Origin of the sequence: Pseudoxanthomonas sp. OG2, assembly GCF_014192765.1 — a bacterium.
In the GTDB taxonomy this organism is placed as follows: Bacteria; Pseudomonadota; Gammaproteobacteria; order Xanthomonadales; family Xanthomonadaceae; genus Pseudoxanthomonas_A; species Pseudoxanthomonas_A beigongshangi.
The window spans coordinates 882,343-1,104,070 of sequence record NZ_JACHYM010000001.1 but is presented as its reverse complement, the minus strand read 5'-3'; the positions used below and the strand labels follow the sequence as shown (position 1 = coordinate 1,104,070).

General features: G+C 67.2%; 221 protein-coding genes, 2 pseudogenes and 1 riboswitch (2 of these 224 running past the window's edge). Of the genes and pseudogenes, 127 read left to right on the top strand and 96 right to left on the bottom strand.

Features of this window, described 5'->3' with window-relative positions; genetic code table 11:
* The 4 genes from FHW78_RS05200 to FHW78_RS05185 form a co-directional block, all read left to right on the top strand.
* Positions 1–1,082 carry the 3' portion of a bifunctional 2-methylcitrate dehydratase/aconitate hydratase gene (locus FHW78_RS05200; protein WP_183638596.1) on the top strand. The gene continues 370 nt to the left of window position 1, outside the view, so 1,082 of the gene's 1,452 nt are visible here — the last part of the coding sequence; its start codon lies off the left edge, out of view; the stop codon is at positions 1,080–1,082.
* 202 nt (positions 1,083–1,284) lie between these two features.
* Complete coding sequence (locus FHW78_RS05195) at positions 1,285–2,376, top strand: OmpA family protein (protein ID WP_183638593.1); 1,092 nt, start codon at positions 1,285–1,287, stop codon at positions 2,374–2,376.
* 215 nt (positions 2,377–2,591) lie between these two features.
* Entirely contained in the window at positions 2,592–3,092 is a 501-nt protein-coding gene (locus FHW78_RS05190) for a hypothetical protein (protein ID WP_183638590.1), read from the top strand.
* A gap of 23 nt (positions 3,093–3,115) precedes the next feature.
* The gene (locus tag FHW78_RS05185) at positions 3,116–3,904 is read left to right on the top strand and encodes a pseudouridine synthase (protein WP_183638587.1); all 789 of its coding nucleotides are present in this window, start codon (positions 3,116–3,118) and stop codon (positions 3,902–3,904) included.
* A 319-nt stretch (positions 3,905–4,223) separates the two neighbouring features.
* On the opposite strand, the gene kbl is transcribed toward FHW78_RS05185, so the two are convergent.
* Positions 4,224–5,423, bottom strand: coding sequence for a glycine C-acetyltransferase (gene kbl / locus FHW78_RS05180; protein ID WP_183638584.1), 1,200 nt, complete (start codon positions 5,421–5,423; stop codon positions 4,224–4,226).
* A gap of 170 nt (positions 5,424–5,593) precedes the next feature.
* Here kbl and FHW78_RS05175 point away from each other — a divergent pair, with 170 nt between their 5' ends.
* From FHW78_RS05175 to FHW78_RS05150, 6 genes are all read left to right on the top strand, one after another.
* Entirely contained in the window at positions 5,594–7,060 is a 1,467-nt protein-coding gene (locus tag FHW78_RS05175; RefSeq protein WP_183638581.1) for a porin, read from the top strand.
* Between the two features lie 14 nt (positions 7,061–7,074).
* Positions 7,075–8,094 carry a sulfate ABC transporter substrate-binding protein gene (locus FHW78_RS05170; protein WP_183638578.1) on the top strand — a complete coding sequence of 340 codons (1,020 nt, stop codon included), beginning with the start codon at positions 7,075–7,077 and terminating at the stop codon, positions 8,092–8,094.
* A gap of 37 nt (positions 8,095–8,131) precedes the next feature.
* On the top strand, positions 8,132–8,992 hold the full coding sequence (gene cysT / locus FHW78_RS05165; RefSeq protein WP_183638575.1) for a sulfate ABC transporter permease subunit CysT: 861 nt from the start codon (positions 8,132–8,134) through the stop codon (positions 8,990–8,992).
* A complete protein-coding gene (cysW, locus tag FHW78_RS05160; protein ID WP_183638572.1) occupies positions 8,989–9,951 on the top strand; it encodes a sulfate ABC transporter permease subunit CysW in 963 nt (320 codons plus the stop codon). Before cysT ends, cysW begins: the two co-directional genes overlap by 4 nt.
* Before the next feature lie 9 nt (positions 9,952–9,960).
* Positions 9,961–11,040 carry a sulfate/molybdate ABC transporter ATP-binding protein gene (locus FHW78_RS05155; RefSeq protein WP_183638569.1) on the top strand — a complete coding sequence of 360 codons (1,080 nt, stop codon included), beginning with the start codon at positions 9,961–9,963 and terminating at the stop codon, positions 11,038–11,040.
* 134 nt (positions 11,041–11,174) lie between these two features.
* Positions 11,175–11,984, top strand: coding sequence for a TorF family putative porin (locus FHW78_RS05150; protein WP_183638566.1), 810 nt, complete (start codon positions 11,175–11,177; stop codon positions 11,982–11,984).
* A gap of 136 nt (positions 11,985–12,120) precedes the next feature.
* Here the strand turns inward: FHW78_RS05150 and tdh are convergent, their stop codons facing one another.
* On the bottom strand, positions 12,121–13,155 hold the full coding sequence (gene tdh, locus FHW78_RS05145) for an L-threonine 3-dehydrogenase (protein WP_183638563.1): 1,035 nt from the start codon (positions 13,153–13,155) through the stop codon (positions 12,121–12,123).
* A gap of 207 nt (positions 13,156–13,362) precedes the next feature.
* On the opposite strand from tdh, the gene FHW78_RS05140 reads away from it, so the two are divergent.
* The 8 genes from FHW78_RS05140 to FHW78_RS05105 all read left to right on the top strand — a co-directional run bounded on the left by FHW78_RS05140 (position 13,363) and on the right by FHW78_RS05105 (position 22,231).
* Positions 13,363–15,534 carry a S46 family peptidase gene (locus FHW78_RS05140; RefSeq protein WP_183638560.1) on the top strand — a complete coding sequence of 724 codons (2,172 nt, stop codon included), beginning with the start codon at positions 13,363–13,365 and terminating at the stop codon, positions 15,532–15,534.
* Between the two features lie 124 nt (positions 15,535–15,658).
* On the top strand, positions 15,659–16,303 hold the full coding sequence (locus tag FHW78_RS05135; RefSeq protein ID WP_183638557.1) for a histidine phosphatase family protein: 645 nt from the start codon (positions 15,659–15,661) through the stop codon (positions 16,301–16,303).
* Positions 16,304–16,324: 21 nt separating this feature from the next.
* Positions 16,325–16,903: a hypothetical protein gene (locus tag FHW78_RS05130; RefSeq protein WP_183638553.1), complete on the top strand. Its 579-nt coding sequence runs from the start codon at positions 16,325–16,327 to the stop codon at positions 16,901–16,903.
* Between the two features lie 2 nt (positions 16,904–16,905).
* The gene (folC, locus tag FHW78_RS05125; protein WP_183638550.1) at positions 16,906–18,183 is read left to right on the top strand and encodes a bifunctional tetrahydrofolate synthase/dihydrofolate synthase; all 1,278 of its coding nucleotides are present in this window, start codon (positions 16,906–16,908) and stop codon (positions 18,181–18,183) included.
* A 67-nt stretch (positions 18,184–18,250) separates the two neighbouring features.
* Complete coding sequence (locus tag FHW78_RS05120) at positions 18,251–19,243, top strand: SPOR domain-containing protein (protein ID WP_183638547.1); 993 nt, start codon at positions 18,251–18,253, stop codon at positions 19,241–19,243.
* Positions 19,244–19,259: 16 nt separating this feature from the next.
* Entirely contained in the window at positions 19,260–19,847 is a 588-nt protein-coding gene (locus FHW78_RS05115) for a CvpA family protein (RefSeq protein WP_255443144.1), read from the top strand.
* A gap of 21 nt (positions 19,848–19,868) precedes the next feature.
* On the top strand, positions 19,869–21,338 hold the full coding sequence (gene purF, locus FHW78_RS05110) for an amidophosphoribosyltransferase (protein ID WP_183638541.1): 1,470 nt from the start codon (positions 19,869–19,871) through the stop codon (positions 21,336–21,338).
* Between the two features lie 74 nt (positions 21,339–21,412).
* Complete coding sequence (locus tag FHW78_RS05105) at positions 21,413–22,231, top strand: ferritin-like domain-containing protein (RefSeq protein WP_183638538.1); 819 nt, start codon at positions 21,413–21,415, stop codon at positions 22,229–22,231.
* 84 nt (positions 22,232–22,315) lie between these two features.
* Here FHW78_RS05105 and lpxH read toward each other — a convergent pair whose 3' ends face one another.
* A complete protein-coding gene (gene lpxH / locus FHW78_RS05100; RefSeq protein WP_183638535.1) occupies positions 22,316–23,065 on the bottom strand; it encodes a UDP-2,3-diacylglucosamine diphosphatase in 750 nt (249 codons plus the stop codon).
* Between the two features lie 176 nt (positions 23,066–23,241).
* Here lpxH and gltX point away from each other — a divergent pair, with 176 nt between their 5' ends.
* Together gltX and FHW78_RS05090 are read left to right on the top strand one after the other, a co-directional pair.
* Entirely contained in the window at positions 23,242–24,648 is a 1,407-nt protein-coding gene (gene gltX, locus FHW78_RS05095; RefSeq protein ID WP_183638532.1) for a glutamate--tRNA ligase, read from the top strand.
* A gap of 13 nt (positions 24,649–24,661) precedes the next feature.
* Positions 24,662–25,162 carry a transcriptional repressor gene (locus FHW78_RS05090; RefSeq protein WP_183638529.1) on the top strand — a complete coding sequence of 167 codons (501 nt, stop codon included), beginning with the start codon at positions 24,662–24,664 and terminating at the stop codon, positions 25,160–25,162.
* A gap of 113 nt (positions 25,163–25,275) precedes the next feature.
* On the opposite strand, the gene FHW78_RS05085 is transcribed toward FHW78_RS05090, so the two are convergent.
* The 3 genes from FHW78_RS05085 to FHW78_RS05075 all read right to left on the bottom strand — a co-directional run bounded on the left by FHW78_RS05085 (position 25,276) and on the right by FHW78_RS05075 (position 29,786).
* Positions 25,276–26,493, bottom strand: coding sequence for an MFS transporter (locus FHW78_RS05085; RefSeq protein ID WP_255443143.1), 1,218 nt, complete (start codon positions 26,491–26,493; stop codon positions 25,276–25,278).
* Positions 26,490–26,927, bottom strand: coding sequence for a MarR family winged helix-turn-helix transcriptional regulator (locus tag FHW78_RS05080; protein ID WP_183638527.1), 438 nt, complete (start codon positions 26,925–26,927; stop codon positions 26,490–26,492). Before FHW78_RS05080 ends, FHW78_RS05085 begins: the two co-directional genes overlap by 4 nt.
* A gap of 675 nt (positions 26,928–27,602) precedes the next feature.
* On the bottom strand, positions 27,603–29,786 hold the full coding sequence (locus FHW78_RS05075; RefSeq protein WP_183638524.1) for a TonB-dependent receptor: 2,184 nt from the start codon (positions 29,784–29,786) through the stop codon (positions 27,603–27,605).
* Positions 29,787–29,883: 97 nt separating this feature from the next.
* Here FHW78_RS05075 and FHW78_RS05070 point away from each other — a divergent pair, with 97 nt between their 5' ends.
* Positions 29,884–30,291, top strand: coding sequence for a MerC domain-containing protein (locus FHW78_RS05070; protein ID WP_183638521.1), 408 nt, complete (start codon positions 29,884–29,886; stop codon positions 30,289–30,291).
* A gap of 113 nt (positions 30,292–30,404) precedes the next feature.
* The gene (locus FHW78_RS05065) at positions 30,405–30,581 is read left to right on the top strand and encodes a 30S ribosomal protein THX (protein WP_183638518.1); all 177 of its coding nucleotides are present in this window, start codon (positions 30,405–30,407) and stop codon (positions 30,579–30,581) included.
* A gap of 108 nt (positions 30,582–30,689) precedes the next feature.
* Here FHW78_RS05065 and FHW78_RS05060 read toward each other — a convergent pair whose 3' ends face one another.
* The 5 genes from FHW78_RS05060 to FHW78_RS05040 form a co-directional block, all read right to left on the bottom strand.
* Positions 30,690–31,322: a LysE family translocator gene (locus FHW78_RS05060; protein WP_183638516.1), complete on the bottom strand. Its 633-nt coding sequence runs from the start codon at positions 31,320–31,322 to the stop codon at positions 30,690–30,692.
* 87 nt (positions 31,323–31,409) lie between these two features.
* Positions 31,410–32,642, bottom strand: coding sequence for an imidazolonepropionase (gene hutI, locus FHW78_RS05055; RefSeq protein WP_183638514.1), 1,233 nt, complete (start codon positions 32,640–32,642; stop codon positions 31,410–31,412).
* A gap of 26 nt (positions 32,643–32,668) precedes the next feature.
* Positions 32,669–33,175 carry a methylated-DNA--[protein]-cysteine S-methyltransferase gene (locus FHW78_RS05050; RefSeq protein ID WP_183638512.1) on the bottom strand — a complete coding sequence of 169 codons (507 nt, stop codon included), beginning with the start codon at positions 33,173–33,175 and terminating at the stop codon, positions 32,669–32,671.
* Complete coding sequence (locus FHW78_RS05045; protein ID WP_183638510.1) at positions 33,172–34,695, bottom strand: DNA-3-methyladenine glycosylase 2; 1,524 nt, start codon at positions 34,693–34,695, stop codon at positions 33,172–33,174. The genes FHW78_RS05050 and FHW78_RS05045 overlap by 4 nt, the downstream gene beginning before the upstream one ends.
* A gap of 49 nt (positions 34,696–34,744) precedes the next feature.
* A complete protein-coding gene (locus FHW78_RS05040; protein ID WP_183638507.1) occupies positions 34,745–36,028 on the bottom strand; it encodes an ectonucleotide pyrophosphatase/phosphodiesterase in 1,284 nt (427 codons plus the stop codon).
* A gap of 56 nt (positions 36,029–36,084) precedes the next feature.
* Here FHW78_RS05040 and FHW78_RS05035 point away from each other — a divergent pair, with 56 nt between their 5' ends.
* Positions 36,085–36,618, top strand: a complete 534-nt coding sequence (locus FHW78_RS05035) for a nuclear transport factor 2 family protein (protein WP_183638504.1) — start codon at positions 36,085–36,087, stop codon at positions 36,616–36,618.
* Here the strand turns inward: FHW78_RS05035 and FHW78_RS05030 are convergent, their stop codons facing one another.
* The gene (locus FHW78_RS05030; RefSeq protein WP_255443142.1) at positions 36,619–37,359 is read right to left on the bottom strand and encodes a ThuA domain-containing protein; all 741 of its coding nucleotides are present in this window, start codon (positions 37,357–37,359) and stop codon (positions 36,619–36,621) included.
* Positions 37,360–37,497: 138 nt separating this feature from the next.
* Here FHW78_RS05030 and FHW78_RS05025 point away from each other — a divergent pair, with 138 nt between their 5' ends.
* On the top strand, positions 37,498–39,684 hold the full coding sequence (locus tag FHW78_RS05025; RefSeq protein ID WP_183638501.1) for a hypothetical protein: 2,187 nt from the start codon (positions 37,498–37,500) through the stop codon (positions 39,682–39,684).
* A gap of 107 nt (positions 39,685–39,791) precedes the next feature.
* Here FHW78_RS05025 and FHW78_RS05020 read toward each other — a convergent pair whose 3' ends face one another.
* On the bottom strand, positions 39,792–40,148 hold the full coding sequence (locus FHW78_RS05020; RefSeq protein WP_183641153.1) for a DUF1428 domain-containing protein: 357 nt from the start codon (positions 40,146–40,148) through the stop codon (positions 39,792–39,794).
* 239 nt (positions 40,149–40,387) lie between these two features.
* Here FHW78_RS05020 and FHW78_RS05015 point away from each other — a divergent pair, with 239 nt between their 5' ends.
* The 7 genes from FHW78_RS05015 (at position 40,388) to FHW78_RS04985 (ending at position 45,529) form a co-directional block, all read left to right on the top strand.
* Positions 40,388–41,125, top strand: a complete 738-nt coding sequence (locus tag FHW78_RS05015) for a GNAT family N-acetyltransferase (RefSeq protein ID WP_255443141.1) — start codon at positions 40,388–40,390, stop codon at positions 41,123–41,125.
* 59 nt (positions 41,126–41,184) lie between these two features.
* Entirely contained in the window at positions 41,185–41,805 is a 621-nt protein-coding gene (locus FHW78_RS05010) for a glutathione S-transferase (RefSeq protein ID WP_183638498.1), read from the top strand.
* 98 nt (positions 41,806–41,903) lie between these two features.
* Positions 41,904–42,416, top strand: a complete 513-nt coding sequence (locus FHW78_RS05005) for a hypothetical protein (RefSeq protein ID WP_225562512.1) — start codon at positions 41,904–41,906, stop codon at positions 42,414–42,416.
* A gap of 76 nt (positions 42,417–42,492) precedes the next feature.
* Positions 42,493–42,885, top strand: coding sequence for an STAS/SEC14 domain-containing protein (locus tag FHW78_RS05000; protein ID WP_183638495.1), 393 nt, complete (start codon positions 42,493–42,495; stop codon positions 42,883–42,885).
* A 266-nt stretch (positions 42,886–43,151) separates the two neighbouring features.
* Positions 43,152–43,979, top strand: a complete 828-nt coding sequence (locus FHW78_RS04995; protein ID WP_183638492.1) for an AraC family transcriptional regulator — start codon at positions 43,152–43,154, stop codon at positions 43,977–43,979.
* A 76-nt stretch (positions 43,980–44,055) separates the two neighbouring features.
* Positions 44,056–45,030 carry a DMT family transporter gene (locus tag FHW78_RS04990; protein ID WP_183638490.1) on the top strand — a complete coding sequence of 325 codons (975 nt, stop codon included), beginning with the start codon at positions 44,056–44,058 and terminating at the stop codon, positions 45,028–45,030.
* A 43-nt stretch (positions 45,031–45,073) separates the two neighbouring features.
* Positions 45,074–45,529 (top strand): nuclear transport factor 2 family protein, encoded by a 456-nt coding sequence (locus FHW78_RS04985; protein WP_203322149.1) that lies wholly within the window; start codon positions 45,074–45,076, stop codon positions 45,527–45,529.
* A gap of 266 nt (positions 45,530–45,795) precedes the next feature.
* Here FHW78_RS04985 and FHW78_RS04980 read toward each other — a convergent pair whose 3' ends face one another.
* Complete coding sequence (locus FHW78_RS04980) at positions 45,796–46,431, bottom strand: cation transporter (protein ID WP_183638487.1); 636 nt, start codon at positions 46,429–46,431, stop codon at positions 45,796–45,798.
* A gap of 74 nt (positions 46,432–46,505) precedes the next feature.
* Positions 46,506–49,175 carry an EAL domain-containing protein gene (locus FHW78_RS04975; protein WP_343205533.1) on the bottom strand — a complete coding sequence of 890 codons (2,670 nt, stop codon included), beginning with the start codon at positions 49,173–49,175 and terminating at the stop codon, positions 46,506–46,508.
* A 500-nt stretch (positions 49,176–49,675) separates the two neighbouring features.
* Here FHW78_RS04975 and FHW78_RS04970 point away from each other — a divergent pair, with 500 nt between their 5' ends.
* The 4 genes and pseudogenes from FHW78_RS04970 to FHW78_RS20145 all read left to right on the top strand — a co-directional run bounded on the left by FHW78_RS04970 (position 49,676) and on the right by FHW78_RS20145 (position 52,629).
* On the top strand, positions 49,676–49,969 hold the full coding sequence (locus FHW78_RS04970) for a MoaD/ThiS family protein (protein ID WP_183638484.1): 294 nt from the start codon (positions 49,676–49,678) through the stop codon (positions 49,967–49,969).
* 1 nt (position 49,970) lies between these two features.
* Entirely contained in the window at positions 49,971–51,071 is a 1,101-nt protein-coding gene (locus FHW78_RS04965; protein ID WP_183638482.1) for a glycoside hydrolase, read from the top strand.
* 377 nt (positions 51,072–51,448) lie between these two features.
* Positions 51,449–52,345: pseudogene (locus FHW78_RS04960) on the top strand (hypothetical protein); the annotation flags it as partial.
* A gap of 86 nt (positions 52,346–52,431) precedes the next feature.
* The gene (locus FHW78_RS20145; protein ID WP_203322152.1) at positions 52,432–52,629 is read left to right on the top strand and encodes a DUF6500 family protein; all 198 of its coding nucleotides are present in this window, start codon (positions 52,432–52,434) and stop codon (positions 52,627–52,629) included.
* A 42-nt stretch (positions 52,630–52,671) separates the two neighbouring features.
* Here the strand turns inward: FHW78_RS20145 and FHW78_RS04950 are convergent, their stop codons facing one another.
* From FHW78_RS04950 to FHW78_RS04940, 3 genes are read right to left on the bottom strand one after another with little or no spacing between them, the layout of a single operon-like run.
* Positions 52,672–52,890, bottom strand: coding sequence for an RNA-binding S4 domain-containing protein (locus tag FHW78_RS04950; RefSeq protein WP_183638476.1), 219 nt, complete (start codon positions 52,888–52,890; stop codon positions 52,672–52,674).
* A gap of 37 nt (positions 52,891–52,927) precedes the next feature.
* Complete coding sequence (locus FHW78_RS04945) at positions 52,928–53,590, bottom strand: serine/threonine protein kinase (protein WP_183638473.1); 663 nt, start codon at positions 53,588–53,590, stop codon at positions 52,928–52,930.
* A gap of 6 nt (positions 53,591–53,596) precedes the next feature.
* Positions 53,597–54,091 carry a sigma-70 family RNA polymerase sigma factor gene (locus tag FHW78_RS04940; protein ID WP_225562528.1) on the bottom strand — a complete coding sequence of 165 codons (495 nt, stop codon included), beginning with the start codon at positions 54,089–54,091 and terminating at the stop codon, positions 53,597–53,599.
* A 243-nt stretch (positions 54,092–54,334) separates the two neighbouring features.
* On the opposite strand from FHW78_RS04940, the gene FHW78_RS04935 reads away from it, so the two are divergent.
* Positions 54,335–56,254: a DEAD/DEAH box helicase gene (locus tag FHW78_RS04935; protein WP_183638469.1), complete on the top strand. Its 1,920-nt coding sequence runs from the start codon at positions 54,335–54,337 to the stop codon at positions 56,252–56,254.
* A 59-nt stretch (positions 56,255–56,313) separates the two neighbouring features.
* Here FHW78_RS04935 and FHW78_RS04930 read toward each other — a convergent pair whose 3' ends face one another.
* Positions 56,314–56,703 carry a hypothetical protein gene (locus FHW78_RS04930; RefSeq protein WP_183638466.1) on the bottom strand — a complete coding sequence of 130 codons (390 nt, stop codon included), beginning with the start codon at positions 56,701–56,703 and terminating at the stop codon, positions 56,314–56,316.
* A 194-nt stretch (positions 56,704–56,897) separates the two neighbouring features.
* Between FHW78_RS04930 and FHW78_RS04925 the strand changes: the two genes are divergently transcribed.
* Positions 56,898–57,812, top strand: a complete 915-nt coding sequence (locus tag FHW78_RS04925) for a Ku protein (protein WP_183638464.1) — start codon at positions 56,898–56,900, stop codon at positions 57,810–57,812.
* Between the two features lie 40 nt (positions 57,813–57,852).
* On the opposite strand, the gene FHW78_RS04920 is transcribed toward FHW78_RS04925, so the two are convergent.
* On the bottom strand, positions 57,853–58,053 hold the full coding sequence (locus tag FHW78_RS04920; RefSeq protein WP_183638462.1) for a hypothetical protein: 201 nt from the start codon (positions 58,051–58,053) through the stop codon (positions 57,853–57,855).
* A 64-nt stretch (positions 58,054–58,117) separates the two neighbouring features.
* Here FHW78_RS04920 and ligD point away from each other — a divergent pair, with 64 nt between their 5' ends.
* Entirely contained in the window at positions 58,118–60,703 is a 2,586-nt protein-coding gene (gene ligD, locus FHW78_RS04915) for a DNA ligase D (protein WP_183638460.1), read from the top strand.
* Between the two features lie 25 nt (positions 60,704–60,728).
* Here ligD and FHW78_RS04910 read toward each other — a convergent pair whose 3' ends face one another.
* From FHW78_RS04910 to FHW78_RS04895, 4 genes are all read right to left on the bottom strand, one after another.
* Entirely contained in the window at positions 60,729–62,027 is a 1,299-nt protein-coding gene (locus FHW78_RS04910; RefSeq protein ID WP_183638459.1) for an acetamidase/formamidase family protein, read from the bottom strand.
* 323 nt (positions 62,028–62,350) lie between these two features.
* Entirely contained in the window at positions 62,351–63,115 is a 765-nt protein-coding gene (locus FHW78_RS04905; protein WP_183638455.1) for a LytTR family DNA-binding domain-containing protein, read from the bottom strand.
* On the bottom strand, positions 63,112–64,197 hold the full coding sequence (locus FHW78_RS04900; RefSeq protein ID WP_183638452.1) for a histidine kinase: 1,086 nt from the start codon (positions 64,195–64,197) through the stop codon (positions 63,112–63,114). The genes FHW78_RS04905 and FHW78_RS04900 overlap by 4 nt, the downstream gene beginning before the upstream one ends.
* A 78-nt stretch (positions 64,198–64,275) precedes the next feature.
* Positions 64,276–64,854 carry a nuclear transport factor 2 family protein gene (locus FHW78_RS04895; protein WP_183638450.1) on the bottom strand — a complete coding sequence of 193 codons (579 nt, stop codon included), beginning with the start codon at positions 64,852–64,854 and terminating at the stop codon, positions 64,276–64,278.
* Positions 64,855–65,092: 238 nt separating this feature from the next.
* Between FHW78_RS04895 and FHW78_RS04890 the strand changes: the two genes are divergently transcribed.
* The 5 genes from FHW78_RS04890 to FHW78_RS04870 all read left to right on the top strand — a co-directional run bounded on the left by FHW78_RS04890 (position 65,093) and on the right by FHW78_RS04870 (position 70,596).
* The gene (locus tag FHW78_RS04890) at positions 65,093–65,500 is read left to right on the top strand and encodes an MliC family protein (RefSeq protein ID WP_183638448.1); all 408 of its coding nucleotides are present in this window, start codon (positions 65,093–65,095) and stop codon (positions 65,498–65,500) included.
* A 254-nt stretch (positions 65,501–65,754) separates the two neighbouring features.
* Positions 65,755–68,145, top strand: a complete 2,391-nt coding sequence (locus FHW78_RS04885) for an EAL domain-containing protein (RefSeq protein ID WP_183638445.1) — start codon at positions 65,755–65,757, stop codon at positions 68,143–68,145.
* Between the two features lie 39 nt (positions 68,146–68,184).
* Complete coding sequence (locus FHW78_RS04880; protein ID WP_183638442.1) at positions 68,185–68,904, top strand: pseudouridine synthase; 720 nt, start codon at positions 68,185–68,187, stop codon at positions 68,902–68,904.
* A gap of 5 nt (positions 68,905–68,909) precedes the next feature.
* A complete protein-coding gene (locus FHW78_RS04875) occupies positions 68,910–70,070 on the top strand; it encodes an AAA family ATPase (RefSeq protein ID WP_183638438.1) in 1,161 nt (386 codons plus the stop codon).
* 103 nt (positions 70,071–70,173) lie between these two features.
* The gene (locus tag FHW78_RS04870) at positions 70,174–70,596 is read left to right on the top strand and encodes a universal stress protein (RefSeq protein ID WP_183638435.1); all 423 of its coding nucleotides are present in this window, start codon (positions 70,174–70,176) and stop codon (positions 70,594–70,596) included.
* A 142-nt stretch (positions 70,597–70,738) separates the two neighbouring features.
* Here the strand turns inward: FHW78_RS04870 and FHW78_RS04865 are convergent, their stop codons facing one another.
* On the bottom strand, positions 70,739–71,695 hold the full coding sequence (locus FHW78_RS04865; RefSeq protein WP_183638432.1) for a DMT family transporter: 957 nt from the start codon (positions 71,693–71,695) through the stop codon (positions 70,739–70,741).
* A 66-nt stretch (positions 71,696–71,761) separates the two neighbouring features.
* Between FHW78_RS04865 and FHW78_RS04860 the strand changes: the two genes are divergently transcribed.
* From FHW78_RS04860 to FHW78_RS04850, 3 genes are all read left to right on the top strand, one after another.
* On the top strand, positions 71,762–72,103 hold the full coding sequence (locus FHW78_RS04860) for a TfoX/Sxy family protein (protein WP_183638429.1): 342 nt from the start codon (positions 71,762–71,764) through the stop codon (positions 72,101–72,103).
* A 237-nt stretch (positions 72,104–72,340) separates the two neighbouring features.
* Complete coding sequence (locus FHW78_RS04855; RefSeq protein WP_183638426.1) at positions 72,341–72,991, top strand: Pr6Pr family membrane protein; 651 nt, start codon at positions 72,341–72,343, stop codon at positions 72,989–72,991.
* Between the two features lie 377 nt (positions 72,992–73,368).
* Positions 73,369–74,652 (top strand): MFS transporter, encoded by a 1,284-nt coding sequence (locus FHW78_RS04850; protein ID WP_183638423.1) that lies wholly within the window; start codon positions 73,369–73,371, stop codon positions 74,650–74,652.
* A gap of 221 nt (positions 74,653–74,873) precedes the next feature.
* Here the strand turns inward: FHW78_RS04850 and FHW78_RS04845 are convergent, their stop codons facing one another.
* Positions 74,874–75,692 carry a DUF72 domain-containing protein gene (locus FHW78_RS04845; RefSeq protein ID WP_183638420.1) on the bottom strand — a complete coding sequence of 273 codons (819 nt, stop codon included), beginning with the start codon at positions 75,690–75,692 and terminating at the stop codon, positions 74,874–74,876.
* Between the two features lie 17 nt (positions 75,693–75,709).
* Entirely contained in the window at positions 75,710–76,135 is a 426-nt protein-coding gene (locus FHW78_RS04840; RefSeq protein WP_183638418.1) for a VOC family protein, read from the bottom strand.
* A gap of 177 nt (positions 76,136–76,312) precedes the next feature.
* Between FHW78_RS04840 and FHW78_RS04835 the strand changes: the two genes are divergently transcribed.
* Both FHW78_RS04835 and rraA read left to right on the top strand, forming a co-directional pair.
* Positions 76,313–77,314 carry a lipid A deacylase LpxR family protein gene (locus tag FHW78_RS04835; protein WP_183641143.1) on the top strand — a complete coding sequence of 334 codons (1,002 nt, stop codon included), beginning with the start codon at positions 76,313–76,315 and terminating at the stop codon, positions 77,312–77,314.
* Between the two features lie 20 nt (positions 77,315–77,334).
* Positions 77,335–77,811 carry a ribonuclease E activity regulator RraA gene (rraA, locus tag FHW78_RS04830; protein ID WP_183638415.1) on the top strand — a complete coding sequence of 159 codons (477 nt, stop codon included), beginning with the start codon at positions 77,335–77,337 and terminating at the stop codon, positions 77,809–77,811.
* Between the two features lie 146 nt (positions 77,812–77,957).
* Here rraA and FHW78_RS04825 read toward each other — a convergent pair whose 3' ends face one another.
* Positions 77,958–79,766 (bottom strand): DUF885 domain-containing protein, encoded by a 1,809-nt coding sequence (locus FHW78_RS04825; RefSeq protein WP_183638412.1) that lies wholly within the window; start codon positions 79,764–79,766, stop codon positions 77,958–77,960.
* 122 nt (positions 79,767–79,888) lie between these two features.
* Here FHW78_RS04825 and FHW78_RS04820 point away from each other — a divergent pair, with 122 nt between their 5' ends.
* The 4 genes from FHW78_RS04820 (at position 79,889) to FHW78_RS04805 (ending at position 84,548) form a co-directional block, all read left to right on the top strand.
* Complete coding sequence (locus FHW78_RS04820) at positions 79,889–80,236, top strand: GFA family protein (protein WP_183638409.1); 348 nt, start codon at positions 79,889–79,891, stop codon at positions 80,234–80,236.
* Between the two features lie 8 nt (positions 80,237–80,244).
* Positions 80,245–81,030 (top strand): DUF4349 domain-containing protein, encoded by a 786-nt coding sequence (locus FHW78_RS04815; RefSeq protein WP_255443140.1) that lies wholly within the window; start codon positions 80,245–80,247, stop codon positions 81,028–81,030.
* A 43-nt stretch (positions 81,031–81,073) separates the two neighbouring features.
* Entirely contained in the window at positions 81,074–81,958 is an 885-nt protein-coding gene (locus FHW78_RS04810) for a DUF2785 domain-containing protein (protein ID WP_183638406.1), read from the top strand.
* Between the two features lie 178 nt (positions 81,959–82,136).
* On the top strand, positions 82,137–84,548 hold the full coding sequence (locus FHW78_RS04805; protein ID WP_218533500.1) for a TonB-dependent receptor: 2,412 nt from the start codon (positions 82,137–82,139) through the stop codon (positions 84,546–84,548).
* 21 nt (positions 84,549–84,569) lie between these two features.
* Here the strand turns inward: FHW78_RS04805 and FHW78_RS04800 are convergent, their stop codons facing one another.
* Complete coding sequence (locus FHW78_RS04800) at positions 84,570–85,496, bottom strand: LysR substrate-binding domain-containing protein (RefSeq protein WP_183638404.1); 927 nt, start codon at positions 85,494–85,496, stop codon at positions 84,570–84,572.
* 158 nt (positions 85,497–85,654) lie between these two features.
* Here FHW78_RS04800 and FHW78_RS04795 point away from each other — a divergent pair, with 158 nt between their 5' ends.
* The 3 genes from FHW78_RS04795 (at position 85,655) to FHW78_RS04785 (ending at position 87,640) form a co-directional block, all read left to right on the top strand.
* Positions 85,655–86,515, top strand: a complete 861-nt coding sequence (locus tag FHW78_RS04795; RefSeq protein WP_183641137.1) for a DMT family transporter — start codon at positions 85,655–85,657, stop codon at positions 86,513–86,515.
* Positions 86,512–86,754, top strand: a complete 243-nt coding sequence (locus FHW78_RS04790; protein WP_183638401.1) for a cyclase — start codon at positions 86,512–86,514, stop codon at positions 86,752–86,754. The genes FHW78_RS04795 and FHW78_RS04790 overlap by 4 nt, the downstream gene beginning before the upstream one ends.
* A 67-nt stretch (positions 86,755–86,821) precedes the next feature.
* A complete protein-coding gene (locus FHW78_RS04785) occupies positions 86,822–87,640 on the top strand; it encodes an SGNH/GDSL hydrolase family protein (RefSeq protein ID WP_183638398.1) in 819 nt (272 codons plus the stop codon).
* A gap of 54 nt (positions 87,641–87,694) precedes the next feature.
* Here the strand turns inward: FHW78_RS04785 and FHW78_RS04780 are convergent, their stop codons facing one another.
* The 6 genes from FHW78_RS04780 to FHW78_RS04755 all read right to left on the bottom strand — a co-directional run bounded on the left by FHW78_RS04780 (position 87,695) and on the right by FHW78_RS04755 (position 92,233).
* Entirely contained in the window at positions 87,695–88,537 is an 843-nt protein-coding gene (locus FHW78_RS04780; protein WP_183638395.1) for a hypothetical protein, read from the bottom strand.
* An 18-nt stretch (positions 88,538–88,555) separates the two neighbouring features.
* Positions 88,556–88,786, bottom strand: coding sequence for a hypothetical protein (locus FHW78_RS04775; protein WP_183638392.1), 231 nt, complete (start codon positions 88,784–88,786; stop codon positions 88,556–88,558).
* A gap of 251 nt (positions 88,787–89,037) precedes the next feature.
* The gene (locus FHW78_RS04770) at positions 89,038–90,447 is read right to left on the bottom strand and encodes a DUF2867 domain-containing protein (protein ID WP_183638390.1); all 1,410 of its coding nucleotides are present in this window, start codon (positions 90,445–90,447) and stop codon (positions 89,038–89,040) included.
* Between the two features lie 34 nt (positions 90,448–90,481).
* Entirely contained in the window at positions 90,482–90,796 is a 315-nt protein-coding gene (locus tag FHW78_RS04765; RefSeq protein WP_183638387.1) for a metalloregulator ArsR/SmtB family transcription factor, read from the bottom strand.
* Positions 90,797–90,979: 183 nt separating this feature from the next.
* Positions 90,980–91,894 carry a peptidylprolyl isomerase gene (locus FHW78_RS04760; RefSeq protein WP_183638385.1) on the bottom strand — a complete coding sequence of 305 codons (915 nt, stop codon included), beginning with the start codon at positions 91,892–91,894 and terminating at the stop codon, positions 90,980–90,982.
* 66 nt (positions 91,895–91,960) lie between these two features.
* Positions 91,961–92,233, bottom strand: coding sequence for a metal/formaldehyde-sensitive transcriptional repressor (locus FHW78_RS04755; RefSeq protein WP_183638380.1), 273 nt, complete (start codon positions 92,231–92,233; stop codon positions 91,961–91,963).
* A 63-nt stretch (positions 92,234–92,296) separates the two neighbouring features.
* Here FHW78_RS04755 and dmeF point away from each other — a divergent pair, with 63 nt between their 5' ends.
* The 4 genes from dmeF to FHW78_RS04735 all read left to right on the top strand — a co-directional run bounded on the left by dmeF (position 92,297) and on the right by FHW78_RS04735 (position 95,180).
* Complete coding sequence (dmeF, locus tag FHW78_RS04750) at positions 92,297–93,316, top strand: CDF family Co(II)/Ni(II) efflux transporter DmeF (RefSeq protein ID WP_183638377.1); 1,020 nt, start codon at positions 92,297–92,299, stop codon at positions 93,314–93,316.
* A 130-nt stretch (positions 93,317–93,446) separates the two neighbouring features.
* Positions 93,447–93,764, top strand: a complete 318-nt coding sequence (locus tag FHW78_RS04745; RefSeq protein WP_183638375.1) for a hypothetical protein — start codon at positions 93,447–93,449, stop codon at positions 93,762–93,764.
* A 145-nt stretch (positions 93,765–93,909) separates the two neighbouring features.
* The gene (locus FHW78_RS04740; protein ID WP_183638373.1) at positions 93,910–94,272 is read left to right on the top strand and encodes a PadR family transcriptional regulator; all 363 of its coding nucleotides are present in this window, start codon (positions 93,910–93,912) and stop codon (positions 94,270–94,272) included.
* Positions 94,269–95,180, top strand: coding sequence for a sensor domain-containing protein (locus FHW78_RS04735; protein WP_183638371.1), 912 nt, complete (start codon positions 94,269–94,271; stop codon positions 95,178–95,180). The genes FHW78_RS04740 and FHW78_RS04735 overlap by 4 nt, the downstream gene beginning before the upstream one ends.
* An 83-nt stretch (positions 95,181–95,263) precedes the next feature.
* Here FHW78_RS04735 and FHW78_RS04730 read toward each other — a convergent pair whose 3' ends face one another.
* From FHW78_RS04730 to FHW78_RS04710, 5 genes are all read right to left on the bottom strand, one after another.
* Entirely contained in the window at positions 95,264–97,408 is a 2,145-nt protein-coding gene (locus FHW78_RS04730; RefSeq protein ID WP_183638369.1) for a prolyl oligopeptidase family serine peptidase, read from the bottom strand.
* A gap of 47 nt (positions 97,409–97,455) precedes the next feature.
* Positions 97,456–99,594, bottom strand: a complete 2,139-nt coding sequence (locus FHW78_RS04725) for a TonB-dependent receptor (protein WP_183638367.1) — start codon at positions 99,592–99,594, stop codon at positions 97,456–97,458.
* Positions 99,595–99,730: 136 nt separating this feature from the next.
* Positions 99,731–102,097 (bottom strand): TonB-dependent receptor, encoded by a 2,367-nt coding sequence (locus FHW78_RS04720; RefSeq protein ID WP_183638364.1) that lies wholly within the window; start codon positions 102,095–102,097, stop codon positions 99,731–99,733.
* A gap of 15 nt (positions 102,098–102,112) precedes the next feature.
* Positions 102,113–103,204, bottom strand: a complete 1,092-nt coding sequence (locus FHW78_RS04715) for a FecR domain-containing protein (RefSeq protein ID WP_183638361.1) — start codon at positions 103,202–103,204, stop codon at positions 102,113–102,115.
* Positions 103,201–103,776 carry an RNA polymerase sigma factor gene (locus tag FHW78_RS04710; RefSeq protein WP_183638358.1) on the bottom strand — a complete coding sequence of 192 codons (576 nt, stop codon included), beginning with the start codon at positions 103,774–103,776 and terminating at the stop codon, positions 103,201–103,203. Before FHW78_RS04710 ends, FHW78_RS04715 begins: the two co-directional genes overlap by 4 nt.
* Positions 103,777–104,207: 431 nt before the next feature.
* On the opposite strand from FHW78_RS04710, the gene FHW78_RS04705 reads away from it, so the two are divergent.
* Positions 104,208–104,426: a DUF6289 family protein gene (locus FHW78_RS04705; protein WP_183638355.1), complete on the top strand. Its 219-nt coding sequence runs from the start codon at positions 104,208–104,210 to the stop codon at positions 104,424–104,426.
* 66 nt (positions 104,427–104,492) lie between these two features.
* Here the strand turns inward: FHW78_RS04705 and phaZ are convergent, their stop codons facing one another.
* Positions 104,493–105,743, bottom strand: coding sequence for a polyhydroxyalkanoate depolymerase (phaZ, locus tag FHW78_RS04700; RefSeq protein WP_183638352.1), 1,251 nt, complete (start codon positions 105,741–105,743; stop codon positions 104,493–104,495).
* Between the two features lie 80 nt (positions 105,744–105,823).
* On the bottom strand, positions 105,824–106,420 hold the full coding sequence (locus tag FHW78_RS04695) for a class I SAM-dependent methyltransferase (RefSeq protein WP_183638349.1): 597 nt from the start codon (positions 106,418–106,420) through the stop codon (positions 105,824–105,826).
* Positions 106,421–106,564: 144 nt separating this feature from the next.
* Here FHW78_RS04695 and FHW78_RS04690 point away from each other — a divergent pair, with 144 nt between their 5' ends.
* Positions 106,565–107,026, top strand: a complete 462-nt coding sequence (locus FHW78_RS04690; RefSeq protein WP_328805089.1) for a CopD family protein — start codon at positions 106,565–106,567, stop codon at positions 107,024–107,026.
* A 664-nt stretch (positions 107,027–107,690) separates the two neighbouring features.
* On the opposite strand, the gene FHW78_RS04685 is transcribed toward FHW78_RS04690, so the two are convergent.
* On the bottom strand, positions 107,691–109,394 hold the full coding sequence (locus FHW78_RS04685) for an alkaline phosphatase (protein WP_183638343.1): 1,704 nt from the start codon (positions 109,392–109,394) through the stop codon (positions 107,691–107,693).
* A gap of 140 nt (positions 109,395–109,534) precedes the next feature.
* Between FHW78_RS04685 and FHW78_RS04680 the strand changes: the two genes are divergently transcribed.
* The 5 genes from FHW78_RS04680 (at position 109,535) to FHW78_RS04660 (ending at position 114,786) form a co-directional block, all read left to right on the top strand.
* On the top strand, positions 109,535–110,872 hold the full coding sequence (locus FHW78_RS04680; protein WP_183638340.1) for a dicarboxylate/amino acid:cation symporter: 1,338 nt from the start codon (positions 109,535–109,537) through the stop codon (positions 110,870–110,872).
* Positions 110,856–111,281, top strand: a complete 426-nt coding sequence (locus tag FHW78_RS04675; RefSeq protein WP_183638337.1) for a GNAT family N-acetyltransferase — start codon at positions 110,856–110,858, stop codon at positions 111,279–111,281. The genes FHW78_RS04680 and FHW78_RS04675 overlap by 17 nt, the downstream gene beginning before the upstream one ends.
* A gap of 87 nt (positions 111,282–111,368) precedes the next feature.
* Positions 111,369–112,742, top strand: a complete 1,374-nt coding sequence (locus FHW78_RS04670) for a pitrilysin family protein (protein WP_183638334.1) — start codon at positions 111,369–111,371, stop codon at positions 112,740–112,742.
* Positions 112,743–112,753: 11 nt separating this feature from the next.
* On the top strand, positions 112,754–114,169 hold the full coding sequence (locus FHW78_RS04665; protein ID WP_218533503.1) for a pitrilysin family protein: 1,416 nt from the start codon (positions 112,754–112,756) through the stop codon (positions 114,167–114,169).
* Positions 114,170–114,291: 122 nt separating this feature from the next.
* Positions 114,292–114,786, top strand: a complete 495-nt coding sequence (locus FHW78_RS04660) for an acyl-CoA thioesterase (RefSeq protein ID WP_141456042.1) — start codon at positions 114,292–114,294, stop codon at positions 114,784–114,786.
* Between the two features lie 335 nt (positions 114,787–115,121).
* On the opposite strand, the gene FHW78_RS04655 is transcribed toward FHW78_RS04660, so the two are convergent.
* Both FHW78_RS04655 and FHW78_RS04650 read right to left on the bottom strand, forming a co-directional pair.
* Positions 115,122–115,901: a C40 family peptidase gene (locus FHW78_RS04655; RefSeq protein ID WP_183638331.1), complete on the bottom strand. Its 780-nt coding sequence runs from the start codon at positions 115,899–115,901 to the stop codon at positions 115,122–115,124.
* Positions 115,902–116,017: 116 nt separating this feature from the next.
* Positions 116,018–116,578, bottom strand: coding sequence for a C40 family peptidase (locus tag FHW78_RS04650; protein WP_183638329.1), 561 nt, complete (start codon positions 116,576–116,578; stop codon positions 116,018–116,020).
* Between the two features lie 81 nt (positions 116,579–116,659).
* Here FHW78_RS04650 and FHW78_RS04645 point away from each other — a divergent pair, with 81 nt between their 5' ends.
* Positions 116,660–117,139: a peptidylprolyl isomerase gene (locus FHW78_RS04645; RefSeq protein ID WP_183638327.1), complete on the top strand. Its 480-nt coding sequence runs from the start codon at positions 116,660–116,662 to the stop codon at positions 117,137–117,139.
* 91 nt (positions 117,140–117,230) lie between these two features.
* Here FHW78_RS04645 and FHW78_RS04640 read toward each other — a convergent pair whose 3' ends face one another.
* A complete protein-coding gene (locus FHW78_RS04640; protein ID WP_183638325.1) occupies positions 117,231–117,734 on the bottom strand; it encodes a RidA family protein in 504 nt (167 codons plus the stop codon).
* Positions 117,735–117,894: 160 nt separating this feature from the next.
* Here FHW78_RS04640 and FHW78_RS04635 point away from each other — a divergent pair, with 160 nt between their 5' ends.
* Positions 117,895–119,169 carry a DUF418 domain-containing protein gene (locus tag FHW78_RS04635; protein WP_183638323.1) on the top strand — a complete coding sequence of 425 codons (1,275 nt, stop codon included), beginning with the start codon at positions 117,895–117,897 and terminating at the stop codon, positions 119,167–119,169.
* Positions 119,170–119,238: 69 nt separating this feature from the next.
* Here the strand turns inward: FHW78_RS04635 and FHW78_RS04630 are convergent, their stop codons facing one another.
* Positions 119,239–120,843 carry a M4 family metallopeptidase gene (locus FHW78_RS04630; protein WP_183638321.1) on the bottom strand — a complete coding sequence of 535 codons (1,605 nt, stop codon included), beginning with the start codon at positions 120,841–120,843 and terminating at the stop codon, positions 119,239–119,241.
* 276 nt (positions 120,844–121,119) lie between these two features.
* On the opposite strand from FHW78_RS04630, the gene FHW78_RS04625 reads away from it, so the two are divergent.
* The 5 genes from FHW78_RS04625 to mdtD all read left to right on the top strand — a co-directional run bounded on the left by FHW78_RS04625 (position 121,120) and on the right by mdtD (position 127,922).
* Positions 121,120–122,394: an FAD-dependent oxidoreductase gene (locus FHW78_RS04625; RefSeq protein ID WP_255443139.1), complete on the top strand. Its 1,275-nt coding sequence runs from the start codon at positions 121,120–121,122 to the stop codon at positions 122,392–122,394.
* Complete coding sequence (gene gorA / locus FHW78_RS04620) at positions 122,391–123,752, top strand: glutathione-disulfide reductase (protein ID WP_183638320.1); 1,362 nt, start codon at positions 122,391–122,393, stop codon at positions 123,750–123,752. Before FHW78_RS04625 ends, gorA begins: the two co-directional genes overlap by 4 nt.
* Before the next feature lie 123 nt (positions 123,753–123,875).
* Entirely contained in the window at positions 123,876–125,342 is a 1,467-nt protein-coding gene (locus FHW78_RS04615) for a DUF418 domain-containing protein (protein ID WP_183638317.1), read from the top strand.
* A gap of 111 nt (positions 125,343–125,453) precedes the next feature.
* Positions 125,454–126,434 carry a DMT family transporter gene (locus FHW78_RS04610; protein WP_183638314.1) on the top strand — a complete coding sequence of 327 codons (981 nt, stop codon included), beginning with the start codon at positions 125,454–125,456 and terminating at the stop codon, positions 126,432–126,434.
* 60 nt (positions 126,435–126,494) lie between these two features.
* A complete protein-coding gene (mdtD, locus tag FHW78_RS04605) occupies positions 126,495–127,922 on the top strand; it encodes a multidrug transporter subunit MdtD (protein ID WP_183638311.1) in 1,428 nt (475 codons plus the stop codon).
* A 6-nt stretch (positions 127,923–127,928) separates the two neighbouring features.
* Here mdtD and FHW78_RS04600 read toward each other — a convergent pair whose 3' ends face one another.
* The 3 genes from FHW78_RS04600 to parE form a co-directional block, all read right to left on the bottom strand.
* On the bottom strand, positions 127,929–129,062 hold the full coding sequence (locus tag FHW78_RS04600; protein WP_183638309.1) for a carboxylate-amine ligase: 1,134 nt from the start codon (positions 129,060–129,062) through the stop codon (positions 127,929–127,931).
* 105 nt (positions 129,063–129,167) lie between these two features.
* Positions 129,168–131,120, bottom strand: coding sequence for a S9 family peptidase (locus FHW78_RS20140; RefSeq protein ID WP_183638305.1), 1,953 nt, complete (start codon positions 131,118–131,120; stop codon positions 129,168–129,170).
* A gap of 143 nt (positions 131,121–131,263) precedes the next feature.
* Entirely contained in the window at positions 131,264–133,153 is a 1,890-nt protein-coding gene (gene parE, locus FHW78_RS04590) for a DNA topoisomerase IV subunit B (RefSeq protein ID WP_183638303.1), read from the bottom strand.
* 245 nt (positions 133,154–133,398) lie between these two features.
* Here parE and FHW78_RS04585 point away from each other — a divergent pair, with 245 nt between their 5' ends.
* The 10 genes from FHW78_RS04585 (at position 133,399) to truD (ending at position 142,237) form a co-directional block, all read left to right on the top strand.
* Positions 133,399–133,656 carry a hypothetical protein gene (locus FHW78_RS04585; RefSeq protein ID WP_141456058.1) on the top strand — a complete coding sequence of 86 codons (258 nt, stop codon included), beginning with the start codon at positions 133,399–133,401 and terminating at the stop codon, positions 133,654–133,656.
* 131 nt (positions 133,657–133,787) lie between these two features.
* Positions 133,788–135,449 carry a CTP synthase gene (locus FHW78_RS04580; RefSeq protein ID WP_141456059.1) on the top strand — a complete coding sequence of 554 codons (1,662 nt, stop codon included), beginning with the start codon at positions 133,788–133,790 and terminating at the stop codon, positions 135,447–135,449.
* Between the two features lie 91 nt (positions 135,450–135,540).
* Positions 135,541–136,374 carry a 3-deoxy-8-phosphooctulonate synthase gene (kdsA, locus tag FHW78_RS04575; RefSeq protein ID WP_183638299.1) on the top strand — a complete coding sequence of 278 codons (834 nt, stop codon included), beginning with the start codon at positions 135,541–135,543 and terminating at the stop codon, positions 136,372–136,374.
* Between the two features lie 25 nt (positions 136,375–136,399).
* Positions 136,400–136,906: a hypothetical protein gene (locus FHW78_RS04570; RefSeq protein ID WP_183638295.1), complete on the top strand. Its 507-nt coding sequence runs from the start codon at positions 136,400–136,402 to the stop codon at positions 136,904–136,906.
* Positions 136,907–137,003: 97 nt separating this feature from the next.
* The gene (locus tag FHW78_RS04565; RefSeq protein WP_183638292.1) at positions 137,004–138,272 is read left to right on the top strand and encodes a hypothetical protein; all 1,269 of its coding nucleotides are present in this window, start codon (positions 137,004–137,006) and stop codon (positions 138,270–138,272) included.
* The gene (gene eno, locus FHW78_RS04560) at positions 138,269–139,555 is read left to right on the top strand and encodes a phosphopyruvate hydratase (RefSeq protein WP_183638289.1); all 1,287 of its coding nucleotides are present in this window, start codon (positions 138,269–138,271) and stop codon (positions 139,553–139,555) included. The genes FHW78_RS04565 and eno overlap by 4 nt, the downstream gene beginning before the upstream one ends.
* 3 nt (positions 139,556–139,558) lie before the next feature.
* Positions 139,559–139,930, top strand: a complete 372-nt coding sequence (gene ftsB, locus FHW78_RS04555) for a cell division protein FtsB (RefSeq protein WP_183638287.1) — start codon at positions 139,559–139,561, stop codon at positions 139,928–139,930.
* On the top strand, positions 139,927–140,625 hold the full coding sequence (gene ispD, locus FHW78_RS04550; protein WP_183641131.1) for a 2-C-methyl-D-erythritol 4-phosphate cytidylyltransferase: 699 nt from the start codon (positions 139,927–139,929) through the stop codon (positions 140,623–140,625). Before ftsB ends, ispD begins: the two co-directional genes overlap by 4 nt.
* 77 nt (positions 140,626–140,702) lie before the next feature.
* Entirely contained in the window at positions 140,703–141,194 is a 492-nt protein-coding gene (ispF, locus tag FHW78_RS04545; RefSeq protein WP_183638283.1) for a 2-C-methyl-D-erythritol 2,4-cyclodiphosphate synthase, read from the top strand.
* Complete coding sequence (gene truD, locus FHW78_RS04540) at positions 141,191–142,237, top strand: tRNA pseudouridine(13) synthase TruD (RefSeq protein ID WP_183638280.1); 1,047 nt, start codon at positions 141,191–141,193, stop codon at positions 142,235–142,237. Before ispF ends, truD begins: the two co-directional genes overlap by 4 nt.
* 97 nt (positions 142,238–142,334) lie before the next feature.
* Here truD and FHW78_RS04535 read toward each other — a convergent pair whose 3' ends face one another.
* Complete coding sequence (locus FHW78_RS04535; RefSeq protein ID WP_183638276.1) at positions 142,335–142,871, bottom strand: Smr/MutS family protein; 537 nt, start codon at positions 142,869–142,871, stop codon at positions 142,335–142,337.
* Positions 142,872–142,961: 90 nt separating this feature from the next.
* Between FHW78_RS04535 and surE the strand changes: the two genes are divergently transcribed.
* The 4 genes from surE to FHW78_RS04515 are packed head-to-tail and all read left to right on the top strand — an operon-like array spanning position 142,962 to position 145,835.
* The gene (surE, locus tag FHW78_RS04530) at positions 142,962–143,741 is read left to right on the top strand and encodes a 5'/3'-nucleotidase SurE (RefSeq protein ID WP_141456067.1); all 780 of its coding nucleotides are present in this window, start codon (positions 142,962–142,964) and stop codon (positions 143,739–143,741) included.
* Entirely contained in the window at positions 143,738–144,415 is a 678-nt protein-coding gene (locus tag FHW78_RS04525; RefSeq protein WP_183638273.1) for a protein-L-isoaspartate(D-aspartate) O-methyltransferase, read from the top strand. The genes surE and FHW78_RS04525 overlap by 4 nt, the downstream gene beginning before the upstream one ends.
* Positions 144,416–144,421: 6 nt before the next feature.
* Entirely contained in the window at positions 144,422–145,033 is a 612-nt protein-coding gene (locus FHW78_RS04520) for a YqaA family protein (RefSeq protein ID WP_183638270.1), read from the top strand.
* Positions 145,034–145,064: 31 nt separating this feature from the next.
* Positions 145,065–145,835, top strand: coding sequence for a peptidoglycan DD-metalloendopeptidase family protein (locus tag FHW78_RS04515; RefSeq protein ID WP_183638267.1), 771 nt, complete (start codon positions 145,065–145,067; stop codon positions 145,833–145,835).
* 273 nt (positions 145,836–146,108) lie between these two features.
* Here the strand turns inward: FHW78_RS04515 and FHW78_RS04510 are convergent, their stop codons facing one another.
* Genes FHW78_RS04510 through yhbY form a run of 3 tightly spaced genes read right to left on the bottom strand, consistent with a single transcriptional unit; the run spans position 146,109 to position 147,434 of the window.
* The gene (locus tag FHW78_RS04510) at positions 146,109–146,720 is read right to left on the bottom strand and encodes a D-Ala-D-Ala carboxypeptidase family metallohydrolase (RefSeq protein ID WP_183638264.1); all 612 of its coding nucleotides are present in this window, start codon (positions 146,718–146,720) and stop codon (positions 146,109–146,111) included.
* On the bottom strand, positions 146,717–147,100 hold the full coding sequence (locus FHW78_RS04505) for an Mth938-like domain-containing protein (RefSeq protein ID WP_183638261.1): 384 nt from the start codon (positions 147,098–147,100) through the stop codon (positions 146,717–146,719). Before FHW78_RS04505 ends, FHW78_RS04510 begins: the two co-directional genes overlap by 4 nt.
* 28 nt (positions 147,101–147,128) lie before the next feature.
* Positions 147,129–147,434, bottom strand: coding sequence for a ribosome assembly RNA-binding protein YhbY (yhbY, locus tag FHW78_RS04500; RefSeq protein WP_183638258.1), 306 nt, complete (start codon positions 147,432–147,434; stop codon positions 147,129–147,131).
* 99 nt (positions 147,435–147,533) lie between these two features.
* On the opposite strand from yhbY, the gene rlmE reads away from it, so the two are divergent.
* The 11 genes from rlmE (at position 147,534) to FHW78_RS04445 (ending at position 158,635) form a co-directional block, all read left to right on the top strand.
* A complete protein-coding gene (gene rlmE, locus FHW78_RS04495) occupies positions 147,534–148,166 on the top strand; it encodes a 23S rRNA (uridine(2552)-2'-O)-methyltransferase RlmE (RefSeq protein WP_183638255.1) in 633 nt (210 codons plus the stop codon).
* Between the two features lie 49 nt (positions 148,167–148,215).
* Complete coding sequence (gene ftsH / locus FHW78_RS04490) at positions 148,216–150,141, top strand: ATP-dependent zinc metalloprotease FtsH (RefSeq protein ID WP_183641128.1); 1,926 nt, start codon at positions 148,216–148,218, stop codon at positions 150,139–150,141.
* Positions 150,142–150,245: 104 nt separating this feature from the next.
* Positions 150,246–150,416: a hypothetical protein gene (locus FHW78_RS04485; RefSeq protein WP_181444283.1), complete on the top strand. Its 171-nt coding sequence runs from the start codon at positions 150,246–150,248 to the stop codon at positions 150,414–150,416.
* On the top strand, positions 150,416–151,315 hold the full coding sequence (gene folP / locus FHW78_RS04480) for a dihydropteroate synthase (RefSeq protein ID WP_183638252.1): 900 nt from the start codon (positions 150,416–150,418) through the stop codon (positions 151,313–151,315). The genes FHW78_RS04485 and folP overlap by 1 nt, the downstream gene beginning before the upstream one ends.
* Before the next feature lie 192 nt (positions 151,316–151,507).
* Positions 151,508–152,464 (top strand): tRNA (adenosine(37)-N6)-dimethylallyltransferase MiaA, encoded by a 957-nt coding sequence (miaA, locus tag FHW78_RS04475; RefSeq protein WP_183638248.1) that lies wholly within the window; start codon positions 151,508–151,510, stop codon positions 152,462–152,464.
* 117 nt (positions 152,465–152,581) lie between these two features.
* Positions 152,582–152,863, top strand: a complete 282-nt coding sequence (hfq, locus tag FHW78_RS04470; RefSeq protein WP_183638245.1) for an RNA chaperone Hfq — start codon at positions 152,582–152,584, stop codon at positions 152,861–152,863.
* A 119-nt stretch (positions 152,864–152,982) separates the two neighbouring features.
* The gene (hflX, locus tag FHW78_RS04465; protein ID WP_141456079.1) at positions 152,983–154,284 is read left to right on the top strand and encodes a ribosome rescue GTPase HflX; all 1,302 of its coding nucleotides are present in this window, start codon (positions 152,983–152,985) and stop codon (positions 154,282–154,284) included.
* A gap of 320 nt (positions 154,285–154,604) precedes the next feature.
* The gene (gene hflK / locus FHW78_RS04460; RefSeq protein ID WP_183638227.1) at positions 154,605–155,735 is read left to right on the top strand and encodes an FtsH protease activity modulator HflK; all 1,131 of its coding nucleotides are present in this window, start codon (positions 154,605–154,607) and stop codon (positions 155,733–155,735) included.
* Positions 155,732–156,595 (top strand): protease modulator HflC, encoded by an 864-nt coding sequence (locus FHW78_RS04455; RefSeq protein WP_183638223.1) that lies wholly within the window; start codon positions 155,732–155,734, stop codon positions 156,593–156,595. Before hflK ends, FHW78_RS04455 begins: the two co-directional genes overlap by 4 nt.
* A gap of 192 nt (positions 156,596–156,787) precedes the next feature.
* Positions 156,788–156,973: a DUF2065 family protein gene (locus FHW78_RS04450; RefSeq protein ID WP_183638220.1), complete on the top strand. Its 186-nt coding sequence runs from the start codon at positions 156,788–156,790 to the stop codon at positions 156,971–156,973.
* Positions 156,974–157,342: 369 nt separating this feature from the next.
* Positions 157,343–158,635: an adenylosuccinate synthase gene (locus FHW78_RS04445; protein WP_141456083.1), complete on the top strand. Its 1,293-nt coding sequence runs from the start codon at positions 157,343–157,345 to the stop codon at positions 158,633–158,635.
* Positions 158,636–158,783: 148 nt separating this feature from the next.
* Here FHW78_RS04445 and FHW78_RS04440 read toward each other — a convergent pair whose 3' ends face one another.
* Entirely contained in the window at positions 158,784–159,554 is a 771-nt protein-coding gene (locus FHW78_RS04440) for a hypothetical protein (protein WP_183638217.1), read from the bottom strand.
* Positions 159,555–159,569: 15 nt separating this feature from the next.
* Positions 159,570–160,355 carry a DUF3800 domain-containing protein gene (locus tag FHW78_RS04435; RefSeq protein ID WP_183638214.1) on the bottom strand — a complete coding sequence of 262 codons (786 nt, stop codon included), beginning with the start codon at positions 160,353–160,355 and terminating at the stop codon, positions 159,570–159,572.
* Between the two features lie 476 nt (positions 160,356–160,831).
* Between FHW78_RS04435 and FHW78_RS04430 the strand changes: the two genes are divergently transcribed.
* Complete coding sequence (locus FHW78_RS04430) at positions 160,832–161,101, top strand: hypothetical protein (protein WP_183638211.1); 270 nt, start codon at positions 160,832–160,834, stop codon at positions 161,099–161,101.
* A gap of 92 nt (positions 161,102–161,193) precedes the next feature.
* Here FHW78_RS04430 and FHW78_RS04425 read toward each other — a convergent pair whose 3' ends face one another.
* The 3 genes from FHW78_RS04425 to FHW78_RS04415 are packed head-to-tail and all read right to left on the bottom strand — an operon-like array spanning position 161,194 to position 165,102.
* Positions 161,194–162,111 carry a serine protease gene (locus tag FHW78_RS04425; protein ID WP_183638208.1) on the bottom strand — a complete coding sequence of 306 codons (918 nt, stop codon included), beginning with the start codon at positions 162,109–162,111 and terminating at the stop codon, positions 161,194–161,196.
* Between the two features lie 21 nt (positions 162,112–162,132).
* Complete coding sequence (locus FHW78_RS04420) at positions 162,133–163,869, bottom strand: caspase family protein (protein WP_183638206.1); 1,737 nt, start codon at positions 163,867–163,869, stop codon at positions 162,133–162,135.
* Positions 163,870–163,872: 3 nt separating this feature from the next.
* Positions 163,873–165,102 carry a hypothetical protein gene (locus tag FHW78_RS04415; protein ID WP_183638203.1) on the bottom strand — a complete coding sequence of 410 codons (1,230 nt, stop codon included), beginning with the start codon at positions 165,100–165,102 and terminating at the stop codon, positions 163,873–163,875.
* A 420-nt stretch (positions 165,103–165,522) separates the two neighbouring features.
* Here FHW78_RS04415 and FHW78_RS04410 point away from each other — a divergent pair, with 420 nt between their 5' ends.
* Entirely contained in the window at positions 165,523–166,680 is a 1,158-nt protein-coding gene (locus FHW78_RS04410) for a hypothetical protein (RefSeq protein ID WP_183638200.1), read from the top strand.
* A 120-nt stretch (positions 166,681–166,800) separates the two neighbouring features.
* Here the strand turns inward: FHW78_RS04410 and FHW78_RS04405 are convergent, their stop codons facing one another.
* Together FHW78_RS04405 and FHW78_RS04400 are read right to left on the bottom strand one after the other, a co-directional pair.
* Positions 166,801–167,133 carry a hypothetical protein gene (locus FHW78_RS04405; protein WP_183638197.1) on the bottom strand — a complete coding sequence of 111 codons (333 nt, stop codon included), beginning with the start codon at positions 167,131–167,133 and terminating at the stop codon, positions 166,801–166,803.
* 341 nt (positions 167,134–167,474) lie between these two features.
* Positions 167,475–167,981, bottom strand: coding sequence for a DUF6496 domain-containing protein (locus FHW78_RS04400; protein WP_183638195.1), 507 nt, complete (start codon positions 167,979–167,981; stop codon positions 167,475–167,477).
* A 165-nt stretch (positions 167,982–168,146) separates the two neighbouring features.
* Between FHW78_RS04400 and FHW78_RS04395 the strand changes: the two genes are divergently transcribed.
* The 4 genes from FHW78_RS04395 to FHW78_RS04380 all read left to right on the top strand — a co-directional run bounded on the left by FHW78_RS04395 (position 168,147) and on the right by FHW78_RS04380 (position 170,113).
* On the top strand, positions 168,147–168,638 hold the full coding sequence (locus FHW78_RS04395) for a pyridoxamine 5'-phosphate oxidase family protein (RefSeq protein WP_183638193.1): 492 nt from the start codon (positions 168,147–168,149) through the stop codon (positions 168,636–168,638).
* Positions 168,639–168,763: 125 nt separating this feature from the next.
* The gene (locus FHW78_RS04390; RefSeq protein ID WP_141456105.1) at positions 168,764–169,105 is read left to right on the top strand and encodes a cupin domain-containing protein; all 342 of its coding nucleotides are present in this window, start codon (positions 168,764–168,766) and stop codon (positions 169,103–169,105) included.
* Between the two features lie 184 nt (positions 169,106–169,289).
* On the top strand, positions 169,290–169,592 hold the full coding sequence (locus FHW78_RS04385; RefSeq protein ID WP_183638191.1) for a hypothetical protein: 303 nt from the start codon (positions 169,290–169,292) through the stop codon (positions 169,590–169,592).
* A gap of 47 nt (positions 169,593–169,639) precedes the next feature.
* On the top strand, positions 169,640–170,113 hold the full coding sequence (locus FHW78_RS04380) for a GNAT family N-acetyltransferase (RefSeq protein WP_218533507.1): 474 nt from the start codon (positions 169,640–169,642) through the stop codon (positions 170,111–170,113).
* Between the two features lie 388 nt (positions 170,114–170,501).
* On the opposite strand, the gene gcvP is transcribed toward FHW78_RS04380, so the two are convergent.
* Complete coding sequence (gcvP, locus tag FHW78_RS04375) at positions 170,502–173,432, bottom strand: aminomethyl-transferring glycine dehydrogenase (protein ID WP_183638190.1); 2,931 nt, start codon at positions 173,430–173,432, stop codon at positions 170,502–170,504.
* A 40-nt stretch (positions 173,433–173,472) separates the two neighbouring features.
* A riboswitch (glycine riboswitch) is annotated at positions 173,473–173,586 on the bottom strand.
* A 166-nt stretch (positions 173,587–173,752) separates the two neighbouring features.
* Here gcvP and FHW78_RS04370 point away from each other — a divergent pair.
* Genes FHW78_RS04370 through FHW78_RS04360 form a run of 3 tightly spaced genes read left to right on the top strand, consistent with a single transcriptional unit; the run spans position 173,753 to position 175,910 of the window.
* Positions 173,753–174,208, top strand: coding sequence for a VOC family protein (locus FHW78_RS04370; protein ID WP_183638188.1), 456 nt, complete (start codon positions 173,753–173,755; stop codon positions 174,206–174,208).
* Positions 174,205–175,461 (top strand): multidrug effflux MFS transporter, encoded by a 1,257-nt coding sequence (locus tag FHW78_RS04365; RefSeq protein ID WP_183638186.1) that lies wholly within the window; start codon positions 174,205–174,207, stop codon positions 175,459–175,461. Before FHW78_RS04370 ends, FHW78_RS04365 begins: the two co-directional genes overlap by 4 nt.
* A 20-nt stretch (positions 175,462–175,481) precedes the next feature.
* Positions 175,482–175,910, top strand: coding sequence for a hypothetical protein (locus FHW78_RS04360; RefSeq protein ID WP_183638184.1), 429 nt, complete (start codon positions 175,482–175,484; stop codon positions 175,908–175,910).
* A gap of 156 nt (positions 175,911–176,066) precedes the next feature.
* Here FHW78_RS04360 and FHW78_RS04355 read toward each other — a convergent pair whose 3' ends face one another.
* From FHW78_RS04355 to FHW78_RS04310, 10 genes are all read right to left on the bottom strand, one after another.
* Positions 176,067–176,606, bottom strand: a complete 540-nt coding sequence (locus tag FHW78_RS04355; RefSeq protein WP_183638182.1) for a metal-dependent hydrolase — start codon at positions 176,604–176,606, stop codon at positions 176,067–176,069.
* Positions 176,607–176,811: 205 nt separating this feature from the next.
* Positions 176,812–178,359: a hypothetical protein gene (locus FHW78_RS04350; protein WP_183638179.1), complete on the bottom strand. Its 1,548-nt coding sequence runs from the start codon at positions 178,357–178,359 to the stop codon at positions 176,812–176,814.
* A gap of 127 nt (positions 178,360–178,486) precedes the next feature.
* On the bottom strand, positions 178,487–180,511 hold the full coding sequence (locus tag FHW78_RS04345; protein WP_183638177.1) for a M2 family metallopeptidase: 2,025 nt from the start codon (positions 180,509–180,511) through the stop codon (positions 178,487–178,489).
* Between the two features lie 43 nt (positions 180,512–180,554).
* A complete protein-coding gene (locus tag FHW78_RS04340) occupies positions 180,555–181,244 on the bottom strand; it encodes a YrbL family protein (RefSeq protein ID WP_183638175.1) in 690 nt (229 codons plus the stop codon).
* Position 181,245: 1 nt separating this feature from the next.
* A complete protein-coding gene (locus FHW78_RS04335; RefSeq protein WP_183638173.1) occupies positions 181,246–181,758 on the bottom strand; it encodes a hypothetical protein in 513 nt (170 codons plus the stop codon).
* Positions 181,755–182,549 (bottom strand): tetratricopeptide repeat protein, encoded by a 795-nt coding sequence (locus FHW78_RS04330; RefSeq protein ID WP_183638171.1) that lies wholly within the window; start codon positions 182,547–182,549, stop codon positions 181,755–181,757. Before FHW78_RS04330 ends, FHW78_RS04335 begins: the two co-directional genes overlap by 4 nt.
* Before the next feature lie 81 nt (positions 182,550–182,630).
* On the bottom strand, positions 182,631–182,885 hold the full coding sequence (gene minE, locus FHW78_RS04325) for a cell division topological specificity factor MinE (RefSeq protein ID WP_141456118.1): 255 nt from the start codon (positions 182,883–182,885) through the stop codon (positions 182,631–182,633).
* Between the two features lie 3 nt (positions 182,886–182,888).
* Positions 182,889–183,698, bottom strand: coding sequence for a septum site-determining protein MinD (gene minD, locus FHW78_RS04320; RefSeq protein ID WP_183638169.1), 810 nt, complete (start codon positions 183,696–183,698; stop codon positions 182,889–182,891).
* Between the two features lie 42 nt (positions 183,699–183,740).
* Positions 183,741–184,520 carry a septum site-determining protein MinC gene (minC, locus tag FHW78_RS04315; RefSeq protein WP_183638167.1) on the bottom strand — a complete coding sequence of 260 codons (780 nt, stop codon included), beginning with the start codon at positions 184,518–184,520 and terminating at the stop codon, positions 183,741–183,743.
* Between the two features lie 2 nt (positions 184,521–184,522).
* Positions 184,523–185,119, bottom strand: coding sequence for a GNAT family N-acetyltransferase (locus tag FHW78_RS04310; RefSeq protein ID WP_183638165.1), 597 nt, complete (start codon positions 185,117–185,119; stop codon positions 184,523–184,525).
* 205 nt (positions 185,120–185,324) lie between these two features.
* On the opposite strand from FHW78_RS04310, the gene FHW78_RS04305 reads away from it, so the two are divergent.
* From FHW78_RS04305 to FHW78_RS04285, 5 genes are all read left to right on the top strand, one after another.
* Positions 185,325–186,566 (top strand): sensor histidine kinase, encoded by a 1,242-nt coding sequence (locus tag FHW78_RS04305; RefSeq protein ID WP_183638162.1) that lies wholly within the window; start codon positions 185,325–185,327, stop codon positions 186,564–186,566.
* The gene (locus FHW78_RS04300) at positions 186,563–187,204 is read left to right on the top strand and encodes a response regulator transcription factor (RefSeq protein ID WP_183638160.1); all 642 of its coding nucleotides are present in this window, start codon (positions 186,563–186,565) and stop codon (positions 187,202–187,204) included. The genes FHW78_RS04305 and FHW78_RS04300 overlap by 4 nt, the downstream gene beginning before the upstream one ends.
* Positions 187,205–187,447: 243 nt before the next feature.
* Positions 187,448–188,626, top strand: a complete 1,179-nt coding sequence (locus FHW78_RS04295) for a polyketide cyclase (RefSeq protein ID WP_183638158.1) — start codon at positions 187,448–187,450, stop codon at positions 188,624–188,626.
* A gap of 145 nt (positions 188,627–188,771) precedes the next feature.
* Entirely contained in the window at positions 188,772–189,140 is a 369-nt protein-coding gene (locus tag FHW78_RS04290; protein WP_183638155.1) for a DUF423 domain-containing protein, read from the top strand.
* Between the two features lie 4 nt (positions 189,141–189,144).
* Positions 189,145–189,819, top strand: coding sequence for a DNA-3-methyladenine glycosylase (locus FHW78_RS04285; RefSeq protein ID WP_183638152.1), 675 nt, complete (start codon positions 189,145–189,147; stop codon positions 189,817–189,819).
* 331 nt (positions 189,820–190,150) lie between these two features.
* Here the strand turns inward: FHW78_RS04285 and FHW78_RS04280 are convergent, their stop codons facing one another.
* The 9 genes from FHW78_RS04280 to FHW78_RS04240 all read right to left on the bottom strand — a co-directional run bounded on the left by FHW78_RS04280 (position 190,151) and on the right by FHW78_RS04240 (position 197,006).
* Entirely contained in the window at positions 190,151–190,690 is a 540-nt protein-coding gene (locus tag FHW78_RS04280) for a cytochrome b/b6 domain-containing protein (RefSeq protein ID WP_183638149.1), read from the bottom strand.
* A gap of 104 nt (positions 190,691–190,794) precedes the next feature.
* Positions 190,795–191,514, bottom strand: a complete 720-nt coding sequence (locus FHW78_RS04275; RefSeq protein ID WP_183638146.1) for a DUF4328 domain-containing protein — start codon at positions 191,512–191,514, stop codon at positions 190,795–190,797.
* A 51-nt stretch (positions 191,515–191,565) separates the two neighbouring features.
* Positions 191,566–192,996, bottom strand: a complete 1,431-nt coding sequence (locus FHW78_RS04270; RefSeq protein ID WP_255443138.1) for an FAD-binding oxidoreductase — start codon at positions 192,994–192,996, stop codon at positions 191,566–191,568.
* Positions 192,986–193,816 carry a M15 family metallopeptidase gene (locus FHW78_RS04265; protein WP_183638143.1) on the bottom strand — a complete coding sequence of 277 codons (831 nt, stop codon included), beginning with the start codon at positions 193,814–193,816 and terminating at the stop codon, positions 192,986–192,988. The genes FHW78_RS04270 and FHW78_RS04265 overlap by 11 nt, the downstream gene beginning before the upstream one ends.
* Before the next feature lie 10 nt (positions 193,817–193,826).
* Positions 193,827–194,366 carry a PH domain-containing protein gene (locus FHW78_RS04260; protein ID WP_183638140.1) on the bottom strand — a complete coding sequence of 180 codons (540 nt, stop codon included), beginning with the start codon at positions 194,364–194,366 and terminating at the stop codon, positions 193,827–193,829.
* 2 nt (positions 194,367–194,368) lie between these two features.
* The gene (locus FHW78_RS04255; protein WP_183638137.1) at positions 194,369–195,673 is read right to left on the bottom strand and encodes an alpha/beta fold hydrolase; all 1,305 of its coding nucleotides are present in this window, start codon (positions 195,671–195,673) and stop codon (positions 194,369–194,371) included.
* A 1-nt stretch (position 195,674) separates the two neighbouring features.
* Positions 195,675–195,854 carry a DUF4177 domain-containing protein gene (locus FHW78_RS04250; protein WP_183638134.1) on the bottom strand — a complete coding sequence of 60 codons (180 nt, stop codon included), beginning with the start codon at positions 195,852–195,854 and terminating at the stop codon, positions 195,675–195,677.
* Between the two features lie 57 nt (positions 195,855–195,911).
* On the bottom strand, positions 195,912–196,100 hold the full coding sequence (locus FHW78_RS04245; RefSeq protein ID WP_183638132.1) for an Arc family DNA binding domain-containing protein: 189 nt from the start codon (positions 196,098–196,100) through the stop codon (positions 195,912–195,914).
* Positions 196,101–196,121: 21 nt separating this feature from the next.
* Entirely contained in the window at positions 196,122–197,006 is an 885-nt protein-coding gene (locus tag FHW78_RS04240) for an SPFH domain-containing protein (RefSeq protein WP_183638129.1), read from the bottom strand.
* A gap of 130 nt (positions 197,007–197,136) precedes the next feature.
* Here FHW78_RS04240 and purT point away from each other — a divergent pair, with 130 nt between their 5' ends.
* Both purT and FHW78_RS04230 read left to right on the top strand, forming a co-directional pair.
* Positions 197,137–198,321: a formate-dependent phosphoribosylglycinamide formyltransferase gene (gene purT / locus FHW78_RS04235; protein WP_183638126.1), complete on the top strand. Its 1,185-nt coding sequence runs from the start codon at positions 197,137–197,139 to the stop codon at positions 198,319–198,321.
* Between the two features lie 10 nt (positions 198,322–198,331).
* Positions 198,332–198,625 (top strand): hypothetical protein, encoded by a 294-nt coding sequence (locus FHW78_RS04230; RefSeq protein ID WP_141456134.1) that lies wholly within the window; start codon positions 198,332–198,334, stop codon positions 198,623–198,625.
* A gap of 202 nt (positions 198,626–198,827) precedes the next feature.
* On the opposite strand, the pseudogene FHW78_RS04225 reads toward FHW78_RS04230, so the two are convergent.
* The 3 genes and pseudogenes from FHW78_RS04225 to FHW78_RS04215 form a co-directional block, all read right to left on the bottom strand.
* Positions 198,828–199,940, bottom strand: a pseudogene (locus FHW78_RS04225) (endonuclease/exonuclease/phosphatase family protein); the annotation flags it as partial.
* A gap of 147 nt (positions 199,941–200,087) precedes the next feature.
* Positions 200,088–200,825 (bottom strand): arginyltransferase, encoded by a 738-nt coding sequence (locus FHW78_RS04220; protein ID WP_183638119.1) that lies wholly within the window; start codon positions 200,823–200,825, stop codon positions 200,088–200,090.
* Positions 200,825–201,367, bottom strand: coding sequence for a phosphatase PAP2 family protein (locus FHW78_RS04215; protein ID WP_183638116.1), 543 nt, complete (start codon positions 201,365–201,367; stop codon positions 200,825–200,827). Before FHW78_RS04215 ends, FHW78_RS04220 begins: the two co-directional genes overlap by 1 nt.
* 43 nt (positions 201,368–201,410) lie before the next feature.
* Between FHW78_RS04215 and FHW78_RS19895 the strand changes: the two genes are divergently transcribed.
* Together FHW78_RS19895 and FHW78_RS04210 are read left to right on the top strand one after the other, a co-directional pair.
* A complete protein-coding gene (locus FHW78_RS19895; RefSeq protein WP_255431451.1) occupies positions 201,411–201,542 on the top strand; it encodes a hypothetical protein in 132 nt (43 codons plus the stop codon).
* A 16-nt stretch (positions 201,543–201,558) separates the two neighbouring features.
* Complete coding sequence (locus FHW78_RS04210) at positions 201,559–202,275, top strand: EF-hand domain-containing protein (protein WP_183638113.1); 717 nt, start codon at positions 201,559–201,561, stop codon at positions 202,273–202,275.
* A gap of 511 nt (positions 202,276–202,786) precedes the next feature.
* On the opposite strand, the gene FHW78_RS20135 is transcribed toward FHW78_RS04210, so the two are convergent.
* The 5 genes from FHW78_RS20135 to FHW78_RS04185 all read right to left on the bottom strand — a co-directional run bounded on the left by FHW78_RS20135 (position 202,787) and on the right by FHW78_RS04185 (position 207,919).
* Positions 202,787–203,932: an RNA polymerase sigma factor gene (locus FHW78_RS20135; protein WP_183638110.1), complete on the bottom strand. Its 1,146-nt coding sequence runs from the start codon at positions 203,930–203,932 to the stop codon at positions 202,787–202,789.
* A 426-nt stretch (positions 203,933–204,358) separates the two neighbouring features.
* A complete protein-coding gene (locus tag FHW78_RS04200) occupies positions 204,359–205,597 on the bottom strand; it encodes a sigma-70 family RNA polymerase sigma factor (RefSeq protein ID WP_183638107.1) in 1,239 nt (412 codons plus the stop codon).
* A 68-nt stretch (positions 205,598–205,665) separates the two neighbouring features.
* On the bottom strand, positions 205,666–206,190 hold the full coding sequence (locus FHW78_RS04195; protein WP_183638104.1) for a pathogenicity-like protein: 525 nt from the start codon (positions 206,188–206,190) through the stop codon (positions 205,666–205,668).
* Positions 206,191–206,196: 6 nt separating this feature from the next.
* Positions 206,197–207,111, bottom strand: coding sequence for an acyl-CoA thioesterase II (tesB, locus tag FHW78_RS04190; RefSeq protein WP_203322978.1), 915 nt, complete (start codon positions 207,109–207,111; stop codon positions 206,197–206,199).
* A gap of 241 nt (positions 207,112–207,352) precedes the next feature.
* Complete coding sequence (locus FHW78_RS04185) at positions 207,353–207,919, bottom strand: N-acetylmuramoyl-L-alanine amidase (RefSeq protein ID WP_183638098.1); 567 nt, start codon at positions 207,917–207,919, stop codon at positions 207,353–207,355.
* Between the two features lie 86 nt (positions 207,920–208,005).
* Here FHW78_RS04185 and FHW78_RS04180 point away from each other — a divergent pair, with 86 nt between their 5' ends.
* The 4 genes from FHW78_RS04180 (at position 208,006) to rlmKL (ending at position 213,071) form a co-directional block, all read left to right on the top strand.
* Positions 208,006–208,497: an MOSC domain-containing protein gene (locus FHW78_RS04180; RefSeq protein WP_183638095.1), complete on the top strand. Its 492-nt coding sequence runs from the start codon at positions 208,006–208,008 to the stop codon at positions 208,495–208,497.
* Complete coding sequence (locus FHW78_RS04175) at positions 208,494–209,036, top strand: hypothetical protein (RefSeq protein WP_183638090.1); 543 nt, start codon at positions 208,494–208,496, stop codon at positions 209,034–209,036. Before FHW78_RS04180 ends, FHW78_RS04175 begins: the two co-directional genes overlap by 4 nt.
* A gap of 182 nt (positions 209,037–209,218) precedes the next feature.
* On the top strand, positions 209,219–210,832 hold the full coding sequence (locus FHW78_RS04170; RefSeq protein WP_183638087.1) for an ABC-F family ATP-binding cassette domain-containing protein: 1,614 nt from the start codon (positions 209,219–209,221) through the stop codon (positions 210,830–210,832).
* A 106-nt stretch (positions 210,833–210,938) separates the two neighbouring features.
* Positions 210,939–213,071, top strand: coding sequence for a bifunctional 23S rRNA (guanine(2069)-N(7))-methyltransferase RlmK/23S rRNA (guanine(2445)-N(2))-methyltransferase RlmL (gene rlmKL, locus FHW78_RS04165; protein WP_183638084.1), 2,133 nt, complete (start codon positions 210,939–210,941; stop codon positions 213,069–213,071).
* A gap of 44 nt (positions 213,072–213,115) precedes the next feature.
* On the opposite strand, the gene FHW78_RS04160 is transcribed toward rlmKL, so the two are convergent.
* Positions 213,116–213,331, bottom strand: a complete 216-nt coding sequence (locus FHW78_RS04160; protein ID WP_183638081.1) for a SymE family type I addiction module toxin — start codon at positions 213,329–213,331, stop codon at positions 213,116–213,118.
* Between the two features lie 466 nt (positions 213,332–213,797).
* Between FHW78_RS04160 and FHW78_RS04155 the strand changes: the two genes are divergently transcribed.
* The 6 genes from FHW78_RS04155 (at position 213,798) to FHW78_RS04130 (ending at position 216,724) form a co-directional block, all read left to right on the top strand.
* Complete coding sequence (locus FHW78_RS04155; RefSeq protein WP_183638078.1) at positions 213,798–214,142, top strand: hypothetical protein; 345 nt, start codon at positions 213,798–213,800, stop codon at positions 214,140–214,142.
* A gap of 94 nt (positions 214,143–214,236) precedes the next feature.
* Positions 214,237–214,731 carry a nuclear transport factor 2 family protein gene (locus tag FHW78_RS04150; protein ID WP_183638075.1) on the top strand — a complete coding sequence of 165 codons (495 nt, stop codon included), beginning with the start codon at positions 214,237–214,239 and terminating at the stop codon, positions 214,729–214,731.
* A gap of 56 nt (positions 214,732–214,787) precedes the next feature.
* Positions 214,788–215,396, top strand: coding sequence for a hypothetical protein (locus FHW78_RS04145; RefSeq protein WP_183638072.1), 609 nt, complete (start codon positions 214,788–214,790; stop codon positions 215,394–215,396).
* On the top strand, positions 215,393–215,827 hold the full coding sequence (locus FHW78_RS04140) for a hypothetical protein (protein WP_183638069.1): 435 nt from the start codon (positions 215,393–215,395) through the stop codon (positions 215,825–215,827). The genes FHW78_RS04145 and FHW78_RS04140 overlap by 4 nt, the downstream gene beginning before the upstream one ends.
* Positions 215,828–215,859: 32 nt before the next feature.
* Positions 215,860–216,261 (top strand): hypothetical protein, encoded by a 402-nt coding sequence (locus FHW78_RS04135; protein WP_183638065.1) that lies wholly within the window; start codon positions 215,860–215,862, stop codon positions 216,259–216,261.
* Positions 216,262–216,346: 85 nt separating this feature from the next.
* The gene (locus tag FHW78_RS04130; RefSeq protein WP_183638063.1) at positions 216,347–216,724 is read left to right on the top strand and encodes a hypothetical protein; all 378 of its coding nucleotides are present in this window, start codon (positions 216,347–216,349) and stop codon (positions 216,722–216,724) included.
* A gap of 94 nt (positions 216,725–216,818) precedes the next feature.
* On the opposite strand, the gene FHW78_RS04125 is transcribed toward FHW78_RS04130, so the two are convergent.
* The 4 genes from FHW78_RS04125 to FHW78_RS04110 form a co-directional block, all read right to left on the bottom strand.
* Complete coding sequence (locus FHW78_RS04125) at positions 216,819–217,400, bottom strand: hypothetical protein (RefSeq protein ID WP_183638060.1); 582 nt, start codon at positions 217,398–217,400, stop codon at positions 216,819–216,821.
* A 157-nt stretch (positions 217,401–217,557) separates the two neighbouring features.
* Positions 217,558–218,088, bottom strand: a complete 531-nt coding sequence (locus tag FHW78_RS04120; RefSeq protein WP_183638056.1) for a hypothetical protein — start codon at positions 218,086–218,088, stop codon at positions 217,558–217,560.
* Positions 218,085–219,953 carry a prolyl oligopeptidase family serine peptidase gene (locus tag FHW78_RS04115; RefSeq protein WP_183638053.1) on the bottom strand — a complete coding sequence of 623 codons (1,869 nt, stop codon included), beginning with the start codon at positions 219,951–219,953 and terminating at the stop codon, positions 218,085–218,087. The genes FHW78_RS04120 and FHW78_RS04115 overlap by 4 nt, the downstream gene beginning before the upstream one ends.
* A gap of 259 nt (positions 219,954–220,212) precedes the next feature.
* The gene (locus tag FHW78_RS04110; RefSeq protein WP_183638050.1) at positions 220,213–220,614 is read right to left on the bottom strand and encodes a helix-turn-helix domain-containing protein; all 402 of its coding nucleotides are present in this window, start codon (positions 220,612–220,614) and stop codon (positions 220,213–220,215) included.
* 51 nt (positions 220,615–220,665) lie between these two features.
* Between FHW78_RS04110 and FHW78_RS04105 the strand changes: the two genes are divergently transcribed.
* A complete protein-coding gene (locus tag FHW78_RS04105; protein ID WP_255443137.1) occupies positions 220,666–221,250 on the top strand; it encodes a hypothetical protein in 585 nt (194 codons plus the stop codon).
* Between the two features lie 83 nt (positions 221,251–221,333).
* Here the strand turns inward: FHW78_RS04105 and FHW78_RS04100 are convergent, their stop codons facing one another.
* Both FHW78_RS04100 and FHW78_RS04095 read right to left on the bottom strand, forming a co-directional pair.
* The gene (locus FHW78_RS04100; RefSeq protein ID WP_183641425.1) at positions 221,334–221,564 is read right to left on the bottom strand and encodes a hypothetical protein; all 231 of its coding nucleotides are present in this window, start codon (positions 221,562–221,564) and stop codon (positions 221,334–221,336) included.
* 18 nt (positions 221,565–221,582) lie between these two features.
* On the bottom strand, positions 221,583–221,728 hold the 3' portion of the coding sequence (locus FHW78_RS04095) for a hypothetical protein (protein WP_183638047.1). Its footprint extends 121 nt past the window's final position; only the last 146 of its 267 coding nucleotides appear in the window; the start codon falls outside the window, past its right edge; the stop codon is at positions 221,583–221,585.

Below are 221,728 nucleotides of genomic sequence, written 5' to 3'. Positions count from 1 at the left end.
CGCTGGGAGACTATCTGAGCCGGCAGGCGCGCCGCGAAGGCCGCGCGCCAATGACGGTACGCGACCTACTGGGCCATGCCATCAAGGCCCACGAGATCCAGGGCGGCTATGCGCTGCTCAATGCCTTCAATCGGGTCGGCCTGGATCACGTCATCCTGGTCAGGCTGGCCTCCACCGCGGTGGCGACCCACATGCTCGGCGGAACCCGCGGGCAGATAATCAATGCGATTTCCAATAGTTGGATCGACAACGGCGCCTTGCGCACCTATCGACACGCGCCCAACACCGGTCCTCGCAAGAGCTGGGCGGCGGGCGACGCCTGCCGCCGTGCGGTAATCCACGCCTTGAACGCAGTGAAGGGCGAAACCGGCTACCCCAGCGCCCTCAGCGCCCCGGTCTGGGGCTTCTACGACGTGGCCTTCGGCGGCCAGCCGTTTCGCTTCGAGCGACCCTTCGGCAGTTACGTGATGGAAAACATCCTCTTCAAGATCAGCCATCCCGCCGAGTTCCATGCGCAGACCGCGGTCGAATGCGCCCTGCGCCTGCATCCGCAGGTGGCGCCCCGCCTGGACCAGGTGGAGCGTGTGGTCATCGAGACCCAGCAGGCGGGCCAGCGCATCATCGACAAGACCGGCCCCCTGGCCAACTACGCCGATCGGGACCACTGCCTGCAATACATGGTGGCGGTGCCGTTGATCTTCGGGCAACTGGAAGCAGGGGACTACGGTGACGTCCGTGCCGCCGATCCGCGCATCGATTGGCTGCGCAAGCTGATGATTGTCAATGAGAATCCGGATTTCACCCGCGACTATCTGGATCCCGGCAAGCGTTTCATCGGCAACGCGGTGCAGGTGTTTTTCAGCGACGGAAGCCGGACGGAGCGGATCGCGATCGATTACCCTGTCGGCCACCGGCGTCGGCGGCAGGAGGGCATGCCGCTGCTGATGGCCAAATGCGAGGCGGCACTGAGGAGGTGCCTGCCGGAGGACCAGGTCGACCACCTGATGGCGTTGGCGAGGACCCCGGAGCGCCTGGATGCGCTGGCCATGGACGACCTGATGGCGCTGTGCCGGGCCGCATGAATTGCCGGCACGGACGAGACAATTTCCTTGGCCGGGTGGACTTGTTATGGTACCGTTAACGCTGTCTTCACTTCCTCCCGCATAATCTGTTCAGGATGGCGAGCGTGACGGCCGTCCGCACAACCATAAGAAAGCTGGAAAAAACGCGAGTTTTAAGTACGTCGGTTTTTCTACAACTGCTGATTTAGACAAGGAGCTGCAAATGAACAAGAAACTGCTTTGTGCCGCGCTGCTGAGCGGTCTGAGCCTGGCGCAGGCTGCTTCCGCCCAGGAGTTCGACGACCGTTGGTACCTGACCGGTTCCGCCGGCATCAACGTCCAGGACAACGACCGCAACACCGACGACGCCCCGTTCGGTGCCATCGGTCTGGGCAAGTTCATCAGCCCGAACTGGTCGCTGGATGGTGAAATCAACTACCAGAACACCCAGTTCGAAAAGAACGTCAACATGAACTGGAGCCAGTACGGCATCTCGCTGGACCTGCGCCGCCACTTCTGGCTGTCGGACCGCAACTGGCATCCGTACCTGCTGGCCGGCCTTGGCCTGCAGCGTTCGGAAGAAGAGTTCGACGCGTTCCCGAACGCGAACTCGCCGGGTGAGCGCAAGGACAACAACTTCGCCGCCAAGCTGGGTGGTGGTATCCAGGCCAAGCTGGGCCGCGTCGGCGTCCGCACCGAACTCGCCTACCGCATCGACTTCGACGACCAGGCCATCGGCCCGTCGTACGACGGTTCGATCGATGACGGCGACGACTTCGCCGATCTGCTGGCTTCGGTCGGCATCATCATCCCGCTGGGTCCGGAAGCCGCTCCGCCGGCCCCGCCGGCTCCGGCACCGGCTCCGAGCTGTGCGGATCTGGATGACGACGGCGACGGCGTCAACAACTGCGACGACAAGTGCCCCGGTTCGCAGGCTGGCCAGACCATCGGTCCGGACGGCTGCCCGGTCCCGGTTTCGATCGACCTGAAGGGCGTGAACTTCGACTTCGACAAGTCGGTGCTGCGTCCTGACGCGGTCGCCATCCTGGGCGAAGCCGTCGAAATCCTGAAGCGCTACCCCGACCTGAAGGTCGAAGTCGCCGGCCATACCGACGCCGTCGGTACCGACGCCTACAACCAGGGTCTGTCGGAGCGTCGCGCCAAGGCCGTGTACGAGTACCTGACCAGCAATGGTGTTGACGCTTCGCGTCTGATTGGCCCGAACGGTTACGGCGAGAGCCGTCCGATCGACACCAACGACACCAAGGAAGGCCGTGCGCGCAACCGTCGTACGGAACTGAACGTCCAGAACTAATCGGACGTCGCTTCCCGCAACACGCAAAGCCCGGCCTCGTGCCGGGCTTTGTTTTTGCATCGCCGACAGGGCCCGCCAGTGCGCTCTTCCGCCGCCTCGTCCGTGCGCACAGGCACAGAAGCGTCAACCACTTGGCGGAAACAGGTGAGGCTTTTCTTGATATCGCGAACGACGCTTCTTACACTGCGGATTCGTTCGATTGCCGGGGTATCCGCATGCGCCATCTTCTCCTTGCCGGGCTGACCGGCCTTGTCGCCATCCCCGCCGCGAACGCCGCCCAGAACTGCAGTGGCAGCCTGGTCCAGCCCCCGTTGCCGGTTCGTGCCACGGTGCTGGAACCGGTGGCGTCCGAGTTCACGCCCACGGTATCCCAGCTGGGTGCGCCCAGCGGCGTGCTGACGCAGGCGTTGGACGAGGCGCTGTCGGTGGATCGGGTCCTGATGCGTCTGCGCATCGAAGGTTGCCAGAACGTGGCCAAGGCGATGCCCGCACTGCCCGCGGCGGCCAATGCGAACGATCCTTCGGGCTACAAGCCGAAGACCCAGTACGACAACACGCCGTGGCGCTTCGACATGAACCAGAACGGCAAGCGGATGACCGCCGAGGAATTCGACGCCTGGATGAAGGCACGCGGCGTGCGCGTGGCCAAGGGCGCCGGCACCGCAGCCCCCGCGCCGGCGGCACCGGCCGCACCCGCGCCCGAAGCCAAGAAGTAATCCCGACCTGCGCAGCGGCGGCCATGGCCCGGCATGACCATGGCGCCCGCGCGCGTCCACGTAACGCATCGAACGGGCCAGTTGTCGGCGATCGCGCCGTGCCGCCGCGCCATGGGTTGGCGCGCGTCCTTTCCAAGCTCGGGGTCTGTTCCCGTACTGAAGCCGCCCGCTGGGTCCTGGCCGGTCGCGTCGCCGTTGACGGTCGGGTTGTCCGGGATCCCGAATTCCCGATCCTCCAGGACAGACACCGCCTCAGCGTCGATGGCGTGTCCGTCGGCGCCGGCGAGCGTTTCTACCTGATGCTCAACAAGCCGCGGGGGCTGCTGACCACCGCCCGCGACGAGCAGGGACGCGATACCGTCTACCGTTGCTTCGATGGCGCCGGGCTACCGTGGATCGCTCCCGTCGGGCGGCTGGACAAGGCCAGCGAAGGCCTGCTGTTGTTCTCCAACGATCCCCAGTGGGCCGCCGCCATCACCGATCCCGCGCGCGGACCCGACAAGACCTACCACGTCCAGATCAATCGCATTCCTGACGACGCACTGCTGGAGAACCTGCGCAACGGCGTCGTCGCGGGCGATGAAATCCTGCGGGCGAAGTCGGCGGTGCTGCTGCGTGCCGGGGAAAAGAACGCGTGGTTGGAAATCCAACTGGATGAAGGCCGCAACCGGCAGATACGACGCCTGCTGGAAGCCTTCGACATCCAGGTACTGCGGCTGATCCGGGTAGCGATCGGCCCCTTGGCGCTTGGCGCACTGGCGAAGGGGACCTGGCGTCCCCTGACCACGGACGAAATCGGTGCCCTCCCGTAGAGCGGAGCTCGCTCCGCCGCTTTTTGAGGGAAGGCCCCAGCCGAGCAAGCTCGGCTCTACGAACGCGTGGAGCGGAGCTTGCTCCGCTGCTTTTTGAGGGAAGGCCCCAGCCGAGCAAGCTCGGCTCTACGAACGCGTAGAGCGGAGCTCGCTCCGCTGCTTTTTGAAGGAAGGCTCCAGCCGAGCAAGCTCGGCTCTACGAACGCGTAGAGCGGAGCTCGCTCCGCTGCTTTTTGAAGGAAGGCCCCAGCCGAGCGAGCTCGGCTCTACGGGAACGCGTGGAGCGGAGCTTGCTCCGCTGCTTTTGGCGGTAGCCGCCTCAGCCCTTCAACACCCCAAGCTCCCGCCCGATGCGGGTGAACGCGTCGATCGCGCGATCCAGGTGCTCGCGGGTATGCGCGGCGCTCATCTGGGTGCGGATGCGGGCCTGGCCCTTGCCGACCACCGGGAAGAAGAAGCCGATGGCGTAGATGCCTTCTTCCAGCAGGCGCGCGGCAAAGCGCTGCGCCAGCGGCGCGTCGTACAGCATCACCGGGCAGATTGGATGCACGCCGGGCTTGATGTCGAAGCCCGCGGCACCCATGCGTTCGCGGAAGTAGCGGGTATTTTCCTGCAACTGCTCTCGCAGGTCACCGGCCGAGGACAGCATCTCGAAGGCCTTGATGCCGGCCGCGACCACGTGCGGCGGCAGCGAATTGGAGAACAGGTAGGGGCGTGAGCGCTGGCGCAGCAGCTCGATCACTTCCTTCTTCGCGGTGGTGAATCCGCCCAGCGCTCCGCCCATCGCCTTGCCGAGGGTGCCGGTGAAGATGTCGATGCGGTCCAGGACGCTCTTCACCTCGGCCGAACCGCGGCCAGTGGCGCCGAGGAAACCGGTGGCGTGGCATTCGTCGATGTGCACCAGTGCGTTGTACTTCTTCGCCAGTGCGGTGATCTCGTCGAGTGGGGCGATGAAGCCGTCCATCGAGAACACGCCGTCGGTGGTGATCAGCTTGGTCCGGCAGCCGGCGGCGTCGGCTGCCTGCAACTGCGCCTCCAGATCGGCCATGTCGCAGTTGGCGTAGCGGAAGCGCTTGGCCTTGCACAGGCGCACGCCGTCGATGATCGAGGCATGGTTGAGCGCGTCGGAGATGATCGCGTCGTTCTCGTCCAGCAGCGGTTCGAACAGGCCGCCGTTGGCATCGAAGCAGGCCGCGTACAGGATGGTGTCCTCGGTGCCGAAGAAGTCCGCGATGGTCTTTTCCAGTTGCTTGTGCAGGTCCTGGGTGCCGCAGATGAAGCGCACCGAGGCCATGCCGAAGCCGTGGCTGTCCAGGGCCTGCTTGGCGGCGGCGATGACATCGGGGTGATCGGCCAGCCCGAGGTAGTTGTTGGCGCAGAAATTCAGCACCTTGCGTCCGTCGGCCAGGGTGATCTCGGCCGATTGCGGGCTGGTGATGATGCGCTCGGACTTGAACAGGCCCTGCGCCTGCAGGTTCTCCAGCTCGGCGGCGTAACGGGCGGTCAGCGATTCGGACATGGACGGCTCGGGGACGGAGGAAAGTCGCCATTTTAACGGCCTCCGCCGTGTCCCTGCCGGTGTCATGCCGATGCGGCATAAGGAACGCCCCTCAAGTCATTTCCCGGCGGCGATGTGCATCCGCAGCATCAACGGTTCCGGTCGAAAGGCCACAGACGGGAAACCTTGCGATGCGTGGACACGGGCAGGCGGTGCGTGCGAAACAGCGGATCACGCGGCTGGCCGCCGTGCTGCTGTGTTCGCTGGCGTTGCCGGTGGCCGCGCAGCAGCACAAGCCCACGGTCGAGGAACTGCAGCAGCGGCTGGAGGCGCTGGAGCGCCGCCTCGGTGGCACCGTCGCCACGGAAGCTGGCGAGGGGGGCGAGGTCGGCCTGGCGGATCTGGACCAGCGCCTGCGGGTGCTGGAACGACGCCTGGAACTGCAACAGGAAGAACAGGTGGCCAAGGCGAAAGAGGCGCCGGTCATCGCGGTCAACGACAAGGGCGCCTCGTTCAAGTCGGCCGGCGGCGATTACGAGATCCGCCTGCGCGGGCTGATCCAGGGCGATGGCCGGTTCTTCCTCGACGATCATGCGCCGGCGCAGAACGACACCTTCCTCCTGCGCACCGCGCGACCGACGATCGAAGGCTCGCTGGGCAAGCTGGTCGGCTTCCGCCTGACCCCGGAATTCGCGGGCGACAACGCGAGCATCGTCGATGCCTACGTGGATCTGCGCTTCGATCCCGCCTACACCCTGCGGATCGGCAAGTTCACCTCGCCGGTGGGCCTGGAACGGCTGCAATCGTCTTCTGCGCTGTCGGCGGTGGAACGTTCGCTCCCCAGCGAACTGGCGCCCAACCGCGACATTGGCGTACAGCTGCAGGGCGAAGTCGCCGATGGCCGCTTCAGCTATGCGCTGGGCGTGTTCAACGGGACAGTCGATGGCCGCGACGCGGTCACCAGCAATCCAGACAACGAGTTCGAGTACGCGGGCCGGGTGTTCTTCGAGCCGTTCCGCAACGATGCCAATGCGCTGTCGGGGCTGGGGTTCGGCCTGGGCGCGAGCATCGGCGACAAGCGCGGCACCGGCAACAACTTCCTGCCGCGTTATCGCACGGCGGGGCAGGCGCAGTTCTTCACCTATCGCTCGGCGGTGAACGCGGACGGCGAGCATTTCCGGTGGTCGCCGCAGGCGTACTACTACCTGGGCCGGTTCGGTTTTCTGGGTGAATACATCCAGTCGCGCCAGGAAGTCGTGGTAGCCAGCGGGGTGAATGCCGGACGCCGCGACAAGCTGGAAAATGCCGCCTGGCAGGCCACCGCGCAGTGGGTGTTGACCGGCGAGGATGCCGGCTACCGGGGCGTGGTGAAGCCGTCCCGCCCGTTCCGTCCGGGCGAGGAGGGTTGGGGCGCGTTCGAACTGGTTGCCCGCTACGGTGCGCTGGACATCGATGACGATGCGTTCCCGCTGTTCGCCGATGCGGCCACATCCGCACGCCAGGCCCGCAACTGGACGCTCGGCCTTAACTGGTATCTCACCAGCAATCTCAAGCTCGTCTTCAACTACCTGGACACGACCTTCAAGGGCGGTGCCGCCGACGCCACCGATCGCGAGGACGAGAAGGCGATCTTCTCGCGCCTGCAGGTCGCTTTCTGATTCCGGAGATCCCCATGAGCCACCATTCCCTGCGACGCCACCTGCGCACCCTGCTGATCGCCTTCGGCCTGACCGTGGCCGCAGCGGCCGGCGCGCGCGACGTGAAACTGCTGAACGTTTCCTACGATCCCACCCGCGAGTTCTATCGCGAGTTCAATGCCGCCTTTGCCAGGGAGTGGCAGCAGAAGAAAGGCCAGAAGGTCGAAGTCGAGACCTCGCACGGCGGCTCCGGCAAGCAGGCGCGCGCGGTCATCGACGGGCTGGAAGCCGACGTGGTGACGCTGGCGCTGGCCTACGACGTGGATTCCATCGCCCAGCGTGCGCGCCTGTTTCCGGCCAACTGGCAATCACGTTTGCCGGAGAACAGCGCGCCGTACACGTCCACCATCGTGTTCCTGGTGCGCAGGGGCAATCCGAAGAAAATCAAGGACTGGGTGGATCTGGTGAAGCCGGGTACCTCGGTGATCACGCCGAACCCGAAGACGTCCGGCGGCGCGCGCTGGAACTACCTCGCCGCCTGGGCCTATGGCCTGAAGATCTTCAAGGGCGACGAAGCCAAGACCCGCAACTTCGTGCGCGCGCTGTTCCGCAACGTGCCGGTGCTGGACACCGGCGCACGCGGCGCCACCACCACCTTTGTCCAGCGCGGCATCGGCGACGTGCTGCTGGCGTGGGAGAACGAGGCGTTCCTGTCGATCGAGGAGCTGGGGCCTGACAAGTTCGACATCGTGGTGCCGTCGCTGTCGATCCTGGCCGAGCCGCCGGTGGCGCTGGTCGACAGGAACGTCGACAAGCACGGTACCCGCGAGGCCGCGCAGGCCTATCTGCAGTTCCTGTACTCGCCGACCGGACAGCGATTGGCGGCCAAGCACTACTACCGGCCGCGCTATCCGCAGTACGCGGCGCCCGCCGACGTGGCACGGTTTCCGAAGCTGGAACTGGTGACCATCGACAAGGTGTTCGGTTCGTGGGCCAAGGCCCAGGCCACGCACTTCGCCGATGGCGGGGTGTTCGATCAGATCCAGGCGAAGTGAGCATGCGGCCTTGGCGTATTCCTGTCGGAGGCCGTGAATGGCCGCCGTGATTGATGCGCGGGCGAATCCGGTACGCCGTCGCCGGATCATCCCCGGCTTCGGCCTCAGCCTTGGCTACACGCTGGCTTGGCTGGGCCTGATCGTGCTGATTCCGTTGGTGGGCGTGTTCGTCAAGGCGAGCGGCCTGGGCCTGGAGGGCCTTTGGCGGATCTGGACCGAGCCGCGCGTGCTGTCGGCGCTGTGGGTGAGCTTTGGAACCGCACTGGCGGCGGCGGCATTCAACGCGGTGATGGGTACCTGGGTGGCATGGGTATTCGTGCGCTACCGGTTCCCCGGCAAGCGCCTGTTCGACGCGATGATCGATCTGCCGTTCGCGCTGCCGACCGCGGTGGCCGGCATCGCGCTCACCGCGCTGTACGGACCGACCGGTTGGCTGGGGCGCTGGCTGGAAGCGGCGGGAGTGAAAGTGGCCTATACCCCGCTGGGCATCACCGTGGCGCTGGTGTTCATCGGCCTGCCGTTCGTGGTGCGGGTGGTGCAGCCGGTGCTGGCCGAAACCGAGCGCGAACTGGAGGAGGCCGCCGCGACCCTGGGCGCGAACCGCTGGCAGACCATCCGCCGCGTCGTGTTGCCGGGCCTGTGGCCGGCGGTACTGGCCGGATTCGCGCTGGCGTTCGCGCGCGGGGTCGGCGAGTACGGTTCGGTGATCTTCATCGCCGGCAACCTGCCCGGTGTATCCGAGATCGCGCCACTGTTGATCACCATCAAGCTGGAGGAATTCGATTACGCCGGCGCGACCGCGATCGCCGCGGCGATGCTGTTGCTGTCGTTCGTCCTGCTGCTGGCGATCAACAGCCTGCAATCGCGGCTGGCGCGCACCGCGCGGAGCCAGGGATGAGCGAGGCCATATCCGCCGTGATCCCGCTGCCGCATGATTCCCTTGCCGAGGTTTCTTCCGAAGCCAGGGCGCACCGCAGGCGATCGGCAACCACCGAGCCGCGCTGGGCGCAGCTGCTGCTGATCGCCGGCGCGCTGGGTTTCCTGCTGGCGTTCCTGCTGCTGCCGCTGCTGCTGGTGTTCGTGGAAGCGTTGCGCGGCGGATGGGCGGCGTTTCTCACCGCGATCCGCGAACCCGATGCGCTGGCGGCGATCCGGTTGACCCTGCTGGTCACCGCCATCGTGGTACCGCTGAACCTGGTGTTCGGCGTCGCCGCGGCTTGGGCGGTCAGCAAGCACGAGTTCCCCGGCAAGCGCTGGCTGGTGACATTGATCGATCTGCCGTTCGCGGTCTCGCCGGTGGTGGCGGGCCTGATCTTCGTGCTGATCTTCGGTGCGCAGGGCTGGGCCTGGCCGCTGATCGACGAGGGCTGGCGTTTCTCGCTGCCGCTGGTGGGCGAGGTGACGCTGCAGTTGCCGAAGATCATCTTCGCGCTGCCGGGCATCGTGCTGGCGACGATCTTCGTGACCTTTCCCTTCATCGCCCGCGAACTGATGCCGCTGATGGAGCAGCAGGGCATCGACGAGGAGCTGGCCGCGCTCAGCCTCGGCGCCAGCGGCTGGCAGGCATTCTGGCGGGTGACCCTGCCCAACATCCGTTGGGCGTTGCTGTATGGCGTGCTGCTGTGCAGTGCGCGCGCGATGGGCGAGTTCGGCGCGGTGTCGGTGGTATCCGGGCATATCCGCGGGCGGACCAACACGCTGCCGCTGCACGTGGAAATCCTCTACAACGAATACGCCTACAGCGCCGCGTTCGCCGCCGCGTCACTGCTGGCGCTGTCCGCGCTGGTGACGCTGGCGCTGAAGTCGTACCTGGAATGGCGCCACGGCGAGGCGCTGGCCGCCAATCATCGGCACTGAGGTAGAAGCATGGGCATCACCATCGAACACGTGGGCAAGCAATTCGGCGATTACGCGGCGCTGCAGGACATCCGGCTGGAGGTGCGGCAGGGCGAACTGCTGGCGCTGCTGGGGCCCTCCGGATCCGGCAAGACCACGCTGCTGCGGATCATCGCCGGACTGGAACACGCCGATCGCGGCCGCGTGCTGCTGGACGGCGAGGATGCGGCCGGGCTGAGCGTGCAGGCACGCCGGGCCGGTTTCGTCTTCCAGCACTATGCGCTGTTTCGCCATCTCGACGTGGCCGACAACATCGCCTTCGGCCTGCGGGTCCGGCGCGGTGCGCAGCGCTGGCCCGAGACGCGCATCCGTGCGCGCGTCGAGGAACTGCTGGCGCTGGTGCAGTTGGAAGGGCTGGGCGGGCGCTATCCCGCGCAACTGTCCGGTGGCCAGCGGCAGCGGGTGGCGCTGGCGCGCGCGCTGGCGATCGAACCACGCGTGCTGCTGCTGGACGAGCCTTTCGGCGCGCTTGATGCCCAGGTACGCCGCGATCTGCGCCGCTGGCTGCGTGAACTGCACGATCGCACCGGCCTGACCACGCTGTTCGTCACCCACGATCAGGAGGAAGCGCTGGAGCTGGCCGATCGGGTGGCGATCCTCAACGGCGGCAAGCTGGAACAGGTCGGCACCCCGGCCGAGGTCTACGACGCGCCGGCCTCGCCCTTCATCTATTCCTTTGTCGGCGCGGTCAATCGCTTGCCCGCGCACTGGCACCAGGGCGAGCTGCGCGCGGAGGGCGGAACCCTGTCGCCGGGCGGACGCGCAGGCGGCGAAGGTGCGGCGGAACTGTTCGTGCGGCCGGAGGACCTGCGCGTGGATCCGGCCGGCCGCGGCTGGCCGGCGACGGTACTGTCCGGCCAGCGCAACGGACCGCGCCTGCGCCTGCGGGCGGAACTGGCCGGCTCGGGCCGGGAGGTGGAGGTGGAACTGCCGGCCCACGAGGCTGGTTACGCGGCCGGGCAGCGCCTGCATCTGGTGCCGGCGCGGTTCGGCTGGTTCCCCGCGAACGTGGACGGAGCTGGGGGCGGAATGGCGGCTTCGGGCACTTGACGGCGGCGATTGTTGCATCGCAATATCCGGCAGACGGTTAAAAAACCGTAAACACGTGCTTCAGGCACGTGTCCAAGGTCGGAGTGGGACCGGCCTGCGCGATCAACGCCGATACCAACCTGGAGAGAGCCCGGATGAAGCCAGTCAAATTGTGTACCGCCCTTGCCGTCGCCCTGTTGGCGGCGGTTCCGTTCGTTTCGTTTGCGCAGGAGGCCGCGGCCGAAGCCGAGGCCGAGTCCGAATCCCCCGTCACCTGGTCGGTCGCGGTTACCACCGACTACGTCTTCCGTGGCGTTTCCCAGACCGACGAAGGTCCCGCCTTTCAGCCGGGCCTGACCTACACCGCGCCGTTCGGCCTGTACGTGGGCGTGTGGGGCTCCAACGTCGACTTCGGCGATCCGGATCCGGAAGCCGGGCTGCGTGGCCCGAACTTCGAACTCGATGCCTTCGTCGGCTACAGCTACGACTTCAACGACAGCTGGAACCTGGACGTCAGCGCGGTCCGCTACACGTATCACGGCGCAAGCTCCGGCGTGCCGAGCGGCGACTACAACGAGTACATCGCCAAGCTCACCTGGGCCGGCCCGGTGGAAATCTCCGGCATGCTCGCCTACGCGCCGGACTACGGCGATCTGACCCCGAAGGCCAAGGAGAGCTATGCCAATCTGGCCGCCGCCTACGAGTTCGGCGAAAGCGGTTTCTCGGTCGGTGCCTCGGTCGGCTACACCTCGATCGACAACGGCGAGGAATGGATCGAGGGCGAGCGCTTCAACTATGGCGTCACCGATTACTTCGACGGTGCGCTGACCCTCAACAAGACCTTCGGTCCGGCCACCGCGACCCTCGGTTACTACACGACCTTCGGCTCCGATGCCGACGTGCTGAAGGCCGATGGCGACATCTACGACAACCGGGTCGCGCTGACGATCAGCATCGGCAACTGAGTCTGCCGCATGCGGGCAAGGAAAAAGGGCGCCGCAAGGCGCCCTTTTTTGCGGTTGGCTGTTGCGAAGCACCTTCGGTGCTCGCCCCCATCCGCCTTCGGCACCTTCCCCCGCTCGCAGGGGAAGGAACCAGGACTCAGGTCCAGCTCAGTACGACCTTGCCGGCCTTGCCCGCTTCCATCAGGTCGAAACCCTTCTGGAACTCGTCGATCGGCAACTGATGGGTCAACACCTTGCCCAGCGGGAAGCCGGACAGCACCAGTTGGGTCATCTTGTACCAGGTCTCGTACATCTTGCGGCCGTAGATGCCCTGCACGGTCAGGCCCTTGAAGATGATCCGATCCCAGTCCACGCCGGCGCCCTTGGGCAGGATGCCGAGCAGGGCGATCTTGCCGCCGTGGTACATGCAGTCGAGCATGTCGTTGAACGCGCGCGGGTTGCCGCTCATTTCCAGGCCCACGTCGAAGCCTTCCATGTGCAGGTCGGCCATCACCTCCTTGAGCGAGGTGTTGGCGACGTTGACCACGCGGGTGGCGCCCATGTCGGCGGCCAGTTTCAGGCGATAGTCGTTGACGTCGGTGACCACCACGTTGCGTGCGCCGATGTGCTTGCAGATGCCCGCTGCAATGATGCCGATCGGACCGGCGCCGGTGATCAGCACGTCCTCGCCGATGACGTCGAATTCCAGCGCGCAGTGCGCGGCGTTGCCGTAGGGATCGAAGAACGCGGCCAGCTCGCTGGGGATCTGGTCCGGAATCGGCCACAGGTTGCTGGCCGGCATCACCATGTACTCGGCGAATGCGCCGTCGCGGTTGACGCCGATGCCGACGGTGTTCGGGCACAGGTGCGGGCGCCCGCCGCGGCAGTTGCGGCAGTGGCCGCAGACGATGTGGCCTTCGGCCGAGACGCGCTGGCCGACCGTGTAGCCGGTGACGCCGGGACCGATCTGGGCGATGCGACCGACGAACTCGTGGCCGATCACCAGGCCCGGGCGGATGGTGCGCTGGCTCCATTCGTCCCACAGGAAGATGTGCAGGTCGGTACCGCAGATGGCGGTCTTCTCCAGCTTGATCAGCACTTCGTTCGGACCGGGCTGCGGCACCGGCACCTCTTCCAGCCAGATGCCCTTGGCCGCTTCGCGCTTGACCAGCGCCTTCATCATTTGCGTCATGGAATGTGTTCCGGACCGGGACGGTGAGGGCGCGGATTATACGCGGGCGGCCGGAACCGTATGGTAAGGCGCCGCCCGTGCGGGCTTTCGTTCCGTCGGGTGCCGGGGCGCGCGCGGGGCGCCCACGGACCTAGGCCGAAAGTCATGGTCGGCCCGACGGCCCCGACCGTTACAATCTAACGCTCATTTTTCCGAGGGGATGTACCCATGCGCCTTAACCTGCTTGCTGCCTCACTCGCCGTGGCCTGCCTCGCGCCGGCCGGCCTCGCCCATGCCGGAGAGGGCATGTGGGTGCCGCAGCAACTTCCGGAGATTGCCGGCCCGCTGAAGAAGGCCGGCCTGAAACTGTCGCCGGAGCAGTTGTCCAACCTGACCGGCGACCCGATGGGCGCCGTCGTCGCGCTGGGCGGCTGCACCGCCAGCTTCGTCTCCCCGCAGGGCCTGGTGGTGACCAACCACCACTGCGCATACGGTGCCATCCAGCTCAACTCGACCGCCGAGAAGAACCTGATCAAGGACGGCTTCAACGCCCCGACCCTGGCCGACGAGGTCAGCGCCGGTCCGAACGCCCGCGTCTACGTGCTGGACGACATCAAGGACGTGACCGCCGAGGCCAAGGCCGCGATCGCCGCCGCCGGCAACGATCCGCTGGCGCGTACCCAGGCCTTGGAAGCGTTCGACAAGAAGCTGGTCGCCGACTGCGAGGCTGAAGGCGGCTTCCGCTGCCGCCTGTACAGCTTCTCCGGCGGCAACACGTACCGGCTGTTCAAGAACCTGGAAATCAAGGACGTGCGCCTGGCGTACGCGCCCCCGGGCAGCATCGGCAAGTTCGGCGGCGACATCGACAACTGGATGTGGCCGCGCCACACCGGCGATTTCTCGTTCTACCGCGCCTACGTCGGCAAGGATGGCAAGCCGGCCGCGTTCTCCAAGGACAACGTGCCGTACCAGCCCAAGCATTGGCTGAAGTTCGCCGACCAGCCGCTGGGCGCCGGTGACTTCGTGATGGTGGCCGGCTATCCGGGTTCCACCAACCGCTATGCGCTGGCCACCGAATTCGACAACACCGCCAGTTGGACCTACCCGACCGTCGCGCGCCATTACAAGGCGCTGATCGAAATGGTGAAGGCGGCCGGCAAGACCAACCCGGACATCGCGGTGAAGTACGCCAGCAGCATGGCCGGCTGGAACAACACCAGCAAGAATTTCGAGGGCCAGCTGGAAGGCTTCAAGCGCATCGACGCCGCCGGCCAGAAGCATGCCGAGGAGACCGCGGTGCTGAACTGGCTCAAGGGCCAGGGTGGCCAGGGCAAGGCGGCCCTGGACGCGCACGCCAGGCTGGTGGCGCTGGCCGAGCAGGCCAAGAGCACCCGTGATCGCGATCTGGTGGTCGGCCAGTTCGGCAACAGTGGCGTGATCGGCGTGGCGAGCACGCTGTACCGCCTGGCGATCGAGAACGAAAAGCCCAACGCCGAGCGCGAATCCGGTTACCAGGAACGCGATCTGCCGGGCATCGAAGGCGCGATGAAGCAGATGGAGCGCCGTTACGTGCCGGCGATGGATCGCCAGATCCAGCAGTACTGGCTCAACGAGTACGTCAAGCTTCCGGCCGCCCAGCACGTGGCCGCGGTCGACGCCTGGCTGGGCGGCAATGACGCCGCCGCGGTCAACCGCGCGCTCGACAAGCTGGCCGGCACCCAGCTGGGCAACACCGAAGAACGCCTGAAATGGCTGAAGGCCGATCGCAAGGCGTTCGAGGCCAGCAACGATCCGGCCATCCAGTACGCGGTGGCGGTGATGCCGACCCTGCTGAAGCTCGAACAGGAGCGCAAGACCCGGATGGGCGAGGCGCTGGTCGCGCGCCCGGTGTTCCTGCAGGCGCTGGCCGATTACAAGAAGAGCCAGGGCGAGTTCGTCTATCCGGACGCCAACCTGTCGCTGCGCATCACCTTCGGCAACGTGATGGGTTACGAGCCCAAGGACGGCGTGGCCTACACCCCGTTCACCACTCTGGAAGGCGTGGTGGCCAAGGAGACCGGGCAGGATCCGTTCGACTCGCCGAAGGCGCTGCTGGACGCGGTCAAGGCCAAGCGCTACGGCGGCCTGGAAGACAAGCGCATCGGCTCGGTGCCGGTGAACTACTTGTCGGATCTGGACATCACCGGCGGCAACTCCGGTTCGCCGGTGCTGGACGCGAACGGCAAGCTGGTCGGCCTGGCCTTCGACGGCAACTGGGAATCGGTCAGCTCCAACTGGGTGTTCGATCCCAAGATGACCCGCATGATCGCGGTGGACGGCCGTTACCTGCGCTGGATCATGCAGGAGGTCTACCCGGCGCCGCAGCTGCTGAAGGAAATGAACGTTCCTGCGGCGAAATAAGCGGTAACCAAATGGTCTGACCTTCGAAAAAAGGGCGGAACCGGGCGACGGGAGCGGTATGATCCGCTCCCGTTGCCGTTTCCGGGGTTGGAAATGGCGCTCCCCCAGCCGGAATCCCCCACGCATGCGCATCCTGCTTGCCCGCCACGGCGAAACGCCGTGGAACGCCGAAGGCCGCTACCAGGGCCAGATCGACATTCCCCTTTCACCCATTGGTGAATCGCAGGCGCAGGCGCTGGGCCAACGGTTGCAGGATCTTCCGATCTCCCGCGCGGTGGCTTCGCCGCTGACCCGCGCGGCCACCACGGCCCGCTACGCGCTGGGTGCGACGCGTGCCGATATGCTGACCACCGACGAGGATCTGCAGGAAATCGCCCACGGCGAGTGGGAAGGCCTGCTGGCCAGTGAAATCCACGAGAAGGATCCGGCGCGCCTGCAGGCGTGGCGCGAGGAACCCGACACGGTGCTGATGCCGGGCGGCGAATCGTTGCGGCAGGTGCTGGACCGCTCGTGGCGTGGACTGGCGCGCGCGGCAGAAGGACTGGGTGATGGCGACACCCTGCTGGTGGTCGCGCATGACGCGGTGAACCGGGTCATCCTGTGCCGCGTGCTCGGCCTGCCGATCGCCAAGCTGTGGACCTTCCGCCAGGCGCCGACCACCCTGAACCTGCTGGAAGGCCCGGACGTGGAGCGGCTCGAAGTGGTGCGCCTGAATGATTGCGCCCACCACACGCCGTTCTTCGGCGAAGCCAAACACCGCGCGCTGTAACCCGCTCGCAGGGCGTCCGGCATGGGCTGGAAGCAGGGCGCGTTCGGCACCGAACAGCCGACCCGCGAACAATGGATCAGCACGTCGGCGGCAATAGCGGTGCTGATCCTCGTGTTCGTCGGCATGTTCGTCGACTTCGCACCGGCGCCGGCATTGCGGGGTATCCACGTGGCGGTGATCTTCCTGATCGTCGGCGTGATCGAGACCGCGCTGCTGTTCGCCCATGCCAGCCGCAAGGGACGCATGGGCCAATTCGTGGATCGGGGCCTGCTCCGGTTCCTGTTCCTGCTGCTGGCCATCCCGTTGATGCTGGGCTTAGTTTCCTGGCTGATCGCCATCAAGACCCTGCCGTGGGCGTTCACCCGCGTCTTCGGCAACGAAGTCCGCGAAATCCACGCGATGGAAACCCGCTACAGCCGCAGCCGCCGTTCCTGCGACCATCGGCTGTACGGCGGCCCGATGGAAGGCGCGTTTCCCTCCTACCTGTGCATCCGCGAAGCGTTCTACGATCGTCATCCGAATCAGCAGGTCGAGGTCGTATTGGCCGGCCGCCGCTCCGCGCTGGGTTTCAGCATCCAGCACGTCTACTCACAGGATTGAACATGGTTTCCTCTCTTCCGCAGACCCTCGATGACTGGCTCGCCTACATCGAGCGCCAGCATCCGAAATCAATCGAGATGGGCCTGGAGCGCGTGCGCGCGGTGGCCGACGCGCTGGGACTGGCCCGGCCGGCCGCGCAGGTGATCACGGTGGGCGGGACCAACGGCAAGGGCTCGACGGTCGCTTTCATCGAATCCATCGCCCGCGCCGCCGGCTGGCGGGTGGGCGCGTACACCTCGCCGCACCTGCTGCGCTACAACGAGCGCGTGCGCATCGATGGCGACGAGGCCGGCGACGCGCAACTGATCGCCGCGTTCGCCGCGGTGGAGGCCGCGCGTGGCGAGGTGCCGTTGACCTATTTCGAATTCGGCACGCTGGCGGCGTTGTGGCTGTTCCAGCATGCGCAGCTGGATCTGGCGGTGCTGGAAGTGGGCCTGGGCGGACGCCTGGACGCGGTGAACCTGATCGATGCCGACGTCGCGGTGATCACCACGGTGGACATCGATCACGTCGACTGGCTGGGACCGGATCGCGAGAGCATCGGCCAGGAGAAGGCCGGCATCGCACGCGCATGGAAACCGCTGGTGCTGGGCGAGATCGATTCGCCGTCCAGCGTGCTGCGCCACGCCTACGCGATTGGCGCCAACGCATTGCGGCTGGGCAGCGATTTCTTCCAGGAACCGATTGACGGGCAGCGCTGGCGCTGGCGCGAGGTCGGTGCGGAACTGGAACTGCCGAATCCATCCCTGGCCGCCCCGATCCAGCGCAACAACGCCGCCGCGGCGATCGCCGCGCTGCGCGCGCTCGGCACTCCGCCGCCGGAAGCCGCGTTCGCCGAAGGCATCGCCGCGGCGCGTCTTCCGGGGCGTTTGCAGGCCTTGGTGCGCGACGGCGTCGACATCGTCGTCGACGTCGGCCACAACCCGCAGGCCGCGCGCGAACTGGCGGCATGGCTGCGCGCGCAGCCGACCGCGCCGACGCAGTTGGTCTATGCCGCGCTGGCCGACAAGGACGCGGCGGGCGTGGTGGCCGCCTTCGATGGACTCGACGTGCGCTGGCACCTGGCAGGACTGGAGCCTGGAACCGCGCGCGGACAGGACGTGGACGCGCTCGCCGCGCGACTGGGGGAGACCGCCGCCGCGAACGGAAGCCGTCACGCCAGCGTGGCCGATGCGCTGGCCTCGGCGCGGGACGGGGCGATCAACGGCTCGCGGATCCTGGTCTTCGGTTCCTTCCACACCGCCGCCGAAGCGCTGCTCGCCCTGCGTTCATCCGAATGACGGGAAGCCCGGAATCGGCACCGTATAATCCCTGCGGCATTCTCGCCGCGGCGTAGCGTGGGTTCTGATGGATACTGCTCTGAAACAGCGTCTGATCGGCGCGATTGTCCTGGTCGCGCTGGCGGTCATCTTCCTGCCGATGCTGGTCAAGGGACCGGCCCCCGACAGCGGCGTTTCGGATGTGCCGCTGAAAGTGCCCGATGCGCCCGAAGGACAGTATGAAACCCGCGAACTGCCGCTGGTCACGCCGGACGGCGCCCCCGCCAACGGCGCGGTCGGCCTGCCCGCGGCGACTCCGGCGACCTCGCCCGATGCCGCCGCGCCGGCCGATCGCGGATTGATGCCGGCGGCGACCGCCGGCGGCAACTACGCGGTCAGTTTCGGTGCCTACGCGACTGCCGCCGACGCCGATGCGGTCATCGCCCGGCTCAAGCAGGGCGGGTTGCCCGGTTACCGCGAGGCCGCCACCATCAATGGCCGCAGCGCCTACCGCGTCCGCATCGGACCCTATCCGGATCGCGCCATCGCCGAATCCCGGCGGCTGGAAGCGGTGAAGATCCGCAGCGACGTGAAGGCCCAGGTGGTGGTGCTCGATGCCGGCGCGGAGACCGCCTCGGCTCCGGCCGCCGCGACGACCACGCCCTCGGTGGCCCAGGCCGCCGCCCCGGCGCCCGCGGTGACCACCCAGGCGCTGCCGCCGGAACCGGCCAGACCCGCGCCGGCCAAGCCCGTTCCGGCGCCGGCCACGACGGCCGCCACCGCCCCGGCCAAGCCCCCGACCGCGCCGGCGGCCAAGCCGGAGCCGCCCAAGCCGGCCGCCAGCAACGTCGGCTTCGCCGTGCAGTTGGGTGCATTTTCCAAGCCCGAGGAAGCCACCGCGCTGCGCGACAAGGTGCGCGCCGGCGGCTTCAGCGCCTTCGTCGAGCAGGTCCGCACCGACAAGGGCACCCTCAGCCGCGTGCGGGTGGGCCCGGTGGCCAGCCGCGCCGACGCCGATCAGCTGAAGGCGCAGGTGGCGGCCAAATTCGGCATCAGCGGCATGGTCCGTCCGCATCCCTGATGCCTGACGGATGCCGATGATCGACCTCGTGCTGGCCGCCGTCATCGGCGCGTCGGCCCTGTTCGGCCTGCTGCGCGGTTTCATCGGCGCACTGGCGTCGTTGCTGGTCTGGCTGCTGGCCGGCTGGGTGGCATTCCACTACGGCGCGCAGGTCGCCGGCATCCTCGCCGAGGGCGGCACGCCGGGCGCGACCGAACTGTTCGGCGGCTATGCGCTCAGCTTCATCGTGGTGATGATCGTGGTTGGCCTGGTCGGCTGGCTGGTCCGGCTGCTCGTCAAGGCGATTGGCCTGTCGGCGCTGGACCGCTTGCTGGGGCTGGCGCTGGGCCTGGCGCGCGGCGCGCTGGTGGCCTGCATCCTGATCCTGCTGGCCGGTTTCACCGACCTGCCGCGCGAGCCGTCCTGGGCGCAGTCGCGGCTGGTACCCGTGCTGCTGCCGGGCGCGCAATGGCTGAGCCGCTGGCTGCCGGAATGGACCGTATCGGAACTGGATTTTGGCTTCGGCGCCCCGGCAGGCGATAATGGCGTCCTTCCCGCCTTGCCCCCGCCGCTGGACGAAGCCGGCGCGCAGCAAGCTCCAGATTCCCCGCCAGCTTCGAACTGATCGAACCGGAGAGCGTCATCCATGTGCGGTATCGTCGGCATCGTCGGCAACCAGAATGTTGCCGGCCAGCTCTATGACGGGCTGACCGTCCTTCAACACCGAGGGCAGGACGCCGCCGGCATCGCCACCGCCGACGGCACCCGCCTGCGCGTGCACAAGGACAACGGCCTGGTCCGCGACGTGTTCAACGCCAAGGCCATGAGCGTGCTGGAAGGCCGCGTGGGCATCGCCCACTGCCGCTATCCCACCGCCGGTTCCGAGGGCATGGACGAGGCGCAGCCCTTCTACGTCAATTCACCCTACGGCATCGCCCTGGCGCACAACGGCAACCTGATCAACACCGAGGCGCTGCGCCAGGAAGTGTTCGCCCAGGATCGCCGCAACATCAACACCGAATCCGACAGCGAAGTGCTGCTGAACGTGTTCGCCCACGAACTGGACCTGCAGCGCACGCTGTCGCCGGAAACGGCCATCCGCGCGGTCGCCGGCGTGCATCGCCGGGTGCGCGGCGGCTATGCCGTGGTCAGCGTGGTGCTGGGCCTGGGCCTGGTGGCGTTCCGCGATCCCAACGGGATCCGTCCGCTGGTACTGGGCAAGCGCGAGCACAACGAGGGCTTCGAATACATCGTCGCCTCCGAGTCGGCGGCGCTGGACATCCTGGGCTTCCAGCGGGTGCGCGACGTGCTCCCGGGCGAGGCGCTGGTGATCACCGCGCGCGGCGAGCTGTTCTCCGAGATCTGCGCCGAGCCGAAACAACACGCGCCCTGCATCTTCGAATACGTCTACTTCGCCCGCCCGGACTCGATGATCGACAACGTGTCGGTGCACAAGGCGCGCATGCGCATGGGCGTGAAGCTGGGCGAGAAGATCCTGCGCCTGCGCCCTGATCACGACATCGACACCATCATCCCGATTCCGGATACCTCGCGCGACGCCGCGCTGGAGATTTCCAACGTGCTGGGCGTGAAGTACCGCGAAGGGTTCATCAAGAACCGCTACGTGGGCCGCACCTTCATCATGCCGGGCCAGAGCGAGCGGGTGAAATCGGTGCGCCGCAAGCTCAATCCGATCCACCTGGAATTCCGCAACCGGGTGGTGCTGCTGGTCGACGATTCGATCGTGCGCGGCACCACCTCGCAGCAGATCGTGCAGATGGCCCGCGACGCGGGCGCGCGCAAGGTCTATCTCGCGTCGGCGGCGCCGCCCGTGCGCCATCCCAACATCTACGGCATCGACATGCCGGCGGTGGACGAACTGGTCGCGCACGATCGCAGCGTCGAGGAAATCGAGAAGCTGCTCGGCTGCGACTGGCTGGTCTACCAGGACCTGGAAGACCTGGAAGCGGCGGTGCGCGAAGGCAATCCGCAACTGACCAGGTTCGATTCGTCCTGCTTCGACGGCGAATACGTCACCGGCATCGAGTCCGGCTACTTCGAGCGCATCCAGCAGGCGCGTTCGGACGAAGCCAAGCGCAAGCGCCGGGTGTCTTGAGGGCGGGATTGGGGATTGGGATTCGGGATTGGCAAAAAGCCGGGAACGAATTACCTGAAGCATCCAGACTTGTCATGAGTGCTTTGCCGGGCAATCTGTTCGACGCCGCGCGCATCTGCCTGGATGCGGCGATCGTCGATGACAAAGTGGCGTTGACCCAGCGGTTCGCCGACGCCTTCCAGCGCGGCGAACTGGCGGTTCCGACGGAAGCACCGGCACCCGAACCGATCCGCATGCCGGGGCGACCGCCGCGACCGGCGCTGGTGCATCCGCGCGATCTGCCGCGCCGCGGCCTGGGCAATCCGCAGGGCAGGGCGGCCTTCATCCATGCCATCGCGCACATCGAACTCAACGCCATCGATCTGGCGTGGGATGCGGTGTATCGGTTCCGTGGCCTGCCGGCGGATTTCTATGCCGACTGGGTGGGCGTGGCCTGCGACGAATCACGTCATTTCATGCTGCTGCGGGATCGCCTGCGCGGGTACGGCCATGACTACGGCGACTTCGACGCCCACAACGGCCTGTGGGAAATGACCGAGAAGACCGCGCACGACGGCCTGGCGCGGATGGCGCTGGTGCCGCGCGTGCTGGAGGCGCGCGGGCTCGATGTCACGCCGGGAATGATCGTCAAGCTGCGTGAACTGGGCGACGATGCCACCGCCGACATCCTGGAAATCATCCTGCGCGAGGAAGTCGCGCACGTCGCCGCCGGGTCGCGTTGGTACCGCTGGCACTGCGAACACGCCGGCATCGAGCCGCGCGAGCGATTCCGCGAATTGTTGAAGCAGTACGCGGGCGGCTACCTGCATGGTCCGTTCAACCTGCAGGCGCGGTTGATGGCAGGCTTCGACGAGGACGAACTGCTCGCCCTGCAGGCGGAAGCGCAGCGTTAGCGGAGCAAGCTCCGCTCTACGTGTAGCGCCGAGCTTGCTCGGCGGTGGGGGCGTGCGGATGGCGTCAGCGGAGCAAGCTCCGCTCTACGGGGTGAAGGGCAGGGATTCGAGGATCCAATCGTTCGCGTCCACCCGCAGCACCGAGCCCTGTTCGTACCAGTCGCCCAGCACGATGCGCCGGCAGGCGCGGCCATCGATGCCGAGGTCGTGGATGGCGGGACGGTGGGTATGACCGTGGATCAACGTATCCACGCCAAACCGGCGCAGGGTGGCTTCCACGGTGGCCGGGGTCACGTCGGTGACGGTTTCGAACTGCGCACGGTCGTCCTGGATCATGCCCTGTTGGCGTGCTTGGCTGGCAGCGCGCGCCTGCGCGGCGAACGCCAGGCGCGCGGCCAGCGGTTGGCCGAGGAACTGTCGTTGCCAGGCCGGATCGCGGGTCTGCGCGCGGAACTGCTGGTAGGGGACGTCGTCGGTGCACAGCAGGTCGCCGTGCATCAACAGGGTCGGGCGGCCGTACAGGGTCACCACCGCCGGATCCGGCAGGATGCGCATGCCGGCGCGCCGGGCGAAGGCGTCCCCGACCAGGAAATCGCGGTTGCCACGGATGAAGTACACCGGCACGCCCAGATCGACCACTTCGCGGATGCGGTCGGCCACGTAGGCGCCGGTTTCGGACGGGTCGTCGTCGCCGACCCAGGCTTCGAACAGGTCGCCCAGGATGTACACCGCCTCGGCCTGGCGCCCTTCGCGATGCATGAAGGCACCGAAAAGTTCGGTGATGGCCGGGCGTTCGGCATCCAGGTGCAGATCGGAGATGAAGAGCGTGGTCATGGGGGGATGATAAGGCAGCCGGGATTGGGGATTCGGGATTGGGGATTGGAGGGATAGCCATTCGCGGAGGGAAACCGAAGTTTTCATGCGGTCGAGCTTTTCCGAATCCCCAATCCCGAATCCCCAATCCCCGCCTTCAAGGTAAAATCGCCCCATTCAGTTTGCCGAGTCCGTCCATGACCTGCCGTACCCGTTTCGCCCCCAGCCCCACCGGCTACCTGCATATCGGCGGTGCCCGCACCGCGCTGTACTGCTGGCTGGAGGCGCGGCATCGCGGCGGCGATTTCATCCTGCGCATCGAGGACACCGATCGCGAGCGCAGCACCCAGGCCGCCATCGATGCGATCCTGGAAGCGATGGACTGGCTGGTGCTGGACTACGACGAAGGCCCGATCTACCAGACCCAGCGCGTCGATCGGTACCGCCAGGTCGCCGAGCAGCTTGTCGCCGACGGCAAGGCGTACTACGCCTACGAGAGCAAGGAGGAACTCGACGCCATGCGCGAGGCGGCGATGGCCGCCCAGCAGAAGCCGCGCTATGACGGCCGCGCCCGCGACCTGAACCTGCCTTGCCGCGAGGATCCCAACCGGGTGATCCGGTTCAAGAATCCCACCGAAGGCAGCGTGGTGTTCGACGATCGCATCAAGGGCCGCATCGAGATCAGCAACAGCGAACTCGACGACATGGTGATCTTCCGTCCGGACGGCTTTCCCACCTACAACTTCGCGGTGGTCGTCGATGACTGGGACATGCGTATCACCGACGTGATCCGTGGCGACGACCACATCAACAACACCCCGCGCCAGATCAACATCTACGAGGCGCTGGGCGTGCCGGTGCCGAAGTTCGCGCACATGCCGATGATCCTGGACGAACAGGGCGCCAAGCTGTCCAAGCGCACCGGCGCGGCCGACGTGATGCAATACAAGGACGCCGGCTACCTGCCGCACGCGCTGATCAACTACCTGGCGCGGCTGGGCTGGTCGCACGGCGACCAGGAAATATTCAGCCGCCAGGAGCTGATCGACCTGTTCTCGGTGGAGGACGTCAATTCCAAGGCCGCGCGCCTGGACATGGCCAAGCTGGGCTGGGTCAACCAGCATTACCTGAAGTCGGACGAGCCGGATGCCATCGCACCGCACCTGGAATACCAGCTGCGCAAGCTGGGCCTGGATGTCGGGCAGGGTCCGCGTCCAGCCGAAGTGGTGGTGGCGATGCGTGATCGCGTGCAGACGCTGAAGGAAATGGCCGAGCGCGCCGCCGTCTGGTACCTGCCGCTGGAGAGCTACGACGAGGCCGCGGTCGCCAAGCACCTCACCGCCGCCGCGCACGCGCCGCTGGCCAAGGCGCGGGAGCTGCTGGCGCAGGCTACGGAATGGACCGTCGAGTCGGTGTCCGCCGCCCTGCACGACACCGCCGCCGCGCTGGAAACCGGCATGGGCAAGGTTGCCCAGCCGATGCGGGTGGCGATCACCGGTACCCAGGTCAGCCCGGACATTTCCCAGACCGTCTACCTGGCGGGACGCGAGCAGGCCTTGAAACGCATCGATGCAGCGCTTATCAAGACAGGCGGAGCGGCCTGAAACGAGGGACCCCATGCCCAAGACGCACAGTTGTACGGATCCGAAGCACCATGTCAGCGACGCGCGCGGTTTCGTGCGCGCGGTCGAGCACGCCTGCCAGGAGCGCGGCCTGCGGCTGACCCCGATCCGTGCGCGCGTGCTGGAGCTGATCGCCGACGCCGGCAAGCCGGTGAAGGCCTATGAATTGCTCGACTGGGTGCGCGCCACCAAGGGCGTGGGCGCGGACGCCCCGCCGACCGTGTACCGCGCGCTGGATTTCCTGATGGCGAACGGTTTTGTCCACAAGCTGGAATCGGTCAACGCCTTCGTCGCCTGCCACCATCCCAACAGCGCCCAGCATTCGGTGCCGTTCCTGATCTGCGATCGCTGCCACAGCGCGGTGGAGTTGGAGGATCGCGAGGTGGTGGGTCAACTGGAGCAACGCGCCAAGGCGCTGGGCTTCCTGCCACAGGCGCAGACCCTGGAAGTGCACGGCCTGTGCGCCCGCTGCGCGGAAGCCGCTAGCGCGGATTGAATTGGAATGCAATTGTGTTGTGGGAGCGACGTAAGTCGCGATGAACGGATGCGCGAAAGGCATCGCGACTTACGTCGCTCCCACAGGCGACATTCTAGGGGAATCCGGAATGATCAAGCCGTCGCCAGCTTGAGCCTCGGCGCCTCCTCGCGGATCGGCAGGTTGGCCGCGGCGGCCAGCAGCGCCAAGGCCATGTCGGCGTACCACATCAATGAATAGTTGCCGAAGCGTTCCATCGTTACCCCGCCCAGCCAGGCGCCGAAGAAACCGCCCAGTTGATGCGACAGCAGGGTCAGGCCGAACAGCGTGCCCAGGTAGCGTGGACCGAACAGCTTGCCGACCAGGCCCGCGGTCGGCGGCACGGTGGCCAGCCAGGTGAAGCCCAGCGCCGCGGCGAACACGTAGAAGGTGATCGGCGTGGGCGGCGACAGCAGGTAGATCGCGATCATCACCGCGCGGCTGGCGTACATCACCGCCAGGATCCACTTCATCCGGAAGCGCTGGCCCAGCGCGCCGGCGGCGAGGCTGCCGGCGACGTTGAACAGGCCGATCAGCGCGATGGAAGCGGCGGACACACTGGCCGGCAGACCGCACAGCGCGATCTCGCCGGGCAGGTGGGTGACCAGGAAGGCGATGTGCACGCCGCAGGTGAAGAAGCCCAGGTGCAGCATCCAGTAACTGCGATCGCGCAGGGCGATGCGGAGCTGTTCGCGCAGGGTGATCTCCGCAGGCGCGGACGCGCCCGTGGCCGATGCGGGCGCCACCCGCCGGCGCAGCGGCCAGGCCAGCGGAATCGCTGCCAGTGAAGCCAGCGCCAGGCCGTACATCGCGGTGGCCCAGCCGGCGACGCTGATCATCATCTGCACCAGTGGCGCGAACACGAACTGGCCCATCGAACCGCCGGCGTTGATGAAACCGGCGGCGAAGGAACGCTGTTCCGGCGCCATCTGCTGCGCGGTGGCGCCGATCAGGATGGAGAAACTGCCCGCGCCCGCGCCGGCGGCGGTGAGCAGGCCGAGGGTGAACATCAGGCCCCATTGCGACTTCATCCACGGTGTCATCGCCAGGCCGATCGCCAGCAGCACCGCGCCCAGCACCAGCACGCCGGTCGATCCGCGCTTGTCGGCGAACGCGCCGAACACCGGCTGCACCGCGCCCCAGGTGAATTGGCCGATCGCCATCGCGAAGCTGATCGCGGCGATGCCGACACCGGTGCTCTCGTGGATCGGCGCAACGAACAGACCGGTGGTCTGGCGCGCGCCCATCGTGATCATGAGCGTGGCGGCGGCGGCGAGCAGCAACGCCCAAGGCATGCGGGGACTGGCGGTCATTGTGCGGACTCCTGGTAATGCAGGCGTTCGGTCAATTTGTCGAGATCGGCATGCAGGCGGGCGACCGCGTCGGCACCGAACGCCTCGTCGATGATCCCTTGTGCGCGCTGCCAGTGTGGGCGTGCCGCCTCCAGCCGCTGGCGGCCGGCATCGCTCAGTTGCAGCAGGCGTTGGCGCGCATCCTCGCCGCGCGTCTCGGCCAGCAGGCCGACGGCCAGCAGTGGTTTGAGGTTGCGGGTGAGGGTGGTGCGATCCATGCCGAGTTCGTCGGCCAGGCTGCCGAGCGTGCGCGGCGATTCGCCGGCGCGGCGCAGGATGCTGTACTGATTGAGGCTCAGATCCACCGCCGCCAGTTCGCGGTCGTAGATCTGGGTGACCCGACGGGTCGCCCGGCGCAGATGGAAGCAGGTGCAGGGGCTGCGGAAGGAGGACATGGACGCGGACCCGGGGCGGGAGCTGATTATATGTGCATATACACATAAATCAACAACTCCTAGCCGTGGAGCGGAGCTTGCTCCGCTGGAACGACCCGCTCGCGGGAAAGTTGACGCCGCCGGGCAAGCCCGGCGCTACAGGAGGAATCCACCGCCGTAGAGCGGAGCTTGCTCCGCTGGAACGATCCGCTCGTGGGAACGTTGAAGCCGCCGGGCAAGCCCGGCGCTACAGGAGGAATCCACCGCCGTAGAGCGGAGCTTGCTCCGCTGGAACGATCCGTTCGCGGGAGAGTTGACGCCGCCGGGCAAGCCCGGCGCTACAAGAGGAATCCACCGTCGTAGAGCGGAGCTTGCTCCGCTGAACATCCGTTCGCGAAAAGGTTGACGCCGCCGGGCAAGCCCGGCGCTACAGGAGAAATCCACCGTCGTAGAGCGGAGCTTGCTCCGCTGGAACATCCGTTCTCGAAAAGGTTGACGCCGCCGGGCAAGCTCGGCGCTACAGGAGGAATCCACCGTCGTAGAGCGGAGCTTGCTCCGCTGGAACCGATCCGCTCGTGGGAACGTTGAAGCCGCCGGGCAAGCCCGGCGCTACAGGCGGGCCCGTTCTGTGGCCCCCATAAGCAAAACGGCCACCCTTGCGGGTGGCCGTGCTTCGCACAGGCGGAGAGAGGCCCGTCAGAAGTAGGCGCGGATGCCGAACGCCACGCCGCGGCCCGGCAGCGGCGAGAAATCACGCAGCAACGAGGTATGCGGGCGGGCTTCCTTGTCGGTCAGGTTGCTGCCGTCCAGGAACAGTTCCCAGCTGGTTTCCGGCCGATCCCAGCGATACGCCAGGTGCGCATCGACCAGGGTGTAGCCGGGGCTGGGCTCCTCGTTCTGCGCGACGTCGTCCTGCTTGGCGTAGCGAACCGTCCCCACCGATGCGCGCCAGCCGCCCAGCGACCAGTTCAGGTCGGCACCGAGGCGGGCCGGGGCGATGCGCGGAAGATTGCCGCCCTGGGCGAGGTCGATCGTGTAGCGATGGAAGTGGTCGTCGTGCGGCACGGCGAGCTGCACGCGACGCGTGCCCGTGCCGTCCAGCTCCGCACGCACGCGGTCGCCGAACAGGCGCAGATCCCAGGCACCGGCCTGCTCGGAATCAACCAGCTTGATCCGTGCTTCGGCTTCCACGCCCTTGAACTTCGCATCCTGCTGCGTCCACAGCCGCACCGGCAGCCCTTCCTCGACACCGGTGTCGGCCAGATAGATGAAGTCCTTGAAGTTGGTCTGGTAGACCGCCAGCTTGAAGTCAATGCGATCGGTATGCGCGTGCAGGCCGATTTCCGCGCGGCGGCCACGCTCCTTGTCCAGATTGGCGTCGCCGACTTCGATCGACTGCGTGGCGACGTGCGTGCCGCCGGCGAACAGTTCCTCGTTGGTGGGGGCGCGCTCGGAGCTGTCCAGGCCGAAGCGCAGATCGAAGACCGGATTGATGCGCCAGATCGCCGCACCCGACAGGCTGGTCACGTCGAAATCGCGGTTCGCATGGCCTTGCGGATCCAGCTTGACCTGCTCATGGCGGCCACCGAGTTCGAGTTTCCAGGGGCCGAAGTCCTTTTCCTGCACCACGAACACGCCGAGGGTATCGGTGAGGGTATCCGGGACGAAGGCTTCCTCGCCGATCGCGCCGAAATCGCTGCGACCGTACTGCAGGCCGAACGCGCCACGCCAGCCGTGGAACTCCTTCTGCACCGCTTCCAGGCGCAATTCGCGGCCGCGGTTGGTGAAACGGGTGGCCGGCATGCCCCCTTCCAGTTCGACGTGCTCGTAATCGTTGTAGGCGCCGCGCAGGTTGATCGCCTGCAGGAACGAGAACGGATCGTAGACGCCGGCCTTCACGTCGATGCGGTTCTGCACCATGTCGATGCGGACCGGACCTTCTTCCTCGTGTGCTTCCTCTTCCTCGCCTTCGTGCTCGTGGCCGTGGCCGTGGCCGTCGTCATGCACGTGCGCGCCGGCGGGAATGCCGTAGTTGTTGCGGTAGGTGCTGGCGGCCAGGCCGAAGTACGCCTTTTCGCCCAGCCAGGTCGCGCCGACCGCGCCGGCACGGGTGCGCACCGAACTGTTCGGCAGCGTGCCCTTGGGCTGCTCTTCCTCGTGCGCGTGATCCTCTTCGCCTTCGTCATGGTGTTCGAGCACCGCGTAGCCGGGAATGTCGTAGTCGTCGGTGTTGCGTACCAGGCCGTCCACATGCAGGACCCAGTTGCCGTTGACCCCGTCGAGCCGGAACATGCCGCTGCGCTCGTCGTTGACGGTGTTGCCGCGTACTTCCACCCGGCCGCTGAAAGGATCTTCCGGAAGGGTGTCGGGCAGGCGGCCGTCGACCACGTTGACCGCGCCGCCGATCGCGCCGCTGCCGAACAGCAGGGTGGCGGGGCCTTTCAGCACTTCGATCTGATCGGCCAGGAACGGCTCGATGCTGACCGCGTGGTCGGCGCTGACGGTGGAAGCATCCATCGAGCCGATGCCGCCTGACAGCACCTGCACGCGCGGGCCTTCCTGGCCGCGGATGATCGGGCGGCCGACGCCGGTGCCGAAGAAGGTGGTCTGCACGCCGGGCAGCTTGGAGACGGTGTCGCCCAGGGTGGCGGCCTTGCTGCGGTCCAGTTCCTCGCCGACCAGCACTTCCACCGGCTTGGCCAGCGATTCCGCGCTGCCCTTCAGCGGCGAGGCGGTCACCACCACGGCGTCCAGGTCCCGGGGAGTGCGGGTCGTGTCGGCGTCAGCGGCGATCGCCGTGGCGCCGGCCGGAACGAGGACGGCGACAGCCAGGGCACGGGCAAGCAGATGGCGGCGGGGGAGGGAGCGGAATGGCTTCATGTGGGGAGGCGGTCCGAATGAATGGAGGGGGACTTGACGAATGTTATAATATACCAATACCGAAAAGGTACCCCTCCCGGAAGTCATACTTGCCGCCATGAACGAACGTTTCCGCCGCCTGCTGGATCGCTTTGGTGCCACCGGTTCCCTGATTTGCGCCGTCCACTGCGCGCTGACCCCGTTCCTGCTCGCGGCGATTCCGTCGCTGGGCCTGTCCGCCTGGCTGGGCGACGGTTTCGAACGTGCATTCGTGGTCTTCGTGACCGTGCTCGGCCTGTTCAGCCTGCTCTGGGGCTATCGTCGCCATCGCGCATTCCGGGCGCTGGGGCTCCTGATCGTGGGTCTTGTCACCCTCTGGGCGGGGGTGCTCTACCCACCGCTGCACGAATCGGCAATCGTCCACGCCGTCGTCATGACCCTGGGCGGCACCCTGGTCGGGCTGGCCCACGTGGTCAACCTGCGCCTGAACCACTGGCACATCCACGACGCCAGCTGCGCGCACTGAGACACGCGGGTCAAGGCTTTCAGGCCCCGCTGTGATAGGCTTTGCGGCCTCGCGCACGACCCCGCCCGGGTCGTTTCGCCAGCGCGGCAATTCAATGAATCAGGAGAACAACGATGGGCAAGGGTGACCGCAAAACCGCCAAGGGCAAGCGCTACGTGTCCAGCTACGGCAACGCGCGCAAGAGCACCGTGGCCAAGGCCGGTGTCGCCGCGACGGCGACCACCAAGAAGACCGTGGTGAAGGCGCCGGCCAAGAAGGCCGTGGCCAAGAAGGCCGTCGCCAAGGCCTGAGCCTTTCGTACCGGATCCGCGGATCCGGCGACGGGAAAAAGAAAACCCCGGCTCGCGCCGGGGTTTTTCTTTGCGCCGATACCGCGTGGCCTGCGTGCTCCCGCCCTGTCAGCGCCGGCCCTCGACCAGCATGCGCGTCGCCAGGCCGGCCAGCACGGTGCCCATCAGCCAGCGTTGCGCGACCTGCCACAGTGGGCGTTGCCCGATGAACAGGGCGATCGAACCGGCCATGGCGACAATCAACGCATTGACGCTGACGCTCACCGAGATCTGGGTGAACCCGAGCAGCAGCGACTGGGACAGCACGCTGCCGTGCGCGGGGTCGATGAACTGCGGCAGCAGCGACAGGTACATCACCGCGACTTTCGGATTGAGCAGCGTGGTGGCGAAACCCATCGCGAACAGCTTGCGGGGGCCATCCTGGGGCAGGTCGCGTACCTGGAACGGTGAGCGTCCGCCGGGCCGGATGGCCTGCCAGGCGAGGTAGAGCAGGTACAGCGCGCCGGCGAGCCGCAATGCGTCGTAGGCGTAGGGAACCGCCATCATCAACGCGGTGATGCCAAAGGCCGCGCAAAGCACATAGAACACGAAACCCAGGGCGACGCCGCCCAGCGAAACAAGGCCGGCCATGCGTCCCTGGGAAATCGACCGGGACACTAGGTAGATCATGTTCGGACCCGGTGTCAGCACCATGCCCAGGCAGATGAGGGCGAAGGCGACCAGGGTGGACGACTGCGGCATGTCGGTGTTCTCGGGGGGAGGAAAGTGTGGGAGCCGCGCCACTGGCGAAGGTTCGTCGCCAGCGGGAGCGAAGGGAGCGGCGAATCGTCAGCGCACCCGCCGGCCACCGGCATACACGCCCGCCACCAGCTCGCCGCCCAGCCAGTAGCTCAACTGCGCGGGCTGGGCGATGTTCCAGAGCACGAAATCCGCGCGCCGCCCGACCGCGAGCGCACCGCGATCCGCCAGGCCAAGCGCGCGTGCGCCTTGCGTGGTGGCGCCGCGCAGTGCTTCTTCCGGAGTCAGCCGGAAGTGCGTGCAGGCCAGCGACATCGCCAGTCGCAGCGACTGCAGGGGCGCGGTGCCGGGATTGCAGTCGGTCGCCACCGCCATCGGCACGCCGTGGGCGCGGAACGCCTCCAGCGGCGGCAGCCTGGTTTCGCGCAGCACGTGGAAGGCACCCGGCAGCAGCACCGCGACCGTGCCGTGCCCCGCCATCGCGCGCACGCTGTCCTCGGAGGTGTACTCGACGTGGTCCGCCGACAGGCCGTCGAACTCGGCGACCAGCGCGGCGCCATGACCGTCGCTCAACTGATCCGCATGCAGCTTGACCGGCAGGCCGAGTGCGCGCGCGGCCTCGAACACCCGGCGGGTCTGCGCGGCATCGAAGGCGATGCGCTCGCAGAAGGCGTCCACCGCATCGACCAGCCCTTCGGCATGCAGCTGCGGCAGCCATTCGCATACCGCGTCGATGTACGCGTCGGCGCGTCCGCTGTATTCCGGCGGCAACGCGTGCGCGCCAAGGAAGGTGGTGCGCACGGTGATGCCGAGCTGCTCGCCGATCCGGCGCGCGACCCGCAGCATCTTGCGCTCGTTGGCCAGATCCAGGCCGTAGCCGGACTTGATTTCCAGGGTGGTCACGCCATCGGCGAGCAGCGCGCGCGCGCGGGGCAGCGACTGCGCCAGCAGTTCGTCCTCGCTGGCGGCGCGGGTGGCGCGCACGGTGGACACGATGCCGCCGCCGGCGCGAGCGATTTCTTCGTAACTGACGCCTTGCAGGCGCTGTTCGAACTCGCCGGCGCGATCCCCGGCGAAAACGGTGTGGGTATGGCAGTCGACCAGGCCCGGGCTCACCCATTGGCCTTCGGCACGCAGCGCCGGGCGATCGCCATCGTTGCCGAGACGCTCCCAATCCGCGCGGGAACCGACGAAATCGAGCAGGCCATCGCGCCAGGCCAGCACGCCCTGCTCGATGACGCCATAGCCGGCATCGCCAGTCAATGTGATCAGGTTTGCGTCCAGCAGGACGCCGTCGGAGGGATGCGTGGAGGAAGCGCTCATGCGGTCATTCTAGAACGCCACGGTATTCAATCGAACAGATCGCCCGCCGGCAGCGCGCCCTCCAGGGTCAGCAGGTACTGCTTGGTCGGCAGGCCGCCGCCGAATCCGGTCAGACTGCCGTCCGCGCCAATCACGCGATGGCAGGGCAGCACGATGGGCAGCGGATTGCGCCCGTTCGCCGCGCCGACCGCGCGGGTGGCGGTCGGCTTGTCCACGCGCCGCGCCAGTTCCGCGTAGCTGATGGTCTGTCCGTAGGGAATGTCGGCGAGCGTGTGCCAGACGATGCGCTGGAAGTCGGTTCCCTGCGGCGCGAGCGGCAAATCGAACTGCTGGCGCTCGCCGCGGAAGTACTCGCCCAGCTGGCGCGCGGTTTCGCGCATCACCGGGTTGTCGCCCGGTTGCCAGTCCGGTGAACGCTTGTACGGATGGCGCGGATTGTCGAATTCGATCACGCGCAGCGCGGCGTCGTCGGCCACCAGCAGCAGCGGGCCGACCGGGCTGTCGATGTGGCGGTAGTGCAAGGGAGTGTTCATGGCGTGGACACGGGCAATGGTGAAGCAGGCAAGGGTTTGGGAGCGGGCATGCTGTCGCGCCACAGTTGGATCACCGCGTACGCGCGCCAGGGGCGCCACGCCTCGGCGCGGGCGGTGAGGGCTTTCGCGGTCATCCGGCTGCCGTCGGTGGGCACGGCTTTCTGCAATACCAGATCGTCGGCGGGAAATGCGTCGGGATGGCCGAGCGCGCGCATGGCCATGTAGTTGGCCGTCCACGGACCGATGCCCGGCAGGGCGACCCAGCGCGCGGTGAAATCGTCCAGCGTGCGTTCGCCGCGAAAATCCACGCGGTCTTCCAGCAGTGCGCGCGCCATCGTGTTGATGGTGGCGGCGCGGGCACGGGTCAGGCCGATCGCGGTGAGATCGACATCGACCAATGCCTCGGCGGAGGGGAACAGGTGCGCGAGTCCGGTGCCGAACGGGACCGGCAACGGGGTGCCATGCCGCTGGGCCAGGCGCGCCGTGAGCGTGCGCGCGGCGGCCACGCTGACCTGCTGGCCGATGATCGCGCGCACCGCGATCTCGAAGCCGTCCCAGCCGCTGGGCAGGCGCAGGCCGGGGCGCTTGCGCAGCAGCGGGCGCAGGCGCGAATCGGCACCCAGCGCCCGCGCGATCGCCTGCGGATCCGCATCCAGGTCGAACATGCGGCGGATCCGGTTGACGATGGCGAGCAACTGCGCCGGCGCGGCGCCATGCAGTTCCAGCCGCAGCGCGTGATCGTCGGGCTTCGCGCTCCAGCGGATGACCCGCAGCCAGCCCGGCGCGTCGGCGCCGCCGATGACGCGCGCGTAGCTGTCCGCGTCCACGTACTCGACGCCGGGCAGGGCGCGGCCGCGCAGGAAGTCCAGCATGGCCTCGAAGTCATACGGTGGCCGGTAACCAAGCCGCAGGGCGACGCCTTCGTCTTCCACCGTCGATTCGCGCTTGCGCAGATCGCGAGGCGCCATCCGGTAGGCCTCGCGGAAGGTGGTGTTGAAACGGGTCAGGCTGCCGAATCCCGCCGCCAGCGCGACCTGGGTGATTGGCAGGCGCGTCTCGGTGAGCAGTTGCTTGGCGAACAGCAACCGACGGGTACCGTGCACGCCGACCGGGCTGGCACCCAGCCGATCGTTGAACAGGCGCCGCAACTGGCGTTCGCCCAGTCCCAGCGAACCGGCCAGATCCGCCAGCGGGCGATCGGCCAGCGCGCCCTGGTCGATCAGCTTCAGTGCCCGTGCGACGGTTTCATCGCCCCGCCGCCAGGCGCCGTCGCTGGGCGACAGTTCCGGCCGGCAGCGCAGGCAGGGGCGGAAGCCGTCGGCCTCCGCCGCGGCGGCGTTCGGATAGTAGGTGACGTTGGCCGGCTTCGGCGCCGGCGCGGGACAGACCGGCCGGCAGTAGATGCGGGTGCTGGTGACGGCGGTGAAGAACAGGCCGTCGAAGCGTGGGTCACGGCTCAGCCGCGCCTGTTCGCAGACGCGGTGATCGGGCAGGCCGGCGGGGAAGGGGGCGGAGGACATGCGTGCAGGCTAGCACCGCCCATGGCCCCCGACTCACCGTTTTCGGACATCAATGCCGGGACGCTGAAGCAGCCTCGGCGTCGCTCAGGATCGGCAGCAGGGTCCGCGGATCGCCATCGTTGGGCGCGGGCGTGACGCCCAGCAGGCGGGCCAGCAGCGGATAGACGTCGACATTGTCGAAGCCGGGCACGACAAGGCCGTGCCGGAACGCCGGACCGCGCGCCAGGAAGATCGCGCGCATCGAGGGCAGCGCCGGGTCGTAGCCATGCGAGCCGCCGCCCTTCCAGCCGTTGCGGCGCCACCGTTCGATCGCCTCGCGTTTCACCAGCAGCCAGCCTTCGTCGGCCTGGCAGACGATCGCAGGCACGCGCGGATGGGTGCCGTAATGCCAGCGCGCGGGCATGTCCTGCTTGCGCCAGCATTCGGCGTGATCGCGTCGGCCGAGCAACTGCCGCTGGGCGGCGGCCTCACGGCCGGGGCGGGGGTTGAAACCGACCACCTGGCCGACGGTGATGGCGTCCGCATCATCCGGGGACACCCGATCCTCGATGACCATCACGCGCTCGGGCGACGTCGCGGTCATGCCGTGATCGGAGACCACGATGAGGTTCACGCGATTGCGTTCGCCGCGGGCGTCGATGCCGTCGACGAGCTGGCCGATGGCGGCATCGATCGCCTTCAGGGTGTCCTCGACATTGCGCGAAGCCGGGCCGTTGTCATGGCCGGCGGTGTCCACGTGCTCGAAATACAGCGTGATCAGGCGCGGCCGCTCGGTCGCCGGCAGATCCAGCCAGGCCTGCACCTGGCGCACGCGATCATCGATGGCGAAGGCCTTGTCGAACGGGAACCACTGGGTGGGGCGGACGCCCTGCACGGCGGCTTCGGAACCCGGCCAGAACATGGTCGCCGTACGCAGCCCGGCCTTCTCCGCGCCAACCCAGATCGGTTCACCGCTCCACCAGCGAGAGTCGCCCACCGCTTCGCGGTCGCTCAGCGAAAAGTTGCCCAGGTGCTCGTCGAACATCGTGTTGCTGATGATGCCGTGATGATCCGGGCGCAGGCCGGTGACAAGGGTGTAATGGTTGGGGAAGGTCAGCGAGGGGTAGGAGGGATTCATCCACTCGGCGCGCACGCCGTCCTCGGCCAGCCGGGTCAGATGGGGCGTGATGCCGCGCTGGAGGTATTCGGCGCGAACGCCGTCGAGCGAGATCAGCAGGAGGGTGGCGGGTTCCCGGGGGGGAATGGAGGCGGAGTGCGGAGCGCGGGTCGCGCAGCCGGCCGACAGCAGCAATGCGGCGGCCAGCCACGCGGCCCTGACGAATGGCAGGCGCATGGAAGGACGGATGGGAATGGAATGCGCAAAGCTTGGCAGGTTTCGGAGAACTTCGCATGACAGACGGTCTACGACTTTCGGCCCTGCTGGGGCTGGCGGGCCTGGCGACGGGCGTCGCGGCCGTTGAGCCGCCGCCGCACCCGGGGATGGCAAGCGACGCGCGATGCGCGGTTTGGACGCGGGAACTCGGCTTCGCCGACGCCCTCGCACGGCACGACGCCACCGCCTTCGCCGGCTTCCTCCACGCCGACGCGGTGTTCGGCGTGGGTCATCAGCCCACCCGCGGTCGTGACGCCATCGTGGCCGACTGGATGCCGCTGATCGAAGGCAAGGCGCTGGAACTGCGCTGGTATCCGGAGCGGGTCTCGGTCGGCGGCGACGGCCGCACGGCCTACTCCAGCGGTCCGGCGCTGTACCGCAATCCGAAGGACGGCAGCCATCGGCTGGGACGCTTCGGATCGGTGTGGCAGCAGGATCGCGACGGTCAGTGGCGGGTGATTTTCGACGACGGCGTGCGTCCGCTACCGGTCGACGAAGCGGGGGTCAAGGCGTTCGAGGCGGGACGCCGCGATGCCTGCCCGGCCGCCTGATCAGCACGCGTCCGCGCGTCCGGTCACGTAGCGCAGGCCGCGCCGGAGATGACGCAGGAAGGTCGCGTCCGAATACATCGCCATGTCATGGCCCAGCCCCGTGTACCAGGCACGGCCGCCTTCGAAACCGTGGCACCAGGCGATCGGATGATCATCGCCCATGGTCCCGCCGGTGTAGTCGTGCTCGTCCACTGTCGCGATCACTTCGGCCGAACCGCGCGGGTTGCGCCGGTAGTTGTAGATTTCGTCGGTGACCCGCCATTCGCGTCCACGCGCCGCGATGCCATCGTGGCCGAAACGCACGCGGGTGGTCTGCAGCCCGGGTGGATGGCCGAGGAACCACGCACCGACCAGTTCGCCGTACCACGGCCAGTCGTATTCGGTATCCGCCGCCGCGTGCACGCCCATGAAACCGCCGCCTGCGCGGATGAAGCCTTCCAGCGCCCGTTGCTGTTCCGGATCCAGGATGTCGCCGGTGGTGTTGACGAAGATCACCGCGCGGTAGCGCTGCAATCGAACCGGCGCGAACACCGAGGCATCCTCGCTGGTATCCGCATCGAGTGACTGCCGGCGGGCGATCTCGCGCAGCGCGGTCACCGCCACGGGGATGGAATCGTGGCGGAAACCGGCGGTCTTGCTGAAGATCAGCACGCGCGAGGGCGGGGCAGCCGCGATGGCCGCCGCGGAAACCACGCAGCACATCGCCAACACCAGGGCGCGGAGAAGGATTCGCGGCATCATGCGACGAGTCTGCCACAGCGGCCGGATGGTTTCAGTGGACACCATGCTGCGCTGCAATTGGCGGTCATGCGGGGCGATGGCTTAGGGTGCGAACCAGGAACATCCACCGCAGGACGCGCTCCCCCCACGAGGTTCTCCATGCGCCATTGGCCGGGTCTGCTCTGCCTGTTGCTGTCATTCGTGTCGGTGCCGGTTTCCGCGGCGGAACCGGCGTCGACGTCGTACGAACTTCCGCGCTGGTCGATTGAACTGCCGCGCGAGAACCGCTACCTCTCGGCGCACGGCCTGCGAGCCTTCGCCGGGGGGTATTCCGAGGACGGGCTGGAACTGTGGACGTTTCCGTTGCAGATCGCGGCAGGCTATCGGCCTGGATTCGTGATCGACGGAAAGATGCGCGACGGGCTGGCCTATCTGGTTTCGGCGGAAGTGGATCCGCTGGGGATGACCCGGCACTACGCGGGGCCGGGTTTTTCGCTGCGCGAGCGCGTGGAGGCGCGTGGCCGTTTGCCCGGTGTCATCGTGCGCTACGAAATGGAAGGCGAAGACATCGGACTGGAAATCCGTTTCCGGCCGTCGCTCAACCTGATGTGGCCGGCGGCGGTGGGCGGGCAGGAGCTGGCCTGGGACGCGCGGGCGAAAGGATTCCTGATCAGCGAACCACGCCGGCAGTTCCGTGCGCTGGTGTCCTCGCCGCAGGCGACGGAGCACAGCGAGCCGAACAACGATCGGCGTGGCAGCGAGTTCGGCCTGCCATTGTTCCTGCGCCTGCAGCCGCAAGCCTGCGGCACGAAACGTTGCGCGGAACTGCTGTTCGCCGGGCAGAGCGAGGCGGACGAGGACGTGCATGCCACCACCGCGGCATTGCAACAGCCCGCGTCGGCGGAAGACGCGGCGCGTTTCGTGTCCTCCGAACGGCTCCGCGTCACCACGCCCGATGCCGATGCCAATCGGGCACTGGGCTGGGCCCAGATTGCGCTGGAGCAGGCGTGGACCTGCAACGCCCGGCTGGGCTGCGGCCTGGTCGCCGGTTACGGGCCATCGCACGGCGCGCGGCGTCCGCAGTACGCGTGGTATTTCGCCGGTGACGGACTGGTCGGCACGCGTGCGTTGATCCACGAAGGACGCTTCGAGCGCGCGGCGGAGGAACTGGCGTTCATCCTGCGCTACCAGCATCCGGACAACGGCATGATCTGGCACGAGATGTCGCAGAGCGCGGGCTTCCTGGACTGGGCCGGCGACTATCCGTACATGTACGTGCATGTCGACATCGCGTTCGATTTCATCGGTGTGCTGGCTGAATACGTCCGCGCCAGCGGCGACACCGGATTCCTGCGCCGGCACTGGCCCGCCGTCCTCAGGGTCTACCGCTATTGCCTGTCCACGCGCGATCCCGATGACGGCCTGCCGCGCGTGCCGGCCGACAAGATGAGCGCGAACGAGCAGGATCGCCTGACCGACGAGTTGACCCTGTCGGCGGCTTGGGTCGAGACCGCGCAGGCCATGTCGGCGTTGGCGCGGGTGCAGGGTGACGAAGTACTGGGTCGCGAAGCCGCCAGTGCCGCCGGGCAGGCGCGCATCCAGTTGCGCAAGCGTTATCGCGACGAGGCCGGCCGGCGCTGGATCAGCGGCTTCAGTCACGCCGGCAAAGCCGGGGAAAGCACCTCGCCGGCGGATCTGGCGGCCATCCGTTCCGGGGCGGCCACGGATGCGGAAGTGGACGCCACGCTGGGCCAGCTCTCACGGCCGGCCTACCTTGCCGCGTGGGGACTGCGCAGCCGGCCGGACACGGCCGCCGACTACGACCCGGAAGCCTATTCGCGCGGCAGCGTGTGGGGGCTGGGCACCGCGATGGCGGCCGAGACCCTGTGGCGCGCGGGCAGGCCGGAGCAGGCGGCGACGCTATGGCGCAGCCTGGTGTCCTGGGCGGGCGCGGATTCGCCGGGGCACATGCACGAGGTCATGCGCGGCGATCGTCCGGAGCCGCAGCGCGAATCGGTGCCGGAACAGACCTGGTCCTCGGCGGCGTTCCTGTCCGCGGCTGTCCACGGCATGCTCGGACTGGACGTGGATGCGCTGGCGAAGCGGCTGCGGTTCGCACCGCGGCCGCCGGCCGGCTGGGATCGCCTGGCCGTCGAAAATGTCCGCATCGGCGACGGCCGTGTCGATCTGCGTTGGCGCAGCATCGCCAATGGCGCCGAACTGGAAATTGAAAACCGCGGGGCGCCGTTTCTGCTGCTCTGGGAACAAGGGCAGGGCGAAGGCGCCACGCCTGTCGTGATCGAGCGGCGCATCTCCACCGGGCACACCCGGCTGGGTGTGCCCTGAGCGGGCGCATGGGTCAAGGTATCGACGGGTGACGGGTTTGCCCAGCCACGGACGACACCGCGCGCAGGAGCAGCGGAGCGAGCTCCGCTCCACGGTTCTCCGGGGGATTACTTTTTCAGATCCACCACGGGCGCGAAGCCACCAAAGATCATCCGCTTGCCGTCGAAGGGCATGGGATTGGCGGCATCCATGCGCGGATCCTCCATCATCTTTTTCATGCCGACGTCGCGGGTCGCCTTGTCCGGCCATTCGATCCAGGAGAACACCACGGTCTCCTCGTCGGTGGCCTTCACCGCGCGGCGGAAATCGGTGACTTGCCCGTCCGGGACGTCGTCGCCCCAGCATTCGATGACGCGGATGGCGCCGAGCTCCATGAAAATCGGATCGAATTCGCCGGCATGGGCGATGAACTTCTCCTTGTTGGCGTTTGGAACGGCGATGAGGAAACCGTCGATGTACGACATGGTGGAGCTCCTGTGCTTTGAGAGGAATGAAAGGTCCGGGATACGGACCTTCCTGGTGTCGACGAACGGGCAAGGCGGAAATCGACAATGGCCGGGGCCCTGTTCAGGCAGGGGCCGCGAGGACAGCGGTCCATGCGGCGCCATCAGATATGCCGGAGGGACCCGGGTGTTGGCGTGACGGCACGGTTAACATGGGCGAACGCCGGGATGCGTCCGCTGCATCGCCGCGAATGCACCGCATGACGATGAATACCGAAGTCCTCGAACCTCGCGTCCACGCCGCACTCGACAATCCGTTCTGGTCCGCGCTGCAAAGCCTGCACCGCGGCATCGCGCTGCGTGCGGGCGCGGTGGCGCGCTACCCCGCCGAATATGCACCGTTCCTGGGCGTGGCGAGCGCCGCCGACGGGGACATTGGCGCGGAGCTGGAGGTGCTGGTCGCGCCCGGCGAATCCGTCTACCTGATCGGTGTGGTACCGGAAGCACCGCCGGGCTGGCGGCTGGAGACGTTCCGGCCACTGGCGCAGATGGTCCGCACGACGCCGCTGCCGGTGGCCGAGGGGCCGGAGATCCTGTCGCTGGGCGAATCGCATCGCGCCGACGTGCTGGCACTGACCGCGCTGGTCTATCCGCACTACTTCCGTGAACGCACCATGGACATGGGCCGCTACTTCGGCATCTACCAGGACGGACGCCTGGCCGCGATGATCGGCGAGCGCCTGGGAACGGGAGAGTGCCGCGAGATGAGCGCGATCTGCACCCACCCGGATTTCAACGGCCGCGGCTACGCCGGCCGGCTGACCGCCATGCTCGTCAACGACACGCTTGCCCGTGGCGCGTTGCCGTTCCTGCACGTGAGCCACGAGAACCCGCGCGCGCTGCAGTTGTATGAGCGGCTGGGTTTCCGGCATCGGCGCGACATCGGATTCTGGTCGCTGCGGCGGGCCTGGACGCGGCGATCGAAACGCCACGGTTGAAAGGTTCTTCCGTCGTCCCAATCCGGAGGATTCACCTTTCTCCGGCACGCGGGGTATCCATGCAACTGCTCTACCAGACCCATTCGCCCTATGCGCGCAAGGCGCTGGTGTTCGCCCACGAGGCCGGCCTGGCCGAGCGGCTGGAGGTGATCCACCACGAGACCAGCCCGGTGCTGCGCAACGAGGCGGTGTTCCGGCAGAACCCGCTGGGCAAGGTGCCGGTACTGCTGCGCCCAGGACAGCCGGCGATCTTCGATTCGGACGTGATCTGCGCCTACCTTGACACCCTGCACACCGGCGCGCGGTTGATTCCCGCCGACGGCGAAGCGCGCTGGCATGCGCTGCGGGTGCAGGCGGTGGCGCAGGGATTGTGCGAGGCCGGCATCGCGGTGCGCTGGGAGACCGTGCGCCGTCCCGAACCGCTGCGCTACCCGCCGCTGCGCGACGGCTACATCGACAAGCTGCTGGCCAGCTACGACTGGCTGGAACAGGAACTGGACGTCGATGCGCCGCCGCATGTGGGACATATCGCCGTTGCCACCGCCCTGGACTGGCTGGCGTTCCGCGAGCTGCCGCCGTTCCGGCCGGGACGGCCGCGTCTGGCGGCCTGGTTCGACGCCTTCGCGCAGCGTCCGTCGATGCGGGCCACGCCGCTATCCGGCGACACCCACGACGCCTGAGCCGGGTTGCTGTCATGTTCCTGTCATTTCATCGCAGCAGGATCTTCACGAAACCGTAAAGCGCGCCCATGCCGGACGCGCCGGGCAAGGGCGGACACATGAAGATCAAGGCTTGGCTGCTGGCGGGATTGGCGATGGCGTGGATGCCGGCGGCGTTCGCGCAACAGGAGCCAAAGGCCCCGCACGTCAACATCGAACAGCGGCTCACCGCCGAGCAGATGCGCGCCACCGGCCTGGACCAGCTCACCCCGGCGCAACTGGAACTGCTCAACCGCCTGCTCGGCGAACAGGTCGAGGCGCGCGCGCAGGAGCGCGCAGAGGTCATCGCCCGCACGCAGGCGCCGGAGCGCCGGCCACGCGATGAAAGTTCGCTGATTGGCCTCAACGACGAGCCCATCCACGCGCGCCTCAAGGGCACCGTGGCCGGTTGGGAGCCGGGGACCGTGTTCGAACTGGACAACGGCCAGCAGTGGAAGGTCCTGAAAGGCAAGATGAAGCTGTCGCGCCCGCTGGAATCGCCCGAGATCGTGGTGGTGCCCGGCGTGGCCGGACGCTGGTTCCTGCAGGTCGAGGAAGACACGCCCAAGGCACGGGTCTACCGGATCGATTGAGGCCCTTGCCGGCGTTGACGTTTTCGCGACGCGCCCGCGGTGAGCATGCGATGAAACCCATCGCAGGAGTCCGCGCATGATCGAAGGCATTCCCGCCCCGCCGCACGTGGCGGCCTTCCGCTTCAGCGGCCAGCTCACCGGCGAGGACTACGACCGGTGCATCGCCGAGATCGAGGCGCGCCTGCACGAGTACCGCCGCATCGGCATCTTCACCGATCTCGCCGGCATGACCGGCCTGAGCGCCGAGGCGATGGCCAAGGATCTGCGCTACGCGGTGCAGAAGTTGGGCGAGTATTCGCGCTTCGCGCGCGCGGCGGTGGTGACCGACAAGCAATGGCTGGGCCGGATTTCCGAGTTCGCCGGGCACCTGCTGCCGGCGACGGAAGTGCGCGCGTTCGAGCCCGCCGAAGCGGAGCAGGCGCTGGCGTGGGCCGCCGAGGTCACGCCCGAGGGCAACGATCCGCCCTGACCCCGGGGGCGCTCCGGAATATCGCGGGCGCTCAACCCAGCAGGGCGCCGAGGCTGGCGCTCACCGCCGCGCCGAGCAGCAGGAAACCCAGCATCGCGAGCCAATGCAGCGAGCGGATGTAGAAGGTTTTCATCGAATCTCCCTGCGCCAGGTCCTGCCGGGGTCCGTCGCGGCCTTTCCGTGGCCCCTGTACGCGCATCAACGCCGCACGGGGGCGGCGGCGGCCAAAGGCGGCGAGGGTGGCCGACCGGTGGCATGATGAGCCGATGCAAGGCGTGCCGGAACAATTCGAATCCCCCCGTGACGCGGCCCAGTTCCTGCACCCGCCGCACCGGCCGGGCGTGGAACTGTACCGCGCGCATATCGTCCGGCACGCTTTCGATCCGCATACCCACGAGGCGTTCGGACTGGGCGCCATCGAATCCGGGGCGGAACGCTTCCGCTATGCCGGCGCGGATCACTTGGCATCGGCCGGTTCGCTGGTGCTGATGAACCCCGAGGCGTTGCACACCGGACGCGCGGAAACCGAGGATGGCTGGCGCTACCGGATGATCTATCTGGATCGCGCGGCGCTGGAGGAGATCACCGGCGAATCCGGCTGGTGGTTCGCCGATGCCGTGCGCCCGGATCCCACGCGCGCGTCGCGGGTCACCGCGCTGCTCGATGCGCTGTGGCACGCGCGCGCCGAGCCACTGGCCTTCGATGGCCTGCTGCTGCAACTGCTGGAGACCTTGCGGGAGCATGCCCACGTCGGCCGGCCCGAGGGCGCGGAACGCACGCAGCGCTTCGGCGGCGTCATCGACTACCTGCACGCGCACCTGGACCAGCGGGTCAGCCTGGAGTCACTCGCGGCCGTCGCCGGGCTCAGCCCATTCCATTTCCTGCGCCGGTTCCGCGACCAGTATCACGTCACTCCGCAGCAGATGCTGATGGCCCTGCGCGTGCACGACGCCAAGCGGCGCCTGGGCGCGGGCGAGTCCCCGGCCGACGTGGCCGCGGCCACCGGCATGGCCGATCAGGCCCACCTGACCCGGGCGTTCGCACGCCGCTACGGCGTCACCCCGGCGCGCTACCAGCGCCAGGTGCGCGGCTGAGCCGGCGCAATCTGGTGCAAGACGGGACCGGGAACGCCTTCTAGAGTCGGTGTTTTCCGGACGGACGAACACGACGATGTGGGTGGGAACGCTGTACGCGCTGGCGGCCGGGCTGATGTGGGGCCTGGTGTTCGTGGGGCCACTGCTGTTGCCGGAGTATCCCGCCGCATTGCAATCGGTGGGACGCTACCTGGCATTCGGCCTGATCGCGCTGCCGCTGGCCGCCTTCGATCGCGCCGAACTGCGCCGGCTGCGCGCGGCCGATTGGCGCGAGGCGCTCAAACTCGCGGCCATCGGCAACCTGCTGTACTACCTGTGCCTGGCCAGCGCCATCCAGCGCGCCGGCGCGCCGGTGCCGACCATGATCATCGGCACCCTGCCGGTGGTGATCGCGATCAGCGCCAACCTGCGCAACGGCCACCGTGACGGACGCCTGCCCTGGGGCCGGCTGGCGCCTTCGCTGGTGCTGATCGTGCTGGGCATCGCCTGCGTCAACCAGGTGGAACTGCAGGCACTGCGCGACGACCCGCAGGCCGATCCATGGCGATACGCCAGCGGCGCGCTGCTGGCGCTGATCGCGGTGGCCTGCTGGACCTGGTATCCGCTGCGCAACGCCGATTGGCTGCGCGCGCATCCGGATCGCAGTCCGCGCGCGTGGGCGACCGCGCAGGGCGTGGCGATTCTGCCGCTGGCGCTGCTGGGTTACGCGCTGCTGTGGGGCGTGATGAAGCTGCGTGGCGCGGACTTCCCGATGCCGCTGGGACCACGCCCGGAGTTCTTCATCGCCCTGATGGTGGCGATCGGCCTGTTCGCCTCGTGGCTGGGCACGCTGTGCTGGAACCAGGCCAGCCAGCGCCTGCCAACTGCGCTGGTCGGGCAGTTGATCGTGTTCGAGACCCTGGCGGCGCTGGCCTATGCGTTCATGCTGCGCGGGCAGATGCCACGCCCGCTGACCCTGATCGGCATCGGTCTGCTGATCGGCGGCGTGCTGTGGGCCGTGCGGGTGAAACCGGAACCGGTGCTGCGCGCCGAGGACGGCCACGGCCTGTAGCGACGCGTTACCATCGCCGGCAATCCCGGAGCGGGGCAGGGCGATGCGAAAGGCGATGTGGGGAAGGGCGACTGTGCTGTGGGCGCTGCTCGCGGCGTCTTCCTGGGCGCAGGCCGGCGAAGCCGAGGACCGGCGCGACATCCTGGCGGTGGAAACGATCCTGTGCCGCGCATTCGAGGGCGGCGACGCGAAAACCCTGGAGCGCCATCTGGATCCGGGCTTCACTCTGGTCGATTCGCGCGGCGTGGTCACCGGCCTGGCCGCCAACCTCGCCGAAGTGGCGAGCCGGGAACCGCGCTACCGGGTGTTCCGCAACCGGGACCAGCGGATCCGCCTGCATGGCGATGCGGCGATCGTCACTGGAGTGACCCACGTCGAGGGTGATTCGCAGGGGCAGGCGTTCACCGCCGATTTCCGTTTCACGGATACCTGGATCCGGTATCCCGACGGTTGGAAGCTTGCCGCCAGTCACGCCAGCCGGTTGGCCGAGGCTCCTTAGCGGCGATTGCCTCCCGTAGCGCCGAGCTTGCTCGGCGGGGCGTGTCCGAAGCCGCCGGCCATGCAGGGCAGCGGAGCAAGCTCCGCTCTACGCGTGGGTTCAGGGGCGGACGTTGCCTGTAGCGCCGAGCTTGCTCGGCGGGGCGTGTTCGAAGCCGCCGGCCATGCAGGGCAGCGGAGCAAGCTCCGCTCTACGCGTGGGTTCAGGGGCGGACGTTGCCTTTCGCGCCGAGCTTGCTCGGCGGGACGTGCCCGAAGCCGGCAGGTTCAGGCATGCCTGGGCGCGGTCTCGCGCCAGGCCGCCCAGGCGCCGGACAGCACCCGCCAGGCCGAACGCAGGAACAGCAGCAACAGCGCCGCGCCGACCAGCAGGTCGGGCCAGCCGGCGCCGAACAGCCACACGCCCGCGGCGGCGACCAGCACCGCCAGTCCTTCGTAAACATCGTTGCGCGAGCATTCCCAGGCCGAGGCCAGGTTGACGTCGCCGGAACGGTAGGGCGTCAGCAGGCGCAGGCAGATCAGGTTGGCGCCCAGGTTGAGCAGGCCGACCACACCGATGGTCTCGAACAGCGGCACCGTCGGGTGCGCCAGCCGCCAGCCGATCTGCGCGGCCACCGCGACCGCGGCGGCGAGTATCAGCAGGCCCTTGAACAGCGCGACCTGCGCCTTGGCGCGCGCGCTGGCGCCCACCACCATCAGGCTCAACGCGTAGGTGGCGGCGTCGCCCAGGTTGTCCAGGCTGCCCGACAGCAGCGAGGTGGAGCGGCTGTACAGCGCCGCCGCGATCATCATCAGGAAGGTGGCGAGGTTGATCGCCAGCACGATCGACAGCACCCGCCGCTGGCGCGCTTCCAGCGCGGCGACGTCGATGGTCTTGCCGCAGCCACAGCAGGAATCGGACATGTCGGACAGCTCGTGAAAAGACGCATGAAGAGCGACGCGTCGATTCTAGCGCCCTCAGAGCCGGAACGATGGAATCAGGCCGCCTGCCGGTGGCGCTGGAACAGCACCCGCTCGGGCCGGTGCAGCGCCATGCCCTGGCCGAAATCCACGCCCAGTCCGGTCAGGGTGGCGATCATTCCGGCATTGCCGACCCATTCGGCGACCACGCTCAGCCCACGCTGATGGCCGATCTGGGCGATGGCGCTGACGATGGTGCGGCTCATCGCGTCGGTTTCCAGATCGCGGATGAAACTGCCGTCGATCTTGATCACGTCCACCGGCAGGTTCTTGAGGTAGCCGAAGGAGGACATGCCGGCACCGAAGTCGTCCAGCGCGATCCGGCAGCCCGCCTTGCGCAGCCGCTCGATCACCTGCACCACCTTCAGCAGGTTGCGCACCGCCACGGTCTCGGTGATCTCGAAGCACAGCCGCGACGGCGGCACCCGGTGCTCGGCGATCAGCGCCAGGATGAAGTCCGCCAGGTCCTCGTCCTCGATGCTGGCGCCGGACAGGTTGATCGCGCACTGCTGCAAGGGGCGACCATCGGCATGCAACTGGCCGAAGTGGGTCAGCGCGGCGCGGATCACCCAGCGATCCACCATCGGCATCAGGCCGTAGCGCTCGGCTGCCGGCAGGAACGCGCCCGGCAGGACGATGCGGCCGTCCTCGTCGCGCAGGCGCAGCAGCAGTTCCACCCGCGCGCCGTCCTCGCGGCGGCCGTCCAGCGGCACGATTTCCTGGTAGTCCAGCAACAGGCGCTGTTCCTCCATCGCCCAGCGCAGGCGGTTGGCCCACTCCATCTCGCCGTAGCGCCGGGTGGCCTCGTCGTCGTCGCTGTAGACGTGGATGCGGTTGCGGCCGTTTTCCTTGGCCACGTAGCAGGCGGTGTCGGCCCAGGACAGCAGATCCTTCAGGGTGGGATTGTCCTGGTCCACCACCACCACGCCGATGCTGGCACTGACCGTGTAGGTGCGTTCCTGCCAGACGAACATCTGCGATTCGATGCCGGTGCGCAGCCGCTCGGCCAGGGTGCGCGCGCTGGCCGTGTCGACGTCGAACGCGAGCAGGCCGAACTCGTCGCCACCCAGCCGCGCCAGCAGATCATCGCCGCGCAACTGCATCCGCATCGCCAGCGCCAGTTGCGCCAGCAGCTGATCGCCGGCGGTATGGCCGGACACGTCGTTGATCAGCTTGAATTGATCCAGGTCGATGTACAGCAGCGCACAGGAGCGGCCGCCGCGACGGCGATCGGCCAGGGCCTGTTCGATCCGCCGTTCGAACTCGCGCCGGTTGCACAGTTCGGTCAGCGCATCGTGGGTGGCCTGGTAACTGAGCCGTTCGGTCAGTTCGCGCTGCTCGGAGATGTCGGTGGCGACCACCAGCAGGCGGGGCTCGTCCTCCATCTCGACCCGGGCGATGGACGCATTGGCCCAGAATTCCCCGCCCAGGCCGATCAGCAGCGCCTCCACGTTGCCCCAGTAGTCGCCGGTGCGGGCGGGCTGGCGCACGCGTTCGCGGAAGGCCGGATCGGCGAACAGCGCGGTGAGCGGCACGCCGGCCGAGACTACATCGCCCAGCCGCTGCCGCGCGGCCTGGTTGGCATACAGGATGCGACCGTCACCGTCGGACAGCAGGACCAGCGCCGGCAGCAGTTCGTTGAGCGCGCGGAACTGCGCCTCGCTCTGGCGATAGAGCGCGCTCATCTCGTGACCGAGCGTGATCGCGCGCTGGCGGGTGGTGGCCAGCGACCACAGCAACGCCGCCAGCAGCAGGCTGATCACCGGACCGGCGGTGAGGATGACCCGCAGGCGTTCGCTGTCCAGCACGGCCGGGCGCGGCCACATGCGCAATTCCCAGCGACGCCCGCCGAATTCCAGTAGTTGCCGGTACAGCCGGGCGTCCTGCTCGGCGCGGGTGCCGGATTCGTAGAACGGCCCGATGTCGGTGGCGTCCAGATCGCGGACGCTGACCCGGAAGGTGTCCAGCACCGGGCCCTGCAACGCGTCATTGACCAGCGGATCCAGCCGCAGGCTGACCGCGAGCGCACCTATCTCGCGCGCGCGCCGCGCGGTCACGTCGAGCGGTTCCGGACCGTCGGAATAGACCGGCAGGCGCACGGTCACGCCGAGCCGCTGGTGGCTGCCGGGCACCGTCTGGCGCAGCACGAACGGGGCGGACAGCACCACGCTGTTGCTGTCGCGCGCGCGTTCCAGCGCCAGCAGGTTCTCGCGCTGGCTGGCGATGTTCAGGCCCAGCAGCACCTCGTTGCCGCGGAGTGGGGTGATGAACTGGTAGCGATAAGCCGATGGCCCGCCGGCGACGCCGTCGATCCGGGTCGCGAACGCGGTGGCCACCCGCGCCGGACCGATACGCTGGCGCTGCAGGTTTTCGGTGACCTGGGTGAAACGGATCTGGTCCATCCGGTCGTTGGCCAGGAACACGGTCTGCATCGCGCGCAGTTCCGAGGCCACGGTCTGCAGCGGCGCACGCAACTGTCGCGTGGCCACCTGGGCCAGGCCGCGACGTTGTGCATCGGTGCGCTCGTTCAGGTCGCGCCATTCGCTCAGCGCCAGCCAGAACGTGAAGGCCAGCCCGGCCAGCAGCACGGCCAGCGCCCAGCGCCACGCGCCGGTGCCCGGCCGTGCATGCTCCGCGTGCGAATGCACCGCCGTCGCCGACGACGGATGGGGTGACGTATCGATCACGGAATCCACCTGTCCATCGGAAGGGCGCGCACTCCCGCGCACCGATCCGTGCGCGCACGCGCGGACGCAGTGTGGAACGGAGGAATGTGGCTGTCGACCCCGGACCGCCGGATTCCCCGATGGCAGGCCGATTGGCTGGGCCCCATGGGGTCTCCTCAACGGGCACGTCTGGTGTCCGGTATCGACCCGCGCGACCGCTTCTTGAGCGGATCGCGGGCTGGTGGATGGGGTTGCCGGGTCCATTGAAGCGGGAAGCGGGGAAAGCGGTCGCGGGTGCTGCTGCGGTGCGGCGAAACTGAATCCTGCGCCTGGCATTCGCGTCGTCAGCTACGGGGAAGATCGCACACCGCGCGGTCCGCGCGGGCGCCACCGGCGAAGCCGGCCGCGACAATCGCCGCGTCGCTGCAAGCGGACCCGACGCCTCCTCGCGGCGTTGCGCCATGCGGCGCCGCAGGCGGGGCGCTATCCTCCGTGGCTGTCTGGGTGGCAAGGACCCCGTGATGGCCAGGGTGGTGCTGGCGCCGGCGCTGACGCGCTGGCTGCCGCAAGCCGAAGCACGTTCCGGCGGCGAGCTGTGCATGCAGCTGGCCGGCGCCAGCGTGGGTGAACTGCTGCAGGCCGTGTTCGACCTGCATCCCACGCTGCGTGGCTACGTGCTCGACGAGCACGGCGCGGTGCGCCACCACGTCGCGGTATTCGTCGATGGCCAGTGCCTGCGCGACAAGCGCGATCTCGGCCAGGCCGTCGGCGACGATGCCGAACTCTACGTGATGCAGGCGCTGTCGGGAGGCTGACATGTCGGATCGATTGCTGGTGTCTTCACGCAAGGGATTGTTCGTGCTCGCGCGCGACAACGGCGGCTGGCGAATCGCCGATACCGCCTTCCTCGGCGACAACGTGGCGCTGGCGCTGGCCGACCCGCGCGACGGCAGCTGGTACGCCGCGCTGGATCTCGGCCACTTCGGCGCCAAGCTGCATCGTTCCACCGATCAGGGCCGGCAATGGGAAGAGGTGGGCGTACCGGCCTATGGCGAAGGCGACCAGGTGGTGCCTGGCGACGGCAAGCCGGCGCAACCGGCGGCGCTGCGCCTGATCTGGTCACTGGAAGCGGGCGGGCCGGACGAACCGGGCCGGCTGTGGGCGGGCACCATTCCCGGCGGCCTGTTCCGCTCCGACGATCACGGACGCAACTGGCAACTCGTGCGTGGCTTGTGGGATCGCCCCGAACGCGGCCAGTGGTTCGGCGGCGGATACGATCATCCGGGCATCCATTCCATCTGCGTGGATCCGCGCGATCCGCGCCGCCTGCGGGTGGCGATCTCCAGCGGTGGCGTGTGGCGCAGCGACGACGGTGGCGACAACTGGAGCCAGACCGCGCAGGGCATGATCGCGCGCTACATGCCGGAAGGGCAGCAGGGCGATCCCAACATCCAGGACGTGCACCGGCTGGTGCAGGCGCGCGCCACGCCGGAGGTGTTCTGGGCCCAGCACCACAATGGCGTGTTCCGCAGCACCGCCGACGGCGGCGACTGGCAAGAGATCACCGACGTGCCGCCCTCGGTGTTCGGCTTCGCGGTGGCGGTGCATCCGCGCGATGCGGATACCGCGTGGTTCGTGCCGGCGGTGAAGGACGAGAAGCGCTATCCGGTGGACGCGCGACTGGTGGTCGCCCGCACCCGCGACGGCGGGCGCAGCTTCCAGACCCTGCGCACCGGACTGCCGGCGGAGCAGTCCTACGATCTGGTCTACCGGCACGGCCTGGCCGTCGACGCCAGTGGTGATCGGCTGGCGTTCGGTTCCACCACCGGCGGTTTCTGGACCAGCGATGATCAGGGCGAGCATTGGCGGGCACTGCCGGCCCGGCTGCCACCGGTCCACGCGGTGACCTTCGCCTGAGATCGCGGCCACCCACCGTCTGCCGGGAGCGATCGGCATGTCGATCGAGATGCCGATGCGCTGCGCGTTCCCTGCCTGCGTCGCGTGACGTGGGCGGTTGACCTGTGGGGACTGTCGCAGATGCCGCGGGACTCGCGAGCTGAACCGGTCGAGGCCGCATTCACCACCGATTCGGCCCCCGGCGCACTCCGGGCCCTAGACTAGCGGCTCTTTCCCACGTCCCGCCGCCTTCCGTGCCCATGCGTCCCGTGTCCCTGTTGTCCTGGTGTGTGCTGTGCGCCGTCCTGCTGGCCGGATGCCGGGCCGAGCCCCCCGCGCCGCCGGCACCGGAGAAACCGCGTACCGAGACCACCGCCAGCAGCGAGGACAACGGCGCCATCAGCGCCGGCCCGGTCAAGCCGGCGCCGCGCAAGATCGATCTGGCACGCACCACCGACTGGCCGGAGGCGCCGCTGACCGCCGGGGTCACCTGGGTCAGCTGCGAACTCGACTACGCGGAGCACGGTGACGGCGTGGCGCTGGACAAGCTCGACTTCCAGAGCCTGCTCGATGCGGTCAAGCCATGCCAGGCCGCCGGGGTGATGCGGGTGCGCTACACGGGAAAGATCAACGCCGAATTCACCTCGCTGATGGAACGCATGTCCAACGTCGCCAACCGGCTGGCGATCGAGAAGCGCGTGCTGGACATCGATTCCAGCGGTGGCCGGGTCGAGGACGGCATTCGCGCCGGCGACATCATCGGCGCCTCGCACTGGACGCTGTGGGTACGCGACGGCGCGATCTGCCACAGCTCCTGCCTGCTTATCCTCGCCGCCGGCGACAACCGGGTGATTGCCGGCAAGGTCGGCATCCATCGGATGATGCGGATAAATTCCGGTGCCAACTCGCGCGCCGAGCTGGCCGAGGAACTGCGCCAGGTCTACGGCCAGTTGAAGGATTACCTGGAGCGCAACGGCGCGGCGGTGACGGTGGCGGATCTGATGATGACCGTGCCCAACCGCAAGCTGCGCCTGCTGACCGCCACCGAGCTGGAAGAATATGGCTTGCAGGGCACCAACGCGGCGCAGGACGATCTGGATCGCATCCAGCTGACCCGCAAGTGCGGCGAGGAATTCGTGCGCCGCAAGGACGACTTCATGCTGGCCTTCGATCGCCAGTGCGGGCAGACCGAGACCGCGCTGGAAGACATCAATACCTGCGGTCTGGAGCTGCGCAAGAGCTTCGGTTTCCCCGACGGCACCTGCCCGATGGAAAGCCCGATGGCCGAATTCGACCGCGACGCTTCCGGCGTGCTGTAGGGGCGCGGTGTTCAGGACAGGGAAACGGCGTGAGGATTGAGCTTCGGCGGAAAATCATCGAAGTGTGCGATCGGAAGATCGCGCAGAAGGGGCCGGAGGTGGGTCTGTCGTTCTACGCTTTCTTCGCCAATCGCAACGATGATCCCGAGCGGCTCATGGAAGCCGCGGAGTGGTGGATACGCACGCATCGGCTGGATCACTTCGAGAAAGCGGTGAAGATCCGGGCGATGGTCGCGGCGATGGATTCGCCAAGGGACTGAGCAGCAGGCCGGGGCGGTCGTTTGGCTCGCCGCGTCATCCGGTCAGCTCGCGCGGACGTGGATCTCGATGTCGTCGAGCGCAACGACCTGCCCATCCCGGATCTTGCAGGTCTTGCGCAGTTCGACCGCACCGTCCACCCGCACCGCGCCGGAAGCGACCAGCGCCTTGCCCGCGCCGCCGCTGTCGACCAAGCCGATCAGCTTGAGCAACTGGTTGAGTTCGACGTATTCGCCGTCGAGTTCGAAATCGAGCATCTGCATCGCGGCAGTTTAATCGCAATCCCGGCCGGCCCGCGCCTCACTCGCGTTCGAAGCGGGCCAGTTCGTCCAGCACGCGCTGGCTGCGCTGGATGCTGCTGCCGCCCAGGGCGTCCTCGAAGCAGGCATCCGAACCGGCGCGCCGGCGGCGCCAGCGATGGATCCAGGCGGAGGCGATCAGGCCGGGGATGCCGATCGCCAGGCACACCACCAGCATGCCGGGCGCGGCCGGGGTCAGGTTGCCGCCGACCACGGCGCCCAGGGCGATGACGAAGGGCAGCCACAGCAGCCACCAGGACAGGCCGGCGATCATGCCGTTGCAGATGTAGAAGCGCCGCAGCCGGGCCAGGTGGCGCTGGATGGTCAGCACCGGCGCGGAATAGTCGATCAGGCCGATCAGGCCGAGCGTCAGTCCGGCCATCGCGGTGGTCGCCACCCCGTAGGCGTGCACGAGGATGCCGGATACCAGCAGCACCGGCAGGTCGCGGTGCGGGGTCCAGCAGGCCACCCCCAGCACGATCATCGCCACGCCGAACACGATCTGGATGAGCTGTCCCCAGAACAGCGGACGCAGGCTGCTGCGCGCCTTTTCCAGCCGCCCTTCGCGGAACAGGTGCAGGCTGAGTTGATCCTGCCGGGTCATGCGGCGCTCCAGCGCCTGCCAGGCGGCCTTCAGTTCATCGGTTTCCATGAGCGTGTCCATGTGGGGTCAGAGTTCGTTGCGGATGCGTTGCTTGAGCCGGCTGATCTTGGTGGCGACATTGGTTTCGCTGATGCCCAGGATCTCGCTGATGTCGCGATAGCCGCGGTCCTCCAGGTACAGCAGCAGGAGCGCGCGATCGAGTGGCGCCTGCGCGTGGATGAAGCGATGCAGGGCGCGCACCTGCTGCTCGGCCTGCGGATCTGCCGCGTGCGGATCGGCGATGTCGTGCAACTGATCGTCCAGCGGCACCGCGTGGCGGTGGCGTCGGCTGTTGTCGCGCACGAACGAGATCGCGACATTCAACGCGATCCGGTACATCCAGGTGGAGAACGGACGCGCCGGATCGAAACGTGGATAGGCCTGCCAGAGCTGGCTGGCGATTTCCTGCGCCAGCTCGGCGCGGTCGTCGGGGTTGCGGCAATAGGTGCCGGCCACCTTGAAGACGATGCCCCGGTGCCGTTCCAGCTGTTCCGCGAACCCCTGCCGCGCGTGTTCCGCCATGTCTGCCACGTGTTCCATTTCCCGCCCGTGCCGATTGTGCGTGTCGGAAGGGTGATTCGCGGCGGCGGGGAAAAAATCACGGAGTGCCGCCTGAGGGGGCCAAATCGGCCAGAATCCCCGCCAAATCAAGGATTTGCCTGAACGGCGAGGCGGGGCGACCCACAGGCCGACAGGACAGGAGGGGGCCTGAAAGCGCACAATACGCTGCTTGCGTGCGCACTCCGCGACGCCCCGGAGTCCTCCATGTCCCCCGAATCTTCCCCTTCTTCGCTCGTTTTCGCCGATCTCGGCCTGTCCGCGCCGGTCATGGCCGCGGTCACCGAAGTGGGCTACGAAACCCCATCCCCCATCCAGGCCGCCACCATCCCGGCGGTGCTGGCCGGCCGCGACGTGCTGGGCCAGGCCCAGACCGGCACCGGCAAGACCGCGGCCTTCGCGCTGCCGCTGCTGTCCTCCATCAACCTGGCGGCCGACAAGCCGCAGGCGCTGGTGCTGGCGCCGACCCGCGAACTGGCGATCCAGGTCGCCGAGGCGTTCCAGCGCTACGCGGCGAAGATGCCCGGTTTCCACGTCCTGCCGATCTACGGCGGCCAGAGCTACTACCCGCAGCTGCAGGCGCTCAAGCGCGGCGTGCATGTGGTGGTGGGCACCCCCGGGCGGGTGATCGATCACCTGGAGCGCGGCTCGCTGGATCTGTCCGGCCTGACCACGCTGGTGCTGGACGAAGCCGATGAAATGCTGCGCATGGGCTTCATCGATGACGTCGAGACGGTACTGAAGAAGACCCCGGAATCGCGCCAGGTCGCGCTGTTCTCGGCGACCATGCCGCCGGCGATCCGGCGCATCGCCCAGACCTACCTGAAGGATCCGGTCGAGGTCACCATCGCGGCCAAGACCACCACCTCGGCCAACATCCGCCAGCGCTACTGGTTCGTCAGCGGCCTGCACAAGCTCGATGCGCTGACTCGAATCCTGGAAGCCGAGCCGTTCGACGGCATGATCATCTTCGCCCGCACCAAGGCGGCGACCGAGGAACTGGCAGGCAAGTTGCAGGCGCGCGGCCTGGCCGCCGCCGCCATCAACGGCGACATGCAGCAGGCGCAGCGCGAGAAGACCATCCAGCAGTTGAAGGATGGCAAGCTGGACGTGCTCGTGGCCACCGACGTGGCCGCGCGCGGCCTGGACGTGGAGCGCATCAGCCACGTGCTGAACTACGACATTCCGTACGACACCGAAAGCTACGTGCACCGCATCGGCCGCACCGGCCGCGCGGGCCGCAGTGGCGATGCGATCCTGTTCGTCACCCCGCGCGAGAAGGGCATGCTGCGCGCCATCGAGCGCGCCACCCGCCAGCCGATCCAGGAAATGCAGTTGCCCAGCGTCGAGGCGGTCAACGATCGCCGGGTGCAGAAGTTCCTCAGCCGCATCACCGACACCCTGGCCGCCGGCGACACCGGCGAGTTCCGCAGCCTGGTCGAAGCCTACGAGCAGGAGCACAACGTGCCGGCGGTGGACATCGCCGCCGCCCTGGCGCGCCTGCTGCAGGGCGACACGCCGCTGTTGCTGCCGCCGGAACAGCGGCGCGACGCGCGCGTGCGCGGCGAACGTCCCGTGCGCGAGGAACGACCGGTGCGCGAACCGCGTCCGGAACGCGCCGAACGCAGCGAGCGGCCGGCCCGTCGCGAACATCACGAACACACGCACGAGCGCGCGCATGACGAGGCGGCCGCGCCGCGCATCGAGCGTCCGCGCTTCGACAAGCCGCCGCGCGCCGAACCCGAGGTCGGCATGGAAACCTTCCGCATCGAGGTGGGTCACATGCACGGCGTCAAGCCGGCGAACATCGTCGGCGCGATCGCCAACGAGGCGGGCCTGGAAGCGCGCTACATCGGCCGTATCGACATCCACGACGACCATTCGGTGCTGGACCTGCCCGAAGGCATGCCGTCGGAGATCCTGTCGCACCTGAAGAAGGTGTGGGTGTCCGGCCAGCAGTTGCGCATCCATCGCGTGGGCGAGGACAGCGGCCACGCGCCGCCGCGCCGCCAGCAGCGTCCGGAAGGACGCCCGCCGGGCAAGCTGGGCGGTGGTTTCGCCAAGAAGGCGCGCGACGGTGCGCCGAAGCCGCACCGCAAGGGAAAGCCGGCGCCGCGCCGCGACTGAGCGTCGCGGCGGACGGCGCGGGTGTTCATCAACGCACGGCTGGTCAATCGTAAGGCGGATCAGCCGTAGGGCTGGCGCAGCGGAAGCGGGCGCATGCCGGCCGTGCGCGCCTGTCCGTCATCGCCAAGCGGGGCGCCCATGCGCTGCCAGACTTCGCGCAGCAGGTTTTCCATGTGGTGCCAGTCCAGCCGCTCGAAGTGATCGAAGCGTTCCTCGTAGCGTTGTTCCAGCGTATGCAGCAATCCCTCCAGCGGCACCTGGTGGTATTGCAGGTAGCTGTCGTACGCGAACATCAGGCTGGGTTCGTAGCGGCTGAACGAGGTCCCCGGCTGGTAGAACCCGGATGAGGGAATCCCTTCGCGCCATTCTTCCAGTTCGGCCTTCACGTCCACCACCTCGCACTTGCCGGGGACGGCCTGCCGCGGGGGATACCGATGGATGCTGCCCATGCATGTCCTCCTTTCTGACGGGAGCGCCCATCATGGCCGTCGCGCTCGTCACGAATGTAAACAACGCATGGAGAAAGCATTAAGTCTTGACGTCCGTCACGCTTCTGCGGCGCTCCAGGGAGGGCTTTCGTTCACTTGCCCATCATCGCGCAGGCACTAACAAGGAAAGCGACAATCGCCCGCGAGGACGCGCCATGGCACGCCCCATCTGGACAGGCACGCTTTCCTTCGGCCTGTTGAACGTACCGGTCTCGCTGATGTCCGGCGAGCGCAAGGTCGATCTGCACTTCCGCATGCTGGACTCGCGCGACCGCAAGCCGATCCGGTTCGAGCGGGTGAACGCCGAGACCGGCGAGGAAGTGCCGTGGAAGGACATCGTCAAGGCCTACGAGTACGACAAGGGCAACTACGTGGTGGTGGAAGAGGAGGACATCCGCGCCGCCGCGCCGGAGAGCCACGAGACGGTGGAGGTGGAGGCCTTCATCGAGCGCGACGCGATTGATCCGCGCTACTTCGAGAAGCCCTACGTGCTGGTGCCCGGCAAGAAGGCCGAGAAGGGCTACGTGCTGCTGCGCCGCACGCTGGAATCGACCGGCCGGATCGGCGTGGCCCGGGTCGTCATCCGCACCCGCGAATACCTGTCCGCGGTGATGCCGCTGGGCGACGCGCTGGTGCTGATGCTGCTGCGCTATCCGCAGGAACTGGTGGATCCGGACGACTACAAGCTGCCCTCCGGCAGCGCCTCGTCCTACCGCATTTCGGCCAAGGAAGAGGAAATGGCTCGGCAACTGGTGGAATCGATGGCCGGCGACTGGTCACCCGACGCCTACCATGACGAATTCCGCGCACGCCTGCAGGCGATCATCCGCAAGCGGATCAAGTCCAAGGGCGCGACGGCGCGCGTCGAGGAGCCGGAGCGCGAGGAAGAGGCCACCACCAACGTGGTGGACTTCATGGCGTTGCTGCAGAAAAGCCTGGCGGAAAAGAAACGCACCCCGGCGAAGAAATCGGCGGCGAAGAAGGCTCCCGCGCGCAAGCGCGCACGCAAGACGGCGACCAAGGCCGCCGGCAAGCGCGCGACGAAGAAGGCGGCCACGCGCAAGCGTTGATCGTCCCGGATGCGCGGCACGCCGGGGCGCCGCGCGGCGGTCAGCCGCGTTCGTCTTCCACCGATGCCTGCAACGCGGCGGCCAGGCCGGCGTCGCCGGACACCAGTTCGGTCCAGCGCAGTTCGACGCCGCGCCGGCGGCCCTTTTCGGTCAGCTTCAATCCGACCGGATCGATCACCAGGGTGTAGGCGACATCGTTGAGGAGCAACTCACGGCGCAGGGGCTTGTCCAGTGGAGTCATCTTCATACATCCCGTTGACGGAATCCCGACCATAGTGGACCCCGTGTGATGATCAGGTTCACCGATGAGTCTGGTGGAGTACCAGCGCAAGCGGCACTTCGGGCGCACCCGCGAGCCGGCCCCGGGGCGTACCGGACGCGCGGCGCGGCCGATTTTCGTGGTCCAGTTGCACCATGCCAGCCATCGCCACTACGACTTCCGCCTGCAGGTCGGTGACGCGCTCAAGAGCTGGGCGGTGCCGAAGGGGCCGAGCCTGGATCCGCAGGTCAAGCGGCTGGCGGCAGAGGTGGAGGATCATCCGATTGCCTATGCGGACTTCCAGGGTGAGATTCCGGAAGGCGAATATGGTGCGGGCCACGTCGCCTTGTTCGATCGCGGGCTATGGGCCACCCGCGGCGATCCCGAGGCGCAGCTGGCGAAGGGTCACCTGCGCTTCGAACTGTTCGGCGACAAGCTCAAGGGCGGTTGGCACCTGGTGCGCACCGGACGCGCCTCGGCCAGACCGCAGTGGCTGCTGTTCAAGGACGAGGACGACTACGCGGCACCCGGTGAGGCCGACGACATGCTGGACGACGTGGCGGCACCTACCGCGGGTACGCGCCGGGGGCGGGTGGTGAAGCCAGGCGTGAAAGCGCGCAAGACGGCGTCGCGCAAGGCCGCCACCGGAACACGCGCGCGTGTTTCCCCGCGCACCATCGAACAGCGGCGCAAGCGCGCGCTGGCGCTTGCCGGCGCGCGCCGCGCGCGCCTGGTGGATGGACCGTTCAAACCCCAGTTGGCGATGCTGGGCAGCGCGCCGCCGATGGGCGATGACTGGCTGCACGAGGCCAAGTGGGATGGCTATCGCCTGTTGACGGTCATTCGCGCGGGACAGGTGCGGATCTGGTCGCGCAATGCGCTGGAGTGGACCGCGAAGGTGCCCGAGATCGTCGATGCGCTGGCGCAGCTGGGATTGCAGGAAGCCGCGCTGGACGGCGAACTGATCGCCGGCGCCGGTACCCAGGCCGACTTCAGCGTGCTGCAGGCCACGCTCTCCGGCGAGAAGAACGCACCGCTGTCGTACGTGCTGTTCGATCTGCTTCATCTGGAGGGCGTGGACACCCGCCGCGTCGCGCAGGTCGATCGCAAGCACCTGCTCGAAACCGTGCTGAAAAAGGCCAGGCCGCCCATCGCCTACAGCCCGCATGTGCAGGGACACGGCGATCTGGCGTTCGCCGCGGCGGCCGAACGCCACCTGGAAGGCATCATCTCCAAGCGTGCGGACGCTCCGTATCGGGCCGGGCGTGGCGACGACTGGCGCAAGAGCAAGCGCCAGGAGAGCGACGAATTCGCGGTTGCGGGCATGACCCCGCCGAAGGGCAGCCGCGCCGGCTTCGGCTCGCTGCTGCTGGCCCGGCCCGACGGCCGCGGCGGTTGGCGCTTCGCCGGACGGGTGGGTACCGGCTTCAGCCAGGCCACCCTGGCCGAACTCGGGGAAAGGCTGGGCCGGCGTGCACGCGCCACGCCCACCGTCGACATCCCCGAAGGGCTGGACACCGATCTGCGCGGCGCGCGCTGGTTCCCGCCGGAAGTGGTGGTGGAAGTGTTCTATCGCGGTGTCGGCAACCAGGGATTGCTGCGGCAGCCATCGCTGAAGGGGCTGCGGCCGGACAAGACCGCGGCGGATCTGCGCTCATCGGACCGGAAGGCGGACATGGCGGACAAGGCGAACGGCAAGACGGCGGGTGGGAAGACCGGCACGACGGGCAAGCGGGGTACCCGGCGCGCATCGGCCGCGGACGACGGCATCGAACTGACCCATCCGGGCCGGGTGGTCTATCCGGACACCGGCAAGACCAAGCAGGACGTGGCCGATTACTACGACACGGTGATGGCGTGGCTGTTGCCGGAAATCAGCGGACGGCCGCTGTCGATCATCCGCTGTCCGCAGGGGTCGACGCGGCCGTGCTTCTTCCAGAAGCATCTGGCCGCCGGCATGCAGTACGTGGACAGCGTGCCGGTCGAGGAGGAGAGCGGACAGACCGAGGATTACCTGGTGGCGCGTGACGCGCGGGCGGTGCGCGAACTGGTCCAGTTCAACGCGCTGGAGTTCCATCCGTGGGGCGCGCACGCGGACGATCCGGATCGCGCGGATCGGGTGGTGTTCGATCTCGATCCCGGCGCCGACGTATCGTGGGCTGAAATCGTGGCCGCCGCGCGACAGATGCGCGGCCTGCTGGAGGAAGCGGGCCTGCAGTCGTTCGTACGCACGTCCGGCGGCAAGGGGCTGCACGTGGTGGTGCCGCTGAGACCGGCCTGCGGCTGGGATCAGGTCAAGCCGTTCGCGCACGCCTTCGCCGAATCGATGGCGCGGATGGAGCCGCTGAAGTACGTCGCCACTTCCAGCAAGCGGTTGCGCAAGGGGCGCATCTTCATCGACTACCTGCGCAACGGGCGCGGGGCCACCAGCGTGGCGTCGTTTTCGTTGCGCGCGCGCCCGGGCGCGCCGGTGGCGATGCCGTTGCGCTGGGAAGAACTGGGACGGGTGAAGGGCGGCAACGCCTTCGATATCGATTCGGCGCCGGCGCGGTTGCGCCGGCTCAAGCAGCACCCCTGGGCCGGCATCGAACGGATTCGCCAGAACCTGGCGGGACTGACGCGCGGCGATTGAACGCGGCGACCGTGCCGCGATTTTTTCACTCGCCCCTGGGCGACGCGCGCAGCGTGGCCAGGCTGGCCTTGTCCAGCATCGCCGCCACGCCCGCGTTGCGGCCGGCCAAGGTGATGATCCGGTATTCGACCGCCGCGCCCAGCAACTGGCTCGCCTCGGACAGGCCGAGCCGGTAATCCTGCTGCAACCACTGGATCAGGCCCTGGGTGGCGGCGCGCACCGCTTCGTCCAGCGAACCAGCTTGGCCGATCGCCATCAGCCGGGTGGCCGATTCGACCCGTGGCGTGGCCAGCGCCCGCTTCTTGATGACGGCCACGCTGAATTCCACGTCCATCGAGGTTTCCAGGCCGTACTGCGAGGTCTCGCCGTCGCCCTGCGCGGCGTGGGCATCGCCCAGGTAGAGCAGCGCGCCGGGTTGCGCGACCGGCAGGTAGACGGTCGTGCCCTCGACGATCTGGTTGAAGTCCATGTTGCCGCCGAAGCGGCCGCTGTCGCCGGCCGACATGGGTGGAAAACCGAAACCGGGCGCCACCGCGATACCGCCGAGCATCGGCCGCAATGGAATCGACAGCCCTTCCAGGCCACCGTCCGCCGGCGGGTGGGCGAAACCGCGCTCGCGATCCAGCCGCCAGCGTACCGGCTTGCCTAGCCCGTTCGCCTGCGCCGCAAGCGCCAGTCCCTGCGCGCGTCCCACCAATGCGTCGAGGCTGTCGGCGTGATCGCGGTTGGGACGCAGGCGGTGCAGGGTGACGGCGAGGACGTCGCCGGGTTCGGCGCCATCGACATAGAAGGGACCCACCTGCGGATTGCCGAACAGCGCGCGGGTGACGCCATGTTCGTCCACGCCGCCGGAATCGAGCGTGCGCGTGCGCACCGTGTCGCCGGGCCAGAGCAGCAACACCGGCGCACGATGCGCGCTGAATTCGTTGGCATAGTCCGTGGGTACGAAATCGAGGATGCGCGCGGTCGCGGGCCGCGCTGGCAGGCGGGTCGCGGTGAAGGCATGTTCGGCGCGGCGCCCGGGCTGGTTGGGATCGGGGAAGTCCGCCGTTCCCGCCAGCCTGTCGCCGGTCTGCATGCCGCTCAGGTGGTAGCGCCGGTCGCCGGCGATGGCGGTCAGCCGCAACCGATTGTCCTGGAGACTGCCGGTCAGCGGGTCGCCGTCCAGCGAGCCGTCCAGCCGGGCGCCCACGCGGGTCAGTTCCAGCGTTTGATAGACCGGATTGCCCCACAGATCGATCACCACCCGCCAGCGTTCGGGTTCGGTGGCGCTGGCGGGAAACCAGCACAGGCAGCAGCACAGCAGGACGAGGCGGGCGAACATGCGCGGGCTCCGAGGGAATCTTCCGGAGGAGATGCGGCGAGGGCGCGGGATCGTTGCGGGTCGGTTTGGATTCCTGTTGCAGGGGGATGCCTGTCGTGCCTGGCACCTGGAGAAAATCCCCCTCAATCCCCCTTTTCAAAGGGGGAGGCACAGCCGGAATGCGAGTGCTTCCGCCACCGTGGAGTCCGGAGAGTGAGCCCCCTTTAAAAAGGGGGCGGGCACCTGCGAAGCAGGTGACGGGGGATTTGCTTCTTGCGCGAAGCGGAAACGCTCCTCACTCGCTGCGCGGCGGCACCGTCGAACGCATCGGCCTGTGCAGGTCCTCAGCCCGCAGGCTGGAGATGCGCCAGCAAGGCGTCGATGTAGGTGCGGCTGGCACGCAGCGGGGTACCGTCGCGCAGGCGCAGCAGGGCGTCGCGATTGGGCAGCGCCTGCAGTTCGCTCACGCAGTCGACGCGCACGATGGCCGAACGGTGCACGCGCAGGAACCGCAGCGGATCCAGCCGCGTGGCCAACCGTTGCAGGGACTCGCGCAGCAGGTGGCGCTGGCCGCGCGCGTGCAGCACGGCGTAATCGCCGTCGGCCTGGATCCATTCCACTTCGTCGACCTCGACGAAGGTCAGGCGCCGGCCGACCCGCACCGAAAAGCGGCGTGCCGGCGGCGGTGTGTGGTCGGCATCCGGCGCGGCTTCTTCCGCGCCGGTCGTGTCGGCGCCCGACATGCGCCAGTGATGCAGCTGGCGCGCGCGCGCGAGTGCTTCGGCAAAACGTTCGTCGTCGATCGGCTTGAGCAGGTAGTCGATGGCCCTGAGTTCGAATGCGCGCAGGGCGAAGCGATCATGCGCGGTCAGCAGGATGCTCAGCGGCTGGCGGCCGGCGGGCAGCGCCGCCAGCATCGACAGGCCGTCCAGGGTGGGCATCTGCACGTCGACGAACACCACGTCCACCGGCTCCCGGCCCAGTCCTTCCAGCGCCTGCCGGCCATCGGCGTACTCGCCGGCCAGCACGATGTCCGGATGCGCGGCGAGCCGCGCGATCACCCCGCGCCGCGCCAGCGGTTCGTCGTCGACCACGGCCACCCGCATCATGCGGCGGCCTGCGCCTGCGGCGCGGTGATGGCCACGCGGAATGGCAAATCGAGGCTGACCCGGTAGCCGTGGCCGTCGGGCCGCGGGCCGGCGTGGAAATGGTGATCGTCGGGATACAGCCGCGCCAGCCGCTCGGCGACGTTGCGCAATCCGACCGCGGCATCGCGTGGCGCGGTCGGCGCGATGGCGGCGTCCATGTCGTTGTCCAGTTGCAGCAGCAGGCGCTCGGCGTGGCGGCTGATCCGGATGTCGAGCCGTCCCGGCGTCGCGCGTGGCGCGATGCCGTGCCGGATCGCGTTCTCGACCAGCGGTTGCAGCAGCAGGTACGGCATGGCCGCGTGCAGCAGTTCGGCGTCGATGCGCCAGGCCAGCTGGAGGCGTTCGCCGAGGCGCGCCTTCTCGATGTCCAGATAGGCATCGGTCAAGGCGATTTCCTCGGCCACGCTGACTTCGTGCTGGCCGCCGCCTTCCAGGCTGGCACGCAGGAACCCGGCCAGCTGGCTGATCATGCGGCGCGCGTCGTGGCCGCGTTCCTCGGCGACCAGGGTGGAGATGGCGTTGAGGGTGTTGAACAGGAAGTGCGGATGCAACTGGTAGCGCAACGCGCGCAGTTCCGCGTCGCGCGCCAGCAGATGCGCCTGCTCGCGCTGCTGCTTCTCGTGCTTGAGCTCCACGTAGTAGGCGATGACGGCGTGCATCGCGCAGAACGCGATTAGCGCCAGCCAGCAGCTCTCCAGTCCGTTGAACAGGCCCGCGAAACGGAATTCGTCCGCGCGCGACCAGCCGGCGGACAAGGCCATCAGATCGCCGAGCAGGTTGTTGAACACCGACATCGCGTAGGTCGCCAGCAACAGGATGCCGGCGGTCAGGGGGATCGGCAGGCGCCGTCGCCACAGTCCGCGTTGCAGCGCCGCCAGCGGCGGCAGCCAGGCCAGGAACGCCAGCAGGTACAGCGTCCGATAGGCGGTGGCGTGGCCGTGGCCCAGCGCCGGCAGCGCCATCACCACCAGGCACAGGCCGATTGGCAGGCCGGCCAGCAATGGCAGCCAGAAAGGCGGTTCGGCGGAAGGGCGGATGGTCATGGGCTCGGCGACTGCCATGGCGAAAGGGGGGCGGAGGCGGGCGGCGCCATGATGCCATCGCCGCGCCCCGCGACGGCATCAGCCGGCGGTCGCCGGCTTCGGCGGCAGGTTCATCGACCAGATCACCGACACGATCCGCCAGCCCTGTTCGGTGCGCACCAGATGCCACGCCTCCACGCCGCTGTTGGTTTCGCGCCCACCCTCGTGGAAGGAGTAGTCGAACACCACCGAGGCGACATCGGCATCGCCGTCGATGCGCAGGTTGCGGAACTTCTCCTCGGTCGACTGGGGTTCGGTGACGATGCCGTCGATGAAGGACACCGGATTGTGCTGCGGGTCTGGCTTGACCTTCTGCGTCTCCGGCCGCTTGCCGCGCAGGCGCCGCAGGCTTTCGTCGCCGATCGCGCTTTCCCACGCCACGGTTCCGGGCAGGAACAGGGCCAGGAAACCTGGCTTGTCCTTGGCGATGATGGCGGTGCGGAAGCGTTCGACCACTTGCTCGATCGCGGCCTTGTCGGCGGCGGACATCGGTGCGGACATGGAGGAGGATCCGGCGGTGGAAGCCGACGCCGGGGCCGCCTGCGCGCCGGCGGCAAAAGGCGTGGCCAAGACGGCCAGCGACAGCAGGCAGGCCAGGCGGGTGCGTTGCGGGATCATGGGTGGTTCCGTGCAAGGGAGGGAAGCGCCATTACACGGGCAGGCGCACGGGAACGTCAGGGTCTGGCGGGCGGTATGCGGCCAACGGGTAGGCCGTTGCGCCGAACGGTGAGGCGGACACATCCGCGTGCGGGCCGGCGCGTGGTCCGGCCGTTGCATATACCCTCTCGCCCGCCTTCACTCCGCGCGAACGCGGCGCGCATACGCTCCTGCGTCGGGCATCCTCCAGGAGGTCGCGATGCATACGGGCATCATGCCGCCGGCCCTGCTCGCCATCGCCCTGGCACTTGCCGGTTGCGGGCAGGACCGGGAGGCGCGGCAGGCGGTGCATGCGGAAGCGCCGGCAACACCTGTGCCGCCGGTGACGACGCGGGCGCAGCCGCCGGCCGACGCGGACGCCATCACCACCTACCTGTACCAATGCGGGGACTGGCAGGTCACCGCCAACTTCGACGGCGAGGAAAGGGTCGATATCTCGTTCAATGGACGCGTGCTGGAACTGCCGCGCCGGCCGTCGGGCGCGGGCGCGCGCTACGCCGACGGGGCCGGCAACCTGTTCTGGGTGGTCAGCGAAGGCGAGGCGCTGCTGAGCCTGCAGGGGCAGGCGGACCGTCGCTGCACCCGGCCGCCGCCGGCGTTCCGATGAGCGGCACCCTCGATGGGCGGCGCGATCCTCCCCGGCGGTGGCGGCACGGTTAAAGTCCTGGCTCCGGACGCCGATGTCATGGCGACCATACCGCCGTCGCCAGGGGACGGCGCCGGCGGATCCCGGATCCGTGGCGCAGGCGAGGTGGCATGGCCGGGGGCGAGCTTGCGTGTCGTGATCGTGGCACGTAAGGTCGGGACGGGCATCGTAGGGGAAGCGATGTGGTGAAGGGGCGTTCGCGCGCGAGTCACGAGATGGTCAGGGACGACGGTGGCAAGGGCCTGCCCGCACGGGTGGCGGCGATCATCCTGTTCGCCGCGCTGGGTGCGCTGCTGACCGCGACGGTGCTGGAGATCCAGGCCGGGGCCACCGCCTATATCGTCGGCGAAAGCCACTGGTCCAAGGCCCAGCAGACCGCGGTGTCCGCGTTGTACCGCTATGCGGCGCACGGCGATCCGGCGGATCTGGCCCGGGTCCGCGAGGCGCTGCGGGTGCCGCTGGGCGATCGCGCCGGCCGCGAGGCGCTGGATCGGCGGCCGATCGATATTCCCGCCGCGCGGCGGGGATTCCTCGAGGGCGGCAACGCGCCGGCCGACATCGACCGCCTGATCCGGATGTACCGGCTGTTCGCGCGCGCGCCGTATTTCCGTGAATCCGTGCGCCTGTGGAAGCAGGCGGAAGTGGACATCCTGCACCTGCAGGCGCTGGCCGACGACATCGAGCGCCGCCGCCGCGCCGGCCACATCGGCGCTGCCGAAATCCGCCACCACCAGCGCACCCTGCTGGCGATGGATGCGCGCCTGCGCGTGGCCGAGCTCGCGTTCTCGCAGTCGCTGGTGGACGGCGCGCGCTTCCTGCGCGGCGCGCTGACCGCGCTGGCGGTGCTCGCCTTCTTCGCGCTGGCGGCGTATGCGCTGGCGGTCATGCGCCACACCCTGCGCCGGATCCGCCGCACCGAGACCGAGTTCCGCGCGGCTTTCCACCAGGCCGCGGTCGGCATGCTCAAGCTGGATCGCGAGGGCCGCATCACCCAGGCCAACGAGGTGCTGGCGCAGATTCTGGCGCGGCCGCTGGAGGAATTGCGGCGCGGCCATTTGCAGGATCTGCTGCATGCCGAGGATCTGCATGTCGATGCCGACGGCCATCCCGACTGGGCGCGGATGCTCGAACCGGGCGAACGCCGCTTGCGCCGCAGCGACGGCAGCAGCCGCTGGGTGCGCTGGAGTGCCTCGGTCATCACCGGCGGCGACCGCGAGGGCGAGCGCATCTTCGCGGTGGTGGAGGACGTGTCCGAAGCGCGCGAGCTGGCCAGCGAGATTGCCCACCAGGCCAGCCACGACGATCTCACCGGCCTGATCAACCGGCGCGAGATCGAGCGCCGGCTGGGCCAGATCACCCTGGCGGTGCAGCGCCAGCCGGCCCGGCATGCGCTGTGCTTCGTCGATCTGGATCAGCTCAAGCTGGTCAACGACACCTGCGGCCACGCCGCCGGCGATCGCTTCCTGCGCCAGTTCGCGCACGCGCTGGCCTCGCAGCTGCGCGGCGAGGACTGGGTGGGACGGCTGGGCGGCGACGAGTTCGCGATTTTCCTGGCGCACGCGACCCTGGAGGATGCCGAACGGGTGGCGCAGCGCATCCACGCCCGCCTGGCCCAGTCGGCCTTCCACTGGAACGATCGCAAGTTCGGCCTGGGCTGCAGCATCGGCGTGGTCGAGATCAATCCGGATACCAGCGACGCCGACTGGTTGCTGCGCGCGGCCGACACCGCCTGCTACCTGGCCAAGGAGGAAGGCCGCAACCGCATCCGCTGCTATCGCGAGACCGACGAGGCGTTCGCGCGCAGGCAGACCGAACTGGACTGGGTGGCGCACATCCAGCTGGCCATCGCCGAGGACCGCCTGCTGCTGTACGCCCAGCGGATCAAGCCGCTGCGCGGCGAGGAACGGCTGCAGTACGAAGTACTGGTGCGGATGATCGATCACGAGGGCCGCATCCACGGCCCGGGCTATTTCCTGCCGCCGCTGGAGCGCTACGGCCAGGCGATGATGCTGGATCGCCACGTGCTGGCCTCCACCCTGGAGCTGATCAGCCGCGACACCCGCCACCTGCTCAGCCTGGATCTGTGCCACGTCAACGTGTCGGCGCAGTCCATCGCCGATCCGCTGTTCCGCCAGTTCGCCGCCGAGCAACTGGATCGCCATCCCGGCGTGGCCAACAAGCTGTGCTTCGAGATCACCGAGACCGCGGTGATCGGCAACCTCACCGATGCCTGCCTGTTCATCGAGGCCATGCGCGCGCGCGGTTGCCGCATCGCCCTGGACGACTTCGGCAGCGGCTTGTCCTCGTTCGCCTATCTCAAGAGCCTGGACGTGGACATCCTGAAGATCGACGGCGCCTTCATCCGCGACCTGGGCCGGGACAACGTCGATCTCGCCCTGGTCCGCTCGATGGCGCAGGTCGGCCGGGCGCTGGGCAAGCGCACCATCGCCGAATGGGTGGAGAACGAGGCGGCGATGGTGCGGCTGGCGGAAGTGGGCATCGACTACGCCCAGGGCTACGCCATCCACGCGCCGATGCCGTTGGCGGGACTGATCCGCGAGTGGAAGGCGACCCGGCCGGATCCGATCGGGGCGATGTCCGGCTGAACCGCTGTGGCCGGGCCGGGAATCGTCGATAATTCGCGCATGAACACCCGCCTCAACAAGCACATCGCCGAAACCGGCTTCTGTTCCCGCCGCGAGGCCGACCGCCTGATCGCCGAGCGCCGCGTCACCGTCAATGGCCAGCCCGCGGGCGTGGGCGCGGTGGTCGGCGAGGACGACGAGGTCCGGGTGGACGGCCAGCCGCTGAAGGCGCGCACGGTGAAGGCCGGCAAGCGCAGGCATGTCTACATCGCGCTGAACAAGCCGGTCGGCGTCACCTGCACCACCGAGGGGTCGGTGAAGGGGAATATCGTGGACTTCGTCGGCCACGAGCAGCGCATCTTCCCGATCGGCCGCCTGGACAAGGATTCCGAAGGGCTGATCCTGATGACCAGCAACGGCGACATCGTCAACCAGATCCTGCGCGCGGAGAATCGCCACGAGAAGGAATACCTGGTGGCGGTGAACAAGCCGGTCACCGACGAGTTCCTGCGCGGGATGGCGCGCGGCGTGCGCATCCACGGGCAGATGACCCTGCCGTGCCGGACCAGCCGGATCGCCAAGTTCGGCTTCCGCATCATCCTCACCCAGGGCTTGAACCGGCAGATCCGGCTGATGTCGGCCGAGTTCGGCTACCGGGTCACCCAGTTGCGCCGCGTGCGCATCGACAACCTCAAGCTGGGCGCGCTCAAGCCCGGCCAGTGGCGCAACCTGACCGACGCCGAATTGCGCGGATTGTTGCCGCAGCACCAGGACTGGTAGCCGCCGTGCTGCGCACGCTGGCCATCGGCAACTACCGTTCGCTGCGCGAACTGGAGATGCCGCTGGCGCGGCTCAACCTGATCACCGGCGCCAACGGCAGCGGCAAGTCCAATCTATATCGCGCGCTGCGCCTGCTGGCCGAGACCGCGCAGGGCGGGGTGGTGCGCGCGCTGGCGCGGGAAGGCGGCCTGCCGTCAGTGCTGTGGGCGGGGCCGGAACAGTTCAGTGCCGGCATGCGCCGCGGCGAGGTGCCGGTGCAGGGTGGACCGCGGCAGGCGCCGGTGGCGCTGCGGCTGGGATTCGCCGGCGAGGACTTCGGCTATGCCATCGATCTGGGACTGCCGGTTCCGTCGATGTCGGCGTTCGCGCTGGATCCGGAAATCAAGCGCGAGGTGATCTGGAGCGGGCCGTTCCTGCGCGAGGCCAACGCGCTGGTGGATCGTCGCGGGCCGATGGCGCGGATCCGCGAAGGGCGTGGATGGCGGGTCGTGGCCGAACACCTGACCACGTTCGAAAGCCTGTTCACCCAGATCGCCGATCCGGTCAGCGCGCCGGAAGTGCTGGACCTGCGCGAGCGGATTCGCGGCTGGCGCTTCTACGATCATTTCCGCACCGACGCCGAAGCGCCGGCGCGGCTGCCGCAGTTGGGCACCCGCACGCCGGTACTGAGCCACGACGGCCACGATCTGGCGGCGGCCTGGCAGACCATCCGCGAGATCGGCGATCGCGCGGCGCTGGATGCGGCGGTCGAGGATGCCTTTCCCGGCGCGCAGGTGGAGGTGGACGTCCGCGACGGACGGTTCCAGCTGGTGTTCGCCCAGCACGGCCTGCTGCGGCCGCTGTCGGCGGCCGAACTGTCCGACGGCACCCTGCGTTACCTGCTGTGGATCGCGGCCCTGCACACGCCGCGCCCGCCGCCGCTGATGGTGCTCAACGAGCCGGAGACCAGCCTGCATCCGGACCTGCTGCCGGCGCTGGCGCGGCTGATCGCGCAGGCGGCGCAACGTGGTCAGGTGTGGGTGGTGTCGCACGCTTCGCGGCTGATCGCCGCGCTGGAGGAACACGAGGACTGCCACACGGTCCAGCTTGAAAAGGCGCTGGGCCAGACCGGCGTGGCGGGGCAGGGCCTGCTGGACCGGCCGGCCTGGCACTGGCCCGAGCGCTGAATACATGCAGCGCCGCTTGATCGCGATCAAGGTCGCGCCGGCGCGGACCCGATAACTTGGATGGGCCGGGATCCCACCGGCATCTTTCCCAAGGAGCCGCGCGATGAAGATTCTGTTGGCCGTCGATGAAAGCGAGACCGCGCTGCAGGTCGTCAAGCATGCCGCGCAGTTGGCCAAGCAACTGTCGGCGCCGCCGTCGATCGCCCTGGTCTATGTCAACCTGCCGCTGCCCAAGGCGGTGGCCAAGGAACTGGGCGTGGATGGCTCGGAAGCCTATTACGCCGACACCGCCGCGGCGGTGCTGCGCAAGGTGCGCGCGGCGATGAAGCGCAATCGCCTGCCGTTCACCGAACACCGCGCGGTGGGGCCGGTGGCCGAGACCCTGGTGCGGCTGGCCAAGGCCGATCGCGCCGATCTGATCCTGATGGGCAGCCACGGTCGCGGCACCCTGAAGAGCCTGCTGCTCGGCTCCGTCGCCAGCAAGGTCATCGCCACCAGCCCGGTGCCGGTGATGGTGGTGCGCTGAGGGTTCGTTCGGCCTGCGCCTTGCTGGCGTGTCTGAATGATCCTTCCGGGCGAGTGACCCGAAAAAGCAAATTCCCGGTCACCTGCTTCGCAGGTGACCGCCCCCCTTGAAAAAGGGCGCTATCGAACGCAAAGGCGGCTGCTCAATCCACCAGGTTCTTGGCCTCGGAAGTTCCGAGCACTTCCGGGTGATGCACCACGCCGGTGGCCTTGCGCCGTTCCAGCAGCGGATGCAGGAACACGGCGGCCAGGATGATCGCCACGCCCAGATAGAACAGCGGGGTCAGCTCGCGCTGTTCGCCCAGCAGCACGATGGCCAGCAGGATCGCGTAGATCGGTTCCAGGTTCGTCACCAGTTGCACGCCGTAGGCGGTCAGGTGGCGCAGCGCCACCAGCGACAGCGCGAATGGCAGCAGCGTGCACAGCAGCGACAGGGCGACCAGATAGGCGCCGTCGCGCAGGCCGGGCACCACCAGCAAATCACCGGCGAAGGCGGGGAACAGCAGCGGCATCAGCGGCGCGAGCGCGGTCAGCAGCAAGGTGCCGGCGCCGAGTTCCAGCGCGGTGACGGTGAGCGGATCCGCGTGTTCGACCAGGCGCTTGTTGAGCGAGCCGAACAGCGCCACGAACAGGGCCGACACCGCGCCCACCGCGACGCCCAGGCGCATGCCGTCCGGCACGCCGCCGACCACCAGCGCCACGCCGGGCAGCACGGCCACGCCGAACGCGAGTTCGCGCGCGGAGAACGGACGCCGCGCCAGCCACGGTTCCAGCACCGAAGTGAACGCCGGCGCCAGCGCGATGCAGGTTGCCGCCACCGAGGCATTGGCCAGCTTGATCGCGCCGTAGAAGGTCAACCAGTGCAGCGCCACCAGCGCGCCGATACCGGCGTAGGCCAGCATCAATCGCGGCGACATGGCGCGCAGACCGCGCCAGACCCGCGGCAGCAGCGCCAGCGCGACCACCACCAGCAACATGCGCCACCACACCAGCGGCAGCGCCGGCAAGGTGATGAGCTTGCCGAGGATGGCGGTGAAGCCCCACAGCAGCACGCAGAAGTGGATTTGCAGTTGCGCTCTGGCGTGCGGGGTCATCGGCATGCGCGTATTGTGGCCGAAGCGACGCGCACTGGCGACGCCGCCACGCCCGGATCCGCACGAGGCCGCATGCACGCGCATCACGAACTCGCCGAACACCTGCGCGAACTGCTGGCCGGCCTGGGCGCGGTGCGGCTGCGGCCGATGTTCGGCGGCCTCGGCGTCTACCTGGACGACTGCATGTTCGGGCTGGTCATGGACGAAACCCTGTATCTGAAGACCGATCCGGCCAGCGTCGACGCGTTCCGCGACGCCGGCGGCGAACCTTTCGTCTATCGGCCAGTTCGGGACGGCCATGTGCCCGGCTACTGGACGCCCCCGGCCGAGGCACTGGAGTCGGCGGCGGCGATGCGGCCGTGGGCCCAGCGGGCGCTGGAGGCCGCGCGACGACGGCCCGCCCGAAGACGCTGATCCCCCAGCCGGCGGACTTTTGCCCACATCACCCCCGCCCCCTCCCTCGCAAGCGGGGGAGGGCTGGGGTGGGAGCAACCGAAGTCGATACCCTCTGACAACCCAACAACAATCCGAAGCCCGCATCCTTCATCCACGGACAGGCCCGCGCTCCCAGCCCGCAAACGCACGGCAAGCCGCACAGTTCCGCCCGGTTTTATGACAGGCTGTCGCCCGTCTCCCGATGCCACTTCGCCGATGGAACCTGGCCCGACCCCGAAAGGACGCGCGTTCGCCGCAATCGTCGCGGCGGTCTCGGCGGCATCCGTGGTGCTGCAGTACCTGCTGCTGCTCGAGTTGACCCGCGACAATGTCGGGGTGGCGCTGGGCACGCTGCGCTTCCTCAGCTACTTCACCATCCTCAGCAACCTGGGTGTGGTCGCGGTGTGCATGACCGCGCTGCGCGGTGCCGACGGATTCTTTTCGCGGCCGCGCGTGCGTGGCGCCATCGCGCTGTACATCGGCGTGACCGGGCTGATCTACCTGTTGATCCTGCGCCACCTGTGGCAGCCGCGGGGACTGCAATGGTGGGCCGACACCGGCCTGCACTACGCCACCCCGCTGCTGTATGTCGGGTGGTGGCTGGCGGCCGCGCCGCATGGCCGCTTGAACCTGCGCGACGCGGTGGCCTGGCTGCTGTTCCCGCTGCTGTATCTGGCGTGGGTGCTGCTGCGCGGCGCCTGGCTGGGCGAGTACCCGTATCCGTTCATCGATGCCGGCAAGCTGGGCTACGCCCGCACCGCGATCAACGCGACCGGCATCCTGGTCGTCTTCCTGTTGCTGGGCGGCATCCTGCTGGCCCTGGATCGCCTGCTGTCGCGACGCCGACGATATTCCCCGAACCTCTGATGCTCCCCTGTAGGAGCGACGTCAGTCGCGATGCTCTTGGCTTTGAGTTGAACCGTTAGAAAGGGTCGCGACTTACGTCGCTCCTACAGGGGAGCGGTGTTTCCGTCCTTGTGGAGGCGATGGACGACGGACGGACAATAAGCGAAAGGCAAAAGCTCGCGACTCATGTCGCTCCCACAGGATGGGAAATCGCCCATCCCCGCCCTTGTGGGAGCGATGTGAGTCGCGATGCTCCTGGCTTTTGAGTTGACCCTTCGAAAGGGTCGCGACTTACGTCGCTCCTACAGGAGGGGCGTGTTTCCGTCCTTGGGGAGGCGGTGGACGAGGGGCCGCCGGGCGTGCGATGTTCGCCGCCTTCGGCGAACGCGGGACCGCGCATGACTTCCATCGACGGGCAGCATCACCGGGCGTTCAACCGGCAGGACGGCAAGACGCTCGGGCTGGCCGCGCTCGGTGGCGCGCTGGAGTTCTATGACTTCGTGGTGTTCGTGTTCTTCACCCGCGTCCTGGGTGAGCTGTTCTTCCCGCCGGGCACCGAGCCGTGGCTGGCGCAGTTGCAGGTGTATGGCATCTTCGCCGCCGGTTACCTGGCGCGTCCGCTGGGCGGCATCGTGATGGCGCATTTCGGCGATCGCGGTGGGCGCAAGCGCATGTTCACCCTCAGCGTGCTGCTGATGGCGGTGCCGACCCTGCTGATCGGCCTGCTGCCGACCTATGCGCAGATTGGCCTGTTGGCGCCGCTGCTGCTGTTGCTGTTGCGCATCGTGCAGGGCATCGCGGTGGGCGGCGAGGTGCCGGGCGCGTGGGTGTTCGTGGCCGAACACGTGCCGGCGCGGCACGTGGGCTTCGCCTGTGCCAGCCTGACCGCCGGACTCACCGCCGGCATCCTGATCGGTTCGCTGCTGGCGGTCTGGATCAATACGACGATGACCCCGGCCGAGGTCGCCGGCGGCTGGTGGCGGCTGCCGTTCCTGCTTGGCGGTGCGTTCGGCCTGTTCGCGGTGTTCCTGCGCCGCTGGCTACAGGAGACGCCGGTGTTCGTGGAGATGCGCGCGCGCCGGCAGCTGGCGGAGGGTTTGCCGGTACGGCAGGCGCTGGCCGGGCACGCGGGCGCGGTGCTGCGTTCGATGCTGGCGTCCTGGCTGCTGACCGCCGCGATCGTGGTGGGCGTGCTGCTCACGCCCAACCTGGTGCAGTCCTCGTTCGGACTGCCGCCGGCATTGGCGTTCCAGGGGGGCAGCGTGGCGACGGCCGCGCTGATCTTCGGTTGCCTGGCGGCGGGCTGGGCGGTGGACCGCTTCGGCGTGGCGGCCACGCTGCTGGTCGGATCGCTCGCGCTGGCCGCGTCGATCTATGCGCTGTACCTGCCGCTGGCGGCGGGGGATGCCTCGCAGTTCGTGCCGCGCTATGCGCTGACCGGTTTCTGCATCGGCGTGGTCGGCGCGGTGCCGGCGTTGATGATCGCGGCGTTCCCGCCGGCGGTGCGGTTCTCCGGCGTGTCGTTTTCCTACAACGTCGCGTATGCGCTGTTCGGTGGCCTGACCCCACCGCTGGTGGCCTACCTGTCCACCCATCTGGGCAAGACCGCGCCGGCGCACTACGTGGCCTTCGCCTGCGGCATCGGCGTGCTGGTGGCGCTGCTGTCCATGCGGCGCGGTTGACGAAGGCCTTTGTAGGAGCGACGTGAGCCGCGACCGGAAACTTGGCTGGGTCGCGACTCACGTCGCTCCTACAGGCAATGCAGGCGGCGCGCTGCAACTGTGTCGGCGTGCTGGTGGCGTGGCTGTCGATGCGGCGCGGTTGACCTTCTTGTGGGAGCGACGTAAGTCGCGAATCGGTGAGTATCGCGACTTACGTCGCTCCCAAAGGTTGCAAGACGGCGCTACAGCCGCTCGATCAGCGCCATCGCGGCGGCGGGGTTGCGTTCCTTGGCGGCGCTGATGAAGTAGACGAACACGTCGCGCGGCGCATCGCCGGAGCGGGGCGCTTCGACGTGCGGCAGGTCGGCGGGATCGCCACCTTCGGCCCATTGCCGGGCGCGCCTGGCCCAGGCATCCAGTTCCGCGTCCGGATAGCCGCTGGCGATGTCGCTTTGGGTGCCCATCAGCCGCGCGTAGACGAAGTCGGCGGTGAGGTCGGCGAAGCGCGGATAGTCCGGCGAATCGGTGAACACCGTCGCCATGCCATGGCGACGGGCGAGGGCGAGGAAGTCCGGGGTGATGAAGGCCGGATCGCGCACGTCCAGCACATGGCGCAGGCGCCGGCCGGCGGCCTCGCGCGGCAGCAGGTCCAGGAACGCGGCGAAGTCGTCGGCCTCGAGCTTGCGCCCGGCCTCGAACTGCCACACCAGCGGGCCGAGCTTGTCCTTGAGTTCGGCGATGCCGCCGATGAAATCCTCCACCTGCACCCGGGTCTTCGCCAGCACCCGCGATTGCACGATCCGCTTGGGCGCCTTGGCCGAGAACAGGAAGCCGTCGGGGGTCTCGTCGCGCCACTTGGCGTAGGTCGCCGGCTGCTGCGCGCCGTAGTAGGTGCCGTTGATCTCGATGGCGGTGACGTGGCGGCTGGCGAACTCCAGTTCGCGCCGCTGGACCAGGCCGGCGGGATAGAAATTGTTGCGCCAGGGCGCGAACACCCAGCCACCGATGCCGACCCGGATGGCCTGGGGGGCGCCGTGGGCGCCGGAGCACAGATCAGTCATGCGGGCAGCCGGTCCGGTCAGGTCTTCCAGGGATCATAGCTGCCGAACCACCACAGATGACCCTCCGGATCCTTGCACGCATAGCCGCGCCCGCCGTAGTCCTGATCCGCCAGTTCGATGACGATCTCGGCGCCGGCGGCCTTGGCCCGGGCGTAGTGGGCGTCGGCGTTGGCGACGATCACGCAGGGGCTCTGGGTCTCGCGCCCGCCGGCGTCGCCGGGCTGGACGATATGCCGCCCCCACTCGCCGCCGCCGGAGGCGGAGCCGAGCATGATCATGCCGTTGCCAAAGGTGAGCTGGGCGTGGTGGACGGTGTCGCCGTCGGCGTAGACCGCCTGGCGCTCGAACCCGAACGCCTCGCACAGCCAGTCGATGGCGGCGCGGGCGTCGCGATAGCGCAGGCAGGGGATGATGGTCGAGGTGGTGGAGGCTGCCAGGCTCATGCGGTGCTCCGGGGACAAGGGGCGACCGGCAGGATAGTCCGTGCCGCCGGGACCCCTGTGAAAGCATTCAGTTTGCGTTATCGTGTCGCCGTCCCGGACGCCCCCACCCATCGCCCGGTCTCCCTCCCGTACCGGAACTCCCCCATGCGCTCGACAGGAACCCTCCTGCTGGCTGCGATGGCACTGTGCAGCTTCTCCGCCGCCGCCCGCGACTATTGCAACGAATCCACCGATCTTCCGCCCACGGTCAACTTCCGGGTCGACAACGATCTGTTCGGCCACCAGGACCAGGGCTACAGCAACGGCGTGATGCTCACGCTGGTCTCGCCCAACCTCAAGGATTACACCGACGATCCCTGCCTGCCGCGGTTGGCCCGCTGGATCAACCGCCATCTGGACGCGCTGACGCCGGAAGGCTTCGAGCAGCAGAACATGGTGGTCAGCTTCGCGCACGGCATCTTCACTCCGACCGATCCGACCCGTCGCGACGTGATTCCCGATGACCGACCGTATGCCGGCGTGTTGCTGGCGAGCCTGGGCTACAACGCCCGCAATGGCGACCACCTGCGCACCACCCAGTTGCAGTTCGGCATCGTCGGCCCGTCCGCGTTGGGCAAGCAGGTGCAGAACGAGGTCCACAAGATCACCGGCGGCGACAGGTTCGAGGGCTGGGACAACCAGCTGCGGGACGAGCCGGTGTTCCGCATCGTGCATGAGCGCATGCGCCGGTTCGCCCCGGAACAGGAAGGCATCTGGAGCTGGGACGCGGTCGGCCACTACGGCGGCACGCTCGGCACGCTGACCACCTATGCCAATGTCGGTGGCGAAGTGCGTTTCGGCCGTTACCTGCCCAACGATTTCGGCAGCACGCCGCTGCGGCCGGCGGGCGAGAACACCGCGCCGACCGGCAGCCGGATTCCACCGGACGTGCTGGGCTTCCACATGTTCCTGACCACCGACGCACGCTGGGTGCTGCGCGACATTACCCTGGACGGCAACACCTTCAAGGACAGCCACAGCGTGGACAAGCGGGCCTTCGTCGGCGAGTACGGCTATGGCCTGGCCTTCATGTACGGTCGCTGGAAATTCGCGTTGGCCCGCTACCACAGTACCCGCGAGTTCGACGGGCAGAAGGAACGGCCGGTGTTCGGCAGTTTCACCATCAGCCGCACCTTCTGAGCGGCGCCACGGAGACAGCGATGGACTGGACCACGCCGGATCTCTGCGACACCCACCCCGACGTACAGGTCGCCGAGCCGCTGTTCCGTGGGTACGGCGGCCGGGTGGCTTTCCATGGCGCCATCGCCACGGTGCGCTGCCACGAGGACAATTCGCGGGTGCGCGAACTGGCCGGCACGCCGGGGCAGGGACGGGTGATGGTGGTGGATGGCGGCGGCTCGCTGCGCCGCGCGCTGCTGGGCGATCAGATCGCGGCGACCGCGGCGCGCAATGGCTGGACCGGATTCCTGATCCACGGCGCGGTGCGTGATGTCGAGGTGCTGGCGCAACTGGATCTGGGCGTGCAGGCGCTGGCCGCGCACCCGATGAAGACCGAGAAGCGCGGCCTGGGCGAAGTGGATGTGCCGGTGCGCTTTGCCGGCGTCGATTTCCATCCCGGCCACTGGCTGTACGCGGATGCCAATGGCGTGATTGTCAGTGCGCGGAAGTTGGTATGAGCGCGTGCAGGCGCCCCCCTGTGGGAGCGACGTAAGTCGCGATTCTTTGAAATGAAGGGTTCGCGACTTACGTCGCTCCCACAGGGACGATCATCGGTTTCCCGAGAGAAAGGGGCGGAAGGAAAACCCCTCCCGCCCGCCATCGATCACTGGATCGGTTCGTCCAGCATCAGTTCGCGCACGAAACGCACCGGCGGTGCGCCGTAGGACAGCACCTGGTCGTGGTAGGCCTTGGCGTTGAACTTGTCGCCGAGCTTGGCTTCCATCGCCTTGCGCAGATCGAAATGCTCCTGCGCGCCGACGAAATAGGTCGGCAGCTGCGCCGAGCTGAGCTGCGCACGGGTCCACTTGCCGGCGGCCTCGCGTTCCTGCTGGAAAGTCTGCCGGACCATCAGGTCCATCGCCTGTTCGCGGCTCCAGCCGTCCACGTGCACGCCCTGATCGAGGATGGCGTTGCCGATGGTGCGCAGGTAGAACTTCAGCTGCACCAGCCGGAACAGCGGATCGTTGTCCAGGTAACCGGCGTCGGCCATCATCCGCTCGGTGTAGACCGCCCAGCCTTCGGCGAACAGGCCCGAACGCAGCACCGCTCGCAGGGTCGAGGGGAACTTGGCCGAATGCCAGCCTTCCAGATAATGCCCCGGCGTGCCTTCGTGGATGCTCAGCAGGTGGATCATCCGGCTGTTGTATTCGCGCAGGAACGAGTCGACCTGCGCCTGGCTCCAGTCTTCCGGAATCGGCGAGATCGCGTAGAAGGTCTTGAGGTTCTTGTCCAGCGGACCGGGCGAATCGCAGTACGCCACCGCCACACCGCGCTGGAATTCCGGCATCGGGATGATATCGACCGGCGCGTCCGGCAGGGTCACCAGATCCTTGGCGCGGACGAAGTCGGTGGCCGACTTCAGCGCGGCCTCGGCATCGGGCACGACCTTGTCGCGTGCCGGGCGCTCGGCATAGGCCAGTTCCAGCGCCGCCTCGATGGCCTTCTGCTGCTGCTCGTCGCCGGGCGAGGCCGGCAGCGCGGGCGCACCCGGCTTGTCCTTCAGCACCTGCTGCGCGATCGCGTACATCTCGCCACGCACACGCTTGAGCTCACCCTCGGCGCGCTGCTTGATCTCCGCGCGCGACAACGAGGAGAGCAGGGCGAACTTGAGCTTCTGGTCGTAAATCTTCTCGCCGACCCGGAAATCGCCCTTGGCGTTGGGCACCAGGGTCTTGTCCAGCCATTGCTGGTGTTCCTCCACCGCCTTCTTGAGGGTCCCGGTGGCCGCGGCCAGTCGCTGCTGCTCGGCTTCCGGCAGTTCCTTCGCGTGCGGGGTGATGAAGCTGTCGACGATGCTGAGGATGCCGGCGTTCTGCTTGGCGACCGTCTCGGCGTGGATCTTCGGCACCCGCGCCGGATCCAGGTTGGCGCGGGCCTGCGCCAGCAGGGTCGGGATTTTCTCCATGCGGTCGATCGCCGACTTCAGGCGATCCGGCAGCGGCGCGAACTCGCGCGCCATCAGGTTGTACAGGGCGCCACCGGCCAGGCCGCTGTAGACCTGCGGATCCCAGGCCCAGGACTGCAGGGTCTCGTTGCCCCAGGCGTCGTATTCCAGCTGGTTGCGCAGGATCGCCGCGTCCACCTGGTTCTCGCGGGACAGCTTCGAAACATCCATCGCGCCCAGTTCGGCCAGCATTTTACGGCTGAACTCCAGGCTCTTCTTCCGGCCTTCGGCGCTCAGGTCGTCGATCTCGCTGTCGTAGCGGTGTTCGCCAATCTGGGTGGCGCTGACCGGCGACAGTTGCAGCCAGCCTTCGAGCGCGCGCTTGGACAGGTCGGCGAAACGCGCGTCGGCCTGCGCGTCAGCCGCGGCGGCCGTGGCCGCGGGGGCATCGCCGGGGGCGGGTGCATCGGTCTTCTGGCAGGCGGCCAGGCTGGTCAGGAGGGCAAGGGCAAGCAGGCTGTGGCGCATCGACATTCTCGCGGCAGTGCACAAAGGACGGGGCCGACACCTTAGCCGCTGGGCCGCCCCGCCGCATCTGCCATTCGATTACCCTTGTGGCTCCGATGCCCACCAGCAGGAGCAAACGAAAGATGAAACACCAGGGAAGTTGCCATTGCGGCCGCATCGCGTTCGAGGTGGAAGGCGACATCGCCGAGGTCTACGACTGCAATTGTTCGATGTGCCGCCGCCGCGGCGGGCTGCTGTGGTTCGGACCGCGGTCCGCGTTCCAACTGACCCGCGGGGAAGGCGAGGTGGGCACCTACACCTTCAACAAGCACGCCATCCAGCACCGCTTCTGCCCGAACTGCGGCATCGCCGTCTACGGCGAGGGTGACAACCCGAAGAGCGGGCCGATGATCGCCATCAACGTGCGCTGCCTGCCCGATGTGGAGCTGGCGACGCTGAAAGTGGTGCCGATCGACGGCGCGAGCTTCTGAGGACGCCCATGATCACCGGCAAACCTGTCCTGCGCGTGGGCGCGGGAGCAATGCTGGCGCTGCTGCTTGCGGCCGGATGCGCGCGCCACGAAAGTGGCGCCGCCGCCGCGCCGGCATCCGCCGTGCGCAATTCCGACGGCGCGATGCTGGCGTACGAACACGACGTGGAAATCCTGCTGGAGGAGAAGGCGATTCCCGACCGCCTCAAGGCCAGCCAGCAGGCCTGCGGCAGCGGCAAGTTCGGCCAGTGCAGCGTGCTGGAGGTCAGCCAGCAGGGAGGCGACCATCCGCGCGCCAGCCTGACCGTGCGCATCGTTCCGGAGGGAGTGGAGCCTTTCATCGCGCAGGCGGCGAAGGGCGCAGACATCGGCAGCCGCAATACCCGGGCGGAGGACCTGGCGCGGGCGGTCGGCGACAACCACCTGCTGCAGGACCGGCTTGGCCGCGAGCGCGAGCGCCTGCTCGAATTCCAGCAGCGCCGCGATCTGGCGGTGGCCGACATGATCGCGTTGTCGCAGCAGTTGGCCCAGGTCGAGGCGCAGTTGCAGGCGGCGCAGCAGGAAGGCGCGCAGCATCGCCACCGCATCGACACCCAGCGCGTGACCCTCGGATTCGTCCCGCCCGGCGGGCAGAGCGGGCGCGGCGAGATCCGCCAGGCGCTGCGCGATTTCACCGCCACCCTGTCCACCGGCACCGCATGGACGATCCGGGCGGTAGCGTTCCTGATCCCGGTCGGGCTGGTGCTGTGGGTGCTGATCAGCCTGGTGCGGCGCTGGCGACGCAGGAAAGCCTGATTGGAGCATCGCTTCGCCTTTCATCTTTCACGGAGAACCGGACATGTGGCATCGCATCGCGTTGACGGCAGCATTCCTCTTGTCCACGCCGGCCTGGGCGGGCTGCCCGCCGGAAGGCACGGACGCGGCGTCGCTTCGGCTGCTGAAAGAGCAGAAGTTCGCGATGGAGGACGCGGCCGCGCGCGATGCGCTGGCGATCGGGCTGGTCGATTGCCTGTCCGATCCCGATCCCGAAGTCCGCGACGGCATCGCCTACGAGGCGATCACGACGTGGTTGCGCGGCGACCAGTTGGCCGAACCGGTGCGCCGGCAACTGCTGGAGCGGCTGTACGCGCAACTGGATGGCAAGGATCCCGAAGGCTTCACCCATCCGTTCGCGGCGCTGATGCTGTCCGAGGTCGCGCGCACGGATCGCCTGCAACCCTGGTTGAGCGCGGACGAGCGCGCCGACATGGTCAAGCGCGCGACCCGCTACCTGGCCTCGGTGAACGACTATCGCGGATTCGACGCGAAGGAAGGCTGGCGCCATGGCGTGGCGCACGGCGCCGACTGGCTGCTGCAACTGGCGTCCAACGATCAGGTCAATCGCGATCAGGTCGAACAGATCCTGGCGGCGCTCACCTTGCAGATCGTGCCCGAGCAACCGCATGCCTACGTGTTCGGCGAACCCGGGCGGTTGGCCCGGCCGGTGATCTTCATCGCCCGTCGTGGCGTACTGAGCGATGCGGAATGGCAGGCCTGGTTCACCGGCCTGCCGCAGCGCCTGGGCAATCAGGAGCAGGCGTATCGCGACGTCGCCTGGCTGGCGCGCCGGCATGATCTGATCGCCTTCCTCGGCAGTCTTTACCTGGAAGCGGATCAGTCCGCCGATGCGAAGGTGCAGGCGCTCAAGCCGGCAGTGGTGGCGGGGATCAAGGCGGTGCCGTGAAGGCGGCGTGAGTTCGCCAAGCCGGTCGCGATCAGGTTGTGAGGTACGCCGCGCCGGTGCGGTAGCGCGGGTTACGTTCTCGCGTGGAAACGGTTTTGTCTCTGGTCGCTCATGCGGACCCGGGCGTAGATTCGGGCAGGCGCGCAACGCGCTTCCATACGCCAACCGGGGATCGCCTATGCAACGGAACCGTCTGTCCTTCTTCGTGCGTTGTTCCCTGGTGTTGATGGCGGCCACGCAGGGCGTCGCCGCACAGGACGCCACCACGCAGCAGCAGGCGCCGCCGGACGCCGGACAGACGGAAGCGACCACCCTGGATCAGGTCACCGTGCTCGGCTCGCGCCGGGTGGTGCGCAGTTCGGATACGCAGTCGCCGGTGCCGGTGGACGTGATCCCGATGGCGCAGGCGGCAGAGCAGGGCGCCCAGTTCGACCTCGCCCAGACCCTGCAATACACCGCACCCTCGCTGATTTCCACGCGCCAGACCGGCGCCGACGGCGCCGACCTGATCGACGGCGCCGCATTGCGCGGGCTGGGTTCGGATCAGACCCTTGTGCTGGTCAACGGCAAGCGCCGGCACACGGTGTCGCTGGTGAACATCTACGGCGCGCGCGATCGCGGCAACACCGGCACCGACCTGAACTCTTTGCCGATGCTGGCCATCGACCGGGTCGAGGTGCTGCGCGACGGCGCGGCCGCCCAGTATGGTTCGGACGCGATCGCCGGGGTGATGAACATCGCCCTGAAGCGTCGTCCCGGTTGCGAGGCGATCGCCGGCTGGGGCCAATACTCGCGTGGCGACGGCGAGAACTGGATCGCTTCGGCCTACTGCGGCCTGGCCCTGTCCAACGGCGGCCACTTCGCGGTGACCGGCGAATGGCAGGACCGGGATCGCTCCAACCGCGCCACCGCCGAGAATCCGCTGCGCATCATCGGCGACAGCCAGGTCAAGAACAAAACCCTCTACCTCAACGGCGATCTTCCGCTGACCGAATCCGCCGAGTTCTACTTCACCGCCGGCATGCAGGATCGCGATGCGTCATCGGCGGCGTTCGCGCGCGAGGGCATCGGTTCGGAGGACATTCCCTCGCGCAATTCGGCGGCGATGTATCCGGACGGCTTCGTGCCCTTCATCAACGGCGATCTGCAGGATCGCTACAGCATCGCCGGCCTGCGCGGCGACATCGGCCAGTGGCATTGGGATGTCTCGCACACCTACGGTTACAACGAACTGCGCTACACCATCGACCATACCCTCAACGCGTCCATCGCCAACCAGGATCTTCTCAATGGCGGCGCCGGCATCAGCCCCAGCCGCTTCGACGCCGGCGGTTTCTCGTTCAAGCAGAAGACCATCAACGCGGACGTGTCGCGCTACTTCGACAACGTGCTGCACGGCCTCAACCTGGCCTTCGGCGCCGAGCACCGGCGCGAGGACTACCGTATCCGCGCGGGCGAACCGGGTTCCTATCTCGATGTGGACGGCGCGGGCGAGGGCGGCAATCCGGGCAGCCAGGGTTTTCCGGGATTCCAGCCGGGTGACGTGACCGACAAGCATCGCGACAGCTGGGCCGCGTACGCCGACGTGGAAATCGACTTCACCGAGCGCTTGATGCTCGGCCTGGCCGCGCGCTACGAGGACTACAGCGATTTCGGCAACACCCTCAACGGCAAGCTGGCGATGGCTTTCCGGGTGAGCGACGCGTTCCTGTTGCGCGGCTCGGTGAGCACCGGCTTCCGCGCGCCCTCGCTGCAACAGAAATATTTCTCCTCCACCATCACCGATTTCATCAGCGGCGAACCGGTGGACGTGGTGATCGCGCCCAATGGCGGTGCGCTCGCCAACCTGGCCGGGATTCCCGCGCTGAAGGAGGAAACCTCGCGCGGCGGCACGCTGGGCTTCACCTGGTCGCCGACCGCGGCGGTATCGATGACCCTGGATGCCTACCGCATCGAGATCGACGACCGGGTGGTGCTGAGCGGCGAGTTCGACACCAGCGATCCGGTCATCGGCGCGGCGCTGGAGGCGCTGGACGTGGGCCTGGCGCGCTTCTTCTTCAATTCGGTGGACACGCGCACCACCGGCGTTGATCTGACCTTGTCGTGGGAGGCGCAGGCGGGCGCGGGCAAGCTCAGCACCTACCTGGCCGCCAACTACAGCAAGACCGAGGTGACCCAGGTGCATACGCCGCCGGCGCTCGCCGGTCGGGAGGAGGTGTTGCTGTCGCCGCGCGATCGCCTGTTCGTGGAAAACGGCGCGCCGCGCAACAAGGCGGTGCTGGGATTCGACTACGCGCTGGATCGCTGGGACTTCGGCATGAAGATCATCCACTTCGGCTCGCAGACGCTGGGCACGTTCTCCGGCCCGCCGGTGCCGGACCAGCATTACAAGGCCAAGACCTCGGCGGACCTGAGCATCACCTACAGCTTCACCGACAACGCCAAGTTGACCCTCGGCGGCGCCAACGTGTTCGACGTGTTTCCGACCCGGCAGGATCCCAACGAGACCGACAACGGCCACATCTACGAGAGCGTGCAGTTCGGCCTGAACGGCGCGTCCTATTTCGCGCGCTTCTGGTATCGCTTCTGAGCCGGAACGGGCGGGTGGATTTCAGCGTCCCAGCAAATCCGCCGGAATCGGCGGCAACGGCGTGCGCTCGTCCTCGGCCTCGGCCTTCAGCCAGTCGATGAAGGCCAGCGCGGCCGGACGCGGCGCCTTGTGCGATGGATGCACCACGTAATAGGCGAAGCGCGCCTTCAACGACGGGCCGGGCAGGCGGATGAGTTCGTAGCGTTGCAGGTAAGGCTGCGCGATGACCCTGCGCGCCAGCGCCGCGCCCACGCCGTAGACGCTGGCGCGCATCACGTCGGTGCTGTCGCTGAAACTGTGCATCTCCGGCAGTCGCAGGCCGCGCACGCCGGCCGCGCGGAACCAGTCGCGCCAACCCTGCAGGGCCAGATCGGTGACCAGCGGCAGGCGGGCGATGTCGCGCGGCGTCCTCACCGCCTCGACACCCGGCAGGCCCGGCGAGGCGACCGGGAACAGTTCGTCGTCCATCAGGTGCTGCGCGGTCAGGCCCTGCCACTGGCCCGGACCGTGGCGGATGCCCAGGTCGGGGCCGCCCTCGTCGAAGCGGGTGAGCGCGGTGCCGGTGTCCAGTTGCAGGCGGATATGCGGATGCAGGGCGGTGAAGCGCGGCAGCCGCGGCACCAGCCAGCAATAGGCCAGCGAGTGCAGGGTGGTCACCCGCAGCACCGAAACACCGTCCGCATGGCGCAGGTTGGCCGCGACTCCCTCGATGTCGGTCAGCGCGGCGGTGGCCGCGTCCGCCAGTTGCCGGCCCTCCTGGGTCAGCTTGACCCCGCGCGCGTGGCGCTGGAACAGGGCCACGCCCAGCAATGATTCCAGTTTGCGGATGTGGTGGCTGACCGCGCTGGCGGTCAGGTGCAGCTCTTCCGCGGCATGGGCGAAATTCTGGTGCCGGGCGGCGGCGGCGAACACGCCCAGGGCGGGCAGCAGGGCGGGGCGCAGATTCATGGGGAGACATCAACCAGATTTGTGGCTCGCCCGCATAATATGCGCTTGCGGGCCTTGTGGTGCGCGCCAGAATGGCCGAGACACAAAACAGGTGAACGGCGATGGCGGGCAACGGCGCGGTGGCGGATGCGGGCAAGGCGGATTCGCTGGGAGGCGGGATGACACGTGACTGGCGAACCCCGATCGAACTGCTGGTCCTGGGCGCCATCTGGGGCAGCTCGTTCCTGTTCATGCGCATCGCGGCCGAGCCCTTCGGCGCGTTCGCGCTGGTGGATATCCGGCTGACCCTGGGCGCGCTGGTGCTGCTGCCGTTCCTGTGGCGCGACCGCGCGGTGTTCACCCGCGCGATGTGGCCGAAGCTGGCGATCATCGGGCTGATCAACTCGGCCATCCCGTTCCTGCTGTTCGCCTGGGCCGCGCAGCGTTCGCCGGCCGCCATCGGTGCGATCTGCAACGCGATGACGGTGCTGTTCGCCGCGCTGATCGGCTTCCTGTTCTTCGGCGAAAAGATCGGTACCCGCCGTGCCATCGCGCTGCTGGTCGGCTTTGGCGGCGTGGTGCTGCTGGCGACCAGCAAGGCCGGCGGCATCAGCGTCGGCATGGCGGTGGTCGCAGGCTCGACCGCGGCGCTGCTGTACGGCGTGGGCGTCAACCTGGTCCGCCGTCACCTGGGCGGCATTCCGCCAGCGGCCGCGGCCGCGGCCACACTGGGTTGCTCGGCGCTGCTGCTGGCGCCGTTCGCCGCCACCCACTGGCCGACGAACGCCATCTCGCCGCTGGCCTGGGGCAGCGCGATCGCGATTGGCGTGCTCTGCACCGGCTATGCCTTCCTGCTGTACTACCGCCTGATCCAGCGCATCGGCGCCGCCCGCGCGGCGACCGTGACCTACCTGGTGCCGCTGTTCGGCGCGGCCTTCGCCTGGCTGTTCCTGGGCGAGCCGGTGACCCCGGCGATGCTGGCCGCCGGCCTGCTGATCCTGGGCAGCGTCGCCTTCAGCCAGCGGGCGCCGAAGCCATGAACGACATCGCGGCGGCCGCGCAGAAGCGGGTGGTGTTCGATTTCGAGATCGACTTCAGCAATGGCGGTGGCCTGCAAGGGCAGGACTTCCGCCTGGATTTGCACGGCGACGACATCGAAGACGCCGCGCTGGCCGGCTACATCGTGCGCGACCTGCGCCTGCTGATGGTCGGCGCGGTGCGCATCCGCAACAAGCGCATCATCCGGGAAGCGCACAAACGGACCGAAGGCGACGCCTGAACCCTGGCCTGACCGTTTCGCTCGCGCCGACGTACACTGCTGGCGGATTCGGTTTCCGGGACATGCGATGAAACGTTGGCTGGCTGGGGGATGGACGGTGCTCGCGCTTGCTTCGCTGGCGCAGGTGCCGGTGAACGCGCAGGACGGGAAGGACGCAACCGCACAGGCGGTTGATCCGTTGTTCGTGGCGCCATCGGCATCCTTGAAGCCGGAACAGATCGCCTCGCTCCAGCAGCGCCTGGTCGACTGGCCGCAATTGGCGCGCTACCGCGAGGACAACGCGGCGCTGCCGCCACCGGCATCTGGCGAACAGCGGGTGGTGTTCTATGGCGACTCGATCACCGATGGCTGGGGACGCGTGGACGGCACCGCGTTCTTTCCCGGCAAGCCCTACGTCAATCGTGGCATCTCCGGGCAGACCACCGCACAGATGCTGGTGCGGTTCCGCCAGGACGTGATCGCCCTGAAGCCGGCCGCCGTCGTCATCCTCGCCGGCACCAACGACATCGCCGGCAACACCGGCCCGGCCACGCTGGAAATGATCGAGGACAATCTGCGCTCGATGGCCGAACTGGCGCGGGCCCATGGCATTCGCGTCGTACTGGCCTCGGTGCTGCCGGTCAGCGACTATCCGTGGCGACCTGGCCTGCATCCGGCCGGCAAGGTCCGCGATCTCAACGCCTGGATGCGTGGCTACGCGCGCGACACCGGCGCGGTCTACCTCGATTATCACGGCGCGATGAGCAACGCCGAAGGTGGGCTGGACGCCCGCCTGGCGGCGGACGGCGTGCACCCCACTCCCGCCGGTTACGCGGTGATGGCGCCGTTGGCGCAGCAGGCCATCGATGAGGCGCTGGCGACGGCGACAGGCGAACTTCGAGAGTGAAGGCCCTCAACGGGGAAAGCCTGATTGATGACAGAGATAGCCATTCCCGAAAAATCACCATTTTCTGATGGAACGGCAATGGATGTTGCCCTCAACGTTGGTGCAGGCGATGACCCTTTCCACTATGGAGCCCGTCATCGTGATGCCATGCACCGTAGCCCAGTTTACGAAGTTGATCAGGTCGGTATCCGGGGGGGCGCGAAATTCATACTCTTGGTACCCTCGCTCTGCGAATTCCTCTCGCGTCTCAGGGATTGAGTTGTTGTGCGCATCTTTTGCGCTGTTGGGAACTCTTTCCCACTTATTTTTTTCGTAGCTGTAAACGACTTCTAGTCTGGTTCCATCAGGAAATCGAACTTCCACACGGACGGAAGCTGCATTCGAATTTAGCCATGTCACAGGATTGAAGACGCGAAATACGCTGTTTGCACCCGCGATTATTGAGGGGTAGCGATTGTGCATATGGTCGAGCAGATTGTTCATTCTGCTTGAGTTGCTAAGCGCCTCATAGGCGCTCATTGGAAGTTCTTTGCCTGCCGCTGAAGCCTCGCTGCGCTTGATTGCGTTGGCCGATGAGGGGAGCGAATAGCTGAATTTGAGTGAGTTTCCGTTGTTTCTGTAGAGCCAAACAAGCTCCGTGAAATACGCAGCCATTTCATCTGTTATGCGGCCTTGGTGGATTCTTCCTGTGGGAGTGATTATGACGTTCTCTATGTCCCCGGTAGAAAGACTGAAGATAATGATTCCTCCAAAATCAATCTCCGCTGAAGCGGCTCTTCTCATCTCTTGTAGTGAGCACCCTTCGCAAGGAATTGCGTGCAAGCCTTGCGCATTTGCAGATGGTGAGAAAGCGCAGAGAGAGAATAAGCCAATGACGATGATGATGACTCGTGACATAGACGTTCCTTCTATTCGTTAGTTGACGAGATGAGCGAGGGTTCGCATCAGCGCCGCAGCGACTAGCAGGAAGCCCATGGTTCGCAATATTCCCCGCGACACACCGATTGCAGTCAGGGAAAGCAGCATCGATATGGAAGTGCAGTAGATGACAAGCACGCCAGTCGTCACCATGGATGCGGACAGCAATGCCAGCGCTGTGAAGTCCGACAGAAGGGCCAACGCGCAGCCACCTTTTATCTTTCGCATGCCCACCTCGCGGATATCGCCGGTCGCCCGACGGGGCGAGTAAAGATCAAATACAAATGAGAATCAATGTCTTTTGAGTGAAAGGCTGAACCCGTTCACTGACATCGGAAATGTCAGACAGGTAGCTGTCATTGCGTCATATGGGAATTGGGACCAGCCGACAATTGCAGATCATGCGGTTCGGCCGTGCAGCGATTGCATCGCTTGTACAGCAGGCGGCTAATCTGTACTGGAATTGCAGTCGTTCGCCATCAGGCGAACAGCCCGTCACGGGCGACCAGTACTTCACTGTGCTCGGCCGCCTTTTCTACGGCCGCGCGCAGCATCGCAGGGGCGACGTACTCGCGATGCACGTGATCGATCAGGGCAAGGTACGCATGGCCGAACAGGTTGCTGCAACGGACGCGGGTGCCGAGGCTGATGTCGATGCGATCGTCGGACACGATCCGCACACCCACGCAGGAGCGGAATACCAGATGGCGATCGTCCGCGCCCAGCACCACTTCGGCGAGGCGATCGCCCTGTATCACCTGCTGCGCCAGCACCGGGAAGCGGTCCAGGAACAACCGATCACGCTGCGGCGACAGCAGCGATGACACCGGGCAGCCCAGCGGCGAGGTGCGCAGCCGCAGCGGCCTGACCAGCACGTTGCGCAGTGTCATCAGCGCGCTGACGCCCGCGGGCCGATGCTGCAGGAAACCGTCCAGCACGTCGGCCAGCACCCGCGACGCGCGCAGGCCCATGAATCCCTCTCCACGCACGCTCAGCACGAAGGTGTCCTGATGGTGGAATTCACCCGCGAGTTCCTCGCGCAGCAGCGAGTGCGGGAGAGGTTCCGCCAGCGCGCTCACGCGCGGACCGCGTCCGGCGATGTAGCCGCGCGCATGCCGCCAGCGGGATATCGCGCCGCGCAGGTTGCCCAGCACACCACGCACCCGCGCGCACAGGCGTTGCCGGGAACTGCCGGGCGCGGCGTCGAAGGCCAGCGCGACGGTGGGGATGGCGGCGGCGTCCGGCGGCATGTCTTCCAGCAACGCAAGCACCGCATCCGGCAGCAGCTCTGTCAGCGAAGCGAGGTTGGCGTCGCCGCTGAGCACGCGATCGCGTTCGGCCTGCGGCAAGGGACCACCCAGTTCGTCGGTGTGGCAGGACAGCGCGAAGAACACCGGGTGGGTGGAACCGGCGTGCGGCGCGGCGAACTGGTGCCAGGCGCCATCGCCGAAGCGGACGGTGAACAGGCTGTCCGGCGGCAGCCGCACGTGGTGCAGCGCGTCGATGAAGCTGTGCGGATCGGCGGCGATCTGCGCGTCGGAGGCGGTGGAGAAGCGCAGCAGCGCGCCCGCGCTGCCGGTGACCGCGGTGAATACCCGGTGGCCGGCGTGGCGGTGGAAGGGATGGCCCTGCGGACCCACCGCGAAGGTATAGAGCGCGGTGGCGTCGCCCTTGTCGAAATCGGTACCGGCCAGCCTGGTCGAGGGTTCGTCGAGTTCGTCGATGAAATGGGGATGGGCGCGCTGGCGCGCGGTGGCTTCGGCATACATGCGGTCACCGGCGCCGTGACCGAGCTGCGCGATCAGGAACACCTCCACCGGAAGTCCTCCCGTGCGCGAGCGGATGCGCGCATGGGGAAAGGTGGCAACCGGTTCGGTGGTGCTGGCCATCGTGCGGAATCCTGTCGTGCTGGGCGGGGGAACTTCAGCGGGCCTTGGCGGTGCGCCGGCGCGCTTCGCGTTTCAGCGGCCCGGCGGTGGGGCAGATCTCGAAGGCGAATCCGGTGAGGGTGTTGACCAGGCTGTCCGGCACCAGCCGGTAGAACACGTACTGACCACGCCGCTCGCTGCTGACCAGCCCGGCGTTCTCGAGCACCGACAGATGCCGCGAGATGGCCGGGGCGCTCATCTCGAAGCGCTCGGCAATCTCGCCGGCGGTCAGTTCCTGCGCGGACAAGTAGGCGAGGATTTCCCGGCGGGGGCGGGACGCCAGCGCTTCGAAGATGCGGTCGACGGCCATGTAATGATTTAACCAATTAACGTATTGGTTAAATATCGGGCGCGCCCACCGGCATTGTCAAGCCCGCTCCCGGCCGTTGGTCGGAATGCAGGCGCGGCGGTGCTCCCTCCCTGAAATGCAAAGCCCCTCTCCGGGAGGGAGAGGGGCCGTCGGCCGTCGGCGCAAGCCGGCGCCGGAGAAACGTCAGCCCTGCTTCGGTGCGCGCACCGGCAGCGGCACGTTGCACAGGTCGATGTGGCCGGCCGGCCGCACGTACCAGGCATCGCGGCGGTTGCGGCGCGCCTCGGTGGCGTCGGCGAAGGTCTTCGAATCGGTGCGCAGCAGCTGCAGCGCGGTGCGCTCGGCTTCCGGCACGTCGCTGGCCAGACGGATCGCCTTGATCGGCGTGTAGTCGGCGGGCTTGTCGTACATGCCCATCGGATCCGGGCCGCGCTTGATCACGCTCAGCAGTTCCATCCCCTTCACCACCCGGCCGACCACGGTGATGTTGCGGTCCAACTGGCGCGGCGACTGGCCGATCACCACGTACAGTTCGGTGGCGTTGCTGCTGTCCGGCGCGGTGTCGCGGCCGGCGCCGAGGGTGCCGTAGCAATGCGCCATCCAGGCCTGGCCGGTGGCCGGATCGCGTCCGGCCTGGAAGCCGTCGACGAAACCGACCTGCGGCGCCCAGCCGTCGGCGTCGGGCAGGCGATCGAAGCGCAGCCCTTCGGCCTTGCGCTCGAACTCCGCCGGCAGCTTGGCCTTGGCCGTCCCGATCGATTTGCGCTTGGCTTCGTCCTCGGTCGGATCACCGAACTGCACCACCCAGTTGTCCTGCGAGCGGTAGATGTTGAGGCCGTTCCAGAAGCCCTCGTGCGCCAGCGTGCGGATGTTGCCGACATGCTCGGGCGCGAACGCCGGCGCCAGCTCGATGATCACCCGGCCGCTTTCCAGCTCCATGTACAGCGTGTTGGCCGGATCCAGGGTCCGCCAGTCGCCGGCCGGCGACGCGTCGAGGATTTCCTGGGCGCTGCGGTACTTGGCCGGTTCGGCGGCCGACAGCGGCAGGGCGGCGGCCAGCGCCACGGCGGAGGCCAGCAGGGTGGTGCGCAGGGACATGGGCGATGCGTTCCGGTGATGGGATGGCCGGATTCTACGCACAGTCGGTGCTTCGTCGCGCGCGGCCTACTTGAAGTAGCTGCGCAGCATGCCGGCCAGGGCCTCGGCTTCGGCCTGCCGGGTGCCGGCGTCGTCTTCGGCGACGAGGTGCTCGTGCAGGTGATCGTCGAGCAGGGCCAGCATCAACGATTGCGCCGCGCCGCGCACGGCGGCCGCCTGGGTCAATACCGCGAGGCAGTCGGTGCTTTCGGCGATGGCCTTGTCGAGCGCTTCCACCTGCCCCTTGAGGCGACGGACGCGGGTCTGCAGGCGGCTGCGATCACGGCTGATATGCGACATGGAACGAATATACCCCCGGGGGGTATAGAATGCGAGTGCTTCCCTCGTCCCCATTCCGCCACCATGACCCTGTCAGCCGCCGCCGCCGCCCGTCGCCACGAACACGTCTTCGATGAAGGCAACCCGCTGGCCGAACGCAACACCCGCCGCGCGGTGCTGTTGACCGCGGCGATGATGGTGGTGGAGATCGCCGGCGGCTGGTACTTCAACTCGATGGCGCTGCTGGCCGATGGCTGGCACATGAGTTCGCACGCGCTGGCGCTGGGACTGTCGGTGTTCGCCTACCGGTTCGCGCGCCGCCATGCGCAGGACCACCGCTTCGCGTTCGGCACCTGGAAGGTTGAAGTGCTGGGGGGCTACACCAGTGCGATCCTGCTGCTCGGCGTGGCCGCCCTGATGGCGATCCAGTCGGTCGAACGCCTGATCCATCCGGTGGCGATCCATTACCGCGAGGCCATCGTCATCGCGGTCGTCGGCCTGGGCGTGAACCTGCTCTGCGCCTGGTGGCTGAAGGACGGACACGCGCACCACCACCACGGGCATGCTCATGCGCACGATCACGGGGATCACCATCACGGTCACGCTGGACATCACCACGCAGCGCGCGCGCATGACGGGCACTCCCATGGCCACCACGTGCATCCCGGCCATCACGATCTGAATCTGCGCGCCGCCTACCTGCACGTCGTCGCCGATGCCGCCACCTCGGTGCTGGCGATCGTCGCGCTGGCGGCGGGCTGGATCTGGGGCGCGCGCTGGATGGATTCGGTAATGGGACTGATCGGATCGGCGCTGGTGCTGAGCTGGGCCTGGGGCCTGCTGCGCGCGAGTGGGCGGGTGCTGCTGGACGCGGAGATGGATGCGCCGGTGGTGGAGGAGATCCGCGAGGTGATCGCGGCCGAACCCGATACCGAAATCACCGACCTGCATGTCTGGCGGGTTGGCCGGGACAAGTACGCCTGCGAGGTGGCGCTGGTCGCCGCGCGGCCGCATTCGCCGGATCACTACCGGCGTGCGTTGCAGGTGCACGAGGAACTGGTCCACGTCACCGTCGAGGTGCATGAGGCGCATCCGCCGGGTTGAGGGAGGCGGGGCACGCCGGTGCCAGGTATTCCCCTGATCGCGCGTCTCAACCGGCGCGACCGCGCTGCGGACAATCGGCCTCCACGCGACGACGGGGACATGGCCGATGCAGGATCGATGGGATTGGAGTGTGGCGCGGGCCTACGCGCCGACGGCGGCGGCGCTGGCCGCCGCGTTCGTGGCTTCGCTGGCGGTATCGCAGGCGCGGGCGCAATCCGTGTCGGCCGCCACGCCGGCCGGCTGGGACTGGACGCCCTATGCGCTGTTCGTCCTGGCCGGGGCGCTGGGGCTGTGGACGACCGCCCGCCTGTGGCGGGCGCGGCGGACCGCCGATCTGCTGTGCCGCTGTGGCGGGCTGCTGGGCCCGGAGCGCCCGGGACGCGGCGGGGAACTGCGCTGCGTCTGCCGCGCCTGCGGCCGGAGCTGGCGGCGCCGCGGCCGCGTTTGAACGATGTCATCACCGCTTCCGGCCACGCGAATGCTTGCTGGCCGGGTGGTGAGGCCGGTCATCCGGCCCAGTGACTAATAGCACATTCGCTATAGTCAACTTCGCAATAGCATCGTCTCCACGCTAGTCCCCGGAGACCGCCAAGGTGGAAGCCGATACCTACCTGAAGAAGTTCCAGAAGGAGCTGAGCGCCGGTACGGTGTCGCTCGCCCTGCTGGCCGTGCTGGCCCAGGCCGGCGAACCGATGTACGGCTACCTGATCGCCAAGCAGCTCGAACGCGTCGGCGACGGTGTGCTCAGCGGCAAGCAGAGCGCGCTGTATCCGGTGCTGCGCAACCTGGAGGGCGCCGGCCTGCTCGACAGCTTCGTCGAGCCTTCCATCGCCGGTCCGCCGCGACGCTACTACCGCATCACCGAGGCAGGGCGGGAGACCCTGCAGACCTGGGCGGCCGCCTGGCGCGCCACCCGTGATTCCGTCGATTCCGTCCTGTCGGGGATAACCGCATGAACACCACCACCACGCCGCGTCTTCCCACTTCCATCCCCGAATACCTGGAGCAGTTGCGGGCCGCGCTGGCCGGCGCGGATCCGGCGCTGATCCAGGACGCCCTGTACGACGCCGAGGAGTACCTGCGTTCGGAACTGGCCGAGCAAGCCGGCAAGAGCGAGGCCGAGGTGATCGCCTCGGTGGCCGGCAGCTACGGCGCACCCGAGGAGGTCGCCGACATCTATCGCGAGACCGAAGTGACGGTGACCCGCGCGCTCAAGCCGCCGGCGCCGCCGAAGCGCCGCTCGGCGATTGGACGCTTCTTCGGCGTGGCGGCGGATCCGCGCACCTATGGCGCGCTGTTCTACATGCTGCTGTCGCTGGCGACCGGCGTCTTCTACTTCACCTGGGTGGTCACCGGTGCCAGCTTGTCGGTCGGCCTGCTGATCCTGATCATCGGCATCCCGCTGCTGATGCTGTTCCTGGCCTCGGTGCGGGTGCTGTCACTGGTGGAGGGCCGCATCGTCGAAGCGCTGCTGGGCGAACGCATGCCGCGCCGGCCGCTGTACACCCAGCGCGACAAGCCCTGGCTGACCCGGATCAAGGAGATGTTCACCGACGGCGGCACGTGGACGGCGATGCTGTACTTCCTGCTGATGCAACCGCTGGGCGTGCTGTACTTCAGCGTGGCGGTGACCCTGCTGAGCCTGTCGCTGGGCCTGGCCGCCGCGCCGCTGGCGCTACTGCTGCCGCACGCCGGCATCTGGTTCGACGACTGGAACCTGGCCTACGACGCGCCCTGGCTGCTGCCCTTCGTCTGCGCGTCCGGCGTGCTGCTGCTGTTCGCCACCCTGCATCTGGCGCGCGGCGTGGGCAAGGTGCACGGCTGGCTCGCCAAGCAGTTGCTGGTGCGCACGCCGGTGGTGTGAGCCCACCCGGTTCCTGCCGCAAATGCAGAAAGGGGCCCGCATCGCGCGGGCCCCTTTTTTTCGGTCGAATGCGGCGCGCGCTGTCAGTTCGCGGGCATCAGCCGGTCGATCAGGAAACTCATCCGCAGCGCCATCAGTTCCGGATTGCGCAGGGCATCGCTGACCCCATGTCCACCTTCCTCGTCCTCGTAGAAGTAGGTGGTGGCGCCGGCATCGGCCAACCGGTGGGCGAGCTTGCGCGCATGGCCGGGACCGACCCGGTTGTCCTCGGTCGAGATGGTGACCAGGAACGGCGGATAGCGCGTGCCCGGGCGGACATTCTGGTACGGCGAATACTTGAGCATCGCGGCGAGCTGTTCCGGCACGTCGGGATTGCCGTACTCGTTCATCCATGCCGCGCCCATGCCCATGTGGCGCATCCGCACCAGATCGGTCAGCGGCACGTCGCTGACCACCGCCGCGAACAGGTCCGGCCGCTGCGTGCCCAGCGTCGCGGTGAGCAGGCCGCCGTTGGACATGCCGAAGATGCCGATCCGGTCCGGCGCGGTGAAGCCGCTGCGGATCAGGTGCTCGGTGACGGCGATGAAATCGTCGTACGAGTTCTGCCGCTTCTCGCGGATCGCGGCGGTGTGCCAGGCCGCGCCGCGCTCGCCGCCACCGCGCATCGCCGGAATCGCCAGCGAACCGCCGCGTTCCAGCCACAGTTTCAGGGCCGGACCACCGACGATGGCGTCGAAGTAACCCGGACGCACCGAGATGCCGAAGGCGCCGTAGCCGGTCATCAGCAGCGGCTGGGGGCCGGGCTTGGGATGGCGCGGTTTCAGCAGGAAATAGTCGACCGAGGTGCCGTCGCGCGAGGTGGCCGAACCGATTTCGGTGGTGAAACCGGCGCCGTCCATCAGCACCGGATCCTGGGCCAGCAGGCGCCGCGGCTCATCGTCGCGCAGCAGGTACTGGCTGCGGGGGGTGACGAAACCGGCGACCGAGATCGCCAGTTCGCGGCGGTCACGCTCGTCCGCGCGCAGGCTCACGGTGTCGCCGGCCGCCACGTCCAATACCTTGCGGGTGGTCCAGCGGCCATCGCCGTCGTCGTCGCGCGCGGCGACCACGCGCTGGCGCAAGTGCTGGTTGATGATCAGGAACACTTCGTCGCGCGTGGCCGCCAGCCCGCCGAAGCCGGCATCGACAAACTCGTCCGCCGCCGGCACGTATACCGCCGACACGCGCTTGCCTTCCGGCGTGGCGGGATCCGCGTCATAGGCGATCACGGTTTCGGCGCGATACGGCTGGCCCTCGATGGTCGCGTCCTTGGCCAGTTGGACCACGATGTGGCGCGCGGAGGTCGCCAGCACGCCGAACGGCTTGATCGCCTGCGGCAGCGGCAACGTGCGGGACGCGCCGCTGGCATCGACCAGGCTGACCTCGAAGGTCGAATAGTCAATGGCCCGGGTCAGCACGGCCTGCACGCGGTCGGTTCCGACGGTGGTGGCCTGCACGATCGCATCGCCCGGCTGGCCCTGGAACGCCGGCTTCACGTCCGCCAGCGCCTGGCCGCGCTTCCACAGGCCGAACGCGGCCGGCCAGCCGGCCAGCGATTTCGGCTGATCGCCCAGCGTGTGGCCGACCAGCACTTGATCCGCGCTCATCCACTCGGCGAACGCGCGCGACTTGCCGACCCGGAAGCCGCCATCGACGAAGCGCGCGGTGGCGAGATCGAATTCGCGGATTTCCACCTCGTCGCCACCACCGGGCGAGAGCCGTAGCAGGCAGCGCGCGTACTCCGGCGCCAGGCAACTGGAGCCGAAGCCGTAGACCTGCAGTTCGAACGGAATGCCTTCGCGCTTGCGCAACTCGGCCACGTCCAGCACGGTCTTCCACTCGCCGGCCAAGCCTTGCGCGTCGCGTGCGGCGGTCTGCAGCAGGCCATAGGGATGCGCGGCGTCGCGATACAGGCGCACCGCGCGTTCGCCCAGCAGGTACTGGTCCGGTTCGGCCGGCGCTTGCGCCAGCGCCGAGCCGAGTTCACGGCTGACGGTGGCATGCGAGGGCAGCGCGCCCAGGCGCGCGCGCGCCTGGGCGGTGGCTTGGCGGGCCCAGGCCAAGGCCTGGGCCCCGTGCGGATCTTCCAGCCATTGCAGCGCGTCGGCATCGGCGGCGCGGGATGCCGCGGGCAGGCAAAGCGCGAGGCCCAGCGCGAGCGCGGGCAGCATTCGTTGCGTGAACGTCATGGGATCGGATCTCCGGTGAGCGAGTGTGTGATGGGGAATGGGGCGCATCAGTAGTCGTAGCGGAACAACACGCCGAAGGTGCGTGGCTGCGGGCGATTGGATGCACCGAGTCGGATCAGATTTCCGTCCGAATCGAACTCGCTCGCGCCGCGCGCGTTGATCGCGCCGTCCTCGTCGGTCAGGTTGTTGCCATACAGGTACACGCCCCAGCCGGCGGGCGATTCCAGGCCGATACGCGCGCCGGCCAGGGTCAGGGCGTCGCCCGGCGTACCGGCGGTCAGCGCGGTTTCGCGCGCGGAGTCGTGGTGCACGTTGACCGAGGCCACGCCGCGCAGGTTCGCGCCGACGTCCCAGTTGTAGGCGGCCGAGGCATTCAGGCTGGTCCTGGGTACGTTGTAGACCGCGGTGCCGCGATGCAACGGCGTGCCGGGCACGTCGGCCGAGTAGGTCGCATCGACCCAACTGCCGCCGAACTGCAGGGTCAACGCGCGGATCGGGTTGTAGGTCAAGCTCAGTTCGACACCCTTGTTGCGGGTGCCGTCGGAGTTGGTCAGGCCGTTGATCTCCGGCGTGATCGGCACGCGCACCGCGACGCCCTCCCAGTCGCTGTAGAAGACCGCGCCTTCCAGCAGCAACTTGCCATCGGCCAGCACCGACTTGGCGCCCAGTTCGTAGGTCCAGATCGAGTCGGCGGAGATCTGCGAGGGCAGGTCCACACCGTACTGTTCGGCCAGCTTGATGGATCCGATCGGCTGCAACTGTCCGGAACGGAATCCGCGCGCGGCCGAGGCATAGAAGGTGGTGCTGTCCGACGGCTTGTAGGACAGGCTCAAGCGCGGATTCCAGCTGTCGAAGGTGGCGTTGAGCGTGGACACGCTGCCATCGGAAGCCGCGTCTGCGGCGTCCACCTTGTCCTTGAAGTAGCGCAGGCCGGCGGTCACCGCCCAGGCCGGATTGGGCAGCTTGAGCGTGGCCTCGCCAAAGATCGCGTGGGCGTCGTTGGTCTGGCGCGAGTTGCTGGTCACGATGCCGGGGATGTCCAGCACATCCGCGCGTTCGGCCTTGCGCAGGTAGTAGCCGACCGTCCAGTCCAGCCGGTGCTCGCCGGTCGAGGCCCAGCGCAATTCGTGGGTGCGCACGCCGATGTCGATCGCCGCGTCCAGCGGAATGCCCGCCGACAGCTCGCCGGTCTGCGGATAGCTGAGGTTGCCGTCGGAGAAGGTGTAGACGATCTGCGAGGCGTCCAGGTCGTAGGTGCTGGTCAGGCTGGCGGAGTCCCATTCGTTGTGGCTGGCCAGGAACGAGTTGTTGGTGCCGTCGTCGTAGGCGCTGTTGCTGGCGGCCTCCGAATCGGAGCGGTACTTCCAGTAGGCGAGATCGATGTTCCAGCGCTCGGTCGGTGCGAAGCGGACCTTGGCGCGCCAGGTGCGGATGTCGTTGTCGTTGACGTTCTTCGCGCCGGTGTTGGTGTTGTCGATCCAGCCGGGCGTGCGCTCGTCGGTGATGGCCAGGCGCAGGGCCAGGCGATCGTCCACCAGCGGGATGTTCACGTAGGCCTTGGCGCCGCGGCCATCGCCGCCGCCGCTCACGCGCGAACCATCCAGTTCCACCCCGGCGCCGAAACGGTTGAATTCCGGCTTGCGGGTGAGGATGCGCACGGTGCCGCCCATCGAGCCCTCGCCGAACAGCGTGCCCTGCGGACCCTTGAGGATTTCCACCCGGTCGATGTCAAACGATCGCGTGTCCGGATACCAGGGCACGGTCACGCCGGTGAACGGCGTCTCGTCGACGTAGTAGCCATTGTCGTTGCCGCCCAGCGAACTGGAAACGCCACGGATCTGCACCTGGGTGAAGGCACCGCCGGTGTCGATGGAGGAAGCGCCGGGGGTGATGTTGATGACGTCCACCACGTTGCGCAGGCCCATCGCATCGATCTGCTCGCCGGTCACCGCGGTGATGGCAATCGGCACGTCGATCTGGCGCTCGTCGCGCTTGCGCGCGGTGACCGTGACCGCGCCCAGATCGACGGCATCGGAGGCTTGCGCCGACGCCTGCCCATCGGGCGTTGCGGTGGCCTGCTGGGCATGGACAGGCGCGCCGATCAGCGACAGCAGGATCGCGGCGGCCAGATGGTTGCGGATCGGAGAAACGGGACGCGACGTGGCACGTGGCTTCGTGGACGACATGGATGGACTCCGGTTGATGACGGTCGGAAGGCCGGCATGCGCGGATATCCCCCCGCGCCCGCCGGTCACTCGATGCCATGACGAACCGGTGCAACAAAAGTGAAATGGGCACGGCGCGCAGGCGCCGGCGGCAGGATCAGAAGCGGTAGTGCAGTTCCATGCCGTAGCTGCGAGGACGCAGGCGGGTGGCATTGCCGTACGGGGCGCGGCCATCCACCGCGCCCTGTTCGTCGAGCAGGTTGTCCGCGTACAGATAGCTGCTCCATCCGCGCGCGGACTCCAGGCCCAGGCGCAGGCCCAGATCCAGGATCGCGTCGCCTTCGTCGCCTTCGACCAGGCCGGTCTGGCGGCGCGAGTGGTAGCTGGCGCGGCTGGCCGCGGTCAGGTTCATGTCCGGTCCGACCGGCCAGGCATAGGTGGCGGTGCCCGAGAGACTGGTGCGGGGCACGTTGTAGATCTGGGTGCCACGGCGCAGCGGCGTGCCCGGCACGTCGGCGGCATAGTGGGCGTCCAGCCAGGTCGCGCCCAATTCCAGCCGCAGTTGCGCCGCGGGCGCGTAGCTCAATCCCAGTTCCATGCCCCGCACGATCGCGCCGTTCGAATTGATCAACCCGTTGTGGGTGCCGTCGATCGGAACCCGCACCGGCAGATCATGCCAACGGGTGTGGAACGCAGCGCCCTGCACCAGCAGGCGGCCACCGGCGGTGATCTGCTTGAGTCCGATTTCGTAGGACACCAGCGAATCGGGTGGCAGCGTGGAGGGCAGGGTGATCCCGGCGGCGAGCGCGGCGGCCTGCGAGTCGGCAGGCTGCAACTGACCCGAGCGGAATCCGCCGGCGACGCTGGCATAAACCGTGCGTTGATCCGAGAACCGCCGGTTGACGCTCATCCGCGGCGTGAGCCGATGGAAGGTCGAGCGCAGGCGCGTGTCGCGTGTCGAGGACAGTGCCGTTCCGTTGACCTCGTCGGTGAAGTAGCGCAATCCGGCGGTGGTCGACCAGGCGGAATCCCGCGGTGTCAGGGTGAGTTCGCCGAACAATGCGTCCGCACGGTTGGACTGCCGCGCCACCGCGTATTCGCCATCGACGAACAGCGCATCGCGACGCAGTGCTTCGCGATGCGAATAGCCGACAATCCACTCCAGCGGGCCGGCACCGTGCGAGCTCCAGCGCAGCTCCGTGCTGTCCACGTCGATGTCGAGGGTTCCCAGGAGCGTGGACGTCGGCGTGAGCATCCCGTCGATCACGTATTCGAGCCTGGCATCCGACACCACCAGCAATAGCCGCGAGGCGGGCAGTTCCAGGCTGCTGTTGATGCTGTTGGCGCGCCAGCGGGACCGCGTGTCCTGATAGGCGTTGGTCTGCAGGACATCGGTGGCCGCGTAGCCGCCGCCATCGGCAAGGGTGGTGGAACCGATGTGGCTGAAATCGGTCATCCAGGTGTCGCTGGCCGACCAGCGCAGGCGCGCGCGCCGGGTGGTGACGCGCTGCGGATTGATGTCGCGACCGCCGTCGGGCGTGTCCACCCAGCCGGCCAGCGTTTCGCGGGTGGCGACCAGGCGCAGGCCGAGCCTGTCCGGCACCAGCGGCAGGTTGGCCATCGCCTTGCCCATGCCGCCGTCGGCGCCGCCTTCGGTGCTGGACGCTCCCATTTGCACAGCGGCGGAAAACCGATCCAGTTCCGGCGCGCGGGTGAGGATGCGCACGGTGCCGCCCATCGAGCCTTCGCCGAACAGCGTGCCCTGTGGGCCCTTCAACACTTCCACCCGTTCCAGATCGAACGCGCGCGTGTCCGGATGCCACGGCACGGTGACGCCGGTGAAGGGAATGTCGTCCAGGTAGTAGCCGTTGTCGTTGCCGCCCAATGAGCTGGAGATGCCGCGGATCTGCACCTGGGTGAAGGCGGCGCCGGCGTCGACCGCGGCCACGCCGGGCGTCAGCCGCAGTACGTCGGTGGCGTTCTGCAGGCCCAGCGCCTCGATGCGTTCACCCTCGTGCACCGACAATCCCATCGGCACGTCCATCCAGCGCTCGTCGCGCTTGCGCGCCGACACCACCAGCGGCGCCAGGGTACGGGTGGGCGCGACCAGCGCGATCGGCTGCGGCGCGGGTTGTTCCGCGCGTACCGGTGCGCGCGGCGACACGGTGATCACCCCGCCTTCCACGCTGAAAGCGTAGCCACTGCCTTCCAGCAGGCGTTCCAGCGCCGCCTCCACCGTCATTACCCCGCTGACCCCGGGGCTGCGGCGCGCGCCACCCAGATCGCCGACGGCCGCCAGCGGCAGGCCGGCTTGCTGTGAAAAGCTCAGCAGGGCCTCGTCCAGCGGTTGCGCGGGAATACGGAAGGCCACGCGTGGCGAGGGCGCCGCCCATGCCGACAGGCAGAAGCCCAGCCACAGCAGCGCCAGTCCGCCCCGCCGCCGCCAGCCGGAAAGCTCCGTCCACCACGCCGGCGCCGGAGGGCGCATGCAATGGCGGACGGTGGCGGCAACGGCGGCTGGCAAGGACTGTGTTCCGGATCAGGGAGCGCCGTCTCCGGGAGGCACCGCGGGACGCTTCACCGGATTGTTCTCAGGTTCGTCGCTAGACAGCAAGATCTCGCCTTCGCTGCGCCGGACGTCAAGGTGCAGCGCCTTGGCCAGGCCGTCGATCCAGCGGTCGATGCTGGCGACCTCCCAGCGCCCAGTGACCTTGAGTTGCCCCAGGGCGGGATCCTGCAGGCGGATCGGGACGCGCGAATAGCGGTTGAGATCGGTGATCACGCTGTCCAGCGGTTCGCCCTGGTAGACCACGGCGCCTTGCCGCCATGCAGTGGCGAGCGGCGCGTTGACGGCCTGCGGGGGCTGCAGGCCATTGGCGAGGCTGTAGCGGATCCGCTGGTTGCCGGTGGCCAGGTAGCGGCGAACACGCCCGTCCCCGGCTGCGCTGACCTGGACGCGGCCTTCGTCGACCACCACCGTCACTTCGCGATCGCCATGTTCGGCCACGCTGAAGCGGGTACCCAGCGCCTGGCTGAGGACGCCTTTGGCATCGACCACGAACGGCCGATCGGGCGCGTGCGCGACCTGGAAGTAAGCGCGGCCGTTGCGCAGTTCGATGTCGCGCCGGTCAGGGTGGTAGCGGACCCTGACTTCGGACGCCGCATCCAGTTCCAGGATCGAACCGTCGGCGAGGGTGATCTGGCGGCGTTCGCCGATGCCGGTGGCGAAGGACTGCGACGGGTCTTCCGGCGCACCGCGCGGGATCAGGAACCAGGCGAGCGTCACGGCCAACGCCACGCAGGCGGCGCTGGCCCATGCCCAGCCGCGACGCGAGCGGCGACGCAAGGGCCGGGCCGGCGCCGTGACGGGAGGCGCGGACCGGGACGGGGAGGTCGCGGGCTGGACGCTGCGCGCGGCCCGCGCGCGCAACACGGTGTCCGAATCCAGCGTTCCCGCCGCTTCCCACAACGCGGCCAGATCGTCGAAGGCCGCGGCGTTGGCCGGCGAGGCCATCCAGTCGCACCAGGCTTCCAGTTCCTTCGACGGCACATCCTCTTCCTGCATGCGAAGCAGCCAATGGCCGGCCTCGCGCAGGGCCGTCTTGCGCGGCTCCGTGGATGTCGGGTTCATGATTGTTCTTCCTCCCACTCGTCCGTGATGCCGTCCAGGCGTTCCTGGCAGTACGTCAGTGCGCGCGCCACATGGATGCGGACCATGCGCTCGGTCAGGCCCAGTACGCCTGCCGCATCGGCAAAGCTCAATTGTTGCACCCTCACCAGCCGGAAGGCCTCGGCGCAGTTGTACGGCAGCTCCGCCAGCAGGGCGGGCAGCCGTTCCACCAGTTGCGCCGCGTTGGCGGAGCGTTCCGGACTGGTGCCCGGATCCGGCCACAGGTCCACGCCGTCCGGCGCGGGCTGCTCGGTATGGGCGCGGCGGCGCAGCAGGTCGGTTGCCAGGTTCTGCGCGATCCGGAACAGGTAGGCCCGGTGGAAACTGATGGTGGTTTCGTTGCCCAGGTTCAGCAGCTTGGCATAGGCCTCCTGCGCGACCTCCCAGGCGTCGTCGTAGGAGCCCAGCCGCAACTGCAGCATGCGCACCAGCGACTGGTTGAAGTCGCGGACCAGATCCTCGGCGGAGGCGCGCGCGCCGGCCCCGTCGGGGACCGGTGCACCGGGAGGCAACTTGTTTCTGGATTCAGCCATGCCGGTAGAGACGAAGCGGGGAGTCGAAAGTGAAATGCCCGGTCCTGGCGGCTGTCCCGGCCCGGCCGCACTAGGCCGGGACAAGCATAGCGGGTGGTCGCGGGCCGGCGCCGTTCGCGTACCCGCGGTCCTGGTCCCGGGTGATGGCGCATGGCGGTTCCGGAGGCAGGTTGACCGGCGGTGATGGTGGAAGCGGAGGTTTCCCCGCCACGGCATCGATGCATCGCGCACCAACGGTGGCATCGGGATCGGAAAGCCGCGAAGGTCGCCGGGATTCCGCGCCGGCGCCCGCGCGGCGGTGTGTGATGCATCGTGCACATCCCTGAATGCAGCCATCCGCCAACTTGGGGCATGGTTAACAGAAGCCGCGTGCGGGAATGTCTACGGTGTCGGCGCGGTCTTCCGCCGCGAACATCATGGAGATGATTGTTATGGCTCGTAACCGTGTTCTTGCAGTAGCGGCTTCGCTGGGATTCCTGGCGCTGGTGTCCTTCAACGCGGCAGCCGGTTGGCAGGGGACGTGGCACTACTACGACGAGGAAGGCGTGCTGGTGGGTTCGTGGACCGCCGGATGCGGCGCCGCCGATGGACGCTGGGGCGTGGTCACCGACAACAAGGTTTTCATACAGGGGTGCCGCGACGAGAGTTGACGGCAGCAGCAAAAAGCCCCGCTCGCGCGGGGCTTTCTGTTTGCAGGCGAGTGGTCGCGCGGGGGATCAGTCGGCGTACCTGGCGATGAAGTCGCGCACCTGCGGATACACCTTGTCGCGCCAGCGGCGCCCGCTGAAGATGCCGTAGTGGCCGGCGCCTTCAACCGTGATGTGCGCATGCCGCGCCTTGGGGATGCCGGTGCACAGGTCGTGCGCGGCGGCGGTCTGGCCCAGCCCGGAGATGTCGTCCAGTTCGCCTTCGATGCTCAGCAGCGCGGTCTTCCTGATCGCGGCCGGATTGACCAGTTCGCCGTTGACCTTCCACTTGCCGCGCGGCAGCAGGAATTCCTGGAACACCACCCGGATCGTGTCGAGGTAGTACTCGGCCGGCATGTCCAGCACCGCGTTGTATTCGTCGTAGAAGCGGCGATGCGATTCGGCGTCCTGCAGGTCGCCCTTGACCAGGTTGGCGTAGAAATCCCAGTGCGACATGAAATGGCGGCTGGGATTCATCGCGATGAAGCCGGCGTGCTGCAGGAAGCCCGGATACACCGACCGGCCCTGGCCGGGATAGGGCATCGGCACGCTGTGGATGACGTTGTTCTCGAACCACGACAGCGGGTTGCGCGTGGCCAGGCTGTTGACCTCGGTCGGGCTGCGGCGCGCATCGATCGGACCGCCCATCATCACCAGCGAACGCGGCGTGGCTTCGCCGCGCGCGGCCATCAGCGACACCGCCGCCAGCACCGGCACGGTCGGCTGGCAAACGCTGATGACGTTGAGGTTGTCGGCGCCGATGTGGCGAATGAACTCCTCCACGTAGGCGACGTAGTCGTCCAGGCTGAAGGCGCCCTCGGACGTCGGCACCATGCGCGCGTCGACCCAGTCGGTCACGTAGACCTTGTGATCACGCAGCAGGGTGCGCACGGTGTCGCGCAGCAGGGTGGCGTGATGGCCGGACAGCGGCGCGACCACCAGCACCACCGGATCATCCTTCAGCGCCTTGATGCTGTCGGCGTCGTCGGTGTAGCGCTTGAAGCGCAGCAGCCGGCAGAACGGCTTCTTGATGATTTCCTGCTCCACCACCGGCACGGTGCGGCCCTCGACTTCCACCTCGTGGATGTCCCAGGCCGGCTTCTCGTAGTCCTTGCCGATGCGGTAGATCAGTTCGTTGCCGGCGGCGATGCGCTCGGCGCCGGGCAGGTTGGACAGCCAGCTGCCGGGCGCGGAAAAGATGCGCGCGTTGGCTTCGGCCATGTAGGCGAGCGGCGCCATCCAGGCACGGCCAAGTTCATGCCACTGGTACAGGAGAGTCATGGGCAACGGGAATCCCGGATTTGGTGCAGTCTGCTGCGGCGCAGCATAGCGCAATCCGGGACCACCCGGAATCGGCCTGTTCAGCCAGCGCCCGGGATCTCCAGCGCGGCGGTTTCCGCGGCCAGGGCGGGCGCCAGCCAGCAGTGCGAGCCCACCGCGCGCAGGCCGGCGGCCTCGAACTGGCGGCGGTACCAGCGGCCAGGGCGCGACTGGAAGCCGTCGTGGTCGCCTTCGTATTCATCCTCGCGGGTGAAGGTTTCCAGGAAGGCCACGCCGCCGCACAGTTCCGCCAGCCCCGGCAGGCCGCGGCGCAGATCGCGCGTGGGCAGGTAATGCATCACGTCGGCGCAGACCAGCAGATCCACCGGCGGGCAGGGGCGCAGGTATTCGAAATCGGCGAACGTGGCCAGGTGCAGGTTGCGGCTGCGCCCGTAGCGGGCAATCGCGTACTCGCTGCTGTCGAAGCCCAGGTAGCGCAGGCGAGGGCGCAGCTTCAGCAGCGGCGCGCGCCAGGGGCCTTCGCCGCAGCCGATGTCCAGCACGGTGCGGATCGGGCGCTCCAGGTAGTACTCGGCGGTGGCCACCGCCAGCGCCACCTTGCGCGCGAGGCGTTGCGGTCCGCCGATCTCGCCGTCGCGATACCAGCGTTGGAAATAATGGGCGTCGTACTTCTTCATCGGAATGGAAACCTCGGCAAGCTCATCGGCAAGGATCCCGGTTTGCGAGGCGGAGTAAAAGGGGCGGCGATGGTGTTTCGGTTGGACAGCGGTCCGCGTGATGGCGGAGAATCCGCGCACCCTTCGCCCGCACCGGAGTCCCGCGTGGACAAAGCCAGCCTCTACTTCTGGGTCAAGACCTTCCACCTCGTGTTCGTGATCGCGTGGATGGCGACGGTGTTCTACCTGCCGCGCATCCTGGTCAATCTCGCCGAGACGACGGGACAGCCGGACGTGCAGGCGCGGCTGCTGCTGATGGGACGCAAGCTGTACCGCTTCGGCCACAACATGTTCGGCCTGGCGGTGATCCTGGGCCTGGTGCTGTGGCTGGGCTACAAGGTGATTCCGGGCTTTCCGACGATGGCCGCGCCCGGCGCCGGCTGGCTGCACGCCAAGCTGACTCTGGTGGTGCTGGTGCTGGCCCACTTCATCATTGCCGGCCGCTGGCTCAAGGGCGTGGAGAAGGGCCGCACGCTGCCGTCCTCCTTCACCCTGCGCCTGTTCAACGAAGCTCCGGTGATCGTCCTGATCGGCATCGTCTGGCTGGTGCTGGCCAAGCCGTTCTGAATCAAGGGCGTTGCAGGCTTCAGCGCTCCCACAACCGGGATGTCAGTAGGAGCGACGTGAGTCGCGACCGGGAGAATTCCGCGCGCGTGCAGCCCAACGGTCGCGACTGACGTCGCTCCTACAAGGGAAATCAGCCCGGGCTTTCTGATTGGCGGTTCATCTCGAAATCCGCAGGCTTCGGCAATTCCAGGGCTTCAGCGACACCCACTTGTGGGAGCGACGTCAGTCGCGATTCGCGATGCCCGTCGATTCACCCGAAAAGCTCGCGACTCACGTCGCTCCCACAACCGGGATGTCTGTAGGAGCGACGTGAGTCGCGACCGGGAGAATTCCGCGCGCGTGCAGCCCAACGGTCGCGACTGACGTCGCTCCTACAAGGGAAATCAGCCCAGGCTTTCTGATTTTCGGCTCTTCTCGAAATCCGCAGGCTTCGGCAATTCCAAGGCTTCAGCGACACCCACTTGTGGGAGCGACGTCAGTCGCGATTCGCCATGCCCGTCGATTCACCCGAAAAGCTCGCGACTCACGTCGCTCCCACAATCGGGATGTCTGTAGGAGCGACGTGAGTCGCGACCGGGAGAATTCCGCGCGCGTGCAGCCAACGGTCGCGACTGACGTCGCTCCTACAAGGGAAAACGCCCGGGCTTGGCCCGGGCGTTTCGGTTCATGGCTTCTTCTCGAAATCCGCTGGTTTCGGCAGTTCCACCGGTACGCCGTCGGCGTTGCAGGTGTTGGCCGCGCACAGGCGCTGGCGCAGCTTCGGTGTGGACTGGACGATGAAGTGGTAGATGGTGTTCTGCTCGACGGTGCCGCGCACTGCGTCGCTGCCCGGGCCGATGGCCCATATGCCCACGTCCTCGCCGCCGTGCGATTCGGACTTCAGCGGCACCAGCGATTCCTGCAGGTAGTCCGGATGCTCGGTGTCCACGGCGGTCAGGTCGGGCCGGCCTTCGCTGGTCTCGACGTTGCTGGGCGCATGGATGAAACGCTTCGGACCGGCCTTCTGCTGGTTGCTCTCGCCGGTGTAGCCGGGGCCGTTGGCGTAGCTGAGCGTGGTGAACGGCAGGCCGGTCTGGTCGCGCGCCAGATCGCCGGGCACGTCATCCTCGCCACCCTGGCCGCGGACCTTGCCCAGGATCGGGTTGCCGCGCACCGGATAGCCGACGAAGTTCAGCGTGTGCGAGTGATCGGCGGTGACCACGATCAGGGTGTCCTCGCGCGAGGTCGCGTCCAGCGCGGCCTGCACGGCCTCGGACATGGCGATGGTCTCGTCGAGCGCGCGGAACGCGTTGCCGTAGTGGTTGGCGTGATCGATGCGCGCGCCTTCGACCATCAGCACGTAGCCGTCCTGGCTGCGCGACAGCGTGTGGATGGCGGCACGGGTCAGTTCGGCCAGCGAGGGTTCGCCGGTGTCGGTGCGCGAGCGGTCATGATCGAACTGCATGTGATCCGGCTCGAACAGGCCCAGCAGGCGTGGCGCGTCCTTGGCCGCTTCCAGTTGCTTGCGGTTCCACACGTACTGGCCGCCCGGATTGGCCTTCAGCCACTCGGCCGGCAGATCGCGCCCGTCGAGGCGTTCGCCGACCTTGTCGTCGTATTCCGGATCGCGCTGCTCGGTGCTGGTGAATTCGGCGCGGCCGCCGCCCAGTGCCACGGTCGGTCCGTGGCCGAAGCGCGAGGAGGTCAACAGCTGCTGGGCGATGTCGCGGCATCCCTGTTCGACCGCGGCCTTGGGCAGGTCGGTGTCGTTTTCCCAGTTGCGATCCGGCACGTGCGCGTAGGTCGCCGCCGGGGTGGCGTGGGTCAGGCGGGCGGTGCTGACGATGCCGGTGGCCAGGCCGGCGCTGTCGGCCAGTTCCAGCCAGGTGAGCGCGGCCTTGCCGAGGCTGTCGGCACAGTCGTCGCGGCGTCCGGCGCTGACGCCGATCGCGCCCATGTGGGTTTTCACGCCGGCGGTGATGGCGGTCATGGTGCCGGCCGAATCCGGCGTCTGCGAATCGGTGTTGTAGGTCTTGCTGAAGGCGGTGTGCGGGAAGCGCTCCCAGCTCAGCAGGTTCTCCTCGCCCGAACCGCCCTTGCGCTGGCCGTCGAGGATGCGCGCGGCGGCGACGGTGGTCAGGCTCATGCCGTCGCCAAGGAACAGGATGACGTTCTTCGCGCGTCCGTTCATGGCGCCGTTGGCGGCGGCGCGGGCGGCGCCGTTGCGATACCACCAGGCCGGCGTCTCGCCGCCGGGATGGGCGACGACCGGGACATCGATGCGGGGTGCCGCCGTCGGGGCGGAGGAGGTCGCGGGCGTCGTGGCGCAGCCGGCGAGCAGGGTGGCGAGGGACATGCCCAGGACGGGCAGGACGGCGGTACGACGCATCAGGGACTCCAGGCAAGGCAACGGGGCATTATGGCCCGGTGACAGTGTCCTGTTCATGACACGCGGCCTTTCCAGCCATGCCGTCGCGTATGGGACGGCGCTGGGCTATCGTTCGGGATTCCGTATTTTCAGGGCTGCCGATGAAGCTGGTCTCCGCGTGGTTGAGGATCCCGTTCTGGCAACGGGTGGTCGGGGGCTTCGTGCTCGGCGCGTTGGCCGGCTGGTTGCTGGGACCCGCCGCCGACACCTGGTTCGGTCCGCTGGGCACGCTGTACGTCACCCTGATCAAGATGATCGCGGTGCCGCTGGTGTTCTTCGCGGTCATCAACGCGGTCTCCAGCCTGCATGGCCAGCAATCGGTCGCCGCGCTGGGCGGGAGGACCTTCCTGTGGTTCGTGGTCACCGCGGCGCTGGCGGTGGGCGTGGGCCTGGCGGTGGGCGTGATCATCCAGCCGGGCGTGGGCGTGACCACGCTGCAGGTGGATCCCAACTACGTGCCCAAGGACGTGCCCAGTCCGATCAAGGTGCTGCTGGACGTGGTGCCGTCCAATCCGTTCCATGCGCTGACCGGCATCGGCACTACCAAGAACGCAGCGGGTGAAACCGTGCTGGCGGCGGGCAAGGGCTCGATCCTGCCGGTGATCTTCTTCGCCGCGCTGCTGGGCTTCGCGATGGTCAAGCTGGGCGATCGCGTGGCCGCGGCGCGCAAGCTGGCCGGCGAGAGCAGCGAAATCATGATCCAGGTCACCCGCTTCGTGCTGGAGGTGACCCCGCTGGGCACCTTCGGCCTGATCGCCTCGCTGGTCGGCGCCTATGGCTTCGGCAAGCTGCTGCCGCTGGCGAGTTTCGTCGGTGCGCTGTACCTGGCCTGCGCCCTGCATATCGTGATTACCTATAGCCTGCTGCTGCTCAGCCATGGCCTGAACCCGTGGAAGTTCTTCCGAGGCGCGGCTTCGGCGATGCAGGTGGCATTCGTCAGTTCCTCCAGCTTCGCCTCGATGCCGGCGGCGATCCGCGCGGTCACCCACAACCTGGGCGTGGACAGGAACTACGCCTCGTTCGCGGTGCCGCTGGGCGCGAGCATCAAGATGGATGGCTGCGGCGCGATCTATCCGGCGCTGTGCGCGGTCTTCATCTCGCAATACACCGGGCATCCGCTCAGTGCGGACCAGTACTTCGTCGTGCTGATCGCCTCGGTGCTGGGCAGCTTCGGCACCGCCGGCGTGCCCGGCACCGCGGTGGTGATGGCAACGGTGGTGCTGACCGCGGCCGGCCTGCCGCTGGAAACCATCGGCTACCTGTACGCGATCGATCGCGTGCTCGACATGATGCGCACGATGACCAACGTGACCGGGCAGATGGTGGTACCGGTACTGGTGGCCAAGGAAACCGGCCTGCTGGATCGCAACGTCTACGAGGCCGCGCCGACCAACCTCGGGCTGGAAGAGGGCGAGGGTTCCGATGAACGCGCCGTCTGATCCCTACGTGCTGGTCGAGCGCTTCCCCGGCGTCGAGGATTTCCGTCGGCTGCGCGCGGTCGCCGGGCTGTCGCCGAAGTCGCAGGAGGCCGCCGAGCGCGGCCTGCCCAACACCCTCTACGGGGTGAGCCTCCTGCACGAGGGCCGCGCCATCGGCATGGGCCGGATCATCGGCGACGGCGGCCTGTCGTTCGTGGTGGTGGACATCGCGGTGGAGCCGGAACACCAGGGGCGCGGGCTGGGCAAGCGCATCATGAACGCGCTGGATGCCTGGCTGAAGGCCAACACTCTGGACAGCGCGCACGTCTCGCTGATCGCCGACGGCGAGGCGAAACATCTGTACGCGCAATACGGCTTCGCCGATGTCGGCCCCGCCTCGGTGGGCATGCACTACGTCGTCCGCCGCTGAGGCAGGCGGGCCCGGCCATGACTTCCGGGCCGGGGCGGGCATGACAGGGCGGCGTAGGCTGCGGGGACTCTACTGGGGAGATTCCCGATGCGCATCCGCACCGCCGCCGGTTTCCTGGCCGGCCTGCTGCTCGCGTTGCCGGCCATGGCGGCCGACACCGACCGCTGGACCATCCCGGTCGCCGTCAAGAAACTCGACAACGGCCTGACCGTGGTCATCTCCGAGGATCACAGCTCGCCAGTGGTTGGCGTGAGCGTGGTCTACCATGTCGGCATGCGCCTGGAGCCGCGCAACCGCACCGGCTTCGCCCATCTGTTCGAGCATCTGATGTTCCAGGGCACGCCGAACGCGAAGAAGGGCGTGTTCGACAGCGTCATCACCGGCGGCGGCGGCAACAACAACGGTTCCACCCGCGCCGACTTCACCAACTACATCGAGACCGCGCCGGTGTCCTCGCTGGACGCGATCCTGTGGCTGGAAGCCGACCGCATGAAGACCCTGGACTTCAACGCCGAGACGCTGAAGAACCAGCAGGATGTGGTCAAGGAGGAAATCCGCGTCAACGTGAAGAACCAGCCCTACGGCGGTTTCATGTGGATCGACATCGGCCAACAGGCGTTCCAGAAGTGGGAGAACAACCACGACGGCTACGGTAGCTTCGAGGATCTGGAGAACGCCAGCCTGGAGGACGTCAAGGCGTTCCACCGTGACTACTACGGCCCCAACAACGCGGTGCTGGCGATCGCCGGCGACGTCACCCCGGAGCAGGGCTTCGCGCTGGCGCAGAAGTACTTCGGCGCCATTCCCGCGCGCGCCACCCCGGCCGCGCCGGACTACAAGGAAGGCCTGAACACGCAGGAAAAGCGGGTGCAGCAGAGCGACGCGCTGGCGCAGGTGCCGGCGATCGCCGCGGCCTGGAAGATGCCGGATCGCGGCAGCCGCGATCAGGCGCCGATGGCGGTGCTGGGCGCGCTGCTCGCCAACGGCGACGCCTCGCGGCTGTACCAGGGCCTGGTCAAGGGCCGCGAACTCGCGCTCAACGTGGAATCGCTGTACGGCCTGACCAGCGAATGGGAATACGACGGCCCCACGCTGTTCACCGTGTTCGCGCTGTACAAGCCGACTACCGATGCCGACGCGGTGCTCAAGGGCATCGACGAGGAAATCGCACGCATCGCGCGCGAAGGCGCCGATGACGCGACCCTGGCGCGCATCAAGACCCAGTTGCTGGCCGATTGGTACAACGGCCTGGAAATGTTCCTGAATCGCGCCGACACCCTGGCCAAGCTGCAGACGCTGTGGGGCGATGCCAACGTCGCCAACCAGATTCCCGGCCGGATCCAGAACGTCACCTCCGAGGACGTCAAGCGCGTCGCCGCCACCTACCTGACCCCGGCCAACCGCACCGTCATCGACCGCAAGCCCGCGGCGATGCTGGCGCCGTCGGCGAAGAAGGAATGAGGAGAATCCCGATGAGCCTGCACAAGACCGCGATTGCCCTCGCCCTGACCACGTTGTTCGCCGGCGCGGCGCACGCCGCCGAGCCGGTGCTGCCGAAGGATCTGCCGCCGTACGCGCCGGACAAGCCGCTGCCGGTGCCGCAGATTGAAAAGAAGACGCTCGCCAACGGGCTGGAAGTGTGGGTGGTGCCGCGCGACGGTATCCCGCGCGTGGACTACGTGCTGGCGGTACGCAACGCCGGCCTGGCCGCGGATGCGCCGAACGCTTCCGGCTTCGCCAGCCTGTTCGCCGGCCTGCTGACCGAGGGCACCGCGCGCCGCGATTCGCGCGCCATCGCCGAAACCGCGCAGGGCTACGGCGGCAGCATCGGCGCCGGCGCCAGCAATGATGGCGTCACCGTGTACGCCGACGCGCTCGCCAGCCAGGCCGCGCCGATGCTGGACCTGCTGGCCGAGGTCGTGCGCGAGCCGACCTTCCCGGAAAACGAGGTCAAGCTGGCCCAGGCCAATGCGGCACAGCAGTTGAAGGCCAACGAGGCGCAGCCGTCGTTCCGCGCCAACCGCGCGATGCTGGCGGCGGTGTACGGCGACCATCCGTATGCGCGCACCCAGCTCAGCGAAGCCGGCATCGCAGCACTTGCCACGCCCGCGCTGCGCGCGGAGCACGCGCGCCGCTTCCATCCGGATCGCAGCCTGCTGGTGATCACCGGCAGGGTCACGCCCGCGCAAGGTTTCGCGATGGCGGAGAAGGCATTCGGCAACTGGAAGGGCACCGGTGGTGAAGTGGCGGATACCGTGGCTCCCGCGCGTACCGCCACGCCGAAGTTCGTGCTGCTTCAACGTGACGGCAGCGTGCAGTCCACCCTGCGCATCGGCCAGCCGGCGCTCGCCGCCACCGATCCGGACTACATCCCGTTGCAGCTCACCCGCATCGTGCTGGGCGGTGGTTTCAGCAGCCGGGTCAACCTCAACCTGCGCGAGGAGAAGGGCTACACCTATGGCGCTGGCACGCGCCTGTCGGCTTCCCGCGCGGGCGGTGACCTGGTCTCGCAGGCCGACGTGCGCAACGAGGTCACCGGCGCCTCGCTGAAGGAGTTCTTCGGCGAATTCGATCGCCTGCGCAACGAACCGGTACCGGCCAGGGAACTGGACGACACCAAGCGCTACATCGCCGGCGACTATGTCCTCAGCAACCAGCTGCAGGGCGCGGTCGCGGGCACGCTGGCGAAGAATTGGCTGATCGGCCTGCCGTCGGATTTCCTGGGCCAGTACGTGCCGCGCCTGCGCCAGGTGGATGCGGCCAAGGTGCAGGCGGTGGCGAAACAGTATTTCGACCCGAAGCGGCAGTCGATCATCGTGGTCGGTGATGGCAAGGCGATCGCCGAGCAGCTCAAGCCCTACGGTACGTTCCAGACCTCGCAGAAGTAATCCACAGGACCGCAACTCCCTGTCATTCAAAGCCGGCGTCCGCGCCGGCTTTTTTTATCGGCGTCCCTGTGCCGGTCCGGTAGCGACTGGCGTATCTTTGCCACTCCCCCGAGGAGAAGCCCATGAGCGGCGAACAGCGCGAACTGAACTTCCGTTTCCTGGCCCAGCCGACCGACGTCAATTACGGCGGAAAGGTGCACGGCGGCATCGTGATGAAGTGGATCGACCAGGTCGGCTATGCCGCGGCGGTGGGCTGGAGCGGCCATTACAGCGTGACCGTGGCGGTGGGCGGCATCCGCTTCGTCGCACCGATCCGCACCAGCGATCTGGTGACGGTGTCGGCCAAGCTGGTCTACACCGGCACCAGCAGCATGCACTTCGCGGTCGACGTGCGCGCCCGCGACCCGATGGGTGGCGAATCGCGGCTGTGCACGCACTGCATCATCGTGTTCGTCGCCTTGGACCAGGTCGAGGGCAAGCCGACCGCCGTGCCGGCCTGGAAGCCGGAAACGCCGGAGGACTGCCGCCTGGCCGAGTACGCGCTCAAGGTGATGGAACTGAGCAAGGGCATCGAGGAAACCGTCGCCCACTACCAGAGCGCGGGCGCGACGACCTGAGGCGCGGCTTCCTCTGTAGGAGCGACATAAGTCGCGACCGGGTGGATGATAGGACGCGCGGCAACAGGCGGGAGGACCGCCCCATGTGGTGGACAACGCGCAAAAAAGCTCGCGACTCACGTCGCTCCTACAAGGAGATCCCAGGAACCGCCCATTGTGGGAGCGACGTGAGTCGCGACGAGGTCGGTCGGGACGTCCGGAAATCTGCCGTCGATCCGGCAAGCTCATTTCTGATGAGGGACAAACGAAAAGCTCGCGACTCACGTCGCTCCCACATCCGCATCCTGTATTCGAAGGTTGGGTCGAGACGCGCGCAACGGGCGTCCCGGAGCCGCTTACATCGCGACGCGGCGGGCCTGCATGAAGCGGGGTGCCCAATAGCCGGTGGTCAGGCTGTCCACGCGGACGTCCTTGCCGGTGCTGGGGGAATGCAGGAAGCGGCCTTCGCCGACGTAGATGCCGACGTGGTTGATCCGGCCCTTGCGGCCGAAGAACACCAGGTCGCCCTGCTGGAGTTCGTCGCGGCTGGCGATCATCTGGCCGTTGGCCTGCGAGGCCATGTCGCGGGACACGCGCGGCAGTTCGATGCCCAGCGCGGTGCGGAATACGTAACCGACCAGCCCGCTGCAATCGAAACCACTGTCCGGCGAGGTGCCGCCCCAGCGGTAGGGCGTGCCCATCAGGGTCAACGCACGCTTGAGCACGGCCTGGATCTTGCCGCCCTCGTCCTTGACCACACCGTCCTTGCTCAGGTCGTAGCCGGCCAGCAGGCGGCTGAGGTCGCCGGCCACCATGGTGGACCGGTCCAGCAGCGGCAGGCTGTCGCTGGCCGCCAGGCGGGGCAGGAGGGCGGTGAGGGTGGCGGTGGCGGCTTCGGCCGCCTTTTCCTTGATGCTGAACGAGGCCGGCTTGGTGGCAACGGCTTCCGGGGCATTGACCGCCGCGGCGGCTTCCACGACGTCGGTCTCCACCGCATCGGCGCCCGGCGCATGCTGCTGGGCCCACGCGGGGACGCTCGCGGCGGCCAGCAGCACCAGGGAAAGGAATCGGTTCACGCCCCGCGGGGTGCGGTGGGTGGCGGCGGGCTGGCCTGGCGGCAGGTCGTCGGTCGTCACGCGGGGTCGGGGAAAATGCGAAGCGGCAATAGTGCCGTCATATCGCCTCGATTTGGTTCACAAATCGTTATTTATTCGTTAATTATGTCGGGCCTGGGTCACAGAAATGGCCGGACTCAATGCAGAACCCGTTTGGCGCCGGTGTAATGGTCGCGCCAGTAGCTGCCATCCAGATGGTCCAGCCGGACCGTTCCGCCGGTACTGGGGGCATGCACGAAGCGGCCTTCGCCCACATAGATGCCGACGTGGCTGACGCTGCCGCGGTTGCCGAAAAACACCAGATCGGCCGGCGCCAGCCGGCGCGGCTCGATGCGCGGACCCTGCACCTTGGCCAGTTCGCCGGAAGTGCGGGGCAGCTTCAGGTCCAGCATGTCGCGGAAAACGTAGGCCACCAGTCCGCTGCAGTCGAAGCCGGATTCGGGGGTATTGCCGCCGTAGCGATAGGGCGTGCCGACCAGGCCGATGGCCCGCATCAGCACCGCATTGGCCGCCGCCGGGTCCTCGGCCTCGACCCGTGGCCACTCCCGGACCGGGGACGGGGCGGGGCGGCGGACGGTTTCCTTGCCGCCGCCGCAGCCGGCCAGCAGGGCGGCCAGCAGCACGGCGACCACGACCGTTGCGCGGGAGGCCGCGGGTGGCGGCAGGCGGTCCAAGCCGGGATAATGCACGGTCTTCATTGCGGCGCATCTTCGCCCGCAATCCACCTGGCCGACAAGCCACCACGCCTGCCGCCGGCAGCCCCTATTCCAGAGTCCCGAATGAAAATCGCAAAAGACAGCGTCGTCCGTTTCCACTACACCGTCTCCGAAGTCGGCCAGGAGCCGCTGGAGAGCTCGAAGGACCGCGAGCCGCTCGCCATCCTGATCGGCCACGGCAATATCATCCCGGGTCTGGAGAACGCGATGCAGGACCGTGAAGCCGGCGAGAGCTTCAGCGTGGACGTGACCGCCGCCGAAGCCTATGGCGAGCGTCGCGACGGGCTGAGCCAGCGCGTGCCCAAGAAGCACTTCGGCACCCAGAAGCTCGTGCCGGGCCAGCAGGTCGTGCTGAACACCAATTTCGGCCCGCGCGCGGTGACCATCCAGAAGATCGGCATGAGCGTGGTCGACGTCGACCTGAACCATCCGATGGCGGGCAAGGATCTGCATTTCGACGTCGAAATCGTCGAGGTGCGCGAAGCCTCGCCGGAAGAGGTCGAGCACGGCCACGTGCACGGTGACGGTGGCCATCACCACTGAGCGGACGCACTTTCCCGCGATGCAAAAAGAAACGGCCCGCGCGAGCGGGCCGTTCTCGTTTCCGTGTCCGGCGTGTCCGCGTTCTTTCCGCTCAGGGCGCGCGCGGGGCACCGCCGTCGGACTCCGGAATGACCGCGATGGCGTCCACCTCGATGCGGACGCCGGGCTGGAACAGCGCCTGCACCCCGACCAGCGCGCTGGCGGGCGGCCGCCTCGGGTCGATCCAGCGATCCCGCACCTTGCGGATGGCCGGCAACTGCGCGGGATCGAAGTCGCGGATGTACAGCGTCAGCCGGGCCACGTGGGAGAAATCGCTGCCGGCCGCGCGCAGGGTGGCGTCCAGGTTGCGCATGACCTGTTCCAGCTGATCCTCCAGCGGACCTTCGACCAGACTGCCGTCCGCGCGCAACGGCACGTGGCCGGACAGCAGCAACAGCTTGCCGCCATCGACGCGCATGGCCTGCGAGACATTGGGAATGGTGGCGCCGGGCGGGTTGACGGGGTGCAGCAGCGCACCATCCGGCGTGCCGGCGAACACGGGCAGACCGGGACCGGCCAGCAACAGGGCGGCAAGTCGCAGGCGGAAGGGCGTCATGGCGGGTTTCTCCGAAGGGCGTTGCGGCGGGGAACGGCGGCGGGACGAACGCGGGAGGCAGCACGATGGGCGCGAGGTTACACCCGCTTCCGTTCCGGCGGATGGCTGGCCGGGAAGCGTCAACATGCTTTAATGCGCCACGATTCCAGGGAGCAAGGACATGGGCGCCATATCGTCGAATCCGGACGCACCGCTGCGGCCCGTCGCCGCCAGCGAACGCATCGAGACCATGGATGTGCTGCGCGGCTTCGCGCTGGTGGGCATCCTGCTGATGAACATCGAGGGCATGGCCGGCCCGCTGTTCCAGTCGTTCTCCGGGCTCGACCCGGCATTGACCGGCGTGGACCGTACCGCCGATGCGCTCATCTACATCCTGGTGCAGGGCAAGTTCTACACCCTGTTCTCGCTGCTGTTCGGCATGGGCTTCGCGGTGATGTCGACCCGCGCCGAGGCGCGCGGGCAACCGTTCGCGGGCGTGTATTGGCGGCGCAGCCTGGTGCTGCTGATCATCGGCGTGATCCATGGCCTGCTGATCTGGTCGGGCGACATCCTGTTGATGTACGCGCTGCTGTCGTTTTTCCTGCTGGCGTTCCGCAACGTGCCCGCCAAGTGGCTGCCCTGGATCGCGGGCCTGACCTACCTGGCGTCGTCCGGAATGATGCTGCTGCTGGGACTGGTGGGATCGGCGATGCAGATGGATCCGGCCGCGGGCGCCAACTGGAACAGCGAAATGGCGAAGGCGGGCGCGGAGATGAACGCGATGCTGGAAGCCCAGCGCAGCGCCTACGGCTCGGGCACCTACCTGGAAGCCGTCATCCAGCGCGCCAGGGACGTCGGCTTCATGCTCAGCAACCTGCTGTTCATCGGTCCCACGGTGTTCGGCATGTTCCTGTTCGGCACGTGGTTCGTGAAGAGCGGCGCCATCGCCGCGCCGGATCGTTTTCCGCGCCTGTTCGCGTTCCTGCGCTGGGGCGCGCTGCCGCTGGGATTGGCCCTGATGCTGCTGTCGTTCTGGATGGAGCCCACTGCGGATTTCAACAACATCAACCTGCACGCGTCGCTGGCGTTCGTGGCCAGTTCCGTCGGCAGCGTGCTGATGGCGTTCGGCTACGTGGGCTGGATCGTGAAGGGCGTGCAGTCGGCGGCGACCGCGCCGCTGCTGCACTGGCTGGCGCCGGCCGGCCGGATGGCGCTGAGCAACTACCTGATGCAATCGATCGTGTGCACGCTGATCTTCAACGGCTACGGACTCGGTTACCTGGATCAGTTGCCACGTGCGTGGCAGGTGGTGTTCGTGTTCACGCTGTTCCTGATCCAGGTGCTGTACAGCCGCTGGTGGCTGGCGCGGTTCCGGTTCGGTCCGGCGGAGTGGGTCTGGCGCTCGCTGACCTACCTGCGGCCACAGCCGATGCGCGCCAGCCCCGCATCCGCCTGAGGGTGGCTCCGGACAAGGAAACGGCCCGCTCGCGCGGGCCGTTTCCTTTGCCGCGTTGACGAAACCGGATCAGTTGACGCTGACCGCGCTCCACGCACGTGCCACCGCGTTGTACTGCGCCGAGCCGGCGCCGTACAGGTCGCTGGCCGCGTTGAGCGTGGCGGTGCGGGCCTGCGGATAGGTGGTGTTGGAGGTCATGTACACGGTCAGGGCGCGGTACCAGATGCGCTGGGCGGCGTCGCGACCGATGCCGGTCACGCCGGTATCGCCGTTGCAGACCAGTTGGCTGGCGGTGTAGCTGAAGCCGGCCGGCGAAACCGCGCCTTCCGCGAGCAGGTAGAAGAAATGGTTGGCCGGACCGGACGAGTAGTGCGGGTCCACACCGGCGAAGCCCGCCGCCGGATAGCAGTTGTAGGAACGGCCAGCGTCCGCGTCGCCGGGACGGAACATGTAGCGCAGCGCCTTCTTGCCGTCCGGATTGCTGCGGTAGATCTTCTCGCCAATCAGGTAGTCGCCCGGGTCGTTGGCGTTGTTGATGTAGTACTCGACCATCGTGCCCATGATGTCCGAGGCCGCCTCGTTGAGACCGCCGGCGTCACCGGAGTAGGCCAGGTTGGAGGTGGCTTCGGTCACGCCGTGGGTCATCTCGTGGCCGGCCACGTCGATCGACACCACCGGGTACCAGGTCGAGGTGCCCAGGCCGTAGGCCATGAACTTGTACGGCGCGCCGTACCAGCCCGCGTTGCCGCCGGTGGCCGGGCCGCCGCCGCCGCGGAAGGTGACGTTGACGATGCTCTTCACGCCGACGCCATCGTTGTAGATGCCGTTGCGGCCAAAGGTGTTCTTGTAATAGTCCCAGGTCGCGGCCACGCCGAAGTGCGCGTCGGAAGCCTCGCTGGCCACCTGCGACTCGGTGTTGTTGCCCCAGTTGTTGTCGGCGTCGGTCATGATCGCGGCCGTGCTGTAGACGCGGCTGATCTCCTTGCCCAGGCCGTCGCGGGTATTGCCGCCGCCACGGGTGGGATCCACCATCTGGTAGCCGCCGCTGATCGAATTGGTGGTGATGGCCACGTCGCCCAGGAACAGGGTCTGGCCGGTGCCGACCGCCGCCGCGGTGTGGATGATGTTCCAGTGATCCAGCACCTTGCCGCTGTGCGCGTCGACGAAATAGCGCATGTCGGCCTCGCCCTGGCTGTCGGACACGCCACGTACCCGCACCTCGTAGGCGAGCACCGGCTGCGCGCCGCGCGCATAGATCACCAGGCCTTGGCTGCCGATGTCGTCGATCTGGCCCTTGAAGTCGGCGCCGGCCGAGATCACCGCGGCATCGGCATCGATGCCGGCCTTGAGTGCCGGGCGACCGTTGCCGCGCAGGGTGAGGCTGGTGGATTTGAGCTTTCCATTCCTGGAGTGAATCACCACGTCGCCGCCGATGACGGGCAGTCCCTTGTAGCGGCGATCCAGGCGCACGTGCTCCGTGCCGTCGCGATCGACGATAACATCGCGGGCGACGAACTCGTCGCCGTCGCTGCTTTTCAGCGCGGCCGCATGGCCGACGGCCAGGCCCTTGGCGCGGCTGGCGGCGGGCGTCTGGTCGGCGTTGGCGGCGTAGAGCGGAGAGGTGACGAGGATGGCGGCGATGGCCGTGGTGATGAGGCTGATCTTCCGTTGCATTGCTTGCTGACCCCTGTGATGTGTGGATATGGGTGTTGCGACAGCAGGATTCGGAACAGGATCGGAAGCGGTGGGGCGCGTTCCATCGCGCGGTAGCGGACACGACCGGCGATGTCCCAACGATGTTGTCCCGGGACAATTGGTGTCAATAGAAACCATGTGAAGAAAGACAGAGAATGACCGTTACCTTCCACGTATTACGCTTGACATGTCCACACTGCCTGTCTCCGTATGGAAAGCCGGGTCGTCGGTGGGGACATATGCGTGCGCGCGGCGATGGCCGATGAACGGGACGCACGCCTGATGCATCGCAATGACGATGTACTGGTCCTGGGAGCGGGCGCGATCGGGCTGTCCACCGCGCTTGCCTTGCTGGAAGCCGGGCGGACGGTGCGGGTGCTGGAAGCGGGCGAGGTGGGCGCCGGTGCATCGCACGGCAACTGCGGCACCATCACGCCCAGCCACGCGCCGCCGCTGGCCGCGCCGGGCGTGGTGCGGCAGGCGCTGCGCTGGATGCTGACGCCGGACGCGCCGCTGTACCTGAAACCGCGCGTGGATCCCGCGCTGTGGCGTTGGCTGCTGCGGTTCGCCGCGCGCTGCAATCCACACGACTGGCGCGAGAGTACGCACGCACGCGCGGCCATCCTCGACGATTCGCGCGCCCGCCTGGTGACCTGGGTCGAACGCTACGCGTTGCGCTGCGAGTTCCAGGAAGAAGGGCTGGACTACGTGTTCCGCGATCCGCGCAATTTCGAGCGCTACGTGCGCGAATGTCAGGCGCTGCGGGAATTCGGCATCGACAGCGAAATCATTGCCGGCGCCGAGTACGAAGCCCGGGAACCGGCCATGCGCGAAGGCGTCGCCGGCGCGATCCGGTTCCCCGACGACGCCCGTCTGCGTCCGGATCGCTACGTCGCCGAACTCGCGCGCGCCGTGCGCGAACGTGGCGGGGTGATCGAAACGCAGTGCCGCGTGCTCGGTTTCGACGAGGCGCGCGACGGCGTGCGCGTGCACACCGCGCGCGGAACGCGGCAGTGTCGTGAAGCGGTGTTCGCGCTCGGCGCGTGGACGCCGGAATTCGCGCGCCGGCTCGGCCTGTCGATTCCCATCCAGCCAGGCAAGGGCTACTCGGTGACCTACAGCCGTCCGGAGCGGGTGCCGAAGCGCCCACTGGTGCTGAAAGACCGTTCGGTCTGCGTGACCGTCTGGGACAGCGGCTTCCGCCTCGGCAGCACGATGGAATTTTCCGGCTACGACGACCGCCTCAACGAAGTCCGGCTGGCCGCGCTGGAGCGCGGCGCGCGCGAGTTCCTGCGCGATCCGGTGGGCGAGGTGGTGCAGGAGCGCTGGTGCGGCTGGCGACCGATGACCTGGGACGATCTGCCGCTGCTGGGTCGGGTTCCCCGCCATGAACGGCTCTGGCTGGCCGCCGGCCACGGCATGCTCGGCATCAGCATGAGCGCCGCCACCGGCCAGTTGTTGTCCGACCTGATCACCGGCCGGCCGCCGGCCATCGATCCCCTTCCTTATCGACCGGAGCGTTTTTCATGAAGCCGCAGACCGACTTCGACCTGATCGTGATAGGCGGTGGTTCCGGCGGGCTTGCCGGCGCTTTCCGCGCCGCGGCCCATGGCGCGCGGGTGGCGTTGCTGGAACCGGCGGATCTGGGCGGCACCTGTGTCAACGTCGGCTGCGTGCCGAAGAAGGCGATGTGGCTGGCCGCCGACACCGCCCAGCGCATCGCGCTGGCCGCGCAACTGGGATTCAAGCTGGAATCGCAGCCGCTCGACTGGCGCGAGTTCATCGTCCATCGCCAGCGCTACATCGCCGGCATCCATACCAGCTACCGCAAGCGGCTGGACGAAAGCGACATCGTCTGGATGCCCTGTCGCGGCCAACTGGTCGACACGCATACCGTGGAGAACAGCGACGGCGCGCGACTGCGGGGCGAGCGCATCCTGCTCGCGACCGGCGGCCGCCCGCGCCGTCCGCCGGTGCCGGGCGCCGAACTGGGCCTGGTGTCCGACGACTTCTTCCAGCTCTGCGATCCGCCGGCGCGGGTCGCGTTGATCGGCGGCGGCTACATCGCGGTGGAACTGGGCGGCGTGATGCAGGCGCTGGGCAGCCAGGTGGAACTGTTCGTGCGTGGCCAGCGCCTGCTGGAGGGATTCGATCACGAGCTGGCCGCGGATCTGCTGGAGGACAATCGCCAGCATGGCCTGCGCGCGCACTTCAACCACGCGCTGGCGGAACTGCGGCCGGCCGGTGACGGCAAGGTGGTACTGGTCGACGCGAACGGCGAACGCAGTGATCCCTTCGACAAGGTGTTCTTCGCCACCGGCCGGGTACCCAGCACCGCCAGCCTGGGCCTGGAGAATGCCGGCGTGGAAGTGGATGCGCGCGGTTACGTGCGGGTCGACGAATGGCAGGACACCACCATGGCGAACATCCACGCGGTGGGCGACGTGACCGCCGGACCCGCGCTGACGCCGGTGGCGATCGCCGCCGCGCGCCGGCTGATGGATCGCCTGTACGGTGGCAAGCCGGAGTCGCGGCTGGAGTTCCGCGATATCGCCACGGTGGTGTTTTCGCATCCGCCCATCGGCAAGGTCGGCATGACCGAGCAAGAGGCCCGCGCGAGCTTCGGTGACGCTGCCGTACGGGTCTACCGGGCACGCTTCCGCCCGATGCTGCATGCGCTGGCCGATTCGCCGCAGCGCAGCCTGTTCAAGCTGGTGTGCGTGGGCGAGGAAGAAAAGGTGGTCGGCCTGCATCTGCTGGGGGAGGGCGTCGACGAGATCCTGCAGGGCTTCGCGGTGGCGATCCGGCGCGGCATCACCCGGCGGGATCTGGAAGACACCGTGGCGATTCATCCGACCTCGGCCGAGGAAGTGGTGCTGCTGCGCTGAAGGGTCCATCGGGTCGAAGTCGCCGATCCGACCGGCGGCGGGCCGTGCCGACAGTTGGGTGACCTCCGGCACCTGAGAGGTGCGGGTGCCGGCGCTATGGTGCGCCGACACAGGAGAGCCGCCATGCACCAGGACGTTTCCGCCACCGCCGCAACGCCCGGGCAAGCCGGTGCCGCGCTGGAACCCGTCGATGCCGGCGAACGCATCGCGGCCCTCGACATCATTCGCGGCTTCGCCCTGATCGGCATCTTCCTGATGAACATAGAGTGGTTTACCCGCCCGATCAGCGAACTGGGCCGGGGCATCGACCCGTCGCTGCACGGCATCGATTACGCGGTGAGCTGGCTGGTGTATGTATTCGTGCAGGGCAAGTTCTGGACTTTGTTCTCGCTGCTGTTCGGCATCGGCTTCGCGGTGATGCTCGGGCGCGCGGAGACGCGCGGACGCCCGTTCCTGGCGCCGTACCTGCGCCGCATCCTGGGCCTGCTGCTGTTCGGCAGCGCGCATTTCGTCCTGATCTGGACTGGCGACATCCTGCACAACTACGCCATCACCGCGTTGGCGCTGCTGCTGGTGGTCACCCGCAACTGGAAGCTCTGGCTGGGCCTGCTGGTGTCCTTCGCGGTGATGGCGGTGGTGTTGAAGTCCGACGCCGTGGTCGGGGCGCTGATACTGCTGGTGCTGGTCGGCGTGATGATGTTCTTCCTGCATCGCGGCAGCGTGGCGCGCTACTGGAAGTGGGGCGTGACCCTGTACTCGCTGATGTTCGTGCTGGGCTTGATCGGCGCCGGCGTGACCGCGGTGTATCCGCAGATCCGCTCCCCGGAAACCGCCGAGCAGGCGGCCAAGCGCCAGGAACGCCTGGCCGAGCGCGCGAAGGAACGGGTCGAGGAAATCCGCATCGACAGCCGCGGCAGCTACGCCGAGGCGGTCCGCTACCGTGCCGACAAGTTCGCCGAGGACATGCCGCAGGCCGCCGGACTGAGTTTCATGGCGTTGCCGATGTTCATGATCGGATTCTGGTTCGTCCGTTCCGGCGTGGTTGCGCGGTTGCGCGAACACGCGGCACTGTTCCGGCGGCTGGCGGCGTGGACCCTGCCGATCGGCATGGCGATCACCTTGCTGAGCGTGTGGCTGGTGCCGAGCTTCCCCGGCGACGGCCTGGGCGGGCGCGATCCGGCGCGGATGGCCGCGATGTCGCTGTTCCAGCTCGGCGCGCTGCTGCTATGCCTGGGCTACTTCTCGGGCATGGTCCTGCTGCTGGGCACGCGCACCGCCCGCTGGCTGGCGCCGCTGGGCTTCGCGGGCCGGATGGCGCTGACCAACTACATCGGCGCATCGGTGATCAGCACATTGTTCTTCTTCGGCTATGGCCTGGGTTACTGGGGGCAGTTGTCCCGCCCCGGCCAGATGGCGTTCGTGGCGGTGGTGTTCGCCCTGCAGGTCGCCTTCAGCTGGCTGTGGCTGCGCCATTTCCGCTACGGACCGCTGGAATGGGCGTGGCGCGCGCTGACCTATTGGCACCTGCCCCCCATGCGCCGGAGGCCGGATGTCGCGGCGGCGACGGAGGGAACGGTGCATCCGGCCTGAGCCGACCGGCCTGGTCAAATCGCGCCGGGTTTAGAATGCGCGCATGGTTGAGCGCATTTCCCCCCACGCGTCACGCCTTCCTTGCTTTCGCGCCGCCGCGCCCGCTCCCCGATGAGCAGGGTCGGGCAGGACGACGAGGCACAGCAGGACGAATCCGCCAGCGCGGTACTGGATCCGGAGGCGGCGCCTTCCGGCGCCGCCGCGCCGCGCCCGCTGCTGGGTGGGTTCGCGCTGGCCGCGTTGGGCGCCATCGCCTTTTCCGGCAAGGCCATCATCGTCAAACTCGGCTACCGGCACGGCGTGGATGCGATCACGCTGCTGGCGCTGCGCATGCTGGTCGCGCTTCCGTTCTTCCTGCTGATGGGGGCCTGGGCCGCGCGCCGCGCCGAACCGCTGGCGCGGGGTGACGGGCTGAAGATCATCGGCCTGGGTTTCTTCGGCTATTACCTCGCCAGCTTCCTCGACTTCGCCGGGCTGGCCTACATCACCGCCACCCTGGAACGGCTGATCCTGTACCTCACCCCGACCCTGGTACTGGCGATCGGCCTGCTGGTGTTCCGTCGCCGCGCCAGCCGCGCGCAACTGGTGGCGCTGGTGATCAGCTATGCGGGCGTACTGCTGGCGTTCGGCCACGACTGGTCGCTGGGCGGTGGCAACATCGCGCTGGGCAGCCTGCTGGTGTTCGGCAGCGCGCTGGCCTATGCGATCTATCTGGTCGGCAGTGGCGAGATGGTGCGCCGGGTCGGCGCGGTGCGCCTGACCGCCTACGCCAGCAGCGTGGCCAGCGTGCTGTGCATCGGCCAGTTCCTGTTGCTGCGGCCGCCGGCGGATCTGCTGGCGGTACCGGCGACGGTGTGGTGGCTTTCGCTGCTCAACGGCACCGTCTGCACGGTGCTGCCGGTACTGATGGTGATGATGGCGGTATCGCGCATCGGTTCGGCGCTGGCCGCGCAGATCGGCATGATCGGTCCGGTCTCGACCATTGTCCTGAGCCTGCTGCTGCTGGGCGAGCCGATGGGGCCGTGGCAGGTCGCCGGCACCGTGCTGGTGATGTCCGGCGTGTTCGTGGTCTCGCGGCAGAAGGCCGCATGAGGCGCGGATGCGGCCACGGCCTTCATCCTTCCGCCGGACCGGCGCGGGCACAATGAACGCATGAACGCCTCCGGCCCGCCGACACCCGACACCGCCCTTCGGCCGTTGCTGTGGCTGGTGGCGGCCGGGGTGTTCATGCAGATGCTGGACAGCACCATCGTCAACACGGCCCTGCCGGCGATGGCGCGTGATCTCGCGCAGTCGCCGCTGCGCATGCAGGCCGTGGTGGTCGCCTACGCACTGACCGTGGCGATGCTGATTCCGGCTTCGGGTTGGCTGGCGGATCATTTCGGCACCAAGCGGATCTTCATCGCCGCGGTGACCCTGTTCACCCTGGGCTCGCTGGCCTGCGCGTTCTCGCAGAACCTGCCGCAACTGGTGACCTCGCGCGTGCTGCAGGGCGTCGGCGGGGCGATGTTGCTGCCGGTGGGACGATTGGCGGTGCTGCGCGCGGTGCCGCGCAAGGATTTCCTGGCGGCAATGAGCTTCGTCACCGTGCCGGGCCTGATCGGGCCACTGATCGGCCCCACGCTCGGCGGCTGGCTGGTGGAAGTCGCCTCCTGGCACTGGATCTTCCTGATCAACCTGCCACTGGGCGTGCTGGGCACCGTGGCGGCGCTGCGCTGGATGCCGGACCTGCGTGGTCCGCGGGTGCGTTTCGACGCGCTCGGCTACGTGCTGCTGGCATTCGGCATGGTGGCGGTGTCGCTGTCGCTGGACAGCCTGTCCGACCACGCAGGGAGCCGCGGCGCGATGGTGGTGCTGCTGGTGTTCGGACTGGCCGGGCTGGTGGCCTACTGGCTGCACGCCGCGCGCGCCCCGCGGCCACTGTTCCCGCTGGCGCTGTTCCGGGTGCCGAGCTTCAGCATCGGCTTGCTGGGCAACCTGTTCTCGCGCATGGGCAGCAGCGGCATGCCGTTCCTGATTCCGTTGATGCTGCAGGTCGGCCTGGGCTTCTCGCCGATGTCGGCGGGCATGCTGATGATCCCGGCTGCGCTGGCCGGCATGTTCTCCAAGCGCATCGTGGTGCCGCTGGTGCAGCGGTTGGGCTATCGCAAGGTGCTGGTCGGCAACACCGTGCTGGTGGGGCTGGCGATGGCCAGCTTCGCGCTGATATCGGCCGACCAGCCGCTGTGGCTGCACCTGCTGCATTTCGCCATCTTCGGCGCGGTCAACTCGCTGCAGTTCACCGCCATGAACACCCTGGCCCTGCGTGATCTCGACGGCGATCTGGCCAGCGGCGGCAACAGCCTGCTGTCGATGACAATGATGCTGGCGATGAGTATCGGCGTCGCGCTGGCGGGCAGCCTGCTGGGCGTGTTCGGCAATATCGTCCTGCATCCCCTGCAGGGCCAGGCACTGTCGGCCTTCCGCTGGACCTTCGTCTGCGTGGGTCTGATCACGATGGCGTCGGCGGCGATTTTCGCCCAGCTGCAGCCGACCCACCGCATCCCGCCATCCAGCGTGAAACGCGCCGACCCGGGCTGAGCTTCGTCAGGTCTCCGCCGTCGGCATGCTCGCGTCGGCCAACCAGTCCACCACCGCCTGCAACGCGTCCAGCCGGCCTTCGCCGGCATTGCGACGATCGCGGTAGATCGCCAACTGCCGATGCGCGCTGGTGCCGTGCTGGAGGATCTTCCACAGTTGTTCGAACGCTTCTCCTGCCGCCAACGCGACGATGTCCTCTTCCAGTACCTGCTGCAGGTTGCGGAGCATTTCGCGCACCGGCACCAGTCGGCCGCTGGCCAGATCGATCAGGCCGGCGTCATAGCCGTGGCGCTGTGCCCGCCACAGGTTTTCCGCGATGATCGCCTGCACGCCGGCGTCCAGGCCGGCGTGCCGCTCCGGATGGTGTTCGAGGTGCCGGACCAGGCAGCGGAACAGCTGCGCCAGCGCCAGCGCGTCATCGGCATCGGTGCAGCAGTCCGGCACCCGCAACTCGAGGGTGGGAAAGCGCAGGGAAGGGCGGATCGCCCACCACAGGAAACTGGCGTCCTCGATGGTGCCGGATTGCACCATCCGCGCCACGTAACGGTCGTAGGCGGCCTGGTTGGCGAACAGCGGCGGCAGGCCGGTGCGCGGGATTTCCTGGTAGGCGGTCTGGCGGTAGCCCATCAACCCGGTGGGATGGCCCATCCAGAACGGCGAGGAGGTGCTGACCGCCAGCAGCAGCGGCATGAAGGGTTGCAGGCGCCGCAGCAGGTCGATGCGCGCGGATGTGTCGGCCGGTTGCACGTGCACGTGCAGCCCGCAGACGAGATTGCGATGGCCCAGCATCTGCAGCTGCTCCATCACCCGGTCGTAGTGCGGCTTGTCGGTGCTGCGCTGATCGCGCCACAGGCCCATGGGATGCGTGCCTGCGGCAAGGATGGCCAGGCCATGCTCGGCCGCGACGGCGCCAACCGTGCGGCGCAGGTGGTGAAGATCGCGTCGCGCCTCGTGCGGATCGTGGTGGACGTTGGTCTGCACCTCCACCTGGGTCTGCAGCAGCTCGCTGCCCACGCGATCGCCCAACGCCTCGTGGCAACGGTCGAAGAACGCCCGCGGCATGTGCCGCAGGCGCCGACGATTGCGACGGACCAGGAAGTATTCCTCTTCGAGTCCGAAGGTGTAGGGATGTGATTGCACGCGTGGCCTGTCCGGGAAGGAGCAGGTCGTTTATCGCATTGCCGGGGTAAACGTATTGTTCAGGGCCGCGTCGCCGATGACGGCGACGCGGCGTGAAGGCTCAGCTCACTTGCCCAGGTGCTTGGCCAGGAACGCTTCCATGCGCCGGTACAACTCGGCGCGATTCTCCGGCTTGTAGAAACCATGGCCTTCGCCGCCGACGACCAGCGTTTCCACGGGAGTCCCCTGTTTCTTGAACGCGTTTTCCAGCGCGTTGAACTGGTCCATCGGTACGCGCTGATCCAGGCGACCCTGCACCAGCATCACCGGGATCTTGATCTTGTCGACATTGCGGGCGGGCGAATTGGCGGCCAGGGTGGCCGGATCGTTGCCCAGCACCCGGTCAAGATAGCGACGTCCGGACTTGCTGTCGTTGATGTCGCCTTCCTTGTGCATGACCTGCAGGTCGTAGACACCGACGTACCCGATCGCGCACTTGTACAGTTCCGGATACCGGATCGGGTTCATCAGCGCCGCATAGCCGCCGAAGCTCGCGCCATAGGTACAGATGCGTTCGGGGTCGGCCAGCTTGTTGTCGATCGCCCAACGCACGCCATCGGCGATGTCATCCATCATCTTGCCGCCCCATTCGCGGTAACCCAACTGCTCGAAGGCCTCGCCACGTCCACCGGAGCCACGGAAGTTGACCTGCAGCACCGCGTAGCCACGGCTGGTCAGGAACTGGACGTCGTCATCGAACGTCCAGCTGTCATACGGGCCGTAAGGGCCGCCATGGGCCATGACGATCAGCGGCTGCGGACCGGTGGCGCCGGCCTTGGCGGAGTAGAAGCCGAACAGCTTCAGGCCGTCCCTCGACTTGAACTCGAACGGCCGCATCGGCGCCATCTGCTCGGGCTTGATCCACGGCCTGACCTCGCTGATCAGCTGCACTTTCCCCGCATCGCGATCCAGCACGTAGTAACTGCCGGGATGACGGTCGGACCATGTACTGAACAGCACTTTGCGATTGTCGCGACTGAAATCGATGATGCTGACCATCTGCCCGGGAAAGGCCTTGAGCAGGCCGGCGTGCAGCTTGGCCCATTCCGAACCGTTGTCGACATAGCGGATGGACGGCTTGTCGGAATCGAAGATCACGCCGAAGGGGACGCCGTCGTAACCGGCGTACAGCAGGCGGCTGACCGCCGCGTCGTCGCGACCGATCAGCAGATTGCGCGAGCCGGTGGCGAAATCGATGCGGAAGAGCTGGGCCGGTTCCCTCTTGTCGGAAACCAGCGCATAGGCGGTGTTGTTGTCGGTGTCGAAGCTCAGGCCGTACATCGTGTAGCCGGCCATCGCGGCGGGTACTGGCTGCCAGTCCGCACCCGGCGTGGGGCGATAGTGCAGCACCGGCTCGTCCCTGGCGTCGCGGGTGATGCGCAGCCTGGGCTTGCCGGCGCGGTCGTAATAGAAGCTGGCCGGCTTGGACGATCGCTCGATTTCCTTGCGGGTACCGGTGCGGGTGTCCACCTTGTAGACGACGGTTGGCGATTCCTCGCCACAGACGCCGGGCCAGCAGGTGAAGTCCACCAGGACATTGCCCGGTTCGCCGTCCAGGATGAAGTCCACCGCCGCGAATCCCTGATCCTTGCGGCGTCCGCTGCGAACACCGTCGTCCTTGACGTAGGCAAACAGGGTTTCCTGGGTCTTGCCGTTGATGTCCGAGGCAATCAGTTCGCCGTAGCTGTACGGGCGAGCGTGCAGAGGCTCCATCTTGGCGCGTGACACCACGATCTGCTCGTCATCGGTCCAGATCGGCGTGGCCACGTGCTGCTGCAGTCCGAAGCGCAGCACCTGGACCTTGCCACTGCCATCCAGGGGGACTATCTGCAACTGGGTTTCCAGGCCATCGGCCGTGGGCACGGCCATGGCGACGTGTTTGCCGCTGGGCGACATGGCGATGCCGCTGATCTCGCCATGCTTGGCGAAACTCTCCACGGGAATTGCCTGGCCCCAGGCAGGCATCACCACCAGGCCGCACAGCAGTGCGACCCATTTCAGTCCATTTGATACGTACACGGTTCCTCCCCAGGAACAGGTGCGGGTGTATGCATGATGCTGCCACGTGGCCCGGGGCTTGTCACCGGGCGTCGCACCAAGGTGGAAAGAGGGAGATGACTCTGCGGCCTGGCGATGGCGTCGTGAGTGCCAGCGCGTTCGAATCAGACTTCCAGCGAAGCCAGATCTCCCTTGGTCTCCAACCAGCTCTTCCGCTCGCCCGCGCGCTTTTTCGCCAGCAGCATGTCCATCAGCGAATGGGTCTGGTCGCCGTCTTCGACGGTCAACTGGACCAGCCGGCGGGTGTCGGGGTGGATGGTCGACTCGCGCAGCTGGGAGGCATTCATTTCGCCCAGGCCCTTGAAGCGGGTGACGTTGACCGCGCCCTTGATCTTCTCGCGCTGGATCTTCTCCAGCAGCAGGCGCTTTTCCTCCTCGTCCAGGGCGTAGAACACTTGCTTGCCCACGTCCACGCGAAACAGCGGCGGCATCGCCACGAACACGTGGCCGGCCTGCACCAGCGCCGGGAAATGGCGCAGGAACAGCGCGCTGAGCAGGGTCGCGATGTGCAGGCCGTCGGAATCCGCGTCCGCCAGGATCACCACCTTGCCGTAGCGCAGGCCGGAGATGTCTTCCTTGCCCGGGTCGCAACCGATGGCCACGGCCAGGTCGTGCACTTCCTGCGAGGCCAGCACGCTGCCGGAAGCGACCTCCCAGGTGTTCAGGATCTTGCCGCGCAGCGGCAGGATCGCCTGGAAGTCCTTGTCGCGTGCCTGCTTGGCGCTGCCGCCGGCCGAGTCGCCTTCGACCAGGAACAACTCGGTCCGCGACAGGTCCTGGCTGATGCAGTCGGCCAGCTTGCCGGGCAGGGCCGGACCCTGGGTGACCTTCTTGCGCACGACCTGCTTTTCGGTCTTCAGCCGCGCGGCGGCACGCTCGATGGCGATCTGGGCGATGCGTTCGCCCAGGTCGACGTGCTGGTTCAGCCATAAGCTGAAGGCGTCGTGGGCGGCGCCCTCGATGAAACCGGCGGCCTGGCGCGAGCTCAGGCGTTCCTTGGTCTGGCCGCTGAACTGCGGGTCGGTCATCTTCAGCGACAGCACGAAGGCGACCCGATCCCAGACGTCCTCCGGGGCCAGCTTGACCCCGCGCGGCAGCAGGTTGCGGAAGTCGCAGAACTCGCGCAGCGCATCGGTCAGGCCGCTGCGCAGGCCGTTGACGTGGGTGCCGTGCTGGGCGGTGGGAATCAGGTTGACGTAGCTTTCCTGGACCAGTTCGCCGTCCGGCACCCAGGCCACGGCCCAGTCGACGATCTCGGTGTCCTTCTTCAGCTGGCCGACGAACAGCTCCGGTGGCAGCAGCTCGCGGCCCTGCATCTCGCCCTTGAGGTAATCGCGCAGGCCGTCTTCGTAATGCCAGGTATCGCGCTCGCCGGTGGCCTCGTCGTACAGCTTGACGGTCAGGCCCGGGCACAGCACCGCCTTGGCGCGCAGCAGGTGGCGCAAGGCGCGCGCGTTGAACTTGGGCGTGTCGAAGTACTTGGCGTCCGGCCAGAAGCGCAGGCGGGTGCCGGTGTTCTTCTTGCCGACCGTGCCGACGGCCTCCAGCTTCGAGGCAGCGTCGCCGTCGCGGAATTCCATCCGGTACTCGTTGCCTTCACGCTTGATGAAGATCTCGACCTTCTTCGACAGCGCATTGACCACGCTCACGCCGACGCCATGCAGGCCGCCGCTGAAGGTGTAGTTGCGGTTGCTGAACTTGCCGCCCGCGTGCAGGCGGGTGAGGATGAGCTCGACGCCCGGGATCTTCTCTTCCGGGTGGATGTCCACCGGCATGCCGCGGCCGTCGTCGCTGACCTCGCAACTGCCGTCCTTGTACAGGGTGACCTCGATCTCGCCGGCGTGGCCGGCCAGCGCCTCGTCCACGGAGTTGTCGATGACTTCCTGCGCCAGATGGTTCGGGCGCGCGGTGTCGGTGTACATGCCCGGGCGGCGCTTGACCGGATCCAGGCCGGAAAGGACTTCGATGTCGGCGGCGTTGTAGCGACTGCTCATGTTCGGTGGTCGGATGCTCGTGTGTCGGGGCGCGGCAGGGAGGCCGGCTAGGCGATAGGCCCGGGCGGCTGCGCATCGGGAACGTGTCGGTCCCGCGATGCGGCGAGACGCGAAGTGTGCGGCCAGCGCGCCGTTTTTGCACGTTCAGGAGCGGGCGAGCGCCAATGCGGTATCGTGCGCGCGTCAGTTGAATGCCGCCGTTCCGGCCCCCATCTGGCGATGCAACGAGTGAATGGAGACGAGCCATGAAACCGCGCAAGCTGTTGATCCTCACCCTGGCCGCCGTGACGGCCGCCGCCGCCGGCCTGGCGCTGGCGCAGTCCAAGTCCGGCAGCCAGGACGCCGACAAGTCCGGGTCCTCGCAGTCCGACTCCTCCGATGCCGACCGCAAGGCGCAGCGCCGGGCCGCCAACGAGGCCGCCGCCGCCGAGCGCGCCAAGCAGAAGGGCGAGCAGGGCAAGAAATCCGGCAGCCAGGAAGAGGAAGAAGAGCGCAAGCCCTGATTCCCGCCAAACCTTTGCCGCACAAGGCTTTCGAGCCTGTTCGGCACCCCCGGACGCCCCGCCTGAGCGGGGCGTTCGGCTTTTAGAAACCCGGCGTTGCCGGTAGACTATGGCTTTCCGGAGCCCTGCCAATGACTCCCCTTATTTTTGTCACCGGCGGCGTCGTGTCCTCGCTAGGCAAGGGCATCGCCGCCGCTTCGCTTGCGTCCATCCTCGAAGCACGTGGCCTGAAGGTCACGATGATGAAGCTGGACCCCTATATCAACGTCGATCCGGGCACCATGAGCCCGTTCCAGCACGGCGAGGTGTACGTCACCGACGATGGCGCCGAAACCGACCTGGACCTGGGCCACTACGAGCGCTTCGTGCGCACCCGGCTCAGCCGCAAGCATTCGATCACCACCGGCCGCATCTACGAGAACGTTATCCGCCGCGAACGCCGCGGTGACTACCTCGGCGCGACCGTGCAGGTGATTCCGCACATCACCGACGAAATCCGCCGCTGCATCGACGAGGCCACCGAGGGCCATGACGTGGCGCTGGTGGAAATCGGCGGCACCGTGGGCGATATCGAATCTTTGCCGTTCCTGGAGGCCATCCGCCAGATCCGGACCGAACGCGGGCCGGAGAAGGCGCTGTTCATGCACCTGACCCTGGTGCCGTTCGTGGCCGCGGCCGGCGAACTCAAGACCAAGCCGACCCAGCATTCGGTCAAGGAACTGCGTTCCATCGGTATCCAGCCGGACGTGCTGCTGTGCCGCTCCGAGCAGCCGATTCCGGATTCCGAGCGCCGCAAGATCTCGCTGTTCACCAACGTGCCCGAGCGCGCGGTGATCAGCGTTCCGGACGTGGACGTGCTGTACAAGATTCCGCTGGGCCTGCACGGGCAGGGACTGGATGAGATCGCCATCCGCCAGCTGCGCCTGGACGGCGCCCGCGAGGCGGACCTGTCCGAGTGGGAAGCCGCGGTCGACGCCACCCTCAACCCGCTGGACGAAGTCACCATCGCGGTGGTCGGCAAGTACGTCGATCACCAGGACGCCTACAAGTCGGTCGGCGAGGCGCTCAAGCACGGCGGTCTGCGCCAGCGCACCCGGGTCAACCTGAAGTGGATCGAGGCCCAGGAATTGGAAGACAGCGACATGTCGCTGCTCGACGGCGTCGACGGCATCCTGGTGCCGGGCGGCTTCGGTGATCGCGGTTTCGAAGGCAAGGTGCTGACCTCGCGTCACGCCCGCCAGACCGGCGTGCCGTACTTCGGCATCTGCTACGGCATGCAGGCGGCGGTGGTGGATTACGCCCGCCACGTGGCCGGCCTGGAAGGTGCCAACAGCACCGAGAACGACAAGCAGTCGCCGCACCCGGTGATCGCGCTGATCACCGAATGGCGCACCGCCAGCGGCGATGTCGAGAAGCGCGACGAGCGCTCGGATCTGGGCGGCACCATGCGCCTGGGCCTGCAGGAAGCCCGGCTCAAGCCCGGCACCCTGGCGCGCGAGCTGTACGGCAAGGACGTGGTGGCCGAACGCCACCGCCACCGCTACGAGTTCAACAACCGCTACCGCACCCAGCTGGAAGACGCCGGACTGGTGGTTTCCGCCAAGTCGATGGACGACCTGCTGGTGGAAATGGTCGAACTGCCGCGCGCGGTGCATCCGTGGTTCCTGGCCTGCCAGGCGCATCCGGAATTCCTGTCCACCCCGCGCGACGGCCATCCGCTGTTCGTCGGCTTCATCCGCGCCGCGCGCGAGCGCAAGGCCGGTGGCAAGCTGCTGAAGGAAGCGCGCGCCTGAACGTGCTCCGGACCGGTCGCGACGCGTCGCGATCCGGGCCGGTGTCCTGGTGTTACGGTCGCGACTGACGTCGCTCCTACGAGGTACTGCAATGAAACTCTGCGGTTTTGAAGCCGGCCTGGACAAGCCCCTGTTCCTGATCGCCGGTCCCTGCGTGATCGAGTCCATGCAACTGCAACTCGATGTCGCCGGTCGGCTCAAGGAAATCACCGGCAAGCTGGGGATGAACTTCATCTTCAAGTCCAGCTTCGACAAGGCCAACCGGACCTCCGGCACCAGCTTCCGCGGCCCCGGCATGGAAGAGGGCCTGAAGGTCCTGGCCGAAGTGAAGAAGCAGATTGGCGTGCCGGTGCTGACCGATGTGCACGAATACACCCCGATGGACGAAGTCGCCTCGGTGGTGGATGTGCTGCAGACCCCCGCCTTCCTGGTCCGCCAGACCGATTTCATCAGGAAGGTCTGTTCGGCCGGCCGCCCGGTCAACATCAAGAAGGGCCAGTTCCTGTCGCCGTGGGACATGAAGCCGGTCGTCGAGAAGGCCAAGTCCACCGGCAACAACGACATCATGGTGTGCGAACGCGGCGCCAGCTTCGGCTACAACAATCTGGTCAGCGACATGCGCTCGCTCAGCGTGATGCGCGATACCGGTTGCCCGGTCGTGTTCGACGCCACCCACTCGGTGCAGTTGCCGGGCGGGCAGGGCAGCAGTTCCGGCGGCCAGCGCGAGTTCGTGCCGGTGCTGGCGCGCGCGGCGGTTGCGGTCGGCGTGGCGGGCCTGTTCGCCGAGACCCATCCGGATCCGTCCAAGGCGCTGTCCGACGGCCCCAACGCGTGGCCGCTGGACAAGATGGAAGCGTTGCTGGAAACCCTGCTGGCGCTGGATTCGGTCACCAAGCGTTCGGCGTTCCTGGAACAGACGCTGTAAGCCATCCACGGACATGCGGCCGGCGATGAAATCGCTGTGGTTGCTGAGCATCCTGGGCATCGCGGGGGCAGGGACTCCCGCGCTCGCATGTTCGATCGGCAGTGGCATTCCCGAGGATGACCTGGCCGAAGGCTACCGGCAAAGCAGCCACGTCTTCGTCGCGCGCCTGATCCGCTACCGGAAAGTGGCGCCACCCGCGGGCGGCACCTACATGCGGGTCGAAGCGGACTACGAACTCGTCGAAGCCATCAAGGGGCGCCCGGCGGCGCACGGCGTGCTGTTCGAATCGGATCCGTACTCCCCGCTTCCGGGGCATGCGCCCGGGCCCGCCTGCGGACCTTGGCTGGTGCATGGGGAAAACGTGGGCACCCTGGCGCTGGTCATGGCGGATGATGATGGTGCGGTCGATGCGCGACACCTGCGCGTGCATCCGTTTTCGCGGCGCCTGTCGGCTCCGGAGCAGGGGATGGATGAAGGGCTGGAGATCATCCTGCGTCTCCATGAGCACTCCGCCTCGCCGAAGACGCGTTGAACGGTTTTGCGGGCGAGCGTGTGATTCGTACGACAAGCATCCACTGCGCACGTCATTGTGATTTGGCAGGGGCCAACCCGGTGGGGATAATCGAGGCGTGGCCGAATCCGGCTGTTCTTCTTTCATTTCCGGTGTTTGTCTACGCATGATCCGTATCCCCGGCGCTTCCCCGCGCACGCTCCGCTTCCAATTCTTCCGTCCTGTACCCACTCGTTTTTCCGGCCGTCGTTGCGCATGGGCGTTGGCGTTGGTCGTGGCCGGCATGTCGATGGCCCAGGCACGGGAATCCGACGCATGGAGGATGCCCGAAGACCCCGAGGATCTGGCCGGCTCCAAGGTATTGCCGCTGACCGAATCCGAACTGCCCGCATTCGCCGCCAGGGCCGAATCCGATCCCGCGCGTCGCGCCGAACTGGTCGACCTCCTGCGCAAGGCGTCCGTGGTGCCCTGGACGCCGGCCGAACGCGACGCCTTTGTCACCGAACTGGAGCAGCTCCGGCAGTGCGAAGCCGGACGTGGCCGTGAGGATCGCGACGACAGCAAGTTCGCTGAACGCATGGAGGCGGTGATGGCCTCGGGAGAACTGGAACGGCAGATCCGTGACTACGCCCGCCTGGTGGAGGTGCCGGAACTGGCGACTCCGCTTGACGCGCCAAGCTGTGGTCGCACGGAACTGATGAAGCAGATGCGAGAGCTGGCGATGCTGCCGATGGCCGCCTCCATGCTGGGGCCGCTGACCGGGCCGCGGGCCGCGCACCAGTTGCGCGGCGCCGGCATGGAACGGCTGTTCGGTTCGCAGATGATGGGTGGCCGCTGCGCCCCTTCGGAGACGTTCGTCCGCCTGTTGATGACCACACCGGACAACCCGCGCGGCCTGCGCACCGCCGACGACCGGTTGCGCTGCAAGACGGGACCGGCCTATTCGAGCGTGTGGAGCGAAGCCGAATACACGCGCCTGATGGCGGCGATGCCGCAGTTCAGGCAGTGCCTTGCGCGGGGCAACGACCATGGTTTCGACCTGGAGGGAGCAAACGCCCGCTTCGCCGGCAGCCCGGAACTGCCGCGCCTGTTCAAGGCCGCCTACGAACTGCTGGCCCATGTGGGTATCTCGAAGTCGTTCGGCTACGAGCTGCCGGCCGATGCCCAGGGGCGCGCCAATGACCTGCTGGCCGGCATGCTGAACGTCGGAACGATGGTCGAGCAGTATCATGAAGGGGCTGAAATCAGCTCGCCGGCGGGCGCGCGCCAATTGCAGGCCACTGGCCTGCTGGCCCTCTACATCGCCCGTCTGGCCCCGGAAACCTGTAACCTTCCGAACGATTTCGTCCCCTTACTCAAACTGAACAGTCTGGCCGACCCCTCATGACCACGATCGCCAAAGTCCACGCCCGCGAAATCCTCGACAGCCGCGGAAATCCCACCCTCGAAGCCGAAGTCACCCTGGCCGACGGCTCGTTCGGCCGCGCGATGGTGCCGTCCGGCGCCTCCACCGGCACTAAGGAAGCGGTGGAACTGCGCGATGGCGACAAGACCCGCTACCTGGGCAAGGGCGTGCGCAAGGCGGTCGAGAACGTCAACGGCCCGATCGCCAATGCCCTGCATGGCTTCGATTCGGCCGATCAGGAAGGCCTGGATCGCCGTCTGATCGACCTGGACGGCACCGAGAACAAGGGGCGCCTGGGCGCCAATGCGCTGCTGGGCGTGTCGCTGGCCAACGCCCATGCGATGGCCGCCTCGCGCAAACAGCCGCTGTGGCGCTATCTGGCCGGCGGCGACGCGGTGACCTTGCCGGTGCCGATGATGAATATCATCAACGGCGGCGCGCATGCCGACAACAACGTGGACTTCCAGGAGTTCATGGTGCTGCCGGTGGGCTTCGACTCCTTCGCCGAGTCGCTGCGCGCGGGCACCGAAATCTTCCATTCGCTCAAGTCGGTCCTCAAGGGCCACGGCCTAAGCACGGCGGTGGGCGACGAGGGCGGCTTCGCCCCGGACTTCCGCAGCAACGTCGAAGCGCTGGACACCATCCTGGAAGCCATCGGCCGCGCCGGCTACACCGCCGGCGAGGACGTGCTGCTGGGCCTGGACGTGGCCTCCAGCGAGTTCTTCGACAACGGCAAGTACCACCTGGTGGGCGAGGGCAAGCGCCTGACCAGCGAGCAGTTCGTCGACTTCCTGGCCGACTGGGCCGCCCAGTACCCGATCATCACCATCGAGGACGGCCTGGCCGAGGACGATTGGGCCGGCTGGAAGCTGCTGACCGATCGCATCGGCAACAAGGTGCAGTTGGTCGGCGACGACCTGTTCGTCACCAACCCGAAGATCTTCAAGGAAGGCATCGAGTCCGGCACGGCCAACGCCATCCTGATCAAGGTCAACCAGATCGGCACCCTCAGCGAAACGCTGGAAGCCATCGCCATGGCCCATCACGCCAACTACGCGGCGATCGTCTCCCACCGCTCCGGCGAAACCGAAGACACCACCATCGCCGACATCGCGGTGGCGACCACCGCCACCCAGATCAAGACCGGCTCGCTGTGCCGCAGCGATCGCGTGGCCAAGTACAACCAGCTCCTGCGCATCGAGGAAGCACTGGGCAGCGCGGCGCGCTATGCCGGCCGCAACGCCTTCGTCTCGCTGAAGAAGTAAGCCATGCGCCGACTGGTCTGGCTGCTGCTGGTACTGGCGCTGCTGCTGGCCTGGCTGCAATACCGGTTCTGGTTCGGCGCGGGCAGTTCGGGTGAAGTGGTCGCGCTGGAAAGCCAGGTGGTCGTGCAGAAACGCGAGAACGCCGGCCTGCAGGAACGCAACGACGCGCTCGCCGCCGAAGTCGAGGACCTCAAGTCCGGCGAGGCGGCGGTCGAGGAACGCGCGCGTAGCGAACTGGGCATGATCAAGCCTGGCGAGAAGTTCTACCGCGTGGTGGAACCGACCGCACCGGTGCCGGCGCCGCCCGTGGCCACGGAGGACGGTGAAGCTGCCGCCGAACCGGCCCCGATCGCCGAACCGGAGCACCAGCCCTGATGGCCGGGATCTGGGCGGTGATTCCCGCCGCCGGGCGCGGCACGCGCTTCGGTGGCGAGATTCCCAAGCAGTACCTGCGCGTGGCCGGCCGGCTGTTGCTGGAACACACGCTGGAGGCGCTGTTCGCGCACGATGCCGTGCTGGGCGCGGTGCTGGCGTTGTCGGCCGAGGATGCGGACTGGCCGGGCTGGACCTCGTTCGCCGGCCGGCCGTTGCTGACCTGCACCGGCGGCGCGACCCGCGCCGAGTCGGTGCTGGCCGGGCTCAACGCGCTGCCCGACGACGTGCGCGCCGACGACTTCGTGCTGGTGCACGACGCCGCACGGCCCAACCTCGGGCTGGCCGATCTGGCCCAGTTGCTTGAACGCGGACGCAACGACCCGGTCGGCGCCATCCTCGCCGCGCCGGTGCGCGACACGCTCAAGCGGGCCGGCGACGACGGCGGTATCGACGGCACCGAACCGCGCGAGCGGCTGTGGCGTGCCTTCACCCCCCAGCTGTTCCGCCGCCTGCACCTGCAACGCGCGCTGGAAGCCGCAGCCGGCAATGGCATCGAAGTCACCGACGAGGCGATGGCGATGGAGCGGCAGGGCCTGCGCCCGCTGCTGATCGAAGGCGCCGAGGACAACTTCAAGATCACCACCCCGGCGGATCTGGCGCGCTTCGAGTTCATACTGGCCCAGCGCGGCCGCTGACGCTTCCGGCAGGAGCGCCGTCCCGGCGCGGCGCTTCTCCCGGTGACAACCCGGCTTCTTTTTTGTTGGATATGCACATGCACGACCTTCCTTCCATCCGCATCGGCCAGGGATTCGACGTCCACGCCTTCGGCGATGGCGACCATCTGATGCTGGGTGGCGTGCGCGTGCCGCACGATCGTGGCGTGCTGGCGCACAGCGACGGCGACGTGGTGCTGCACGCGCTGTGCGACGCCATTCTCGGCGCGCTCGCGCTGGGCGACATCGGCAAGCATTTCCCGCCTTCGGATCCGCGCTGGAAAGGCGCGGACAGCCGCCATTTCCTGCGCCACTGCAATGCCCTGATCGGCGAGCGCGGATGGCGCGTCGGCAACGCCGACGTCACCGTGATCGGCGAACGGCCCAAGGTCGGCCCGCACGCCGACGCGATGCGCGCCGCCATCGCCCAGGACCTGGAAACCGACATCGACGCCATCGCCATCAAGGCGACCACCACCGAGAAGCTCGGCTTCACCGGCCGTGGCGAAGGCATCGCCGCGCAGGCGGTGGTGCTGCTGGTGCGTGCGTGAGCTCGGATCTGCCGCGCGCCTTCGGCGCATCGGTGCTGGCGGCGCGTTTCCGCGCCACGCCGGAGGATTTCTTCGTCGAGGAACTGCCCGGGTTCGAACCCACCGGCGAGGGCGAGCACTTGCTGCTGACCGTGCAAAAGCGCGGCATGAATACCGCCTTCGCGGCCAAGCGCATCGCCGCCTGGGCCGGACTGCAGGAGATGGCGATTGGCTATGCGGGCCTGAAGGATCGCCACGCGGTGACCCGCCAGCGCTTCAGCGTGCACCTGCCCAGGCGCAATGCCCCTGACATCGCCGCCCTCAACGCGGACGACCTGCAGGTGCTGGAATCGACCTGGCATAACCGCAAGCTGCCGCGCGGCGCGCTGGCAGGCAACCGTTTCGTGCTGGTATTGCGCGATGTGCGCGGGGATCGCGCGGAGATCGAACAGCGTCTGGCGGACATCGCCGCGCAGGGTCTGCCCAACTGGTTCGGCGAACAACGGTTCGGCCGCGACGGCGGCAACGTCGCCGCGGCGCTGGCGATGTTCGGTGGCCGCCGGGTGCGCCGCGATCAGCGCTCGATGCTGCTGTCGGCCGCGCGTTCGGAGCTGTTCAACCGGGTGTTGACCGCCCGCATCACCGCGGGCAACTGGAACCAGGGCATGGACGGCGAAGTGTGGATGCTGGACGGCAGTCGCAGCGTATTCGGCCCGGAGCCGTGGAACGACACCCTGGCGCAGCGCCTGGCCGCATTCGACATCCACCCCAGCGGCCCGCTATGGGGCGCCGGGGAACTGCGCAGCACCGGGGAATGCCGTGAACTGGAACTGGCCGCGCTGGCCGACGATACCGCCCATCGCTTGCGCGGCGGACTCGAGCAGGCGGAGCTGCGCCAGGAACGCCGCGCGCTGCGCCTGCGCCCGCAGGCAATGGCCTGGGAATGGCTCGCCGACGACGTGCTGTCGCTGGGGTTCGCGCTGCCGCCGGGCAGCTACGCCACCGCGCTGCTGCATGAGCTGGGCGAAGTCGTGGAAGCGGATCGCGAGGCGCAGGCATCCTGAGCGGGCGGCCGCGCGTCATGCGCGAGGGCATGGCGGAGCGGGGCCGGTGGTTGCCGCATGCGTCGATTCGATGGGCGTCCTGTATCGCGCCGACCCGTCAGCGCCGCGCCAGCAGCACCAGCACCGCGCCGGTCCCGCCCTGCGTGGCGGGCGCGGAATGGAACGCCAGCACGTCGCCACGCTGGCGCAACAGCCGATCCACCAGGTTCTTCAGCACCGGAATCTCGCGCTCGTTGCGACGGCCCTTGCCGTGGATGATGCGCACGCAACCATGCTCGTGCGCATGGGCCTCCTGCATGAACTGGCGCAGCAGGCGTTCGGCCTCGGCGGCGGTGGCGCCGTGCAGATCCAGTTCGTCCTGGGCCGAGAACTGGCCCTTGCGCAGGCGCTGGAACACCCGCGGCGGCACCTTGTCGCGGCGGAAACTGAGTACGTCGCCGGCCTCCAGCAGCGCCAGGTCGTCCAGCCCGCGCTGGAACTCGCTGCGCGCGTCCACCTCGTCGCGTTCGGCCATGCGCGCGGCGGGGCGCGGCTTCGGCGGCCGCGGAGGCGGCGCGGCGTCCGCCATCGGCTTCACCTCGCCGATGGCCTGGCGGAACAAGGCGGCGTCGTCGTCTTCGGGGGGATCGGACATGGCCCACAGCGTAGCGCGGCGGGCGCGTGACGCAAGCGCGGGAAGCGGTCATCCGCTTCCGGTATCATGGGCCGTCCCCCGAGGAAGCACATGCGCGTACTTGTCAGCAACGATGACGGCGTCGACGCCCCCGGCATCCGCATTCTGGCGGAGGGGTTGCGCGAGGCCGGCCATGAAGTGTTCGTCATCGCGCCGGATCGCGATCGTTCCGGCGCCAGCAACTCGCTCACCCTGGATCTGCCGATCCGGCTCAAGCGGATCGACCACTACACCTGCAGCGTCGCCGGCACGCCGACCGACTGCGTGCACCTGGCGCTGACCGGCATGCTGGAGTTCGAACCGGACATCGTGGTGTCCGGCATCAACAATTCCGCCAACCTCGGCGACGACGTGATCTATTCCGGCACCGTGTCGGCGGCGATGGAAGGGCGCTTCCTCGGCCTGCCGGCGGTGGCGATGTCGCTGGTCTCGCGCAATCACGAGCCGCGCCATTTCGAAACCGCCGCGCGCGCCGCGGTGGAGATCGTCGCCCGGCTGAAGGCCGATCCGCTGCCCGCCGACACCATCCTCAACGTCAACGTGCCGGATCGCGCGTGGAGCGAAGTGCGTGGCTTCGAGGTCACCCGGCTCGGCAACCGCCATCGCTCCGAACCCTGCGTGACCCAGCAGGATCCGCGCGGCAACACCGTGTACTGGATCGGCCCGGCCGGTCCGGAACAGGATGCCGGCCCGGGCACCGACTTCCATGCCGTGCGCATGGGCAACATCTCCATCACCCCGATCCACGTCGATCTGACCCGCTACCAGGCGCTGGAAAAGGTCGCCGGTTGGGTCGATGGCCTGACCTCCTCGCTGGAGAACCCGGCGTGACCCCGCGGCTGCGCCTGCAACCGGAAGCCGTGGGCATGGGCATGACCTCGCAGCGCGTGCGCGATCGCCTGGTCGAGCGCCTGCGCGAGTCCGGCATCCGCGACGAGACCGTACTCAACGCCATCCGGCTGGTGCCGCGCCATCTGTTCGTCGACGAGGCGCTGGCCACGCGCGCCTACGAGGACACCGCGCTGCCGATCGGCCACAGCCAGACCATCTCGCAGCCGTGGGTGGTGGCGCGCATGACCGAGGCGCTGCTGCAGGGCGCGCCGAAGAAGGTGCTGGAAATCGGCACCGGTTCCGGCTACCAGGCCGCGGTGCTGGCCGCGCTGGGACTGGAGGTCTATACCGTCGAACGCATCGGCGACCTGCTGCGCCAGGCGCGCAAGCGCCTGCGCCAGCTCGGCATGAACGTGCGCAGCAAGCATGACGACGGCCGCATCGGCTGGCCGGAACATGCGCCGTACGACGGCATCCTGGTCACCGCCGCCGCGCCGGCGCTGGTCAACGCGCTGATCGATCAGCTGGCGGTGGGTGGTCATCTGATTGCCCCGGTTGGCGGCTCCGGTTCGCAATCGCTGGTCAAGCTGACCAAGCGCGAGGACGGCAGCGTGCAGGAGGAAACCCTGGCGCCGGTCGTGTTCGTTCCCCTGTTGTCCGGCACCCTGGACTGATCGCGGATGCAGATCTTCAAACCGTTGTACGAGCGCGCGATCCAGTGGGCCCGGCATCCGCGCGCGCCCGCGCTGCTGACCGGGTTGAGCTTCATCGAGGCGATCATCTTCCCGGTGATGCCGGAGGTGATGCTGGCCCCGATGTGCGTGGCCAATCCGAAGCGCTCGCTGTGGTTCGCCACCCTCAGCCTGGCCGGCTCCATGGCCGGCGCGCTGGTCGGTTACGCGCTGGGCCACTACGCCTTCGAGGCGCTCAAGCCGCTGTTCGCCGCGTTGGGCATGCTCGACAGCATCGAGGCGGGTATCGGCCTGGTGAAGGCCAAGATGGCCGAGTCGCCGTGGGCGGTCTTCACCTTCCTGGTACTCGGTGGCTTCATGCCCATCCCGATGAAGGTGTTCACGTGGGCGTCGGGTATCGTGGGCGTGCCTATGCTGCAATACGTGCTCAGCATGCTGATCGGACGCGGCAAGCGGGTGTACCTGCTGGGCATCGCGATCCGGTTGGGCGGGGCGCGTGCCGAGGCGGCGCTGCGCCGCTGGATCGAACCGGTGGGCTGGATTGCCACCGCACTGGTGGTGGCGTTGGTCGGCTGGTTGATCTGGCGCGCCTCCACCTGATTCCTGGTATCCGCAGAAGGTGAGTGAACGGATGACGAAAGCCACACGTGCCCTTGTTCTGAGCATCGCGGTGATGGCCGGCCTGGCGGCCTGCCACAGCACGGTGGTCCGGCAGACCGGTTCCTCGGGTGGTGGCAGGATCGTGTCGCAGCCCAAGTACGGGCAGACCGTGCGCGTGCAGCGCGGCGACACCCTGTACGGCCTGGCCTTCCGCAACGGCATCGACTTCCGTGATTTGGCCGCCTGGAACGGCATCGGCTCGCCTTACACGATTTATCCCGGCCAGACCCTGCGCCTGTATCCATCCTCCGGCAGCCGCCCGCCGGCCAGCACCGGCACCGCCACGGCGGGTACCACGCCGCGTCCCACGACGCCGCCGGCCACCAGCGCGCCCAAGCCGCCACCGCCACAGGCCGCACCGGTCAGCAGCGGTTTCAACTGGCGCTGGCCCGCGGACGGCCACGTGATCGGACGCTTCATCGCCGGCGACGCCACCAAGCAGGGCATCGACATCGCCGGCTCCGGCGGCCAGGCGGTGCGCGCCGCCGCCGACGGCGTGGTGGTGTATTCCGGCGCCGGCCTGGTCGGCTACGGCGAACTGATCATCGTCAAGCACAGCGAAGCCTGGCTGTCGGCCTATGGTCACAACCGCAAGCGCCTGGTCAACGAAGGCCAGAACGTGAAGGCCGGGCAGCAGATTGCGGAAATGGGCAGCTCCGGTGCCGCCCGCGAGATGCTCCACTTCGAGATCCGCTACAACGGCAAGCCGGTGGATCCGCAGCTGTACCTGCCCAAGCGCTGAGCTTTCCTTCCTGCGGGCGAAACACCCGTCGCGACTGAAGTCGCTCCTACAATGGTGGGTTCATGCGAGGCTGCCTTGCGCATGGGCCAAGCCCTGTAGGAGCGACGTAAGTCGCGACCGGAAATCATCGGCACGCCGCAGGCCAGCGACTCACATCACGCCCGCCACTGCATATTGGGTCTACGCCACGGCGCCATGACCACTCCTGTGGGAGCGACGTCAGTCGCGATGCCTTTTGAGCGGAAGCCTATCGGGTCGCGACTTACGTCGCTCCTACAGGGAATGTGGCGGTTGCATGCACAACGAGGTGCGCCGGGTGTGATCGTTGCCCCAGGTGCGGAAGCCCGCCGTATCGATGTGGATGTGTCCGGTGGAATAGAAACCCAGGCCCATTCGCAAAGCAGGTCCATGCCGCCGCCAGTAGCCGCACAGACGTTCGGGTGCGACCGCAGGATCCAGATCCAGATCGAGCGCGCGGTTGCGCAGATGCTGGCTGCGCGTGCTGCCGCCGGAACAGGCATTGGTGTGCGCGTCGCGCCAGCCGGAGCGGATGCGCCGGCCATCCACCAGCCCTTCCGTCTGGAGTTGCCGCAGCAACCGCAGGGTCGGCAGGATCCCGGCCCATTCGGCCTGGGGCGGCACGGCGAACTCGGCGGCCTCGCACCGTTGCCAACGCCGCGAGGTCCGCAGCAGCGACGACAACGGCATGACCTCGGCCACGCCTTGTGACGCCAGCCAGTCTTGATAGGCGCCAGCCTCGGCGGCGTGGTCGCGGTGCCAGCGGGCGAAGCGCTGTTCGACGGTTTCCGGCGGGAACAGGGCGCGCTGGCAGGCGGCCAGCAGAAGCAGCGACAGCAGCGCGATCAGCGCCCGCCGCCGGTTCACTCGGCAGGGGTGTCCAGCAGGAACCCGGCCACCACCCGGCGCGATTCGCTGGCCAGCACGTTGAAGGTGCGGGCGGCGGCGGCATTGGTCATCACCTCGATGCCCACGCCGCGGGTCAGGCCGGCGGCCATGACCGCGGCCGGCGGAAAGATCTGGCGGTCACCGGTCCCCAGCAGGATGACCTCCGGCTGCAATGCCAGCAGGGGGGTGAGGTCCTCGGGCGTCAGCGAGGCGACGTCGCGCGGGCCCCAGTCCTCGCGCAGCTCCGACGGCGACAGTACGAAGCTGGCGGTCAGCACGCGATCGTTGACCTTGGCGCTGCGGCCGTCGGCCGCGCGCAGGGTGTAGGCGTAATCGGGGAGTTCGTGGCTCAGTTGCATGGGAGGCGACTCGGAGCCGGGCAGGCCGTCAGGCCCGCGGCAGGACAATCTGGCGGCGTTCCTTGCTGGGGCGGTACAGCACGGCGGTGTGGCCGATGCGCTGGACCAGCGCCGCGCCGGTCTGCTCGGCCAGTTCGGCGATCATCGCGTCGCGGGCCTCGCGGTCCTCGCCTGCCACCTTCACCTTGATCAGCTCGTGGTGTTCCAGCACGCCGTCCAGTTCGGCGATGAACGCCGGGGTGACTCCCTTGCCGCCAATCTGCAGCAGCGCTTTCAGGTCATGGGCCTGGCCACGCAGGAAACGGGTCTGGGCGGAGGTCAGAACGACGGGCATGCACAAATCAGGGTGGGAAAGGGTGTTCAGGGTATCATGGCGGCCTTTCCCGCCGCCGTTCCGCCCGCTGTCGCAAGGCCGGCGGAGATTGACGCCCTCATGGCCACACGCAGCAAAAGCAGCCAACGCTGGCTCCGCGAGCACTTTTCCGACCCCTACGTGAAGAAGGCGCAGGCCGAGGGCATGCGCTCGCGCGCCGCCTACAAGCTGGAAGAACTGCTGGAACGCGATCGCCTGCTCAAGCCGGGCATGGTGGTGGTCGACCTGGGCGCCGCCCCGGGCGGCTGGTCCCAGTTCGTCCGCCAGGCCATGGGCGACAGCGGCCGAGTGGTGGCGATGGACATCCTGGACATGCCGCCGCTGGCCGGCGTCGAATTCCTTCATGGAGACTTCAGGGAACAGGCCGTGTTATCCCAGCTGGAGTCCATGCTGGACGGGCAGCCGGTGGACCTTGTGCTGTCCGATATGGCCCCCAATAAGAGTGGTGTGGATGCGGTGGACCAGCCGCGGGCGATGTATCTGGCCGAACTGGCGATGGAATTCGCCGATGGCCACCTCAAGCCCGGAGGTGCGTTCCTGATCAAGTTGTTCCAGGGCACCGGTTTCGACGACTACGTCAAGGAACTGAGGCGCCGGTACGACAAGGTGGTCATCCGCAAGCCGGACGCCTCGCGCAAGCGGTCGCCGGAGGTCTATGCGCTGGGGCAGGGCAAACGTGCCCGGATGAAGTAAGGTGGCTTAACGTGGATATCGTGAAAGAGGAACGGCGGGGCCGATGAGGATGAACGACTTGACCAAGAATCTGCTGCTGTGGGTAGTCGTCGCCGTCGTCTTGATGGTGGTGTTCCAGAGCTTTTCGCCGAAGATGGGCGCGGGTGCCGGTGGTGGCGAAGTCACCTACTCCGAGTTCCTGCGCGAGGTCGACAACGGCCGCGTGTCCTCGGTGCGCTTCACCAAGGACGGCAACCTGACCACCAATGCCATCGAGTACAAGCGCGCCGACGGCCAGACCGGTACGGTCTACGGCCCGGCCGACGATGAACTGGTCAACCAGTTGGTCCGCAAGAACGTCACCATCACCCGCGACGCGCCGGAATCGGGCATCAGCCTGGGCGTGATCCTGCTGAACTTCCTGCCGGTCCTGCTGATCATCGGCTTCTGGATTTTCATGATGCGGCAGATGCAGGGCGGCGGCGGCGCCAAGGGCGCCATGAGCTTCGGCAAGTCGCGCGCCAAGCTGCAGGGCGAGGACCAGGTGAAGATCACCTTCGCCGACGTCGCCGGCTGCGACGAGGCCAAGGAGGAAGTCGGCGAGCTGGTCGAGTTCCTGCGTGATCCGGGCAAGTTCCAGAAGCTGGGCGGCAAGATTCCGCGCGGCGTGCTGATGGTCGGCCCGCCCGGCACCGGCAAGACCCTGCTGGCCAAGGCCATCGCCGGCGAAGCCCGCGTGCCGTTCTTCAGCATTTCCGGTTCCGACTTCGTCGAAATGTTCGTCGGCGTCGGCGCCAGCCGCGTGCGCGACATGTTCGAGCAGGCCAAGAAGCACGCGCCGTGCATCATCTTCATCGACGAAATCGACGCGGTCGGCCGCCATCGCGGTGCCGGCCTCGGCGGCGGTCATGACGAGCGCGAGCAGACCTTGAACCAGTTGCTGGTCGAGATGGACGGCTTCGAGGGAGGCGAGGGCGTGATCGTCATCGCCGCCACCAACCGTCCGGACGTGCTGGACCCGGCGCTGCTGCGCCCGGGCCGCTTCGACCGTCAGGTGGTGGTCGGCCTGCCCGACGTGAAGGGCCGCGAGCAGATCCTGCGCGTGCACATGCGCAAGCTGCCGCTGGCCGACGACGTCGAGCCGATGGTGATCGCCCGCGGTACCCCCGGCTTCAGCGGCGCCGACCTGGCCAACCTGGCCAACGAGGCCGCGCTGTTCGCCGCCCGCGAGAACGCCAAGGAAGTGCGCATGGATCACTTCGACCGCGCGCGCGACAAGATCCTGATGGGCACCGAGCGCCGCTCGCTGGCCATGAGCGAGGACGAGAAGACCCTCACCGCCTACCACGAGGCCGGCCACGCCATCGTCGGCCGGCTGGTGCCGGAGCACGACCCGGTCTACAAGGTCACCATCATCCCGCGCGGCCGCGCGCTGGGCGTGACCATGTACCTGCCGGAAGGCGACAAGTACAGCCTCAACCGCGTCGCCATCGAGTCGCAGCTGTGTTCGCTGTACGGTGGCCGCGTGGCCGAGGAGCTGATCTTCGGTGCCGACAAGGTCACCACCGGTGCCTCCAACGACATCGAGCGCGCCACCAAGATGGCCCGCAACATGGTCACCAAGTGGGGCCTGAGCGACGAGATGGGTCCGATCGCCTACGGCGAGGAAGAGGACGAAGTCTTCCTGGGCCGCTCGGTCACCCAGCACAAGAACGTCTCCAACGAGACCGCGCGCCGGATTGACGAAGTGGTCCGGGCCATCCTGGATCGCGCCTACCTGCGCACCAAGGGCATCCTGACCGAAAACCTCGACAAGCTGCATTCGATGTCCCAGTTGCTGCTGCAATACGAGACCATCGATGCGCCGCAGATCGACGCCATCATGGAAGGCCGCGATCCGCCGCCGCCGGCCGGCTGGGGCAAGTCGGGCAAGGACGGCGACAAGCCGGAATCGCGCCCGCTGCCGCCGCTGGGCGGTCCGGCCGCCCAGACCTGAGTCGGGCGCGCATCCGGAAGGTCACGAAAGACGGCTTCGGCCGTCTTTTGTTTTGCGTGGATAATGGGCCGCATCGGGCGGCCGAACGTGCGCAGGAGTCCTTCATGAAGAACTTCAAGACCAACCCCGGCGTGGCCATCGCGCTGGGCATCGCCATCGGCGCCGCCGTCGGTGTGGCCACCGGCAACCTGGCCCTGTGGCTGGCGCTGGGCGTGGCGATTGGCGGCGGGCTGTCCGCCGCGGCCGCTTCCCGCAAACCCAAGGATCCCGATTGATGTTCGACACCACCCCGCAACTCGACTGTGCCGGTCGCATCCTCAAGCTCGATCGCCCGCGGGTGATGGGCATCGTCAACGTCACCCCGGATTCGTTCTCCGACGGTGGCGCACACGACACCCTGGAGGCGGCGGTCGCCCACGGTCTGAAGCTGGCGGAGGAGGGTGCGGACATCCTCGACATCGGCGGTGAGTCGACCCGTCCCGGCGCCGCGGATGTTTCCGTGGAAGAAGAACTGCGTCGGGTGGTGCCGGTGATCGAGCGGCTGGCGAAGGAAACCACGCTGCCGATCAGCATCGACACCTTCAAGCCGGAAGTGATGCGTGCGGCGGTGCAGGCCGGCGCCGGCATGATCAACGACATCTACGGCCTGCGCCGCGAAGGCGCGCTTGAAGCCGCCGCCGCCCTCGGCGTGCCGGTGGTGCTGATGCACATGCAGGGCGAGCCGCGCACCATGCAGGAAGCGCCGGACTACGACGACGTGGTCGGCGACGTCCATCGCTTCCTGGCCGAGCGCATCTTCGCCGCGGAGATGGCCGGCATCGCCAAGAAGAACCTGATCGTCGATCCCGGTTTCGGCTTCGGCAAGAACACCCGGCACAACCTTGCATTGCTGGCGCAGCTGGAGCGCTTCGTTGAACTCGGCGTGCCGGTGCTGGCGGGGCTGTCGCGCAAGCGCTCGCTGGGAGAACTCACCGGGCGTGATGTCGCCAGCGAGCGCGTCGCCGCATCGGTCGCCGCGCACCTGATTGCCGCCCAGCGTGGCGCGGCGATCGTGCGCGTGCATGATGTGGCCGCCACGGTGGATGCGCTGAAGGTGTGGAATGCGGTGGCCGCGGTGCCGCAGCCGCGCGCCAAAGCCGCGGCGCCGACGATTCGCTGGCCGGATGAGGATTGAGGGGCCTGGCAAATCGCCTCAGTCCCCAAGAGTGCGTAGCCCCCTTTGAAAAAGGGGGCGGGCATCTGCGAAGCAGGTGACGGGGGATTTGCTCTTGGCGCCAAAAGCAAATCCCCCTCAATCCCCCTTTTTCAAAGGGGGAGGCAAAAGCCCCCTCCTTCAATCCCCAATTCCCAATCCCCAACCACCCCCATGCCCGCCGACACCCGTCCCCTCGCCATTGCCCTGATGGGCCCGACCGCCTCGGGCAAGACGGCGTTGGCGATGGAGTGGGCCGGGCGCTGCAATGGCGAAATCGTCAGCATCGATTCGGCGCTGGTGTATCGCGGGCTGGATATCGGCGCGGCCAAGCCGGATGCGGCGATGCAGGCGCGGGTGCGGCACCACCTGATCGACGTGCGGGATCCGTGGCAGACCTATTCGGCCGCCGAATTCGCCGCCGACGCGCGCGCCGCGCTGGCCGACATCGCCGCGCGCGGCGGGCTGCCGATTCTGGCCGGTGGCACCGGACTGTATTTTCGTGCGCTGCTGGAAGGGCTGGCGCCGATGCCGGAAGCCGACCCGGACACCCGCGCCACGCTGGCCGCCGAAGCCGCCGAACGTGGCTGGCCAGCCCTGCATGCCGAGCTGGCCCGGGTCGATCCCGAGGCGGCCGCGCGCATCCACGCCACCGATCCCCAACGCATCCAGCGTGCGCTGGAGGTCTACCGGCTCAGCGGCAAGCCGATCAGCCAATGGCAGCGCGAACCCGGGCCGCCGCGCCTGCCGTTCCGCGTGCTCAAGCTGGTGCTGGCGCCGGCCGAGCGTGCCGTGCTGCATGCGCGCATCGAACAGCGGTTCGACGCCATGCTTGCCGAGGGCTTCCTGGACGAGGTTCGTCGGCTGCGCGCGCTGCCGCGAATGCAGGCCGTGGCCGCGCCACTGGACCTGCCGGCGGTGCGCGCGGTGGGCTACCGCCAGGCCTGGGAACACCTGGACGGCGCCGTCTCCGCCACCGAATTCCGCGACCGCGCCATCTACGCCACCCGCCAGCTCGCCAAGCGCCAATTGACCTGGCTGCGGGGCGAACTGGACGCCCGCTGGTTCGACCCCGGGCGCGACCAGGCCGCCCTGGAGCGGGCCCGACAGCAATTTCTGGGCGCCCCGTAGCTGGTCAAACCGCCCCGGTTGTGTAACATCGGGGGCCGGGCCGCCAGGGGATACAAGCGCGCGGACCCGGAAACACCACAATTATTCCTATAAGCAACACTTCGGGAGTTCGCCACAATGTCCAAGGGGCAATCCTTGCAGGATCCTTTCCTGAACGCTCTGCGCCGCGAGCGGGTGCCGGTTTCGGTCTACCTGGTCAACGGCATCAAGCTGCAGGGCACCATCGAATCGTTCGACCAGTTCGTGGTCCTGCTGCGCAACACGGTCAGCCAGATGGTCTACAAGCACGCCATTTCCACGGTGGTGCCGGCGCGCAACGTGCGCGTGGGACCGGGTGGCGGCTACGTGCAGTCCAATGAGGGCGGCGCGGCGGGCGAAGAAGAAGAAGACAGCGAGTAAACACCCGGGGAACCGGTGGAGATTCCAGGGTGAAATCGGGGGCGACCGCCCCCATGTGATGGGATCCGGGCGCCTGGCGCGACCGGATCCTCCCTGAAATCGAGTCCAAACCGCTTTCCATGTTCGAACGTTCCCGCAAAGGCGAACACGCCCTCCTGATCCAGCCCCACGCCGGCGGCCCGCCGGATGATGGCGCCGCCGAGGAATTCACCGATCTGGCCCGCTCCGCCGGCGCCAGCATCGCGGCGTTGCTCACCGCCCGCATCGATCGGCCCAATCCGTCCACCCTGATCGGCAGCGGCAAGCTGGAAGAGGTCAAGGCCGCGGCCGAAGCCACCGGCGCGGATCTGGTACTGGTCAACTATCCGCTTTCGCCCGGCCAGGAGCGCAACCTGGAGAAATTCCTGGAACGCCGCGTGCTGGATCGCACCGGCCTGATCCTGGACATCTTCGCCCAGCGCGCCCGCAGCCACGAAGGCAAGCTGCAGGTGGAACTGGCCCAGCTCAAGCACATGGCCACCCGGCTGGTGCGCGGCTGGACCCACCTGGAGCGCCAGCGCGGTGGTTCCATCGGCCTGCGCGGCCCGGGTGAAACCCAGCTGGAAACCGACCGCCGCCTGCTGCAGAAGCGGGTGGAGCAGTTGCAGAAGCGGCTGGAAAAAGTCGAAGTGCAGCGCACCCAGATGCGCCGCGCCCGCGTGCGCAGCGAACTGCCGCGCGTGGCCCTGGTCGGCTACACCAACGCCGGCAAATCCACCCTGTTCAATACGCTGACCGGCGCGGAGGCCTACGCCGCCGACCAGCTGTTCGCCACCCTGGATCCCACCGTGCGCCGCATCGAACTGCCTGGCGGCGGCGTGGTGCTGGCCGACACCGTCGGCTTCGTCCGCGATCTGCCACACGAACTGGTCGCCGCGTTCCGCTCCACCCTGTCCGAGGCGCGCGAAGCGGATCTGCTGCTGCACGTCATCGACGCCGCGGATCCGCTGCGCGAGGAACGCATCACCCAGGTCGATGAAGTGTTGCAGGCGATTGGTGCCGGCGACATTCCGCAGTTGCTGGTGTTCAACAAGATCGATCGCATCGAAGGCGCCGAACCGCGCCACGACCAGCCCAACGAAGGCCACGAGCGCGTGTGGATTTCCGCGCGCGACGGCGCAGGGCTGGATGTGCTGAAGGAAGCGCTGGCACAGAAACTCGGGCTGGAACGGATCATCGGCACCGTGCACCTGGGCGAGCGCTCGGCGCGATTGCGTTCCCGCCTGCACGCGCTCGGCGCGGTGCGCGGCGAACGCCACGACGAAACCGGCTGGCATCTGGACCTGGACATGGCCCTGGCCGACGCGCGCCGGCTGGCCGCCGAAGCGGGCGGCCACGCCCTGGAAACCCTGCTCCCCGAACCCGTCGAAGACACCTTCTGATCACCCACCCTGTGCGTTGTGGGAGCGACGTGAGTCGCGACCGCAATCCCGCCGACGTGACGAAACCTCCAGTGGTCTTCCAGCTTCCCGGTCGCGACTGACGTCGCTCCCACAAAAAGCCCCGCCGCCCGCGTAGGAGCGACGTCAGTCGCGACCGGAAACCCGCCCACCCCGCAAAACATCCCCGCATCCCGCCAGCCACCCGGCAAAAAACCGCCCGCCCATGCCCTTCAGCCCTTGTCCGGCGGCCGGGCGGCCCTATCTTGTAGAATCGGAAACGCGTCGGTTTCGGCCCACGCATCATTGACGACGGAGTGGGCATGGCCTGGAACACCCCTGGAAGCGGCGGCTCTGGCAGCGGCGGCGGAAACGGCAACAACGACAACCGACGGGGCTGGAATCCCCGCGGCGGCAACAGTGGCGGCGGACTGGGCGATCTGCTGGATCGCCTGCGCGGTTCCTTCGACGGCAACGGCCCGCTGCGCTGGATCGGCGTGGCGCTGCTGCTGCTGGTCCTGTTCTCCAGCTTCCAGCTGATCGGCGAACAGCAGCGCGGCGTGGTCCTGCGCTTCGGCCAGTTCTCCCGCGTCATGCAGCCGGGACCCAACTTCAAGTGGCCGTGGCCAATTGAAAGCGTCACCAAGGTCAACGCCACCGAGATCAAGAACTTCAGCAACACCATGCCGGTGCTGACCCGCGACGAGAACATCGTCACCGTGTCGGTCAACGTGCAGTACCGCATCGCCGATCCACGCCTGTACCTGTACGGCTCGCGCAACGCCGACGACGTGTTGCAGCAGGCCGCGCAGAGCGCCGTGCGCGAACAGGTGGGCCGCTCGGATCTGGACACCGTGCTCGGCGAGCGCGGCCCGCTGGGCAGCCAGGCCAAGGAACGCCTGCAGGCCTCGCTGGATACCTACCGGACCGGCCTGGTCGTGACCGAACTCAACCTGCCCGACGCGCGTCCGCCGGAAGAAGTGAAGCCGGCCTTCGACGAGGTCAACTCGGCCCAGCAGATCAAGGATCGCCTGGTCAACGAAGCGCGCGCCTACGCCGCCCGCATCGTGCCCGAGGCACGCGGTACCGCGGCGCGTACCCGCACCGTGGCCGAAGGCTACAAGGCCGCCACTGTTGCCCGCGCCCAGGGTGACGCCGACCGCTTCAGCCTGCTCCAGGAGCAGTACAAGAACGCGCCGGACGTGACCCGCAAGCGCCTGTGGCTGGATACCGTCCAGCAGGTGCTGCAACAGAACAACCGCAAGGTCATCGGCGGCGACAGCCGCCAGCTGATCTACCTGCCGATGCCCGCGCAGACGGGTGCCGCACCGGCATCGTCTAGCGCCCCGGCGCCGGAAGTGGTGATGCCCGCCGTGGAAAGCAGCGCGACAACCCCGCTGCGCAGTGCCGAGCGTCCCGCGCGATCGGCCGGACGTGAGGAGAGTGGACGATGAGACTTCCCGCAATCGTGGCGCTGCTGGTCGCCATCGTGCTGGGCCTGATGGGCTCGGTGTACGTGGTCCGCGAGGACCAGACCGGCCTGGTCCTCAACCTGGGCCGCGTGGCCCGCGCCGACATCCCGCCCGGCCTGCACTTCAAGTGGCCGCTGGTGGAAACCGCGCGCGTGTTCGACCGCCGCTTCCAGGTGCTGGAAACCCAGCCCGAGCGCTACCTGACCTCCGAGCGCAAGGACGTCAGCATCGACTTCTTCGCCGTGGGCCACATCTCCGACGTGCGCGCGTTCTACCGTGCCACCGGCGGCGACGAAAAGCTGGTCAATGATCGCCTGGCGCCGATCATCACCGACTCGCTGCGCAACGAAATCAACGCCCGCACCCTGACCCAGCTGGTCTCCGGCGATCGCAACCAGATCGTCACCGCCCAGCTCAAGGCCATCAACGAGGGCGCCGCCACCCTGGGCATGCGCATCACCGACCTGCGCCTGAAGCAGATCGACCTGCCCACCGACAGCCAGGTCATCACCGACGTCTACGAGCGCATGCGCGCCCAGCGCAAGCAGGTCGCCAGCCAGTTGCGCGCCGAAGGCGAAGAGCAGGCCCGCACCATCAGCGCCCAGGCCGACCGCGACCAGGCCGTGCTGGTGGCCGAAGCCGAACGCGACGCCCAGCGCCTGCGCGGCGAAGGCGACGCCGAAGCCGCCCGCATCTACGCCGCCGCCGCCAACAAGGACCCCTCGTTCTTTGCCTTCCAGCGCAGCCTGGAGTCGTACAAGAAGTCCTTCGCCGACGGCAACAGCGTCATCGTCCTGGACAAGGACGATCCGTTTTTGCAGTACTTGAAGAGCGACCGCTAAACGCGGTCGCTCGGGATTGGGGAGTGGGGATTCGGGATTCGCAACAGCGAATCCTGATCGCCGAGTGGCTGAGGGCGGGTGATGTCCCGCACTGAAGAGAAGCCCCGATACCTGAAGCTATCCGCCAGCAACGCTTCTACTAATCCCCAATCCCGAATCCCCAATCCCGGCTCCTACCCAATCCCGGCCCCAATGCCCGATCTCTGGTCCGCCCTCTGCCTGGTCGCCGTCCTGGAAGGCCTGTTCCTGCTGGTCTCGCCGGGGCTGTGGAAGCGTCTGGCCCTGCAACTGCTCAACCTGCCCGACGCCCAGATCCGCCAGGCCGGCGGCCTGGTCCTGATCATCGGCCTGACCCTGCTTTGGTGGCTGCGCCACTGAGGGTCTCAGCCTCCCTGTGCCTCTCATGTGGGAGCGACGTGAGTCGCGATTCGCGATGCCCGGTCGCTCAACTGGCTCCGGAAGCCAGGTCGCCCATCGCGACTCACGTCGCTCCCACAAGAAACGGGGCCCTTGGCCGGATTGCCCCCCATTCAGCCAATCGGGGTAGCCCCCTTCACCCAAAACCCGGATAATGCACAAAAGCCGGACGGGCGCTCGCCAGAGCCAACCCCGCCGGCTTTTTCCGTGTCTGGGCACAGCGTAGTGGACCCCTCCCCGATGGAGACGGCCCGCATCGGTAACGCCGCGCCCGGTCCGGCCCATCCCGGCGGCCCCGATGGTCGCCAACAAGCGAAGGAGTTACCCGTCATGGGTCAGTCAGTCGTCGTTCTCGGCGCCCAGTGGGGCGATGAAGGCAAAGGCAAAATCGTCGACCTGCTCACCGAGGAAATCGGTGCGGTCGTCCGTTTCCAGGGCGGCCACAACGCCGGCCATACCCTGGTCATCAACGGCAAGAAGACCGTCCTCCACCTGATTCCCTCCGGCATCCTGCGGCCCGACGCCCTGTGCCTGATCGGCAACGGCGTGGTCATCAGCCCGGCCGCCCTCCGCAAGGAAATCGAGGAACTGGAAACCAGCGGCGTGGACGTGCGCTCGCGCCTCAAGATTTCCCCGGCCGCCCCGCTGATCATGCCGTACCACATCGCCCTGGATCAGGCCCGCGAGAAGGCCGCCGGCGGCAAGGCCATCGGCACCACCGGCCGCGGCATTGGCCCCGCCTACGAAGACAAAGTGGCCCGCCGCGGCATCCGCATCGCCGACCTGCATTACCCCGACCAACTGGCCGAAAAGCTGCGCGCCGCGCTGGACTACCACAACTTCGTCCTCACCAAGTATCTGGGCGTGGACGCGGTGGACTTCCAGCAGGTCTATGACGAAGCGCTGGCCTTCGGCGAATACGTCCAGCCCATGAAGTCCGACGTGGCCGGCATCCTGCACGACCTGCGCAAGCAGGGTAAGCGCGTGCTGTTCGAAGGCGCCCAGGGCGCCCTGCTGGACATCGACCACGGCACCTATCCCTACGTCACCAGCTCCAACACCACCGTCGGCGGCGCGCTGGCCGGCAGCGGCGTGGGCGCGGACGCCATCGACTACGTGCTGGGCATCGCCAAGGCGTATGCCACCCGCGTCGGCGGCGGCCCGTTCCCGACCGAACTGGACGACGAAGTGGGGCAGGGCATCCGCGACCGCGGCCAGGAATACGGCGCCTCCACCGGCCGTCCCCGCCGCTGCGGCTGGATCGACATCGTCGCGCTGAAGCGTGCGGTGGCCATCAACGGCATCACCGGCCTGTGCATCACCAAGCTGGACGTGCTGGACGGCATGGAAAAGCTGAAGATGTGCATCGCCTACCGTTACCGCGGCAAGGAAACCGAGTACGCCCCGCTGGACGCCCAGGGCTGGGAAGAATGCGAGCCTGTCTACCTGGAGTTCCCCGGCTGGTCCGAAACCACCCACGGCATCACCGAATGGGACAAGCTGCCCCCGGCCGCCCGTGCCTACCTGCGCGCCCTGGAAGAACTGTCCGGCTGCCCGCTGGCCATCGTCTCCACCGGCCCGGACCGCGACCATACGATGACGTTGCAGGATCCGTTTGCTTGAGAAAGCAACTGATCGGGTGATAGCAAATGAGGCCCCGCATTGCGGGGCTTCGTTTTTCAAAACACGTGGTTTGCTGAAGCCGAGCGCGCTGGTACTGCGGTTGCTCAGGTTGCCTGCTGCCCTCTAGCTTTTTTTCCTGATGCTGAAATTACGGATTTTCTTCTCTATGTAGTTGCTCCGGCACCGATAAATCGGTGGGGTTGAAAAGTTCTCTCCACTGTTTCAGGGCCTTGAGGTGATGTGAGAGGTCACTACGCTCGCTAGGGGCATTATTGGCCCCTAAACTAATAATGGTGTTAGAAAACATAGTGGATTTGGGATGATTAGGGCACGAGCGCCATATCTCCTGAACATGATAGGAAATCATCTTGCTCACCGCCGCTGGAGCAGTTTGCTGAAGAATATGGATGTTCTCTTGAAGGGCGTTTAGGGTGGACGTTCCAAAAGAAATAGCTTCTTGCTTGCTGGGTATGGTGCCCTTATGTATTACATCGTTCCTGAAGCTAATGAGATTGTTTGAAAGAAGTGCGGGTGGAGATCCAAAATACGAAGCCCAGAGCATAATGAATGCCCCTAGTTGGCGTTCAGATTGTCTAGCCACATGCTTCCAGCAAGACTTGAATGCATCATCCGATTTTTGTGAATTAAACAATAGTGCCCGCACTGAAAATTCATAAAATCTCTCTAGACTGGATGAAAAAGAGGATATGGATTCTCTGTAGTATCCGTCTATTAGAGCATGGGCTCCTATTTCAAATAGAATTTCGAATTTTTGCTGCTGGAGAATTGTTGTGGTTGTATGCCCGTATGGACAAGTTGCTTCATACTTGCCGTCATCTCGAAATGAAATTCGAGAAATTATCCCATTGGGGCGGCCTCTTTCCTGTAGGCATGTCATGCAAGAAAGTATGATGTACATCTTCTAAATTCGTTCTTAGTAGGGGTATTTCAGTTTTACTTCTCTAGAGACAACGCTCCGCTTTTCGTGTAGTGGATCGTGAAAGTACCAGATGTTGAATTTTTTCTCTTCTTTGAAAGTGTCTGCATCTAGATTTCTCCATCCAAGGTGGGACGCTATTATTTTTCTTATCTTGTGTTTTACTGGGTTTGTTGCTTTCTTGTTCCATGTTTCCATGACGGCGCCAAGGAGAAGGTCGCAGACTTGAATTGTTGGGGTTTCTTTCGAATCCCTCGTTTGAACGTATCTAACTGGGTCTTGATGCGAAAATTTCTTGTTCAAGACATTGTTTGAGATGACCTCGATAGCCTCATCTGCTTTCTGGTAGCTGGATGGAATTGGGTCAACATAGACTCGGAATTCATGTTCTCGATCTCGATGGGGCTTCATCGATCTTTTTATCTTGTCTGTTATGAGCATTGTGTAGTGCTTTCTTCTTGCAAGATCCCAGCTGTTGTTATGAAATTCTTCCTTCCTCACAATTTGCTTGCGCACAACTAAGCAATGGAAGGCAAGCCATCTCCTCTTGAAAAAATCACTAATTAATTCCTCATAGAACGGAAGGTCTCGCTCTGAGTTCGCAGTTTTCCATTTGCACTCATCTCGGAATCTGTGGCGATCCCTGAGGTCTCTAAAATACTCATAGAAGTCGCCGCGACGTTGCCATCTCATCCAAAGGCTGCCGAAACCATAATGAGTTGAGCCATGGACGCCGGACTCGTCGCATGAAATGAGCCAGCTTCTAACGCCAGGATTCTCCATTTTCCCCTCGCAGATTACTTTGATTACTTCCGTGGTCCGGGGGATTTTCTAGCATTTTGCTAGCTCCCTGTGCCGGTGCAGGGAAATGTAGCTTGATATTGTGGGTCGCACAAATAAGGGTAATTGATTCTTATTTGTACTGCGTAGCGTTGGCGATTTTCCACGTCTCGGCTGACAATGCCTTGGAACGTGAACTTTCAATGTGCGTTGACACCACCCACCCCAGCCCCTAACCATTGCCCCCGGAGCCTCGAAACTCCTCACAAAGCGGTACCCACCTCCGAAACTTTGGTGGGTTTTTTATGCCCGAACTCACGTTCGGGCATAATTTCCCATCGCAGGCTTCCTGTGTCGGGAGGGCGGCTAATACAACACCCCACAAGGGGAATACGCCCGCCGTCTTTGTGCGGTTTCGAGCCTCCCGACATCCCGCCTGCGCATGCAGGCGGGCCTCTGCACTGCAAGGGAGCAATGCCATGGGCGACGATCGCCATCACTCTCACTCGAACCGCCATCCCCCGCGCGAAAAGAAGCGCACCGGCTACCTGCTGACCCAGGACGCCTACCACCTGCTGTACGGCCTGCGCGAACGCGTCCGCCTGACCACCACCCTGGCCCGCTCACGCAGCGAGCTGTCCAACCGCTACGAACCCACCCCGCCCGTGGGCGACTGGGCCTACATCCTGGAAAAGTGGACCGAGGAGCTGGACTTCGTGTTGAAGCACACGAGCTGGCAGCCGCGCTAGGTGGCATGAAGCGACCGGGCGGCGGTGCCGCTCGGTCCTTCGGTAATCCGAAATGGAGCTTTGCCGATCGCGAGCCTGGACCGATCCTGCTCTCAGCGTTTGGCCTTGCATTCACCAGGATCGGCCATGCATGCGGATACCCAGCCAGTGAACTGGCTGACGCGTGTGTAGACGCCTACCTTGTTGGGCTGGGCGCAACCTTCGCCCCAACTGACCACGCCGGCGAGGCGCGGTTGTGCACCTCCCGCATTGGCAGCCAGTGGACCGCCGCTGTCGCCTTGGCAACTGTCCTTGCCGCCGGCCGCTACGCCTGCACAAATCATCCTTTCAGTGACGGCGCCGTCATAGGCCAGGGCGCGGTTGCAGATCTTGCGTTGCACGAAGGGAATATCCACGTACTGCAACGCGGACGTGCCTTCGCCGTCCTGTTGCGTCCTTCCCCATCCGGAAACGGTCAACAGGGCACCCGGTTTGAGTGCCTGAGATTCATCTGCAGCACCCAGCAGGGGGAGGATCCGAATCCGCTCACCCAGCGAGAGCGGCTTTTCCAGTTCCAGCAGGGCAATGTCGTTGTCGTAGCTTTCGTCATCGTAGTCCTCATGGACCAGGACGCGGCTTACCGCGACGCGTTCGGAAGAGTCCTTCAGTTCGTGGGTGCCGGCGATGATGGCGATGTCCGCGGCGTCGGTATCGTTCACGCAGTGCGCGGCAGTGACGATCCAGCGCTCGGCATGCACGCTGCCGCCACAGAAGTGCGCTCGGTAGGCATCGGGCACGCGGGCCACCAGCAGCGCCACCTGCCAGGGAAACTGTCCGGCTTTGGCCGGCTTGCCGCCGACAATCTTCTTTTCCTTGCGGTTGAGATAGACATCGATGGCGTCCAGCACCGGCTTGGACGCGGTTTGTCCGCTCAACAGGCTTTCGCGTGAAGCCGGTTGCTGGGCGAAGGCGATGGAGGCGCTGGCGGCCAGCAGGAGCGAGGTGATGAGGCAACGACTGAGCATGTCCATGGCGATTCCTTGTCTGGGAGGTCAATAACCGAAGAAGCGCACCCGCACCCCGTCACCCAGTCCGCTCTGCGGCACCTCGGTGGTGGTGATCTGGACGCCGGGAACGCCCTGCTTCTTGAGGACGCGCAGGGTATGGGCGGCGCGCGCCTGCCGCTGAAGCTGGAGCTCCTTGCGATCGGATGGTTCGTAGGCAATGGAAACCCAACTGACCGACTTCCTTGCGGCCTTGAATTGCTGGAACTCCTGTTGAATGGCGGACTCGTCGATCAGTTCCGGCAGGTCGCCGGGCGCTGTCCGGGCAATGACCTCATCGAGCGGGTGCCCGATGCTCATCGGGGCCAGCGGCTTGTCCGGCGCAGGAATATAGAGCAGCTTGTCGTCGGGCTTGCGCACCTGCATCCACAGCGAATGCGTGCCGGAACTCTCGACGAAATCGACAAACTGCAGGTAGTCGCCTTTCGTCACCCGGCTTTCAATCCCGGAGGACGTATCCGGCCCGGCGTACGCGATCAGGTTGGTACTGGCGACCAGCGAGGCCTGGGATTGCAGATTGGATTTGAGGGTTTCCAGCAACGCGGGCGAAAGCGCGGGCGCCTTCGTGGAAGCAGCCACCAGGCCTACCGTATCCGGGTTCCAGGTCGGCCCGGCCTGCGTGATCTCGTCGATCACTCGATGCAGGCGCGCATAGGCCAGGCCGAAATCCGCACGGCTGATGCCGACCGGCGTGTTGATGCTCCAGCTCGCCTCCACGGCGGGCGGAAACACCAGGGTGTAGGCAGGTTCGTCCTTGTCATGCGTGCTCAGCCATTGCCGTGCCGCGTGGGCGTAGTGGCTGGTGGAAAAGCGCCGGCTGAAGTAGAGGACCTGTTCGCGGATGCCCGATTCCAGCGCACTCAGCCATGCTTCGCGTTCCCTCGCACTCACCCTGTCATCGGGCAGGAAATAGAAATCGCTGTCCGACCAGTCCAGCACGCCGGGCTGTTGCGTCGAACCAGTGGCAATGGTGACGCGGGCGCTGACATCGTTGAAGACGCTACCGAACTCGCCGGGCTGGCGGGGCAGATTGTTCAACAGCGCTTCGGTGAAAGTGCTGGGGCGCGTCGCCTCGCCCGAGCCCAGGGCCGCGGTTCCCAGACGCGAGCCGTAGGCCACCAGCGTATTGACACCGCTGTCGGCATGCTGGACGGGCATGTAGCCTTTTTCCACGCCATATTGATGCTGCCTGTCCTTGATGACGAAACCACCGATGGTCCGGCAGGCATCCACGATGAAGAGCAACAGGCCGGGTCGTTTCTTGGCCAGGTACGATTCCAGCGATTCCACCGCCACCGCATGGTCCGGAAGGTTCTGCTCGTCCAGTTGCAGCGGGGTATCGGTTCCGGCCAGGTAGTTGTTCTGCCCGTAGGAGAAACCATGGCCGGAGAAATAGACCACCACGATGTCGCCTTCCTCGATCTTGCGGCGGAAGTCGGGCAGCGTGGTTTCTTCAAAGGACACCGCCGAGGTCATCGTGGCGATGGGCGACACCTGGAACTGCAGATCCCTCAGCAGCGCCTCCATTCGCCTGGCATCCACCTCCGCGCTGGGAATGGAAGAAAGGTGCTGGTAGCCCGCATTGCCCACCACCAGGGCCAGGCGCCGCGGGGCCTGAGCGATCCTGAGCGCTTCCGTGTCGTCGGCCCAGGCATTGGCTGCGACCCCAAGGCCGCTTGCCAACACTGCCGCGATGCAGCGCCAGCGAAAGCAGTTTCCTCGCATGGCTCAGCTCACGGCGGGAGGCTGCGCATTGCCGGCGGGGCCCTGGGTTGCATCGGTACCGGCCGGGAACATCCCGCAGTCGACCGGTGACGACAGGGGTTCCATGCCGGTCCAGGATCCTCCGGCAGCGTCGGGGTCCCCCTTGGTCAGCGCGGACAGTTTGATCGTGGCGGCCATGGAGCGCTGCTGGCACAGCGCGGACATGGGCACGCCGTCGTCGCTCAGAATGATGGCGGACAGTTGCACCGCGTGATTCAGATAGACGCGGCCGCGCTTGCCCCAGAGAGTGTCCTTGGTCATTGCAACGCCCTCGGGCGTGTTGTCCTTCCAGCGGACCGTGCAGCCCTTGGCCTTCTGGTTGGCCAGATAGGGCGTCAATGCGGCGATAGGCGCCATGACCGAGGCGTCGGCTCCGACCAGGGCGGTGCGCATGCCGGTAATCGCCTTGACGACTTCTTCGGCGTAGGCGCGTGCCTGCACATCCGCCGGTTTCTTGGAGTCCTTGGTTTTCTGCTGGATCTTGTCGCGTGCGCGCGTCGCACTGTCCAGCCAATCGTCCAGTTGCTTGATATTTGCGTTGGCCTGGGCGAAGGAGGGATAGCGGGTGGACAGCAAGGCAGGGGCAGCCGTCGTTTTGTCAGCGAGATACCCGGTGCGGATGTTGGCTTCGGTCCAGTCGGCATCCCGCGTGGTGGCGAAGCTGCTGACCGCATAGTTGGACTGGAAGAGTTTCCAGACGCTGACCAGGGATTGGGCGATGCCGGTGATGATGCCCACCGAGGCTACCAGACCGCTCCGGCTCTTTGCGTTGTACTTCGAGGCGAGGTCATCCAGTTTGTCGATTTCCTGGCCCATTGCGTCCAGCTTCTGCTGTATCGACAGGGCCAGGACCTGCTTGGTGGCATGGTCGGCGTCGTCGGTCAGCAGGACATTGGTACACGCCTGCGCAGCGGCTTGTGCGCGAATTCGGCGGCCGAGATCCTGTCCCGTGGCGGCGGAAAGGGCGAGTACGCGCTGTTGGGCGAGTCCCTTGACGTTTTCCGGTCCGGTCACGTCGCCGGCCTTGCCTTCCGAGGGCGTGCCGTAGGTCAGCTTGTTGAGTTCGGCCTGCTTGGTCAGGCGATCGATCTGTGCCTGCAGGTCTGCGTTTTTGTCGGTGGGTTCCTGCGCATGGGCAAGCGGAAAGGTCCCCAGCCAGAACAAGAGGCAGGGAGCCAAGCAATGGACTTTCATTGAACACTCCTCCTTGGATGCGGTTCCTGTGCCAGCACGTCCGCGAGAGACCGCGCTGGTCGTGCATGTCGCAACGGTTCTTTCCCTGTGCAGCGTGATGATCGGCACCACTGCGACGGCAGCTGGCGCGGAAACGCGGCACCTTGCGGCGGCCGGTATTGGCACTGTTGCCACGAGCGGTCGGGTCAGGAAACTGCCGGTTTCCCCTGCGCGGCAGAATCGAGCGCACGCTATACCGGAATCGGCGGTGCCGACAAGAGGGGCTTGGCGCCCGAGCCGGAGCAGGCGACGGACGGCACCTGCATGGGGAGGCAAGCCGGGCTTTCCGGGCAGTCATTCCGGGCAATCCAACGCGGGTGTGGCCGTGTACGGTTCATCCATGCGTTGGCGCCGGTTGGAGCCAACGGAAAGGGACGTCGCATGCGCATCTGGAAAAGGTTCGGCGCGGTAGTGCTTGGGGTGTTGCTGCTGGCAGGGTGTCGGACGATTCCGGACCGGGAATGGTGGGGACTCAATGATCCGGCGCCGGTGCAGGACGGGTTGCAGAGCCAGATGATGGTGTTCGAGGCGGATGACCGCGGGCAGCTCTATCAGCCTGCGCAGATACAGAAGATGGCGCAGTGGATGGAAGCGACGCCAACTCGCCCGGTGGTGCTGTTCGTGCACGGTTGGCACCACAATGCCTGCCGGCAGCAGGCCGGCGAGCCTGCCTGCAAGGGGGGCGGGCCTTATGACAGCGATTACCAGAAGTTCACCGCGTTCCTGGCCCGGTTGGAGAACGTGGAGAAGGCGGGGGCGGTCAACGCCCTCTATTTCGGATGGCGGGGCGATTCGGTCGACACGTTCATCCCGTGGGAAGCCAGTGATTTCTTCACCATTTGCGGCCGCAAGCGTGCATCGGAGCGGGTGGGGCAGCAGGGATTGCGAGAGGTGGTGGCCTGGTTACGCGCGCAGAACCCCAAGCGCCAGGTCTTCGTGATAGGTCACAGCCTGGGAGGGTCGGCGGTCCTGTGGGCGGTGAAGGAGTGGATGCGGGAAGCACCCGATACGACGCTGGAATACATCATGCTCAACCCCGCGGCCAGGGCGGAGGAACTGGAAACCATCAAGGAACGCCTGGAGGATGACGCGCGTTCGCGACAGGCACTTTCCCTCGACCAGGTGAGCATGGCGACGGCCTTGCGTGCCGCGCCTGATGGGTCGCGACGCATCATCGTCCTGCAATCCACCGCGGATGTTCCGGTGCGCTATCTGTTTCCGTTTGCGTTCTGGAAGCGGGCGATAGGTTTCAACCGGGACGGGGTGAGTCATTCAGTACACGCCTGTAGCGGCGACGCGTGCAGGGTGACGGACCCGGACTGTCAGCTCAGTCTGGGAGGACGCATGATGATCGAGGCAATCGGCACCGGCGAGCAGTGTCAGGAACAGGCCAAGAAGGCGGTCTGGGTGATGCAAACCGGCAAGGATGTGTCGGCCGGCCACAACGATATTCTCAATGATGTGCAGGCTGCGGCGTTGGCCGATTGGCTCGCCCAGCGCATGGCGCAATTCCGGATGATGGAAGCCGGCAGGCGCTGAGCGCTATTTGTCCGTGGACTCCTCCACAGGACTCATCGCCCATGTGGAGCGGAGCTCGCTCCGCTGCGGTTCGCGGAAGGGCTGGGGCAGGGCGCCGAGCAAGCCCGGCGCCACCACGGATTACTGGCCGAACGGAGCGGCCTTGACCGGCTGGCCCTTGGGCGAGCAGACCGGCGGGTTGGTCATGCCCATCGACAGCAGGTTGCCGCCGTTGACGATGCAGTTGAATTCCTTGCCGTCCTTGGCCTTCAGGGCAACGTAGGTGTTGGTGCCTTCGGTGCGGCGGCTGACCAGGGTGAGGTCTTCCGGCATGTAGCCCAGCGCGCCACCGGTCTGGGACTTGATCTTGTCGTCGCTGAGGTTGTTGGTCTTCTGCGCAATCGAACTGCAGGCGGCGGCCTGCAACACCAGCAGCACCAGCGCCGGCTTCCACATCATCTTCCACATTTTCATGTTCATCTCCTGGGTCATCACCGCGGGCGCGGCGAGCGGTGCCATTAGCGGCGACAGGAGGCTATCCGGCGGCCGCGATGGCCGGGAGCGTGGTGGTGCGAACAGCACTGTACGAATGACGAACCGGAATTACGGCGTGATGGCGCGCACGTACGGTGAACCCGTGCCCGCGATGGTTGCGGCGGCGTGCGGAGGAGCGAAAGGCAGCGGAGCGAGCTCCGCTCTATGGGGTGGGTGGGTCTGGGTCCACCATCGCGGTGCCGGGCGGTGGGTGAGCCTTCTGGCTTCACCCGGAGTTGGCGCCCGGGGACGGCAATGGTGGGCCGAGGCCCACCGGGTGGTCAGGATGCCTTTTTGCGGGTACGCGCCGCCTTCTTCGCGGCAGCCGAGCGCTTGGCGGGACCCTTGGTGCGGGCGGCTTTCTTTGCCGCGGCGGAACGGTCGGCGGCGGTGCGCTTGCTGGCCGCCTTCTTGGCCTGTTTGGACAGGGCGGTGCGGCTGACGGCTTTCTTGGCGGTCGTTTTGCTGGTGGCCTTCAACGCCTTCTTGGCGCCGGCCGAGCGTTTGGCGGCAGGGCGTTTCGTAGCGGTTTTCCTGCCCTTGGCGATGTCCTTGCGGGCTTTTTTCTTGACCGCCGGAGAGGCGTTGTCGCCGGGTTCGACGTCGATGCCGGCGCGGCGGGCCTTGGACAGGCCGATGGCGATGGCCTGCTTGGTGTTCTGGACGCCGTGCTTGCCTTCGCGCACGTGTTCGATTTCCTCGCGAACGAATTCGCCCGCCTGGGTGCTGGCGGACTTGCCTTCGCGCTTGTCGCGTTCGACCGCGCGGCGGGTTTTTTCTTCCGGCATGGCGGCGTCCTCCTTTGGACAACGAGCCTGTGTTAGTCCCGTCGGCGTGAACAGGCGGCGAAGGACGGTTGGCGGGCGCGACTATCACGGCGATAACGCTTGCTTGACGGCGGCGTGACATGTGCGGGGCTAGCGTGAAGCCACCTGTTTCGAGGGAGTATCGTCATGCATACGCCACAGGAACTCGAAAAGAAATTCTGGAAGCTGCTGAAGTCCGACATGGTCATGATGATTGGCCTGGAGGGCGCCGAGGACGGCCACACCCGTCCGATGACCGCGCAGATGGAGGACGAAGAACACGGGCCCATCTGGTTCTTCACCACCACCGACAATCGCCTGGCCCAGCGCGTGGGCACGCCGCAGCGTGCCATCGCCACGTTCTGCGCGAAGGGCCATGACCTGTTCGCCAGTGTAAACGGGATGCTGGTGGAGCATACGGATCGCGAGGTGGTGGATCGGTTGTGGAATCCCTACCTGGCCGCCTGGTACGAAGGCGGGATGGAGGATCCACGATTGGCGCTGCTGCGCTTCGATGCCGAGCACGCGGAAATCTGGTTGAACGAGAACTCGATGCTGGCCGGGGTGAAGTTGATGCTGGGCATGGATCCGAAGAAGCATTACCGCGATCGCGTGGCTGAGGTGAATCTGCGGCATTGAGGGATTGGGTGAGGCCGTCATTGCGGATGCTGGACGGTTTGCCCCCATCCGCCCTTCGGGCACCTTCCCCCGCGCGCGGGGGAAGGGAACTTCTCGGTCGTCAGGACAAGGTCATTGGAACCGGCATGCAATACAAACACCTGCGTTTCGGACAAGGCTTTCGCACCGCGTTCGCGGTGCGTGAGGTGCAGGCGGCGGAGATGGTGATCGCGCCGGGCGAGGCCGAGGGTGGGCCCGACAACCGGCATCGCGGTGCGGACCAGTGGTTGTATGTGGTGTCCGGCACCGGCGTGGCCACCATTGAAGGTGAGCGGCAGACGCTGCGCGCGGGCAGCTTGCTGGTGATCGAACACGGCGAGCGCCACGAGATCCGCAATACCGGGCGGACCTTCCTGAAGACGCTCAACTTCTATTACCCACCGGCATACGACCAGGACGAGGAGACCCTGCCGGCGGGCGAGGGCTGATGAAGTCGCCCCATGTGGCTGAATACGGGGAGCCGGATATTCAGTTCCGGCTTCACCCGCCCGAACGGTGAATGACCACGGCGCGTGCGGCCTGTCCGATCCGTCGTGCCCGCCGCGTGAGGGAAACCAACGGCGCGGAGAGGGGGCTTTGCGGCGGTGCCCCCTCATGTCGGAAGTCGATTGCATGCTGTTGTCAGACACCCAGATCCATACCCATCTGTGCCGGCTGGAGGCCACCGATGCGCGCGCCATCGGTCAACTGGAAGCGTTGACCGTCTGGATGGCGGCGCTGGTACAGACCCATTCGGATGGCGAGCGCTTGCGCGCGGTCGCGCAGAAGTTGGCCGCGCGCGGTTCGCTGCGGGCCGTCGCCGGCTATCAGGAGGAAGCGGCGGCCTATGACGCCACGTTCTGCCAGCTGATGGCGCTGAGCGACGGGGCCCGCCCGTCGATTCCGGTCCCCGCCGCGCCGCCGCCACGCGTGTGACGCCGGACTGGGATAGAGTCGCCGCTCCCGTCCCGGGGCTTTCGTCCATGTCCAAGGTTTCGCTGGTCCCGATGAGTGAGCGCGCGTTCCGCACGTTCCTGCACACCGCGGTGGAAAATTACGCCGAGGAGAATGTCTCCGCCGGACGCTGGCCGGCAGACGGCGCGCGGGAGCGTTCGCAGGCGGCCTTTGCGCAGTTGCTGCCGCAGGGCATCGCCACGCCGGATCATTATCTGTTCGAGATCGTTGCCGGTGAGGGGGGTACGGTGGGATCGCTGTGGTATGGCGTGTATTCCGAAGGCGAGCAGCGGCAGGTGCATGTCTATGATGTGCTTGTGCATCCCGCGCATCGCCGCCGCGGTTACGCGGCAGACGCGTTCGCGGCGATGGAGGCGCAGGTGCGCGCGCAGGGCATCGATCGGATTGGCCTGCATGTGTTTGCGCACAACGCGGGCGCGCAGGCGCTGTATGCGAAGCTGGGGTATTTGACGGTAAGTCATAACCTCATCAAGCAGCTTTAGGGTTGCTCTTATCTTTTTTGGATAGTTTCCCTCGCTGGTTGGGAAGGGCGTGGGTATGGGAGCACAAAAGCAAATCCCCCTCGGTCCCCCTTCTTCGAAGGGGGAGGAAAGGCGGCGACCGTTGAACTGCACTAGAAAGCCCCCTTGATCAGCCATGCGGCTGTTGAAAGCGAAAAAAGGGGGCGGGCGCCCGCGAAGCGGGTGACGGGGGATTGACCAGCCATTCGGCTGTTGAGAAGCGCTTGCTTTTGGCGCGGTCGGGAAGAGGAAGCATACGAACTTGCCCCCATCCGCCCTTCGGGCACCTTCCCCCGCGGGCGGGGGAAGGGGGCGTCGCAGCGTGCGAGTACTCCCCAAAAAAAAGCCCCGCATCGCGGGGCTTTTTTTCTTACATCACGTTCGGCTCGCTGAAGGCTTCCGGTTCGCCGGCGAAGGCTTCCACCGGGATGCAGCTGCAGAACACGTTCTTGTCGCCGTGCACGTTGTCCACGCGTGCGACCGGCGGCCAGTACTTCTGCAGCTTCAGGCTGGGCAGCGGGAACGCGGCCAGTTCACGCGGGTAGGCGTGGGTCCATTCGCTGGCGCTGACCTGGGTGGCGGTGTGCGGGGCGTGCTTGAGCGGGTTGTCCTCGCGATCCAGGCGGCCGTCCTCGACCGCGCGGATTTCCTCGCGGATCTGGATCATCGCGTCGATGAAGCGATCCAGTTCGTGCTGCGATTCGCTCTCGGTCGGCTCGACCATCAGCGTGCCGGCCACCGGGAAGCTCAGGGTGGGGGCATGGAAGCCGAAGTCGATCAGGCGCTTGGCCACGTCCTCGGCGCTGATGCCGGTGGCGTCCTTGAGCGGGCGCAGATCCAGGATGCACTCGTGCGCGACCAGGCCGTTGCGGCCGGTGTACAGGGTCTCGTAGTGCGGGGCCAGGCGCTTGGCGACATAGTTGGCGTTGAGCAGCGCCACCTGGGTGGCCTTGCGCAGGCCGGCCGAGCCCATCAGGGTGATGTACATCCAGCTGATCGGCAGGATGCTGGCGCTGCCGAAGCTGGCGGCCGACACCATGCCCACGTCGCCCTCACCGCCCAGCGTGCGCGGCAGGAACGGCGCCAGGTGCGACTTGACCGCGCACGGGCCCACGCCCGGGCCACCGCCGCCGTGCGGAATGCAGAAGGTCTTGTGCAGGTTGAGGTGGGAGACATCCGAACCCCACTTGCCCGGCTTGGCCACGCCGACCAGCGCGTTCATGTTGGCGCCGTCGGTGTACACCTGGCCGCCGTGCTGGTGGATGATGTTGCAGATCTCCACCACGTCCTCTTCGAACACGCCGTGGGTGGAGGGGTAGGTCATCATGATCGCGGCCAGGCGATCGCTGTACTTCTCGGCGGCGCGGCGGATGTCCTCGACATCGACGTTGCCGTTGCTGTCGCACTTGGTGACCACCACCTGCATGCCGCACATCTGCGCGCTGGCCGGGTTGGTGCCGTGCGCGGATTCGGGAATCAGGCAGATGTCGCGCTTGGCCTCGCCGCGCGAGCGGTGGTAGGCGCGGATGGCCAGCAGGCCGGCGTATTCGCCCTGCGCGCCGGAGTTGGGCTGCAGGCTGACGGAGTCATAGCCGGTGCATTCGACCAGCATGGCTTCCAGGCCGTCGATCAGTTCCTTGTAGCCCTGCGCCTGATCGGCCGGGGCCAGCGGATGCAGGTTGCCGAACTCCGGCCAGGTCACCGGGATCATCTCGGCGGTGGCGTTGAGCTTCATGGTGCAGCTGCCCAGCGGGATCATGGTGCGATCCATCGCCAGATCCTTGTCGGCCAGCGCACGCATGTAGCGCAGCAGTTCGTGCTCGCTGTGGTGGGTGTTGAACACCGGGTGGGTCAGGAACGGGCTGGTGCGGCGCAGGCTTTCCGGGATCAGCGACGGCGCGCTGGCGTCCAGCGCGTCGATGCCCGGCAGGGTGGCGCCCGGGTTGGCGAACACGCCCCACAGCGCTTCGACGTCGGCGCGGGTGGTGGTTTCGTCCAGCGAGATGCACAGCGTGCCGTTGCCGCGCACGCGCAGGTTGATGCGGGCCTGCCTGGCGCGGGCCAGGATCGCCTCGGCGGCGTCGCCGGCGTCGATGCACAGGGTGTCGAACGCGCTGGCGTGCACCGTGGCGTGGCCGAGCGCGCGCAGGCCTTCGGCCAGGATGGCGGTCAGGCGGGCGACGCGGCGGGCGATGCGGGTCAGGCCTTCCGGACCGTGGTAGACCGCGTACATCGAGGCCATCACCGCCAGCAGCACCTGCGCGGTGCAGATGTTGGAGGTGGCCTTCTCGCGACGGATGTGCTGCTCGCGGGTCTGCAGGGTCAGGCGGTAGGCGGGATTGCCGTCGGCATCCACCGACACGCCAATCAGGCGGCCCGGCATGGAGCGCTTGTAGGCGTCGCGGCAGGCCATGAAGGCCGCGTGCGGGCCGCCGAAGCCGAACGGCACGCCGAAGCGCTGGGTGTTGCCGACCACGATGTCGGCGCCCATTTCGCCCGGGGTCTTGAGCAGGGTCAGTGCCAGCAGGTCGGTGGCCATCACGAACAGCGCTTGGTGGCCGTGGATGATCTCCGCGTCGCGGCCCCATTCCTCCAGCCAGCCGCTGGACGCGGGGTACTGCACCAGCACGCCGAAGTAATCGCCGGCGGCGAGCTTTTCATGGAACGCTTCGGTCGAACGGACGATGTCCACGGTCAGGCCCAGCGGCTCGGCGCGGGTCTGCAGGACTTCAATCGTCTGCGGATGGGTGTCGCCGGCGACCAGGAACACGTTGGACTTCGACTTGGCCGAACGCTTGGCCAGGGTCATCGCCTCGGCGGCGGCGGTGGCTTCGTCCAGCAGCGAGGCGCTGGCGATTTCCATGCCGGTCAGGTCGGTGATCATGGTCTGGAAGTTGATCAGCGCTTCCATGCGGCCCTGCGAGATTTCCGCCTGGTACGGGGTGTAGGCGGTGTACCAGGCCGGGTTCTCCAGGATGTTGCGCAGGATCACCTTCGGGGTGTGGGTGCCGTAGTACCCCTGGCCGATGAAACTCTTGAACACCTGGTTCCGGTCGGCGACGGCGCGGATCTTGGCCAGCGCCTCTTCCTCGGTCATCGCTTCGGGCAGGGCCAGCGGGGCGGCGGACTTGATGTTGGCCGGCACGATGGCATCGGTCATCGCCTCCAGCGAGTCGTGGCCGACCACGCGCAGCATGTGCGCGATTTCGGCGTCGTTGGGACCGATGTGGCGGGCGATGAAAGCGTCGTGGTGCTCGAGATCGCGAAGCGAGGACGGAGTCTGGGACATGGGCAGGGGCATCCGGAAAAGGCATGAAGCCGGGCGTGCGAAGTGCGCACGTGGGTGCCCCTCTGTCCTTTTGCCTGAGAGTTTGGAAGCGCCGCGGACGAGGTCGCGGTGGTGCTTCGTGCCCCTTCGGCGCCGGCGCGTGGCCGATCTCTCCAGAGTGTTTGCAGCGGGGGTGGTATCGGGCCTGAGCGATTACGGGCGTTTGCGCCTTCGGCAGCGGGTTTCCCCGCTTCTCCCACCTGGTCTTGCGGCGCGGATTATAGCCTGCGGCCGCCCGCATCGTCCCGGTTGGCCTTACCATGTCCGGCCCCCCGCGCCGGCCATCCCTGTTCATGAATGCGCCCCCTTTCCGACTCCTGCGCCTGGACCACATCGTCCTGCGCGTCCGCGACCTGGCGGCCATGCGCGCCTTCTATTGCGGGGTGCTGGGCTGCACGGTGGAGCGGGACCGGCCGGAGCTGGGCCTGTTGCAACTGCGGGCCGGCGAGTCGCTGATCGACCTGGTGCCGGTGGACGGCAAGCTGGGCCGGCTGGGCGGGGCCGCGCCGGGACCCGAAGGCCACAACGTCGACCACCTGTGCCTGCGGGTGGAACCCTTCGACCGCGAGGCGCTGGCGGCGTACCTGGAAGCGGCCGGGGCGACCCTGGCCGAATTCGGTGAGCGCTACGGCGCCGACGGCATGGGACCGTCCCAGTACCTGCGGGACCCGGAAGGCAACACGGTCGAGTTGAAGGGCCCGCCGACTTCGCCGCCGGTGGACCCTTCGGTGGCCGGGAGCGCGCCATGACCGGCGTTCGCAAGCTGCCGTCCAACCGCCGCCTGGCCCTGCTGCTGGGCGGGCTGGCGATGTTCGGCCCGTTCTCGATCGACACCATCTTCCCCGCGTTCAACGCGATGGGCGCGCAGCTGGGCGCGGACAAGCTGGCGATGCAGCAGGTCATCAGCGTCTACCTGCTGACCTACGCGCTGATGAGCCTGGTGCACGGCCCGCTGTCGGATGCGTTCGGCCGGCGCAAGGTGATCCTGGGCGGGCTGTTCCTGTTCCTGCTGGCGTCGATTGGCTGCGCGCTGTCGCGCGACATGACCACGCTGCTGCTGTTCCGCGCGCTGCAGGGTTTCTCGGCCGGCGTGGGTTTCATCGTCGGCCGCGCGGTGATCCGCGACGTGCTGCATGGCGACGACGCGCAGCGGCTGATGAGCCAGGTGTCGATGATCTTCGGCATCGCCCCGGCGATCGCGCCGATCATCGGCGGCTGGATCCTGGGCTGGAGCGCGTGGCCGGTGATCTTCTGGTTCCTGGCCGGCTTCTCGCTGCTGCTGTTGCTGACCGTCGGCCTGTGGCTGCCGGAAACCCATCCGCCGGAAGTGCGGGTGAAGGTTTCGCCCAAGCACCTGTTGCGTGACTACTTCGCCATCGCCTTGAACCCGCGCTTCCAGCGGCTGGCGCTGGCCGGCTCGCTAAGCTTCGGCGGCATCTTCCTGTACATCGCCTCGGCGCCGATTTTCGTGATGGACCGGCTGGGCTTGAACGAGCAGCAGTTTGCCTGGTTGTTCCTGCCGACCATCGGCGGCATGACCCTGGGCGCGTTCGTCTCCGGGCGCGCCGCAGGCCGCATCAGCGGCACCCAGCTGACCCGCATCGGTTTCGCCTGCATGGGCGTGTCGACGCTCGCCAACCTTGCCTACAACGCGTGGGTGGGCGATGCCATCACCATCCCGTGGGCGGTGCTGCCGATGTGCCTGTCGGCGTTCGGCGTGGCGCTGATCTTCCCGATCCTCACCCTGGCCATCCTCGACATGTATCCACGCCAGCGCGGCGCGGCATCGTCGCTGCAGGCCTTCAGCAACCTGTTCATCAACACGATCATCGCCGGCGTGGTTTCGGCGCTGTTGAGCCGGCACGGCCTGTGGCTGGCGCTGGGCGCGGGCGTGCTGACGCTGGCCGGCTGGGCGATGTGGCGCTGGGAGGCGCAGGTGAGCCGGCGCGCCGAAGCCTGTCCGAAAGAACCCGCCGCGCTTGAACCCACCGATCAGATCTGAGCTTCGACAAGGAATCCCCGATGTCTACCCATTCAAAGGCCCGCCGCGACGCCAAGAAGCGCAGGGCGATCAAGGCACGCAACCTGGCCCGCGCCAACGCCCCGGCGATCGAACCGCACGCCGAGCTGCGCAATCCGCAGGGCGACCTGCTGGCCGGCATCGTGCGCCAGGCCGGCGTGTGGGTGCTGGGCATGGACGGCCGCATCGCTGGCAGTTCCGACAGTGCCGCCGAGGTGCTGGCGATGATCAAGCGCGCCGCCGCCCTGCACGAAGCCAACGGCCAGCCGGTGCGGCTGGTCTACTCGGATGAGCTGCGCGACACCGCCGTCATTGAAGCCGCCGCCCAGGGCATGAGCCTGGAAGATTTCGAAAAGAAGCTGGAAGCCGAGATGAGTGCCGGCGCCGAAGACGTCGATTCCGAACCGGACGCCGCCCCCACCCAGCATTGAATGGTTTCTTGTAGGAGCGACGTAAGTCGCGACCGGGACGGTTGAGATGCTCCGGATGTTCCGTCGCGACTCACGTCGCTCCTACAATGGCATGAGTCGTTCCATCGTCCATCCTGTGGGAGCGACGTCAGTCGCGACAGGAGTGATCCGGATGCTTCATCGCGACTGACGTCGCTCCCACAAGAGACGCGGGGCGGCGAGCACGGCCATCAGCAGCAGCGCCGGCACACCAATCCAGCGTGCTTCCGACCACAGCACCTCCACGCCGCGCGCGCTGAAGAACCGGTGCGCGAACGGCGATACCTCGATGACCTGCCAAGGGGCGAAGAAACGCTGTTCCGACCAGGGCCACAGCAGGCCCACGCCCAGGCCGCCGTTGGTCAGCATGTCCAGCAGTGGATGCGACAGTACCGAGCAGGCGACGAACAGGAACGCCGTCCAGGCCCGCGCGCGCAGCGGACGATGGAAGCACGCCGCCAACGCGCCCAGCAGCAGCGCGAACACGAGGGAATGACTGGCGCCGCGATGCCCCAGCGCATCGGCGTAGGCGATACCGAATTTGAACGCCACCACGTCCGCATCCGGCAGCATCGCCGCCACCGCGCCCGTAATCAGCAAGCGTGCGGGGATACGCCGGCGTCCCAGACCAAGACCAACGGCGATGGGAACCAGGGCGTGGGCGAACACGGTGGGCATGCGGACACTCCGTTGCGAACGAGGCGCCCACCATCGCCGTTGCATTTGAAGTGACAGTGAAGCCGGACCCGTAGAGCGGAGCTTGCTCCGCTGACAAGGCATGCACGCCCGGAACCGCGCGACATCAGTGGATCAGGCCATCGATGCGTTGGCCGGGATGACGGGACCGGAGCGCGAGGCGGCGGGAAGCGGAGCAAGCTCCGCCCTACGGGCTGGGGGCCGGATACCGGCGAAACACGCCGCGTTGCTTGAAGACGGCGCGAGTCTTGAACCGGGGAACGGCCGGCGCACTGCCGGCGGACACCACATTGGCCTGGCCCGGAATCAACGGCTGCGATCCATTCATCAGGATCGGCGTGGTGGGCGAGAGCCATTGCCGGATATGCGGATAGGCCACGTCGAAGCGCGAATACCAGTCGCGATTCTGGGTATTGGAAGTCGAGCCGCTATTCGCGCAGCTGGCGTCGCCGCCCTGCAGGCCGCCACGCAACCGATAGCCATCGGCGTGCAGGGTGAACAGGCCCGATCCGCTGCTGCCGCCCTCGGTGCTGCCGCTCAGCCAGGCCACGCCGTTGTGGGTGGCGTCGCTGCTCGCCGGAATCTGCTGGCCCGAGGAAACCTTCTTGGCGTCGCCCGACGGATGATGGATGCCGAGGATGGTGCTGGAAGCGGGAAGGGCGGCGGCGTCCCATCCGCTGAACTCGGCACCCGCGGGCGCCGGGTCGGCCAGCCGCAACAGCAGGGCATCGGTGTCGCTGCTGGAGTACAGATAGGTGGCGCCGCCGGTCAACTGGGTAACGGCTTGCGACACGCCGCTGTTGCAACTGGTGGCTTCGTAGCGCCAGAACGTATTGAGCGTGGAGGCCACGCCCTGGTCGCTGATGCAGTGATGCGCGGAATAGAAATAGGGGGTCTGGGTACCGGTCGCGGTGTCGTTGAGCAGCGTGCCGGTGCAGATGAACACGCCGGTCTGGCCACTGTCGTCCTTGCTGATGAACTGCATATGCGCGACCGCGTTCTTGGCACGGACGAAACGGTCGCCCAGCTCGGCGACCCGGCAGGCGGTGTCGATGTTGCAGCTTTCCGACTCGCCGATCTTTTCCAGGATCTTGAAGTCGCTGCGGCTGTTGGCCAGCAGGTGCACCAGTTGCGGGGCATTGAGGCGCGCCATGGCCGCAACGACGTGCGCGGGACGGTAGATTTCGATGTATTGGGTCTGGCCATCGGTGCTGGGCGTCCAGTAGAGCCCCTGCGCATCGACCTGGCGCTGGGCTTCGCGTGCGGTCACCACCGCGACAATCCGGTCGGGATGGTCGGAGCCGGCGAAACGCAGTTCCACATCCGGGTGCAGGGCGGTGACCTGCAGGCCGGCGCGCACGGCCAGCGCGTCGGGCGAACTGATCTCCACGCGCGCCGCCGATGCACCGTGCCCGAGTGCGCGCCAGCTCAGCGCAGGCTGCGCCAGCGTGGTGACGCCTTCGGTGCTCAGCCGGCGTCCCATGCCGACCTGCACCGGTTTCATCTGCCGTGCCGCGTTGCGTTTCTGTAGATTGAACAGGCGCTGGATCGGCATTTCGCGATAACGCACGCGCGCGCTCTGCAGGGTGTTGAAATCGGGTGTGCGCCAGTGCGCGGACGGCGCTGCCTGCGTGCGGCTGGTTTCACCCGGCACGCTCTGCGCCCAGGCCGTCGGCGCGGTGATGGCGCAGGCCAATGCCAGCATTCTCCAACCGAGATGGATTCGTTTGCCCATGGTGGTCCCCCTGATTCGTCCCTGGTCCGGGAATGGTATCAGCGATGGCGGCGTGGACCATGGGCATGCGCGTCACAACGAACAAGGCCGGCTTGCGCCGGCCTTGTCGTATCACTTCAAGCGAAAATCAGCCCTGTTTCCTGGCCGGTTCCGCCTTCGCCGGCGCGGCAGGCGCCGCGGCGGTGGTGGCCGGCGGCGTGGGCTGCCAGCCGCAGGTCTGGCCTTCGTTCTGTTGCTTCAGCCATTCCTGCAGCGGGGCGAAGTACTCCAGCACCGCGTTGGCGTCCATCTTCTCGGTGCCGGTCAGTTCCTTCAGCGTGGCCTGCCACGGCTGGCTGGCACCCTTCTCCAGCATCGCCCAGAAGCGCTGGCCGGCGACCTTGTTGCCGTAGAAGCTGCAGTTGTACAGCGGGCCCTTGTAGCCGGCGGCGTCGCACAGGCCCTTGTAGAACTGGAACTGCAGGATGTGCGAGAGGAAGTAGCGCGTGTACGGGGTGTTGCCCGGCACGTGGTACTTGGCGCCCGGATCGAAGAAGTCCTCGCCGCGCGCGCTCACCGGCGCCACGCCCTGGTAGCGGGCCTTCAGATCCCACCATGCCTTGTTGTAGTCGGCCGGCTTGATCGAACCGTCGAACACGCCCCAGCGCCAGCGATCGATCATCAGCCCGAACGGCATGAACGACACCTTCGCCAGCGCCATGCGCATCTGCGCGTTGATCAGCGCGTCGTGGCTCTGCTGCTGATCGCCGACCAGGCCGATCGACTTGAGGTAGTCCGGGGTCATGGCCAGCACGATGGTGTCGCCGATGGCCTCGTGGAAGCCGTCATGCGCGCCGTTCTGGAACAGCGGCGGTAGCTTGTTGTAGGCCAGGTAGTAATAGACGTGGCCCAGTTCGTGGTAGATGGTGGTGAAATCTTCCTCGTTGGGCTTGATGCACATCTTGGTGCGCACGTCCGGACCGCCGCCCGGCTCGCCGCCCATGTTCATGTCCCAGGCACTGGCGTGGCAGACCACGTCGCGGTCCAGCGGCTTGATGAACTGGGTCCTGGACCAGTAGCTCTCCGGCAGCTTGGGCATGCCCAGCGAGACGTAGAAATCCTGCGCGCGCTCGGTCATCTGCTTGGCCACCGCCAACTGCGCGGCGCGTTCGGCCTGGAACTGCTGCTCGGTGGTCGGTGCCGGGCCGGCCTTGCCCAGTTCCTTGACGAAATCGGCCTGGTACTGCGCCTTCAGCGCTTCGCTGATGTCCAGGCTGCCGGCGTTCTTGTACGGCTGCAGCATGTCCCACAGGTTGCCCCAGTCCTGTTGCCACATGTTGCCGGTCAGGTGCGCCGGCAGCATGCCGTTGACCTGGCCCTTCTCCACGCCGTAGGTGGCTTGCAGCTTGGTGCGGGTGTAGCAGTGCAGCTGTTCGTACAGCGGCTTGACCTGGCCCCACAGGCGATCGGTCTCGGCGGCGATTTCCGCCGGGGTCATGTCGTAGCCGCTGCGCCACATCTCGCCGGCGTCGGCGTAGCCCAGTTCCTTGGCGCCTTCGTTGACCAGTTCGGCGAAGCGCGTGTAGTCCTTGCGCATCGGTTGGGCGATGGTGTGCCAGCCCTGCCAGGCGTCCAGCTGCGCGTCGTTGTCGCGGCTGCTGCGCAGCACGTCTTCCAGCTGGCCCAGGTCACGGCACTTCTTCGCGTCGCCTTCGCCGGTGCAATACTTGCCGGCGCCGTACATGCCGCCCATCTTGGACGCCAGCTTGGTGATTTCCTCCAGCTTGGCCGGATCCTTCGGCGCGGGCATGGCGGTGGAGAGCTTGAGCAACTGGATGGCGCGCGCGGTTTCCGGCGACATCTGCTGGCCCTCGAACTTCCTGGCCTGCTCGATCCACACGTTCAGCTGCGCCAGGTAGCGCTCGTTGTACTTGGCTTCCAGCAACTGGCTGTCGTCGTTGATGTAGGTGTTGGACAGCCACTGCGACGCGGTGATCTCCGGATACATCTTGCGCAGTTCCTGGTTCACCCGGGCGATGAACTGATCCGCGGTTTCGCCCTGGGGGGCGGCGGTCGGTGCGGCGGCATCCTTGGATTCGTCCTTCTTGCAGGCGGACAGGGCCAGCACGCTGGCGCCGACGGCGAGTGCGAGCAGGAGATGGCGTTGCTTCACGGGAAGTCCTTCGAGGGTGCGGCAGGCGCAGGAACCCGGAAGGCTAGTGCGGCGGCGGTGTGTCCGCAAGGGCGGCGCGGATGCGCTGGCGCAACCGCCCGGCCCGGCGCCGGATCTTGCGGTGCATCAAGCGTCGCGACCAGCGCGAGAACGGCAGGATCTCCTTGCCGCTCAAGGTGGACTTGGCATCGACGCAGACCAGCCGGGGCTGCGTGGCGGATCCGGCAACGACGAAATTGCCGGCATTCAGATCGAACAGCGGCACGTCATGGGCCAGCAATTCACGTTCCATCGCGTCGACCGCCGCGCACAACGAGTCGGGCGAGGAGCGGGTGCCTTCGAACAGGTGCGCGTACAGGCTGCGTGCAATCGCGTCGTCGGCATCGCGCACCAGCACGCAGCGCAGCGCCGGGCCCCATCTGGTGGCGACGATGCCGGTGCAGGGCGCGAGCCAGCCGTCGAGCGCGGAACCGATGCGCGCGCGCAGGTGCCGCCAGGCGCGCAGTTCGGTGGCGTTTTCGCCCAGCGCCGGCAGCCGCCGCGCCAGCGAACGCCGCAGGCGCGCACGCAGGCCCGCCGCGGGGCGTTCATCGGGATGCAGTTCGAACTTGAGGCAATGCCCGGCGTCGTCCGGATCGAGCGCGCACAGGCGGTTGGCGCCGCGTGCCAATACCGTCAGGCCGCCCCAGCGCGCGCCCAGCGGTGGGTAGGGAGCGTGCGGCCTGGCGGACATCTCAGGCCGCGTGCCGCTGGCCGAAGCGCGGTGCCAGCAGCTCGCGTTCGCCCAGCCACTGGCGCGCGTCCTCGGCGTCGCCCTCGAACCAGTCGCGGGTGGTGCCCAGCCGGAACGAATAGCCCCAGGCATCCATGTCGGCCATCAGGCGTTCGCGGCCGACGCCGGGAATGCCGTCGGCCAGCAGGATCTGCAGGTAGCAGGTGGCGTCTTCCTCGATGTCCGAATCGGTGGCGTCGGTATGCACCGCCGCGCGCCGTTCCGGGGGCAGCACGATCAGGTGGCAGGCCTCGTGCAGCATCGAATGCAGCGGGGTGTCGCCGCGGACGTAGACGTTGTCGGCAATCACGCCGGCCTCCGGCTCGCCCCAGAAACTGCCGGGAATCTTCTCGCCGTCGGCAACCTGATGCAGGCGAAGATCGTAGCGGGCGAGCAGATCCGCCAGATCCGCGAACACGCGATCGCGCACGCGCAGGACTTCGGGTTCGGCGGAGGGTGGGGCGGGTGCGTTCATGGTTTTTTCTTGCGCAGTTGCTTGATGTAGTCCAGCTCGCCCAGGGCGACCTGGTTCTTGGGTTCTATTTTCAGCGAATCGCGGAAATGGCGTTCGGCTTCGTCCAGCCGGTCCAGTTCGATCAGCGCATAGCCGGCGCCGCGCAGCGCGCGCGCGCGTTCGGTGTCCCGCAGCGATTCGGGAGCAAGCGCGACATGTTCCAGTGCTGCCTGGTTGCTGGCCAGCATCTTGTCCCACTCGCGGCTGGCACGGTACAGGTAGCCGCGTTCGGTCAGGAACTGCGGGTTGGCCGGCGAGAGCTCCAGCGCCCTGTCCAGCGCCGCGGCGGCCTCGTCGAAGCGGTTGAGTTCGATCAGCGCGTACGCTTTGCCGTAGTAGCCATAGGCCCAGGTCGGCCTCAGTACCTTGGCATCGCCGCCCCCCTTGCCCTCGGTATGATCGGCAGCCACGCCCAGCAGGTACAGCAGCGCCTCCGCTGGGTCGCGGGAACAGAAGTAGATCGTGCCGTCGCCGGCGTAGCGGGCTTCATGCGCCTGGATGACGGGATCGAAAGCTTCCCGGATGGCAGCCTCGGGCTGGCGCTTCTTCAGCAACTCGTCGCCGATGACGATGAGTCGGTCCTGTTGCGCCTGCCAAGGATCGGCCTTGGTTTCGGCCGGGGCATCCGCCGTCGGGGAATCCGCTGGCGGCGCGGGGGACGCAGCCGGGGTTTGTGCCATCGCGGTCCCCGCCGACAACGCGCTGACCATGACCAGGGCATACCGGCAACGGCGAAACGATGTGGCATCCATGTCGGAATCCCGGCGGGTGTAGGTTTGCCGACTATGGCATGAGCCGGCCCGGTGCGGACCGGCTCGGGACGGACCTTCCGGTCAGCCCTGGCCTTCCGGCAGGGCGACCGAGATGTCGAGCACGTCGTGTTCGCCGTCCTTGATCAGATCGACCTTGACCGCCTCGGCATCCACGTTGACGTACTTCTTGATGACTTCCAGCAGCTCGCGGCGCAGCAGCGGCAGGTAGTCGGGACCGCCACGCGAGGAACGTTCCTGCGCGATGATGATCTGCAGGCGGTTCTTGGCGGTTTCGGCGGTGTTCTTCTTGGTACGCAGGAAATCGAACAGACCCATGCCTTAACCTCCGAACAGCTTGCTGAAGAAGCCCTTCTTCTCCAGGGTGGTGAAACGCAACGGACGCTCCTCGCCCAGCAGACGGGCGACCGTGTCGTCGTAAGCTTGGCCGGCCGGCGACTCCAGATCCAGGATCACCGGCTCGCCCTTGTTGGAGGCGTTGAGCACATCGCCGGATTCGGGAACCACGCCCAGGGTTTTCAGGCCCAGCACCTCCTCCACGTCCTTGATGCTCAGCATCTCGCCGCTTTCGACGCGGCCGGGGCTGTAGCGGGTCAGCAGCAGGTTGGCCTTCAGCGGCTCGCCGTTCTCGGCGCGGCGGGTCTTGGAATCCAGCAGGCCGAGGATGCGGTCGGAGTCGCGCACGGAGGACACTTCCGGGTTCACCACCACGATGGCCTGGTCGGCGAAATACATCGCCAGGAACGCGCCCTTCTCGATGCCGGCCGGCGAATCGCAGACCACGTAGTCGAAACCGTCGTCGCCCAGATCCTTGAGCACCTTCTCCACGCCTTCCTTGGTCAGCGCGTCCTTGTCGCGGGTCTGCGAGGCGGCCAGGATGTACAGCGTCTCGAAACGCTTGTCCTTGATCAGCGCCTGCTTCAGCGTGGCCTCGCCCTGGGTGACATTGACGAAGTCGTACACCACGCGGCGTTCGCAGCCCATGATCAGGTCCAGGTTGCGCAGGCCGACGTCGAAGTCGATGACCGCGACCTTCTTGCCGCGACGGGCAAGGCCGCAGGCGATGCTGGCGCTGGTGGTGGTCTTGCCGACGCCGCCCTTGCCGGACGTGACTACGATGATTTCAGCCAATGGTGTTCTCCTTGGTCGTTCTTCTAGTGAGGTAGGGCCGCGTCAGTCCTGGGCGGCGATCTTGAGTTGGTCCTGGTCCAGCCAGATCTGCACGGACTTGCCGCGCAGTTCCTGGGGTACTTCCTCCATCACCTTGTAGTGGCCGGCGATGGCGACCAGTTCGGCGTGGAATTCGCGGCAGAAAATCCGTGCATCGGTGTTGCCCTGGGCGCCGGCGAGGGCGCGGCCGCGCAGGGCACCGTAGATGTGGATGGAGCCGTCGGCGATGACTTCGGCGCCGGCGCCGACGGTGCTGAGCACGGTCAGGTCGCGGTTTTCCGCGTACAGCTGCTGGCCCGAGCGCACCGGGGTCTTCTGCATCAGGCCCGGCTTGCCGGCGTTGGCGGCCGCCTTGGCCGCGGCGGTGGGCTTGGCGGGTGCGGGAGCCGGCTCCGGCGCGGGCGCCGGGCGGGCGGGCGCGGGTGGCGCCGCGTCGACCCGTTCGTACTGGGCGCGGAACTTGGCCAGCAGCGGCAGGCCGAGCTGTTCGGCCAGTTGCTCGATTTCGCGGGTGCCGTAGGCCAGCGCCACCGGAATGACGCCGGCGCCGCGCAGGCCGTCGATCAGCGCGCGCGCGGTGTCCACGTCCGGGGTGCGGATCAGGCCACCGAAATCGACGATGACGGCGGCGCGGCCGAACAGCTTGGGCGCGCGTTCGACCCGTTCGCGCATCTCGCGCACGAGCTGCTCGACATCCAGGGTCCGGACCCGCAGGTTGGCGATGCCGACCTGGCCGATCTTCAGTTCGCCGGCCTGTTCGTAGTCAAGGTTCGCTGAGGTCACGCTCATGTCCCGGTGGGCCGTTCGGTGCGCGAGGCGGCCAGCGCGCGGGTACGGGCCCAGGGCAGATCGGGCAGGGCGTCGCCGTAGGTTTCCTGCACCCACGGGTAGCTGCACAGTTCCTTCATCAGCATGCTGGCGCGCACGTCGACGTCGGCCATCGTGTTCTGGCCGACCTCGCGGAAACCGAAGCTGCCATGGAACAGCAGCGCCGGATCGGCGCCGTGATCGAGGAACACCTCGCAGGCCAGCTGCGGGTAGCGCAGTTCGGCATAGCTCTGCACGTCCGCGTAGAACGCGCGGCCGACGCCACCGCCGCGACGGCGGCTGGCGACCACGATGCGATCGATGTAGAAGAACTGCGGATAGCGTTCGCGGAACCAGGCGAAGTTGCTGCTGTCATGGTCGGCATCGGAACCGAAGCCCACCAGGAAGCCGGCCAGGTTGCCGTCACGTTCGGCGACGCGGAAGTATTCGGCCTGCGCGTAGAAGCGGTGGAGCTTGGCCGAATCCAGCGGCAGGATCGCCAGTCCGGCATTGTTGTTGAGGGCTAGAACGGAATCCAGCTCGTGCTCGCGCACGTCGCGGATGACAATCGACATTACTCGGCTCCGGGGCGGGAGGTCTTGCAAAAGGCTTTCGTTCGGGCGGCCGCAGCGCGGCGGCCGACGGCGGATTATCGCATTTGTGGCGGGAGGGTGGCAGCTTCCGGGTAAGCGGTCCGTGAACCGGCCGGGACGGACCGGCGGCCTGTCGCATGACTTTCGATGGACGGCCGGGGCCGGGGATTGCGCCTAAACTGCGCCCATGTTGGGACGACTCAGCCACACCCGCCTGCTACGCGCCACCGGCCTGTATACCTGGGCCCTGGTCGGTATTCCGATCGTCCTGAACGTGTGGTTCCTGCCGCCGTCGAGCGGCGCGGACGGCAAGGGCGTGGACATTCCGCTGACCGCGCTGGCCTATTTCACCTTCGGCATCTGCTACTGGTTCGCCACCCGTTCGCTGGGAGCGCGCGGGGCGCGGGTGTCCCAGGCCTGGAACATCCCGCTGGCGCTGGTGCTGACCCTGGCCGCCGTGGCGGTGGGCGTCTACAGCCGGACCGGCCTGAGCGCCATGCTGATGGTGATCGTGGCCGGAGTGCTGCCCTGGCTGCTCAACCTGCGGGTGGCCATCGCCTGGCTGCTGCTGGGGCACGCGCCGCTGGTGTGGTCGTTCATGGCCCTGGAGGACTTCAACTTCTGGGAAGCCCTGTTCCAGTCGGCCTTCTACGTGGGCTTCGCGGCATTCGTGCTGATCACCGCCTACGTGGCCCGCCAGCAGGCCGAGGCGCGCGAGGAGCAGCGCCGGCTGAACGCGGAACTGCGCGCCACCCGGGTACTGCTGGCCGAGAGCGCGCGGGTCAACGAGCGCACCCGCATCTCCCGCGAACTGCACGACCTGCTGGGCCATCACCTGACCGCGCTCAGCCTGAACCTGGAAGTGGCCGGGCACATCACCGAGGGCCGGGCCCAGGAACACGTGCGCCAGGCCCATACCCTGGCCCGGCTGCTGCTGACCGACGTGCGCGAGGCGGTCAGCCAGCTCCGCGACAGCGGCGCCATCGATTTGGGTGCGGCCCTGCTGCCGCTGGCCGAGAAGGTGCCGGCGCTGGCCATCCACATGGACATCGAGGAACCGCTGACCCTGGACGACCCCCAGCGCGCGCACGTTTTGCTGCGCTGCACCCAGGAAATCATCACCAACGCGGTCCGCCACGCCGGCGCCCGCAATCTGTGGGTGCATTGCCGGCGTGAGGCCGGGAGCATTCTCATCGACGCCCGCGACGACGGTGCCGGCGCCGACGCCGTGATCTCCGGCAACGGCCTGCGCGGCATGGCCGAGCGCCTGGCCCAGTACGGCGGCGCCCTGGACATCGAAACCCAGCCCGGCAAGGGCTTTTGCCTGCACATCCGGCTCCCCGCGGCCGAGAGCACCGGCGTGCTCCCGCTGCGCGCCGAACCCGAAACCGAACCGCTGTCCGAGACAGCCCCTGGAGGTAGCCTGTGATCCGTGTTTGCCTGGTCGATGACCAAACCCTGGTGCGCCAGGGCATCCGCTCGCTGCTGGCGCTGGACGACGGCATCGAGGTCGTCGCCGAAGCCGCGGACGGCAAGCAGGCGGTGGAGCTGATTCCCCAAATCAAGCCGGACGTGGTCCTGATGGACATGCGCATGCCGGTGATGTCCGGCCTGGAGGCCCTGCAGGCGCTGGCCCGCGCCGGCCAACTGCCGCCGGCGATCATCCTGACCACCTTCGACGACGACCAGTTGGTGCTGGCCGGGCTGAAGGCCGGCGCCAAGGGCTACCTGCTCAAGGACGTGTCGCTGGAACAACTGGTGGGTGCCATCCGGACCGTGGCCGATGGCGGATCCCTGGTGCAGCCGGCGGTGACCCAGCGACTGCTGTCCGGGCTGGAGCATATGCGCAACGATTTCGTCAGCCTGGATCGCCCGGACCCGCTGACCGATCGCGAGACCGAAATCCTGCGGCTGATGGCCAGCGGCTTCTCCAACAAGGAGATCGCCAATTCGCTGGGCGTGGCCGAGGGCACCATCAAGAACCATGTCTCCAACATCCTCTCCAAGCTCGGCGTGCGCGACCGCACCCGCGCGGTCCTGAAGGCGTTCGAGCTGCAACTGGTCTGAGCGGGGCGGCGACCGGCGGCGGTCCGGTCGCGATTGGTCTGCCTATATGAGGCGCCGGCATCCCGGCGCCGCCGACGGGGCCGTTGCTGTCCCGAAAAGGGCGTGAAGGGCGCGTGTTTCCGGGCGTTCGGAACAAGGGCGCGATCCATCGCCGGAATGGGCTGCGCGGAACCCGCCAAGCCTGATAGGATGCGCGGTGCACATTTTCAATGGCCGAGGCACCGGCCCCCGGAGACTCCCTGAATGACCCGTTTGATCGAGTTCCTGATTGCATTGGCGCTGGTCCTGGCGCTGTTTTTGGTGATCGGCCTGGTGTTGCCTTCCAAGCGTCAGCTTGAGGAAAGCGCCGAGACCAACCGCCGCATGACCATCGTGTTCGACACGCTGAACAACGTGCGCCGTCTGAAGGATTGGAACCCGCTGCTGCCGCACGCTGCCAACGAACTTTCCTATTCCGGTGGCGACGAAGGCCACGCCGGCGTCGGTGCCCGCGTCGACTACGATTCCAAGGGCCAGTGGGGCAAGGGCAGCTGGGAAATCACCGCCAGCGAGCGCCCGGCGCCGAACGGCGGCACCGGCAAGATCGTCTACGCGATCACCGATCAGAAGCTGGGTACGGACAAGGTCACCGCGTTCAACCTGGAGCCGACCGGCAAGAACAACCGCAACGTCAAGATCACCCAGACCTATGAAGTCAGTTACGGCTGGAACCTGATCGGCCGCTACGCCGGCATGTACGTCAGCCGCCACGTCGGCGACGCGGTCAAGGCCGGTCTGTCAAAGCTGACCAACATGCTGGCCACCGTGCCGAACTTCGACTACCGCACCGAAGGCAGCAAGCTGACGGGCCTGAAGATCGTCGAGCTGCCCGCCGAGGACCTGCTGGTCGTCAACGCCGGCAACATCGACCGCAACAATGACGCCATCAAGGCTTCGATCAAGTCCAACCAGGAGTGGATCAAGCGGGTGATGGACGCCAATGGCCTGGAAGCCGCCGGCCCGGTCCGCATCATCACCACCGATTTCGGCGCGGAGAAGTACGCGTTCGACGTCGCCCTGCCGGTCCGCAAGGCGGGCACCGGTCCGAAGGCCCCGAGCGCCGACGCCAAGGACAAGGACGGCAACCCGATCCCGGTTCCGGTGCCGGCCACCTCCACTCCGGTCGCCTCGACCGGTGACCTGAAGGTCACCATCCCGTCCGGCGCCCCGGTCGAGCACGTGGTCACCAAGGCCCACCGCTCCGCGTTCGCCAACTACACCGGCTTCATGGCCGAGTTGGACGCCAACCGCAGCGCGCTGCGCGCCTGGGCTGTCACCAACGGTTACGAAGTGGTCGACCGTCCGTACGAGTCCTGGAAGAGCGGCGTGGACAAGTCGTTCGAGGCCGACGGCCAGTTCGACATCTACTGGGCCATCAAGTAATCCGCTTCGGGATTCCTGCCTTGTTCGTGCAAGGTCCCATGCGTGAACCCGACAACGCGCCGCTCATTGCGGCGCGTTGTTTTTTTGTGCGGCCGTTTTTCCCGCGCGGAAGGACGGCTGCCGGCACCCGCAGGACGCCACGCTGATGCATTACGACCGACGCCAACGCAAACCCTCCGTGTTCGCCCTGTGCGGCGGCCTGCTGGCCGGCGCCTCGGTCGGCCTGTCGGCCTACGCCGCCCATGCGATCAGCGAAGCGGTGGCCCAGTCGCGGCTGGAAACCGCTGCGCTGTTCGCGTTCGGTCATGGCATCGCCCTGGCCGCGCTGGCGCCGGGAACGACCCGCTGGCTGGGCAAGGCCGGCCTGTTCCTGTTGCTGGCCGGCACGCTGCTGTTTTCCGGCAGCCTGATCGCGGCGGTGTTCGCCGGCCTGTCCACCCAGCTGGCGCCGGCCGGCGGCATGGCGCTGATGGCGGGCTGGCTGCTGTGGGCCATCGACGCGGTGCGCAGGTAAGTCCATGCCCCGCTATTCGCGCGGATTCGATACCGAGGCGGCCTTCGATCACCTGAGCCGGCGCGACCGCAAGCTGGGCACCTGGATGAAGCGGATCGGCTACATCGAACCGCAACCGACCTGGCGCAAGCCGTTCGATCCGGTCGATGCGCTGGCCCGCGCCATCCTGTACCAGCAACTCAGCGGCAAGGCGGCGGCAACGATCGTCGGACGGGTGGAAACCGCGATCGGCAGCAACCGGCTGCATTTCGACACACTTGGCCGGATCGACGACATCGCGCTGCGCGCCTGCGGCGTGTCCGGCAACAAGACCCTGGCCCTGCGCGACCTGGCCGCGCGCGAGGCACGCGGCGAGATTCCCGACCTGCGACGGATGTCGACCATGAGCGAAGACGCCATCGTCGAGGCGCTGGTGCCGATCCGCGGCATCGGCCGCTGGACGGTGGAAATGATGCTGATGTTCCGGCTCGGTCGCCCCGACGTGCTGCCGGTGGACGATCTGGGCGTACGCAAGGGCGCGCAGTTCGTCGACAAGCTTGAAACCGCGCCGACCCCGAAGGAACTGGTGGCCCGCGGCGAACGCTGGGGCCCGTACCGCACCTATGCCGCCCAGTACCTGTGGCGCATCGCCGACTTCGGCACCGAGGCCAAAACGCCCACCAAGCGCTCCCAGGATTGACCTGGTAGAGCGGAGCTCGCTCCGCTGCTTTGGGAGGTCCGGCGTACCGTGGAAGCGGAGCAAGCTCCGCTCTACGCAATGGGGCAATGTAGAGCGGAGCTCGCTCCGCTGCTTTTGGAAGATCCGGCGTACCTTGGAAGCGGAGCAAGCTCCGCTCTACGCAATGGGCAATGTAGAGCGGAGCTCGCTCCGCTGCTTTTGGAAGATCCGGTGTACTTGAAAGCGGAGCAAGCTCCGCTCTACGCGGCGGTGCGCAAGGCGGAGCCTGCTCCGCCGAACCCCCGGCGTCCGGTCCCTGGGCGCCGCGGCGGAACAGGCTCCGCGTTGCGCGTCAGCGTCGGAACGTCATGCGCAGCAGGGTGTCGTCGTGCCGGACATGATGGTGATAGAGCGCCGCCAGCGCGTGCAGCCCGATCAGCCAGTAGCCGGCGACGGCGATGGTTTCGTGCCATTCCTTCAGCCCGTCACCCAGGGTTTCCTGTGCGGCCATCAGCGACGGCAATGCCCAGCCGCCCAACGTGGGCGAAGTACCTTCCGCATTGAGCAGCAGGTAGCCGAGCACCGGCGTGACCAGCATCAGCCCATACAGCGCCAGCGCCATCGTGCCGGCCGCCAGTCTCTGCCAGGTCGGCGGCACCGGCGCGATCGGCGGTGTCGGTGACGACACCCGCACAAGCAGGCGCAGCAGGGTCAGGCCGAATACGCTGATACCCAGGAAGAAATGCGCGGTCTTGATCAGCTCGCGCGCATCACTGCTGCGCGGGAACAGGCCGCGCAACTCGATGGTGGCGTAGACGCCGCTCAGCAACAGCAAGGTCAGCCAGTGCAGCGCGACCAGCGATGGACGATAGCGGGCGTGCGTGGAGAACATCGGGGCGGCCACGTCGGGAGAACGCCGTGAGTATCCCCACCCGGGTCCGATGCCTCATTGATCTCGCTCAAGTCCCCGGCGAAGGGCCAGGCATGCTGCCTCGTTCAGGCGACGGCCTGTACCTGGCGCAGCGATTGTTGATGCCATTGCATCCGCGACAGCCGGTTGACGATGAGGAGAAACACCAGGCACAGCGGGATGTTGACTGCCTCGGCCAGCAGCGACGCCTGGTTGGCCAACATGCCCTCGGAAATATCGTCGGCACGGAACGTGAGCCGCGTGGAGACATTGGAGAGGATATTGGTGACCAGCCAGAGGCACCACCAAAGCGGCAGCCAGAACGGAACCGGGATCTGGTTCATGCGGGCCGGCTCGTCGCTCGCGCGCCAGATTTCCTTCATGGCCTGGTAGGGCTTCCAGAGATTGGCGAAAGGAATGAAATACCAGCCCACCGCCCAGCCCGGGGTGTAGTCCATATTGCGCGCGCCGGCAAAGTAGCATGCATTCCAGGCCATGCGGTAGACCCACATCGCGATGACCACGATGGTGCCGATACCGGTGGCGAACTGGGTCAATCCCAGCAGCAGGGTGGGAATGATCAGATCGTCGTAGACATCGTCCAGGCCGTCCGTCGGCGAGTATTCCTCCATGAGCGAAAGCTCGGTGAGCGCGAGCGCACCCGCACCGAGGGACACCAGTACGCCCAGGCACAGAAAAATCCGGGTCGTAACGGTCAGCAGCCTGGGATTCTTGAAGTATGCGGACGAGCGCAGCGGTGCCACCGCGCCGGCGCTGGTGGCCGACGACTGATACGGATTTTCCATGCCATTCCCCCGAATGATGCCCGCTACGTTACGCCGGAAGGAGAGTGCCGTTCAAGCGGGCAGGTACTTGTCCCACAGGCGGTTGCGGAAACGGCGTTGCGGATCGACCTGGCGCTTGAGCGCGGCGAAGGCGGCGGCTTCCGGATAGGCGCGGTGGAACTGCTGCGGCGTGGCATGCAGCCGATAGGGCAGGTAGTAGCGTCCGCCCAGCGCCAGCGCGGTGTCGACCAGTTGCCGGGTCCAGGTGCCGGCCTGCCGGTCGGCGCCGGACCAGGCGCGCTGCTTGTGGTACAGCACGAAGGAAAACACCTCCTGCGGCGCCCATTTCAGCAGCGATACCGTATCGGCCGGCGAATGCCGGATCGAGACGTTGAGCGCGTTGACCTCGTGCCGGCGCAGGATCTCCGCCATCTTGCGGGCGAAGATCGCGAATGACCGCACCGGGATGAAGTACTCCTGCAGCAGGTAGGTGGACACCATTCGCGTGCGTGGTTCCAGTGAAGCGGCGTCCAGGCTGGCCTCGTGGTTGCGCATGACCACCACGGGCTCGCGCAGGATCCGATCGGTCTGGAACTTCTCCCGCAACGCCCCGCCGCCCGGCAGTTCGGACGCGGTCCAGATCAGGTTCTGCTCACGCCCGTAGTCGAGATGGCGCGGCACCAGCCGTTCGGCGAGGGTAAGCGGCTGATCGGTGCGGGTCCAGCTGATCGCGAGGGGGCGGTCGAAATCCGGCGGCATCAGATCGGCGTTGTGCAGCAGGATGCCGGGTCGCGCGTGGACGTGTTCGCGGAAGAACTCCGGATACTCGTCCAGCGCCACCCGCTGCGCGTCTCGCCGGATCGGGAAGTTCTCGTCCAGATCCAGTTCCACCTCGGTGACCACGCCCAGGCCGCCATAACCGCCCAGCACGGCGGAAAACAGTTCCGGAGAGCGCTGCCGATCCAGTTCGTGTACCCCGCCGTCGGCGGTCACCAGTTGCAGCGCGCGCACCGAGTGCGCGAGTGGACCGGCGCCAACGTAGCGGCCATGGCAGTTCACCGACAGCGAGCCGCCAATCGAGAAATTGCTGTAGCTCTGCATGATCCGCACCGCCAGATCGTGCGGATCCAGATGATCCTGCAGATCCCGCCAGCACATGCCGGCCTGCACGCGCGCGGTGCGTGCCTGGACATCCAGGTGGAGCAGGCGCTTCATGCCGCGCATGTCGACGTGGGTGGAACCGTCGGCGGCGATCTGCCCGCCCATGCTGTAGCGTGCGCCGCCAATCGAGATCGGCCCGCGGGTCCGGCGCAGCGCCTGCTGCAGGACCGCGGTGGTGGTGGGGCGGAGCTGGCCAGCGACCGGAATGTGGTCGATGTCGGTGACATCGCTGACCGCACCGGCCTCCGCGTCGTCGCGACGGCAGCCGGCGGCGGCGGCCGCGCCGCCGAATGCCATGGCCTGCAACAGCCTTCGGCGCTGGCGTTCGGCTTCAGTCCGCATCGGCCGCGACATCAGCGGCGAAGCACCAATGCCACGGCTCGTAGACGATGCCGTGCGGGTTGTCGCGCGGGTAACTGAGCGAGAAGCCGAATGCGCCGGCGTTCGCCACCAGCCATGCGAATGCGGCGGTGTGCTCGAAGCTCTCCTCGGCGGGAGGCTCGTCCGGCGCGCCGATGTCCAGCGCACGGCCGCTGTGATGCTCGCTGTAGCCGGGCGCGGCGTTGACCGAGAGGATCTCCTCCACCGTCTGTCCGCGCGCGAGCTTGCGTTCGAAAATGCCGAGCTGGTAGTCGTGGCTGCGGTAGCCGGAAATGGCCTCCAGCACCACGCCCTCGCGCGCGGCGGCGTCGCGCAGGCCCAGCCAGGCGCGCGCGGCGGCGTGGATCAGCCACAGCGCACGGCGGTAGCGATCGAAACCGGCGAAGGCCAGCGTGTCCGGCTCGGCCACCAGCGGCAGGCCCGTGCGTTCGCCGTAGCTGTCGTCCAGGCCCAGCGCATGGAGATGGTCGCGCAGTGCGTCCAGCGGCAGTTCGCCGGCTTCGCCCCGCCAGGGGCCGCGTCCGCCGCCGTCGTGGTCCAGCCGATCCAGCGCCGCCTCGATGCCGGGCTCGCGAGGCAGGCCCGGTATCAACGGCATCAGTCCCTCGGGCAGTTCCGCGGCCAGGTAGCGGCCGTCGCGCTTGCGTCGCAGCACCCGCCGGGCGCGGGCGAGGATGCGCGCATCGGCGTTGCCGCGCGCGCGCAGCAGGCCGCCGGGCCACAGTTCCACGTCGGGCGTGTTGAGCAGGCGGGTCTTGAGCGGAACCGGGGGCGTGTGCATGCCCGGCAGCTTAGCGGCGCGGCGCGGAGGCCGCCACTTCGCGCAGTCCGTCCAGCAATTCCCGCGGTTTCTCGGGACTCAGCAGCACCAGCGGACCGTCCCGCAGCGGCAGCACCAGCACCCGCGCGCGGTCGCTGATCAGGCAGAACGCCTTGGCCTTGTTGCGCAGGCGGTAGTTCCCGGCGGTGAACGCGGGCAGGCTGAAACCATTCGTCTTCAAGGCGGGCTTGAGTTCGGTGTGCTCGTCGAGATTGACGATGCGGGCCTTGTCCAGATCGATGGCGCTGACCGGGACTTGCTTGCGGAACATGGTCGCGGTGATCCGCAACTGATCATGTTCCAGCTGGATGCGGCGGCGGCGCAGCAGTACGTGCAGGACCGCGCCGACCAGCAGCATGAAGGGCAGGGTGAACAGCAGGCCGCGCGGCACGGTTTCGCTGGTGTTCCACAGCACGGCGCCCGCCGCAATCGCCATGGCGCTGGTCATCGGCAGCCACAGGCCGAGTAGGGTCCAGCGGTCGAGCGGGGCAACGGTGAAATCGCGGGTCATGCTCAGTGTTCCTTGATCCAGCGGGCGGTGTCGGCGATGAGTTGCGGATCGACCTGGCCGGGTCGCTGGTACTCGGACAGCGTGCCGGCGCCTTCGCCGGCGATGCCCAGGTGATTCAGGGCCGGGTAGTGCCGGAAGGTCGCTTGGCGATCATTGGCCAGTCCGCTGCGCCAGCGCTGCCAGTCCGCATCGACGACCTGGAAGTCGCGGCCGCCCTGCAACAGCAGCAGCGGCAGGTCGAGCGCCTTGGCCTCGGCGACCGGGTCGATGGCCTCCAGCGAGCGCCAGTAACGGGCCGGCAGGCCCAGCGGCGTGTCGGTGGAATCGTCGGGCGCGTTGCCGCGCACGTTGGCGATCTGCGCATCCAGCTTGTCCAGGAACGCTTGCGCTTCCGGCGTCGTCGGCCCCCGCTTGGCCAGCAGGTAGCGGTTCTGTTCCGGCAGGATCGTCAGCAGCGAACGCGCGGGCGCGGCGAACAGGATCAGACCGGCCACCTGGCCGGAGCGTTGCGCGATGCGCGGCGCAAGCATGCCGCCCTGGCTGTGGCCGAGCACGAATACGCGCTTGCCGTCGATGCCGGGCTGGGCGCGCAGGGTGGCGATCGCGGCGACCGCATCGTCGGTGACTTCGTCATCGACGGTGAACGACTTGCCGCCGGTGAAATCCTGCGGACGCGCCTTGCTGCGCTTCTCGTAACGCAGCACCGCGATGCCCTGCGCGGCCAAGCCGCGGGCGATATCCAGGAACGGGCGGTTGGGGCCGATGGTTTCGTTGCGATCCTGCGGACCGGAACCGTGCACCAGCACCACGGCGGGGAAGGGACCCGCACCCTTGGGCATCGCCAGGGTGGCGGCCAGCGCCTGTCCACCGGTGCCCACGGTGAGTTCGCGCTCCTGGTATGCCGCGTCGGCGGGGACCGGCGTGGCGGCTTCCGGCGGTGCCGGTTGCAGCAGGAAGCCGGCGACCTTGCCTTGTGCATTCACCGCGACTTGCGCGTTGATCGCGCCATTGGCGAACTCCAGCCGGGTAAGTGCGACCTGCATGCCCTCATGCGCCGCGACCCTGGGCTCGCCGCGCGTGCGCAACGCGCCCATCTGCGCCGGCAGCGATTCCCACACGGCCTTCAGCTTGTCCTGCGGCACGGCGGCGGCCATCTCCGGCGAGAACATCGCCTCGGCGGCGGCGTAGTCGCCGGCCTGCAGGCGATCCAGCAGGCGTTCGGCAATCGCATCGGCGGTGTCGGCGGCGAAAGCGGGCGGGGTGAACAGCGCGCCCAGCGCCAGCACAATCCATAACGCAACGCGCATCTCAAGCCTCCTTCTTGAACACCATCTGCACCGCGGCCATCGGGGCGGGCACGATGGTATTGACCAGTTCCCAGCCTTGCGCGCCCAGGCGATTGAGTTCGTTCTGCAGATCCTCGCGCTTGAGGCCGCCCATCAGGCCGGGCTTCACTTCGATGACCTGGTAGGTCCAACGCTTGCTCATGTCCTTCTCCTTGTCCGGGTCGCGGTGGACCGCGAGCTTGCGCCTGTCGTGGCGCGATTACTCGTCGTCGCTGTCGGCGTCTGGCGAGGGCGACGGTTTGGGCAGGCGCCCGGCCTTGCGCAGCGCATCGCGCAGCACGTATTCGATCTGCGCGTTGAGCGAACGCAACTCGTCATCCGCCCAGCGCTGCGCCGCGTTCAGCACGTCGGCGCTGATGCGCAGGGGATAGGCTTTCTTCTCGGCCACGACGCCTGCCTTCCGCCCGGCTCAGTACAGCGAGCCGGTGTTGACGATCGGCTGGGTGCTGCGATCGCCGCACAGCACCACCAGCAGGTTGCTGACCATCTGCGCCTTGCGCTCCTCGTCCAGCTGCACCACGCCGTTCTTCTGCAGTTCGGCCAGCGCCATCTCGACCATGCCGACCGCGCCGGCGACGATGCGGGTGCGCGCAGCGATCACCGCGTTGGCCTGCTGGCGTTGCAGCATCGCCTGGGCGATTTCCGGCGCATAGGCCAGGTGGCTGATGCGCGCGTCGATGACCTGCACGCCGGCATCGGCCAGGCGCTCGGCCAGTTCGTTCTTCAGGTGCTGGGAAATCTCGGTGGCGTGGCTGCGCAGGGCCAGCTGGCCTTCCTCGTGCTGGTCGTAGGGATAGCTGGTGGCCATCGCCCGCAGCGCGGATTCGGACTGGATGTGCACGAAGCTCTCGTAGTCGTCCACGTTGTAGACGGCCTCGGAGGCATCGACCACCTGCCACACGATGACGGCGGCGATCTCGATCGGGCTGCCGTCCAGCTCGTTGACCTTGAGCTTGCCGCTTTCGAAGTTGCGCACGCGCAGGCTGACCTTCTTCTTGGAGTAGAAGGGGTTGTTCCAGCGCAGGCCGTTGTCCTTGACGGTGCCGACGTACTTGCCGAACAGGCTGACCACCGCGGCCTGGTTGGGCTGCACGGTGTACAGGCCGATCAGGCTGAAGAAAGCCAGCACGCCCAGGATGACGCCGGCGGCGATCCGCATGCCGGAGACGACGCCGGAATACTTCGGATCGGGGCCGATGCCGGTGACGAACAGCCAGACGGCCAGGGCGGTCACGGCCAGCAGGGCGAGCAGGAAGGGGATGCCGGGCAGCGAGCGGATGGGGTTCTCTTTCATGGTGGTCTCTCCTTGTTGGCTGGAAAGATATCAAAATGATATCACTTGGCAAGTGCCGTCCGTCGGCCGGGAAGGGCGGGGAGCCTGGCCGGTAGAATGCCGCTCCCTCCCCGCATCGGAATTCCGTCCCATGGTCGACCTCGGCACCCCGCTTAGCCCCCACGCCACCCGGGTCCTGCTGCTGGGGTCGGGCGAACTGGGCAAGGAGGTGGCGCTGGAGCTGCAGCGGCTGGGCGTGGAAGTCATCGCCGCCGACCGCTACGCCGACGCGCCGGCCATGCAGGTCGCGCACCGCTCCCACGTGCTGGACATGCTGGATCCGGCCGCGGTCCGCGCGCTGGTCGCGCGGGAACGCCCGCACGTGATCGTCCCGGAGATCGAGGCCATCCACACCGACACCCTGGTGGCGCTGGAAGCCGAGGGCGCGGCCCGGGTCATCCCGACCGCACGCGCCGCCCGCCTGACCATGGATCGCGAAGGCATTCGTCGGCTGGCCGCCGAAACCCTCGGCCTGCCGACCTCGCCGTACCGCTTCGTCGACACCGAGGCGGAGTATCGCGAGGCCATCGCCGCCATCGGCCTGCCGTGCGTGGTCAAGCCGGTGATGTCCTCCTCCGGCAAGGGCCAGAGCACGGTGCGCGAAGCCGCCGACATCGCGCCGGCCTGGGAATACGCGCAGACCGGCGGCCGTGCCGGCGCCGGCCGCTGCATCGTCGAGGGATTCATCGACTTCGACTACGAAATCACCCTGCTGACCGTGCGCCACGCCGGCGGCACCTCGTTCTGCGAACCCATCGGTCATTTGCAACGCGACGGCGACTACCGCGAGAGCTGGCAGCCGCAGCCGATGTCGCCGCGCGCGCTGGAAAACGCGCAGGCGGTGGCGCGCGCGGTCACCGACAACCTGGGCGGCTGGGGCGTGTTCGGGGTCGAGCTGTTCGTGAAGGGCGACGAGGTGTGGTTCAGCGAAGTCTCGCCGCGTCCGCACGACACCGGCCTGGTTACCCTGGTCTCGCAGGAACTGAGCGAATTCGCGCTGCACGCGCGCGCCATCCTTGGCCTGCCGATTCCGGTCATCCGCCAGCAGGGCCCGTCGGCCTCGTGCGCGGTGCTGGCGCACGGCCATGGCGTGCCGGTGTTCTCGAATGTGGACAAGGCATTGGTGGCGCCGGACACCGCGCTGCGCCTGTTCGGCAAGCCGCGCGTGGAGGGCCATCGCCGGGTCGGCGTGACCCTGGCGCGCGCCGCCGACATCGACACCGCCCGCGCCATCGCGCGCGACGCTGCCGAAGCCCTCGGCATCGAACTCAAGTAAGGATCGGACCATGAACGGAAATGAAGGCTACGCGGTGTTCTTCTTCCCGCAGGCGCTGGAAGCGCTGGGCGAGGCGATCAAGCCCTATCTGGTACAGGTGGAAGGTGGCGAACCGCACATCCTGTGCCGGGAGATCGACACCGCCGGCGCACTGATCGAAATGACCCTGGAAGGCCTCGCGCCGGACGGCAAGACCGTGCAGATCGAAGTGATGATCCCCGGCAGCATGGTCAAGATGATCGTCTCCGCACGCAGCGACGGCGCCATCGGCTTCAGCCCGCGCACGACGGTGGTGGGGTCGTAGGCGCCCCACATCCCGTATTCGCGACTCACGTCGCTCCCACAGGAAAACCCCCTTGTAGGAGCGACGTGAGTCGCGACGGGAAAACAGATGGGCCGGGAATGTCGGGGACGCGCGAGCAACCATCCCCATGTGTTGCGCTTTATCTCAGTCGGTCGGATTGCGGTCGCGACTTACGTCGCTCCTACGGGTAAAAGAACAGCCCTCAGGGCAGAAGATCCGCCCACACCAGATGATGGTCGCTGCCGTCGGCGATGGCGGCGTCGGCTTCCGCTTTCGCGGGCCAGAACACGCCGCCGCCCTCGTAGGCGAAGCCGGTCGAGGGCAGGACGTAGTCCAGCCGCATCGCGCCGGCCTTCGGACCGAAATCGCCGGTGACGTGGCCGGGCGCGCCGCGACGGGCGATGCCCTTGGCGGCATAGGCTTCGGCGGTCTCGGCGCCACCGCGGCTCTGCGGGGTGGCGTGGCGCATCACCCGCGGATGTTCCAGCAATTCCAGGATCGCCTCGTGGCGGCCGTCGCCATCGACCGGATCGTTGTTGAGATCACCGGCGATGATGAAGCGCGCCTCCTGCGCCAGCCCGCCGCAGACGCCCGCGTCGTCGCACAGCCAGGGCTTGTCGCCCGCGCTGATGTATTCGTGCCACAGGCGCAGCTCGTCGTGGTTGCGCGCACCATTGCGATCCTCCGGACCGTCGAACACCGGCGGGGTCGGATGCGAGACCAGGAAATGCACCACGCCGGAGGGCATACGCACCGGCACGTCCCAGTGCGACTTCGACGACAGCCGCAGCTTGGACCACACCTCGTCGCGATACCAGGATTTGCCGGTGGCCGGATCGATCGGACGCGCCGCGCCGGGCAGGGCGCTCCAGCGCAGCAACTGGAAGGTACGCACCTGCGCGGCATCGATGGGATGCTTCGACAGCACCAGCATGCCGTACTGGCCCGGGTGCAGGCCGTAGCCCCAGGCATCGTTGCCGCGCGCGCGGCCTTCGCCGCCGGCTTCGCCGTTGTTGTCCAGATCCAGCCCGCTGGGCACGCCGGTGTTGACCGGCGCCAGATAGCGGTAGGGATAGCGCAGCGCTTCGCCGCCGCCGGGCTGGGCCACTTCCAGATAACGCTGCTGGAACAGATCCGCCGCCCGATGTGCCTCGTCGTAATCGAACTCGTTGAGCAGCACCAGATCCGGCCGCACCTTCTGCAGCACCGCGGCGATCTTGCGCGCATGCGCGCTGTCGCCTTCCAGCTCGCGGATCACGCCGCCGGCTTCATCCGAATACAGCGAGGTGTTGTAGGTGGCCACGCGCAGGCGCGCGGGGCTGTCGGCGAGGGCGGCGGCGGGATCACCGTGCACGTTGACGTTCACGCAGGCAGTGAGCAGGGAAAGCAGGCAGGCGGGCAGGAGTAAGGTTCGCATGCCGCCATTCTGACATGGGCGCCAGCGCCGCCGATGACAGCGCGGTTACGGATCCGGCGGCGGCTGGAAGTCCCGCCATCCGCGGCCGTCGTAGGCTTCCAGCGGCTGGAAGCGGCGCTTGTAGTCCATCTTGCGATGCCCGTGGATCCAGTAGCCCAGGTACAGGTGCGGCAGGCCCTCGCGGCGCGCCCAGGCGATCTGGCGCAGGATCGCCAGCGTGCCCAGCCCGCGCGCGGCCAGATCCGGATCGTAGAAGGTGTAGACCGCCGACAGCGCTTCCGGCAGCACGTCGGTGACCGCCACCGCCAGCAGCCGTCCGTGTTCGCGCAGTTCCAGGAAGCGGCTGTTGGCCCAGCTGCCGATCAGGAACTGCTCGAACTCGACCGCGCCGTGATCGTCCATGCCGCCCAGCGGATGCCGTGCGGTCAGGTAGCGCTGGTACAGCGCGACGTGCTCCTCGCTGCGCTCGGCCACCATCACCCGCACGTCCACGTCCGGATTCTGCCGCGCGCAGCGGCGCTGGCTGCGATCCGGCTGGAACCGTTCCACCGGAATCCGCACCGCCACGCATGCCTGGCAGCCCAGGCAATGCGGTCGGTAGACGATGTCGCCGGAGCGGCGGAAACCCCATGCCAGCGCGTTCGGATAGAACATCGGCAGGCGCGGATCGCGCGGATCCAGCACCAGATCGCGCGCGTTGCGATCCGGCCAGTAGCCGCAGGGATGTTCGCCGGTATGGAACAGGCGCAGGTCTTCGGCCGGCTGCGGAGGATTGTTGCCCATCACGCCCCCGCCAGTTTCGGCGCGAGCCAGACGAACAGGCCGCCCGCCGTCGCGCCGGCCAACGCGCCGGCGACCAGATCGCGCGGCACGTGCCGGCGCAGTTTCAGCCGCGACCACGCCACCAATGCGGCGAACGCCAACCCGGCGATGCCCCAGCCCGGATGGAGCTGCGACAGCAGGATCGCCGCATAGATGACGAAGGCCATGTGCAGCGACAGCTTGCACCACCGCGCGCCCAGCATCGCCACCGCGATCAGCGCCGCCGCCAGGATCAGTCCCAGCGCCAGCTGCACCGGCTGGCCGGCGACCCAGCCCAGCACCGCCGCCAGCGCCAGCGCGACCAGCAGGAAGCGGTTCAAGGTCCGGCGTTCCTCGTGCCGGCTCGCGTCCACGTGCTGCCAGCGGCCACGCCGCACCTGCCATCCCGACCAGCCCATCACCAGTGCGGCGAACCCGGCGAAGCCCAACGCCATCCACGCCGCCTCGCGCACGCCCAGGGTGCGCGTGGCCAGCAACAGCGCCGCCACCGGCAGCACCAGCATCGGGTGTCCGAGAATGGAAACGGCGCGGGCGAAGGCGTGGACCATGCGGCCAGCATACTGCGCGGCCGTCGTCGCGGCGCATGCGACCGGCTGGAAGCTGAATCCGTTCGTCGCCGCGTCAACCGTGGCGGCCGCCGGGCGTTTTCCCGGTCAGTGGCGCAACCGCGCCGCGTGATCAGGAGAACCCGAACATGACCCGCAACAAGACCCTGCTCCTGGTGGCCGTGCTGACCGCGCTCGCCGCCGGCACCGCCTTCGCCGCCACCCAGTCCGCGCCGGCCGCAGGCGCCTCGCGCCCGGCCCTGGACAAGAACGGCGACGGCGTCGTGGATCGCGCTGAAGCCGCCGCGCATCCGCGCCTGGCCGAGCGTTTCGACACGCTCGACAAGAACAAGGACGGCAAGCTCAGTGCCGAGGAACGCCCGCATCGCCGACACGGCATGGACGGCGGCGGCCACCGTCGTGGTCAAGGCGGCATGATGAAGCAACTGGACACCGACGGCGACGGCCGCATCAGCAAGGCCGAGGCCGGCAAGCAGCCGCGCTTCGCCGAGCATTTCGCCAGGATGGATGTGAATGGCGACGGCTATGTCGACGCCAAGGATCGCGAACTGCGCGGCAAGCAGCGCCGTGACGAATGGTTCGTCGGCGCCGACACCGACAAGGACGGCAAGCTGACCCGCGCCGAGATCGACGCCGCCGACGCCAACCGGCGCGCGCAGTTCCAGCAGCGCATGCAGGCGCGTGGCGCCGAGCGCTTCGCCGCCGCCGACGCCAACAAGGACGGCCGCATCAGCCGTGACGAAGCCAAGGGCAAGTCGCGCCTGGCCGAGCGCTTCGAACAGCTCGACGCGAACAAGGACGGCTTCCTCAGCCAGGACGAACTGAAGCCGCGTTCGCCGCGCTGAGCCGCGCAGTCCACCGTTCCATCGCACACCGGCCGCCACGCGCGGCCGGTGTCGCATTCGCGACCGCTCCCTGGCAGTTGCTGGATTATTTGTAGGAGCGACGTCAGTCGCGACGGGAAAATCAAAGCGCCCGAAACCCTCGGACGTCCGGCCATCCATCCCCGGCAGGGCATCCTTCAATCGGCATCGACCACGGTCGCGACTGACGTCGCTCCTACCCGCAAATCCGTTGTAGGAGCGACGTCAGTCGCGACAGGGAAATAGAAAGGCCGGAAATCTTCGGGTGATCGTCCATCCATCCCCGGCAGAGCGTCCTTCAATCGGCATCGACCACGGTCGCGACTTACGTCGCTCCTACGCGCAAATCCCTTGTAGGAGCGACGTCAGTCGCGACGGGGTATCAAACGGCCGGAAACATCGCGTACGGGCAGAATCCATCCCCAAACGTCCCGAGCCGCATGGGATCAGGCTTGCCTGCTTGCGGACGAATGAGATACCAAAGGCAACCCGCTCAGAACACCAACCGCCCGCTCGCAACCAACCCATACAACAGACCGCCGAACCCCAGCACGAGTCCCACGGTCACCCCGATGATCTGCCACTTGCGCCGGCGTGCCGCGTCGGCGGTTTCGGTCACCGGGTCCAGTTGCATGTCGCGCGCGCGCCGGCGTGCCAGGATGCGCGGCAGCCAGCGGCTGCACGACCACATGATGCCGCCGCAATAGGCGGCGGTGAGCAGCAGGTGCGGAATCCAGCCCGGTACCTTCTGCAATGCGAGGGCGCCGGCCAGGAACGCCAGGATCATCACCGTGTTGACCGTGCCGTAGGCAATCAGCGCCCGCCGTTCCCGCGCATCCAGCGGATCCCGCAACTGCTTGCGGATGCCGAACCAGACCGATCCGATGCCGCCGACCAGGCCGACGGCCACCGCGCCGAACGACGCGCCCAGCACCTTCAGCAGGCCCTTGCCGGCCAGCGCCGAACCGGTGCCCAGTACCGCCGCGGCGGCGGTCGGTGGCGCGCCCACCGCCAGCGCGCCCAGCACGATGCTGGCGAACGCCGCGCCCGGCGCGCTGCTGCGGGCGAACTCGCCGAAGTGCTTCATCAATTCCTCGCGCACGTAGCCACGCGCCCGCGACAGGCGCTTGCGCACCGCCGCGTCGGTCAGCCCCAGCAACTGCGCGACCTGCTGCGAACTCTGGCTCTCGCGGTAGTACAGCAACAACACTTCGCGGCTGTCTTCCGGCAGCGCGGCGATGACATCAGCGGCCACCCGTTCCTGCTCGGTCTGCAGCACCATTTCCGCCGGGGTTGGCGCGGTGTCGGTGGCCAGTTCGATGGCGATGTCGGCCACTTCGCCGGTCATCGGCCGGTATTGCCCGGCGCGCAGGTGATCGCGGGCCAGATTGCGGGTGATCTGGCGCAGCCACGGCAGCAGGCTGTCCGGGTTCTTCAGGCTGCCCAGGTGCTTCCAGGCCTTCAGGAAGGCTTCCTGGGCGATGTCCTCGCTGGCGTGCACGTCGCGGGTGATCGCGTAGGCGATCGCGGTGACGGTGTTCTGGCACGCACCGATGATCCGCCCGTAGGCATCGCGGTCGCCCCGCTGGGCGGCGGGAAACTCATGGCGCAGGGTCAGTTCCAGCGTGGCGGCGGTCATCGGTGTTCGGCTCCAGGCGGCTATGGAAGCACAGACGCCCGGGGAGACGCGATGTGACCCGGTGCCGTTTCCGCCCCTTCCCCCGCGTGCGGGGGAAGGTTGGGATGGGGGCAAGGTTCCAGCGTTCGCCGGAATGACGGGGCAGGGCAATCCGGAAACCCCGTCATCGTCATTCCGGCGCGATGCATCGATGTTTGCGGGGAGTGGGCTGCGGCGTTGGCCCCCACCCCAGCCCTCCCCCGCACGCGGGGGAGGGAGCGGTATCCGTACGCTGCCGGGCTGATGCATGCTCCGCCCCTTCCCCCGCATGCGGGGGAAGGTTGGGATGGGGGCAGGATCCTTCTGCGTTCGCTGGGACGACGGGCAAGGAAGCGATGACGACTGGAAAAACCGAAGCCTCCGGAAACCTGCAACGCCCCAGAAAACTCAAAACCGCCCCGACACCTTCATCGACACGATCATCCCGCCCAACGCCAGCACCGAGGCGAGCACCACGCCGGTCGCGCCGTACATGCTCTCGTACAGCCACGCGCCGCGTTTGTGTCCACGCCGGGCGATATCGCGCGCCACCATGGGCTTCATCATCCGGCGCAGCGGCACCAGGCACTGGTAGTTGATGACGGCCATGCCGATCGCCGCCGCCAGCGTCATCGGCAACCAGCTGCGGCTGAGGGCGGCGGCGGCCATGATGCTGACACCGACCGCCGCCGCGGTAGCGGTGTTCATGCGGATGAAGCGGCGCAACTGCGCGCGTTCGGTCTCGGTATCGGCAAAACTCAGCAGCAGGCGGCCACCGAAGTACGTGCCCAGCGCACCACCGACCACGCCGCCGATCACCGCGCCCAGCGAGAAACCGGCGGTGACGCCGCCGTGGGCCAGCGTGTCGTAGGCGCCCATCAGCGTGCCCATCGCGGTGCCGCCGGACAGCGACGAAATGCCCAGCCCGCTGGCGCCCAGCTTGCCGGCGCTGGCCGAACCCACGCCGACCGCGCCGGCGCCGATGGCGATGGCGGCGCTGGCGACCGGCGCCGCACTCATCAGCCCGCTGACCACCAGCACGGTGAAGGCCGCGCCGGGCGCGGTGGAGCGGGCGAACTCGCCGAAACGCTTCAGCATTTCCTCGCGCACGATGCCACGCGCACGCGACAGGCGCTTGCGCACCGCCGCGTCGCTCAGGCCCAGCAATTCGGCCACCTGCAGCGAGCTCTGCCCTTCGCGATAGAACAGCAGCAGGGTTTCGCGGGCATCCTCCGGCAGCGACGAGATGATGTCGGCGGCGGCGATTTCCTCCTCGGTGCGCAGCAGGCGTTCGGCCGGCGAGGGCGAGGGATCGGCGGTCAGGGTGATCGCCAGTTCCGCCGCTTCGCCCGACATCGGCTTGTGGTGCTGGGTGCGCAGGTAGTCGCGCGCCAGGTTGCGGGTGATCTGGCGCAGCCAGGGCAGGAAGCTGGCGCTGTTCTTCAGGCGGTCCAGCCGCTGCCAGGCGCGCAGGAAGGCTTCCTGCGCGATGTCCTCGCTGGCCTGCACGTCGCGGGTGATGGCGTAGGCAATCGCGGTGACCGTGTTCTGGCAGGCGCTGACGATGCGGCCATAGGCATCCTGATTGCCACGCGCGGCGGCGGGCAGCTCGTGCTGCAGCATCAGGTCGAGGGTCTGGGCATTCATCGGGGCGGGGCTTCCTTGGGTTCCTGGTCCCCGGGACGAGACCGCCCGAAAAATGTGACCGAGCCGGGTCAGCCTTCGGAAGCCGGCTTCACCTGTACCCGCACCGCGTCGTCTTCCTCGGTCTCGTCGGCGGGCGCGGGTGCCGGCTGCGTGGGCGTGGCCGGCGCCGTGGCCGGTGGCGGAGCGGGCGCGGCCGGGCGCGGCGCGCGGTGGCGCAGCACCGTGAACACCGCCGCCACCGCAATCAGGCCCAGCAGGATAAGGCGGATGCGCCAGGCCCACGAACTCCGCTTCGGCGGCTCGTCCTGGGTGCTGGTGAAAGTCAGCGGCGCCGGACCCGCGCCGGGACGGGTGGTTTCCAGCAGCCCGGCGTCGCGCAGGATCTGGCGCGCGCGCGGCTGGTCTTCCGGATGCCGCACCCATACCGCCGGCTGCAAACCCTTCGGCACCGGTTCGGTATAGCGGAACTGGCTGCCGCGCTTGCCGCGATACGAGCGCTCGTTGCTGATGTGGACCTCGATGCCGGCGTCGCGCAGCAGCTTGGCCACGCCCTCGACGGTTTCCAGACGCTGGCTGGTGAAAATCTGGCGCATCGGTGATCAGTCCCTGGCCGGCACGGCGGCCGCGGCGTGGGCGTCGGGCACCACCCGGATCAGGCCTTCCTGCGCGGTGCTGGCGACCAGCCGGCCATGGCGATCGAAGATCTGCCCGCGCGCCAGCCCGCGCGAACCCTGCGCGCTGGGGCTGTCGATCGAATACAGCAGCCAGTCGTCGGCGCGGAACGGACGGTGGAACCACAGCGCGTGATCCAGCGAGGCCATCTGTACGTTCGGCTGGTAATAGCTGATGCCGTGCGGATAGGTCGCCGTGCCCAGCAACTGGAAATCGGAGGCGTAGGCCAGCAGGGCGCGATGCAGCTCGGGCGAATCGCCGACCTTCTCGCTCAGCCGGAACCACACCTGCTGGAACGGCGGCCGCTTGGGCGGATTCAGTTCGTCGCGCGGATACACGTGGCGGAACTCGAACGGCCCGCGCCGCGACAGCCAGCGCTGCACCTTGATCGGCAGCGTCGCCATCACCTCGGCCGGCACCGGCGGCGCCGGCGTCACGTCCTCGGGCTGCGGCACCTCGGGCATCGACAACTGGTGTTCCGCGCCGGCTTCCTCGCCCTGGAACGAGGCCGCGCAGAAGAAGATCACCCGCCCATGCTGGATCGCCGTGACCCGGCGCACCGAGAAACTGCCGCCATCGCGCGTGCGATCCACCTCGTAGACAATCGGCGCCTCGATGTTGCCGGCGCGCAGGAAGTAGGCATGCAGCGAATGCGCGCGGCGCTCGCCTTCGCCTTCCACCGTCGCCTGCGCGGCCGACAGCGCCTGTCCCAGCACCTGCCCGCCGAACACGTACTTGGTGCCGATATCGCGGCTCTGGCCCCGGAACAGGTTGTCCTCCAGCCGCTCCAGCGAGAGCAGGTCGATGAGTTCGCTGACGACGGGTTCAGGATTGGAAGACACGGCGGCTCGCAGGGCGGGTGCGGGAGGCTGGGGATTATACGGGGCGGGGGCTTGGGGCCTCAGGGCCGGGATTCGGGATTGGAGCATCAGATCGAGAACAGCCCCGCTCTTGCCTCCCCCTTCGCAGAAGGGGGACCGAGGGGGATTTGCTTTTGGCGGGAAACCACCCTGTAAGAGCGACGTCAGTCGCGACCCGATGGCTTCCGGTCGCGACTGACGTCGCTCCTACATGGAAATTCCGTCAGGGCACCAACCGCGCCAAGCCCACCGCCGCCATCACCCGTTCCCACGGGAACAACGGTCCCGGATCCAGCTTCCGCTGCACCTGCACCGCCGGGTCATCGCTCGCCGGCTCCAGCGTCCTATCCAGGTCCTCATGCCCGGCAATCCACCGCAACGCCGGCAGCTGCGAAGGCAGCCAGCGCAGCAACGCAATCAGCGCTTCGATCTGCGCTTCGGTATACGGCTCTTCCATCCGCTGGTGATCGCTCGCCAGCCAGTGCGGATAGCGCCCCATGTTCACCAGCTCGATGCCGATGGCGCGCGGGTTGTAACCGCGCACATGGTGCGCCACCCGATCCAGCGCCACGAACTGGTGCACGCCGCCGTCGCGATCGATGTAGAAGTGCCCGCTGTTGCCGGTGCCCGACCCCGAATACAGGATTTCCTCGCCAAATTGCCGTGCCGTCGCCAGATCCGGCAGCTCGGTGCAATGGATCACCGCCAGATCCACCTGTGCCAGCGGGCGCGGCTCCAGCCGGGTTTCATAGGGCAGGGGAGCGGAGTGCATGGCGGGCGCGTCGGACATGCCGGGCATGCTAGCAGGCCGATACCGGCGCGCGGCTCAAGTAAACTGGCGGCCTGCGCCGCGGCCGTCGCGGCGGGATGACCCCCATGCCCCTGTCTCCCGATTCCCCGCTTGCCCAGTTGATGGCCCGCCTGCCGCGCGCTGGCCAGGTCGAATGGATCGGCCTGCGCCCCGCCCGTGACGTGGCGATGGTGCCGGTGCAGCAGGTCGAAGCCGTCACCGGCGTCGGCCTGGTCGGCGATCGCTATGCCGGCGGCAGCGGCAAGCGCGGCATCACCCTCATCCAGGCCGAACACCTGCCGGCCATCGCCGCGCTGGCCGCGCGTGCGGATCTGCAACCGGCGCTGCTGCGGCGGAACGTAGTGGTCTCCGGCATTCCGCTGATCGCGCTGAAGGAGCGCCGCTTCCGCATCGGCGACGTAGTGCTGGAAGGCACCGACGAATGCGATCCCTGCTCGCGCATGGAAGACGCGCTCGGCCCCGGCGGCTACAACGCCATGCGTGGCCACGGCGGCCTGTGCGCGCGCATCCTGGAAGGCGGCGTGTTCCGCATCGGCGATCGCGTGGAGGCGCTGTGAGCCCGCCCTCCCGGCTTCGTGGCCACTGCATCCTCTCGCACGGTTTCGAAAGCGGCCCCGACGCCACCAAGGTCACTGCGCTGGCGGACGTCGCCGAGCGCCTGGGCTGGACCCACGAACGTCCCGACTACACCGATCTGGACGCGCGCCGCGAGATCAGCTCGCTCGGCGACGTGCCCGCGCGGCTGGAGCGCCTGCGCGGCCTCGCGCTCGCCGCCGCCAGCCGCGGCCCGCTGGTGCTGGCAGGCTCCAGCCTCGGCGCCTACATCGCCGGCCGCATCTCGCTGGACGTGCCGGTGCGCGGCTTGTTCCTGATGGCGCCGCCGACCACCATGGGGCCACTGCCGGGGCTGGACGCCGCGCCCGTGCCGATTTCGGTCATCCACGGCTGGGATGACGAACTGATTTCCGCGCAGCTTGTCGTCGACTGGGCGCACGCCCGCCGCGCGCGCCTGCTGATGGTCGACGACGCGCATCGCCTGTCTTCGCACGTCGAAGCCTCCGCCGACGCCTTCGGCCAACTGCTGGCCTCGCTGTAACGCCTCCGCACCGCGTTCAGCCCGCGTCTGGCCGCGGGCGCGCGACTGCCGCTAGAATCGCGGCCTCGATTCGTCCCAGGTGCCTACGCCCATGCGCCATTGATGCCGCCGTCGCTTCAGACGGCCCAGGTTCCCGCCGGCCCCGCGCCGAGGGAGTTCCCGTGGCATCACATGGAATCCGCATGACGAATCTTTTCCTGACGCTCGACCGCGCGTCGCTGTCCCTGCCCGACGGCAGGATCCTTTTCTCCGATCTCGACCTGCACCTGGACGACCGTCCGACCGGGCTGGTGGGGCGCAATGGCGTGGGCAAGAGCGTGCTTGCGCGCCTGCTGGCCGGAGAGGTCGAACCCACCGCCGGCAAGCGCGCCGCCAGCGGCCGCGTGCACTACCTGCCGCAACAGATCCGCGTGCCACCCGGCGCCACCGTCGCCTCGCTCGCCGGCGTCGATGGCCCGCTGGACGCGCTTGCGCGCATCGAGGCCGGCAGCGCCGACGTGCGTGATTTCGATGCCTTGGGTGAACGCTGGGACATCCGCCAGCAACTCGCGCAGGCATTGGACGCGCAGGGCCTGCCGGATCTCGCGCCGGATCGTGCCGCCGACACCCTCAGCGGCGGCGAGGCGATGCGCGTGGCGCTGGCCGGCGCCTTCCTGTCCGAGGCCGACTTCCTGATCCTCGACGAGCCCAGCAACCACCTCGACGCGCCGCAACGCCAGCGCCTGCACGCGCAACTCGCGCAATGGCAGAACGGCCTGCTGGTGATCAGCCACGATCGCCGCCTGCTCGACAGCTTCGCCCGCATCGAGGAACTGTCGCCGCACGGCCTGCGGACCTACGGCGGCGGCTACGGTTTCTACGCCGCGCGCAAGGCCGAGGAGCAGGCGCAGGCGCAGCGCGAACTGGAGCAGACCAAGGCCGCCGCGCAGCGGCAGGAACGCGCGCTGCGCGAACAACGCGAACGCCAGCAGCGCCGGCAGGCGCGCGGCAACCGCGACGCGCGCGACGCCAACCAGGCGCCGATCCTGATGGGCCTGCGCAAGGATCGCAGCGAGGACAGCGCCGGTCGCTTCGCCGCCCGCCAGCAGGCCGCGCGCGAACAACTCGGCGCGCAGTTGCGTGAGGCCGCGCGCAGGCAGGAGCCGACAGTGGAACTGGCCCTGTTCGCGCCCGATGCGGCATCGGCGCAGGACCGCATCGCCCTGCGGTTGGAAGACGCGGTGCTGCCGTTCGTACCCGCCACCGCCCAAGGCATGAACCTCACCCTCACCGGCCGCCAGCGCATCGGCATCACCGGCGCCAACGGCAGCGGCAAATCCAGCCTGCTCAAGGTACTGGCCGGGCAGGTGCCGCTCTTGTCCGGGCATCGCCGCGCGCACGTGCCGGTGGCGTGGCTGGATCAGCGCCTGGCCGGGCTGGATCCCGCCGCCAGCGTGCTGGCGCAGTTGCGCGAGGCCAACCCGGACGTGGGCGAGGCGGCGCTGCGCACCCGGCTGGCGCTGCTCGGGCTGGACGCCGGCCACATCGACGGTCCCAGCGGAAAACTCAGCGGCGGCGAGCGCCTCAAGGCCGCGTTGGCCTGCGTGCTGTACGCTGCGCAGCCGGCCGGTCTGCTGTTGCTGGACGAACCCGGCAACCATCTGGATCTGGCCGGGCTGGAGGCGCTGGAAAGCATGCTGCGCCAGTACCGCGGCGCGCTGGCCGTGGTCTCCCACGACGAGGCCCTGCTGGAGCGGCTGGACCTGACCCACCGCCTGCAGCTGTCGCGGGAAAGCTGGGCCCTGTCGCTCGCCTGAGCGAGCGCGGGGCCGGTTTTCCGTGTGTTTCCAGCCCCGATCCGGCAAAATTGCCCGGCAAAACCGCGCCCGTCCGCGCCCCGTCGTCCCGAGTTCCGGAGTCCACTTGAAGTTCTTTGTTTCCTGCGCCAAGGGCCTGGAGTACCTGCTCGCCGACGAGCTGACGGCGCTGGGCGCCCACCGCGCCACCGCCACCATCGCCGGCGTCAACGTCGAAGGCGAACTGCGCGACGCCCAGCGCGCCGTGCTGTGGTCGCGCCTGGCCAGCCGCGTGCTGTGGCCCATCGCCGACTACGACTGCCCGGACGAACAGGCGCTCTACGACGGCGCCGCCGCCATCGCCTGGGAAGACCACCTGCGTCCGGAACTCACCCTCGCGGTGGATGCGCACGTCTCCGGCCAGACCATCACCCACGCGCGCTACGCCGCCCAGCGGATCAAGGACGCGGTGGTGGATCGCCTGCGCCAGCAGGGACTGGAACGTCCTTCGGTGGATGTCGAACAGCCGGACGTGCGCATCAACCTGTCGCTGCGCAAGGGCCGCGCCACGCTGTCGATTGACCTCGGCGGCGGCCCCATGCACCGCCGCGGCTGGCGCCGCGAGCAGAACGAGGCGCCGTTGAAGGAAAACCTCGCCGCCGGCGTGCTGATGCGCGGCGGCTGGCCGGCGCTGTACCACGCCGGTGGCGCGCTGCTGGATCCCATGTGCGGTAGCGGCACCTTGCTGATTGAAGGCGCGCTGATGGCGGCCGACGTCGCCCCCGGCCTGCAACGCCACGGCAACGCGCTGCCGACGCGCTGGCTGGGCTTCGACACGCAGGCCTGGCGCGATCTGTTTGCCGACGCCGTCGCCCGCGAGACCGAAGGCCGCCGCGCGCTGCAACCGCGTTTCTTCGGCAGCGATCTGGATTCACGCGCCATCCGCGCCGCCAACGAGAACGCGACCCTGGCCGGCCTGGCCGGACAGATTCAATTCCAGACCCGCGACGTCGCCCAACTGGAAGCCCCCGGCGAAGGCGGCGGCCTGGTGGTCTGCAATCCGCCCTACGACGAACGCCTGGCCGCCGACGCGGCGCTGTACCGCATGCTCGGCGACGCGCTGCAACGCGCCGTGCCCGGCTGGCGCGCCAGCCTGCTGTGCGGCAACGCCGATCTGGCCCACGCCACCGGCCTGCGCGCGCAGAAGAAGTACCAGGTGTTCAACGGCGCCATCGAGTGCGCGCTGATTGTCTGCGATACCGTCGCCGCGCCCGCCCGCGAGCGCAGCGAACCGCGCCCGCTCAGCGAAGGCGCGCAGATGGTCGCCAACCGTATCCGCAAGAACCTCAAGAAGCTCAAGAGCTGGCGCGCCCGCGAGGACGTCACCTGCTACCGCGCCTACGACGCCGACCTGCCCGAATACGCCGCCGCCATCGACGTGTACGAAGCCGAGAACGACGGCGGCACCTACCTGCACATCCAGGAATACGCCGCCCCGGCCAGCATCCCGGAAACCGACGTGCGCCGCCGTTTCAGCGAACTGCTGGCCGCCGCGCGCGAAGTCTTCGCCGCGCCGCCGGAGCGGGTGGCGATCAAGTCGCGCGCGCGTGGCAAGGGCGGCAGCAAGTACGGCCGCTTCGACCAGAAGGACCAGACCCTGTGGGTGCGGGAAAACAACGCCCGCCTGCAGGTCAACCTGTTCGACTACCTCGACACCGGCCTGTTCCTGGATCACCGCCCACTGCGCCGGCGCATGGCCCAGGAAGCGCGCGGCAAACGCTTCCTCAACCTCTTCAGCTACACCGGCGTCGCCAGCGTGCAGGCCGCCGTCGGCGGCGCGGCCACCACCACCAGCGTGGACCTGTCCGGCACCTACCTGGAATGGTGCGGGCGCAATCTGGCGGGCAATAACTTCGGCGGCGCCCAGCACCGCCTCGTGCAGGCCGACGCCGTGCGCTGGCTGGAAGCCGAGCAGGGCGAATACGACCTGATCTTCTGCGACCCGCCCACCTTCTCCAACTCCGCCCGCGCCGACGACTTCGACATCCAGAAGGAACACGTGCGCCTGCTGCGCGCGGCGGTCGCCCGACTGGCGCCCAACGGCGTGCTGTATTTCAGCAACAACTTCCGCCGCTTCCGCCTGGAAGAAAACGAAATCGCCGCCTTCGCCCGCTGCGAGGACATCACCCCGCAGACCCTCCCCCCGGATTTCGAGCGCAACGCCCGCATCCACCGCTGCTGGAAGCTCACCCGCTTCTGAGCCGGACACCGCCGCCTCGCAGATCGGGGCGGCGGGTATAGCCACTAATCCGACTTCACCGGCTCCAGGACCAGGCGGCCGGCGCGTATGTGTACCTGGATGGTTTGCCCAATCGAGAATCCGGCCTGCTCCAGCCAGCGGCCTTGCAGGCGCAGCGAGGGGAAGGGCGGGGTGGGGCGGCCCTTGCCGGTGTGGGGGTAATAGGCGTAGCCGATTTTGAGTTGGCGCTGCCGGGGAAACTTCCGTGATTGACCAGCCATCTTGGCTCCTAGCGGTTCGTTGATACCGCGCCCCCTGTTGAAAGAGGCGACCGAGTACTTCAACACCGCCGCTAGACGGCCCCCAGCTTTCCCCGGCAAGCCGGGTCTTGTATGACTGGGCGCTACTCGGCCAGAAGCTGGCCTTGGAGTTGGTCCATCTCTAGATTAGGGATGAGCCGCTAGCGGAGGATGTGTTGAGCACCGGTGGTTAAGCTAGGTTCCTCAAAGACCAAAGGCCATAACGCTGTTTGTCGGTTGACTGCTTATGATCTAGAGCGGACATCACCCGTCTCTATGCTGGACCAGTAGATCAGGGTGGTTCTTCGGCTTTTTAGCTGGAGCCAGCAGCCCTAGTATCGACATGTATGAAAGGGGGGCGGGGCATACGGTACGCTATGGATGGGTCGGATAGCCGAATCCCGAAGATCCGATTATTAGTCGTTAGGTGCTTTAGCAGGTGAATCGCGTGCCAAGCCCACAATATTTGATTGCCCACGCCTGTTTTGACTGCCGCAAGAGCTTCAAGATAACTCCCCGAAAAGATTTGTCGGCTGTTTGTCCTAATTGCGGCGGGAACATCCAAGAAATGGGGCGCTCATTCAAGGCGCCGCCTGCCAAAGACCTTGAGCAATGGGAAAAGATAAAAGTGCTGTTTGCAGCCGGTTTCCGCTTCTCCAGCTATCGCAGCACTCTCGGGCCACCGCTTCCGGACAGGTTGGCCGACGCCGCGGCCTTTATCCGCGATAATCCGGCACATCCCCTTCGAGTGGCGGCGCCTAACAATTCGTTCGAAAAACAGTGTTCAGAATAGATTTTCTGGCTACACGGTTTAGTTCGATCCGCGGCCGCCTGTTGCACCTCTGTTCCATTGCCCCAATCACTGAACTTCAATCGGGCGGAGACCAATGAACCATCCTTTCCTTGCTGTTGCCGTCCTTTGCCTGATGTCAGCAACTGGGCCATCGCTTGCCCAGGACGCCCCGAAGCCAGCCACGCCCGCAGAAGTTCCCAGCGTTACGCTGCCACCCGAACTGGATCGAGTACTCCGCGACTACGAGCGTGCATGGCGAGTGGGTGACGCGGCGGCCCTCGCGGCGCTGTTCGCGGAGGACGGCTTCATCCTGCAAAGCAATCGTCCGCCCGTCCGCGGACGCAAGGCCATCCAGGCCGCCTATGAAGGCGGAAGCGGCGGCCCGCTGCGGCTACGCGCGCTCGCCTTTCACGCCGAAGCCACGACCGGCTACATCGTCGGCGCCTACGGCTACGGCGATGGACCCGGCGAGACCGGCAAGTTCACCCTCACACTCCGCCGCACCCCCGGCCAGCCGTGGCTGATCTTCTCGGACATGGACAATCAGAACGCGCCGCCGAAGCCCCGGCGTGCTTCGGATACGCCTTGAAGAGCGGGGCGGCTATCAAACATCCCGGGATTCAGATATGAGGTAGTGGGTATCGCATGGAAGAACAACGTACATTCTGGTCCTGGTTCGAGCGGAACGAGGCAAGATTTCGTGACATTGAGGTGCCGGAGAAAGAGCAACTGCTCGACGAATTGCTGGACGCCCTGCACGAGTATTGCCCCCATCTCTGGTTCGAGACCGGGAGGGCAGAGGACGGACACAACGAGCTGATCATCTCGGCGGAAGGCGACACGCGCCACTTCTCAGCGGTCCGCACCCTCGTTGCCGCTGCCCCGTCGATTCCAGGGTGGAGGTTCATCGCGTTCAAGCCCGGCAGCGGATTCGGCTTCGTCACCGACTACGAAGGCATCACATTCAGCCCGGAAGCGGCATGGTTCATGCCACTCCGATCAGCCAGCGACCCGACCGGGCTTGGCGTTCGCGTGGGCTACGCACACTACGATGCGGCCCGAGAGCAGGCATTCCTGACAGGAACCTTCATCATGCTGGAGTGCGCCATCGGTGAGCTCGCGCTCGCCGAGCAGGTGCAGTACATCGAGGTGATGGCATTGCCGTCCAGCCCCGAATCCAGTGGGTACTTGCCCCTCCCGGAACTCGCGGGCCTACTGGTTGCGGAAGTGCCTTCAAAAGGGAGCGCTTCGTGAAGTTCCTCGGGTTCTCAATCGTGGATGATTTCATTTCGCTTCAGTGCGATGCGAGGCGTTTCGATCTTCATAACGATTTCGAATTCGTTGAGTTCCTGTACAACCCCACGAAGCGGACCTTGGTACTGCGCTGGCATCGTCGCTCCCGTAAATGGGTGAAGCCAACGGATCCCGTTGAACTTCGTCTTGCCTTTTCCGGCGTTTACCTGTTCAAGGTCCGCGAGCGGGATCCGGACATGCCATACACCGAGGACGACTGCCTGAGCGCAATCGGATTCATGTGGGACGACATGGTTGAGGAAATGAATGGTTTTGCCAGGAACGAACCCATAGAGGGATGCACACAGGTGGCTGCGATGTTCATGAGCGGCTTGAGCATCAAGGTGGGCGCGGAGTCCGTAGCATTGGTTGTTACGGAAGCGCCCGTTTAGAGTGCGATATCGGGATAGGGAGACATATCGCCATGCGACCGTGGAAAAGTATCCTGGTCATTGCCATGCTCGCCCCCCTCCTGGCAGTCGCCGGATACACGGGTTATCTCTGGGCCACCTATCTTGATGAGACGGTTGTCTCCGGCACGGCCTACGGATTTACCATCGGCGCTTCCAGGCAGGAAGTGCTGGCGGCGGCCAGAAGCCTCAATGACCACCCGCGTGCAGTCGTGTACATCAGCTACGGTCCGAGAACCGGGGACCACTTCAGCATCGCGCCTTCTCAGGTACGAATAGAACAACTGCAAGCGCACGACCAATGGGACGTACTTCTTGATGGGTCGGACAAGTTCTTCAATTCGGTCCGCCTGACTTTCAACGACGACAGACTCGTCGAGATCCATCGTCACAGGCAGCGCTTCGAGATACCCTAGGCAACACGCTTTGCCAATGCCATTTTCGGAAAGGTCGGTTCACGGTATTTTGTTGTTAAGAGAGCCGGATTCTCGGTCACTATCAATGCTCATTCGATTCGCCACGCTTGCAATGGACCGAGACTCTGGCTATGCCAGCGGAATCTTGGTGGCTAGCACAACCTTGCGCGATGAAGGTGATCTGACCTCGGACGAGCATCTAGAATTGCGCGAAGCGTTGTCCTGGTTCAACGAGGAACTGTTCGTGCCCAAGGTGCTGGAGCGGCCAGAGCATCGCCGAGCGATCTCCTGGTTCAAACCAGCGGCGGAGGACGCCATTCGACGCATGTGGCACCTCAAATACCTGCTTGACCGCCATGGCCACCATGTCGAAGTACTCAGGACTTCGGAACCGGGTTCAGTTGTTTATGAGGACGATTGGCAGCTGATCGCAAAACCGCGAAAGGGACAGCGGTTCTGGTAAAAGACCGGGTTCAAAGCACTGTCATTGCGGAACAGGACGTGCTTTTTCTGTTCCAGAGTGGCTGGAAAGAGGGGCATCTGGGTGACGCATGAGGCTATTCGGATCCATGCAGGACGACGTTCTGAATGAACTCATCCGCGTCGGTTTTCAGGTGCGCGTGGCGCGTCAGGCCACGGTGCGAATACAGGATGGATACGCCTACGGATTCATCCGCTGGATGGCGGCAATACAGGCCATCCAGCTCCAACAGTAGCGGTCCATTTGCGCCTTTGGCTCCCCGGTCCTTTGAAGTGGCCCGGTAGCGTACGCATGGGTACGCTCGCTCGCTTGAATACTTGATGGATTGTTCCAGCAGTTCATACCGGTCAGGCATCTGAGGGTCGGTGTCGCTCGCGGATGACCTTCTAATCAGCTCCTCATACTCCTCGGGCGAGTTGGCGGGTCCCATTCGGAACAGCGCGACGGCCGCAACAAAGGAATTGATCGCCTCGCCACGGGAAAACCGCACCTCGAAATCGGATTCGCTTTGCATCCGCCAATTTCCTCCCGCAGGGCTGCTCACCGTCATGTAAGGGGTGGAAAACACTCCGGTGGGCGGTGCCTCGGGGGCGGTGCTGCTGACATCCGCAACCAGAGTGCTCGACAACAACAAGGTGGCTAGCGCGGTAAGCTTCATATGTATGAAATCTGTCGGGCGGGTAAAGAATGGGGTCGGCAAAAAAATAGGAAGAGTACTCTACTTGCCTGACGAGACCGCGCTCTGAACGCGGTTCCTGAGGCTGGCTGGCATTGGCGCCATCTTGAGCCAAGATCAGGGCCGACCTGTCGCGCGGCTACTTCATGAATTCGACCGGCACCAGCACATCCTCGTGTGTCTGTCTTAGCGGTGTGATGGGCTTGGACACCTTGAAGGGCGGAGTCAGTCGCCCCAACCATGCCAGATTCTGTTCGTTCTCGCGAAAGACGCCGTCCATGACGACATACTGGTAGGAAAATTGCCGGATCAACTGTTCCAGCGCTGGGTGGTCGCCCTCGATGGCCAGGGCGTTGACCGCGATGTCGTTCTCATAGTCGTGCTGACTGGCATAAAGCATCGGGACGCCGTAGCGCATGGCGAGATACCCGGTGATGATGATTCTGCGTCCGGCGACCTCGCCCGGCGCGGTCGCCAGTCGGGTGAAGCTGGTGAGACAGGGTTTGTCCGAGCCAGGCACGCGGTTGAAGCAGATGGGGGCAGGGTCCGAATCAGCGGCGGGTACCGCTGCTGGCATCGAACTCCAGAGTGTCGCCAGGACTGCAATCAGCAGCACCTGGGTGATCCCCATCATCCATAGCCATTTCCTCATCCGGGCCTCGGCGCTCATTGCGCGTCCGCGGTACGGGCACCCGCACCCGTACGCGCCTGCGTGTGTTTCGCGAGGAAGGCGAGCAGCCGCGTATAGAAATCGACCTTGTCGACATCGAGCATCAACCCGTGTCCCGCATTCGTATACTCGTGGGACTCCACCTCGACACCTGCCTGGCGCAACGCCTTGGTCATGCGCCTGGCGTGGGCGATGTCGACGCGGGCATCCAGCTTGCCATGCACGATCAGCACCGGCACCTTGACCGCGGCCGCGTTACCCACCGGGGAGCGCTCCGCGAGCACCTTCTGGTCCTTCCCCACCACTTTCGCCAGGTATTCCAGGCCGTAATCGCTGCGGCGGATATTGCCCCACTTGTACAGCTTGGCGAGATCGTAGGGGCCCGCGCCACCGACGACGCAGCGGTACAGCGACGGCTCGCGAACCGCGCCCATCAGCGCCGCGTAGCCGCCGTAACTCCAGCCGGAGATGCAGATGCGGTCCGGTGCGGCGATGCCTTCGGCGATGGCCCATTTCGTGGCGTCGGTGATGTCGTCCTGCATGGCGCGGCCCCATTGCATCCAGCCGCTCTGCTGGAATTGCCGGCCGTAACCGCCGGAGCCCCGGAAATTCACCCGCAGAACCGCATAGCCCTGGCTGGCGAGCAGCGCGGCTTCGCTGTCATACATGGCCGAGTCGTACACGCCATGCGGCCCCCCATGGGGCACGACGACCATCGGCAAGCCGGTCTCCGGCGCCTGGGGGGGCAGGGTGAGGATGCCATGGAGCGTGATGCCGTCGCGCGCGGTGAGAACGACTTCCCGGTTCTTCGGGAGGCTTGTTTCCGTCAGCCATGATTTCGCGCGTGCAAGCAGCGATGCCTTCTGGGTCGCGCGGTCATACAGGTACCAGGTGCCGGGGTCGCGATCGCCAACGGTGCTGACGATGGCCTTGCCGGCATCGGCGGAGGTACTGGTGATACTGACGATACGTCCGGGGAAGGCCGCGATGATCGAGGCGATGGCCTGCGCGTCGGGATGCGCGGCATTCCAGATCACCGCCTGCGGCCGGGTCGCGCCGTAGTACGCCCCGATGGGGGTCAACTTGTCGAACGCGAGGATGTAGCGGATGGGGTCGGAAGTCGCATGGCGATATACCTCGGTACGTTTGCCGGTCGCGAAGTCGTAACGCTCGATGACGTCCGGACCGCTGGACCTTTCCGCCTGCAGGAAACCAGAGGCGCCGTCACGGTCCACGCCGATGGCCCAGACGTCGACACCACTCTCCTTGCTGTCATTGACTAGCGTCCAGCCCTTGTCCTCGCCGATGTGTGCATGGAGCTTGGTATCCGCCTTGTCGTCGACGGAGGTGGCGAATCGCACGTTGCCCCGCCGGTCGGGGAAGAGCACCGAGTCGCGATCGGGTGCGGTGATGATGGCATCGCCGATGCGGTTGGTGTGTCCGATCTCCACCTTGTGCACGGCGTCGAAGCAGCCACCTTCACCCCAGTTGGTGCATTGCGTGACCAGCAGATGATCCGGATCGCCGTCGATGGTGGCCAGGAAGTTGGCGGGCACCATGTAGCGACCCTTGCCGTCACTCTGGACGATTGCCATGACCGGCTTGTTGATCGCGAGATTGTATCGCGCCATCACCGCGTTGGCCGATACCAGAAAGCGCGTATCATCCAGCCAGCGCAGCGTATGGATCTCGCCACCATCGCCTGGATTGAAGCGCGTCAGCAACGTCAGCGTCTTGGTTTCGCGGATGGTGACGAAGGTGCGGTCATCCGCGCGCTCCGCGACCGCCAGACGCGTTCCGTCCGGCGATATCTGGACATTCTCGATGGTCGGGCGCTTGAGGAAGGCCAGCCAGGCCGGCGACATACCGGTAGGCTCATCTGCCCGTATGGACCCGGAATGAGCTGCGCAAGCGAAACAAATCACGGCAGCAGCAACGCGTACCGTGGATGGAACCTTCCCCATGTTCTGAATTCCCTTTGCCCCGGATGCCTGGATGTTCCCCATGGCAAGTCTAGCCGGGGTGGGATCGGGCTTCCAACCCCTCAGGACGTTTCGCTTGGGACAGATGCCCGCCGCATCGGTCCATTCGTGCTTTATTTTGTTGCTCGCGTTTGTTGTGCTTTCAACCAGGGACCGCTGCACCACATCCCATGCTGTCTGATCGTGGTTCAGCCGCTGCTCGCCGCAAATGGCCTTCCCCCCACACCCGCACCCCCTCGACGATCGGCAACAGGGTCCTGCCGTATGCCGTCAGCTGGTAAATCACCGGCGCAGGCACGCTGCCGGTGGGAGTGCGATCGACCAGGCCATCGGCTTCGAGTTCCCGCAATTGTTCGGCGAGGACCTTGTTCGAGATCGGGGTGACGCGGTGTTGCAGGCCGGCGAAGTGCAGTTCGCCGTGCGCCAGCCAGTAAAGGATCGTCAGTTTCCATTTGCCGCCGATGGCCGCGAAGGCGGCCGCCAGCGGGCAGCCTTCGAGCGGATTGGGCCGGGCATGGTTACCCGCAGGTACCTTCTTGTTCATGCTGGCCTCGCGTTCCTATCCTGCGCGCATCATGGGAGACGGGACGAGACGATGCAAAACCCCGCGCGAAGCTGGCTCGGCGGCACATGCCTGGCCATGGCATTGCTGGCGATGAACGCGCCGGCACAGACGCCGCAGGTCGCCTCCGCCGCCGCGCCGGGCGACGGCCAGCACGACTTCGACTGGGAAATCGGCACCTGGAAGACCGAACTGCGGCGATTGGCCAAGCCCTTGTCTGGCTCGCAGGAATGGGGGGAATACGCCGGCACCAGCGTCGTCCGCAAAGTGCTGGACGGACGCGCCAACCTGGTTGAACTGCGCGTGGCGGGCCCGGCGGGAGCCATCGAAGGCGTCAGCCTGCGCCTCTACAACCCGCAGGCCGGGCAGTGGAGCCTGCACTACGCCGGCGCCCGCAGCGGCACCCTGACCCGTCCGGTCCACGGCAGCTTCCGCAATGGCCGCGGCGAGTTCTACGGCCAGGAAGACCTCGACGGCAAGGCCATCCTCGTCCGCTTCGTCATCTCCGACATCACCCCCGACTCGGCGCGATTCGAGCAGGCTTATTCGGACGACGGCGGACGCAACTGGGAGACCAACTGGATTGCGGTCGATACGCGCATCGGGGATGCGGAGTAGAGCGGCGGAATCACACCCTCAAGACCCGCTTCGGCAATGCATTCCAGGACCTGGGCGGTGACGGGAACGCGGTAGCGATCGGGTCAAGGGGAACGCTTGCGATGGATGCGTGGCTGCTCCGGCGGCGACGCCGTCACGGGCGTGCGCTCCGGATCCGTGTCGCTTCCCGTACCGGACGCCGCCGCATCGGGTGGAGGTGTGTCGGGCATGGACGCAGCCGCATCGCGTTTGCGGCTCTTCTTCTCTTCCAGCTTTTTTTTCTTGGCCAGTTCGCGCTGGCGCTTCTCGAAGGCGTAGTTGGGGGTAACGGGCAAGGAGATACTCCTGTTCGCTCAGCGTCGGTGTTTGGCGGCGGGGCTGCCGTCAGCGGGCGGGATGGGCTTGCCGTCCTGGCCTGGCTTGCTCCGCGTGTACGTCGTGCCCAGTACTTCGATGGTCCCGCCGTCGCGGTGGAAGGCGACCAGGTCGGCCGCCAGGG

Coding starts and splice junctions, on each gene's coding strand:
- FHW78_RS05195 (WP_183638593.1), top strand. CDS start 1,285: ATGAACAAGAAACTGCTTTGTGCCGCGCTGCTGAGCGGTCTGAGCCTG.
- FHW78_RS05190 (WP_183638590.1), top strand. CDS start 2,592: ATGCGCCATCTTCTCCTTGCCGGGCTGACCGGCCTTGTCGCCATCCCC.
- FHW78_RS05185 (WP_183638587.1), top strand. CDS start 3,116: ATGGCCCGGCATGACCATGGCGCCCGCGCGCGTCCACGTAACGCATCG.
- kbl (WP_183638584.1), bottom strand. CDS start 5,423: ATGTCCGAATCGCTGACCGCCCGTTACGCCGCCGAGCTGGAGAACCTG.
- FHW78_RS05175 (WP_183638581.1), top strand. CDS start 5,594: ATGCGTGGACACGGGCAGGCGGTGCGTGCGAAACAGCGGATCACGCGG.
- FHW78_RS05170 (WP_183638578.1), top strand. CDS start 7,075: ATGAGCCACCATTCCCTGCGACGCCACCTGCGCACCCTGCTGATCGCC.
- cysT (WP_183638575.1), top strand. CDS start 8,132: ATGGCCGCCGTGATTGATGCGCGGGCGAATCCGGTACGCCGTCGCCGG.
- cysW (WP_183638572.1), top strand. CDS start 8,989: ATGAGCGAGGCCATATCCGCCGTGATCCCGCTGCCGCATGATTCCCTT.
- FHW78_RS05155 (WP_183638569.1), top strand. CDS start 9,961: ATGGGCATCACCATCGAACACGTGGGCAAGCAATTCGGCGATTACGCG.
- FHW78_RS05150 (WP_183638566.1), top strand. CDS start 11,175: ATGAAGCCAGTCAAATTGTGTACCGCCCTTGCCGTCGCCCTGTTGGCG.
- tdh (WP_183638563.1), bottom strand. CDS start 13,155: ATGACGCAAATGATGAAGGCGCTGGTCAAGCGCGAAGCGGCCAAGGGC.
- FHW78_RS05140 (WP_183638560.1), top strand. CDS start 13,363: ATGCGCCTTAACCTGCTTGCTGCCTCACTCGCCGTGGCCTGCCTCGCG.
- FHW78_RS05135 (WP_183638557.1), top strand. CDS start 15,659: ATGCGCATCCTGCTTGCCCGCCACGGCGAAACGCCGTGGAACGCCGAA.
- FHW78_RS05130 (WP_183638553.1), top strand. CDS start 16,325: ATGGGCTGGAAGCAGGGCGCGTTCGGCACCGAACAGCCGACCCGCGAA.
- folC (WP_183638550.1), top strand. CDS start 16,906: ATGGTTTCCTCTCTTCCGCAGACCCTCGATGACTGGCTCGCCTACATC.
- FHW78_RS05120 (WP_183638547.1), top strand. CDS start 18,251: ATGGATACTGCTCTGAAACAGCGTCTGATCGGCGCGATTGTCCTGGTC.
- FHW78_RS05115 (WP_255443144.1), top strand. CDS start 19,260: ATGATCGACCTCGTGCTGGCCGCCGTCATCGGCGCGTCGGCCCTGTTC.
- purF (WP_183638541.1), top strand. CDS start 19,869: ATGTGCGGTATCGTCGGCATCGTCGGCAACCAGAATGTTGCCGGCCAG.
- FHW78_RS05105 (WP_183638538.1), top strand. CDS start 21,413: ATGAGTGCTTTGCCGGGCAATCTGTTCGACGCCGCGCGCATCTGCCTG.
- lpxH (WP_183638535.1), bottom strand. CDS start 23,065: ATGACCACGCTCTTCATCTCCGATCTGCACCTGGATGCCGAACGCCCG.
- gltX (WP_183638532.1), top strand. CDS start 23,242: ATGACCTGCCGTACCCGTTTCGCCCCCAGCCCCACCGGCTACCTGCAT.
- FHW78_RS05090 (WP_183638529.1), top strand. CDS start 24,662: ATGCCCAAGACGCACAGTTGTACGGATCCGAAGCACCATGTCAGCGAC.
- FHW78_RS05085 (WP_255443143.1), bottom strand. CDS start 26,493: ATGACCGCCAGTCCCCGCATGCCTTGGGCGTTGCTGCTCGCCGCCGCC.
- FHW78_RS05080 (WP_183638527.1), bottom strand. CDS start 26,927: ATGTCCTCCTTCCGCAGCCCCTGCACCTGCTTCCATCTGCGCCGGGCG.
- FHW78_RS05075 (WP_183638524.1), bottom strand. CDS start 29,786: ATGAAGCCATTCCGCTCCCTCCCCCGCCGCCATCTGCTTGCCCGTGCC.
- FHW78_RS05070 (WP_183638521.1), top strand. CDS start 29,884: ATGAACGAACGTTTCCGCCGCCTGCTGGATCGCTTTGGTGCCACCGGT.
- FHW78_RS05065 (WP_183638518.1), top strand. CDS start 30,405: ATGGGCAAGGGTGACCGCAAAACCGCCAAGGGCAAGCGCTACGTGTCC.
- FHW78_RS05060 (WP_183638516.1), bottom strand. CDS start 31,322: ATGCCGCAGTCGTCCACCCTGGTCGCCTTCGCCCTCATCTGCCTGGGC.
- hutI (WP_183638514.1), bottom strand. CDS start 32,642: ATGAGCGCTTCCTCCACGCATCCCTCCGACGGCGTCCTGCTGGACGCA.
- FHW78_RS05050 (WP_183638512.1), bottom strand. CDS start 33,175: ATGAACACTCCCTTGCACTACCGCCACATCGACAGCCCGGTCGGCCCG.
- FHW78_RS05045 (WP_183638510.1), bottom strand. CDS start 34,695: ATGTCCTCCGCCCCCTTCCCCGCCGGCCTGCCCGATCACCGCGTCTGC.
- FHW78_RS05040 (WP_183638507.1), bottom strand. CDS start 36,028: ATGCGCCTGCCATTCGTCAGGGCCGCGTGGCTGGCCGCCGCATTGCTG.
- FHW78_RS05035 (WP_183638504.1), top strand. CDS start 36,085: ATGACAGACGGTCTACGACTTTCGGCCCTGCTGGGGCTGGCGGGCCTG.
- FHW78_RS05030 (WP_255443142.1), bottom strand. CDS start 37,359: ATGATGCCGCGAATCCTTCTCCGCGCCCTGGTGTTGGCGATGTGCTGC.
- FHW78_RS05025 (WP_183638501.1), top strand. CDS start 37,498: ATGCGCCATTGGCCGGGTCTGCTCTGCCTGTTGCTGTCATTCGTGTCG.
- FHW78_RS05020 (WP_183641153.1), bottom strand. CDS start 40,148: ATGTCGTACATCGACGGTTTCCTCATCGCCGTTCCAAACGCCAACAAG.
- FHW78_RS05015 (WP_255443141.1), top strand. CDS start 40,388: ATGACGATGAATACCGAAGTCCTCGAACCTCGCGTCCACGCCGCACTC.
- FHW78_RS05010 (WP_183638498.1), top strand. CDS start 41,185: ATGCAACTGCTCTACCAGACCCATTCGCCCTATGCGCGCAAGGCGCTG.
- FHW78_RS05005 (WP_225562512.1), top strand. CDS start 41,904: ATGAAGATCAAGGCTTGGCTGCTGGCGGGATTGGCGATGGCGTGGATG.
- FHW78_RS05000 (WP_183638495.1), top strand. CDS start 42,493: ATGATCGAAGGCATTCCCGCCCCGCCGCACGTGGCGGCCTTCCGCTTC.
- FHW78_RS04995 (WP_183638492.1), top strand. CDS start 43,152: ATGCAAGGCGTGCCGGAACAATTCGAATCCCCCCGTGACGCGGCCCAG.
- FHW78_RS04990 (WP_183638490.1), top strand. CDS start 44,056: ATGTGGGTGGGAACGCTGTACGCGCTGGCGGCCGGGCTGATGTGGGGC.
- FHW78_RS04985 (WP_203322149.1), top strand. CDS start 45,074: ATGCGAAAGGCGATGTGGGGAAGGGCGACTGTGCTGTGGGCGCTGCTC.
- FHW78_RS04980 (WP_183638487.1), bottom strand. CDS start 46,431: ATGTCCGATTCCTGCTGTGGCTGCGGCAAGACCATCGACGTCGCCGCG.
- FHW78_RS04970 (WP_183638484.1), top strand. CDS start 49,676: ATGGCCAGGGTGGTGCTGGCGCCGGCGCTGACGCGCTGGCTGCCGCAA.
- FHW78_RS04965 (WP_183638482.1), top strand. CDS start 49,971: ATGTCGGATCGATTGCTGGTGTCTTCACGCAAGGGATTGTTCGTGCTC.
- FHW78_RS04950 (WP_183638476.1), bottom strand. CDS start 52,890: ATGCAGATGCTCGATTTCGAACTCGACGGCGAATACGTCGAACTCAAC.
- FHW78_RS04945 (WP_183638473.1), bottom strand. CDS start 53,590: ATGGACACGCTCATGGAAACCGATGAACTGAAGGCCGCCTGGCAGGCG.
- FHW78_RS04940 (WP_225562528.1), bottom strand. CDS start 54,091: ATGGCGGAACACGCGCGGCAGGGGTTCGCGGAACAGCTGGAACGGCAC.
- FHW78_RS04935 (WP_183638469.1), top strand. CDS start 54,335: ATGTCCCCCGAATCTTCCCCTTCTTCGCTCGTTTTCGCCGATCTCGGC.
- FHW78_RS04930 (WP_183638466.1), bottom strand. CDS start 56,703: ATGGGCAGCATCCATCGGTATCCCCCGCGGCAGGCCGTCCCCGGCAAG.
- FHW78_RS04925 (WP_183638464.1), top strand. CDS start 56,898: ATGGCACGCCCCATCTGGACAGGCACGCTTTCCTTCGGCCTGTTGAAC.
- FHW78_RS04920 (WP_183638462.1), bottom strand. CDS start 58,053: ATGACTCCACTGGACAAGCCCCTGCGCCGTGAGTTGCTCCTCAACGAT.
- ligD (WP_183638460.1), top strand. CDS start 58,118: ATGAGTCTGGTGGAGTACCAGCGCAAGCGGCACTTCGGGCGCACCCGC.
- FHW78_RS04910 (WP_183638459.1), bottom strand. CDS start 62,027: ATGTTCGCCCGCCTCGTCCTGCTGTGCTGCTGCCTGTGCTGGTTTCCC.
- FHW78_RS04905 (WP_183638455.1), bottom strand. CDS start 63,115: ATGATGCGGGTGGCCGTGGTCGACGACGAACCGCTGGCGCGGCGCGGG.
- FHW78_RS04900 (WP_183638452.1), bottom strand. CDS start 64,197: ATGACCATCCGCCCTTCCGCCGAACCGCCTTTCTGGCTGCCATTGCTG.
- FHW78_RS04895 (WP_183638450.1), bottom strand. CDS start 64,854: ATGATCCCGCAACGCACCCGCCTGGCCTGCCTGCTGTCGCTGGCCGTC.
- FHW78_RS04890 (WP_183638448.1), top strand. CDS start 65,093: ATGCATACGGGCATCATGCCGCCGGCCCTGCTCGCCATCGCCCTGGCA.
- FHW78_RS04885 (WP_183638445.1), top strand. CDS start 65,755: ATGGTCAGGGACGACGGTGGCAAGGGCCTGCCCGCACGGGTGGCGGCG.
- FHW78_RS04880 (WP_183638442.1), top strand. CDS start 68,185: ATGAACACCCGCCTCAACAAGCACATCGCCGAAACCGGCTTCTGTTCC.
- FHW78_RS04870 (WP_183638435.1), top strand. CDS start 70,174: ATGAAGATTCTGTTGGCCGTCGATGAAAGCGAGACCGCGCTGCAGGTC.
- FHW78_RS04865 (WP_183638432.1), bottom strand. CDS start 71,695: ATGCCGATGACCCCGCACGCCAGAGCGCAACTGCAAATCCACTTCTGC.
- FHW78_RS04860 (WP_183638429.1), top strand. CDS start 71,762: ATGCACGCGCATCACGAACTCGCCGAACACCTGCGCGAACTGCTGGCC.
- FHW78_RS04855 (WP_183638426.1), top strand. CDS start 72,341: ATGGAACCTGGCCCGACCCCGAAAGGACGCGCGTTCGCCGCAATCGTC.
- FHW78_RS04850 (WP_183638423.1), top strand. CDS start 73,369: ATGACTTCCATCGACGGGCAGCATCACCGGGCGTTCAACCGGCAGGAC.
- FHW78_RS04845 (WP_183638420.1), bottom strand. CDS start 75,692: ATGACTGATCTGTGCTCCGGCGCCCACGGCGCCCCCCAGGCCATCCGG.
- FHW78_RS04840 (WP_183638418.1), bottom strand. CDS start 76,135: ATGAGCCTGGCAGCCTCCACCACCTCGACCATCATCCCCTGCCTGCGC.
- FHW78_RS04835 (WP_183641143.1), top strand. CDS start 76,313: ATGGCACTGTGCAGCTTCTCCGCCGCCGCCCGCGACTATTGCAACGAA.
- rraA (WP_183638415.1), top strand. CDS start 77,335: ATGGACTGGACCACGCCGGATCTCTGCGACACCCACCCCGACGTACAG.
- FHW78_RS04825 (WP_183638412.1), bottom strand. CDS start 79,766: ATGCGCCACAGCCTGCTTGCCCTTGCCCTCCTGACCAGCCTGGCCGCC.
- FHW78_RS04820 (WP_183638409.1), top strand. CDS start 79,889: ATGAAACACCAGGGAAGTTGCCATTGCGGCCGCATCGCGTTCGAGGTG.
- FHW78_RS04815 (WP_255443140.1), top strand. CDS start 80,245: ATGATCACCGGCAAACCTGTCCTGCGCGTGGGCGCGGGAGCAATGCTG.
- FHW78_RS04810 (WP_183638406.1), top strand. CDS start 81,074: ATGTGGCATCGCATCGCGTTGACGGCAGCATTCCTCTTGTCCACGCCG.
- FHW78_RS04805 (WP_218533500.1), top strand. CDS start 82,137: ATGCAACGGAACCGTCTGTCCTTCTTCGTGCGTTGTTCCCTGGTGTTG.
- FHW78_RS04800 (WP_183638404.1), bottom strand. CDS start 85,496: ATGAATCTGCGCCCCGCCCTGCTGCCCGCCCTGGGCGTGTTCGCCGCC.
- FHW78_RS04795 (WP_183641137.1), top strand. CDS start 85,655: ATGACACGTGACTGGCGAACCCCGATCGAACTGCTGGTCCTGGGCGCC.
- FHW78_RS04790 (WP_183638401.1), top strand. CDS start 86,512: ATGAACGACATCGCGGCGGCCGCGCAGAAGCGGGTGGTGTTCGATTTC.
- FHW78_RS04785 (WP_183638398.1), top strand. CDS start 86,822: ATGAAACGTTGGCTGGCTGGGGGATGGACGGTGCTCGCGCTTGCTTCG.
- FHW78_RS04780 (WP_183638395.1), bottom strand. CDS start 88,537: ATGTCACGAGTCATCATCATCGTCATTGGCTTATTCTCTCTCTGCGCT.
- FHW78_RS04775 (WP_183638392.1), bottom strand. CDS start 88,786: ATGCGAAAGATAAAAGGTGGCTGCGCGTTGGCCCTTCTGTCGGACTTC.
- FHW78_RS04770 (WP_183638390.1), bottom strand. CDS start 90,447: ATGGCCAGCACCACCGAACCGGTTGCCACCTTTCCCCATGCGCGCATC.
- FHW78_RS04765 (WP_183638387.1), bottom strand. CDS start 90,796: ATGGCCGTCGACCGCATCTTCGAAGCGCTGGCGTCCCGCCCCCGCCGG.
- FHW78_RS04760 (WP_183638385.1), bottom strand. CDS start 91,894: ATGTCCCTGCGCACCACCCTGCTGGCCTCCGCCGTGGCGCTGGCCGCC.
- FHW78_RS04755 (WP_183638380.1), bottom strand. CDS start 92,233: ATGTCGCATATCAGCCGTGATCGCAGCCGCCTGCAGACCCGCGTCCGT.
- dmeF (WP_183638377.1), top strand. CDS start 92,297: ATGACCCTGTCAGCCGCCGCCGCCGCCCGTCGCCACGAACACGTCTTC.
- FHW78_RS04735 (WP_183638371.1), top strand. CDS start 94,269: ATGAACACCACCACCACGCCGCGTCTTCCCACTTCCATCCCCGAATAC.
- FHW78_RS04730 (WP_183638369.1), bottom strand. CDS start 97,408: ATGACGTTCACGCAACGAATGCTGCCCGCGCTCGCGCTGGGCCTCGCG.
- FHW78_RS04725 (WP_183638367.1), bottom strand. CDS start 99,594: ATGTCGTCCACGAAGCCACGTGCCACGTCGCGTCCCGTTTCTCCGATC.
- FHW78_RS04715 (WP_183638361.1), bottom strand. CDS start 103,204: ATGAACCCGACATCCACGGAGCCGCGCAAGACGGCCCTGCGCGAGGCC.
- FHW78_RS04710 (WP_183638358.1), bottom strand. CDS start 103,776: ATGGCTGAATCCAGAAACAAGTTGCCTCCCGGTGCACCGGTCCCCGAC.
- FHW78_RS04705 (WP_183638355.1), top strand. CDS start 104,208: ATGGCTCGTAACCGTGTTCTTGCAGTAGCGGCTTCGCTGGGATTCCTG.
- phaZ (WP_183638352.1), bottom strand. CDS start 105,743: ATGACTCTCCTGTACCAGTGGCATGAACTTGGCCGTGCCTGGATGGCG.
- FHW78_RS04695 (WP_183638349.1), bottom strand. CDS start 106,420: ATGAAGAAGTACGACGCCCATTATTTCCAACGCTGGTATCGCGACGGC.
- FHW78_RS04685 (WP_183638343.1), bottom strand. CDS start 109,394: ATGCGTCGTACCGCCGTCCTGCCCGTCCTGGGCATGTCCCTCGCCACC.
- FHW78_RS04680 (WP_183638340.1), top strand. CDS start 109,535: ATGAAGCTGGTCTCCGCGTGGTTGAGGATCCCGTTCTGGCAACGGGTG.
- FHW78_RS04675 (WP_183638337.1), top strand. CDS start 110,856: ATGAACGCGCCGTCTGATCCCTACGTGCTGGTCGAGCGCTTCCCCGGC.
- FHW78_RS04670 (WP_183638334.1), top strand. CDS start 111,369: ATGCGCATCCGCACCGCCGCCGGTTTCCTGGCCGGCCTGCTGCTCGCG.
- FHW78_RS04665 (WP_218533503.1), top strand. CDS start 112,754: ATGAGCCTGCACAAGACCGCGATTGCCCTCGCCCTGACCACGTTGTTC.
- FHW78_RS04660 (WP_141456042.1), top strand. CDS start 114,292: ATGAGCGGCGAACAGCGCGAACTGAACTTCCGTTTCCTGGCCCAGCCG.
- FHW78_RS04650 (WP_183638329.1), bottom strand. CDS start 116,578: ATGAAGACCGTGCATTATCCCGGCTTGGACCGCCTGCCGCCACCCGCG.
- FHW78_RS04645 (WP_183638327.1), top strand. CDS start 116,660: ATGAAAATCGCAAAAGACAGCGTCGTCCGTTTCCACTACACCGTCTCC.
- FHW78_RS04640 (WP_183638325.1), bottom strand. CDS start 117,734: ATGACGCCCTTCCGCCTGCGACTTGCCGCCCTGTTGCTGGCCGGTCCC.
- FHW78_RS04635 (WP_183638323.1), top strand. CDS start 117,895: ATGGGCGCCATATCGTCGAATCCGGACGCACCGCTGCGGCCCGTCGCC.
- FHW78_RS04630 (WP_183638321.1), bottom strand. CDS start 120,843: ATGCAACGGAAGATCAGCCTCATCACCACGGCCATCGCCGCCATCCTC.
- FHW78_RS04625 (WP_255443139.1), top strand. CDS start 121,120: ATGGCCGATGAACGGGACGCACGCCTGATGCATCGCAATGACGATGTA.
- gorA (WP_183638320.1), top strand. CDS start 122,391: ATGAAGCCGCAGACCGACTTCGACCTGATCGTGATAGGCGGTGGTTCC.
- FHW78_RS04615 (WP_183638317.1), top strand. CDS start 123,876: ATGCACCAGGACGTTTCCGCCACCGCCGCAACGCCCGGGCAAGCCGGT.
- FHW78_RS04610 (WP_183638314.1), top strand. CDS start 125,454: ATGAGCAGGGTCGGGCAGGACGACGAGGCACAGCAGGACGAATCCGCC.
- mdtD (WP_183638311.1), top strand. CDS start 126,495: ATGAACGCCTCCGGCCCGCCGACACCCGACACCGCCCTTCGGCCGTTG.
- parE (WP_183638303.1), bottom strand. CDS start 133,153: ATGAGCAGTCGCTACAACGCCGCCGACATCGAAGTCCTTTCCGGCCTG.
- FHW78_RS04585 (WP_141456058.1), top strand. CDS start 133,399: ATGAAACCGCGCAAGCTGTTGATCCTCACCCTGGCCGCCGTGACGGCC.
- FHW78_RS04580 (WP_141456059.1), top strand. CDS start 133,788: ATGACTCCCCTTATTTTTGTCACCGGCGGCGTCGTGTCCTCGCTAGGC.
- kdsA (WP_183638299.1), top strand. CDS start 135,541: ATGAAACTCTGCGGTTTTGAAGCCGGCCTGGACAAGCCCCTGTTCCTG.
- FHW78_RS04570 (WP_183638295.1), top strand. CDS start 136,400: ATGAAATCGCTGTGGTTGCTGAGCATCCTGGGCATCGCGGGGGCAGGG.
- eno (WP_183638289.1), top strand. CDS start 138,269: ATGACCACGATCGCCAAAGTCCACGCCCGCGAAATCCTCGACAGCCGC.
- ftsB (WP_183638287.1), top strand. CDS start 139,559: ATGCGCCGACTGGTCTGGCTGCTGCTGGTACTGGCGCTGCTGCTGGCC.
- ispF (WP_183638283.1), top strand. CDS start 140,703: ATGCACGACCTTCCTTCCATCCGCATCGGCCAGGGATTCGACGTCCAC.
- FHW78_RS04535 (WP_183638276.1), bottom strand. CDS start 142,871: ATGTCCGATCCCCCCGAAGACGACGACGCCGCCTTGTTCCGCCAGGCC.
- surE (WP_141456067.1), top strand. CDS start 142,962: ATGCGCGTACTTGTCAGCAACGATGACGGCGTCGACGCCCCCGGCATC.
- FHW78_RS04520 (WP_183638270.1), top strand. CDS start 144,422: ATGCAGATCTTCAAACCGTTGTACGAGCGCGCGATCCAGTGGGCCCGG.
- FHW78_RS04515 (WP_183638267.1), top strand. CDS start 145,065: ATGACGAAAGCCACACGTGCCCTTGTTCTGAGCATCGCGGTGATGGCC.
- FHW78_RS04505 (WP_183638261.1), bottom strand. CDS start 147,100: ATGCAACTGAGCCACGAACTCCCCGATTACGCCTACACCCTGCGCGCG.
- yhbY (WP_183638258.1), bottom strand. CDS start 147,434: ATGCCCGTCGTTCTGACCTCCGCCCAGACCCGTTTCCTGCGTGGCCAG.
- rlmE (WP_183638255.1), top strand. CDS start 147,534: ATGGCCACACGCAGCAAAAGCAGCCAACGCTGGCTCCGCGAGCACTTT.
- ftsH (WP_183641128.1), top strand. CDS start 148,216: ATGAACGACTTGACCAAGAATCTGCTGCTGTGGGTAGTCGTCGCCGTC.
- FHW78_RS04485 (WP_181444283.1), top strand. CDS start 150,246: ATGAAGAACTTCAAGACCAACCCCGGCGTGGCCATCGCGCTGGGCATC.
- folP (WP_183638252.1), top strand. CDS start 150,416: ATGTTCGACACCACCCCGCAACTCGACTGTGCCGGTCGCATCCTCAAG.
- miaA (WP_183638248.1), top strand. CDS start 151,508: ATGCCCGCCGACACCCGTCCCCTCGCCATTGCCCTGATGGGCCCGACC.
- hfq (WP_183638245.1), top strand. CDS start 152,582: ATGTCCAAGGGGCAATCCTTGCAGGATCCTTTCCTGAACGCTCTGCGC.
- hflX (WP_141456079.1), top strand. CDS start 152,983: ATGTTCGAACGTTCCCGCAAAGGCGAACACGCCCTCCTGATCCAGCCC.
- hflK (WP_183638227.1), top strand. CDS start 154,605: ATGGCCTGGAACACCCCTGGAAGCGGCGGCTCTGGCAGCGGCGGCGGA.
- FHW78_RS04455 (WP_183638223.1), top strand. CDS start 155,732: ATGAGACTTCCCGCAATCGTGGCGCTGCTGGTCGCCATCGTGCTGGGC.
- FHW78_RS04450 (WP_183638220.1), top strand. CDS start 156,788: ATGCCCGATCTCTGGTCCGCCCTCTGCCTGGTCGCCGTCCTGGAAGGC.
- FHW78_RS04445 (WP_141456083.1), top strand. CDS start 157,343: ATGGGTCAGTCAGTCGTCGTTCTCGGCGCCCAGTGGGGCGATGAAGGC.
- FHW78_RS04440 (WP_183638217.1), bottom strand. CDS start 159,554: ATGTACATCATACTTTCTTGCATGACATGCCTACAGGAAAGAGGCCGC.
- FHW78_RS04435 (WP_183638214.1), bottom strand. CDS start 160,355: ATGGAGAATCCTGGCGTTAGAAGCTGGCTCATTTCATGCGACGAGTCC.
- FHW78_RS04430 (WP_183638211.1), top strand. CDS start 160,832: ATGGGCGACGATCGCCATCACTCTCACTCGAACCGCCATCCCCCGCGC.
- FHW78_RS04425 (WP_183638208.1), bottom strand. CDS start 162,111: ATGGACATGCTCAGTCGTTGCCTCATCACCTCGCTCCTGCTGGCCGCC.
- FHW78_RS04420 (WP_183638206.1), bottom strand. CDS start 163,869: ATGCGAGGAAACTGCTTTCGCTGGCGCTGCATCGCGGCAGTGTTGGCA.
- FHW78_RS04415 (WP_183638203.1), bottom strand. CDS start 165,102: ATGAAAGTCCATTGCTTGGCTCCCTGCCTCTTGTTCTGGCTGGGGACC.
- FHW78_RS04410 (WP_183638200.1), top strand. CDS start 165,523: ATGCGCATCTGGAAAAGGTTCGGCGCGGTAGTGCTTGGGGTGTTGCTG.
- FHW78_RS04405 (WP_183638197.1), bottom strand. CDS start 167,133: ATGAAAATGTGGAAGATGATGTGGAAGCCGGCGCTGGTGCTGCTGGTG.
- FHW78_RS04400 (WP_183638195.1), bottom strand. CDS start 167,981: ATGCCGGAAGAAAAAACCCGCCGCGCGGTCGAACGCGACAAGCGCGAA.
- FHW78_RS04395 (WP_183638193.1), top strand. CDS start 168,147: ATGCATACGCCACAGGAACTCGAAAAGAAATTCTGGAAGCTGCTGAAG.
- FHW78_RS04390 (WP_141456105.1), top strand. CDS start 168,764: ATGCAATACAAACACCTGCGTTTCGGACAAGGCTTTCGCACCGCGTTC.
- FHW78_RS04385 (WP_183638191.1), top strand. CDS start 169,290: ATGCTGTTGTCAGACACCCAGATCCATACCCATCTGTGCCGGCTGGAG.
- FHW78_RS04380 (WP_218533507.1), top strand. CDS start 169,640: ATGTCCAAGGTTTCGCTGGTCCCGATGAGTGAGCGCGCGTTCCGCACG.
- gcvP (WP_183638190.1), bottom strand. CDS start 173,432: ATGCCCCTGCCCATGTCCCAGACTCCGTCCTCGCTTCGCGATCTCGAG.
- FHW78_RS04370 (WP_183638188.1), top strand. CDS start 173,753: ATGAATGCGCCCCCTTTCCGACTCCTGCGCCTGGACCACATCGTCCTG.
- FHW78_RS04365 (WP_183638186.1), top strand. CDS start 174,205: ATGACCGGCGTTCGCAAGCTGCCGTCCAACCGCCGCCTGGCCCTGCTG.
- FHW78_RS04360 (WP_183638184.1), top strand. CDS start 175,482: ATGTCTACCCATTCAAAGGCCCGCCGCGACGCCAAGAAGCGCAGGGCG.
- FHW78_RS04355 (WP_183638182.1), bottom strand. CDS start 176,606: ATGCCCACCGTGTTCGCCCACGCCCTGGTTCCCATCGCCGTTGGTCTT.
- FHW78_RS04350 (WP_183638179.1), bottom strand. CDS start 178,359: ATGGGCAAACGAATCCATCTCGGTTGGAGAATGCTGGCATTGGCCTGC.
- FHW78_RS04340 (WP_183638175.1), bottom strand. CDS start 181,244: ATGTCCGCCAGGCCGCACGCTCCCTACCCACCGCTGGGCGCGCGCTGG.
- FHW78_RS04335 (WP_183638173.1), bottom strand. CDS start 181,758: ATGAACGCACCCGCCCCACCCTCCGCCGAACCCGAAGTCCTGCGCGTG.
- FHW78_RS04330 (WP_183638171.1), bottom strand. CDS start 182,549: ATGGATGCCACATCGTTTCGCCGTTGCCGGTATGCCCTGGTCATGGTC.
- minE (WP_141456118.1), bottom strand. CDS start 182,885: ATGGGTCTGTTCGATTTCCTGCGTACCAAGAAGAACACCGCCGAAACC.
- FHW78_RS04310 (WP_183638165.1), bottom strand. CDS start 185,119: ATGTCGATTGTCATCCGCGACGTGCGCGAGCACGAGCTGGATTCCGTT.
- FHW78_RS04305 (WP_183638162.1), top strand. CDS start 185,325: ATGTTGGGACGACTCAGCCACACCCGCCTGCTACGCGCCACCGGCCTG.
- FHW78_RS04295 (WP_183638158.1), top strand. CDS start 187,448: ATGACCCGTTTGATCGAGTTCCTGATTGCATTGGCGCTGGTCCTGGCG.
- FHW78_RS04290 (WP_183638155.1), top strand. CDS start 188,772: ATGCATTACGACCGACGCCAACGCAAACCCTCCGTGTTCGCCCTGTGC.
- FHW78_RS04285 (WP_183638152.1), top strand. CDS start 189,145: ATGCCCCGCTATTCGCGCGGATTCGATACCGAGGCGGCCTTCGATCAC.
- FHW78_RS04280 (WP_183638149.1), bottom strand. CDS start 190,690: ATGTTCTCCACGCACGCCCGCTATCGTCCATCGCTGGTCGCGCTGCAC.
- FHW78_RS04275 (WP_183638146.1), bottom strand. CDS start 191,514: ATGGAAAATCCGTATCAGTCGTCGGCCACCAGCGCCGGCGCGGTGGCA.
- FHW78_RS04270 (WP_255443138.1), bottom strand. CDS start 192,996: ATGCGGACTGAAGCCGAACGCCAGCGCCGAAGGCTGTTGCAGGCCATG.
- FHW78_RS04265 (WP_183638143.1), bottom strand. CDS start 193,816: ATGCACACGCCCCCGGTTCCGCTCAAGACCCGCCTGCTCAACACGCCC.
- FHW78_RS04260 (WP_183638140.1), bottom strand. CDS start 194,366: ATGACCCGCGATTTCACCGTTGCCCCGCTCGACCGCTGGACCCTACTC.
- FHW78_RS04255 (WP_183638137.1), bottom strand. CDS start 195,673: ATGCGCGTTGCGTTATGGATTGTGCTGGCGCTGGGCGCGCTGTTCACC.
- FHW78_RS04250 (WP_183638134.1), bottom strand. CDS start 195,854: ATGAGCAAGCGTTGGACCTACCAGGTCATCGAAGTGAAGCCCGGCCTG.
- FHW78_RS04240 (WP_183638129.1), bottom strand. CDS start 197,006: ATGAAAGAGAACCCCATCCGCTCGCTGCCCGGCATCCCCTTCCTGCTC.
- purT (WP_183638126.1), top strand. CDS start 197,137: ATGGTCGACCTCGGCACCCCGCTTAGCCCCCACGCCACCCGGGTCCTG.
- FHW78_RS04230 (WP_141456134.1), top strand. CDS start 198,332: ATGAACGGAAATGAAGGCTACGCGGTGTTCTTCTTCCCGCAGGCGCTG.
- FHW78_RS04220 (WP_183638119.1), bottom strand. CDS start 200,825: ATGGGCAACAATCCTCCGCAGCCGGCCGAAGACCTGCGCCTGTTCCAT.
- FHW78_RS04215 (WP_183638116.1), bottom strand. CDS start 201,367: ATGCTGGTGCTGCCGGTGGCGGCGCTGTTGCTGGCCACGCGCACCCTG.
- FHW78_RS19895 (WP_255431451.1), top strand. CDS start 201,411: ATGCGGCCAGCATACTGCGCGGCCGTCGTCGCGGCGCATGCGACCGGC.
- FHW78_RS04210 (WP_183638113.1), top strand. CDS start 201,559: ATGACCCGCAACAAGACCCTGCTCCTGGTGGCCGTGCTGACCGCGCTC.
- FHW78_RS20135 (WP_183638110.1), bottom strand. CDS start 203,932: ATGACCGCCGCCACGCTGGAACTGACCCTGCGCCATGAGTTTCCCGCC.
- FHW78_RS04200 (WP_183638107.1), bottom strand. CDS start 205,597: ATGAATGCCCAGACCCTCGACCTGATGCTGCAGCACGAGCTGCCCGCC.
- FHW78_RS04195 (WP_183638104.1), bottom strand. CDS start 206,190: ATGCGCCAGATTTTCACCAGCCAGCGTCTGGAAACCGTCGAGGGCGTG.
- FHW78_RS04185 (WP_183638098.1), bottom strand. CDS start 207,919: ATGTCCGACGCGCCCGCCATGCACTCCGCTCCCCTGCCCTATGAAACC.
- FHW78_RS04180 (WP_183638095.1), top strand. CDS start 208,006: ATGCCCCTGTCTCCCGATTCCCCGCTTGCCCAGTTGATGGCCCGCCTG.
- FHW78_RS04170 (WP_183638087.1), top strand. CDS start 209,219: ATGACGAATCTTTTCCTGACGCTCGACCGCGCGTCGCTGTCCCTGCCC.
- FHW78_RS04160 (WP_183638081.1), bottom strand. CDS start 213,331: ATGGCTGGTCAATCACGGAAGTTTCCCCGGCAGCGCCAACTCAAAATC.
- FHW78_RS04150 (WP_183638075.1), top strand. CDS start 214,237: ATGAACCATCCTTTCCTTGCTGTTGCCGTCCTTTGCCTGATGTCAGCA.
- FHW78_RS04145 (WP_183638072.1), top strand. CDS start 214,788: ATGGAAGAACAACGTACATTCTGGTCCTGGTTCGAGCGGAACGAGGCA.
- FHW78_RS04135 (WP_183638065.1), top strand. CDS start 215,860: ATGCGACCGTGGAAAAGTATCCTGGTCATTGCCATGCTCGCCCCCCTC.
- FHW78_RS04130 (WP_183638063.1), top strand. CDS start 216,347: ATGCTCATTCGATTCGCCACGCTTGCAATGGACCGAGACTCTGGCTAT.
- FHW78_RS04125 (WP_183638060.1), bottom strand. CDS start 217,400: ATGAAGCTTACCGCGCTAGCCACCTTGTTGTTGTCGAGCACTCTGGTT.
- FHW78_RS04120 (WP_183638056.1), bottom strand. CDS start 218,088: ATGAGCGCCGAGGCCCGGATGAGGAAATGGCTATGGATGATGGGGATC.
- FHW78_RS04115 (WP_183638053.1), bottom strand. CDS start 219,953: ATGTCGCCGGCCTGGCTGGCCTTCCTCAAGCGCCCGACCATCGAGAAT.
- FHW78_RS04110 (WP_183638050.1), bottom strand. CDS start 220,614: ATGAACAAGAAGGTACCTGCGGGTAACCATGCCCGGCCCAATCCGCTC.
- FHW78_RS04105 (WP_255443137.1), top strand. CDS start 220,666: ATGCAAAACCCCGCGCGAAGCTGGCTCGGCGGCACATGCCTGGCCATG.